Origin of the sequence: Enterobacter sp. R-1.6.2 (genome assembly GCF_035064085.1) — a bacterium.
GTDB lineage: Bacteria > Pseudomonadota > Gammaproteobacteria > Enterobacterales > Enterobacteriaceae > Enterobacter > Enterobacter asburiae_B.
This window is the reverse complement of the sequence record NZ_JASEYI010000003.1, coordinates 1-213191: the sequence shown is the minus strand read 5'-3', so window position 1 is coordinate 213191 and position 213191 is coordinate 1. Positions and strand designations below refer to the sequence as shown.

Here is a 213191-nt window from a genome sequence, read left to right as displayed (position 1 = left end):
AACGACTCGGGAACGTCAATCACATAGCGCCCGATGCACTGTGGTTTGGTTTGCGCAAACAAAGTATTTATCACTGGACTGTCCTTCTGCACTGGCGTGGTTGCCGTAGCCTGGGCAATGAAAAATATACTGCCCGCCATAAGAGATAGCGCTGTAAGCTGCCGAATCGCATTCATGGGATAGGGATCTCCTGAACCATTTTCACAATGGCCCTTAGGGTAAACTGCAGGGCTGGCCTGTCTTTAATATCCTTCAGGCTGCTGACGTCATAGGCTCCCTGATGGTCAACGCCGGTTGCCAGAACACTTTTGATTTCGCTGTTGCGGCATATGGCACTCAGAGACTCCACTGGCACCGTGCCATCACCCGGCGTTTTTGACGAGGTGACCACATAAAGCTGGGAACGATTAAATGGCAGGGGGATGTCCCGATAGTTGTTGGGTAGCCTATTGTCATTTTCATGCATATTTTTCGGATAGGTAATAGAGGTTTTCCGCCACGCTAAAGTACCGTCGGAGTCGATTTTATGGCCGTAAAAAGCGTAAGTATTAGGATGATAGCCTTTACTATCCATTAGAGAAATAAACTTGCGGACAGGCTTATCAACTAAACGTACATAGTTAGTCCAGTTACTCTGACTAACTGCCTCATCCTTATCGATAATGTCGGATTCATACAGACGGTACCAGAGAGTTTTATTCAGATATATTTCACCGAAAGGATCGCGGGTCTGCGGCAGTTTTACATCACAACCGTCTTCGCCAGCCCCTTCCACGGTCAGCCAGGGAGCCCCGGCAAGGTATTTCGCCGAGGGCAAGAGCTGAAGCGGTGCGGGAGCCCTGGCCAGGACCGGCATCAGCTCTTCTGCCGTATTGCCCAGCACGGCCCCGGCCATGCCTTCCTGTTTCGCGCCAACCTTCATGCGGCGGTACGCCGCCGGTGAGCCAAGGTCTGGTATCACCCCATGCACTATCCCCAAAATTTTATCTTTTGCTCCGCTGACCTGGGACGCGTAGCGCGCCACCAGCCCGCCCATGGAATGGGTGACGATAATAACTTTTTCCTGCCCGGGAGGAAAAGGCATGCCGTGGCCGCAGTGATTTTTATAGAGCCTTATCGTCCTGTCGATAAAGGCGACCAGCCCTTCCGCCGAGGTTTTATTATCCTGCAGCCAGTTATAGCCATAAACGTGAACCGGGAATAAAAAGTTCTGAAAATGGTTCAGTTCTTCCTGGGTCAGGACAGATTCACCGGTAATTTCGGCATCTTTTCCCCCAGACAGAGATTTGCCGACTAGCTGGCTTAGTACACCATTTTTCTCAGATGCTGATTTGCCGTAGTTAACAAGATCCTGCTGCCAGTCATCCAACAGCGCACCTTGTAAAACACTCAAAAATTTACCGTAGCTGAAGGATAAAACCTCCCCCCAGCCCCGATCCCGGCGGGTTGTAAATAATTTCCCATCATCGGAAATCGGAGAATAGATGGTCTGGTTAATATCCCCACGGTTATCCACCTTTGTGGTGTCGGGATTAAGTAATTTTCTTCTACGATCTCCGTCTTTTCCCGCCCATTTAAGAAATACTCCTCCCATACTATCGCCACGCCAAATATCTTCGGTTTGAGAGGCTTTGTTTGACATCAAGTTAGTCCCCATCACCCCAGGCAGGAAGATAACGGGGATCGCTTTGGCAGGCGGCTGAAGCAAAACGGCTTTAGCATTCTCTGATTTTTTTTGATTCTGTATGCTGGGCCAGTAGACCTTTCCACTGTCATCCCATTCTGGTTTTATACAGGTCATAGAGGGGCTGCTGTTATTACCTGTGGTATTTTCATTCGCCATAAATTCCGTCCTTTTTCCGTTCAGGAAAATACTTTTCAGAAAGACATTCGGGGCAATCAACCTTGTGCTTTCCCCGAAGATATGTTCCGAAATAACAGAGCGCCTTATGTTTTATCCAGCAAAGAGGCGTTGAGAGAATCGACATTTACATTATTCTGCACCGCTGTGGTCCCTGAAGCGGAGGTCGCTAAACTTTGCTGCGTGCCATCCCCGCCTGTTAAACCCAGCGTCAGACCAGCCACCGGCGAGTCATCCGATAACCGCCTGACTTCAGGCGTTATGGCAAATTCGGCGTTTTCCCAGGTCTGCATTGCCTGACCAAGACTCTGTCCAGCAAACTTCTGCCACACCGCCCCGCGCTCGATGATTTTGTCCGGCGCCGCACACTCCACCGTTCCGTCCGCTATCCGGATATAACCACCTCCGCTCGTCAGCACTATCTCCTTCTTCGCGCTGATGATGACCTTCCCCTCACTGCTGCTGATGCGGATATCCTTCAGCGCATCCAGCGTCATCTCATCCCCCTGCGCCTGGATCTCCACCTTCCCTTTGCCGGCAAACATTTTGATGCCCAGCTTTTGCGCATACAGACTTACCCGCTCCCCGGCCGCCACCGTGAATCTTTTCAGTGCGCTGAAGTCTGTGTGCCCGCCGCTGGTGCTGATGATGTTGTCTCCCGCCGACTGCTGCAGGCTTTTCCCCGTCACCTGCGCTATCCCTTCCGGCGCCGAGACCAGCAGCGCCGCTTTCTTTAAATCCGTCAGCGCGTCTGACAGCAGCGCCTTCTGCATCTGCACATCTGCCAGTTCAGCCCTCGCCGCCTCTGCCGCGCTGCGTAACGATTCAGCCAGGGAACGCGCCTGCTCCAGCTGGCTCATCGCTGCCTGCATCTCCAGCACCTGCCCCTGCGCCCTGGTCTGGCCGTCAGCGCTGATAAACAGCCCTTTCTGCGCACGGATGGCACCCCAGCTGTCCGTCCTGAGCTCAAACCCCTCCCCGCGCTGCTGTTTCTCGCTGTCGACCAGATGCCCGAGATTCAGCTGGCTCTTGCCGCCGTACTCGGTGCTGACCTTGATATGCTCTTTTCCGCGCTCGTCATCGAGGCGGATTTTGTTGTTTGCCGGGGTCCGCAGGACGTTACGCTTGTAGTTCTGGATGGTGACGTGGTCGCCGTGGGCCGAGTCGTGCAGCACGCCGGAGATGTACGGTCTGTCCGTGTTGCCGTCCTCAAAGCCAATCGCCACTTCGGTGCCCGCCAGCAGAGGCAGGTGCAGGCCGTAGGTGTCGCCGGCATACGGGCGGGACTGGCGCACCCACAGGCTCTCGAACCCGGTCTCCCAGCTATCCCTGTCAAACAGCATGTTGACGCGGTAGCGGCCGTCTTTATCGATATGGCCGTAGGTGTCATTTTCAGTGGTACTGGTGACGCGGGCCGGCAGCGTCCCGGCCATCACCGGGCGTGAGCCGGGCTCAGGACGGAAGCTGAAATCCGGGCTGTCCGGAATGCCGTCAAAACGAAGGCTAAAGTCTTCATCCCTCCGCGCATGGGTCTGCATCGCCGTGATGACCACGCCCTGAGCAAACACGTCAGCCACTTCATACCCGCCGGTGACTTTCAGCAGCATCCCCGGAGAGAGCGCCGGACTGCTGGTGATGGCCCGGGTCTGCGTCTGGCCATTCAGGTAACGCTCATGCCGGATGCGGGCATAAAATGCCCCGGACTCGGGCGCCGGATTGCGGTCATACGCGCTGCCCGGCGTCAGATAATTGTCGGCATAGTGGTACGCTTCCCCGTACGTGGTCGCGTCCCCCCGGGTGACGTCAACCAGAGTATTCATGTTCTCCGTGGCCTGACGGTAGTTGTAGTCGCGGGTGCTGACCTGCTTCTGCACCACGCTGTGATGGCTTTCCATCCCCCACACCGAGTCCACACCCTGTGAATGCTGGCCGGACGGCGGCACCGACGGCAGCGTCAGGCCTTTCTCGTAACCCTGCTGGCTGTCGTAAAACTCCACCACATCAATATTCAGGCGCGTGTCGGTGGTGAAGCGAAACCAGATGCCCACTTCGCCCAGCAGGCGGGTGATGAAGTGCAGATCGTCCTCGCCGTACTGCATCACCTGCTCACGGCGCGGATACTCTTTTGTGAGCGAGAACAGAAAATCCTGACCGCGCATGCCGTGACGCTCGCGCAGGATTTTCTCCACAATTTGCGGGACCGACATGTCCTGGTAAATCGCGTTCTGGTGCGAACGGTCAAGCAGTGCCAGACGGGGCCGGAGCGTCAGGGCGTAATGCGTTTCATCTTTTGAGGTACCGAGACGTTCAAAACCGGTCACCACCCCCTGAATCACCCGCAGCGGCTGCTGGATTTTGATGCCGTAACCCTGGTCAACCGGGGCCTGCAGCGTCAGCGAGCCGGGCTTCATCAGCATCATCTCTTTGCTGATGCCGTGGTCGCGGCTGGTGAACTCAACACGGTAGCTGAACGGTCGGCTCAGGGCTTCGTCGCCAACAAAAGCCAGCACGTCGGGTTCGGCTTCACAGCCTTTCACCACGAGCAGGTGGTGGTTGTGGCTGTATCTGATCGGAGGATTAGTGCTCATACGTTACCCCCTGACTCCATTCAAATTCCAGGCCGATCCCTTCTTCATCATCCCAGCCAAGGCGTAACGACGCTGGTTTCTGTTTTGCGGCCATGTGGGTGAGCAATTGCTGACTCAGCACCGGCAGAATTTGTTGATTCAGCAGACTGTCAACGTTACGCGCCCCCGTAATGGGCGATACGCGACAGCAGGAAGATGTACGGAAGACGGGCGTTGATGCGGCTGTTAGCCGTCGCATCAGCGGTGTCGTACAGCGCCGGTTTCTGAGTTGAGTTGGCTGAGAAGAAGCACGCGTAGTCGCGGTTTTTGTAGTAGGACAAAGGAATGAAGCCCAGATTCGCGAATTCGAATTCGCGGGTTTCGGGAATCATCACTTCGCTCGGGATTTTTACCTGATTGCCGGTACCGAGATCGTACAGATGGATAGGCAGGTCCTGAACCGCACCACCAGCCTGCGGGCCACGGATTTGTACACACCAGCCATTATTGATAAAGCTGCGCACCATGTTGGACGCGAAGGCAAACGATGCATTGGTCCACAGGTATTTGTCGTGATCGGGACCTTTGACTTCTTCGACATAGTTGAAGCTGCGAACCGGAACGGTGTCCGGGCCATACGGCAAACGTCCCAATACGCGCGGCATGACCAGGCCGATGTAGCGAGCGTCATCAGTATCGCGGAACGATTTCCACTTGATGTACTCTGCGCGATCAAAATAATTACCAATATCTTTAATCGCCGCGACGTCTTCCATGGACTCTTTAAGGAAGAATTTCGGGCCTGCTGAGCCGATAAACGGCATATGTGCAGCAGCGGATACCTTGGAGATGTTGCGAAGCAGAGCGACATCCTGCGCTGAAGCATCAAACTCGTAAGCGGAAATCAGTGCCGCAATCGGCTCGCCGCCTGGAGTATCATATTCATCAATGTAGGTGTGTTTATACAGACCACTCTGGATGATTTCCGGGGTATCTTCAAAGTCCTGCCGCAGGTCTTCTTTGGACATACTCAGAAGCTCAATTTTCACGTTCTGGCGAAAATCTGTTTTATCAATCAGTGATTTCACCCCACGCCACAGGCTTTCGACCGCCTGAAACTCGTCATGGTGCATAACCGCGTCCAGCTGGCGGCTGATCTGGTAATCGAGCTCAGCGATGTGATGATCGATAAGGCTTTTATCCAGTTTTTCGACCTTCGCGCCTGCTTTGGTCAGACATTCCAGAAAGACCTGCATACCTGCAGTCAGACGCTCATCAGCAGTTGCATCTGACATCGCCTGCGCATCTTGCCAGAGGTCTAACGCGCTCAACTCAGAGACAGGATTCAGATTGATTTTCTCAAACAGGGAGGCGTAAACCCCACCCGCAGCAGGACGTTCCAGCACCACGCTTTCACTACCGGCAATATTATTTTGTACAGACATGAGCATTCCTTGTTTAATCCGTTAAAACAGCGTGATGGTTACGATTTTCTTGATGCCAGTGCGGATAGTTCATTTCTCAGTTCAGCACTAAGGGACTGGTCCAGAAGGATTTTTTCCAGCTCTTTTCGGAAAGTCTGGTTATCCAGCAAATTGGCCTTCAGATCGCGAAGCAAGTTGCGCATCGCCAGCATCGCCTTCAGCTGCGGTATCTGAGCAGCCACCTGCTCTGGCGTGAAATCTTTCATGCTCTGGAAAGTCAGCTGAACATTTTCCTCACCACCATCATCAGAGAGCGTATTTTTAACGGTTAGATTAAGTTTTGGGGAGTATTCAGAAAGAACACTGTCGAAATTATTTTTCGTGATGTTAACTTTCTCACGCTCAGATATTTGAGCAGACTCTTGCCCATTACTGAAATCACCCGCAACCAGTAATTTCAGCGGTAATTCCATTTTCTTGCTTGCCCCGCCTGTATGCAGGTCAAGCTTCAGGTTAATACGTGCCTTAGGCACCTCATTCTGAAAACTGTCAGCCATCTCATCATCCCTCTTTGTTTTTGCTACGCCAACTTCACGGTATCGTTCTTGATGCGCAATATTAGAATAATGATCGATGCAAAATCAAATACACAGATCATTTATCCGCAATGAGAAATTTCTTAAGAATTTTCCACTAAGATATTATTACGGATTATCCGTTCAGCTCAGGGAAAGACACTGCTTTTTTCACACAAAGCGAATATTTGCACCGTAAAAAGGATCGCAGCCAGAGAGATGCTAATAAAACCATCTTGTTTTGATTTGCATCACAACATGATATTAAAAAAAGATGAAGGAACGGCAACAGGTTATTGCACGCAGATAAATGACAGAGGTTAATGAATGAAGAAGAGTGACGAATTGATTGATAACATGAATAACAAATAAGAATTTTCACAAAGAAAATTCTTATTTATTATTCGAAGGAAAATAAAATGTAGATGCGGGTCCGAAAATAAACACTGCTGCTCTTTTGTCGGCCCACTCCTCTTTGCGCAAAGACTTCAGTTCTCCTCTCAGGCATGAGAACTGCTCTCCCTTCTGGAGTTTATACAGTGTAAAATCAAACACCTCCCGGATCGCCGCTTCTTTAATCAAAAACGAGTAATAGCACATATCGTATAACGGTGCTACATTACGCCGCCCGCCCAAATCAGCAGTGGCCAGGCAACGCCGCCGTAAAGTTCGGTAAAGCCTGCAACCATCACCTTGAAGAACGGTCTTATCGGCACGTCGTATCGCAAACTCTGCGCTACCTTTACAGGCTTCACATAGGTTCTACTATTTTGTCTCAATCCAAATTTCAACGTGCGTTTTTACACCCGCGTTACTGGTTTACATGGTTTGGCCTTGGCGTACTCTGGTTGCTGGTTCAACTTCCGTACCCTGTCCTGCGCTTGCTGGGGTCAAAACTGGGCAGCGCTTCCCGCGTTTTCCTGAAACGTCGCGAATCCATCGCGCGTAAAAATATTGAGCTTTGTTTTCCGCAGTACAATGCAGAGGAGCGTGAGAAACTCATCGCTGAAAACTTCAAGTCTATCGGCATGGCGCTGCTTGAAACCGGCATGGCATGGTTTTGGCCAGATGAACGTGTCCGCAAATGGTTTGACGTGGAAGGCCTGGATAACCTTAAACGCGCGCAGATGCAAAAACGCGGCGTGATGGTCGTCGGCGTTCACTTTATGTCGCTGGAGCTGGGCGGCCGCGTGATGGGGCTTTGCCAGCCAATGATGGCAACCTACAGACCGCACAACAGTGCGCTTATGGAATGGGTGCAGACGCGAGGCCGTATGCGTTCCAATAAGGCGATGATCAGCCGTAATAACCTGCGCGGTATGGTCGGTGCTCTCAAGAAAGGAGAAGCCGTCTGGTTTGCACCCGATCAGGATTATGGACGTAAAGGCAGCAGCTTTGCGCCTTTCTTTGCGGTGAAAGACGTTGCGACGACTAACGGTACGTTTGTCATTTCGCGTCTGTCTGGTGCCTCTATGCTGACCGTGACGATGGTGAGAAAAGCAGATAAGTCAGGCTACCGCCTGCACATCTCCCCTGAAATGGCTAACTATCCGGAAAACGAGTGCGAAGCGGCAGCGTTTATCAATAAAGTCATCGAAACTGAAATCATGCGCGCGCCAGAGCAATATCTGTGGATGCATCGTCGTTTCAAAACCCGCCCTCTTGGCGAAGCCTCGCTCTATATTTAGCCCTTCATGAAGGTTAGTTTCGCTAAGAAACTAACCTTTTCAATCACCTGTCTTCCCGCTGAGTAACTGTCTTTCAATGCGTCGCCCAAAGTGAATTTATTGCGAAGTGAAATCAAACTGTCGCCGTTCCACGACACTCGTAAGTGACGGAAATTATTTAAAAAAATCCCTCTTGTCACCCCTCATTTTTAAGCGTACATTAGCGCCGTCTGGCAACAGGAAAGCACAGAATTCTGAGCTGGAGTTAACGGCATAACGGGAAAATTCTCATTTCCGTTTTGACCGGATTTCAGTTCTCTATAATCAGGTGGACTCTGTTTTTAAATGCGTACCACAAGATACGCGGAGCGATGAAACGTGAAATATTTCTTTATGGGCATTTCGGTGATTGTTTTAGTCTGGGCCGGAACCTTTGCCCTGATGATCTAGTGAAGAACATGCAGTCAAAAAAACAGGAGCCAACGGCTCCTGTTTTTTTATGTCATGACGACGCGGGATGTTCAGCGACGCTCTTTGAGGTCAGAAGACCGTCGGCCCGGAACATACTCTTGATGCCCCTCACCGCCTGACGAATACGGTCGCTGTTTTCAATCAGGGCAAATCGCACATGGGTGTCGCCATAATCACCGAATCCAATGCCAGGCGAGACACACACCTTTGCATCCTGAAGCAGCTTTTTAGCAAACTCCAGCGATCCCATCGCCGCATAGGGCTCCGGAATTTTTGCCCAGACGTACATAGACGCCTTCGGCATTTCCACCATCCAGCCCGCTTCATGCAACCCTTTTACCAGCACGTCGCGGCGGCGCTTATACTGGGCGGCAATCTCGTGGACGCACTGCTGGTCGCCTTCCAGGGCAGCGATAGCGGCGACCTGCAGCGGCGTGAAGGTACCGTAGTCGTGGTAACTCTTAATGCGCGCCAAGGCACTCACCAGCGTTTTGTTACCCACCATAAAGCCAATACGCCAGCCCGCCATGTTGTAGCTTTTCGACAGGGTGAAGAACTCTACCGCCACATCACGCGCGCCCGGGACCTTCATAATCGACGGAGCTTTCCAGCCGTCATAGACGATATCTGCATAGGCTAAATCGTGAACCACCAGCACGTCATAACGCTTGGCCAGCGCAACCACTTTCTCGAAGAAATCAAGCTCCACGCACTGCGCCGTTGGGTTCGACGGGAAACCGAGGATCATCATCTTGGGTTTCGGATAGCTTTCGCGAATCGCACGTTCCAGTTCGTTAAAGAAATCGACACCTTCCACCAGCGGCACAGAACGGACCTGCGCCCCGGCAATCACCGCGCCGTAGATATGAATCGGGTAGCTTGGATTAGGGACCAGCACCGTGTCGCCATGATCCAGCGTGGCCAGCATCAGGTGTGCCAGCCCCTCTTTCGAGCCGATGGTGACAATCGCTTCACTTTCCGGATCGATATCAACCTGATAGCGATCCTGATACCAGCGCGAGATCGCGCGACGTAACCTGGGAATACCGCGAGAGGTCGAGTAGCCGTGCGTATCCGGGCGCTGGGCAACCGTGCAGAGCTTTTCAACGATATGCGGTGGCGTTGGGCCGTCAGGGTTACCCATGCTGAAATCGATAATATCTTCGCCGCGCCGACGCGCAGCCATTTTCAGTTCAGCAGTGATATTGAAAACATAAGGGGGGAGACGATCGATACGCGTAAAACGGCGTTCAGGACTGAATTCAGCCATAGATTCCTCAGATTAACGTTAGCGCCCGGACCGTCCGAGCGACGCTGCCACCGATGTGGCATGACTAGAAAATAACCTGAAAAAAATCATGCTGTCGAGAGGGAAATAAAAAAAAAGCGATCGACTAAAAACCGGAACTCGGCTGCGCCTAAAAGCGGAAGCCCCTGTTTCGGGATAGGCTGTCTGATAGCTGTTATTTAACAGGATGATATCAAACCAGTTACCTGACGATGCGCCGGTAAGAAAAAAACAGGACGCCTCGGTCATCGCCAGATAATCCCCTTTCAAAATTATGGTTTTTCCTCATTTGATAAACCTGACGGATAGCTGGTCAATACGCGCCAGGTTTTTTATCATGGTTCTTTCCCGTTTTCCCAGGTCTACTCGTGCACGAAATATTCACTATGCTGCTGGCGGTTTTTGACCGTGCGGCATTAATGCTGATTTGCCTGTTCTTCCTCATTCGCATTCGCCTGTTTCGCGAGCTGCTGCACAAATCAGCCCACTCGCCAAAAGAGCTGCTGGCCGTTACCGCCATCTTTTCGCTGTTCGCCCTGTTCAGCACCTGGTCCGGCGTGCCGGTAGAGGGTTCGCTGGTTAACGTGCGCATTATCGCCGTCATGTCCGGCGGGATTTTGTTTGGTCCGTGGGTGGGCGTTATCACCGGCCTGATTGCCGGGACGCACCGCTACCTGATTGATATCGGCGGCGTAACGGCGGTGCCGTGCTTTATCACCAGCATTATCGCCGGGGTGCTTTCCGGCTGGATCAGCCGAAAAATCCCGAAAAAACAGCGCTGGCGCGCCGGGATCGTCGCAGGCATGGTGTGCGAAACGCTGACCATGATCCTGGTCGTCGTCTGGGCTCCCACCACCGAGTTGGGGCTGGATATCGTCTCGAAAATCGGTATTCCGATGATCCTGGGCAGCGTGTGCATCGGTTTTATCGTGCTGCTGGTGCAAAGCGTTGAAGGGGAAAAAGAGGCCAGCGCCGCCCGTCAGGCCAAGCTGGCGCTGGATATCGCCAACAAAACGCTGCCTCTCTTCCGCCACGTTAACGCGGAATCGTTGCGTCAGGTCTGCGAGATCATTCGCCATGACATCCACGCTGACGCCGTCGCCATCACCAATATTGACCACGTGCTGGCCTACGTTGGCGTCGGGGAGCACAACTATCGCGACAACGATGACACCATAAGCCCGACCACCAGACAGGCGATTAACTACGGTAAAATCATTATTAAAAACAATGATGAAGCCCACCGAACGCCGGAAATTCACTCGATGCTGGTCATCCCGCTGTGGGAGAAAGGCGTCGTGACGGGCACGCTGAAAATTTATTACTGCCACGCGCATCAGATCACCTCGACGCTGCAGGAGATGGCCATCGGCCTGTCGCAGATAATCTCCACCCAGCTTGAGGTTTCGCGCGCGGAACAGCTGCGCGAGATGGCAAATAAGGCAGAACTGCGCGCGCTGCAGAGTAAAATCAATCCCCATTTCCTGTTTAACGCGCTGAACGCTATCTCCTCGTCCATTCGCCTTAATCCGGACACCGCGCGCCAGCTGATTTTTAACCTGTCGCGCTATCTGCGCTACAACATCGAGCTGAAAGATGACGAGCATATCGACATCAAAAAAGAGCTGTATCAGATCAAGGACTACATCGCTATTGAGCAGGCCCGCTTTGGCGACAAGCTCACGGTCATTTACGATATTGATGAAGAGGTCAACTGCGTGATCCCGAGCCTGCTTATTCAGCCGCTGGTCGAAAACGCGATTGTTCACGGTATTCAGCCCTGTAAAGGCAAAGGCGTCGTCACCATTAGCGTCACCGAAAGCGGCAACCGGGTGCGGATTGCCGTGCGCGATACCGGCCACGGGATTGATCCAAAAGTCATTGAGCGCGTGGAGTCTAACGAGATGCCGGGGAATAAAATCGGTCTGCTGAACGTGCACCACCGGGTCAAGCTGCTTTACGGCGACGGTCTGCATATTCAACGTCTTGAGCCGGGCACCGAAATTGCTTTTTACGTCCCGAATGAGCGCTCGCGCGCGCATACGACGACATCACTGTTGCCCCAGGTGGAGTAACCCATGAAAGTTATCATCGTAGAGGATGAATTCCTGGCTCAGCAGGAGCTCACCTGGCTTATCAAAACCCACAGCCAGATGGAGATTGTGGGCACGTTTGATGATGGACTGGACGTGCTGAAATTTTTGCAGCATAACCGGGTCGACGCCATTTTCCTGGATATCAATATCCCGTCGCTGGATGGCGTATTGCTGGCGCAAAACATCAATCAGTTTGCCCATAAGCCGTTTATCGTTTTCGTTACCGCCTGGAAAGAGCACGCGGTAGAGGCCTTCGAGCTGGAGGCGTTTGACTATATTCTTAAGCCTTATCAGGAGTCGCGGATTGTCAGCATGCTGCAAAAGCTGGAGGCCGCCTGGCAGCAGCAGACCGCTCCCGCTAGCGCCACCCCAACGGTACGCGAAAACGACACCATTAATCTGGTCAAAGACGAGCGCATCATCGTGACGCCGGTTAACGATATCTATTACGCCGAAGCGCACGAAAAGATGACGTTTGTCTATACGCGGCGGGAATCGTACGTGATGGCGATGAACATTACCGAATTCTGCAGCAAGCTCCCTGCTGCCCACTTTTTCCGCTGCCACCGGTCGTTTTGCGTGAATTTAAATAAGATCCGCGAGATCGAACCGTGGTTTAACAACACCTACATTTTGCGTCTGAAGGATCTGGATTTTCAGGTGCCGGTAAGCCGCAGCAAGGTGAAAGAGTTTCGTCAGCTGATGCACCTGTAAAGAAAAGGCCCTCTCCTGCGGGAGAGGGCTCTGCATCAGAGGATTTGACCGAGAACCTGACGCAGATGGGCCCCGGAACCCAGCAGCCCCGGGTTGTCATGCACGATCAGATAAACCGGAATGTCCTGCACGTAGCTTCTGAAACGCCCTTTATCTTCAAACCCGCCGCGGAAGCCCGAGGCTTTAAAGAAGTCGAGGAAGCGCGGTACGATCCCGCCCGCGATATAGACTCCACCGAAGGTGCCCAGCGTCAGCGCCAGGTTGCCGCCGAAACGTCCCATGATCACGCAGAACAGCGACAGGGCACGACGACAGTCAATGCAGCTGTCCGCCAGCGCGCGTTCGGTGACGTCTTTCGGCTGCAGGTTTTCCGGCAGACGGCCGTCTGATTTCACAATCGCCCGATACAGGTTCACCAGCCCCGGACCTGAAAGGACGCGCTCGGCGGAGACATGGCCGATCTCAGCGCGTAACTCTTCGAGGATAATCCCCTCTTCTTCGCTGTTTGGCGCAAAGTCTACGTGGCCGCCTTCACCCGGCAGGCTCACCCAGCGCTGAGCAACATGCACCAGATGCGACACGCCGAGGCCTGTACCGGCCCCGTAAACCGCAATCGGCTTGCCTTCGACCGGTTCAGCGCCGCCAAACTGGATCAGATGCTCTGGCTTCAGCATTGGGATCGCCATGGACACCGCGGTAAAGTCATTGATGATTTCAAGATGCGAAAAACCGAGGTTTTTTTTCATCTCGGCGATGGAGAATGCCCAGGTATGGTTGGTCATTGCGACCCAGTCGCCGGTTATCGGGCAGGCAATCGCGATGCAGCCGTCTTCAACGCTCACCTGATGCTCTTCCAGATAGACGCGGACAACGGCCTCAAGGCTTGGATAATCCAGCCCGGAATAGGTTTTCGCCCGGGAAATCTCACCGCTACTAACATCGCACAATGCGAGGCGCGCGTTCGTGCCGCCCACATCACCTACCAAAGCATACTTTGTCATTCTTCTACTGCTCCGCTAAAGTCAGAATAAATCTTTGGGACACTGTAAATTCAAGGCGTGATAACAACAACGGCCATAAGGTGAATGCCCATGGATTATCGATCTTCGTCACAGAATAACTTTACCGTTTCAGCACCTTTTGCACTATTGCCATAAAGCTTAATGTGCAAAGTAACGTAATACCGTTTTGTACAAGGAAATCATCATGCTCCACCCGCGAGCCAGAACCATGCTGTTGCTGGCAATTCCGGCGCTAATTATTGGCGTGGCCTCAAGTCTGGTGCTCATTGTCGTGATGAAAGTCGCGTCGGTGCTGCAAGCCATGTTATGGACAGCGCTTCCGACAAAACTGGGGGTCAATGCTGATTCCCCTGCCTGGATCGTTGTGATGCTGACGTTGACCGGTATTGCGGTAGGCCTGGTGATCCGTTTCAGTCCCGGCCATGCCGGCCCCGATCCGGCGCAGGAACCGCTGATTGGCGCCCCGGTTCCCCCTTCGGCACTGCCCGGACTGCTCATTGCGTTGATTATCGGTCTGGCCGGCGGCGTCAGCCTGGGGCCGGAGCATCCGATTATGGCGGTGAATATTGGCCTGGCGGTTTTCCTCGGTTCACGCATTTTGCCCCGCGTCGGCGCGCTGGACTGGACCATCCTCGCCTCCGCAGGCACCATCGGGGCACTTTTCGGCACGCCCGTCGCTGCCGCACTGATCTTTTCTCAGACGCTCAGCAGCAATAACGACGTCCCGCTGTGGGATAAGCTGTTTGCTCCGCTGATGGCAGCAGCCGCTGGCGCGCTGACGACCAGCCTGTTTTTCCATCCCCACTTCTCACTCTCTCTCCCCCACTACGGCCAGATGCAGATAGCCGATATTTTCAGCGGCGCCATCGTCGTCGCGATCGCCATCGCGCTGGGAATGGTGGCGGTATGGTGTCTTCCTCGCCTGCACCGGCTGATGCATAAACTCAAACACCCGGTGTTAGTTCTGGGGGCTGGTGGTTTGATCCTCGGTATTTTAGGGGCAATCGGCGGGACGGTGACGTTGTTCAAAGGTCTGGATGAGATGCAGCAGCTGGCCTTCAGCCAGGTGTTTAGCGTCTCCGACTATCTGCTGTTTGCCGTGATTAAGCTGGCCGCGCTGGTGGTGGCTGCAGCCTGCGGTTTTCGCGGTGGACGCATCTTCCCGGTGGTCTTTGTCGGCGTAGCGCTGGGGCTGATGTTGCACGAACACGTCGATGCGGTGCCTGCGGCCATTACCGTCTCCTGCTCTATTCTGGGGCTGGTTCTGGTGGTCACGCGTGACGCCTGGCTCAGCCTGTTTATGGCGGCGGTAGTGGTACCCGATTCGACGCTTTTCCCCCTGCTCTGTATCGTGATGTTGCCCGCCTGGCTCCTGCTGGCGGGCAAACCGATGATGATGGCCTGGCGAAACGACAAGTAATCAAGCGCTATTGCGCGCTTCCAGCGCTTTAGTAATCGCCCCCAGCAGCGGCGGGATATCGGCTTTCGGCAGCATCACCTCAATTAGCGAGAGCCGCTCGTAGTGCGCCACTTTCTCAAGGACATCCGCCAGCTGCTCCACTTCACTGACCCGCCAGCACTGGGCCTGAGGATCAAGGCTCAGGGCCTGCGGGATTTGCGTCCAGTTCCATAGCGCAATGTCGTTATATCGCTGTTCCGGCCCGTGGATCGCTCTTTCCACCGTGTACCCTTCGTTGTTAAGGACCAGAATAATCGGGTGTTGTTTATCCCGCAGCATCGAGCCAAGCTCCTGGATGGTGAGCTGCGCCGCGCCATCCCCCGTCAGCACAATCACGCGCCGGTTTGGGCAGGCGGTTTGCGCGCCAAACGCTGCGGCCAGGGTGTAGCCGATCGATCCCCACAGCGGCTGGACGATAAAATTCACATCAGCCGGCAGACGAAGGTCGATCGCGCCGAAGGCCGAGGTGCCTTGATCCGCAAGGATGATGTCTCCAGGGCGGATAAACGTCTGCAACGTTTTCCAGAAATTGTCCTGCGTCAGCGAGCCATCCGGCTGCGGATATTCCATCGCGCTTTGAGACGACGGTACCGGCGCATCGTGCACGTGCTGTTTACACAGCTCTACCAGCGTTTCGATTGCCTGAAGCATGGGGATGCCGGTAAACCAGACGTCACCGACGCGTGACGCATGAGGCTGAACTTCAATTGTTTGTGACGGGGTTAGCTGATGCGTGAAGCCGGCGGTCAGGGTATCGGTAAATCGCGTCCCGATGCACAGCACCGTGTCTGCCCCTTCAATCGCCTCTTTTACCGCTCCGGCGCTCGCCGAACCGCTGTAGGTGCCGTAAAAACCGGCGTGACGCTCGTCAAATATGCCTTTACCCATCAGCATGGTGGCGTGTGCCATCGGCACGTCCTTGACCCATTTCTGTAGGGCATGCTTAAGCCCGTGGCGCAGGACAAGGAAATCGGCCAGCAGCGCAGTACGCTTGCTCATGGCCAGCCTGTTCTCAGCGGCATCCCGGAACGCTTTCAGGCAGGCGCTATCGGCATGCGCGTGTTTGAAAGTGAGAGCGTTTACAGGAGGCGTGGCGGCTTTTTTTGCCACATCCGCAGGCAGCATCAAATAGCCGGGACGACGCTCCCGGAGCATGGTAGTTAATACCCGGTCAATCTCGTAACAGGCGTTTTGTTCGGTCAGGATCGCCTGAGCAACGGTGATCGGTTCGCTCATATGGTAAAAATGACGAAACTCACCGTCGCCCAGCGTATGGTGCAGCAGCTCTCCTCTTTGCTGTGACGCCGTACCCGGCGCGCCCACAATATGCAGTACCGGAACGTGCTCAGCGTAACTGCCCGCAATGCCGTTCATGGCGCTTAATTCTCCTACACCAAATGTCGTCAGCAGCGCGGCAAAGCCCTTACATCGGGCGTATCCGTCCGCGGCATAGGAGGCGTTTAACTCGTTGGCACAGCCCACCCAACAGATATCCGGGCTGTCTATCACATGGTCGAGAAACTGCAGGTTATAGTCGCCCGGCACGCCAAACAGATGATCGGCTCCACAATCCGTAAGACGGTCCAGCAGGTAATCGGCGACGCAGTATGGGGTACGCATGAACAGGTATCCTTCTAATGTTGACCTCACCTTGAGTATTAAATAAGCGTGATGACTGTCCAGAATTGGCGATAAGAAGATCATGGAAAGAATGCTTTACAAAAAAGGCTGCGCTATGCTGCTTTTTTTCGCGTTAATGTAAACGCATACACTGTTTTTTTCTTCAGCGCCAGAGGTGATGAGAATGGGTTATCAGCCGGACAAAAATCGTTATCGGACAATGGAATATCGTCGCTGCGGGCAAAGCGGACTCAGGTTGCCCGCCATCTCGCTTGGGCTGTGGCATAACTTTGGCGACACCACGCTTATCGAAAACAGCCGTCAACTTTTACAGTGCGCGTTCGATCTGGGCATTACGCATTTCGACCTTGCCAACAACTATGGCCCGCCGCCGGGATCGGCCGAACGTAATTTCGGCCGTATTTTGCAGGAGGATTTCCTGCCCTGGCGCGACGAGCTGATCGTCTCTACCAAAGCAGGTTATACCATGTGGGATGGCCCTTACGGCGACTGGGGGTCACGCAAATATCTGCTGGCAAGCCTCGATCAAAGCCTGAAGCGCATGGGGCTGGAGTATGTGGATATCTTCTATCATCACCGTCCTGACCCACAAACGCCGCTGCTGGAAACCATGAAAGCGCTTGACCATGCGGTGCGCCAGGGAAAAGCCCTGTATGTCGGGTTATCCAACTACCCTGCGGAGCTGGCCCGCAAGGCGATTGATATCCTTGACGATCTCGGTACGCCCTGCCTGATCCACCAGCCGAAATACTCCCTTTTTGAACGTGCGCCGGAAGAGGGACTGCTAAACGTGCTGCAGGAAAAAGGGGTCGGCTGCATTCCCTTCTCACCGCTGGCCGGTGGACAACTGACCAACCGCTATCTCAACGGCATTCCGGCAGACTCGCGCGCGGCAAGCGGCAGTCAGTTCCTGAACCCTGACCAGATCACCGAAGAGAAGCTGGAGAAGGTAAGAAACCTGAACGCCATTGCGGAAGAGCGCGGTCAGAAGCTGTCCCAGATGGCGCTGGCCTGGGTATTACGCCATGAGAACGTGACGTCAGTGCTGATTGGGGCAAGTAAAACGGCCCAGATTGATGATGCCGTGGGGATGTTGGAAAACCGCCATTTCTCTGCGGAAGAACTTGTCCGTATTGACACGATTCTGAACAGCTCAAAATAGAATCACTTTTAGCAAAAAGTGCTCTCGCTCAGGAATTCGGAGTTGAGGCGATGAAACGAGGCTTTACCAACTCGTAATATTGCGTTAACAGGCCCCACAAGGGCCCCGATCGTGAAGGAGAAAGAGTATGTTCAGGTCACTGATTCTTGCAGCGGTATTACTGGCTTCAGCCCCGCTGATCGCCAATGCGGGCGAAATCACCCTGTTGCCATCAGTAAAATTACAAATTGGCGATCGTGACGACTACGGCAGATACTGGGACGGTGGCTACTGGCGCGACCGTGACTACTGGAACCGTCACTATGAGTGGCGCGGAGACCGCTGGTGGAAACATGATAACGGCAGACACCGCGGCTGGTATAAAGACAACGCGTATGAGCGCGGCTACCGTGAAGGCTGGAACGATCGTGACGACCGTCGCGGCGGCTGGGATCGCGGCGGGAAAGGACGCGGCCACGGTCATGGCCACGGTCACCATTAATGCAAAAAGGAGCCTCCCGGCTCCTTTTTCTTTTAGAGCCCCAATGCGGTGCCAATAAGCAGCCACAGGTTCAGTGCCACTACCACCACCACGATTGCCCACCCGGTCCGTTTCACCAGCGTTGAGTTAACCAGTTCGCCCATCAGGGTTTTGTTGCTGGTAAAGATCAGCAGCGGCACCAGCGCCAGCGCGATACCAAAGCTCAGCAGCACCTGGCTCATGACCAGAATTCTCGTAGGATCAAGCCCCATCAGAATCACGATAAATGACGGGAGCATGGTGACGGAGCGACGAACCCACAGCGGAATATGGAAGCGGACAAACCCCTGCATCACCACCTGGCCTGCCAGCGTGCCCACTACCGTAGAAGAGAGACCGGCAGCCACCAGGCTGAGACCAAATATCGTGGCGGCAGCATGGCTCAGTAAGGGCTCCAGCGTGAGATAGGCCTGGTCGAGATCGGCAATACCGGTGTGGCCGTTAAAGTGGAAAGCGGCGGCTGCGGTAGCCATCATCGCCAGATTGACAAACCCCGCGATGGTCATGGCAATCGCCACGTCCCATTTGGTGGCGGAGTAACGCTCTTTGCGCGTTCCACCATGGAGATGCTGGGTCAGCGAGGAGTGCAGGTAAATCACATGCGGCATGATGGTCGCCCCCAATACCCCGGCGGCCAGGAACACCGCTTCCGAGGTTGGCAGGCTTGGTATTGCCATACCTTTACCGAGCTGCACCAGATTCGGCTGTGAGAAAATCAGCTCGACGATATAGGCCGCCGCGACAAACAGAAGCAGACCGCCGATAACCTTCTCCAGCGGCTTTTGACCCCGACGCTGCAGCATCAGGATCAGGAAAGTGGCAATCCCGGTCAGTACCGCCCCCTGCAACAGCGACACGCCCAGAATCAGCTTAAAGCCGATCGCTGCGCCAATAAATTCAGCGAGGTCAGTGGCCATGGCGATGATTTCCGCCTGAACCCAGTAGAGCCAGACGGCCGGACGCGGATAATGGTCGCGAATTTGCTCCGCCAGGTTTTTACCCGTGGCAATCCCCAGCTTTGCGGAGAGCATCTGAATCAGCATCGCCATCAGGTTAGCCCAGACGACCACCCACAGCAGCTTATAGCCGAAGCTGGCCCCGGCCTGAATATTGGTCGCAAAGTTACCTGGATCGATATAGCCAATGGCAGCGATGAACGCAGGTCCCATTAATGCGAACCGCAACTTGCGCGCGGCTCTGCCACTGCTACCCTCTACGCGACTGTTTGTCATTTCTGCCTCTGAATTATAGCCTTTGCTATGTTTAATGCTATCAAAATGAGAATGATTATCAAGATCATTTGTGATGTTTACAGTGATTTCTCTGATAGCTTTGAACGATAGACGGGCGGGTAAGTGGGGCGATCTAACAGAAACCGAAATCGCGCGCGCTTTTGTGAAGACTAGCACACAAACTTAACTTTTCACTCATTTACCTAACATAACAAAAATGTATTGTGGATCACTATTTTTGAGACTCGTCACAGGATGTAACTATAGTGTGTCCTCGATCTCGTTTTCTTTTCGCTTGTTACATAGAATGTGCACGAAAATTAAACCTGCCTCATATTTGGAGCAAATATGGACCGCGTCCTTCATTTTGTCCTGGCACTTGTTGTCGTTACTGCACTTGCATTGCTGGTCAGCACAGACCGCAAAAAAATTCGTATCCGTTATGTTGTCCAGCTGCTGGTCATTGAAGTTTTACTTGCGTGGTTCTTCCTGAACTCCAACGTAGGCCTCGGCTTCGTGAAAGGCTTCTCCGAAATGTTCGAAAAACTGCTCGGATTCGCCAATGAAGGGACCAACTTTGTCTTCGGTAAAATGAACGATGAAGGTCTGGCGTTCTTCTTCCTGAAGGTTCTCTGCCCTATCGTCTTCATCTCCGCGCTGATCGGTATTCTGCAGCACATCCGCGTTCTGCCGTTCGTTATTCGTGGAATTGGCTTCCTGTTATCCAAAGTGAACGGCATGGGCAAGCTGGAATCCTTCAACGCCGTCAGTTCCCTGATCCTCGGTCAGTCTGAGAACTTCATCGCGTATAAAGATATTCTCGGCAAAATGTCCCGCAACCGCATGTACACCATGGCGGCAACCGCAATGTCTACCGTGTCCATGTCTATTGTGGGCGCGTATATGACCATGCTGGAGCCAAAGTATGTTGTTGCGGCGCTGGTTCTGAACATGTTCAGCACCTTTATCGTTCTGTCGCTGATCAACCCGTACCGCGTTGACGCAAGCGAAGAGAACATTCAGATGTCAAACCTGCACGAAGGCCAGAGCTTCTTCGAAATGCTGGGGGAGTACATTCTGGCGGGTTTCAAAGTGGCGATTATCGTTGCCGCCATGCTGATCGGCTTCATTGCGCTGATTTCTGCGCTGAACGCCCTGTTCGCCGCGGTGCTGGGTATCTCCTTCCAGGGTATTCTGGGCTACATCTTCTACCCGGTTGCCTGGGTGATGGGTGTTCCGGCTCACGAAGCGCTGCAGGTGGGCAGTATCATGGCAACCAAACTGGTTTCTAACGAATTCGTTGCGATGATGGATCTGCAGAAAATTGCCAGCACGCTTTCTCCGCGCGCGGAAGGCATTCTGTCCGTGTTCCTGGTCTCCTTCGCGAACTTCTCGTCCATCGGGATTATCGCGGGCGCGATTAAAGGTCTGAACGAAGAACAGGGCAACGTGGTTTCTCGCTTTGGCCTGAAGCTGGTTTACGGCTCTACGCTGGTGAGCGTCCTGTCTGCTTCTATCGCGGCACTGGTACTCTAACGTTTAGCGTTAAACAAAAACCGGGAGCCTGGCTCCCGGTTTTTTTATGCCCGCAATTCTTCCAGCGGTTTGGGTTTGCCTATCAGGTAGCCCTGCAGGTAATCCACGCCGAAGCGAAGCAGCATCTCGCGCTGCGCCGGTGTTTCGACGTATTCCGCTACGACGCACAGCGATTTCGTCTTCGCCAGATTACACATCGACTGCACGATCATCGCATCCATATCATCGGTACAAATGTCTTTAACAAAGCAGCCGTCAATTTTAATGATGTCTGCCTGCAGGCGTCTCAGACGCTCGTAGTTGGCGTAGCCGGTACCAAAATCATCTATGGCAATCCGGAAACCGTAGTCCCGCAGCTGCTGAATATTGTGGATGCTGCTGCCTGAATTTGAGAAGGCCTGCTCTTCGGTAATCTCAATCACGACGGACTGAGGCGCAACGCCGTAGCGTTCAAAGAGCGCACAAATCTCGGACGCCACCTCTTTTTGCATCAGCGTAAGCGGCATCAGATTAACGGAGAAACGAGCGCCAGCCTGCGTTGAAGGGTGATCGCGCAGCCACAGCAGTAATTTCTCCATGACGCACATATCAAACCGGTGGCTAAGGTTGAACTGGGCAATCAACGGAATAAAGCGGTCAGGAGTGAAGATCTCGCCCTCGCTCTCCATACGCGCCAGAATTTCGTAGTAGCCGCTCCCGTCCGCCTTCTGGATCGGTTGCGCGTACAAATGGAACTGTCCCGCCTCCAGGGCATGCTTAATTCGCGCCAGCATCAGGACTCGCTCTGTCGTTTGCCCTGATGCCGCCTCGAGGCTATTCGTGAGCGCAAGCACGTTGTTTGCTGCTCCGCAGGATTGCTCGGCCAGCCAGCTCAGCTGCCCCAGCGTGTGGTGCAGTTTTTCGCCGTTTTCGACCATTCCCCAGGACGCACCGAATTCAATATCCAGCCCGGTGTTGTTCCAAAAAATCTTACGGCTGTTCAGTCGATCAACCATATGCTGGAGGCGCTCAGCGGTTCCCGGTCCCAGTAATACCAGCACAAGCTCGTTTCCGGGGAGCTGGAAGAGCGTCTCATCTTTTTGCAGGAGAGGCTGCAGCGACGTGGCGATCGTACGTTTGCAATGGACCCGCATGAGGATCCCATAGTGGCGGCTCAAAAATTCCAGGTTATCCATACGCAGAATGCTCACTTTTGCATCCGGGTGAATCTCAAGATAATCCTCCAGCGCACGAATATTGGGCAATCCGGTCAGCGGATCGGTGAGCGCCCTCCCCTGCCAGCCACGCTTAAGCCACTCGCTGCGCTGGTAAATACGCGACATGTAAAGCAGGCAGATCGCGAACGAGATAAGCACGGACAGAATAAAAGAGAGCGAATGGCCCGATTCCACCCCGTTAAGGAAGTTGTAGTTGTAGGTCAACAGCAGGAGTGCAGATACAGCCCACAGCAGAGAAATCAACGCATAGGTCAGTCGGCTTATCGCTAAGGTAAAAAGAATAAAAATCAGCGGCATCAAATAGCCCGCAATGACGGGAGATTCAAAAGGACCACATAAAATGACGAGAATGAAACTTAATAGCACCAGCCAGGCAAAAATATATAATGAATTCTTGTGAAAAAACACGGGCTTCACGCTTCGTCGCCAGAAACTTATTGCATAACGGGGATTAATTATCATTCTTAACGGGTAATAGAACATCATGGTAAAAATCAATGCCGCGCATATCAGGCTTTGTATATCCACAACGTTATAAATTACCGTCCCTTCGCCGAAAAAGGTCGAAATTGTCACCGGAAAATCAAACAAATAGCCCGCCAAATACATCGACAGCTTAATCCCTATTGGCACCATAAAACCGAGCCAGAATATCCGCAATCCGATGTGCTTGTTAGGGATGGAGTAGCGCCAACGCTTACCCAGCATGATGCGCAGAAGGCCGCACGCCGCGAACAACGCAAAGGTCTGACAGAACAGTAATACTGAATATTGTAGCGGTGCTAAATTTACATAGAATAAATTAGTGACAGTAAAACCTAACAAAATGGGAAGAATAGCCCTGCGCCCAAATAGCAGAATTACCGCCAGCATTACGCTTAAAGGTAACCATGCTAAATAAACGTCGTGACCATTAACAATTGCGCGGGGAGAGAGATAACGGGAGACAGGTACCGCAATCAGGCATAAAGCCAGAGCAATCATAAATATCTTTACATTATTGTAAGTTTTTCTATTCATTAACCTGGGCGTTATTTTCCGAGAGAATTATTGACCGGATGGATAATAGGTTTATTAATTGCGCGAATCAAGTTCAAGTCTATTTTTAGACTGGTTTATTGATGTCGATTGAGGTGAGGTACGGGAATACCTTCTTTTTGATAACAAAATACGGTGGCGAGTGTTACAAACACATAAAAAAAACCCTCGTCTTTTGACGAGGGTTTACAATTTTGGTGGAGCTAAGCGGGATCGAACCGCTGACCTCTTGCATGCCATGCAAGCGCTCTCCCAGCTGAGCTATAGCCCCACATATGACTTTACTGACCGCACTCTGTTGGGTTCAGAGTTTGGTGGAGCTAAGCGGGATCGAACCGCTGACCTCTTGCATGCCATGCAAGCGCTCTCCCAGCTGAGCTATAGCCCCATCGTAAAGCTGTCATGTTGACGGGCGGCATAATATGAATTCCACCGCGGAGTGTCAACGGCAAAATCAATCCCAGCCATTCAATCGCCGAAAAATCATGCAAATGAATCACTTTGCGAGCCTGCTCGCAGTCAGGAGTTAAGCCTGTCACGTTTTCACGTAAAACGGTGCTATAAAATGAGCCGTTAATTAACCCTACTGATATTCAGGAAATTGCATGATCAAGGAACGAATGACGCCAGAAGAGTTAGCCCTCCTCACTGGCTATAGCCGCCAGACCATCAATAAATGGGTACGCAAAGAGGGTTGGATTACATCACCAAAACCAGGCGTTCAGGGCGGGAAAGCTCGCCTGGTACATGTGAACGAAAAAGTCCGTGACTTTATCCGCAGCGCACGTCGGGCAACTGAAACGTCCGAACTGCCAGAAGGCATCAGTCATGATAGTTCGCTTCACACGCTGCTCCTGACGCTGGCCAATGAAATGACGCCGGAAGAGCAGAAGCAGATGACATCGCTGTTAATGCGGGAAGGGATTACAGGATTGTTGCAACGTTTAGGGATTCGCGATCAGAACTGATATGAAAAAATTACGTAGCAAAATGACCACGGAAGAGCTGGCGGAGAGTTTGGGCGTTGCCAGACAAACGGTTAATCGCTGGATACGCCAGCAGGGATGGAAAACCGAAGGCCTCAACGGCGTGAAGGGGGGTCGCGCACGGCTCATTCATATTGATGCGCGCGTGAAGGAACATATTATGAGCCTTCCGGCGATCCGTAACCGTCAGGCGGTTTACCATCTCGCTGAGGTCACCGCTTCATACAGTGAACCCTCTTCAAACCTGTCTCCGGGCATTATTGAGACGCTGGAGAGTATGACTCAGCCAGAGCAGAGGCGTCTGGACGCCTTATTGAAACGCGAAGGCATACACGGCTTTCTGACGCGGCTCGGTCTCACGGAATAGAAGGCATAAAAAAAACGGCAGGGTAACCTGCCGTTTTTTATCTGAGGCCTAATTACTGCTGATTTTCACGTTCAGCGATAAAGTCCAGCGCCTTGTTAATACGCGCTACGCTGCGTGACTTGCCGATGGCGTGAACCGTCACATCCAGTGCCGGAGACTGACCCGCCCCGGTCACCGCAACGCGCAATGGCATGCCGACTTTACCCATACCGACTTCCAGCTCGTCTGCCGTCGCCTGAATGGCGTGATGCACATTCTCAGCGGTCCACTCGGTAAGGGCCGCCAGCTTGTCGCGCACCACTTCCAGCGGCTGACGCGCAACCGGACGGAGGTGTTTCTTCGCGGCGTCCGCGTCGAACTCTTCAAACTCTTCATAGAAGTAGCGGCAGCTTTCGGCAATCTCTTTCAGCGTTTTGCAGCGCTCGCCGAGGAGTTTCACCAGGTCCGCCAGCTCAGGGCCAGTGCGGGTATCAATATTTGCCTGCTCAATATGCCACTGCAGATACGTCGCCACATATTCTGGCTGCATGGTGTTGATGTAGTGATGGTTCAGCCACAGGAGCTTGTCGGTATTAAAGGCGCTCGCTGATTTGCTTACAGAGCTCAGAGAGAACAGTTCGATCATCTCTTCGCGACTGAAGATCTCCTGGTCACCGTGGGCCCAGCCCAGACGCACCAGATAGTTCAGCAGTGCTTCCGGCAGATAACCGTCGTCGCGATACTGCATAACGCTTACCGCACCGTGACGTTTAGACAGTTTTTTCCCGTCATCGCCGTTGATCATGGAGACGTGCGCATAAACTGGCACAGGGGCGTTCAGCGCCTTCAGGATGTTGATCTGACGTGGCGTATTGTTGATATGGTCTTCACCACGGACAACGTGGGTAATTTCCATATCCCAGTCGTCAACCACAACGCAGAAGTTGTAGGTTGGAGAACCGTCGGTACGACGGATGATCAGATCGTCCAGCTCCTGGTTGCTGAATTCAATTGGGCCACGGATCTGGTCGTCAAAGATTACCGATCCCTCTTGCGGGTTAGCAAAACGCACCACGCAAGGCTCATCTGCAGCATGCTCGCTATGGTCGTGGCGGCAGCGGCCGTCATAACGCGGCTTTTCACCGTTCGCCATCTGCGCTTCACGCAGTTCATCCAGACGCTCTTTAGAGCAGTAGCACTTATACGCCGTGCCCGCGACCAGCATCTCATCAATGACAGCGTTATAGCGGTCAAAGCGTTTGGTCTGGAAGTAAGGACCTTCATCCCATTCCAGATTCAGCCAGTTCATCCCATCCATAATGGCTTCAATTGCTTCTGGCGTGGAGCGCTCAAGATCGGTGTCTTCAATACGCAGCACGAACTCACCTTTGTTGTGGCGTGCGAAAAGCCAGGAATAGAGAGCGGTACGTGCACCACCGACGTGCAGATAGCCTGTCGGGCTCGGCGCGAAGCGAGTTTTGATTTTCATGAAATGGCCTTACGTTATAAAGATGCCGGCAATCGGCAAATCCTGGGAAAAAACGATGGGCAATATTCTATCACTGTGGGGGGATTCCTCAATGTTGATCCCTTTATCGTGACCTAGATTGCGATTTTTGTTTAGAAATCATGCGTCATTGCCCGTTTCGCGATCGTTTTGTTTAATTTTACGACGAACGAATAAAAACTTTAGAAAATGCGTTGACTCATTTTCAACTCTCCCTATAATGCGACTCCACACAGCGGGGGTGATTAGCTCAGTTGGTAGAGCATCTCCTTTACACGGAGGGGGTCGGCGGTTCGAGCCCGTCATCACCCACCATCTACTTCGGTAGACCCGCAGTGTAGATAAGAATTGAGATTGGGCGATTAGCTCAGTTGGTAGAGCATCTCCTTTACACGGAGGGGGTCGGCGGTTCGAGCCCGTCATCGCCCACCATTCTCACCTTATCGCAGCAGTTCCGAAATGGGCGATTAGCTCAGTTGGTAGAGCATCTCCTTTACACGGAGGGGGTCGGCGGTTCGAGCCCGTCATCGCCCACCATTTCGGGTCGTTAGCTCAGTTGGTAGAGCAGTTGACTTTTAATCAATTGGTCGCAGGTTCGAATCCTGCACGACCCACCAATGTAGAAAGGCGCCCTAAAGGCGCCTTTTTGCTATCTGCAGTTTGTCTACTTCCGCCTTCCAGTACACTTTCACCGCATCATCAATACTGATTGTGTATCAATGTAACTCCCTGCCAGATATGGCAGTTTTGCTCAAGCTAATCCCGTTGGTGCCGATACCTCTGTTTTATAACGCGAGGAAAAAGTATGACGACCATTCAGGCTTCAACCCAACAGATTCAAACCAGCGGCGCGAGTGGAACTTCGAGCAGTAACGATATTGCTGCGCAAATCACCCGCATTCTCGACAAGATCAAAAAGCTGACTCAGCAGTTAAAAGAGCTGGCAAACAGTCCCGTCAGCACCGATGAGAAGAAAAAGCAGCAGGAACTTATTCAGACCCAGCTCAAAGTGCTGCAGGCACAGCTCGCCGCGCTGCAGCGCCAGCAGGCAGAAGAGGCCCAAAAGAAGCAGGATCAAAAGCTGGGCAAAGTGGAAGGTGTGAATACCCCTTCAGACAATAATCAGATTGATATTTACATCTAATCTTCTGATGCGTTAAACAGTGGGTCGCGTATGCGGGCTTCGGTTAATCGTTGTGCCTGGATACGCACCACTTCCCAGATAGCCTGCGCCGCCCCTGAGAGTGAGCGATTTTTTCGCCGCACCAGCATCAGCTTTCGCTCAACAACGGGCGTTAATCGCTTGACGGCCAGCCGGCTTCCCTGCGGCAGGGGAAGCGCCAGGGCGGGCAACACGCTGATGCCAATGCCGGCTTCCACCATGGGAAACAGCGTCGCCGGGTGACCAATCTCCTGCACGATCGTTGCCTTTACACCCTGATTCACCAGCGCGGAATCAATCAGCGGACGGCTGCCCGAGGCATAATCCTGTAAAACCAGGTTCGCGCCCGTCAGGGACTGCCAGCTGACCTCCGGCAACGTGGCCAGCGGGTCGTCGTCACGGCAGAGCAGCAAAAAGGGCTCGGAAAGTACGCTTTCGCACGCCAGATCGCTCGCCTGGCCGGGATCGATAACGATACCAAAATCCACATCTCCCTGGCGGATGCTCTCCAGCACCCACTGCTGCGGCCTGTCATGCAGGACAAAATCAATGTCCGGGTAGCGATGACTTCCCTCGGCAATACATTGCGGTATAAGGTGCGCAGAGATCGTCTGACTGGCCGCGACGCGCACGGTCCCCGAAAGCTGCTGCCCCAGCCTCCCCACGTCTCTGAGCGTGCTGTTCAGCTCATCCAGCAATCGTTCAAGACGCAGAGCGAGCTGCTGCCCCGCTTCGGTCAGCACCACTTCACGGGTTGTGCGGTCAAGCAACTTCACCCCGGTCTGATTCTCAAGCTCTTTCACGCTGTGGCTGACCGCCGACTGGCTCAGGCCAATCATCTCCCCTGCCCGGCTAAAGCTGCGGGCGTGAGCGACGGTGACGAAAATACGAAGCTGGCGTAAGGAGTAATTCATCTGTTTTATTCATGAATGGATGCAATAAATCAATTTTATTTCTCAAATGGAAAAAAGCACAATAGCGACATCTGTTTTCAGGAGTCATTATGAAACTATTTCGTATTGTTGATCCGTTTACTCTCACCCTGGTGGTTACCGTTTTACTGGCCTCGTTCTTCCCCGCGCGGGGGGGCTTCGTCCCGTTTTTTGAAGGGCTGACGACGGCCGCCATCGCGCTGCTGTTCTTTATGCACGGCGCAAAGCTCTCGCGCGAAGCGATTATTGCCGGCGGTAGCCACTGGCGGCTGCATCTCTGGGTGATGTGCAGCACGTTCATTCTGTTCCCAATCCTCGGAGTGCTGTTTGCCTGGTGGGCGCCGGTTAACGTCGACCCGGCGCTCTACACCGGTTTCCTGTATCTCTGTATTCTGCCGGCTACCGTGCAGTCCGCCATTGCCTTTACCTCTCTCGCCGGAGGGAACGTTGCGGCCGCGGTCTGCTCGGCATCGGCATCCAGCCTGTTAGGGATTTTCGTTTCCCCGCTGCTGGTGGGCCTGCTGATGAACATGCACGGCGCGGAAGGCAATCTCGAGCAGGTTGGAAAAATTTGCCTGCAGCTGCTGCTGCCGTTTGTCCTGGGGCATCTATCCCGTCCATGGACCGGGGCGTTCGTGGCAAAGCACAAGAAATGGATCTCAAAAACCGACCAGTCGTCGATTCTGCTGGTGGTCTATTCCGCCTTCAGCGAAGCGGTTGTAAATGGGATCTGGCATAAGGTGGGCGCAGGCTCGCTGCTGTTTATCGTGGTGGTCAGCCTCGTCCTGCTGGCGATTGTGATTGCGGTAAACGTCTTTGTGGCACGCAGGTGCGGCTTCAGCAAAGCGGATGAAATCACCATTGTCTTCTGCGGTTCGAAAAAGAGCCTGGCTAACGGTATCCCGATGGCCAATATTCTGTTCCCGACCTCGGTGATTGGGATGATGGTGCTGCCGCTGATGATTTTCCACCAGATCCAGCTGATGGTCTGCGCGGTGCTGGCGCGTCGCTACAAGCGCCAGACCGAAAAGCTGGCGCAGGAAGAGACCCGCGCCGCGAAGGCTTAAGGACGTTTCAGGGGCTGAACCAGCTGGGTCAGCCCCTCGGTTTTGATCAGTAACGTGATAGCCATCAGCTCGCCCAGCCGCCCTGCCGGGAATTCATCCTTACGGGCAAACCACAGCAGATACTCCTCCGGCAAATCAATCAGCCTGCGGCCCTTGTATTTACCGAACGGCATCTCCGTATTGGCTATTTCAACGAGCTGTTCTTTCTCCACGTTACTCTCCTAACAGACGCATCATTTCCGCTTCATCGATAACCGCAATGCCGAGCTCCTGGGCTTTTGCCAGCTTCGAACCCGCCGCTTCCCCGGCGATCACCAGGTCGGTTTTCTTCGACACGCTGCCCGCCACTTTGGCCCCCAGCGCCACCAGGCGCGCTTTCGCATCGTCGCGTGAAAGCTGGCTCAGGCTGCCGGTCAGGACGACCGTTTTACCGGCGAACGGACTGTCGATCTCTTCGGCGTTAACCACCACTGGCGCGGGCCACCTGATGCCCTCTTCCAGCAGCTTGCCGATAACTTCACGGTTGCTCTCTTCGGCGAAGAAGTTAAATACGTGCGTGGCGACCACAATGCCAACGTCAGGGACTTTCTGCAGCTCGTCGATGCTTGCCTTTTCCAGCGCCTCCAGCGTACCAAAGTACGCCGCCAGGCCCGCTGCCGTCGCCTCACCCACTTCACGAATGCCCAGCGCGTACAGGAAGCGGGCAAAGGTCGTCTCTTTGGCGGCTTCCAGCGCGTTAACCACATTCTGGGCTGACTTTGGCCCCATGCGATCCAGACCGGTCAGTTTACCTGCCGTCAGCCTGAAGAGATCCGCTGGCGTATGGACATACTCTTTCTCAACCAGCTGATCGATAATCTTGTCGCCCATGCCGTCGACATCCATCGCCCGACGGGAGACGAAGTGCTTCAGCGATTCTTTACGCTGCGCACCACAGATTAAGCCCCCAGTACAGCGCGCCACCGCTTCACCTTCCACACGCTCAACGTCGGAGCCGCACACCGGGCAGTGGGTCGGGAAGACGATCTCGCGCGTATCGGCAGGACGTTCCGACTCCACGACGTTAACCACCTGCGGGATAACGTCGCCCGCGCGGCGAATCACCACTTTGTCACCAATGCGCAGGCCGAGGCGTTCGATTTCATCGGCGTTATGCAACGTGGCATTACTCACCAGCACGCCCGCAACCTGCACGGGCTCCAGACGGGCGACCGGGGTAATCGCCCCCGTACGGCCAACCTGGAACTCCACATCGCGAACGACGGTCATCTGCTCCTGAGCAGGGAACTTAAACGCCACCGCCCAGCGCGGCGCGCGCGCCACAAAGCCTAGCTGCTCCTGCAGCGCCAGAGAATTCACCTTGATGACGACGCCATCAATATCAAAACCGAGCGTCGGACGGTCCTCTTCCACCTTGTGGTAGAACGCCAGCACCGCTTCCGGCGAGTCGCAGAGCTGAACGCGGTTGCTCACCGGCAGGCCCCACGCTTTAAACTGCAGCAGGCGTCCGAGGTGCGTATCCGGCAGCTCGCCGCCCTCCAGAATACCGACGCCGTAGCAGAAGAAAGTAAGCGGTCGCTTCGCGGTAATACGCGGGTCAAGCTGGCGCAGAGAGCCTGCCGCCGCATTACGCGGGTTAGCAAACACCTTCCCGCCGGTGCGACGCGCCTCGTCGTTAATTTTCTCGAAGCCCGCCTGGGGCAGGAACACCTCGCCGCGCACTTCCAGACGCGCGGGAATGTTTTCACCCTGCAGCTTCAGCGGGATCGCGCGGATGGTACGCACGTTGGTGGTGATGTCTTCGCCCGTCGTACCGTCGCCACGCGTTGCGGCACGCACCAGCACACCGTTTTCATAGAGAAGACTGACCGCCAGGCCATCCAGCTTGAGCTCGCAGCACCAGGTGAGGGAGTCGCTGCTTTTCAGACGATCCTGCACGCGCTTGTTAAACGCGAGGAAGCTCTCTTCATCAAATACGTTATCCAGCGACAGCATCGGCACCTCATGGCGCACCTGGCTGAAAGCGCCAAGCGGCTCAGCGCCGACGCGCTGGGTGGGGGAATCCGGCGTGATAAGCTCCGGATGCTGCGCCTCTAATTCGCGCAGCTCGCGCATCAGGCGGTCATATTCGGCATCCGGGACTTCCGGCGCGTCCATAACATGATAGAGGTATTCATGATGGCGAAGCGTGGTTCGCAGTTCAGTGAGTTGTTGTTCGATTGAGTCCATATCGCACCATCAATGAGAAAAAACCCCCGACAGGCGGGGGTTGAGGAGGAGTTGAAGTAAACGCGACGATTACGCGTTAGCTTCCTTAACTTCGCGGATGCGGTCCTGATACTCGCGCAGCTTCTGCGGGGTCATCATTCGACGCTGATCGTCGAGCACCACGCCGCCGACTTCGTCAGCGATGTGCTGAGCGGACTGCAGCATCAGCTTAAAGTTTTGCAGTTCATCGCCGTAAGAAGGCACCTGCATAAAGATAGTGACGCCCGGGGTCACGAAATCACCGGTCATTTCCGGATCAAAGGTGCCAGGGTTAACCATGTTGGCCAGGCTGAACAGCGCCGGACCGCTACCGTCAGGGCTCAGGTGACGATGGAAAATGTTCATATCGCCAAACTTGAATCCTGCCTGTTGAATACTGTTGAGCAGCACGTCACCGTTAAGATGGCTGCCGTGATGCGCGGCCACGTTCATGATGATCACCGCTTCTTTACGCTGCGGTTTTTCAACAACCGGCTCTGGTTCTACAACGGGCTCAGGCTCAACGTGCGGAGCCGGAGCAGGCTGAGGCGCAGGCTGTACGTGAACAGGCTGCTGCGGTTGTTGTACCGGCTGAGCAGGATGTTGCTGCACGGGCTGCTGCACCGGTTGCTGTTGAACCGGCTGTGGCGCAGCAGGCTGCTGATAGACAGGCTGTTGCGGCGGCTGGCGCACCGGTTCTTCCACAGGCTGCGGCGCTGGCTGGCGCGGCTGTGCAGAAGCATACGGCGGTTGATACTGGTGCTGCGAAGGACGAGGCGCTTCATGCTCCCCATGGCCTGCGCCGGGCGCAGTATTGACCCGATGAACACGAACTTCACCCACGCCGTCGTCATCGCTGCCGTCGATGTCATCTTCACTGTCATCGTCGTCACGACTGGACTTCATGCGCTTCAGTGGGCGATCGCGAAACATCGAGGAACGCTCTTTACGGCTGGTCCAGAAACCATGTACCAGTAAAGCGATTATGGCGATCGCGCCAACAATGATTAATATCAGACGCAAATCCTGCATCATTATATTCTCTGTTGTTCTAACACCTTGCCACCACGGCAAACATTTACTCACTAAGAGTATTTGCCGTTTACGTCAAGTGCAAGTGTGTGCAGAGCATTCACAGCATAAAGATGAAGGAAATCGTGCTTTTTGCTGGTTTTTCGAACATTTCCGAACTGGTCATTGCTCCGTAAGTGGATAATATAGGCGGGCAATTCCACTGGTTGTGTAAAAAGGAGTACAGCCTGGCTATGGTTTCAACATCTTCTTCTCCCCCGCGCAGCGGCGTCTGGTATTTTTCTCAGGGCTGGAAACTGGTCTCCCTGCCGGGGATTCGACGCTTCGTGATTCTGCCGCTGTTGATCAACATTATTCTGATGGGCGGCGCGTTCTGGTGGCTATTCACAAAGCTGGAGAGCTGGATCCCGTCGCTGATGAGTTACGTTCCGGACTGGCTGCAGTGGCTTAACTACCTGCTCTGGCCGGTGGCGGTGATCTCCGTGCTGCTGGTGTTTGGATACTTCTTTTCGACGATTGCCAACTGGATAGCCGCACCGTTCAACGGTCTGCTGGCGGAACAGCTGGAAGCGCGGCTTACCGGTGCGACGCCGCCGGACACGGGCGTGCTGGGGATCATGAAAGACCTGCCACGCATCATGAAGCGCGAGTGGCAGAAGTTTGCCTGGTACCTGCCCCGCGCGGTCGTGCTGCTTATCCTCTATTTTGTGCCAGGCATTGGCCAGACGGTGGCGCCGGTGCTGTGGTTCCTGTTCAGCGCCTGGATGCTGGCCATCCAGTACTGCGACTATCCGTTCGATAACCACAAGGTGCCGTTTAAAGAGATGCGCACTGCCCTGCGAAGCCAGAAGGTCGCGAACATGCAGTTTGGCGCGCTGACCAGCCTGTTCACCATGATTCCCTTCCTGAATCTGTTCATCATGCCCGTCGCCGTCTGCGGCGCGACGGCGATGTGGGTCGACTGCTACCGTGCTAAGCACGCGTTATGGAAATAATGCAAAAATGTGTAAAGCAGGGGTGGCTTATGCCGCCCCTTATTCCATACTGATCCCCATTATTTCCTTGCAGTATATAGATATGCGAATTCCTTACTTCCCCCTACCTGCTCAACAGGTATGCTGGGTCGGTATCCCAATTTCATACAGTTAAGGACAGGCCATGAGTAAGATTTATGAAGACAACTCGCTGACTATCGGTCATACGCCCCTGGTTCGACTGAACCGTATCGGTAATGGACGCATTCTGGCGAAGGTCGAATCACGTAACCCGAGCTTCAGCGTAAAATGCCGTATCGGTGCAAACATGATTTGGGATGCTGAAAAACGTGGCGTACTGAAGCCTGGCGTTGAGCTGGTGGAACCGACCAGCGGTAACACCGGTATCGCTCTGGCCTATGTGGCCGCCGCGCGTGGCTACAAGCTGACGCTGACCATGCCAGAAACCATGAGCATTGAGCGTCGTAAGCTGCTCAAAGCGCTGGGCGCGAACCTGGTGCTGACCGAAGGCGCGAAGGGCATGAAGGGCGCCATCCAGAAAGCTGAAGAGATTGTGGCCAGCGATCCGGCGAAATATCTGCTGCTGCAGCAGTTCAGCAACCCGGCTAACCCGGAAATTCACGAGAAGACCACCGGTCCGGAAATCTGGGAAGATACCGACGGCCAGGTTGACGTCTTTATCTCCGGCGTAGGTACCGGCGGTACGCTGACCGGCGTGTCACGCTATATTAAAGGCACAAAGGGTAAAAAAGACCTGATCACCGTTGCCGTTGAGCCAACTGACTCACCGGTTATCACCCAGGCACTGGCGGGTGAAGAGCTTAAGCCAGGCCCGCATAAAATTCAGGGTATTGGCGCAGGCTTCATTCCGGGCAACCTGGACCTGAAGCTGATCGATAAAGTGGTGACTATCACTAACGAAGAAGCCATTTCTACCGCGCGTCGCCTGATGGATGAAGAAGGCATTCTGGCGGGTATCTCTTCCGGTGCGGCCGTTGCGGCAGCGCTCAAGCTTCAGGAAGATGAAGCCTTTACCAACAAGAATATTGTGGTTATCCTTCCTTCTTCGGGCGAGCGTTACCTGAGCACCGCACTGTTTGCCGATCTGTTTACCGAAAAAGAACTGCAACAGTAGTGCCAGCATGTTAATAACGCGTAAAAAAGCACCTTTTCAGGTGCTTTTTTGTGGCCTGCTTCAAACTTTTGCCCCTCCTGGCATTGCTTCACCCCGTTGGGTCTGGTATTTAAACCAGCAATTATTTTGATGCGTGAAATTAATCGGTGAATGAAATAGCCTTGCTGAATCGATTTTATGATTTGGTTCAAGTCTTGCTTTCGCTGCATAATGTTTAATGACGATCGAAACGTCAGCGCTAACAATACAGGCTAAAGTTCAGTCGCCAGGCTAGACTTTAGTTCCACAACACTAAACCTATAAGTTGGGGAAATACAATGTTCCAGCAAGAAGTTACCATTACCGCTCCGAACGGTCTGCACACCCGCCCTGCTGCTCAGTTTGTTAAAGAAGCAAAAGGCTTCACTTCTGAAATCACTGTGACTTCCAACGGCAAAAGCGCGAGCGCAAAAAGCCTGTTCAAACTGCAGACTCTGGGCCTGACTCAGGGCACCGTTGTCACCATCTCTGCAGAAGGTGAAGACGAGCAGAAAGCAGTTGAGCATCTGGTAAAACTGATGGCTGAGCTCGAGTAAGTTTCCGGGTTCTTTTAAATATCAGTCACAAGTAAGGTAGGGTTATGATTTCAGGCATTTTAGCATCCCCGGGTATCGCTTTCGGCAAAGCACTGCTGCTGAAAGAAGACGAGATCGTCATCGACCGGAAAAAAATTTCTGCCGACAAGGTTGATCAGGAAGTTGAACGTTTTCTGAGCGGTCGTGCCAAGGCATCTGCGCAACTGGAAGCAATCAAAACTAAAGCTGGCGAAACTTTCGGTGAAGAAAAAGAAGCCATCTTCGAAGGGCACATCATGCTGCTCGAAGATGAGGAGCTGGAGCAGGAAATCATAGCCCTGATTAAAGATAAAGGCATGACGGCCGACGCGGCTGCGCATGAAGTTATCGAAGGTCAGGCAACTGCCCTGGAAGAACTGGATGATGAATACCTGAAAGAACGTGCGGCTGACGTACGTGACATCGGTAAGCGCCTGCTGCGCAACATCCTGGGTCTGGCCATCATCGATCTGAGCGCGATTCAGGATGAAGTTATCCTGGTTGCCGCTGACCTCACCCCGTCTGAAACCGCACAGCTGAACCTGAAAAAGGTCCTCGGTTTCATCACTGACGCGGGTGGCCGTACCTCCCACACCTCTATCATGGCGCGCTCTCTGGAACTGCCTGCCATCGTGGGTACCGGTAGCGTCACCTCTCAGGTGAAAAACGGCGACTATCTGATTCTGGATGCCGTAAACAATCTGGTTTACGTCAACCCAACCAATGAAGAGATCGATAAACTGCGCGCGGTTCAGGAGCAGGTTGCGACTGAAAAAGCGGAACTCGCTAAGCTGAAAGACCTGCCAGCCATCACCCTGGACGGCCATCAGGTAGAAGTGTGCGCAAACATCGGTACCGTCCGCGACGTTGATGGCGCTGAGCGCAACGGTGCGGAAGGCGTAGGTCTCTATCGTACAGAATTCCTGTTCATGGACCGCGACGCGCTGCCAACGGAAGAAGAGCAGTTTGCTGCTTATAAAGCCGTGGCTGAAGCGTGTGGCTCTCAGGCGGTTATCGTCCGTACCATGGACATCGGTGGCGACAAAGAGCTGCCGTACATGAACTTCCCGAAAGAAGAGAACCCGTTCCTGGGCTGGCGTGCAATCCGTATCGCGATGGATCGTAAAGAGATCCTGCGTGACCAGGTTCGCGCGATCCTGCGTGCCTCTGCTTTCGGTAAACTGCGCATCATGTTCCCGATGATCATCTCTGTTGAAGAAGTGCGTGCACTGAAGAAAGAGATCGAAATCTACAAACAGGAACTGCGCGACGAAGGTAAAGCGTTTGACGAGTCAATCGAGATCGGCGTGATGGTGGAAACACCTGCGGCGGCGACCATTGCGCGTCATTTAGCCAAAGAAGTTGATTTCTTTAGTATCGGCACCAATGATTTAACGCAGTACACCCTGGCAGTTGACCGTGGTAATGATATGATTTCACATCTCTACCAGCCAATGTCACCGTCCGTACTGAACTTGATCAAGCAAGTTATTGATGCTTCTCATGCAGAAGGTAAATGGACTGGCATGTGTGGTGAGCTTGCAGGCGACGAACGTGCTACACTTCTGTTGCTGGGTATGGGTCTGGACGAATTCTCTATGAGCGCCATTTCCATCCCGCGCATTAAGAAGATTATCCGTAACACGAACTTCGAAGATGCGAAGGTGTTAGCAGAGCAGGCTCTTGCTCAACCGACAACGGACGAGTTAATGACGCTGGTTAACAAGTTCATTGAAGAAAAAACAATCTGCTAATCCACGAGATGCGGCCCAAATTACTGCTTAGGAGAAGATCATGGGTTTGTTCGATAAACTGAAATCTCTGGTTTCTGATGATAAGAAAGACTCCGGAACTATTGAGATTGTTGCTCCGCTCTCCGGCGAGATCGTCAACATCGAAGACGTGCCGGATGTAGTGTTTGCTGAGAAAATCGTTGGTGATGGCATTGCTATCAAACCAACTGGCAACAAAATGGTTGCTCCAGTTGACGGCACCATCGGTAAAATTTTTGAAACCAACCATGCGTTCTCTATCGAATCTGATAGCGGTATCGAACTGTTCGTTCACTTCGGTATCGACACCGTTGAACTGAAAGGCGAAGGCTTCAAACGTATCGCGGAAGAAGGCCAGCGTGTTAAAGTTGGCGACCCGGTAATTGAATTCGATCTGCCACTGCTGGAAGAAAAAGCCAAGTCTACCCTGACGCCGGTTGTTATCTCCAACATGGACGAAATCAAAGAACTGATCAAACTGTCTGGCAGCGTCACCGTGGGTGAAACCCCGGTTATCCGCATCAAGAAGTAATTCTTGCCGCACAGAAAAATGGCGCCTTCGGGCGCCATTTTTGTTTATGCCGGTAGGATAAGCTCGTCGTAGCCCTTCGACTGGGTATAGAGCATCACGTCAGTCACCCGATCGCCGGCCATGCGAATGGCATCGGCAACGGTTTTCCCCTCAACAATTCCGCTCACCAGCTCTGAACAGAACAGGTCGCCCGTCCCTTTCAGATCGGTTTCTACGCGCGGATGCGCGCTGACGGTCACGCCTTCATTCGTCACCAGCACCACGTGGATGTTTTCCGGGTCATCGGCCACCGGCGCGCTGGTGATCGCCACCCATTTCAGGCTATCGGAGAGCAGTCCCTGCGCCGCCGAGATGGCGCTTTCCGGCGTACGGCACGGTTTGCCGCTTAACACTTCCAGCTCATAGACGTTTGGCGTAATCCCCTGCGCCAGCGGCAGCAGGTGCTCCCGATACGCCTGCGGGATCTCGGGCTTAACGTACATTCCGCTGTCGATATCGCCGATAACCGGGTCGACCAGCACCAGCAGGTCAGGATGCTGCGCTTTGACCGCCTTCAGCCATTGAGCCAGCAGGACGATCTGGCTGGCGCTGCCCATATAGCCGGTGGTGACCGCTTTGAGCTCGCGCAGGATCTCGCGTTCTTCCAGGGCCTTAAGATAGCCGCTGAACCACTCGTCGGGAATCACCCCACCATAAAACGTGTCGTAATGCGGCGTGTTGCTAAACAGAACCGTCGGCACGGCGGTGACGTTCAGCCTGTGGGTACGAATATTCGGTACCGCAATGCTGTTCCCCACGCTGCCGTAAACCACCTGCGACTGCACTGCGACAATGTCGGTTTGCTGCGCCCGGGTGTTATCCCGGAATAGAATCATCTCCATGACGCTTAAATCCCCGCCCCCTGCGAATAACTCTCTTCACCAAAGACGCCGGTAGACAGATAGCGATCGCCGCGATCGCAAATAATCGCCACTACTACCGCCCCCGGGTTTGCCTGCGCTACCCGAATCGCACCCGCTACCGCGCCGCCCGAACTGACGCCGCAGAAGATACCTTCGCGCACGGCCAGCTCACGCATGGTATTTTCCGCCTCGCGCTGGTGAAGATCCAGCACCTGATCCACCAGCTGCGCATTAAAAATGCCGGGCATATACTCCGCCGGCCAGCGGCGAATCCCCGGAATGCTGCTCCCCTCTTCCGGCTGGAGGCCAACGATGGTGACGGTTTTTTCCTGCTCGCGCAGAAAACGCGATACCCCGGTAATGGTGCCGGTGGTGCCCATACTAGAGACAAAATGGGTTATACGCCCGTCGGTTTGCTGCCAGATTTCCGGGCCGGTGGTGGTGTAGTGCGCGTACGGGTTGTCCGGATTGTTGAACTGATCCAGCAGTTTACCTTCACCGCGCCCGGCCATCTCCAGCGCTAAGTCGCGCGCGCCTTCCATTCCCTGCTCTTTGCTCACCAGAATCAGCTCGGCCCCGTAGGCACGCATCGCGGCGCGGCGTTCCTGGCTCATGTTGTCCGGCATCAGCAGCTTCATGCGGTAGCCTTTCAGCGCAGCAATCATCGCCAGGGCGATGCCGGTGTTGCCGCTGGTGGCCTCAATCAGCACGTCGCCTGGCTTAATTTCTCCGCGTTTTTCGGCCTGGACAATCATCGACAGCGCCGCACGGTCTTTCACCGACCCCGCCGGGTTATTGCCTTCGAGTTTGACCCAGATTTCGCTGCCGTTGTCCGGACCCGTGCGCTGAAGCTTGACCAAAGGAGTGTTGCCGATGGTGTGTTCTAATGTATTCATGATCGCTGTCCAATAAAAAGCCCGGTGGCGCTTCGCTTACCGGGCCTACAGACGTCATATTGTAGGCCGGGTAAGCGCAGCGCCACCCGGCAAAACTACGTAATCCTAACCTATCAGGCTGACTCCGCCAGAGCAATATCCTCGCGCGTCTCGATGCGCTCCTTCCCGTGATAAATACGGGCGTGCTGCAACCCAACAAACAGGCGCTCACCCCGGTGCGGCGGCACGTCGTCGCGCATGACCACGGTCAGCGGCTCGGTATACCAGCCCAGCGGCTGTACCACTAATTGGGTGTAGTGACCTTTAGGGCTAGCTTCCAGCACCTGCACCGGCAGCGGTGAATCCAGGCTGGTTCGGCGGCTCACGTCCACTTCCCACGGACGCAGGAACAGATCGACCGGCCCCTGATGCGCGGAGGTATAGCCCAGCGGCCAGCGATGCGCGCCAACGTGGAACTGTCCGCCGCGAATAGTGCCCTGCAGACGGTTTACCTCGCCCATAAACTCCAGCACGAAGCGGGTCGCCGGTTCACGCCAGAGCTGCTCCGGCTCGTCAACCTGCTCAATGTTGCCCTGGCTCATGACCACCACGCGATCCGCAACTTCCATCGCCTCTTCCTGATCGTGGGTCACGAAGACGCTGGTGAATTTCAGCTCTTCATGGAGCTGACGCAGCCAGCGGCGCAGCTCTTTACGCACCTGCGCATCCAGCGCGCCGAAGGGTTCATCCAGCAGCAGAATTTGCGGCTCAACGGCCAGCGCGCGCGCCAGCGCCACGCGCTGTTTCTGCCCGCCGGACAGCTGGGCCGGGAAACGATCCGCCAGGTGAGCCAGCTGCACCATCTCCAGCAGTTTGGTCACTTTCGCCTTAATAGTTGCCGCATCCGGACGTTCGCGACGCGGCAGCACGGTCAGGCCAAACGCGATGTTGTCGAACACGGTCATGTGGCGGAACAGCGCGTAGTGCTGGAACACAAAGCCTACTTTACGATCGCGGGCGTGCAGACGGCTCACGTCGGTGCCGTGGAAGCGGATGTGCCCGCTGGTCTGATGCTCAAGCCCGGCGATAATACGCAGCAGCGTGGTTTTGCCCGAGCCGGACGGCCCCAGCAGCGCCACCATTTGTCCGGAAGGGATATCCAGCGAGATATCATTCAGCACCTGGGTGCGACCAAAAGACTTCTTAATATTGGCAATCTCAATGCTCATGATTTCCCTCCTGATGCTGACGTTTTTCCTGATTTTCTAAACGCCACTGCACCACACTCTTCAAAAACAGGGTCAAGATGGCCATCAGCGTCAGCAACGCTGCGGCAGTAAACGAGCCGATGGTGTTGTAGTCCTGCTGCAGCAGCTCAATCTGGAGCGGCAGCGACAGGGTTTCACCCCGGATGGAGCCGGAGACGACGGAAACGGCACCGAACTCACCAATCGCGCGGGCGTTGGTCAGCACCACGCCGTAAAGCAGCGCCCAGCGGATATTTGGCAGCGTCACGCGACGGAACATCTGCCAGCCAGACGCGCCCAGCAGCACCGCCGCTTCGTCTTCGTTGCTCCCCTGGCTTAACATCACCGGCACCAGCTCACGCACCACAAACGGACAGGTCACGAAGATGGTGACCAGCACCATGCCCGGCCAGGCGAACATGATCTGCAGGTTATGCTCGTCCAGCCAGCCGCCCAACGGGCCGTTGGAGCCGTAAAAGAGCAGGTACACCAGACCCGCCACCACCGGCGATACGGCGAAAGGAATGTCCAGCAGGGTCAGCAGCAGCTGACGTCCCGGGAAGTTAAAGCGGGTTACCAGCCAGGCCAGCAGGGTCCCGAACACGAGGTTCACCGGCACGGTGATCAGCGCAATCAGCACGGTCAGCCAGATGGCATGCAGCATATCCGGGTTCGCCAGGTTTTCCAGCGCGGGCATCAGGCCCTTGCTGAATGCCTGAACAAAGATATAAACCGTCGGCACGACGAGAATGAGGGCGGAAACCAGTACGCCCGCCCCAATCAGAAACCATTTACCCCAGTTGATGCGGGGTGCATCGTATCGCTTCAATTGCGTAACTTCCGCCATCAGTGACCTACCACACGTCGACCAAAGCGACTTTGCAGAGTGTTAATTGAGTACAGCAGCAGCAGCGACGCCGCCAGGATCACCGAGGCAATCGCGCTCGCCGCCGGATAATCAAACTCCTGCAAACGGATGAAAATCATCAGCGAGGTGACTTCTGTTTTCCAGGCGATGTTCCCGGCGATAAAAATCACCGCGCCGAACTCACCGAGGCTGCGGGTAAACGACAGCGCGACGCCCGCCATCAGCGCCGGAGAGAGCTCCGGCAGAACCACCTTCCGGAAGCTCTGCCAGCGCGTGGCACCCAGCGTTTCCGCCGCTTCTTCGTATTCCGGCCCCAACTCTTCCAGCACAGGCTGCACGGTACGGACCACAAACGGGATGCTGGTAAAGGCCATCGCCACCGCGATACCGAGCCAGGTGTAGGTCACTTTGATGTCAAATTTCGCCAGCCACTCGCCGTACAGCCCGTTCACGGAGAAGAGCGACGCGAGGGTTAAGCCCGCCACTGCAGTCGGCAGCGCAAACGGCAGATCCATCAGGGCGTCAAGCAGCGTGCGGCCCGGGAAGCGATAGCGGGTTAAAATCCACGCCATCAGCAGGCCAAACACGCCGTTAAAAATGGAGGCGACAAACGCCGACAGCAGCGTCACCTTATAGGCCGCCACCACCTGCGGGTTGGTGACCACGTCCCAGTATTGCGCCCAGCTCATCTGAGCAAGCTGCATCACCAGCGCGCTGAGCGGCAACAGCAGGATCAGGCAGACGAACAGCAGGCTGGTCCCGAGGCTTAAGGTAAAACCCGGCAGCACGCGTTTTGTCGAAACTGCAAACATTACTTATGCCCCGCCGCCAGCAGTTTGTCTAACTCACCGCCGCTGGCAAAATGCGTTTTCATCACATCAGGCCAGGAGCCGAAATGATCTTCCACGCGGAACAAATCGGTCTGCGGGAACTTATCTTTCAGCTTGTTCATTACGTCCGGGTTATTCACGCGGTAGTAGTAATCGGTAATGATGGTCTGCGCCTGCGGGCTGTACAGGTAGTTGAGATAGGCTTTTGCCGCTTTCTCGGTACCGTTCGCCTGCACGTTTTTATCCACCCATGCCACCGGGAACTCGGCCAGGATGTTGGTTTTCGGGATAACGACCTCGAAGCCCTGCGCTTCGTACTGTTTGCGGATGTTATTCACTTCCGATTCAAAGCTGATCAGAACATCGCCGAGACCGCGTTCCGCGAAGGTCGTTGTCGCCCCGCGGCCGCCGGTATCAAACACTTCGACGTTTTTCAGGAACTGGGTCATGAACTGCTCGGTTTTGGCTTTATCATTACCGTCAGCCTTGTCCGCCGCGCCCCACGCGGCTAAATAGGTATAACGCGCGTTACCGGAAGTTTTTGGATTCGGGAAAATCAGCTTCACGTCGGAACGCACCAGGTCGCTCCAGTCGTGGATATTCTTCGGGTTGCCCTTACGCACCAGGAAGCCCATGGTGGAATAGAACGGGGAGCTATTGTTCGGCAGTCGGCTCTGCCAGTCTGCCGGGATCAGCTTACCTTTGTCGTGCAGGATCTGCACGTCAGTCACCTGGTTGTAGGTCACCACATCCGCTTTCAGGCCCTGCAAAATCGCCAGCGCCTGCTTGGACGACCCGGCGTGGGACTGCTTGATGGTCAGCTTGTCGCCGTTATTATCTTTCGCCCACTGCTGTTCAAACGGTGGATTAAGGGCGGCAAACAGCTCGCGGGAGACGTCATACGAACTGTTCAACAGTTCAGTCGCCTGCGCCTGTGCCACCAGCAGTAAACCTGCCAGCGCCAGAGTTCCTTTTTTCAGTACAGTAACGGCCATTGCGCACCCTTATAAATGTGATGACTATCTTATAGTCATAATATTTATAACGGGGATGAAAGGAGTAACGGTTTTATATACCGTTTGGTGATTTAGAAGCAGAAAAGGGAATAAGGGGGAGGCCTGATGCCCTCACCCCGGCCCTCTCCCACAGGGAGAGGGAGAAAGGACATTACAGCGCCAGCAGACGCTCAACGGACGGCGCAAAGTAGTAGCCGCCGGTCACCGGTTTGGTGAAGCGCAACATGGCGTCGCGCTTGCCGTCGGTATCGCCGAACATGCTCAGCAGCTGCTGCTCAATGTTATACAGGCGCGCGCAGTACGCGCAGAAGTAGAGGCCGTGCGTGCCGCTTGCCGTGCCGTAAGGCAGGCTCTGGCGGACAATCTTCAGCCCTTTGCCGTCTTCTTTGAGGTCAACGCGGGTCAGGTGAGAGGTCACAGGACGGTCGTCGCCGTCGATCTCTTCGTTGGCTTCTTTAGTGCGGCCAATCATCATCTCCTGGTCGTGCACGCTCATGCGGTTAAGCTGCTTGAGGTTGTGCTCCCAGCGCTGCACGAACACGTAGCTGCCGCCCGCGTCCACGCCGTCTTTGATTACCGCGACTTCACGACGCGTCTCTTCACCCGCCGGGTTTTCGGTGCCGTCGACGAAGCCGCTCAGATCGCGCTCTTCCACCCAGCGGAAGCCGTGAACCTCTTCCTGCACCTCAATGCTGTCGCCAAAGGCCGCTACTGCCGCCTGGGCAACGGAGAAGTTCACGTCGTGACGCAGGGAGAGAATGTGGATCAGCACGTCGTACTGGGTTGCCGGAGCCAGACCTTTGCCGTAAGGGATGAAGTCTTTCAGCTCTTCCGCCCCTTCGCCACCGCTCAGCTGACGCCAGACGTTATTGCCAAAGGCAACAACCGCGCCGAGGTGGGCTTCAGGGAATTTGGCCTGGAAGGTGGCCAGCTTATCAACAAACGCTTTACTGGCCGCACGCAGGGCATCCACGTCCCCTTTAACATTGGCTTCAATCCAAATCGCCGCGCGGCAATGTTCTGGCAAAATGCCACTCTGAACCTGAGACATCGCTCCTCCTGAAATAAAGATGCCACGTCAGCGTGGCATTGATGGCGGCTATTATACCCGGATTTCAGCAAGGCGGTTTGTTCAGGCGCAAATTACTGCTTCCAGAGTATTTTGCTCACTTTCCAGCTCTTAAGCGTGTCGTCAGACGGCATCAGACCTTCCGGGCCGCTCCAGGTTCCGGTGAAGACATAGCTGATGTGCTGGCTGCCTTCAGCCTTACATTCCACCGCGACCTTGTCGTCAGACGGCAGGCTGGTGCAGTTGCCAAAGGCCTGCTTATAAAGGTCGCTGAACGCCGTCCCCACCTTCACACCGCTCGCCGTCGGAATATCCTCATCCATCACAGCGATACGGTTTACGGTGCCTTTGTCACCGTTAATCACCAGCGCCAGCTTGTCGCCCTTCAGCGCTTCGTAATAGCGAACAATATTGCCATTCTCCGTTTTCATGCCGCTGCGCAGGCGGTAATCGCCGCTGAGCGCATCCTGAATGGCGTCCTGATCCAGCGACGTCGCGGCGGTAATTTTCCCCACGCCCTGCTCGGTCACTTCCGTTGATGAGCCAAACCAGTTCCACGGATACGCGGCGGACCAGTTAATGGAGGAGAGCGTCGAACAGCCGGTCAACGCCAGCGGGAGAGCGCATAAAAGTAAACGCAGCGATTTCATTGAAACGTCCTTTCTTGTTAAATCAACGCTTGTTGGAGTGCGACATCGGCAAAAAGTGCCGGATTAATCATCCTGATGCGCAAAACAGGCGCGAAGACGCGGGTTGGTCAGCAGCCACAGCAGCGCCACAATATCGGCAACCACCAGCGCAACGCCGGTGCCCGTCAGCGGCTCACCGTACCACCAGAGTACCGGCTGCCAGAAGAGCAGCGCAACCTGGGCGAGGATCAGCAGCCAGCGAAGCGCGCGCCAAAAACGTGGTATCAAATGCCGCCGTCCGCTGACCAAAAAAGCCAGTACGGCCGGAATGCCCGGCAGTAATCCGATCCAGAATGCATCGTGATCGGGATAGAAGAGATTCAGCAGCGTATCGCCCTGCCCGCGCGACGCTCCGGCCATTACAAACAGCACCCAGGTGCGGGCCTGGAGCAGCAAAACGCACCAGAATAAAAAGGGCAGCCTGACGCGGCCCTGCGCGTCATAGTCTGCCGGATGGATCTCAGTACTCTTCATCTTCGATCAGACGCTTTCCTAAACTCAGCACATCGGAATGCTCGTAGCCCAGACGCTCATACATGACCAGCACCACGTCGTTATCTTCCCGCACCATGATCTGGATTTTCGGGCAGCCGCGGGCGATCAGCTTCTTCTCGAGCCGGTTCAGCAGCGCATTGGCGATGCCGCGGCCACGGTATTCCGGGTGGACGCCCAGATAATAGGCCGAGCCGCGGTGGCCGTCATAACCGCCCATGACCGTCCCCACAACCTCGCCATTGACTTCCGCGACCAGAAACAGACTGACGTCGTGATTCAACTTACGTTCGATATCCATTTCCGGATCGTTCCACGGACGCAGCAGATCGCAGCGCTCCCAAAGGGTGATCACCTCTTCGAAATCTTCCTGGCGAAAAACGCGTATCTCCATGGTATTAACCGCCTTTTCGGGTTTAAAAACAGTGATTATGGCGCGAAGCTCGCCTTTCGCCAATAACCGGGGAAAATCTCGCCAAAATTTGGCATAATGTCACTTTGTCACGTATTGAAATGAAAAGTAAAACAATTCTCAACATGGACTGTCGTAACGGGAAACACGATACGATATAACACCAGGACCCCATTTTTTAGTATTCAGGCCGCATGAGCACATTCAAACCATTAAAAGCACTCACATCGCGTCGTCAGGTTCTCAAAGCGGGGCTGGCGGCCTTAACGTTAACGGGCATCGCAAAGCAGGCTCAGGCAAAAGACGAGAGCACGCTCAAAACCAGTAACGGACACAGCAAACCGAAAACCAAAAAGCCGGGCGCGAAGCGTCTGGTAATGCTCGACCCGGGCCACGGCGGTATTGATACCGGCGCCATCGGCAAAAACGGGTCAAAAGAAAAACACGTCGTGCTGGCAATTGCAAAAAATGTGCGCGCAATTTTACGCAGCAACGGCATTGACGCCCGTCTGACGCGCTCTGGCGACACCTTTATTCCGCTGTATGACCGCGTTGAGATCGCCCACCAGCACGGTGCGGATCTGTTTATGTCGATTCACGCCGACGGCTTCACCAACCCTTCTGCGGCCGGCGCCTCGGTGTTTGCACTCTCTAACCGTGGCGCCAGTAGCGCCATGGCAAAATACCTCTCCGACCGCGAAAACCGGGCGGATGAAGTCGCCGGGAAGAAAGCCACTGACAAAGACCACCTGCTACAGCAGGTGCTGTTCGACCTCGTGCAGACGGATACGATTAAAAACAGCCTGACGCTCGGCTCGCATATTCTGAAGAAAATTAAGCCGGTGCATCGTCTGCACAGCAAAGGCACCGAGCAGGCGGCGTTCGTGGTCCTGAAATCGCCGTCCATCCCGTCCGTGCTGGTGGAAACGTCCTTCATTACCAACCCGGAAGAAGAGCGGCTCCTCGGCACCACGGCGTTTCGTCAGAAGATCGCCAACGCTATCGCCTCCGGCATTATCAGCTACTTCAACTGGTTCGATAACCAAAAAGCGCACTCCAGGAAACGTTGATGAAACCCGATGCTCAACTGGTCAAAACCTTCCTGCTGCAGCTGCAGGATGAGATCTGCCAGAAACTGGCTGCCGCAGACGGCGGTGAATTTCAGGAAGATAACTGGCAGCGAGAGGCCGGAGGCGGCGGGCGCAGCCGCGTGCTGCGAAACGGCGGCATCTTCGAACAGGCAGGCGTGAATTTTTCCCACGTTCACGGCGACGCCATGCCCGCATCTGCGACGGCGCATCGTCCTGAACTGGCGGGCCGCAGCTTCGAGGCGATGGGCGTCTCGCTGGTAGTGCACCCGCACAACCCGTTCGTGCCCACCAGCCACGCCAACGTGCGCTTTTTCATTGCGGAAAAACCAGGCGCCGACCCGGTCTGGTGGTTCGGCGGCGGTTTCGATTTAACGCCCTACTACGGCTTCGAAGAAGATGCCGTGCACTGGCACACCACCGCGCGGGATCTTTGCCTGCCGTTTGGCGAAGACGTCTACCGGAAATTTAAAAAGTGGTGCGACGACTACTTTTACCTGAAGCACCGCGATGAGCAGCGCGGCATCGGCGGGCTGTTCTTTGACGATCTCAACACGCCTGATTTTGATACCGCGTTCAGCTTTATGCGCGCGGTAGGCGAAGGCTATACCGACGCTTATCTGCCGATTGTCGAGCGCCGTAAAAATACCGACTACGGCGTGCGCGAGCGCGAGTTCCAGCTTTACCGCCGCGGGCGCTACGTGGAGTTCAACCTGGTGTGGGATCGCGGGACGCTGTTCGGCCTGCAGACCGGCGGGCGCACGGAGTCGATTCTGATGTCGATGCCGCCGCTGGTACGCTGGGAGTACTGCTACGAGCCAAAAGAAGGCAGCCCGGAGGCTGCCTTGCGTGAGTTTATTCAGGTTCGGGACTGGGTGTAGCCCTTATGCCCTCTCCCTTTGGGAGAGGGTAAAAATTACAGCGGCTGCGTCTGCGCCTCAACCACCGCCAGCGCCACCATATTCACGATACGACGCACGGAGGCAATCGGCGTTAACACGTGCACCGGTTTCGCCACGCCCATCAGTACCGGCCCTACGGTCACCCCTTCAGAGCTGGAGACGCGCAGCAGGTTATAGCTGATACGCGCCGCTTCCACGTTCGGCATAATCAGTATGTTGGCCGATCCCTTCAGCGGGCTGTCCGGCATACGTTCGTTACGGATGCTCTCCACCAGCGCGGCATCGCCGTGCATTTCCCCGTCAATCATCAGCTCCGGCGCACGCTCGCGCACCAGCTCCAGCGTCTGACGCATTTTGCAGGCCGCCGCGGATTTAGACGAACCAAAGTTAGAGTGCGACAGCAGCGCCACCTTCGGCTCGATACCAAAGCGACGCACGGTCTCGGCGGCCATCACCGTGATTTCCGCCAGCTCGTCCGGGGTCGGATCGTCGTTAACGTAGGTGTCAGCAATAAAGGTGTTGCCGCTCGGCAGCAGCAGCGCGTTCATCGCCCCGGCGGTATGGACGCCGTCGCGATAGCCGAAGATCTCCTGCACCACGCTAAAGTGCTCGTGATAATCGCCGATGGTGCCGCAGATCAGCGCGTCCGCCTCGCCGCGATGCACCATGATCGCGCCGATCACCGTGGTGTTGCTGATCACCGCTTTCTGCGCCTGCTCCTGGGTGATCCCCCGGCGCTTCATGATCGCGTAGTATTCGCTCCAGTACTCTTTGAAGCGGGGATCGGATTCGTTGTTCACGATCTCGAAGTCGACGCCCGGCTTGATCTGCAGGCCCAGCTTCTGGATGCGCATCTCAATCACGCTCGGACGACCAATCAGGATCGGTTTCGCCAGTCCTAAGGTGATCAGCTCCTGGGTGGCGTGCAGCACGCGCGCCTCTTCCCCTTCCGCCAGCACCACGCGCTTCGCGTCTGCGCGCGCCTGAGAGAAGATCGGCTTCATGAACAGGTTCGTTTTATAGACAAACTCGGTGAGCTTATCGACGTACGCGTCGAAATCATGGATCGGACGCGTCGCTACGCCGGAGTCCATCGCCGCTTTGGCCACCGCTGGTGCAATCTTAACAATCAGACGCGGGTCGAACGGTTTGGGAATGATGTAGTCCGGGCCGAAGCTCAGATCCTGATCGCCGTACGCGGACGCAACCACTTCGCTCTGCTCGGCGTGCGCCAGCTCCGCGATGGCGTGAACGGCGGCAAGCTTCATCTCTTCGTTGATCGCCGTTGCGCCAACGTCCAGCGCGCCGCGGAAGATGAACGGGAAGCAGAGCACGTTGTTGACCTGGTTCGGGTAGTCCGAACGGCCGGTACAGATGATGGCGTCTTCGCGCACCGCTTTCGCCAGCGGCGGCAGGATTTCCGGTTCCGGGTTCGCCAGGGCCAGGATCATTGGCGCACGCGCCATCTTCTTCACCATCTCCTGGGTCAGTACTTTCGGACCCGAGCAGCCGAGGAAGATATCCGCGCCGTCAATCACGTCGTCCAGGGTGCGCTTACCGTCGTCGTCGACCGCGTACGCCGCTTTGGTTTCCGCCATGTTCGGTTCGCGGTCTTTATAGATAACGCCTTTGGAGTCGCAGACCACAATGTTGTGTTTCTGCATACCCAGCGCTACCAGCAGGTTCATACAGGCGATGGCCGCGGCGCCTGCGCCAGAAACCACCATGCGCACGTCGGAGAGATTTTTCTCTACCACGCGCAGGCCGTTGAGGATCGCGGCGGTGCTGATAATCGCGGTTCCGTGCTGGTCATCATGGAACACGGGAATGTTCATACGCTCGCGCAGCTTCTGCTCGATATAGAAACATTCCGGCGCTTTGATGTCTTCCAGGTTGATCCCGCCGAAGGTCGGTTCCAGCGCGGCCACCACGTTGATGAATTTGTCAGGATCGAGTTCATCCACCTCGATATCGAACACGTCGATACCGGCGAATTTCTTAAACAGCACCCCCTTCCCTTCCATCACCGGCTTACCGGCCAGCGCGCCGATGTTGCCCAGCCCCAGCACCGCCGTGCCGTTAGAGATCACGGCGACAAGGTTGCCGCGCGCGGTATATTTGTAGGCCGCCAGCGGGTCTTTTTCGATTTCCAGACACGGGGCTGCGACGCCCGGCGAATAGGCCAGCGCCAGATCGCGCTGGGTTGCCAGCGGCTTGGTTGGGGAGACCTGGATTTTGCCCGGGACAGGGAACTCGTGAAAATCGAGGGCACTCTGTTTCAACTGCTCATCCATCTTATTTTTCCTTTCACGTATCGGTCAAAAGGGTGACGTAAGCGATCCTGATGCACACCCTGGTGTGCCGCCTAGTATCGCCTCATGCCGCCTCCTAAACTTTGAAGGCAGCCAAACTCTCACCATCACACATTAAAAATTGTTATCAATTTATAACAGCCATGTTACCCGTCTCAAAAGCAATGCCTCCCCCGTCTGCTATGCTTTTTTGTTAAGTCCATCATGATTTTTCCAGAAGTGTGAACTAACGCACTCATCTAACTCTTTTATTTCCAAGGAGTAATTATTTATGAACCAGCTAGACGGCATCAAAAAATTCACCACCGTGGTTGCAGACAGCGGCGATATCGAGTCGATTCGCCACTATCAGCCGGAGGACGCGACCACTAACCCTTCGCTACTGCTCAAAGCTGCAGGGCTTGCCCATTTTAGCCATCTGATTGATGACGCCATTGCCTACGGTAAACAGCGCGGGAAAACGCAGGAGCAGCAGGTCGCCGAAGCCAGCGATAAGCTGGCGGTTAATTTTGGTGCGGAAATTCTTAAAAGCATCCCGGGCCGCGTCTCGACCGAAGTCGACGCCCGCCTCTCGTTCGATAAAGAAAAGAGCATTAATAAGGCGCGTCGCCTGGTGGAACTGTACGAGGAGCAGGGGATCGATAAATCACGCATTCTGATCAAGCTGGCCTCCACCTGGGAAGGCATCCGCGCGGCAGAGGTGCTGGAAAAAGAAGGCATCCACTGCAACCTGACGCTGCTGTTTTCGTTTGCCCAGGCGCGCGCCTGCGCTGAAGCGGGCGTATTCCTCGTCTCGCCATTTGTCGGGCGCATCTACGACTGGTATCAGGCGAAACAGCCGATGGATCCGTACGTGGTGGATGAGGATCCGGGCGTGAAATCGGTCCGTAATATCTACGACTACTACAAACAGCACCGCTATGAAACCATCGTGATGGGGGCCAGCTTCCGCCGTACCGAGCAGATCCTCGCCCTGGCAGGCTGCGACCGTCTGACCATCTCCCCTAACCTGCTCCAGGAGCTCCAGGACAAAGAAGAAACGGTGATCCGCAAGCTGGTGCCGACCTCCACCGTTCTGCCAAAACCGAAAGCCATGACCGAAGCGGAATTCCGCTGGGAGCACAATCAGGACGCCATGGCCGTGGAAAAACTGGCGGACGGCATCCGCCAGTTCGCCGTCGACCAGCGCAAACTTGAAGATCTTCTCGCCGCCAAACTTTAACCTTGCCACGGAGTGAACTATGTCCCGTAAAGAGCTAGCCAATGCCATTCGCGCCCTCAGCATGGATGCCGTGCAAAAAGCCAATTCCGGCCACCCCGGCGCGCCGATGGGCATGGCTGATATTGCCGAAGTGCTGTGGAACGACTTTCTGAAGCACAACCCCAATGACCCGACCTGGTACGATCGCGACCGCTTTATTCTCTCCAACGGTCACGCCTCAATGCTGCTCTACAGCCTGCTGCACCTTTCCGGCTACGATCTGCCGCTTGAGGAGCTGAAAAACTTCCGCCAGCTGCACTCCAAAACGCCGGGGCACCCGGAAATTGGCTATACCCCGGGGGTGGAAACGACGACCGGACCACTCGGTCAGGGGCTGGCCAATGCGGTCGGGCTGGCAATTGCCGAACGCACGCTGGCGGCACAGTTTAACCAGCCGGACCACGAGATTGTCGACCACTACACCTACGTGTTTATGGGCGACGGCTGCCTGATGGAGGGGATTTCCCATGAGGTCTGCTCCCTGGCGGGCACGCTGGGGCTCGGCAAGCTGATTGGCTTCTACGATCACAACGGCATCTCCATCGACGGGGAGACCGAAGGCTGGTTTACCGACGACACGGCAAAACGCTTTGAAGCCTACCACTGGCACGTGGTGCACGAGATCGACGGCCACGATCCTGAGGCGGTGAAAAAAGCGATTCAGGAAGCGCAGAGCGTGAAGGATAAACCGTCCCTGATTATCTGCCGCACGGTGATCGGCTTCGGCTCGCCGAATAAGGCGGGCAAAGAGGAAGCGCACGGCGCGGCGCTGGGCGAGGAGGAAGTCGCGCTGACCCGGCAGAAGCTGGGGTGGAAACATCCACCGTTTGAGATCCCGAAAGAGATCTACAGAGCCTGGGATGCCCGTGAGGCGGGTGAAAAGGCCCAGCAGTCCTGGAACGAGAAGTTTGCCGCCTACAAAAAAGCACACCCGGATCTCGCCGCCGAGTTTTCCCGACGCATGAGCGGCGGCCTGCCGGAGGACTGGGACGATAGAACCCAGGCGCTGATTGAAAACCTGCAGTCCAACCCGGCGAAAATCGCCACCCGCAAGGCGTCGCAAAATACCCTGAACGCAATCGGCCCTCTCCTGCCCGAACTGCTCGGCGGCTCGGCGGATCTGGCGCCCAGCAACCTGACCATCTGGTCGGGTTCAAAATCGCTGAAAGAGGACATCGCCGGGAACTACATCCACTACGGCGTGCGCGAGTTTGGGATGACCGCCATTGCCAACGGCATCGCCCATCACGGCGGGTTTGTGCCGTACACCGCCACCTTCCTGATGTTCGTCGAGTACGCCCGTAACGCGGCGCGCATGGCGGCCTTAATGAAGGCGCGGCAGATTATGGTCTATACCCATGACTCCATCGGACTCGGGGAAGACGGGCCTACGCACCAGGCGGTTGAACAGCTGGCAAGCCTGCGCCTGACGCCCAACTTCAGCACCTGGCGTCCGTGCGATCAGGTCGAAGCGGCGGTGGGCTGGAAGCTGGCGGTGGAACGCCACAACGGCCCAACGGCACTGATCCTGTCACGCCAGAACCTGGCGCAGATTGAGCGAACCCCGGAGCAGGTGAAAAACATCGCCCGCGGCGGCTACATCCTGAAGGACAGCGGCGGCAAGCCGGACGTAATCCTGATTGCGACCGGTTCCGAGGTGGAAATCACGGTGAAAGCGGCGGAGAAACTGACTGCCGAAGGTCACGCGGTGCGCGTGGTGTCCCTGCCCTCAACGGACATTTTCGACGCCCAGGACGAGGCGTACCGGGAATCGGTCCTGCCGTCCAGCGTCGCGGCTCGCGTGGCGGTGGAAGCCGGTATTGCCGACTACTGGTACAAATATGTCGGGCTCAAAGGGGCGATTGTCGGCATGCGAGGCTACGGCGAGTCCGCCCCTGCCGACAAGCTGTTCCCGTACTTCGGCTTTACCGTTGAGAACGTGGTGGAGAAGGCGCTGAGCGTGATCTAGTGGGGTCTGCGTTGCCGGGTGGCGGCTACGCCTTACCCGGCCTACTAAAACCGCCAAACCGTAGGCCGGGTAAGCAACAGCGCCACCCGGCATAAAACTACCGCGTGATCCACAGCGTGGGCCAGGCATCTGGCCCGTTCCAGCTGTCGCAGCTGGGCTCCTCGGCGTAGCGCACCAGGCGGAAGCGCTGGCCGTCAAAACGCCAGCGCGTCTGGATCCCGCAATCGCCCAAACCGCGCCCCAGCGCGAGCGTTGTCAGCTCGCGCGTCTTTTCATCGAAGCTGGCGTTCATCAACTCCATTTCGCTCCCGTCGCCTGACGGCGTAAACGGCAGCCGCAGCCTGACGCTGCGTGCGGTGAACGGTTTTTTACGTGATACCAGCCACGCCAGATCGACCGTGTTATAGGCCCCCGCCTCGCAGCTGACGATCAGCAGCGCTTTGTCATCGGTTAACGCGGTGACGCGCACTTCCCGGCGGTTAGGATCCAGCGAGCACTGGCTTGCGTTCATCCGCCCGGTGCCATAATCCAGCAGGTCGTTCAGTTCGGCGTGGGAGAGCGGCGTCGGGGTCGGGTTGACGACCGCCACCTTTTTAAGGGCAGGAGCAGGCGGAACGCTTAACGGCGGATCGTCACCTTTCTTGATCCACGCGGTTTCGCTGCCGACGCGCTTTTGCTGCGCATCAATGAACAGCAGCGCGGCTTTCAGACCGCTCAGCGAAATAACCTGCTTGCCGTCGCGCAGGGTCAGGGCCTTCCCTTCCTGGATGTTTTTCAGAAAGGCGGTGATGGTAGCCGCATCGTCCGTTTTAAGATGCCAGGGCGTGAGCTGCCAGCGCTGTTTGTCCAGCTTCAGGGGAACGTTATCCAGCAGCAGCCGGGGGGCAATCTCTGGCTCTTTTACCGAGGGCGTATCAAGGCCGCCGAGATCGATACGCAGCGTGGCGTCCGTTTTCGCCCCGGCGCTACGGGTGAGCGTCATGACCAGACCACGGTGTTCACCCGTGTTGCGTGCGAGGCAAAAATTCTGGTTATTGCAGGTTACCTGCCAGTCGGAGAAGGCTTGCTGGGCAGGTGCAGCCCGCACCTGCGGCGCGAGGAGCACACAAAACAGGTAAAACAAAAAGACGCTGTAGCGCATGAATGACACAATCCCGGAACGAAAACGCTTAACTGGGCAGTATCTTCGTGTTCCCGCCGGGGTTGCTCAATCGGATTTATCAGATATACCCGAAAAACAGGCTATATCCGTTCGAAAGTGGTGTTCATCAGCCCGGTTGTCTGTAAATACTGCAGTAATATCACCGCTTTACCATCCCTGATTTCGCCTGAACGCACCATCTCCAGCGCCCGGGCAAAAGGAAGCTCCAGCACTTCGATATCTTCATCCTCCACGCCACCGCCCCGGTGAGTGCGCTGCGCGTCGCTGTATTCCGCAATGAAGAAATGCACAATTTCCGTTACGCCGCCCGGCGACATAAACAGCTCGAAGACCTTTTTGACCTCGCCCACTTCGAAGCCGGTCTCTTCCACGGCCTCTTTGCGGATACAAACTTCCGGCTCATCATCATCGAGCAGGCCCGCGCAGGTTTCAATCAGACGTCCGTCAGGGTTGCCATTAACCCATGTCGCCACCCTGAACTGACGGATCAGCACCACGCTCTGCTTTTCACGGTTATAGAGCAGAATGGTTGCCCCGTTGCCGCGGTCGTAGACCTCGCGCTTGTGGCGGATCACCTCACCGTTGTTACGCGTAAGGTCATAGGTGATGTTACGCAGGACAAAGTAGTTTTCAGAGAGAATTTTGTCTTTGATAACGTCAATTTTCAGGGTCATACGGGCTCCACAACACAATGAGTCGTCCTATACTACGCCGTGAATCCCGCTTTGTCGCCCGCCGGTTTAATGATGTTTTGGGGCGTTAACCCCAAGCCAGTCGAGTATCCCCTGCGCCGCATGTCGCCCTTCCGCCATTGCGGTCACCACCAGATCCGCGCCGCGAACCGCATCGCCCCCGGCGAAGATCTGTGGGTTAGTCGTCTGGTAACGGTAGCGGCTCTCGACGGAGGCAACGATCCGCCCCCGGTCGTCCGTTTCGACACCCTGCGCCTGCAGCCACGGCATCGCGTGCGGGTTAAAACCAAACGCCATGATGACCGCATCAGCCGCCATCACGAACTCGCTGCCCGCCACGGGAACGGGCCGACGCCGTCCCTGCGCGTCCGGTTCACCGAGCTCGGTACGCAGCATCCGGATACCGTTGATCTTACCGTTCGGATCCAGCGTCAGCTCAACCGGCTGGACGTTAAATTCAAACGCCGCACCCTCTTCTCGGGCGTTCTTCACCTCTTTCTTCGAGCCAGGCATATTGGCCTCATCCCGACGATAGGCGCAGGTCACCTTTGCCGCGCCGTTGCGTAACGCGGTGCGGACGCAGTCCATCGCGGTATCGCCCCCGCCAAGCACCACCACGTTTAAGCCCTGGGTATCGATAAACGGTTCGCTGGCCGTCGACTCCAGCCCCATAACATGGCGCGTGTTACCTACAAGGAAAGGCAGCGCGTCATAGACCCCAGGCGCGTCCTCGTGCGGGATACTCGCCTTCATCGAGCGGTAGGTTCCCACGCCAATAAACAGGGCGTCGTACTCGTGCTTTAACTGCGACATCGACACGTCCTGGCCCACCTCGCAGTTCAGCTCGAAGCGGATCCCCATCGCGGTAAATATCTCTCTGCGCCGCGCGAGCAGCGATTTGTCCAGCTTGAATGCCGGGATGCCAAAGGTCAGCAATCCGCCAATTTCCGGATGCCGGTCATAGACAGTCACACTCGCGCCGCTGCGCGCCAGCACGTCGGCGCACGCCAGCCCGGCGGGCCCGGCGCCGACGATCGCGACACGTTTACCTGTCGGCGTGACGGCGGACATATCTGGCCGCCAGCCCATCGCCAGCGCCCGATCGGAGATATAGCGCTCAATGTTACCGATGGTCACGGATCCCGCCTCTTCACGTATTGTGCAGGCACCCTCGCATAATCGGTCCTGCGGACAGACGCGGCCGGTAATTTCAGGTAAACAGTTGGTCTGATGTGAAAGCTCGACCGCGCCGGCGATATCCCCCGCGTTGAGGCGCTCGATCCACTGCGGGATATGGTTATGCAGCGGGCAGGTCCATTCGCAAATGCTGTGCTCGCCGCATTTCAGGCAGCGCGACGCCTCGCGGGCGGCCTGCTCGTCCCGGAACGGCAGGTAAATTTCGTTAAAATGGCCCACGCGTTCTGCGGCAGCGAGTTTATCGGGCTCGCCGCGCGGCGGCGCCGCCTGCATCTGCTGCAGTTTGGTGCGAGAAGCGTCTTCTCTGACGGCCTCCGCATGCCAGGGCTGCGCTTCCAGGCAGGCCGTGCGCTGGCGGCGCGATTTTGCCAGAGTATCAAGGACAGCAGGCGTCGCCAGTGAGAGGACATCTGCCGGGCAATTTTCAATACAGGCCGGGCCGCGTGGCCGCGTCAGACAGAGATCGCATTTATTCGCTGAGGCCTTCACGCCGCCGTTGTCGAGCGGGGTGACGATAATCTCCATCGTGCCAAACGGGCAGGCCACCGCGCAGGCCTTACAGCCGATGCATTTTTGTTGATTCACCTGTACGCTGTCATCGCATTTGCTGATGGCGCCGTTCGGACAGCTTTGCGCGCAGGGCGCATTTTCACAGTGATGGCAGGTGACGGGGCTACTCTTCTCGCCGGACCTCAGGACCGTAATGCGGGGGTGAAAATGGCGCTCGCTCAGGACGTGCTGCTCATCGTTGTGCGCCATCACGCAGGCCACTTCGCAGGCGCGACACCCGATGCACTGCTGGCTGTTAGCCATAATAAAACGATTCATAACCACACCTGTTTTTGGTTCAATAACCTTATTCTTTGTATGAATATGGTATTTACGCATCACGGCGCGATCGGGCAATGTTCAAATGCCCGGAATGCCGAATTATTTACAGTGAACCTGTAGCAGATCAATTTTATTCAGAGAGCCGTTCTGTGACCGTCAAACGACCCGTTTCCGGAAGCCTTGCCTGGGCTTTCTTTTCGATAATTGCCTTATCCGTGCTGACCAGCACCGTCGCGCTGCTGACGCTAGCCAGCAGCCAGCGTGACGCCGAAGCCATTAATATCGCGGGTTCACTGCGCATGCAGAGCTATCGTCTGGGCTACGAGATGCAGCGCAACAGCCCTTCCCTTGCCGCGCATCGCGACAGCTGGCAACAGACGCTGAACGCGCCTGCCCTGCAGAAGCTGAACCGCTGGTACGTCCCGGACGATGTAAAAGCGCGCTACCAGCAGCTGCACGTGGCGTGGCTGGAAATGGATGCGCGCGTCGCCCGCGGCGACAGCGCGTGGTATCAAACCCACATTGAGGATTTTGTCGGCCGCATTGATGCCTTTGTGCTCGCCCTCCAGCACTACACCGAACATAAAATTCAGACGGTGACCCTGCTCTCGCTGGCGGGCGCTCTCGGGATCCTGCTGCTGACGCTATTTACCCTGCGACGCATCCGTCGCCAGGTGGTGTTGCCGCTTAACAATCTGGTGGCGGCCAGCGAACGGGTTGAGCGAGGGGAATTTGCAACCCCGGCGCCCGATACCGCCCTGCCGAACGAGCTGGGCCAACTCTCCCGCGCCTTCAACCACATGTCCGCCGAGCTGGCTACGCTCTACCGTTCGCTCGAAGCCTCGGTCGCGGAAAAGACTCGGCATTTGCATGAAGCCCACCAGCAGCTCGACATGCTGTTCAAATGCTCTCAGGCGCTGAATACCGGCCAGATAGACAGCCACTGCTTTCGGCATATCCTGCAGATTGTCCATGACTATACGCAAATGAATTATCTCGAACTGCGCACCAGCGACGACTGGCGGCTGTCTGAAGGGACGGAGTCACATGGCATTCCTTTGCAGCACCTGCCGGTACTGATGCAGGACACCCTTTATGGCGAGCTGCGCTGGCAAAGCGAGACGGACAGCGTTCCCCTTCCGCTGATGAGAAGCGTGGCGACCATGCTCGGGCGCGGGCTGTACTTTAACCAGGCGCAAAAACATTACCAGCAGCTGCTGCTGATGGAAGAGCGCGCCACCATTGCACGCGAGCTGCACGATTCGCTGGCGCAGGTGCTGTCGTATCTGCGCATTCAGCTTGCGCTGCTCAAACGCGCCGTGCCCGAGGAAAATATCCCGGCGCAGACCATCATCACCGACTTTTCCCGCGAGCTGAACAATGCCTGGCAGCAGCTGCGCGAGCTGCTCACCACCTTCCGCCTGACGCTGAACCACGCAAACTTACCCGCGGCGCTGCAGGAGTCCCTCGACGTCCTGCAGAGCCAGACGCAGGCGAAGCTGCATTTAGACTGCCGCCTCTCCTCGCTGGCGCTGGACGCGCAAAAGCAGGTGCATTTGCTGCAGATCGTGCGTGAGGCCGTGCTGAACGCCATTAAGCACGCGCAGGCCAGCGAGATCACCGTCAGCTGCGTGACCGCCGTGGACGGTACGCACAGCGTCAGCATTCGCGATAACGGCATCGGGATTGGCGAAGCCAGCGAGCCGCCGGGACATTACGGCCTGAACATTATGCGCGAACGCGCGCAACGGCTCGGCGGGATGCTGCACTTCTCGCAGCCGCAAAACGGCGGCACGCTGGTCAGCGTGACGTTCCCGGCGCCCGCGCCGTTAACGGGTAAATAACGGTAAAGGAGGACGCGCGGGAAAAAGCGCATGATAATTTACATTATCTCCTTTATTTCTCCACGTTTGACCTGGGCCTTACCGCTAAAGTTATGCGGGCAATAAACAATAATGACGTGCAGCAAAACGAGGTCACACTTTCATGGCGAATTTTTTCATCGATCGCCCCATTTTTGCCTGGGTGCTTGCCATCCTGTTGTGTCTGACAGGTGTCCTGGCGATTACTTCACTTCCTGTTGAGCAATACCCCGATCTGGCACCGCCTAACGTGCGCGTCACCGCAAACTACCCCGGCGCTTCCGCACAAACGCTGGAAAACACCGTGACGCAGGTTATCGAGCAGAACATGACGGGTCTGGATAACCTGATGTACATGTCCTCGCAAAGTAGCGCCACGGGCCAGGCGACGGTTACCCTGAGCTTTAAGGCGGGCACCGACCCGGACGAAGCGGTGCAGCAGGTGCAAAACCAGCTGCAGTCGGCCATGCGCAAGCTGCCCCAGGCGGTGCAGAATCAGGGCGTGACCGTGCGTAAAACCGGTGATACCAACATTTTAACCATCGCGTTTGTCTCGACAGATGGCTCGATGGATAAACAGGACATTGCGGACTACGTCGCCAGTAATATTCAGGATCCCATCAGCCGTATCAACGGCGTCGGGGATATCGACGCCTATGGCTCACAATACTCTATGCGCATCTGGCTCGATCCCAACAAGCTGAACAGCGTCCAGATGACGGCAACCGACGTGACGAATGCCATCAAGGCCCAGAACGCCCAGATTGCGGTGGGGCAGTTGGGGGGAACGCCGTCCGTCGATAAGCAGGCCCTGAACGCCACCATCAATTCACAATCTCTGCTGCAGACGCCGGACCAGTTCCGCAACATCACCCTGCGCGTGAATCAGGACGGGTCGGAAGTGCGTCTCGGCGATGTCGCCACGGTGGAAATGGGGGCGGAAAAATACGACTACCTGAGCCGCTTTAACGGCAATCAGGCCTCCGGTCTGGGGATAAAGCTTGCCTCGGGCGCAAACGAAATGGCCACGGCGAAACTGGTGCTGGACCGTCTGGACGAGCTTTCACAGTATTTCCCGCACGGGCTGGAGTATAAAGTCGCCTATGAAACCACCTCCTTCGTTAAAGCGTCGATCGAGGACGTGGTGAAGACCCTGCTGGAAGCCATCGCGCTGGTGTTCCTGGTGATGTACCTGTTCCTGCAAAACTTCCGCGCGACGCTGATCCCAACCATTGCCGTCCCCGTGGTGCTGCTGGGGACCTTTGCGGTGCTTTACGCGTTCGGGTACAGCATTAACACCCTGACGATGTTTGCGATGGTGCTGGCGATTGGCCTTCTTGTGGATGATGCCATCGTGGTGGTTGAAAACGTCGAGCGCATCATGAGCGAAGAAGGACTCTCGCCGCGCCAGGCGACGCGCAAATCCATGGGGCAAATTCAGGGGGCGCTGGTCGGTATCGCGATGGTGCTGTCGGCCGTCTTTATCCCGATGGCCTTCTTTGGCGGCACAACAGGGGCGATTTACCGTCAGTTCTCAATAACCATCGTCTCGGCGATGGTGCTCTCCGTGCTGGTGGCGCTGATCCTCACCCCCGCGCTGTGCGCCACCATTCTGAAACCGCTGCACAAAGGGGAGCAGCACGGGCAAAAAGGGTTCTTCGGCTGGTTTAACCGGATGTTCAACCGCAATGCCGCGCGGTATGAATCTGCCGTCGGTGGCGTGCTCCATCGCAGCCTGCGCTGGATGATGATTTACGTTGTGCTGCTGGGCGGCATGGTCTGGCTGTTTATGCATCTCCCCACCTCTTTTCTGCCGATGGAAGACCGCGGCATGTTCACCACCTCGGTGCAGCTCCCGAGCGGCGCAACGCAGCAGCAGACGCTGAAAGTGGTCCAGAAAGTGGAGCAGTACTTCTTCACCAAAGAGAAAGATAACGTTGTGTCGGTCTTCTCCACCGTGGGCTCTGGCCCGGGCGGAAACGGGCAGAACGTCGCCCGCATGTTCGTCCGCCTGAAGGACTGGGACGAGCGCGATACCCGAACGGGAACGTCATTTGCCATTATTGAACGTGCGACCAAAGCCTTTGCGCATATTAAAGAGGCGCGCGTCTTCGCCAGCAGCCCGCCGGCGATAAGCGGTCTGGGCAGTTCCGCCGGGTTTGATATGGAGCTGCAGGATCACGCCGGCGCGGGCCACACGGCGCTGATGGCGGCACGCGATAAGCTGTTAGCGCTGGCGGGCAACGATCCTGGCCTGACCCGCGTTCGCCATAACGGTCTTGACGACAGCCCGCAGCTCCAGGTGGATATCGATCAGCGTAAGGCGCAGGCGCTAGGCGTGTCGATCAACGATATCAACGACACCCTGCAAACGGCGTGGGGCTCGAGCTATGTGAATGACTTTATGGATCGCGGCCGCGTGAAAAAAGTGTATGTCCAGTCCGCCGCGCCGTTCCGCATGCTGCCGGATGATATAAACCGCTGGTTTGTCAGGAATAACGCTGGCGGCATGGTGCCGTTCTCCGCGTTTGCCACCTCGCGCTGGGAGAGCGGTTCGCCGCGTCTGGAGCGCTATAACGGCTACTCTGCGGTTGAAATCGTCGGGGAAGCTGCGCCGGGCGTCAGTACCGGTACCGCTATGGATACCATGGAAAAACTGGTCCAGCAGCTGCCCGCCGGTTTTGGTCTGGAGTGGACGGCCATGTCCTACCAGGAGCGTCTCTCCGGGGCACAGGCTCCCGCACTTTACGCGCTCTCTCTGCTGGTGGTCTTCCTCTGCCTAGCCGCACTGTATGAAAGCTGGTCGGTACCGTTCTCGGTCATGCTGGTCGTGCCCCTTGGCGTCATCGGTGCGCTGCTGGCGACCTGGATGCGCGGCCTCGAGAACGATGTTTACTTCCAGGTGGGTCTGCTCACCGTGATTGGGCTATCGGCGAAAAACGCCATTCTGATCGTTGAATTTGCCAACGAGATGAATGCCAAAGGCCACGAGCTGATGGCCGCCACGCTGCACGCCTGCCGTCAGCGCTTACGCCCGATCCTGATGACGTCGCTGGCGTTTGTCTTTGGCGTACTGCCGATGGCAACCAGTACGGGTGCAGGCTCCAGCAGCCAGCATGCCGTCGGGACGGGAGTGATGGGCGGCATGATTTCGGCCACCATCCTGGCCATTTACTTCGTGCCGTTGTTCTTTGTGCTGGTGCGTCGTCGCTTCCCGCTAAAGGAACGCGCTGAGTAAGTGATTGAAATAAAAAAAGGCGGCTTTATCGGCCGCCTTTTTATTGTGTGATTAATTCACACTATGGTTATTTTACTTATTTTAGTGCTCTTGCAATTCTTACTGAATGTCATTTACGAAGCATGCCTTCGATAAAATCTTTCCAGTTCCCCAGTTCACGTTCAATCATAACAACCTCTCTTATTATTATGCGCATTCTACAAAAACGGACCATCATTGTGAAGACTATTTAACCAATTGCTGTGATTGTACCCCACGTCCTGCGGGGATTTATGATAAATATGAACGGAGAGGCCTCAATTTTTTGTGACGGCTAGCAATATTTTGAAATAACCCTCCGAACGGGTGAGTTTTATTTTACCCGCTGAGTTTATTCGAAATTTAAACTTTATGGACATCTATGCTTAAAGGATGAAAGAATATTCAGCGTACAGATGTGAGTTGAATTAAGAAGAAGCGTAAATCCAGACGATTCCTGAATGTGTTATATTCCACTTAAGGATATATCTTCGAATTTACTGAACATTTAATCATCATTAGGTCAAAAGGATTCACCATGGTTGTGATGTACGGCATTAAAAATTGCGACACCATCAAAAAAGCCCGCCGCTGGCTGGAAGCAAACGACGTGGAGTATCGCTTTCACGATTACCGTGCAGACGGGCTTGATGCAGAATTTCTGCATAGCGCGATCGGCGAGCTGGGGTGGGAAGCCCTGCTGAACACCCGCGGCACCACCTGGCGTAAGCTGGACGAATCTCTGCGCGCCAGCATCAACAACGCCGACAGCGCGGCAAAACTGATGCTCGACATGCCGGCAATTATCAAACGCCCATTGCTCTGCGCGCCAGGGCAGCCTATGCTGCTGGGTTTCAGTGAAACCCTTTATTCCGACTTTTTTCGTTGAGGTGTAGTTTATGTCATGCCCGGTCATTGAGCTGACTCAGCAGCTTATTCGCCGTCCTTCCCTTAGCCCGGACGACGCAGGTTGTCAGGCACTTATGATTGAGCGCCTGCGTGCCATCGGTTTTACCGTTGAACGCATGGATTTTGGCGATACTCAGAACTTCTGGGCGTGGCGCGGACAGGGCGAAACGCTGGCCTTTGCCGGGCATACTGACGTCGTTCCCGCCGGTGACGCGGATCGCTGGATTAACCCGCCGTTTGAACCGACCATCCGCGACGGCATGCTGTTTGGTCGCGGCGCGGCAGACATGAAAGGCTCGCTGGCGGCGATGGTCGTGGCGGCAGAGCGCTTTGTGGCTCAGCATCCAAACCACAAAAACCGTCTGGCGTTTTTAATCACCTCCGACGAAGAAGCCAGCGCCCATAACGGCACCGTGAAGGTTGTTGAAGCGCTGATGGCGCGTAACGAGCGTCTCGACTACTGCCTGGTCGGTGAGCCGTCCAGTACCGAAGTGGTGGGCGATGTCGTCAAAAACGGGCGCCGCGGCTCGCTGACCTGTAACCTGACCATTCACGGCGTTCAGGGGCACGTGGCTTACCCGCATCTGGCCGATAACCCGGTCCATCGCGCTGCGCCGATGCTGAGCGAACTGGTGGGCATCGAGTGGGATAAAGGCAACGAATTCTTTCCGCCAACCAGCATGCAGATTGCGAACGTCAAGGCCGGGACCGGCAGCAATAACGTGATCCCGGGTGATTACTTCGTCCAGTTTAACTTCCGCTTCAGCACCGAACTGACCGATGAGATGATCAAGGCGCGCGTTATCGCGCTGCTGGAAAAATATCACCTGCGCTACACCGTGGAGTGGTGGCTTTCCGGCCAGCCGTTCCTGACGCAGCGTGGCAAACTGGTGGATGCGGTGGTGAACGCCATCGAGCACTATAATGAAATTAAGCCACAGCTGCTGACAACGGGTGGCACCTCAGACGGACGCTTTATCGCCCGTATGGGCGCCCAGGTTGTCGAACTGGGTCCAGTGAACGCAACCATTCATAAAATCAATGAGTGTGTCAATGCGGCAGATTTGCAACTGCTGGCCCGTATGTATCAACGTATTATGGAGCAACTCGTCGCCTGACGAACGCTCTGAGAGGAATAGCGAATGGATTGGCTTTCAAAGTACTGGTGGATTCTGGTGTTGGTTTTTCTGGTTGGCGTACTGCTGAACGTGATTAAAGATCTTAAGCGCGTTGACCATAAAAAATTTCTCGCCAACAAACCGGATCTTCCCCCGCACCGTGATTTTAACGACAAGTGGGACGATGACGACGACTGGCCGAAGAAGGACCAGAAGAAGTAATCCCCTCACCCCCAGCCCCTCTCCCCAGAGGGGCGAGGGGAGCCATGTTCCCTCCCCCTTAGAGGTGAGGGGAAATAATCACATAAACTCTACAATATCATCGTTATCCGGCTTACCGCCGCTGAGCGCTTCATCAAAGTAGTGCTTCGGTACGGTATAGCGCAAACGATCGAGCGCGAACTGCATGCTACGGTCGTCAATCGCGTGGCCCAGCTCGTCAACGATATCCAGCGTCACGTCCCCACCTTCGCGAATCAGCGCTTCCTGAGCGGCAACCGCATGCGATAGCTCAATCACCCGGTCTTCACCACCGTGGATCAGGTGGATCGTGGTCTGCGTGGTCGCGCTTGTCGGTAACGTCGCAAAACGGCCGTTAAACGCAATGACGCGTGACGCCAGACCCGGCTGCGCTTTTACGCTTTCCAGCGACATGATTGACCCCTGCGAGAAGCCAATCAGCGCGGTCGCGTCGGCACCCACGCCGCTCTGCTGCTGCCAGTAGCGGACGATGTCGATAAAGGTGGGCATGATGGCGTCGATGCGAGCCTGACGGTTCTCTTCCGTCACGCCCTGAACAGAGAACCACTGGCGTCCGTTCGGACCGCATGGCTCTACGCCACCGATGCTGACAATCAATGCCTCCGGAAAAACGGGCGCAAACCAGCTGCCAATCTGACCCATATTGACGGCATTATCGCCAACGCCATGAAACAGAAGCAGTAACTGTTTAGCCGGTTTGTCAGGGCTTTGAACAACAAAATGGTCGTGTTTCATGGTGGTCTCCTTAATAGATGACCTGGATTCTACGCCTCCCGACGTGAATGACCATGCCACTTTACTGAAGAAGTCATTGAAAAAATTGCCATTGCAAAATGTCTTCTTTCAACTGCTGGCTACGGAGATAATCAAGACTTTCAATCGCTTGCGCGGTTTCATTTCGCAACGTTGCCAGCAACGCTTTTCGCCCGACGTCTTCCGTTTTTCCGTCCATTTTCCCGCGCAGGGCCGGAAGCGGCATATCCACGGTTAACAACAGCCGCGTCAGTGCGGCAACCGAGGTTGAAAACGCCCGATGAGCAAAAGCAAACCCCGCCAGCTCCAGCCAGTCGTCATTATTAAGGGTAGCTTCCCAGCCGTCTTCCACGGGGATCTTTTCACCGTTCCAGGCCGATAGCACCCGCGCATCGCGCTTCAGACGACGCTGCGCCTGTTCACACAGCTGACGCCCGGCCTCGCTCTGGGGCAGCAAGGCCATCGCGGTGTAGCAGCCGCTGCTGGCTTCACGATGGCTGCCCATCCGCACCAGCACAAACCCACATTGCTGCCAGAAACGCCACAGCTCATCGGTATAACCAAAGCTCACCGACAGATAGTCTTCGCCGCTGGCGCCGCGAACAAGCGCCTGGCCAATCCCTTCCCGCTGACGGTGAGGATGTACGGCAATGCGGGTCACCCGTCGTCCTCTGAGCGTCGCCGCCAGCGGAGAGCCGCCGTGCGCCGCAAGAGACTGCGCCACCAGGTTACCGCGCGGACGCCGGTATCCTGCCCACACGGCGCGGCTAAGCTCGGGGGAGAGCCCGCCCTCCTCCACCAGCCAGAGCGCCCCGGCGATAACCGGATTCGTTTCGGCAACGGCAAACTGCTGCCCGGGCGCGTCCATCATGCGGCGTAAATCGAGCGGCGAGGTACGATAATGCGCCGCGCAGAGGAGCTCGTATACGCTCGCTGCAAGCGCCGGGCGGCTTTCCCATGCCGTCGGCGTCAGAGACGTTAAACGCACCTCCCCTTCCGGGCGTCGGTCAATCAGCGTATCGTCAAACAGCAGCGCGCTGGCAACAACCCGCTCAAGCGGGCAGCCCGCCGCCCAGCGTACCGGTGTAGATAAGCTGTAGCGCTGCAGCCCGGCAAACCGACCGCAGAATTTAAGCAAGAATCCCCGGCCCGTCCCCTCATATCCCTGCACCGTGGTGGTCAACAGCACGCGAGGGAAACGGGCAACTAGCTTTTCAAGCAGAGGTCCGGGGATCGCAGCGGCTTCATCGACAATTAGCCAGTCAGCCCGGTGTGAAGAGGCAAGCAGCGCGTCCGGGGCCATAAAATGAAAACGCTCTCCGGCAAAGCGGGCGATGATATCCGTCGCCCCCTTCGACGGTGCGGTAACCACGGCGCTGCCGGCAATGCGGTTCAGCAGCATTCCCGCCAGGGCTGATTTTCCTCGCCCGCGCGCGGCGGTGACGGCCACGATGCCCTCCGGCATCCCCAGCAGCACATCCAGGATCTCAGCCTGCTCGCGCTGCGGTGCGCCGCTGGCAGGCTGCCAGTCTGGCGCGTCGGGTAAAGGCGGAAGGGATAACCCGCAGCCCTGAAGCCAGACAATAGCGTCGGGATCGGCGGCAATCGTCCGGCAGAAATGGTGGACAAAATGCGGCGTGGCTATCGCTTCGGCGCCGTCGCTCCAGCGCAGTGAATCGCTGTCTGGCAACTCGGGCCACGCGTCGAGCGGCGGAACCCGCAGCACCAGAAGGCTTCCGGCGCTCAGCGTTCCGCTCAGGGCGGCAAATGCGGCGACATCAAACCCGGCGCTGGCGTCAAAAACGGCGTGCCGGTACTCGCGTCCCAGCAGGCCGCCGATGGCTTTTGAAGGGTGTTCGTCAAGCCTTACCCAGTCTCCGGGCAAGGCGTCACGCAGGGTCAGCGCCTGGGTTAACGTCCACTGCGCCTCACCGCTGAGCACCACCAGCCGACGATGGCCGGTGCGCTCAAGCTCGCTTATCAGCTGTTCAAACTCCAGCATTACATCGCTTTGCCGAAGGTATTACACTGCGCCGGATCGCCGCTGTCGAAGCCGCGTTTGAACCAGCTATAGCGCTGCTGTGAGGTACCGTGAGTGAAGCTGTCCGGCACGACGCGTCCCTGGCTCTGCTGCTGAAGACGGTCGTCACCGATAGCCTGAGCGGCATTTAACGCCTCCTCAAGATCGCCGGATTCCAGCACGCCCTGCTGCTGCATGCTGTGGCCCCAGACGCCCGCGAAGCAGTCCGCCTGCAGCTCCATCTTAACGGAAAGGCGGTTCACTTCCGCCTGAGACGCATTTTGCTGAAGCTGGCGCACTTTTGGCTCAATCCCCAGCAGCTTTTGCACGTGATGGCCGACTTCATGCGCGATCACATAGCCCTGGGCAAAATCACCGTCGGCGCCAAGCTTGCGTTTCATGTCATCGTAAAAAGAGAGATCGATATAGACGGTGCCGTCTGCCGGGCAGTAGAACGGCCCCATAACAGATTGCCCGGTACCGCATCCGGTGCGGGTTGCCCCCCGGTACATCACCAGCTTCGGCTGCTGGTAGGTACGCCCCATCTTCTCAAACAGCTGACTCCAGGTGTCTTCTGTTGTGGCGAGAATAACGGAGGTAAATTTGGCCGCTTCATCTTCATTCGGGCTGATGGAGCGCTGAGAATGCTCCTGCTGTTGCAGCGGCTGACCGGTCATTAAACCGGTGAGATCGACGCCGTAATACCCCGCAACCAGCACGACAATCAGCAGGATGATACCGCCCTTGCCGCTGGGTAACCGGAAGCCTGGCCCACCCATTGAAGGACCGCCGCCGCCATCACTACGTCTGTCTTCTACATTGTCACTTTCACGACGCCCTTGCCAGCGCATAACCACCTCGAACTATTCCATTTATAATAGCTATGATCGTAGGCGGTTAACGGCAAGATTACCATAGGAAACAAAGGTAAGACGCCAAAGGATGGGAACATCCTTTGGCAAGTGAGGGAGTTAGTCGAGCTTAACGCCTAAACGGTGAGCAACCGCTTCGTACGCTTCAATCAGGCCACCCAGGCTCTGACGGAAACGGTCTTTGTCCATTTTATCCAGGGTTTCTTTATCCCACAGGCGGCTACCGTCCGGTGAGAACTCATCGCCCAGCACCACTTCGCCTTTGAACAGACCAAACTCCAGCTTGAAGTCGACGAGGATCAGGCCCGCGTCATCAAACAGTTTTTTCAGCACGTCGTTGGCTTTGTAGGTCAGCTCCTGCATACGCGCCAGGTTCTCTTTGCTCACCCAGCCGAAGGTTTCGCAGTAGGATTCGTTGACCATCGGGTCGTGCATCGCATCGTTTTTCAGGAACAGGTCGAACAGCGGTGGATTCAGTTCGATACCTTCTTCAATGCCGAGACGCTTCACCAGGGAGCCCGCCGCACGGTTACGAATAACGCACTCAACCGGAACCATATCCAGTTTTTTCACCAGACATTCCGTATCGGACAGCAACGCTTCCATCTGGGTCGGGATACCCGCTTCGGCCAGTTTGGTCATAATGAAGTGGTTGAACTTGTTGTTCACCATGCCTTTACGATCGAACTGCTCAATGCGTGCGCCATCCCCTGCTGACGTATCATTGCGGAACTCGAGCACCAACAGATCCGGGTTTTCCGTGCTGTATACGGTCTTCGCTTTGCCACGATACAACTCAGCTTGCTTCTGCATCTTCATTACTCCTGGTGTGATGATTTGTGTTCAAAACTGGGCATATTATGCCACGCACACGTTTGCGTGGCACGAAAATAAAAAGGGCTGGATTCACCAGCCCTCGTATTTATTTGCTGAATGCTGCCTGGAAGACAGCGACCAGCGCATCGTTCTGCGACTGGGTCAGCGTGTGACCTTTTGGATCGATAAACTGCAGACTGCTGCGGTTATCAAGGTCGCCTACCTGAATCTTGTAGTCACCGGAGGCAAGCTGAGGATCTTTCGCGCCCAGTTCCTGCCATGCGCTGTCGGAGAGCGGCTTATACGTTGCCGTCATGCTGCCGGTTGAACGCGTGCTGTCGGTCACTTTCATGCCCACTTTTTCCAGCGTCGCTGGCAGACGCTGCCAGGTCTGGTTAAACGGTGCACGCACCACCAGCATTGGCAGGCCGGTATCATCCGCACCGCTTTGCACATCGAAGGTCGCGCCGTTGCGGCTCTGCGCGGCGTTGGCGGCATCGGTAGCGGTCTTATCCAGACCCGCGGCAATCACGTTCAGCATTTCGGTGCTGTAACGCTGCAGGGACGCGGCATCCGCAACCGGTTTACCCGCCTGCTCCAGGTTCAACAACTTAACGTTAACCGCCTGCTGGTAACCCTGTGGTTTAACGGAGACTTGATAACGACCGCGGTACTGCTGGTCTTCATCCAGGCGGTTCCATTCGATCCAGTCGGTGGTTAACGTCTGGCTGGCGTCATCGCGTTTATCGATGGTGTAGTTCTTCGACTGAATGACGCTGACAACCTGCGGCCACAGCGTGCTACCGCGCGCGCTCTCAACCATCAGAGACGCCGTATCACCGGTGAACTGGGTACGCGCCCCGCTGACCAGCGCCAGAGGCTGTGCTGGCGGACGAATATCAAGCGCTTTACCGACCAGGCCGCTGCCGTTGGTCACGGGAATATTATAATCGCCGTTCTGAATCGGCAGGATCATACCAGCCGGTGCGTGAAGTTCAGCAAGCGGGGTCGCATCCAGATAGGATTCATCACCGCTCACCTGGCGCTTGTAGCGCGAATCTGAACTACAGGCAGCGAGCAGCATAACAAGCGAAACACTCGCAACCTTCGCCAGGCGCGACTTCTGTACTGAATAAGCCATCAAATCTCCCTAAACTCTACAGCAAACCGGCATGCTTCAGCGCCGCCCTGACGATGTCACGACCGTGGTCGGTAATCGGTGTCATTGGCAGACGCAGCGTGTCGGATGCTACAAGTCCCAACTCCTTACATGCCCATTTCACTGGGATCGGATTGGGTTCGACAAATAATTTATTGTGCAGCGGCATCAGACGCTGATTAATGACACGCGCTTCATCAAAGTGACCGGCTGCGGCCAGTTTGCACATTTCTGCCATATCGCGCGCCGCAACGTTTGCCGTTACGGAGATCACGCCATGACCACCGAGCTGCATAAAGTCCAGCGCGGTCGCATCATCACCACTCAACAGGATAAAGTCGTCTGAAACCAGCTCTTTGATCTGATGAACGCGGCTTAAGTTCCCTGTCGCCTCTTTAATACCGATAATATTTTTTACTTCCGAGAGACGACCAACGGTTTCCGGCAGCATATCGCAACCGGTACGGGACGGCACATTATACAGAATTTGTGGCAAGTCAGTATGTTCAGCGATGGCTTTGAAGTGCTGGAACAAACCTTCCTGAGTAGGACGGTTGTAATAAGGGGTCACCGTCAGACAGCCCACGATGCCGCTGTCGTTAAAACGCTTGGTCAGGCTGATAGCTTCTGCGGTTGCATTAGCCCCTGTCCCCGCGATGACCGGAATACGTCCGTCCGCCAGTTCCAGGGTCAGCATCACCACATCGCCGTGCTCGTCGTGGCTCAGCGTTGCGGATTCACCGGTAGTCCCTACCGAAACGATCGCCGAGGTTCCGTTGGCGACATGGTAATCAATGAGCTTCTTCATGCTTGACCGGCAGACATTACCTTTTTCATCCATCGGTGTAACAAGCGCGACAATACTTCCCGTGAACATGAGCCATCCTCTGTGCGAACAAGAGCCTCAATGTTACGTTTGGAACTGTAATAAAAGCAAGCGACCTGAGGCTCGCAGGCGGTTGTATGCATGTTTTTTTTATGCTTTCCTTAGGAAGACTTAACCATGCAAAGGAAGAACAGGTTTGACAACCTCATCACAACATTACCTGGTTATCACTGCGCTGGGTGCCGACAGGCCGGGTATCGTGAACACCATCACCCGTCACGTAAGCAGCTGCGGCTGTAATATCGAAGACAGCCGTCTGGCGATGCTTGGCGAAGAGTTCACATTTATTATGTTGCTTTCCGGGACATGGAACGCCATTACGTTGATTGAATCGACCCTGCCGCTGAAGGGGGCCGAACTGGATTTGCTGATTGTCATGAAGCGCACCACCGCGCGTCCGCGTCCGGCACTGCCTTCTACCGTCTGGGTGCAGGTTGAAGTGCCTGATTCACCGCATCTGATTGAGCGTTTCACCGCGCTTTTTGACAATCATCAGATGAATATTGCCGAACTGGTTTCCCGTACGCAGACAAGCGGTGACCAGCGTCTTCCGGTGCTGTTTATTCAAATCACCGCGCACAGCCCTGCCTCACAGGATGCGTCAAATATCGAGCAAGCGTTCAAAGCCCTCTGTACAGAATTAAACGCGCAGGGCAGTATAAGCGTCGTCAATTATTCGCAGCACGAACAGGATGGAGTTGAGTAATGAACCCACTGAAAGCCGGTGACATCGCACCGAAATTTAGCTTACCGGATCAAGACGGCGAGCAAGTAAATTTGACCGACTTCCAGGGACAGCGTGTTCTGGTCTATTTCTACCCGAAAGCCATGACCCCCGGCTGCACCGTACAGGCCTGCGGCTTACGCGACAACATGGACGAGTTGAAAAAAGTCGGTGTGGAAGTGCTGGGTATCAGCACGGATAAACCAGAAAAGCTGTCACGATTTGCTGAAAAAGAGCTGCTGAACTTCACGCTGCTTTCTGATGAAGATCATCAGGTGTGCGAGCAGTTCGGCGTCTGGGGCGAGAAGACGTTTATGGGTAAAACCTACGACGGCATTCACCGCATTAGCTTCCTGATTGACGCTGACGGTAAAGTTGAACATGTGTTTGACGACTTTAAAACCAGCAACCACCACGACGTGGTGTTGAACTGGCTGAAAGCAAGCGCCTGATAAACAGTAAAACGGCAACCCAGGTTGCCGTTTTTAGTGTTTTCCCCTTCTCCCCGTGGGAGAGGAGCGGAGTGAGGGCATCAGGCCGCACAAAAACTACTTCTCTTCCACCGCCGGCACATCCGGCCACGCGTGGACCACGGCCTTAATCAGCGTCGCCAGCGGAATCGCAAAGAACACGCCCCAGAATCCCCACAGCCCGCCGAAAATCACCACGGACAAGATAATCACCAGCGGATGCAGGTTCACCGCTTCGGAGAACAGCACCGGTACCAGCAGGTTACCGTCCAGGCCCTGAATAATCAGGTACACCGCAAAGCAGCTCCAGAACTCTGTCCCCAGCCCAAACTGGAACAGCGCGACCCCAACAACCGGAATGGTCACCACAAACGCGCCGATATACGGAATCAGGACCGACAGCCCCACCAGCACCGCCAGCAGCAGCGAGTAGTTCAGGCCGAAAATCAGGAAGCCAATCCAGGTGGCGACCCCCACGACAATCATCTCCAGCACCTTGCCGCGAATGTAGTTTGTGATCTGCTGGTTCATCTCTTCCCAGACCTGCCCTGCCAGCCCGCGGTTGCGCGGCAGAATACGGCGCACGGCGTTGAGCATCTGATCTTTATCTTTCACCAGGAAGAAGACCATCAGCGGCACGAGCACAAGGTAAACCGCCAGCGTCAGCAGTCCGACCAGCGAGGCCAGAGAGTACTTCACCACCGAATCGCCCATCGTCATGATGCGGGCGCGCATATTTTCGGCCATCGCGTCAATAATCCCGGCATCCATCAGGGCCGGGTAACGGCGCGGCAGCGTGGCGGCAAAATCAGAGAGTTTATTCAACATGCCGGGCATATCGCGGATCAGGTTAATTCCCTGCTGCCAGGCGACCGGCATTACCACAAAGGCCATTAGCAGCAGGATGCCGACAAACAGCACCAGCACGATGCTGGTCGCCCACCGGCGGGAACAGCCGATGTGTTCCAGGCGCGCCGTCGGCCACTCCAGCAGGTACGCCAGCACAATCGCCACCAGCAGGGGAGCGAGCAGGCCGCTGAAGAAGAACAGAATACCGAACCCGGCAACCAGAATAACCAACAAAGCAATGGCTTCCGGGTCGCTGAACCGACGCCGGTACCACTGCATTAACATTTCGAGCATACAACCCTTCCCTGAATCGAATGGCGGGAGTGAGACGGTGGATTGTATCTAACTGTCACAAAAAAGACTTTCGCTTTTTGTATCCCGATCGCAATCCGCAAAAGCCTGATGAATGGGATTTTCTTCATGCTGTAACACGGCTACACTCGCAGAGCAGCAGAGATGAACGTTATGCCGGTTCATCGGTCAAATTAGCACATCCAACATACAGGACAGTGGTTATGTTCAGGCAGTTGAGAAAAACACTGGTTGCAACACTGATTGCCGCGGTGACGGTCGGTCAGGTGTTGCCCGCTTTTGCTGACTCGTCCGATTCATTGCCGGACATGGGCACCACAGCAGGAAGCACGCTCTCTATTGGGCAAGAGATGCAAATGGGGGATTACTATGTTCGCCAGCTGCGCGGCAGCGCCCCGCTGATCAACGATCCTTTGCTGGTACAGTACATTAACGGGCTGGGGATGCGTCTGGTTTCGCACGCCGACTCGGTAAAAACGCCCTTCCATTTCTATTTAATCAATAATGACGAAATCAACGCCTTCGCCTTCTTTGGCGGAAACGTGGTGCTGCACTCGGCGTTATTCCGTTACTCTGACAACGAAAGCCAGCTGGCCTCGGTGATGGCGCACGAAATTTCGCACGTCACCCAGCGCCACCTGGCGCGCGCCATGGAAGACCAGAAACGTAACGCCCCGCTGACCTGGGTGGGCGCGCTGGGCTCTATTCTGCTGGCGATGGCCAGCCCGCAGGCCGGGATGGCGGCCCTGACCGGTACGCTGGCGGGAACGCGCCAGGGGATGATCAGCTTTACCCAGCAAAACGAACAGGAAGCGGACCGCATCGGGATTCAGGTGCTGCAGCGTTCGGGCTTTGACCCGCAGGCCATGCCGAGCTTCCTCGAAAAACTGCTCGATCAGGCGCGTTACTCTTCCCGTCCGCCGGAAATTCTGCTGACCCACCCGCTGCCGGAAAGTCGCCTGTCGGACGCGCGTAACCGTGCCAACCAGATGCGTCCGGTGGTGGTCCAGTCTTCGCAGGATTTCTACATGGCGAAGGTGAGAACGCTTGGGATGTACAACTCCGGGCGTAACCAGCTCACCAGCGATCTGCTGGATACCCTGGCGAAAGGCAACGTGCGTGAGAAAAACGCCGCGCAGTATGGTCAGGCGCTCCAGGCGATGGAAGCCAGCAAATACGACGAGGCGCGCAAAGCGCTGCAACCGCTTCTGGCTGCAGACCCGAACAACCCGTGGTACCTCGATCTGTCGACGGATATCGATCTGGGCCAGAAGAAAACGGCCGATGCGATCAACCGTCTGAAGGGGGCGAAAGACGTCCGTACCAACCCGGTGCTGCAGCTTAACCTGGCGAACGCTTACTTACAGGGCGGTCAGCCTGGCGAAGCGGCGACCATTCTGAACCGCTATACCTTTAACAATAAAGACGATCAAAACGGCTGGGATCTGCTCGCTCAGGCGGAAGCCCAGCTCGGCAACCGCGATCAGGAGCTGGCGGCGCGTGCCGAAGGTTTTGCCCTGGTGGGCCGCCTCGATCAGGCGATTTCCACGCTCAGCAGCGCCAGCGCGCAGGTCAAACTCGGCAGCCTCCAGCAGGCCCGTTACGACGCGCGTATCGATCAGCTGCGCGGCCTGCAGCAGCGCTTTAAGCCGTACGAGAAGATGTAATAAAGGAGAATTCACGTCATGACAGACGCCGTAAAAATTTATCACAACCCTCGCTGCTCCAAGAGCCGCGATACCCTGAGCCTGCTGAAGTCTAACGGCGTTGAGCCGGAAGTGGTGCTGTACCTCGACACCCCACCTGACGCGCAAACCCTCCGCCAGCTGCTGCACATGCTGGGAATGGGCAGTGCAAGAGAGCTGATGCGTCAGAAAGAAGATCTGTATAAGTCGCTTAACCTGGATGACAGCCGTCTCACCGAGGCTGAGCTGATCCAGGCGATGGTTGAAAATCCAAAGCTGATTGAGCGCCCGATAGTAGTGGCGAACGGCCAGGCGCGCATTGGACGCCCGCCGGAAGACGTGCTCGAGATCCTCTAGTCCTTATGCCGCAGCGCTTCCAGAAAGGCCTGCGGCGTACTCTCTCCCAGCTTTTTCTGCGCTTTTCCGCGGTTGTAAAATTCGCACAGCTGGATCAACAGCTCGCCTGCCGGTTCACTGTTCAGACGTGGGATGATTTCACATAGCGGTAGATCAACCTGAACGGCGCGGTATTGCTGTGGATGCGCTGTCACGTTGATATTACGCTCCTCAAGCTTCACCTCGAAACCAAAAGTCTCAACAGATTGAATATCAGCCGGACAGGCTTCCAGAGCGTCATTCGCCCAGTGGGCCAGCAGCTGCGGAGAAATGCCCGCGTACAGCCGGGCGTAGCACCAGCCGCTCACGGGTTCACGCGCCCACAGCAGATGCTGTTCCCCGCCATCGTCCATATGCAGCGACAGAGGCTGATGATGTAACAGGAGTTTTTGCGGCACGATACCTGCCTTCAGCGCCTTTTTTCCCTGCAACGTCGCGCCCTTCTGCTTTATCGAAGCCGGTTTGAGATAGCGGTTCAGGGTCGCGCGGGACACGGCGATCCCGAGTTCGCTATTGACCATCTGCAGCAGTTCGTCCAGCGGGGCGCCAGTGATATCCCGCAGGGCATTGACCAGCGCAACCTGCTCCTGTCTCAATGCTTTGTGTATCACTTTTGGCGTCGTGTGATTATCCGAAACCTGCTCGCGGTTGCGCCAGCGCCTGACGGTAGTGACCGAAATACCCAGCTCGGTAGCCAGCTCCCTGTCGCTTTTATCTGACTGCTGTAGATAGCGACGGATGCGCGGCGTCGTGGTGGCATTAGCATGCAATTTAATTTCCATCGCAGAATCCTTAAAACCAATCTCATGAGATTTATACTACGCCAGCGATTGCTTTGTGACCGATTTCACCTTTCGCTCGCCGCGCTTCACTGATAATCCCCAGACATAACACAAACAACACCCCTCAATCTTGTACGGAGTTCACAATGAACAATGTTCTGGGATTTCTTGAAGCAAAACTGATGCCGCTGGCGGCCAAAACGGCCCAGCAGCGTCACCTCGGGGCCATTCGCGGCGCCTACGTATCATTCATGCCGTTTATCATCGTCGGCTCTATTCTGCTGGTGATCTCGTCGTTCCCGAATCAAGCCTATCAGCAGTTTATGTCTCAGGCCTTTGGTGAGAGCTGGAGCGCCATTATTGAAATCCCGTTCAACGCGGTGTTCTCCACCATGTCGCTGTTCATCAGCTTCCTGGTGGCCTTCCGCCTGGCGGAACACTACGGTGAAGACCGCATCTCCTGCGGTATCCTGGCGCTGGTCGCCTTTCTCATCCTGACGCCCTTTATCAAAGTGGCGGAAAACGGCGGTATTACCGTCATTCCGGTGGAGTGGATTGGCAGCAAAGGGCTGTTCGTGGCGATGATCGGTTCCCTGCTGTGGACGGAACTGTTCTGCTGGCTCAAGCGCAAAAAACTGGTGATCAAAATGCCGGACGGCGTGCCTCCGGCGGTGCAGGAGTCGTTCGCAGCGCTGATCCCGGCCCTACTGGTGATGATTCTGGTGCTGGGTATCCGCATCGTTTTTGAAAACACCCACTACAACACCATCCACCAGTTTATTTACGAAGTGGTTGCCACGCCGGTGCGCCACTACGGCACCTCTTACTTTGGCGCGCTGATGACGGTGTTCAGCATCACCATTCTGTGGTCAGTGGGCATTAACTCCGGCTCGATGATCAACGGCATCATTCGCCCGCTGTGGATGGAGAACCAGACCGACAACATCGCCGCGATTCAGGCAGGCACGACGCCGCCGCACATTATCACCGAACAGTTTTTTGACATGATCTGGATGGGCGGCGCAGGGGCCACGCTGTCGCTGGTGATTGCGATGCTGATTTTCGCCCGCAGCAAAAACATGCGTGAAGTGGCGCGCCTCGGCGCCGGGGCATCGGTGTTTAACATCAACGAACCGATCCTGTTTGGCCTGCCGGTGATCATGAACCCGATAATGCTTATCCAGTTCAACCTGGTGCCGCTGGTGCTGGTCACCGTGCAGTATGCGGCGATGAAGATTGGCGCGGTTGCCGTCACCACCGGGGTGTTTATTCCCTGGACGCTGCCGCCGGTTATCAGCGGCTTTATCGTTACCGGACACCTGAGCGGCAGCGTCATGCAGCTTATCAACCTGCTGATTGGCGCCATGCTGTACCTGCCTTTTATGCGTATCGTGGATAAACAGTACCGCGCGGCGGAAATGGCCACCGTTACGCAAACCGACACCACCCTTGCAAAACAGGAGTAAAGCATGTGGGGAATTATCGCGACCTGGAGAATGGCGCTTGAAGGCGTTACGGAGTCTGCGTCTGCGCTGGCTGCGGGTAAACCGGTCTCTGCAGCGGTGGTGGATGCCGTCGCCGCCGTCGAAGACTTTCCGTTTTATAAATCCGTCGGCTACGGCGGGCTGCCCACCGAAAATGGCGAAGTAGAGCTGGACGCCGCCTACATGGACGGCGATACGCTGGCGTTTGGTGCCGTGGGCAACCTGGTGGATATCGCCAACCCGGTGCGGGTGGCGCATGCGTTAAGCCGCCAGCGCTACAACAGCCTGCTGGTCGGCCAGGGCGCGCGGGAATGGGCGCTGAGCCAGGGCTTTGCCGACAAAACCATGCTCACTGACCGCGCCATGCAGCACTACCGCAAACGCTGCCGCGAAACGCTGGATAAGGGCCTAAGCCCTTACGACGGACATGACACCGTCGGCATTATCGGCCTCGATAAGCAGGGCTCGATGAGCGTCGCCACCTCCACCAGCGGCCTGTTCATGAAAAAGCGCGGTCGACTCGGGGATTCACCCATTATTGGTTCCGGCTTTTACTGCGACAGTGAAACCGGCGCGGCCACCGCAACGGGCGTCGGTGAAGATCTGATGAAAGGCTGCACCAGCTACGAAATTGTCCGCCGCATGGCGCAGGGTATGACGCCCCAGCAGGCGGCGGATTCGGTGGTGTTCGAGCTGGAAGATAAGCTGATGTCGCGCTTTGGCCGCGCGGGCGATCTTTCCGTGGTGTGCATGAACAACAGGGGCGAATTCGGGGCCGCCACCAACATCAAAACCTTCTCGTTTGTGGTGGCGACGGCTCGCCAGCCCCTCACCGTTTTTCGTACCGAACGCCTGCGGGAGAAAACGCATTATTACGCCGTAGACGATGAATGGATGCAGGCCTACGCCGCGCGGATCCGCGCGCCGATTGAGGAGTCATGATGATTACGTATCAGTTTATCACCGCGCTTTCTGACGCGGCTCCGCAAAGCCATTTGATTGCGTCCGCCTCCTGTACGCATTTGCCCGAAACAGCGCTGGTCGCGGAAATGCGCGAGTCTGCCAGCATCGCTGACACCCGCTTTGGCTGCGCCCCGTTTGCCCGGATCACTCTGCTGCCGGATGCCCTCTGGCAGGATAGCCTGACCGAAGGATTGCTGACGGCGCTGCGCCCGCTGCTGGCCTCGCCCGTCAGCCCCGGGCTGATACTGGACGTTACTGCTATCGACGATGTGGTGCTGGCGCAGGTGCTGCGCTTTCTCTTTAATCAGGCGCACAGGCTAAGCGACCTGAAGCTGAAGAAAACGGATGAATCGGCGGTGCGCCTTACGCACATCACCGCCCTCTGCCTGCCGGAACAGCAGGCAAAACTGGAGGGTGTCTTCCGCCAGCAGCAGGCCATCGCCCGCGGCATGGTCGCGGCGCGACGTCTGGCGGATATGCCGTCCGACCGATGCACGCCGCAGTTTGTGGTGGAAGAGGCGCAAAGGCTCTGTGCCGCCTTCCCCGCCCTGCGCTGCGAAGTGCTGAACGAAAAGGCTATTGCTGAGCAGGGTCTGGGGCTGCTGCACGCCGTTGGCAAAGGGGCGACCTGTCCGCCGCGCCTGCTGGCGATCCATTATGACGGCGTCAACGACGGCCCGGTGCGCTGCTATGTGGGAAAAGGCATAACCTTTGATACCGGCGGCCTGTGGCTGAAGGAAGGCGCGGGCATGTACACCATGAAATACGACATGTGCGGTGCGGCTAACGTGCTGGGCCTGATGCTGACCGTCGCAGAGCTGGCGCTGCCCGTGCGCATCATGGGCGTGCTGGCGCTGGCGGAAAACGCCATCGGCCCGGACGCCATGCAGCCCGGAACGGTGGCGACGGCCTGCAACGGCACCACGGTTGAAATCAACAACACCGATGCCGAAGGCCGGCTGGTGCTGGCGGACGCCATCGCCTGGGCCAGCCAGCGCCATCCGCAGGCGCGCTATATTATTGATATGGCGACCTTAACCGGTGCGGTCGTGAAGGCGCTGGGGTATGAGCTGAGCGGGCTGATGACGCAGGATGAACCGCTGCGCGCGGCGCTGACGCTGGCAGGTAAGCAGAGTGGCGATGAAGTGTGGTCCCTGCCGCTGGATGCGCGGCTGAAAAAACAGACCGACAGCGCCATTGCCGATCTGTGCAACACGCCGACCAACAATGCGGCAATCAGCGCGTCGGCGGCGTGGCTGCTGCACCACTTTTGCCCGCCGACCATTCCGTGGGCGCATCTGGATATTAGCGGTACGGCGCTGTGGCGAGAGAGCGGAAAGAGCGTGGCATCGGGAAGACCGATTCCGATGCTGGTGGAACACCTGATGGGAGATCTTTAGCCGGGTGGCGGCTACGCCTTACCCGGCCTACAAAGGGCGGCAGGTTTTCGTAGGCCCGGTAAGGCGCAGCCGCCACCGGGCGAACAAACTCAAAGCTTGAGAATATCTTTCACAAACGGAATGGTCAGCTTGCGCTGGGCGGTAATGGAGGCGCGATCGAGCTGATCGAGCGTGTCAAACAGCGTGCGCATTTCGCGATCCAGCCGCTTGAGCAGGAAGCGCCCCACGTCCTCCGGCAGCTCAAACCCGCGCTGCTTTGCGCGCAGCTGTAATGCCTGAAGCTTATCTTCATCCGACAGCGGCTGGAGCTTGTAGATTTGCCCCCAGTCCAGACGAGATGCCAGATCCGGCAGCCCCAGATTGAGCTGTCTCGGCGGACGATCGCCGGTGATCAGAAGCCGGGTTTTACCCGATTCCAGAATGCGGTTGTAGAGGTTAAAGATCGCCATTTCCCACGGCTCGTCCCCCGCCACGCATTCGATATTATCGATGCAGACCAGCGAGAGATGTTCCATTCCCTCCAGCACCTCAGGTACGAACCAGGTGCGTTTATCCAGCGGCACGTAGCCTACCGCATCACCGCGCGCCGAAAGCTCCGCGCAGGCGGCATGCAGCAGATGGCTGCGCCCCGCGCCTTCGCGTGACCAGATATAGATGTATCCGATGTGATCCTGGCGCAGCACGTTTTGCAGTGCAGCCAGTAAAGAGGGGTTATCACCCGGCCAGAAACTCGCGAAAGTTTCGTCGTCAGGGAGATAGAGTGGCAGAGAGAGCTGTGCCGGTCCGTTCAGAAATACCTCAACCAGAGATCCTACGTAAAATCGGAATGGAGTTTAACACGGAACCTGCAAGGAGAGAACCGGGCGATCCTTCGCCCGGTAATACGATCAATTTGACGCTTTTTCGCTGTCGTCCGCGTCCAGAATTTCTTCTTCCGGGCGGATGACCGAGATCAGCTTGAAGATCAGGCTCAGGCCCACGCCGACGATGGTCGCCAGCGCCATGCCCTTCAGCTCGGCCGCACCAATGTGCACCTTCGCGCCGCTCACGCCGATGATCAGGATAACGGAGGTCAGGATCAGGTTTTGCGCCTTGCTGTAATCCACTTTGGATTCAATCAGCACGCGAATACCGGAGGCGCCGATCACGCCGTACAGCAGCAGAGAAACGCCGCCCATTACCGGCACCGGAATGATCTGAATCGCTGCCGCCAGTTTACCGACGCAGGAGAGCAGAATGGCGATGATCGCCGCGCCGCCGATAACCCAGGTACTGTAGACGCGGGTAATCGCCATCACGCCGATGTTCTCACCGTAGGTGGTGTTTGGCGTCGAGCCGAAGAAACCGGAGATGATGGTGGAGAAACCGTTCGCAAACATGGAGCGGTGCAGGCCCGGGTCGCGGATTAAATCGCGCTTAACGATGTTCGCCGTCACCACCAGGTGGCCGACGTGCTCCGCAATCACCACCAGCGCCGCAGGCAGAATGGTGAAAATAGCAAACCATTCAAAGCGTGGCGTATAGAAGGTTGGCAGCGCAAACCAGTGGGCCTGAGCGATCGGGGTGGTGTCCACCACGCCCATCGCGAAGGAGAGCGCATAGCCCGCCAGCACGCCGATCAGGATCGGGATAATCGCCATGAAGCCGCGGAACAGCACGGAGCCAAACACCGTCACGCCCAGCGTTACCAGCGAGATGATAATGGTTTTGGAATCCGGTGACTGGCCGTCAGCAGGCAGCAGGCCGGCCATATTCGCCGCGACGCCCGCCAGCTCAAGACCGATGACGGCAACGATGGCGCCCATCGCCGCAGGGGGGAACATCACGTCCAGCCAGCCGGTACCGGCTTTCTTCACAATGAAGGACACCACGCAGAACAGGACGCCACACATGATAAAGCCGCCCAGCGCGACTTCATAACCCAGCGGCAGCAGCAGCAACACCGGCGAGATAAAGGCGAAGCTCGAGCCGAGATACGCCGGGATTTTGCCTTTACAGATAAAGAGGTACAGCAGCGTACCGATGCCGTTGAACAGCAGCACGGTGGCCGGGTTAATGTGGAACAGGATTGGCACCAGCACGGTTGCGCCAAACATGGCGAACAGGTGCTGCAAACTAAGCGGGATAGTCTGTAAAAGCGGCGGTCTTTCACTCACCCCGATAGCACGGCGCGTCATAGTGTTTTCCTCTGTGTAGTATTGTTGGTGTTTTATTCAAAAAAAAGCCGACTATCAAAGTCGGCTTATTTATCGTTATTCGATTATTTCGTACCAAAGATCTTATCGCCGGCATCGCCGAGCCCCGGGATGATGTACCCGTGCTCGTTCAGGCCCTGGTCGATAGAGGCGGTATACAGCTCAACGTCCGGGTGCGCTTTTTCCAGCGCCGCGATCCCTTCCGGAGCGGCAACCAGTACCAGCACCTTAATGCTGTTACAGCCCGCGTTTTTCAGCAGGTCGATGGTGGCGATCATTGAGCCACCGGTCGCGAGCATTGGGTCAACCACCAGCGCCATACGCTCGTCGATGTTAGAGACCAGCTTCTGGAAGTAAGGAACCGGCTCAAGGGTTTCTTCGTTACGGTAGATCCCGACCACGCTGATACGCGCGCTTGGCACGTGCTCCAGCACGCCTTCCATCATGCCGAGACCGGCACGCAGAATTGGCACCACGGTAATTTTCTTACCTTTGATCTGCTCAACCTGCACCGGGCCGTTCCAGCCTTCGATGGTGACTTTTTCTGTTTCCAGATCAGAGGTCGCTTCGTAGGTCAGCAGGCTGCCGACTTCAGATGCCAGTTCGCGAAAACGCTTCGTGCTGATGTCATGCTCACGCATCAGGCCCAACTTGTGTTTAACGAGTGGGTGTTTCACTTCCACAATCTTCATTCTCTTTCTCCTCTGAGGTGGCGTCCGCAAAAAAATCGCGGGATTATACCGCTTTTTTCGGATTAGGCCATACCCATGTTGCTTGACGTATATCAAGCAAAGTGATTTAGAGACAAAAAAACCGGAGGCGAGACTCCGGCTTGGGTGCGGGGTTCTGCCCGGTGGCACTGCGCTTACGCGGCCTACGTGTAGTGTAGGTCGGGTAAGCGTTAGCGCCACCCGACAATTACAGGTTCTCGCCGTTGCTCGCAATCACCTGCTTATACCAGTCGAACGATTTCTTTTTACTGCGGTTCAGCGTGCCGTTCCCTTCATTGTCTTTATCCACAAAGATAAAGCCGTAGCGTTTTTTCATTTCGCCCGTACCGGCAGACACCAGGTCGATGCAGCCCCACGGGGTGTAGCCCATCAGCTCCACGCCATCTTCCACCACCGCTTTTTTCATCTCGCGGATATGGGCGGCCAGATAATCAATACGGTACTGGTCGTTCACCGTGCCGTCGCTCTCCTGCACGTCGATCGCGCCAAAGCCGTTCTCAACGATAAACAGCGGCAGCTGGTAGTGATCCCAGAACCAGTTCAGGGAGTAACGCAGCCCGACCGGGTCAATCTGCCAGCCCCAGTCGGATTTCTGCACGTACGGGTTAGAGACCAGGCTCTTGCTTTCGTCGTAATCCAGCTGCGGGTTGTCCGCCGTCGCCTTGGTGGCGAAGGACATGTAGTAGCTGAAGCCGATGTAATCGACGCAGCCCTGCTTCAGCGCGGCTTTATCCTCTTCGGTGATATCCAGCGCGAAGCCGCGACGTTCGAAGTAGTTGAGCAGGTGCTGCGGGTACTTCCCGCGCACGTGCACGTCGGTGAACCAGTAGCGGCGGTGCATGGCGTTCATCGCCATCATCATATCGTCCGGCGCACAGGTCAGCGGGTAGATAGGACACATGGCAATCATGCAGCCAATCTGCAGCGACGGGTTAATCTCGCGCCCCGCCTTCACCGCCAGGGCGCTGGCCACGAGCTCGTAGTGCGCCGCCTGGAACATCACCGGCTCACGGTCTTCACCCGGCGCGTACTTCAGCCCGGAGTTCGTAAACGGCGCAAAGTCTTCGTGGAAGTTAGCCTGGTTGTTGATCTCGTTGAAGGTCATCCAGTACTTCACCTTATGCTGGTAGCGCTGGAACACCACTTTTGCAAAACGAACGAAGAAGTCGATCAGCTTACGGTTGCGCCAGCCGCCGTATTCCGTAACCAGATGGAAAGGCATCTCGAAGTGAGACAGGGTGATAACCGGTTCGATGCCGTACTTCAGGCATTCGTCGAACAGATCGTCATAGAATTTCAGGCCAGCCTCGTTAGGCTCAAGCTCGTCGCCTTTCGGGAAGATCCGCGTCCAGGCAATAGAGGTGCGGAAGCATTTGAACCCCATCTCGGCAAAGAGTCTGATGTCTTCTTTATAGCGGTGGTAGAAATCGATGGCTTCATGGTTAGGATAATTTTTCCCCTCCAGCACGCCGTTGGTGATTTCACGCGGCACGCCGTGCGCCCCCGCGGTCATCACATCGGCGACGCTCACGCCCTTGCCGCCCTCTTTCCAGCCGCCTTCCAGCTGGTGCGCCGCAACGGCCCCGCCCCACAGAAAATCTGCTTTAAATCCCGACATTCGCTTTCCCTCATTCTGCGTTATTTTCTGCAAAAACAATTACAGAAACCGGTTTCATTTCGATGATGTGCAAAGGGGATAGCTGTTGCAAGCAGTTCTCAGAAACCGGTTTCATTTTCGTGAACAGAGTCAAGTTTGGCTGCATTCACGAGGTACACAGAAAAAAAGATCCCCACGTCCAGAATAGGCTCGCAAACGTTTGCCTGGACTGTTAGAATTGCGCCGATTTTTCTTACTAGCTATGCAATCGCGTGGGGATTTAAGCCGTGACCAACAAAACTTCTCTCAGCTACAAAGATGCCGGTGTTGATATTGACGCAGGTAATGCGCTGGTTGACCGAATCAAAGGTGTGGTGAAAAAAACCCGCCGCCCGGAAGTGATGGGTGGTCTGGGTGGCTTCGGCGCACTGTGCGCGCTGCCGCAAAAATATCGTGAACCTGTTCTGGTCTCGGGTACTGACGGTGTAGGCACTAAACTGCGCCTGGCGATGGATTTAAAACGTCACGACACGATCGGTATCGATCTGGTCGCGATGTGCGTGAATGACCTGGTGGTACAGGGCGCAGAGCCGCTGTTCTTCCTCGATTACTACGCAACCGGCAAACTGGACGTGGATACCGCTGCCAGCGTGATTAACGGTATCGCCGAAGGCTGCCTGCAGTCCGGCTGTGCGCTGGTCGGTGGTGAAACCGCAGAAATGCCGGGCATGTATCACGGCGAAGATTATGACGTCGCGGGCTTCTGCGTCGGCGTAGTAGAAAAATCAGAAATTATCGACGGCAGCAAAGTGGCCGATGGCGATGTGCTGATCGCGCTCGCCTCCAGCGGCCCGCACTCCAACGGCTACTCCCTGGTGCGTAAAATCCTCGAAGTGAGCGGCTGTGACCCGCTGACCACCGAGCTGGACGGTAAACCGCTGGCTGACCATCTGCTGGCGCCGACCCGCATCTACGTGAAAAACGTGCTTGAGCTTATCGAGAACGTCGACGTTCACGCTATCGCTCACCTGACCGGCGGCGGCTTCTGGGAAAACATCCCGCGCGTCCTGCCGGATAACACCCAGGCGGTGATCGACGAATCCTCATGGCAGTGGCCGGCCGTATTTAACTGGCTGCAGACCGCAGGCAACGTGAGCTCTCACGAAATGTACCGCACCTTTAACTGCGGCGTGGGCATGGTTATCGCCCTGCCGGCAAGCGAAGCGGATAAAGCGGTTAAGCTGCTGACTGAAAAAGGTGAAAACGCGTGGAAAATCGGTACGATTAAAGCTTCCGATTCCGAACAGCGTGTGGTCATTGAATGAAAAACATCGTGGTGCTCATTTCCGGCAACGGAAGCAATTTGCAGGCCATCATAGACGCCTGCAAGCAGAAGAAAATCAATGGCACCATTCGGGCAGTTTTCAGCAACAAGGCCGACGCGTTCGGCCTTGAGCGCGCGCGGGAAGCGAACATTCCCGCGCACGCGCTGGAAGCCAGCCAGTTCGCCGGGCGTGAAGCCTTTGACCGCGAGCTGGTGCATGAGATTGATGCCTACGCGCCGGACGTGGTCGTGCTGGCGGGCTATATGCGTATTCTGAGCCCGGCCTTCGTCGAACACTTCGCTGGTCGTCTGCTGAATATCCACCCTTCCCTGCTGCCGAAATATCCCGGCCTGCACACCCATCGTCAGGTTCTGGAAAACGGCGATGAGGAGCACGGCACCTCCGTGCATTTCGTTACCGACGAGCTGGACGGCGGTCCGGTGATCCTGCAGGCCAAAGTTCCGGTCTTTGACGGCGATAGCGAAGAAGACGTGACCGAACGCGTGCAGACCCAGGAACACGCCATTTACCCGCTGGTGGTCAGCTGGTTTGTCGACGGGCGTCTCGAGATGCGCGACGGCGCAGCCTGGCTGGACGGCGTGAAGTTACCCCCGCAGGGTTATGCGGCGGAAGAGTAGGTTGTTACGTCGGGTGGCGCTGCTGCGCTTACCCGACCTGTTCATTGCATTACCCGATATTCCCTTCTCCAACCTTCTAAAATCCCCAACAAAAAAAATAACTGTCATACTTTTCTGGCACTGTTGGACATATCGTGGAAATGCTCGCCATAATAAGGACGAGACGGATTTACCACGTCCTGTGATTGAACTGGAGTGTGAGCTGTAATGGGTCAGGAAAAGTTATATATCGAGAAAGAGCTAAGCTGGTTAGCATTCAACGAACGTGTACTCCAGGAAGCGGCAGACAAAAGTAACCCGCTAATCGAGCGCATGCGTTTTTTGGGCATTTATTCCAACAACCTGGATGAGTTCTACAAGGTTCGCTTTGCCGAGCTGAAAAGACGCATCATCATCAGCGAAGAACAGGGCTTAAACTCGCACTCGCGGCATCTGCTGGGCAAAATCCAGTCCCGCGTGCTGAAAGCCGATCAGGAATTTGACGGCCTGTATAACGAACTGCTGCTGGAGATGGCGCGCAATCAAATCTTCCTGATTAACGAACGCCAGCTTTCCGTTAACCAACAAAACTGGCTGCGCCACTACTTCAAACACTATCTGCGCCAGCACATTACCCCGATTCTGATCAACCGCGAAACCGATCTGGTTCAGTTCCTGAAGGATGATTACACCTACCTGGCGGTGGAAATTATTCGCGGTGAGTCTATCCGTTACGCGCTGCTGGAGATCCCGTCCGACAAGGTGCCGCGCTTTGTGAACCTGCCGCCGGAAACCCCGCGCAGACGCAAGCCGATGATCCTGCTCGATAACATCCTGCGCTACTGCCTGGACGACATCTTCAAAGGCTTCTTCGATTACGATGCGTTAAACGCCTACTCGATGAAGATGACCCGTGACGCCGAATATGACCTGGTGCACGAGATGGAAGCCAGCCTGATGGAGCTGATGTCCTCCAGCCTGAAACAGCGCCTGACGGCCGAACCGGTACGTTTTGTCTATCAGCGCGATATGCCGGACGCCATGGTGGAAATGCTGCGCGAAAAGCTGACCATTTCGCGCTATGACTCCATAGTGCCGGGCGGTCGTTACCACAACTTTAAAGACTTTATTGGCTTCCCGAACGTCGGCAAAGCCAATCTGGTGAACAAGCCGCTGCCGCGCCTGCGCCATCTGTGGTTCGATAAATTCCGCAACGGATTCGACGCCATCCGCGAACGCGATGTGCTGCTCTACTATCCGTACCACACCTTCGAGCACGTGCTGGAGCTGCTGCGTCAGGCCTCGTTCGATCCGAGCGTGCTGGCGATCAAAATCAACATCTACCGCGTGGCAAAAGATTCCCGCATCATCGACGCGATGATCCACGCGGCGCACAACGCCAAAAAGGTCACCGTGGTGGTTGAGCTGCAGGCGCGCTTCGACGAAGAGGCCAACATCCACTGGGCGCGCCGTCTGACGGAAGCCGGTGTGCACGTCATCTTCTCCGCGCCGGGGCTGAAAATTCACGCCAAGCTGTTCCTGATTTCCCGTAAAGAGGGCGACGATGTAGTGCGTTATGCCCACATCGGTACCGGGAACTTTAACGAGAAAACGGCGCGAATTTATACCGACTACTCGCTCTTAACCGCCGACGCCCGCATCACTAACGAAGTGCGCCGGGTCTTTAACTTTATCGAAAACCCGTACCGTCCGGTGAGCTTTGACTATCTGCTGGTCTCGCCGCAGAACTCGCGCCGCCTGCTGTACGATATGATCGATAAAGAGATCGCCAATGCCCAGAAAGGGCTGTCGTCCGGCATCACGCTGAAGCTTAACAACCTTGTCGACAAAGGGCTGGTGGACAGGCTGTATGCAGCGTCCAGCTCCGGCGTGCCGGTTAACCTGCTGATCCGCGGCATGTGCTCGCTGATCCCGGAACTGGAAGGCATCAGCGACAATATTCGTGTGATCAGCATCGTTGACCGTTACCTGGAACACGATCGGATCTATATTTTTGATAATGCGGGTGATAAACAGGTCTATCTCTCTTCGGCAGACTGGATGACGCGCAATATTGACTACCGTATTGAAGTCGCGGCACCGCTGCTGGATCCGCGTCTGAAGCAGCAGATCCTCGACATCATCGAGATTCTGTTCAGCGATACCGTGAAAGCACGCTATATCGACAAAGAACTCAGTAACCGCTATGTACCGCGCGGCAACCGCCGCAAAGTGCGGTCGCAACTGGCGATTTACGACTATATCAAATCACTCGAGCAACCCGATTAACCTATGCCGATAAATGATAAGACCCCACGCCCGCAGGAATTCGCCGCGGTCGACCTTGGCTCTAACAGTTTCCACATGGTCATCGCCCGTGAGGTGGATGGCGCGCTGCAGATCATCGGTCGTCTGAAGCAGCGCGTACACCTGGCGGATGGTCTTGATGAACGCAGCATGCTCAGCGAAGAGGCGATGGAGCGCGGGTTAAACTGCCTGTCGCTGTTTGCTGAACGCCTGCAGGGCTTCTCGCCTTCCAGCGTGTGCATCGTGGGCACCCACACCCTGCGCCAGGCCCTGAACGCCCCGGAGTTCCTCAAGCGGGCCGAAAAAGTGATCCCCTACCCGATTGAGATCATCTCCGGTAACGAGGAAGCACGTCTGATTTTCATGGGCGTTGAGCACACCCAGCCGGAAAAAGGGCGCAAGCTGGTTATCGATATCGGCGGTGGCTCAACGGAGCTGGTGATCGGCGAAGACTTTGAGCCGCGCCTGGTGGAAAGCCGCCGTATGGGCTGCGTCAGCTTCGCGCAGATGTATTTCCCGGGCGGCACCATCACCCGCGAGAACTTCCAGCGCGCGCGTATGGCGGCTGTCCAGAAGCTGGAAAATCTGGCCTGGCAGTACCGTATTCAGGGCTGGAACGTGGCGCTGGGCGCGTCGGGCACCATCAAGGCGGCGCACGAAGTGCTGCTGGCGATGGGTGAAAAAGACGGGTTTATTACGCCCGAACGCCTGACGTTGCTGACCGAAGAAGTGCTGAAGCATAAAAGTTTTGACGCCTTAAGCCTGCCGGGTCTTTCCGACGAGCGTAAAGCGGTATTCGTGCCGGGGCTGGCTATTCTCTGCGGCGTGTTTGATGCCCTCGCCATAAAAGAGCTGCGCCTGTCGGACGGCGCGCTGCGTGAAGGCGTGCTGTATGAGATGGAAGGCCGCTTCCGCCATCAGGATATTCGCAGCCGCACCGCGCAAAGTCTCGCCAATCAGTACAACATCGACCGTGAACAGGCGAAGCGCGTGCTGGACACCACGGTGCAGATGTACGAACAGTGGCAGGAGCAGAATCCGAAGCTCGCGCACCCGCAGCTTGCCGCGCTGTTGAAATGGGCTGCGATGCTGCACGAGGTGGGGCTGAACATCAACCACAGCGGGATGCACCGCCATTCGGCCTACATTCTGCAAAACAGCGATCTGCCTGGCTTCAACCAGGAGCAGCAAACCATGATGGCGACCCTGGTGCGTTATCACCGCAAAGCCATCAAGCTCGACGACTTGCCGCGCTTTACGCTGTTCAAGAAAAAACAGTTCCTGCCGCTTATTCAGCTGCTGCGTCTGGGCGTGCTGCTCAATAACCAGCGTCAGGCCACCACCACGCCGCCCACGCTGAAGCTTAAAACCGACGACCACCACTGGACGCTGAGCTTCCCGCACGACTGGTTCAGCCAGAACGCGCTGGTCCTGCTGGACTTGGAAAAAGAGCAGCAGTACTGGGAAGCGGTCACCGGCTGGCTGCTCAAAATTGAAGAAGAGAGCGCCGACGTCGCCGCGTAACGGCTCAGGCGTCCGCGATGGACGCCTCTGCTTTCAGCAGTGACTCAAGCGGTGCCGGTCTGCCAATCAGATAACCCTGCACATAATCGATGCCTAGCGCCTGAACCGCGCTACGTATCTCTTCGCTTTCGACATACTCCGCTACCACCAGCATCTTTTTCATGCGCGCCAGATGGCAGATAGACGCCACAATCTGATAATCCAGGCTGTTGTTGACGATATTGCGAATAAAGCTGCCGTCAATCTTGAGAATATCCGCGTCCACGCTTTTCAGCCGCGCATAGCTCGCATAGCCGGTGCCAAAATCATCAATTGCAATACGTACCCCCATTTTCTGCAGCTGCCGGAGGATGTGTAGCGCCTGCTCCGCATTGCAAAAGGTGCTGCACTCCGTCACTTCAAAGATCAGTTGCCACGGCTCAATGGCGTATTTCGCCAGCAGGCGACTCACCTCAAGCGGAAACTGCACCCGACACACGGTCGACGGGGCAAGATTAATGGCAAAGCGCTGGCCGGGCAGTCTTTCGCGATGCGCGGCCAGGAAGCGCAGGGTGTGCTCGAGCACCCACAAATCTACCCGCGAGGAGAGACCAAACTCCTGCGCGACGGGCAGGAACTGGTCGGGGGAAATCAATAGCCCGTTGATATCCGGCATTCGGAGCAGGACTTCGTGATAGCAATCGCCACGCATGCCGCAAACGGGTTGAACCAGCAGGGCGAATTCGTCGTTATCGAGCGCCTTTTGCAGGCGGCTCATCATCGCAACTTTATCCTTCAGGCTGCGCTGCAAATGGACGGCCCCACGCTGCTGAAGGTTTTCCGGATGGTTGGAGGAGAGCGACAGGTCGGCAACCACGCCCAGCTCGCCCAGCACCAGATAAAGATGGTTAACCGGGGACCGGACATAGCAATAGCTCACGCCCACCTGCGGCTGCAGCGGCATGCCGTCCCAGACAAAGCGGAACTGCTTGATGTGCTCGTCCAGGGCCTCAATCCGCTGCTGGTGCGATTCCGCGTTAAGCCGTACCGACAGGTCATACCCGGTCAGGTGATACACCAGCTCATTGGGCTGGAGAATGCCACTCACCCACTGCGCTAGCTGCTGCTTGTACTGAATCCGCAGCAACACGCCGTAATTTCGGCCCAAAATTTCCAGCTCCGGAATGCGCAGCAGGCAGAGCGCCGACCACGGGTTTTTCGCCAGATCGCGCGACAGCGCCCGCAGGTTAGGCATATGGACGACCGGGTCGAGCAGCGCCAGCCTGCGGGAGCGTTTGTTCGCCGCGCGCTGCCGGGTCGCCAGCATCGACATATAAATCACCACGAACGAGAAGACCAGGTAACTGGAAGAGGTGATCGCCAGCTGAATGTCATACCCCGGGTTCACCGGGATATAGCGGTAAAAATAGTGAATAGACACCAGCAGTATCGGCGTCCAGATAAGCGAAATCAGCTTATAGCCAAAACGCATCGCGCCCCAGAGCATCACCGGCATCAGCAGGGAAAGAGTATAGTTGGTGGTGAAAATGGAGCTGTTCTCATTCATCGGAAGCAGCAGCAGCGAAAGCAGCCCGCCAAGCGCGATAGCCCACACCAACAACTCAACGACCGTCACCTTTTTGTCTATCTCGGAACGGATCTGCGAGAGAAGGCTTTTGATATAGCGCGGATGACGAAGCAGGCGGATCAGCAGATAGCTCAGCGGCACGCCCGTCAGGCCGCTGACCAGCAGCGTCTGATAGTTGATGAGCGTGCGAATATTGAGGGGATTTAATCCCGCAAGGCTCTGACGGCTCTCATACACGCCTAAATACACCGCAAACTGAAACAGCACTAGAAACAGCGTCGCGGGGCAGAACGCCTGCCAGAAGATGCGCTGCGCCATCAGCCGCACGTCTCCGTACGCGGTCATATTCCGTCTGGGCGCAAACACCCGGTAGCCACCCCAGCTGAGCACTAAAGGGACGACAAAATGGAGGATCCCCGCGACGGTTTCAAACATCCCGACCGACGGGTAATAGCGGATAAACAGCGACAATACGATCCCGGGCAGCGCTTCCAGGCCAAAGAACATCATCAGCGAAAGCAAAAATGAGAGGGGTAAATAATAGAGTGCCGCAATGCCGTCGCCCAGCTGCGTGAATGTATTCGCGATGCTCAGCACGGGAAGTAAAACCACAGGCAAAATAAGCGGTAATGCCCACCAGCGGTTTTCATTTTTTTTCAGGAAAGCGAGAATGTTCATAGATGCCCGGTTAAACCCCTTTCGCTCCAGAGGGAAAATAAAGACAGGCATCCAACCTGACGTACGCGCCGCCCGGCAAGGTGAGGGGCGAACTGTATGGAGGAAAGATTTTAAATATCAGGGCCGGGAAGCCATTGACTTAAATCAAACTACTTTACGCAAATAACTTTTCGCGGTGTTTTTTTGAAATTATTTTCTTCATATTATCAATATGGTAAATGCATTAATTAATTTCAATAACATTAATCAATGTAAACATTGACGGTTATTTACACACTTCAGAATTGACCCCATCTTCCCGCTGTGCCTTAATATCCTTGTCGCCCAAAAGGGCTTATCCAGGAAAAACAGAGTGAGTCAGGTCACGCGTATGCGAAAACGACATCAATTTAATACCCGAATGACCCGCATCATACTGCTCATCAGCTTCCTGTTTTTCTTTGGCCGCTTCGTTTACTCTTCAATTGGCGCCTGGTACCACCATCAGGACAAAACCCAGTCGCAGCAATCCAGCCTGACCGTCGACACCGCTGACCGCTAAACAGCCGTAGGATGTTGCACGAGCCGAATAATGGCCGCGATCCCTTTGCTGAGGATTTTATCCTGCCGCATTACCACCGCCAGCTGCCGCTGCAGCATGGGCGTAAGCGACATCACGCATAGCCCTTCGCGATCGGCATCCTGTTCGACCGCCATTCGCGGCACAATACTGTAGCCCAGACCCGCACGAACCATGCGTTTGATCGCCTCGATGCTGCCAAGCTGCATCACCGGTGCGATCGCTAATCCATTCGCCGCAAACCAGCCATCGATCAGCGCCCGGGTACCGCTGCCTGATTCAAAGGCAATCAGCGGCTGAGCGTGCAGCGCCTCCGGGGTAAAATCCCTGAACGCATCCTGCTGCTCCCGCGACGCGATAAAAACAAACTCTTCGTCCATTACCGGCATGACGTCCAGCGCTCTGCCGCTCACCGGCAGCGTCACCAGCCCCATATCGAGCCGGTTCTCTTCGATGGCCCTGACGATGTCGAGGGTGTTGCCCGTCGTCACCCCCACGCTCAGGAGCGGATAGTCTCGACGCAGCTTCTCCAGCAGCGGCGGCAGAAGATGGATGCAGGCCGTTGCCCCCGTGCCAAGCGTAATGGTGCCGCTCACATCGTGGCTGAATGCGCTCACGGACCGGATGGCGTCATCCACCGCCTGCTGAATACGCTCCCCATACGCCAGCAACGCCTGCCCGGCAGCCGTAGCCTTAATCCCTCGTCCGGTACGCTCCACCAGCCGCGTTTGCAGAAACTGCTCCAGCTGACGTATTTGCAGGCTGACGGCAGGCTGGGAAATACCCAGCGCATCCGCTGCCGCTGAAAAGCTGCCGCGCTGTATCACCAGACGAAAGGTGGCGAGATAGCCCAGATTAAGCGTTGTCATTCAAAGTTTCTCTTATACCGCGCATAAGGTTGCTGCCCTGCCAGCACAATAGCGCGCGAGTTATGCTCAGGACAACTGCATAACGGAATGAAAAACAATGGAAACACCCGCCCTGCCACGCCGCCTCGCCCTCACGGCGGGATGTAATCAGCTTATCAACTGGGGGATCTCGTTTTATATGCCCGGCACCTTTGCGCTGGCGATTTCAGCCGACCGGGGATGGTCATCACCGCAGATTTATCTCGGCCTGACGCTGGCGATGCTGGTGATGGCGGCGGTTTCTCCGTTTGTCGCCCGCCTGCTGGCACGCTTTAGCGGTCAGAAAGTGGTGATGAGCGGCACGTTGCTGATCGCCGCAAGCTGCGCTGGGATGGCGTATACCCAGACGCTTTTTGGCTGGTACTGCGCCTGGCTGATCGGCGGCGTAGGGATGCGCCTGTCGCTGTACGACGCGCTGTTCGCCGCGCTGGTGAACCTCTACGGGCAGCAGGCGCGAAGAACAATCTCACGCGTCACGCTGGCGGGCGGGCTGGCCTCCGCCGTTTTCTGGCCGCTGGGCGATGCTCTGCTTCAGGTCATGAGCTGGCAGGAGGCGCTGCGCGTCTACGCGCTCTTCGGCCTGCTGAGCGCGATGCTGATTCGAACGCTTCCCCGGCAGCGGCTGACGGTGACGACAAAGGTCACCGCGCCGCCGCTGAACAACGAGCGGCGTAACGCCTGGCTTTATGCCGCCTTCATTGCCCTCATCACCTTTGTCTCTAACGGCACCTCCACCCATCTGCCGGAGTTTATTGCCCACTTCGGCCTGCCGGTCGCCATCGGCATGCTGTGGGGGATCGGCCAGACGGGCGCCCGCTCGCTGGAAGTGCTGGCGGGTGCCCGCTTAACCCCCTTCAAACTGACGCTTTTTACCGCGCTCGCCATGCCGCTCTGCTTTCTTCTGGGGATGAGCAGCGCCCTGTTTGCGTGGTGTGCGGCCGGGTTTGTGCTGGGCTACGGCGCCATCAACGGGCTGGTCACCATCGTAAAAGCCACCCTGCCGCTGGAGCTGTTTAGCACCGAAAGCTATGCCCGCCGCACGGGGATGCTGCTTATCCCAGGCCAGCTGATGGCGGCAGCCTCACCGTTTGCCTATGCGTGGCTGAATAAAACGCTGGGGATCGCAGGTGCAATGTGGGTATCAACGGGATTGACGCTGGTGATTGCCGGGCTGGCGATAGCGATTGTGCGTCGTCCAGGCAGGCAAACTGTATCGCACTGTATCCAGAGCGCCACGCTGACAAACGGGTACAAAACGCCGCCTCCGGCAAATATCTCCGATACATAAAAATGGTTTTCTTTCCCTGTCGTCATTCACAACCGATAAGGAGAGAACCCATGATTCTTCGCTTTGCACTTTTCCCCCTGCTAGTCCTGGCCTCTGTAGCCCATGCCCGGACCATGCCGCTGGATAACCTGAGCGCCGCGGACGTTAACGGCCCCGCCGCCGTTGCGCCGCTGGCGCAGCCGCAGCCGCCCGCCAGGCTGATAGTCGATCCGCCGCTTGCCGGGCCGCTGAGCAAAGGCGCGGTGTTTATCCAGTACCGTGCCGAAAACCTGCGCATCGAGCCGGTATTCGGCCCCGATGCGCTCAAGGTCACCCCGCGCATCGGTCACATTCACGTGGTGGTGGATGACGCGCCGTGGCACTGGGCTGACGCCAGCGGAGAGCCGGTGATCCTGGTGGGGCTACCCGCCGGTAAACACAAGGTGACGATTATTCTGGCCGACCCGACGCACAAGCCGCTCGACCACAAAACCGTTGAATTCACCGTCCCGCCCCACGCGACGGTCCACCACTTTTAAGGAGTCTGAAGATGAAAGCACTGTCTGTAGTGACGGCAGGCCTGCTGGCGGTTTCCGCCAGCGCCTTTGCGCAGAGCCAAACCAGCGTCGTGCTGGTGCACGGCGCGTTTGCCGACGGCAGCAGCTGGAATAAGGTGATTACCCTGTTGCAGAAGCAGCACGCCGAGGTCATTGCCGTCCAGCTCCCGCTCACGTCGCTTAAGGATGACGTTGCGGCCACGCGGCGGGCCATCGCCCGCGCTCAGGGTGACGTGGTGCTGGTGGGCCACTCCTGGGGCGGCACCGTGATTAGCGAGGCGGGCAACGATGCGCGGGTAAAATCGCTGGTGTACGTGGCGGCGTTCGCGCCGGATTCCGGCCAGTCGACTGCGGATCTGGCAGGAAGCTATCCTGCCCCGCCGGGCAGCGCGGGCATTGCTAAAACGGCGGACGGCTATTTATACCTGCCGACAGGAGCTGTCAGAAAGGACTTCGCGCCTGACGTGAAGCCAGACACTCAAAACACCATTGCAGCCACGCAGGGGCCAATTAAGGCCGAGGCGTTTGGTGAAAAGGTCGCCCACGCGGCGTGGCATGATAAACCGAGCTGGTATGTGGTCAGCAAGAATGACCGAATGATCAACCCCGATCTTGAACGGGCGATGGCGAAGACGATCCATGCGAAAACCGCCGAGGTGGCGGCAAGCCACGTGTCGATGGTGAGCCAGCCGCAGATCGTCGCCCGGACGATTGAGCAGGCGATAAGCAGTAATTAACCGGAGCGACTCATTCGATCTTCTGCACTTCCGTATCCACCGGCAGCAGCGCAGTGCCGTCATGCGCTGCTGGCGCCATAAAGGGAACCGGCCTGCCCGTCCGCCTGTCGACCAGCAGCGAGTGACGCTCGCCCTGCGCAAACAGATTTTGCTCTCCCCACTGACGCAGCGCCACGATCACGGGGAAAAGACGTTCGCCTTTGTCGGTCAGAACATATTCCTGATAAGCCGTGCCGTCCGATGCTCCCTGTAACGTCAGGATTTCTGCCTCAACCAGCTTGCGAAGCCGGTCAGAAAGGATGTTGCGCGCCACCCCAAGGCTGCGCTGAAAATCCCCGAAGCGCGTCATGCCGTCAAACGCATTACGCACAATAAGAAGCGACCAGCGATCCCCGAGCAGGTCAACGCTGCGGGCAACGGGACAATATTCCTCTTTTACCGTATTTCGGGACATCACCTGTTTTCCTCGCAAAGGCCACCCTATAACTAGTTGCATTTTAAAACTGCATAGCCTAGCATTCAACCAGTTTCATTTTAAAACCAGGTTATCACAGGCGAGGATTTTGAATATGTCACTGACGTCAGCCCTTCCTTCAGCCGGCATGCCGCGCAGCATGGTCTGGCTGTTCGCCACCGCCAGCGGCCTAAGCGTGGCAAACGTCTATTACGCCCAGCCTCTGCTTGACGCGCTGGCGAACGATTTCGGCATCAACCATGCGGCCGTGGGGGGCGTGGTGACCGCGACACAAATTGGCTGCGCGCTGGCTCTTTTGCTTGTCGTTCCTCTGGGTGACAAAGTGGATCGTCGACGACTCATGGCAGTACAGCTGATTGCTCTGGTGGTGGCGCTGGTTTCCGTCAGCATGGCACAGTCCTCTTCAGCGCTGCTGATCGGTATGCTTGCGACCGGTATGTTGGGCACGGCCATGACGCAGGGGCTGATCGCCTACGCCGCCAGCGCCGCGTCGCCCCATGAACAAGGACGCGTTGTCGGTGCGGCACAGGGCGGCGTGTTCACAGGTTTGCTGCTCGCTCGCGTCTTTGCCGGTGGCATCAGCGATATCGCGGGCTGGCGCGGGGTCTATCTTTGTGCTGCCGCGCTGATGCTCATGATTGCGTTACCTCTGTGGTGGCGACTCCCCGCCCTGCCAGCCGTCACTGCCACGATGAGCTACCCGCGGCTGATTGGCTCAATGCTCACGCTGCTGCGGCAGGAAAAAGTGCTGCAGATACGCGGCGTGCTGGCGCTGCTGATGTTTGCATCGTTCAACATTTTCTGGAGCGCGCTGGTGCTGCCGCTGAGCGCACCGCCGTTTAACTTTTCGCATACAGCGATTGGCGCGTTTGGACTGGCTGGCGCGGTGGGCGCGCTGGCGGCTGGCCGGGCAGGACGCTGGGCCGATCGGGGATATGCCCAACGCACCAGCGCGGCGGCGCTGAGTATCTTACTGTTAGCCTGGTGGCCCTTGTCGCTGATGGACCGTTCACTCGGGATCTTGCTTATCGGCATCATACTGCTCGACTTGGGCGGTCAGGCGCTGCACGTCACTAATCAGAGCATGATTTTCCGCACCCGTCCCGAGGCGCACAGCCGGCTGGTCGGGCTTTACATGCTGTTTTATGCCGTCGGCAGCGGGCTCGGCGCGCTCGGCACAACGATGACGTATGCCTGTGCCGGCTGGCCGGGCGTCTGCCTGCTTGGCGCCTCGGTCAGCCTGCTGGCGCTGGTGTTCTGGTGGCTAACCCGCGCTAGCCACCGCTGTCCGCGGGATAATCCCGATTAATCCACGCGTGGTCCTCTTCCCAGGTGAACATCCATTTGCGCACCGGGCCGGCCATCACGTTGAGGTAGTAGCTGTCATACCCGGCCATCGTCGCGACCGGGTGGTAGCCCTTCGGCACCATCACCACGTCACGGTTATAGACCGCCATACACTCATCCAGCGCTCTGTCGTCGGTGTAGACGCGCTGCATGCAGAACCCCTGCTCCGGGTTGAGGCGATGGTAGTAGGTTTCCTCCAGGTAGGTCTCCTGAGGCGGGTTATCCGTGTCGTGCTTGTGGCTCGGATACGAGCTGGTGCAGCCTTCACTGGTCCACACCTCCACCACCAGCAGGCTGTCGGCGGGCCTGTCTTCCGGCAAAATATTATGCACGTAGCGCTGGTTATGACCTTTGCCGCGCGCTTCACCGTCGATATCCTGTGGCGCAATCAGCCGCGTCGGATACGTGCCTTTGCCCGGCGCGGCGCAGACCGCCAGCTCCAGCGTCGTCAGCGCCTTCACCTGCACCGTCTCCTGCGGGGTGACGTACACCGCCCACGGCTTAATGCGCTCGAAGGGGCTCATCCGCTCGCCGATATCGTTAAACTGCGCGGAAGGCGTGCTGATAGAGGCCCGCCCGGCGACCAGCACCAGGCAGCGCTCTTCGCTAACGGCGGGCAGCGTCAGCGTCTGCCCCTCCTGTAGCTCATACGCCTCAAAGCCGACGTAGCCCCACCCCGCGCTTTCCGGTGTAACACACTGGGTGCGCCCCTCCGCGTTCGGCTGTTGCCAGTGTGATAACAGACGTGACATGTTCCCTCCTCAAATCAGTCCGGCGTCGCGCGCCAGGCGGCTCAGGTTGTTATACCCCAGACGGGCGTAGGTCAGCGGATGGGCAATCGCCGGATCCTGCTCGGCCTCGACCACCAGCCAGCCGTGATAATCCTGCGCCTTCAGCAGCCGCATAATCGGTGGGTAATCGACGCAGCCGTCGCCCGGCACGGTAAACACGCCGCTCAGCACCGCATCGAGGAAGCTGGTTTTGCGGTTTTTCACGTCCGCCAGCACGTCGGCGCGCACGTCTTTGCAGTGAACGTGATTGATGCGCGACGCCCAACGCTGCGCCACCGCCAGCGGATCGGCCCCGGCAAAGGTCAGATGGCCGGTATCCAGCAGCAGTCCGACCGCCTACCCGGTGTGAGTCATCAGGTTGTCCACGTCCTCGGCAGACTCAATCACCGTGCCCATATGGTGATGGTAGGCAATCTGCACGCCCTGCTGCTGCGTATAGCGGGCAAATTCGGTGAGCTTCTCGCCGTACTCCTTCCAGCGTTCCTGCGGGAAGCGCGGGCGCAGATGCACCGGGGTCTGCTGCTCGCCGTGAATGCAGCCGCTCACTTCCGCAAACACCAGCACCTTCGCCCCCAGCTCGCGCAGCAGCGTCAGGTGTGACTGCACGGCGGCGATCTCCTCCTCCACGCTGCGCTCCAGCAGGCGGCCGGAGTACCAGCCGGAGACCAGCTGCAGGTCGTGACGCTGCAGGATGGGGCCAAGCAGGCGCGCTTCGCGCGGAAATTTATTGCCCAGCTCGAAGCCGGCAAAACCGGCCTCTTTACCTTCGCTCAGACAGGTCTCCAGCGACGTCTCCGCGCCGAGAGAAGGCAGATCGTCGTTCGTCCACGTCAGCGGGTTAATGCCTAATTGCACACTCATTGTCGTCTCCATTATGCGTGTCCGCGCTCGCGCCACCAGGCGATAAGCTGCAGGTAGTTGTCCCGGATGCGCGCCACCAGCTGCGCATCGTCAATATCGTGCTTCAGCCACGCGCGGGAGGCATCGCCAAACAGCGTGCGCCCCACGGCGAAGCCTTTCACTACCGTCTGCCCCGCTGCGGCTTTGAAGTCGGCGCGCAGCTGTTCCGCCGGGGCGTCCAGGCCGAGGATCACCACCCCGCGGCAGTGCGGGTCCCGGCGTTCGATAATCTCGCTCAGCGCCGTCCAGCCGTCGGCGGAGAGCGGCGGCAGCTTCCACCAGTCCGGGTAAATGCCCAGGTTGTAGAAGCGGGAGATGGCGCGCAGGTAGAGCTCGTCGCTGCGCGGCATGGTCGCAGGCAGGATCACCTCAAGCAGCAGCTCGTGCCCGGAACGGCAGCAGGCGTGGTACACCTCGGCGATTTTCTGCTCCTGCTCCAGGCGCAGGCCGTGGGCATCTTCCGGGTGGAAAAAGACCAGGCACTTCACCACGTGCTCCTGCGGCCAGCTGATAAGCTGGGTGCCGATGTTGCCGTGCTCCATCTCCAGCGGCCGGGAACCCGGCAGCTCGATGGGACGACCAATCCACCACCCTTCCCCGGTGATGGCGTTCAGCGCGTCCTGACCAAAGGTGCCGTCGCACAGAAGACCGGCTTTGCCCTCCAGCCCGGCGCGGCTCGCCGCCTCGCGGCTGGCCTGCAGGATCAGCTGCTTCAGCGCCGGAATGCGCTTAAGCGACGCGCCGCACTGCATCGCCATATCCTCAAGCTGGCTGCGGTGGTCGAAGGCCATCACACACAGCTCCGGCCATTCGCGGCGGCGGGTGGTCACCCGGTGGAGATGGTTAAGACGCGGGTCGAGATCCGGGCGCGGCACGTTCGCGGCGCGGGAAAGATAGTCATCCAGCTCGATTTTGCTCGGCATCGCCGGGGCGCAGCCGTGGCGCGAAACCACCAGCGCGCCACAGGCGTTGGCGTACCGGCACGCCTGCTCCCAGCCTTCGTCGTTCAGGTAGCCGCGCAGCAGGCCGGACATAAACGCGTCCCCCGCCCCGAGGACGTTCAGCACCTCCACGCGCACGCCGGTCACCGTCAGGCCGTCGTCCAGCCGGGGCGGAATGGCGTCGGTATAGACCGAGCAGCCGAGCGCGCCGCGTTTGCAGACCAGCGCAGCGTCACTGACGGCGCGCACCTGCTCCAGCGCCTGGAGGGTATCCGTGCTGCCGCCCGCAATGTGAAACTCCTCTTCGGTGCCGACAATGACGTCGAAGAGGTGCAGAACCTCCTGCAGCTCGCGGGTGACCTTATCGGCGGCGATAAAGCGCGTTTCGCCGTCGCCTAAGGCGGTGAGCCCCCACAGCACCGGACGATAGTCGATGTCCAGCACCGTGCGCACGCCGTGACGGCGGGCATAGCCCAGCGCCGTCAGCACCGCCTCGCGGGTCTGCGGATGAGAAAGGTGAGTCCCGGTGATGGCAAGACAACGTGCGGAGGCAATGTAGCTTTCGTCCACATCGCTGGCGGTAATCGCCATGTCCGCGCAGTTATCGCGATAAAAAATCAGTGGAAAGGTGTCCCGGTCTTTAATGCCGAGGAGCACCAGCGCCGTAAGGCGTTGTTTATCGGTAATCAGATGGCTGGTATCGCAGCCCACCTGGTTGAGCTCTTCCCGCAGGAAGCGGCCCATATGTTCATCGCCGACGCGCGCCAGCATCGACGAACGTAAACCCTGACGCGCGGTGCCATACGCCACGTTGCCCGACGACCCGCCGAGGTATTTGGCGAAGCTCGATACATCCTCCAGACGCGCACCAATCTGCTGACTGTAGAGGTCTACCGCCACGCGGCCCATGCATATCACATCAAACTGCTTTTCCACGTTGATACCTCATCAGACAATGTCGTTCACGTTCAGCCAGCGGCCTTCCCGGTGCGAGAGCGCAATCGCGTCCAGCACGCGCGACACCTTCCAGCCCTCTTCGAAGTCCGGCCACACCGGCGCGTCGGCGGCAATCCCGTCCACCAGGTCGCGCACCTCCACCGTTTTTTGATCGTTAAAGCCAATCCCGTGGCCCGCGCCCATGCAGAACGCGGCGTAGTCCGGGTGCGCCGGGCCGACGAGCAGCGTGCGGAACCCCTGGCGGTTCACCGGATCGTCATGCAGATAGAGCTTCAGCTCGGCCATGCGCTCCTGGGTGAAGCTGATGGCGCCTTTCGTTCCGGTGATGACGTACGACAGCCCCATCTTGCGGCCGCAGGCAACGCGGGAGGTTTCAATAACCCCTTGCGCGCCGCCCGCAAAGCGCACCATCGCGTGAGCCTGATCCTCGTTTTCGACGGCGATCATCTCCGACGATCCGGCCTTCGCCGGGCGCGCCGGGACCACGATCTTCAGATCGCCGCAGACCTGCTCGATCTCCCCGACCAGATACTGGGCCATGTTGACGATATGCGCCGCGAGGTCGCCCAGCGCCCCCAGCCCGGCGGTCTCTTTGAAGCAGTGCCAGTGAATGGGCGAGAGCGGGTCGGCCATATAGTCTTCGTTGTGGGTGCCGTAGAAGTGGATCACCTCGCCAATCTCGCCTCGCGCGATAATCTCCTTCGCCAGCTGCGCCGTCGGGTTTTTCATGTAGTTGAACCCCACCAGCGTTTTCACTCCTGCCCGCTGTGCAGCCTCAACCATTTCACGCGCGTCGTGGGCGTTCAGCGCCAGCGGCTTTTCCGAGTACACATGCTTGCCGCGGCGGATCGCCTCCAGCGCCATCTCCTTATGCAGATGGTTGGGTGAACAAATATCCACCACGTCAATGGCCGGGTCGGCCACCAGCGCCCGCCAGTCCCCGGTGGAGCGGTTGAAGCCAAACGCCTGCGCGCGCGCTGCCGCCAGCTCCGGCGTGACTTCCGCCACCATCTCGCGCACCAGCCTGCCGCGCAGGTTGAAGACCGTCGGGGCCTGGGCATAGGCAATGGCGTGCGCCTTGCCGATATACCCGGTGCCAATTAATCCAATACGAACCTCTTTCATCGTGATCCTCACAGTGCGCCGCGACGGCTTTTGGCATAGGTATCGAATGCCACCGCCAGAACGATAATTAATCCGGTGATAATCTGCTGGTAGTAGGCCGAGACGTTCATCAGCACCAGGCCGTTAATCAGAATGCCCATGATGATGGAGCCGATAATGGTGCCGCCGATGCGCCCGTAGCCGCCCATCAGCGAGGTGCCGCCGATCACCACCGAGGCGATGACGCGCAGCTCAAAGGAGATCCCGGCCACCGCCTCGGCGCTCCCCAGACGCGCGCTCAGAATGAAGCCCGCCAGCCCCGCCAGACAGCCGATCAGCACGTAGACGCTGACCAGCACGCGCTTGACGTTGACCCCCGCCAGGCGCGCCGCCTCCGGGTTGCCACCGATGGCGTAGACGAAGCGGCCCCAGCGGGTTTTATGCAGCGCCAGATAGCCGCCGACGGCGACGATGGCGAAGATCCAGATAGGAATAGAGATGCCGAGCAGCTCCCCGCGCCCCCACCAGCGGTAGCCAGGGTCGAAACCGGCAATCGGCGCACCGTCGTTAATCACCAGCGTCAGGCCGCGCCAGATGGTCATCCCGCCGAGGGTAACGATGAACGGCGGCAGGCGCAGGCGGGTGACGCCCAGACCGTGCAGAAAGCCAATCGCCGTACCCATCGCCAGACAAATCCCCAGCCCGATCAGCCAGCTCATGCCGCCCCAGGCGTTCGGGTCGACGGTGGTGAAGTTATCGCCCTTAATGACGTACGCCGCGGTCATGGCGCACACCGCGAGAATGGAGCCCACGGAGAGGTCGATCCCGGCGGTCAGAATGACGAAGGTCATCCCCACGGCCATGATCCCGTAGATGGACACTTCGGTCAGGATGTTGAAAATATTGCGTTCAGAGAAAAAGTTGCTGTTCTGCGACTGGAAGAAGATCAGCAGCAGGATCATGAAAATCAGCACCCCGAAGCGCTCGAAGAAGGCGATGGGATCGATGCGTCCGGCGCGTTTGACCGGGGCCTGCGTTTTAGAAATCATCTGCGTCATGAGAAACTCCGTTATGCCGCGTTCAGGGCGTTGTGGTTGATGGCCATCATCGTCATCAGCCGTTCTTCGTTAGCGTCGTCGCCGTGGATCTCGCCGGTCACCCGGCCTTCGCTGAGGGTGATGATCCGGTCAGACACCGCCATCACCTCAGGCAGATCGGAGGAGATCACGATCACCGCCACGCCCTTTTTCGCCATGTCAAACAGCACCTGGTGCACTTCCGATTTGGTCCCCACGTCGATGCCGCGCGTCGGCTCATCGACGATCAGCACCCGCGGGTTGAGCGCCATGCAGCGCGCGAGGATCACCTTTTGCTGGTTGCCGCCGGAAAGCTTGCGCACCTCCTGCGCGCTGTTGACCATTTTGATCTGCAGCGCCTTGCGGTAGGACTCAATCAGATCGTCCTCTTTGCGGGTGTTCACGAACCAGCGCCACTGCAGCAGCGAGGAGAGACAGGAGAGCGACAGGTTGTCGCGAATCGACAGCCCCAGCACCGCCCCCTCTTTTTTGCGGTCTTCCGGCACCAGCGCCACGCCCTGGTCGAGGGCATACAGCGGGTCGCGCGGCTGGTACGGCACGCCGTCCAGCTCAAAGCTCCCTGAGGTAAAGACGTCTGCGCCAAACAGGCAGCGGGCCACTTCGGTACGTCCCGCGCCCACCAGCCCGGCAATGCCTAAGACTTCCCCGGCGTGGACGTGGAAGCTGATGTCGTGCAGGGCGATGCCGTGCGGATCCAGCGGCGGCTTTTCGCGGCTCAGCCCCTTTACCGCCAGGCGGACGGGTTTGTCCTCATGATGGGTTTCGCTGGCGGGGCGACGGTTAAAGGCCACGTCGCGCCCGACCATCAGGCGGATCAGCTGTTCGACGTTGGTCTCCGCCACCGCGCCGGTGCCGGTAAAGCGGCCGTCCTGGAAAACGGTGAAGCGATCGCAGAGCTGGAAAACTTCGTGCAGACGGTGGGTAACGTAAATAATGCTCACGCCGCGGTTTTTAAGCTCCCGCACCACGCGGTGCAGGCTTTCCACCTCGCTGTCGCTCAGCGCGGCGGAAGGTTCGTCCATAATGATTAACCGGGCGTTGAGGGTCAGCGCCCGGGCGATCTCCACCATCTGCTGCTGGGCGACGCTCAGGCGGGCGACAGGCGTGGTCGGCGCAACGTTCAGCTGGAGGTAATCGAGAATGACCTGCGCCTCCTGGTTGACCGCCTTTTCGTCGACGATCAGGTTCCGTCTGCGCGGCTCGCGTCCGAGAAACATGTTTTCCGCGACGGTCATGTTGGGCAGCAGGTTGAACTCCTGATAGATGGTGATAATGCCCTTGTTCTGGCGTTCCACCGGGGAGTCGTCCACCGGCAGCGTTTCGCCGTTGAACCAGATATCCCCGCGCGTTTGCGGCTGCGCGCCCGCAAGCGCCTTCAGCAGCGTGGATTTTCCCGCCCCGTTTTCCCCCAGCAGGGCGTGAATTTCGCCGCTGCCGACGGTCAGCTGAGCGCTGCTCAGCGCCCAGACGCCGGAAAAGCTTTTTGCCAGGTCGGTCACTTTCAGTAAGGGTTGCGACATCAGTCTGCTCCTCCTCATGATGAGCCGCCAGAGGCGGCTCGGGACATATTAGTTACCGGCCTCACCGATACGCTCAGCCTGCTGCAGGTTCTCTTTGGTGATCAGCGTCGGCGGGTAGTCGGCCCCGGTGATGGCTTTCTTCTCGCGCACGTTGGCCACCAGCTGGCTCATCGCCGTCTGTACCGCAAAGCCCGGACGCTGATCCGCCGTTACCGCCAGCCAGCCGTCGCGCACGCGGGCCAGCGCTTCCGGCACCGCATCAAACCCGGTCACGAGGATTTCGCCCGGCTTCACGCCCTGGCTCTGCAGCGCTTCAATCGCGCCCAGCGCCATATCGTCGTTGGCGGAGAGGATCACCTGCGGACGTTTCGGCAGCGAAGGCAGAACGCTTTCTACGATGCGCATTCCTTCAGAACGCATCCAGTTGCCGGTCTGATCGGCGACGATCTTGTACTTATCCCCGCCCGCCTTCAGGCTGTCGCGGATCCCTTTGGTGCGTTCAATGTTGGAAGAGGAGCCCGGCTGGCCGGTGAGGAGAATGATGTCCGCGCCGTTGGGGAATTTGGTTTTGACGAAGTCGCCAACCGCCTGGCCGCCCTTGTAGTTGTTGGCGCCAAAGTGCGGCACTTTCTTCTGGCTGTCGACGGAGCGGTCGAGGGTGACGATCGGCAGCTTCGCATCCTGAATCTCATCCACCGCGCTGGAGACCGCGTTGACGTCGTTCGGGGAGACGATAAATCCCTGCGCCCCGCGGGTGATGGCGTTTTCCAGGTCAGCTACCTGCTTCGGCGAGCTGCCCTGTCCGTCCAGCACCTGAAGCTTCACGCCCATCTCTTTTGCGGCTTTCACCGCCGTGCGCTGCATGTGAACTTCAAACGGCATGGCCAGGTTTGGCGTACTGAAAACAATTTGCTCGTTTTCGGCGAGGGCGGCCCCGGACGTCATGGCGATGAGGGCGGCTACGATCAGTTTTTTCATTATTATGTCTCTCTGTGTAGGGTTGTTGTGTTTAGAGGACGATCTCGCGCTGGCTGCGCAGTGACTCCAGCGCTTTATCCGCAAGGTACAGCGCACGTTCACCATCATCGCCGCTGCAGTCAGGCACCGCTTCGCCGCGCAGGACCGCAACAAAGTGTTCCCATTCCGCGGCGTAAGCGGATTTGTAGCGCTGCAGGAAGAAGTGTTCCGGCAGCGCGCTGGTGCAGCCCTGTTTGCCGTAGTGCTGCACCTGGTTTTCCAGAATGTTGCCCGCGCACAGCAGCCCTTCGGAGCCGTGCAACTCCAGGCGCTGGTCGTAGCCGTAAGATGAACGGCGGCTGTTGACGATGGTCGCCATCGCGCCGGAGGCATATTTCAGAACGATAAACGCGGTATCAATATCCCCCGCCTCGCCAATCGCCGGATCCACCAGGTTGCTGCCCTGGGCATACACCGACACCGGCTCTTCGCCCATGATGAAGCGGGCCATGTCAAAGTCATGAATGGTCATATCGCGGAACATGCCGCCGGAGACGCGCACGTACTCCGCAGGCGGCGGAGACGGGTCGCGGGAGATGATGAGCAGCGATTCCGGTTTGCCGATGCGCCCGGCCTGCGCGTCGGTTTTCACGCGGCGAAACTGCGGGTCAAAGCGGCGGTTAAAGCCGATGAACAGCGGCACGTCGTACTCATTGACCACCTTCAGGCAGTCGCGCACGCGGGCGAGGTCAAGGTGTACCGGCTTTTCGCAGAAGATGGCCTTGCCGTGGCGGGCGGCCATTTCAATCAGATCCGCGTGGGTGTCGGTGGCGGAGGCGATCAGCACGGCGTGAACGTTAGGGTCGGTCATCGCCTCGTTCAGGCTCTGCTGGCGGGCCTGATACTGCGCGGCGAGACGGGTGGCAAATTCCTGATTCGGGTCAACCACGGACCAGAGCGTGGTCGCGCCGTGGCTGGCGATGTTAGCTGCATGTACCTGGCCGATTCGGCCAGCGCCCAGTAAAGCAATGTTAAACATAACGGCTCCCGGTGTTGGTGAATGCTGTGAACTAACGACCCTATAAATAAAACATTTATTTCATTTTTATAAATAGTGAAAATTATGTTTTTGAGTGCGGGTTAACACTTTTGAGATGAATGAGATAAATTTTGTTATCAATCTCACAACATGAGTGGACGTGCGGCAACTCCCCTCACCCCGGCCCTCTCCCCAATGGGGCGAGGGAGAAAAGCGCGCACCAAACTATCCCCTCTCCCCGTTGGGGAGAGGGTGAGGGGGAGGGGAAAATGAAATGAAAATTTCGTTACGAAGAGAAAACTCAATACTGGCGGGCTTTTTTCACCTGCGCCTGCGTTTGCTCAGCGGCCTCACGCACGGCAGACGACGCCGCCACCTGCGCATCACCGGTTCGCCACCAGGAGGCGTAGTCGTGGGTCATGGTCTTCGGCAATACCTTGATGTCCAGCAGCGTCGGGCCGGGATGCGCCCTCGACGCCTCCAGTGCCGCCAGCAGGCTTTGCTCATCGTTCACCCGCCACGCGCGGCAGCCGTAGCTCTCCGCGTTTTGCGCAAAGTCGACCTTCACCAGCGGCCCGTCGAGACGCCCGGTTTCCGGGTTGCGGTGGCGGTTTTCGGTGCCAAAGCTGCCCATGCCGTGCCCCATCTGCAGGTTATTAATGCAGCCGAAGCTGGCGTTATCAAACAGCAGAACGGTGACCTTAATGCCCTCCTGAACGGCGGTTTGCAGCTCGGAGTGCAGCATCATGTAGGAGCCATCCCCCACCATGGCGTACACCGGCAGTTCGGGTCTGGCGAGCTTCGCGCCGATGGCCGCCGCAATCTCGTAGCCCATGCAGGAGTAGCCGTACTCCAGGTGATAGCTGTCCGGCGTTTTGACCTGCCAGAGGCGCTGTAAATCCCCTGGCAGCGAACCGGCCGCGCCCACCACGATGGCGTTATCTTCAACATGCTGGTTGATCAGCCCCAGCACCCGCGTCTGGGTCAGGCGGGTGTTGAGCGCCTCGCCGTACTCCGCCAGCTGCGCATCCAGGTGCCCCGCCACTTCGGGCGCATCGTCAGAACTCCACTGGCGATCCCACAGGCGGCGGCACTCGTCGCGCCAGGCGGCCTTCGCCTGAGCGATCGCCTCTCCCCAGCCGCTGCGATAATCCCCGAGCGCGTGGGTCAATGCCTGGAGCCCGGTTTGGGCATCGGCAATCAGCGCGGTGGCGTCCAGCTTCAGGGCGTCAAACTCGGCCATGTTCAGCAGCAGGAATTCGACGTCCGGATGGGAAAAGAGCGCCTTGGAGCCGGTAGTAAAGTCGGTAAGGCGCGTGCCGACGCCAATCACTAAATCGGCCTGCGGCGCGAGCTGGTTGGCGGCCATTCCCCCCGTCACCCCTATGCCGCCCAGGTTAAGTGGGTGGTCACTTACCAGCGATCCCTTTCCGGCCTGGGTTTCGGCAAACGGCAGCCGCAGCGTCTCGACAAATTCGCGAAACGCCTCATGCGCGCCGGAATAGCGCACGCCGCCGCCGCACACCACCAGCGGACGACGCTTGCGGGCAATCAGCGCCCGCGCCCGCGCCAGACGCTGCGGATCGGGCGGACGGCGTTCGATGTGATGCACGCGACGCGCGAAGAAGCTCAGCGGGTAGTCCCAGGCCTCTCCCTGCACGTCCTGCGGCAGGCAGATGGTCACCGCGCCGGTATTGGCGGGGTCAGTAAGCGTTCGCATCGCGCTTAGCATGGCGCTCATCAGCTGCTCGGGGCGGTTGATGCGGTCCCAGTAGCGGGAGACCGGACGGAAGCAGTCGTTGGTGCTGATGCTGAGATCGTGATACTGCTCGATCTGCTGCAGCACCGGGTCCGGCTGGCGGCTGGCGTAGATATCGCCCGGCAGCAGCAGGAGCGGGATGCGGTTCGCCGTGGCGGTGGCCGCCGCCGTGACCATATTGGCGGCGCCCGGCCCGACGGAGGAGGTGACGGCAAAAATGCGCTGACGGCGGTGCTGTTTGGCGAATCCCGTCGCCATATGGGCGATACCCTGCTCGTTGCAGCCCTGCATTACCTGCAGATGGCCCGGGTCCTGCTCCAGCGCCTGGCCGATACCGAGCACGTTGCCGTGCCCAAAGATGGTCGCCACGCCCTCCACGAAGGGCGTTTCGTTGCCGTCCACGCTGACGTACTGTTGATTAAGGAACCGGACCAGCGCCTGGGCCATGGTCATACGTTCGGTTTGCATAAAACCTCCTGTCAGCCCAGCGTTGGCATAGAGAACGCAGCGCCAGTCTCCTGCTGCATTTCCGGCCAGCGCGCGGTGATAGTTTTCATTCGGGTGTAGAAGCGCACGCCGTCGCTGCCGTGAACGTTGAGCGCGCCAAAGATGGAACGCTTCCAGCCGCCGAAGCTGTGGAACGCCATCGGCACCGGGATCGGCACGTTGACCCCCACCATGCCCGCCTGCACCTCTTCGCAGAAGCGGCGCGCGCAGCCGCCGTCGCGGGTGAAGATCGCCGAACCATTACCATATTCATGGCGGTTAATCAGATCCACCGCGCTGGCGTAATCTGCTACGCGCACCACAGAAAGCACCGGGCCAAAAATCTCTTCTTTATAGATGGTCATCTCCGGGGTGACGTTATCGAACAGCGTCGGCCCGACGAAGTACCCCTGCTCGTGCCCCTTCACGCTGAAGCCGCGACCGTCCACGCGAAGTTTCGCTCCCTGCGCTTCCCCGCTATCGATGTAGCCCAGCACCTTGCTGCGGTGCACGGAGGAGATGAGCGGCCCCATTTCGTTTTCCGGCGACTGGTCCAGGCCCGGCCCCACGCGCAGCGCGGCAATCTGTTTCTCCAGCCGGGCGCAGAGGTCATCGGCAGTTTTATCCCCCACCGCCAGCACCACCGAGAGCGCCATGCAGCGTTCGCCCGCCGCGCCGTAGGCCGCGCCCATGATGGCGTTGGTCGCCATCTCCATGTCGGCATCCGGCATGAGAATGCAGTGGTTTTTCGCGCCGCCCAGCGCCTGGCAGCGCTTACCGTGGGCGGACGCGGTCTGGTAAATGTATTCCGCAATCGGCGTGGAGCCGACAAAGCTCACCGCCTGCACGCGCGGGTCGGTCAGGAGCACGTCAACGGACTCCTTATCGCCCTGCACCACGTTGAACACGCCGTCCGGCAGGCCGGCCTCTTTCAGCAGCTGCGCCAGCGCCAGCGCGAGAGAAGGATCTTTTTCCGACGGCTTCAGCACGAAGGTGTTGCCGGTCGCCAGCGCAATCGGGAACATCCACATCGGTACCATCGCCGGGAAGTTAAACGGCGTGATCCCGGCACAGACGCCGAGCGGCTGCATCAGCGAGTGGCTGTCGACGCCCGTGCCGACGTTCGCAGAGTGTTCACCCTTTTGCAGATGTGGGATGCCGCAGGCAAACTCCACCACTTCCAGGCCGCGGGTCAGTTCGCCCACCGCGTCGGAGAAGACCTTGCCGTGCTCTTCGCTGATGATGCGGGCCAGTCGCTCCATATTCTCTTCCAGCAGCGCCTTGAAGCGGAACATCACGCGCGCGCGCTTAAGCGGAGCATGGCGCGCCCATGCCGGAAACGCCTGCTGCGCGGCGGCAATCGCCTGCTCCGTTTCCTGCGCCGTACTCATCACCACCTGGCGGATCTGCTCGCCGGTGGCCGGGTTGAAGATCGCCTGAACGCGCTGGCCTGAACCGGTGACACATTCGCCGTGAATAAAATTCGCTACCGTCTCCATCCTTAACCTCTCGCTGTTGATACGTGACTGTTAACTGAACACTGTGTACTGAACACTATATATGAAACAAATATTCCATTTTAAGTTGAAATAAAATAAATGATGATTATTGTGATCAAGGATGGATTTTTATGTTAACAGCCAACAACACTGACGCAGCGTGCGCTATTAAGGGATTTCGGGCGAGGAAATGACTGAAGTTTCTGTTTCATTTTTGCTGCCAGATGGATGGCCGACATTTAAAAGACGCGGTTTTGCGTTTAGAATCATAAGACTGTATTTGGGGGATAACATGACGACAGCAACCAGCCTGAACGAACTGCAGCAGCAAATCCGCGATCGCTACGATAGCCTGAGCAAGAGGCTGCAGCAGGTCTCCCGCTACGTGCTGGATAACACCAACAGCGTGGCCTTTGACACGGTTGCCGTCATTGCCGAGCGCGCCGACGTGCCGCCCTCGACGCTGATCCGCTTTGCCAACGCCTTTGACTTCACCGGCTTCAACGAAATGAAACAGCTGTTTCGCATGAACCTGGTGGAGGAGACAGCCAGCTACAGCGACCGCGCCCGGCTGTTCCGCGAGATGGAGAGCGAGGCCGTGCCGGAAACGCCGCTCGATATTCTGCAGGAGTTCGCCCGCTCGAACGCGCAGGCGCTGCAGCAGCTGGCCGCCCGCGCCGAGCCGGAAATGCTGGAGCGCGCGGTGCAGCTATTGGCCGACGCCGACACCATCTACATCGCCGGACTGCGCCGCTCCTTTAGCGTCGCGGCCTACCTCACCTACGCCCTGAGCCATCTGGAGTGCCGCCCTATCCTGCTCGACGGGATGGGCGGCATGCTGCGCGAGCAGATTAGCCGCATTAAGGCGCACGACATCGTGGTGTCGATCAGCTTCTCGCCGTACGCGGAAGAGACGGTGATGGTCAGCGAAACCGCCGCCAGCGTCGGCGCGCGGCAGATCGTGATTACGGACAGCCAGATAAGCCCCCTGGCGACGTTCAGCGATCTCTGCTTTGTGGTGAAAGAGGCGCAGGTGGACGCGTTTCGCTCCCAGTCGGCAACGCTGTGCCTGGTGCAGTCGCTGGTGGTGGCGCTGGCGTATCGGTTGGGAGAGGGGAAGTAAGGCAATAAAAAAACCCCCTGCACAGGCAGAGGGTTTTGGTGTTAATTCAGCGGGTAATTATTCCCACACAATTACCAATAACAATAAAAAAAACATTATAAAACAACACAATGGTAATCACACACTACTCAACACCATGAAAAATACCCTTGTAGAAATGCATGGCAGCAAGGATAGCATTGTAACGGAGTGTAATCGGGTTTATGGTCAACGCATAGTGTCACGCATCCGCCAACCACGGGAACTCGCATTCAAGGCCTAATGTCCGGGCCAGTCTGATTGCGGTTTTTAAGATTGTTCCACCAGAAGGAAGATATGCGGCGATTCGAGTCGTTTGCGAATGTCGGCTTACTGGAAGTCATTCTATGCAACAGTCACCGGACGTTCGTACACTTCACGTTTGCCGCAATAGAGGTGCATTAAAGCTAACCTTACCTGATACAGCCCTGTGCTAATTGCGTGGCAACAAGCTTGGCCCATTTACATTTATCAAATGACGTCGTACGGCACACATAACATAATATGTCAGCCACTGTTCGATGACTCAACAATTCTGAAAAAGGGAGGCGCATGAATCGCCATTTCAAAAGGGACTTTGACGACCGTGTCAAATTGCCACAAAGTGTATTTGGGCGGGTAGACCATGTCGTTACGTCAGGGCCTCCGGCCAACATTGTGCTAATTGCAGTTGATGCAATTGACGTCAAGTGGCTGAACGACCAGGCAAAACAAGACCCGCGATTTGACATCAATAGTCCTATAAAAGCAGCTGGGGCTTGGAAGAGCCAAGGCTTCCCAACACCCGGAACTCCGAGCATCTTTGAAAGCGCCCCACTATTTCGCATTGAAGTAGAATTAGATGCCAGAACAAATCCATTTGAACTGCCATTCTTGCCTGACTATGACGGACTAAATACGAACAAGGGTACGCAGGCTTTAGAGGGCGCATGGTTTAAGTTCGAGGTGTCTGCAACCCACCGTAAAGGGTTCACGCCTGCGCTAATCTACCCAGGCTTGTTCGCCACGCCAATTTCTGCGTTTGTTCAGGGAACAATGCCGAAACCTGTTCACGCCAATGCTCTGGCAGGAATATTTTCGTTGCAGCATTTCCCAAAAATATCGGGAGCTTGTCTTCAAGCTACTCTCAAGGGAACTCGCGCAGACATGCTCGCTGTCTACGATGTTGGGCAGGGAAACGCAAACGCTTTACTCAATGCGAATTCAGACATCACTTGTCATCCGCTGCCGTCGCTCTACTTTGACCTTGGTGCTGGGGTATATCGTAACAAGCACACAACGCCGACTCCCCTGCTTTTCTGCTTTACACTCTGCCCGCCAATTATACTGTCACACTGGGATGCAGATCATTGGGCTGGAGCGTACGCGACTGGAGTCGGTACTCCGCCAACCTATCCCGCACTTCTGCGCACATGGATTGCGCCACTACAAACTGTCGGACCACTGCACATTGCCTTTGCAAATGACATCATTGCCCAAGGTGGCAAACTCTCCATCTACAACCCGCCCCCGGGGGGGATTGATACGGTCGCACTCTCTATGAGGACTGAACTCCGATTGGCGCTCGGAACTGGGAATGGCAGAAACGACACTGGAATTGTTGCGGTAGTGGAGAACAGAAATCTAAGTCCCAGTAGAACCTGGCTTCTAACTGGCGACTGCAACTATACGCACATCGAGCCTTCATTAGCGCCTAAAAACCCTATAGCTGTGGTAGTCCCTCATCATGGAGCAAACCTTAATGGAGGAGCCGCTGCACCAAAACCATTCCGCGGTGTGAATGAGTACTGCCGCCTGCTCTATTCGTTCGGCCACGACAATGCACACGGGGCAACAGGTGTCCGCCACCCGACGCTCAACACGGCGACACTAAATATAGGAGCTGGGTGGGATCATGGAGCATGGCATTTACCCACTCCGGCTGATAAGGACCCTAACTCCTTCGATGACGTCAGAGCGACCGCACGACATACTGTTGCTGGAGCCACTGGCGCAAATCTTGGTGGTATCCTGGTGGGCTGGAACGGCCTTCCCGCAATATTCAAGTCCCCATGCGGTGGTGGTATAAGCATCCAGTGCACCACAACACCAGGACTGAGCTAGAGGCAGCCCGAATATGTGTCTATCGACGTCCACGGTCTGGAATCTTGGTTGCTTCTCTGAGTGTGAATTGCATTTACGGAGTAGTGAGTGCAGGTCAGGAGTTCACTTACCGTGCACTGGATCAATGTGCCTTTGAGTGTGGTGTTGAGTTGCGCTTAATCCAGCCGGGCAAGCCAACGCAGAACGAATTTGTTGAGAGCTTTAACGGACGATTTCGCGATGAATGTCTGAATTAGCGCTGGTTCAGCGATATGGGAAATCATTAATGACTGGTAGCGGGATTATAACGAGTGCCGTCCACATTCAATACTGAATTATCAGACGCCATCAGAGTTTGCAGCACGGTGGCGAAATGGAAAATGTTAAGGTAAACAAACTGCCCCTACTAACTGACGATTGTGTCTAATACTAGGGGCAGATCAATCAGTCCCACAACGATCCCTGGCGGATTTTTACCACTCTAGTCTTTTGAACAATTCCCTTGATGTATAAATGTTCAGCAAAGTATAATTACTGGACGTGGAAAAATAATTGATATGCTATGGATACAATGAATATTGGATTAACTGAAATATTATCATTTGCTGCATTAATTGTATCGGTATTCAGTATGCTGTATGCAAAAAAGCAAAGTGATTTTGCAAAGAGAAATCATTTTAATGATTATCGCTCTCATTTATCTCAATCTCATCTGGCATATAGAAAAGCACTAATTAAAACACAAAACAAACATAAAAATGATCTTCTTGAATTAAGTAGACTTGCTGGGGAAACATTAGTAAAAATAGTTAACCATTTCGACCGATATGACACCAATCAACATGCAGAGAGATATCTAAGACATTTACTGCATGAAAGTTCAGAAATGGTTTTCCGTACATTCCAGGGGCAACTTGCCTGGCAAACTGCAGAAAACATATCACATAGATTTCACCAAATATCTTTTATTGAGGATAATCTCAATCCAGTTAAAAATATATTTGGAGATTGCTCTTTCAGGGAGGAAATCAATTTAAAGTATCATTTAGAACCAAATGCATATCTAGAGGCGGATTTAGTGAATGATACTTATTTTTGCAATCTGGTTCTAGAGATGAAAGCAAGACTTGATGAATCTAAACTAAAAGAGTTGATGAGCAACGTTCAAAAAGAAATTATTAACTTCAATACGTTGCACAACAATCTAAAAGCCAATCTTTCCATAAGTGCTAATTACCTTGACGATTTAATCCATCAGGGAAATAAAGAGCACTTCAAACTGAGAGAATCCCCACAACTTTACTCTGAAATGAAAAGAACAAAAACACAATTGAGAACATTAGGTTATATAAACATGCCTGAGGGCTTAGATAAGTCTTTAAGTGGGAAGGTTTATTTCTCAATATCCAAAAGTATCCATTTATGTGCTCTCCTTCATGCAATACAATGTTTATATTCATGGGGCTGGGACTATGAATAATAAAGTATTCTTAATTTAATACGGGAATTTAAATCTTTCATATTATTAAAAAGAACACCAATAGATAAAATTTATTGGTGTTCTTTTATCAAGTCAGGCAATTAAAAAGTCACCCACTCACTCCCACTCAATCGTAGCCGGTGGCTTACCGCTGATGTCATATACAACTCGCGATATCCCATTGACTTCATTGATTATTCTGTTAGACACGCGGCCTAAGAAGTCATACGGCAGGTGCGCCCAGTGCGCGGTCATGAAGTCGATGGTTTCCACCGCACGCAGGGAAACAACCCAGTCGTACTTACGGCCATCGCCCATCACACCGACGGAGCGAACCGGCAGGAACACGGTGAAGGCCTGGCTCACTTTGTTGTACAGGTCAGCTTTGTGCAGCTCTTCGATGAAGATAGCGTCCGCGCGGCGCAGCAGGTCGCAGTACTCTTTCTTCACTTCGCCCAGCACGCGCACGCCCAGACCCGGACCCGGGAACGGGTGACGGTAGAGCATGTCGTACGGCAGACCCAGTTCCAGACCGATCTTACGCACTTCGTCTTTGAACAGCTCGCGCAGCGGTTCAACCAGGCCCATCTTCATCTCTTTCGGCAGGCCGCCCACGTTGTGGTGAGATTTGATGACGTGTGCTTTACCGGTTGCGGAGGCCGCAGACTCGATCACGTCAGGGTAGATAGTGCCCTGCGCCAGCCACTTCACGTCTTCCAGCTTCAGCGCCTCTTCGTCGAATACTTCCACAAACACGCGGCCGATGATTTTACGTTTGGCTTCCGGATCGTTCTCGCCTTTCAGCGCATCCAGGAAGCGCTGCTCGCCTTCCACGTGAATGATGTTCAGACCGAAGTGGTCGCCGAACATGTCCATGACCTGCTGGGCTTCGTTCAGACGCAGCAGACCGTTGTCCACGAAGACGCAGGTCAGGTTTTTGCCGATGGCGCGGTGCAGCAGCATCGCGGTCACGGAGGAGTCCACGCCGCCGGAGAGGCCGAGGATCACTTTGTCATCGCCAACCTGCTGGCGGATACGCTCAACGGCGTCGTCGATGATTTTTGCCGGGGTCCACAGGGCTTCACACTGGCAGATGTCACGCACGAAGCGCTCCAGCATGCGCATACCCTGACGGGTGTGGGTCACTTCCGGGTGGAACTGCACGCCGTAGAAGCGTTTTTCTTCGTTCGCCATGATGGCAAACGGGCAGCTTTCGGTGCTGGCAACGGTCACGAAGTCAGACGGGATGGCGGTCACTTTGTCGCCGTGGCTCATCCACACGTCCAGCAGCGGTTTGCCGTCTGCGGTCAGGGAGTCTTCGATACCGCGCACCAGCGCGCTGTCGGTGACGACTTCTACCTGTGCGTAGCCAAACTCGCGCTCGTTAGAGCCTTCTACGTGGCCGCCCAGCTGCATTGCCATGGTCTGCATACCGTAGCAAACGCCGAATACCGGCACGCCAGCTTCGAACACGTACTGCGGCGCGCGCGGGCTGTTCTCTTCGGTGGTACTTTCCGGGCCGCCGGACAGGATGATGCCGCTTGGATTGAATTCGCGAATCTGTGCTTCCGTGACATCCCACGCCCACAGCTCACAGTAAACGCCCAGTTCACGTACGCGACGCGCCACCAGCTGAGTGTACTGAGAACCGAAGTCCAGGATGAGAATGCGATGTTTATGAATGTTTTCCGTCATTGACGCTAATTCCGAGGCAAGTGAAACAAAAACAGAGCGCCCGGCAGAAGCCGGGCGCGGAAACTTATCAGGAGCCCAGACGGTAGTTCGGGGACTCTTTGGTGATCGTCACGTCGTGAACGTGGCTCTCCTGGATACCCGCACCGCTGATGCGTACGAATTCCGCTTTAGTACGCAGCAGGTCAATGGTACCACAGCCGGTCAGACCCATACAGGAGCGCAGGCCGCCCATCTGCTGGTGAATGATCTCTTTCAGACGGCCTTTATACGCTACGCGACCTTCGATACCTTCCGGCACCAGTTTGTCAGCGGCGTTATCGGTCTGGAAGTAACGGTCAGAGGAGCCTTTGGACATCGCGCCCAGGGAGCCCATACCGCGGTAAGATTTGTAAGAACGGCCCTGGTAGAGTTCGATTTCACCCGGGGATTCTTCGGTACCGGCCAGCATGGAGCCTACCATTACGGCAGCTGCGCCCGCGGCGATCGCTTTGGCGATGTCGCCTGAGAAGCGGATACCGCCGTCAGCGATAACCGGAATACCTGTGCCTTCCAGCGCTTCAACCGCGTCAGACACGGCGGTGATCTGCGGAACGCCCACGCCGGTCACGATACGTGTGGTACAGATAGAGCCAGGGCCGATACCCACTTTCACCGCGCTGCAGCCAGCGTCAGCCAGCGCGCGAGCGCCTGCGCCAGTGGCCACGTTACCGCCGATGATCTGCAGATCAGGGTATTTGGCACGGGTGTCGCGAATACGTTGCAGAACGCCTTCGGAGTGGCCGTGAGAGGAGTCAATCAGCAGGACGTCAACGCCCGCAGCAACCAGCGCGTCAACGCGCTCTTCGTTACCGGCGCCCGCGCCAACCGCAGCGCCGACGCGCAGACGGCCATGCTCGTCTTTACAGGCGTTAGGCTTACGTTCTGCTTTCTGGAAATCTTTAACGGTGATCATGCCGCGCAGGTGGAAGCTGCTGTCAACAACCAGCGCTTTTTCAACGCGTTTTTCGTGCATTTTTGCCAGCACCACGTCGCGGGTTTCACCTTCGCGAACGGTGACCAGACGCTCTTTTGGCGTCATGTACACGCTGACAGGCTGGTTCAGGTCAGTCACGAAACGCACGTCACGACCGGTGATGATACCGACCAGTTCGTTCTCTTCGGTCACCACCGGGTAACCGGCGAAGCCGTTACGTTCAGTCAGGGCTTTCACTTCGTGCAGCGTGGTGGTTGGCAGAACGGTCTGTGGGTCAGACACGATGCCGGATTCATGTTTCTTCACGCGGCGAACTTCTTCCGCCTGACGTTCGATAGACATGTTTTTGTGAATAAAGCCAATGCCACCTTCCTGTGCCAGGGCGATAGCCAGGCGCGCTTCAGTCACGGTGTCCATTGCCGCAGAGAGCATAGGAATGTTCAGGCGAATGGTTTTCGTCAACTGCGTGCTGAGATCGGCAGTATTCGGCAGAACAGTGGAGTGAGCGGGAACGAGGAGGACGTCGTCAAACGTCAGTGCTTCTTTAGCGATACGTAGCATGGGCAATATCTCTGACCTGGGTGGTTAAATATTGCCGTGGCATTATACAGAGCGTAACCGATTGCATCTACACTTTTTTATAAAAAAGCTTGCGATTGCCTCTCAGCAGGTTACTATCGACTGAATAACTTGCTGATTTAGAATTTGATCCCGCTCACATGTTATCCTCTCAAGCCCCCTCAATTTATACCGTCAGCCGCCTGAATCAGACGGTGCGTTTGCTGCTTGAGCAGGAAATGGGGCAGGTCTGGATCAGCGGTGAGATCTCTAACTTCACGCAGCCGTCCTCCGGTCACTGGTACTTTACCTTAAAAGACGACACCGCCCAGGTGCGCTGCGCGATGTTCCGCAACAGCAACCGTCGCGTGACGTTTCGTCCTCAGCACGGCCAGCAGGTTCTGGTTCGCGCCAATATCACTCTGTATGAGCCGCGCGGCGATTATCAGATCATCGTCGAGAGCATGCAGCCTGCGGGCGAAGGCCTGCTGCAGCAGAAGTATGAACAGCTAAAAGCCCGGCTCTCTGCCGAGGGGCTGTTCGACCAGCAGTATAAAAAACCACTGCCCTCCCCTGCCCACTGCGTTGGGGTGATCACCTCGAAAACCGGTGCGGCACTGCACGATATTTTGCACGTGCTGAAGCGTCGCGACCCTTCCCTGCCCGTCATCATCTACCCGACCGCCGTTCAGGGTGACGATGCGCCGGGCCAGATAGTTCGCGCCATTGAGCTGGCGAACGCCCGTCAGGAGTGCGACGTATTAATCGTCGGGCGCGGCGGCGGCTCGCTGGAAGACTTGTGGAGCTTTAACGACGAGCGCGTGGCGCGGGCAATCTTTGCAAGCCTTATCCCCGTGGTGAGCGCCGTCGGCCACGAAACTGACGTAACGATAGCCGATTTTGTCGCGGACCTGCGCGCGCCTACGCCGTCCGCGGCGGCGGAAGTGGTCAGCCGCAACCAGCTGGAGCTGCTGCGTCAGATTCAGAACGGCCAGCAGCGTCTTGAGATGGCGATGGACTACTTCCTTGCCAACCGTACCCGCCGCTTTACCCAGCTTCATCATCGTCTTCAGCAGCAGCACCCGCAGCTGCGTCTGGCGCGTCAGCAGACCGTGCTGGAGCGCCTGCGTCAGCGCATGAATTTCGCGCTGGATAGTCAGCTTAAGCGCGCGGTTTCGCGCCAGCAGCGCGTGACGCAGCGCCTGAACCAGCAGAACCCGCAGCCGAAAATTTATCGCGCGCAAACGCGGATCCAGCAGCTGGAGTATCGTCTGGCGGAGAGCGTCCGGACGCGTCTGAGCACCACCCGCGAGCGTTTTGGCAATGCGGTGACCCATCTTGAAGCGGTCAGCCCCCTCTCCACGCTGGCGCGCGGCTATAGCGTGACGACGGCGACGGACGGCAAAGTGCTGAAGCAGACCAAACAGGTGAATACCGGCGATGTGCTGACGACGCGTCTTTCAGACGGCTGGGTAGAAAGCGAAGTGAAATCAATTAAACCGGTGAAAAAGACGCGTCAGCGTAAAACCGGATAATTCCTCGCCGGTTACTTACTATACTGCTGCTATTCCCTTTTTTAATAAGGAGAGCAGCATGCCCCATCTTCATAGCGTTATTCCCCCTTATATTCTTCGTCGTATTATCGAAAGCGGTTCCGAGCCGCAGCAGCGCTGTGCCCGTCAGACCTTAACCCACGTCCAGACGCTGATGGCCCACATGCCCGGCAAACCCGCCGCGCCGCACGTGAATAAAGCCGGACAGCTGGAGCGCGATATTTACGACGCGAAGCATACCCAGGAGCTGCCGGGTACCCAGGTGCGTTACGAAGGCCAGCCATCGAACGGCGATGTGGCGGTGGATGAAGCCTACGATTATTTAGGTATTACCCATGATTTCTTCTGGAAAGAATATCAGCGCGATTCGCTCGATAATAAAGGGCTTATTTTGACCGGCACCGTTCACTATGGCCGGGAATATCAGAACGCCTTCTGGAACGGTCAGCAGATGGTATTTGGCGACGGCGACGGGGAAATATTTAACCGCTTTACCATCGCCATCGACGTGGTAGCGCACGAGTTGAGCCACGGCGTGACCGAGACCGAAGCCGGGCTTATCTATTTTGAACAGTCGGGCGCGCTGAACGAGTCTCTGTCGGACGTGTTTGGCTCGCTGGTTAAACAGTACCATCTGAAGCAAACCGCAGATAAGGCTGACTGGCTCATTGGTGAAGGGTTGCTGGCGAAAGGGATTAACGGCAAAGGGCTGCGCTCAATGTCTAAACCCGGCACCGCCTATGACGATCCCCTGCTCGGCAAAGACCCGCAGCCTGCGCACATGAAAGACTTCATTAAAACGCGCGAGGATAACGGCGGCGTGCACCTGAACTCCGGCATCCCCAACCGGGCATTTTATCTGGCCGCTACGGCGATCGGCGGCTACGCCTGGGAAAAAGCGGGTTATGCCTGGTACGACACGGTTTGCGATCGCAAACTGGCGCAGGATGCGGATTTTGAGGCCTTCGCAAAGCTGACGATCGCGCACGGAGAGAAACGCTCCGGCAGCGACGCTGGTGCGGCCATTAAACAAGCCTGGGAACAGGTGGGAGTGTTGTAAATGCAGGTTCCGGAACTGACGGATGACGCCGTGGTTGAGCTGGCCCGGGAAGGCGGCGTCGCTTTTATTCCCAAGCTGAGCGGACAGCGCACCATCGCGCTCTCCTCGCTCAATGAGGCCCAGCGCCAGCGCCTGGTGAGCATCCTGGAGCAGGCTTTTCCACGCGGTCAGCCGCCGGGGCAAGCCTCTTCACCCGGCAGCGGCGACCAGCGCTATTTCCGCATCCAGATTATCTGGACCGGGCAAAATCAGGCGCACTACGCCGATATCATCGTGCTGGTGCCCGAGCAGGAAGCCCCCGAGTCGCTGGTCGAGCTGTGGCAGAAAGGCGAAGGCTGCGTCTGCGATTAACCTTCGGCCCGAACAAACTCCACGCGTTTTTTAGAGATAAGACCGTGGCCGTTCTGGCAGAAATAGTCCACCGCACCGCAGGCTTTTAATACCTGGAGCGGCTGATGGCACTCCGGGCAGCGGGCTTCAAGCGCAATATCTTTATTACAGCTGTCGCAGTGCGCTACCCCGTTCTGGGACTCCAGCGGTGCCTGGCATTCCGGGCAGGTAATCGACATATTCTCTCCTGTTGGGTTTTACCGGGGCATAACGCCGCCCCGGCAAGACCGAGCTTTATGAGGCGTTAGCAGCCGGTTTAGTCTGCGCATTTTCCAGCATGCGGCGCACCGGAACAATAAGGACGATCAGTACCGCGGCACAAATCAGCAGCGCGATGGAGCAGCGAGCGAAGAGATCCGGCAGCATATCCAGCTGTTCGGCCTTCACGTGACCGCCAATCAGGCCCGCCGCCAGGTTACCCAGCGCGCTGGCGCAGAACCACAGCCCCATCATCTGGCCGCGCATTCTTTCCGGCGCAAGCAGCGTCATGGTCGCCAGGCCAATCGGACTCAGGCACAGTTCGCCGAGCGTCAGCATCAGGATGCTGCCCACCAGCCAGAACGGCGACACGCCCGCTCCACCGCTGCTCAGCACGTTCTGTGCCGCCAGCATCATCAGGCCAAAGCCCGCCGCCGCGCACAAAATACCAATAACGAACTTGGTGATGCTGCTCGGGCGAATGTTTTTGCTCGCGAGCTTCGGCCATGCCCAGCTAAACACCGGAGCCAGCAGGATGATGAACAGGGCGTTGATTGACTGGAACCATACCGCCGGGATTTCAAAATCACCAATCATGCGGTTAGTGTAGTCGTTGGCAAACAGGTTGAACGAGGTTGGTTTCTGCTCAAACGCGGACCAGAAGAACGCCGCTGAAATCAGCAGAATAAAGCAGACCAACAGCCTGGCGCGCTCTTTACGGTTCAGCCCCGCAAAGACAAACAGATAAATAAAGTAGAGGGCTACGGACGCCGCAATCACGTAGACCAGCACGCTGGCTACCGCGACCGGGTTAATCACAATCACGCCCTGCGCAATCAGCGTCACGATCGTTGCCACGCCAGCCGCCAGCGCCAGCAGCCAAACGCCCACGCCGTTACGCTTCACCACCGGGCTGTTCCAGGTAGAGTCGAGGCCGACTTCGCCGTCATAGCGTTTCATTGCCGGAACGGCAAACACGCGGAAGATAATCAGCGCCACCAGCATCCCGATACCGCCTATACCAAAGCCCCAGTGCCAGCCGTGGGTTTTGATCAGCCAGCCGGAAATCAGCGGCGCGATAAACGAGCCCATGTTGATGCCCATATAGAACAGCGAGAAACCGCCGTCACGACGCGCGTCGCCTTTTTTATACAGGGTGCCGACCATCACCGAGATACAGGTTTTGAACAGCCCTGAGCCAAGCACGATGAACATCAGGCCGATAAAGAACAGGTTGTTCCCCATCACCGCAGAGAGCGCGATCGACAGGTGTCCGAGCGCAATCAGAATTGAACCGTACCAGACGGCTCTCTGCTGACCGAGCCAGTTATCGGCCAGCCACCCACCCGGCAGCGCGGCCAGGTACATGGTACCGGCAAAGATACCGACAATCGCCGAGGCGTTTTCACGCGCCAGGCCCATCCCGCCGTCATAGACGGTGGCGGCCATAAACAGGATCAGTAACGGACGAATGCCGTAAAACGAGAAGCGCTCCCACATCTCGGTGAAGAACAGGGAACCGAGCGGATACGGATGGCCGAAGAACGTTCGGCTCTCTTTTTGATTAACAGTGGATTGCATAATTCTCCCGAAAGGTATGTCGTCGTGCTTGTAAACACCAGCAGGTACGCCGGCCAGTTACGTATCTGGCCGATTTTTTACATGCGGCGAAAAGTTAGTTAACCATTTGATAACCAGGCGCTAGTTTTGTCTAGTACCAGACCCTGGACTTTAAGATGAAAATTCGACGATTGTCTACTTTCTTAGATTTAAACTTGGTTAAAAGTGAATAGTGATTGACTTCACACAGAGATAACCGGCGGTATGATTTGGCAAAAAAAAGCCCGCGATAAACGCGGGCTTTCGTGAGGCAGGTAAAGATTATTTGCTTTTCTTAATGTGAAAGACAAATACAGCACAAATAACATTGATTTTAAATGTTTTTATAATTCGACAAATAAAAATGGGTACAACCTTGTGTACAACAAAAATCAAAGTGCTCTGCTTTTTAGCTCACTTTTTGAACTACGAATGTTTCGCAGCTTCTCCGATCCCTTGCCGTAATCTTGCCGTGCTATCGAAACCTCACCGTATCCTTACCGTGATAGCCATTTTCTTATTGTATGATAGTGCTATCCCACAATAAGGAACCTGCCAGCCATGAGAATGACCAGCCGCAAAAAAGAGATACTCAGCTACTTTGAGCCGGATAACCTCGAATGGGTGACAGGTGAGATTGGTGCGCCGCCGTTCGATGTATCGGGCGTGGCCTACCTTCTTCATGGCATGGTGTCGTTCGATAATCGCCACCAGATAGAATCAACCCGGCGAACTCTTGAAAGTATGGTTGCTGGTGGGTTGCTTGAGCGGGTGACAGTGTACGAATCCCGGCAGATAAAAAGCGGCGGTGAGACTAGCGCAACGGTCGTGCGCTACGGTTTACCCGGACAGTGTGCCGTTGTGCGCGATAATGGCGGCGCTGATAAAGCGATTGATGGGGAATGCTGGCGGGTTGGCTAAGTCGAACGGGGCAGGGCGGAATAGATAAAAAAACATATGACGGGTTAATCTGCGTACTGGATTCAAGCCCTTATCTGGCGCGGATCTCGCTTCATATGGGCTTTGAGTCTGTCCAGTACAGTCCAGTATTTCAACATCGGTGACTATACGGATTGCTAACATGCGCCGCTTTTTTTAACCATTCGCAGATCCCGCCTTGCTTGCATTGAAACGGATCTCGCTAAACTCAGCTCAAGCCGTGCGATTCTGTCGGCATGTAGCCCCATGAGTCCGTTAATCAATGTCATCTCGCGCCATTCTTCTGTTCCCTGCGTCGGATTAGTCGCCAGTAATAGCCCGTATCTCTCAGCCAGCATGAGGTTTCTTGCACGATTTCGCACCAGCGGAGAAAGCGCCTCTCCTCCCTCAAATGGGAAGAATGCCCGCCGACTGCGTTCACCATGTTTGACGGCATTAGTATTACCCAATGGTGCGCCTGCGCCTTTCCGCTTGCCACCCCATCCCGATCTTGATTGTTGGTTATTTTTTTTCATTTAACGGCTCACTGTGCGCATTTTTGTGCGCAAAAACCTTAACAAACCCTAACAATACCTTAATAAAACTGTATATCTAACTTCCGCCATCTACTGCGAACGGATAGCGCCCAAGCCAGCAATAACAGGCATCTCCGCTATTTTTCGAATGAGCAATTCGCGCTTAGAAATTACTGCGAATTCGCAGTTAGCATTCGTCAGGTAGTACGCACGTTGAATACGCAGTTTTGCTGCGTACCTGACTGCGTACTGCGAACCAGTGGCGCGAACCTGAATATTCTGGACGACCTAAATCACGCTCTGGCTTCCAGCCTCTGCTGGCGCGGGTTTAGCGCTACTAGGGTTTAAAATCTGTCAAGAACAGTCCAGAATTTACAGCCGTTTTAGTGCGAACATTACTGCGAACAGTCGCCCCCGATGGTGGCCTGTCGTTGCTTCTTGCCGCCATTTAACCGGAAGGCGTTACCGTTCGGTTGCGCTATCCCCATGCGGTGTTGCGTTTCGGTAACAGCTTTATGCAGATCGCCAAAGTCCTCAACCTTCACGGGCGGGCGCTTCACGTTCTCCAGACACGTTTCACGGCGGCGCTTTATCCATTCCCGATCATCGTCCTCGGTGCATAACAGCATGACTTCCATCCATCGCGCGGCGGCGCGTCGGTACAGCCCCTTTGCTTCCAGAGCCTCTGCTTTACTATCGTTGACCATGCTTATCTCCCTCAGAATGGCGTTTCATCGTCGAATGGTGGGCGCTGGTCGTATTCATCACGGGATGGCTGCTGCGCACGTCTCAGCGCGTCCGTTGCCTGTCCCTGCTGTCCTGCCTTCCCGCCGGGGCGTACCGTTCTGGCGCTGATCACACTGTCGGCTACTACCTGATACCCCTGCTGTGTACCGCCGTCCTGCCCTGTCCACTGGTTGAGTTGCATATTGCCTGCCACGCTCACAAGGTCGCCTTTCTGGTGCTTTGCCAGCGCATCGGCCTGCTTCCCAAAAGCAATAACGCCCAGCCAGAAGGTTGACTCTCCCGCCTCTGCCGCATTACAGGGGAGCGACACCGCCAGCCGCGCCATCGCCATGTTGTTACCGTTCGTTGTGGTGCGGGTCTGGGGATCTGCCACCAGCCGCCCGTATGCTGAAATTTGTGCTGTCATTGTTACCTCACCGGATTATTAGTTTTGCTAATAGCGATTTCTTAACGTGGGACACCTGCCTATTTTTTTTTCATAATAAGCAGAAATAGTGTTGTCTCAGTTGTCTTTGTTGTCTCACGGCGCTACAGGCCGCGCCACGTCTGGATTTTGCCGAGACAACATTGATGATTTTGTGTTGTCTCACGCAGGGTAAATGTTGTCTCACTGCCAGCCAGGCAAAAAATCACACTTTCACTATGTTGTCTCAAAACAGCTAAATGTTGTCTCGCTGTTGTCTCAGAAAATGAAATAAAAACCTTATAAATCAATCAAATTTACAAACTGAGACAACAAAGACAACTGAGACAACACTAAAACTACGCATGTGAAAAAAGATCACTCCTCTGGCTGGCTGCTATCCTCTGCCATGAAGTTGAGCACATAAACGCGGATTTGCCTGCCATCCTCGCGCACACGTCCCTGATAACCTCTGCCGCTGGTCGGCGGGGTGAGCATCCCGACGCGTTTAAGTACCTCGGCAAACTGTTTGGCATTGAATCCCCGTGCGATCTCCTGCTCGAAGGTCGCCGGGAAGGTGTAAAAAATTATCGGGTCGCTGTCGTGGTTCCCCTTCTTCCTGTACCCAGCTAAATCACGGATCGGTAAATCACGGGGGTCATAACCCAGCGGCGCGTAGCGGCTCAGGCCATGAGCATTCAAAAACGCCTCCGTCTGCTCAATTATCTGCTGGTGCTCTTTGTTGCCCGTGCCGAACTCGCGCAGCCAGGCATTGTAGCTGTGCTGTATCGCATCACGGCACGTCTGATCGTCCCATCCGGTAACAACCTCACCCAGCAATAAAGCCGCCTCCAGAATGGCAAAACGTGCGGCCACGCGGTGTACCTGCTCGCCATAGTCAGCAGGAATAAGGCTGCGCCAGCGGGTTTCACAGTCACGAACGGTATCAATGGCCTGCTGCTGGTGGTCTGCCAGCCACCCGATCCACTCCCGCCCGGCAGCGCCGTGATGGTGCTGATAAGCGTCTTTCAGCGCGTCGGCGTGCTGTTTGCCGTTCTGGTGGTCGTGGAAGCGCACCGCCTTACTCAGCGGGATATTCAGCAGGCGCACCAGTTGCCCGGCTTTGGTCTTGCGTCCGGCGGTGGCTATGAAGGTTTCTAAGTCCATTTCCCCGGTACTGATCGCCACGGTGCGCCAGCGCTTTAAATCCCGGTTGCCGCCTTCCTTCGCCCCCTGCAATTTCCCCACGCCGTTAAACAGCGCGTAAGCAGACTGAGACACGCTTACCGGGTCTGCCCCTTGTCCGACTTCATCCAGTGGCATCAGCCCGTCATTGTGTGCTGCGGCTTCGTTTGCCAGCCCCAGCGCCGTGCCGTACCACGTCAGGCGCAATAAGTCCGGGTTGCCGTACAGACTGCTGGCGACGTTCGCTGTGGTGGTCTTACCCGCGCTCGACTGTTCATAGAAGTGAATCCCGAAACCATCAGCACCCGCCAGCCCGATTAACGGGGCTGCCAGTGCGGCGGCAATGCCTGTCATCATCGCGTAGTTACCGTATGCCAGCCGCGCAACACTGTTACGCCAGCTCTCTGAGGTTCCCGCCACGGTGTACCCGGCAGCGGCAGAACTGCGGCCACTGAATAAAACGGGTTGCGCAGGTGCGCCGATTATCTCCCCATCCGGCATGATGTATGCCCCGCACTGCCAGCCAGTAGCGTGAGCAACACGCCACAATTCACGGGAGCCGCTACGCTGTAGCCAGTCGGCCAGAATCGCCCGTAAGCTGCTTTTCGTGGTGACATTAACCCCGCCCGCTTTCAGGGTGCGCCAGCCTTCGCGCTCCCCGATATCAGCCAGGGGGATAGCCGCTGTTGTCGGTATGCCTGCGCCAAAGGCCAGCCAGCGCAATATCAGATACTGATCCTTATCGTCCCGCCCGGTGCCAATAACGTCCATCGGTGAGGCCAGCCAGCTTTCATTGTTGATAATCTCGCCGCTTTCCTTGTCCACTTTAGGCGTGATCCAGTAAACGCCATCTTTGCGGCTCTCAATGCGCGGTTTTAGAGGGTCTTTCTCTGGCTGGTCAGTTTTACCGCCCTCAATGGCCTGTAGTTGTGGTTTCACGGCATCCCCCTGAATCTGGTACATCGAATCATTAAAAGCGGCTGTAGCGGCTTCCAGCCCGTTTTGCTGGCGGTAGTCGTCCCAGTCGGCTTTATGGTCTGTCTGCGGCAGCGCCACCCAGCCAGCCACGGACAAGGCGGCTTTCTCTGCGGCATCTTTGCCCGTGTTCGCCTGTTCGTCCTGCTGGTGGTCGTTATCTGCGGCAATGACAATCTGCGCGGCTGGATACATCCGGCACATCACTTCGGCAACGGGTAGCAGGTTGCCAGCGTCGATTGCTGCCACTGTCAGCGCCTCCGGGCGCATCAGGTGAACAGACAGAGCGGTAGCCAGCCCCTCGGCAATTAATACGCTCTGAGGCTGTTCTGGTGCGTTTACCGCGTGATATGCCCCGCGCTTTGCCGAACCTGTCAGAAGTCGCTTTTCTCCATGCGGTGTAATAGTCTGCGCTGCTGCCACTGCGCCGGATTCGTCCACCAGCTCCAGCAATAACGAACCATCGGGCATAAGCGGGTATTTAAACCCGGTCAGCCCTTTTGATTGCAGGTACTCAGATTCGCCCCGTGTGACGCTCTGGCGCATTCCGGCATACAGACGGGCAAACGTAGCCCTTCGCTGCTCTGCGTCCTCTGCTGCCTGTTTCTGGCGCTCCTGCTCATGCCGCTGGCGGTCAGCTTCCAGTTGCCCCCTTCTCTGGCTGGCTGCTTTCCTGTCTGTTTCCGTCTCCCGGTAATCAATACCCAGCACATCAGCGGCAAGCTGTGCCGCCTCCGTGGTGTCGCAGTTGTTCACCTTCTTAATCAGGTCTAAGCCATCGCCCGCGCCGCACTGATTGCAGATAAAGCTACCGCGCCCGTTGTCGTCGAATCTGAAACGGTCTTTTCCACCACATGCAGGGCATGGGGAATGGCGGCGCGATGAATCAGGCACGTCGATAGACAGGCCAGCCAGTACATAAGGCCATCGCCCTGCTGCGGCGCTGGTCACTTCGCGGATAAGGTCGATATTACGCATTCGTGTCACCTCCCTCAGTGCGCCGCTGGCATTTCAGGCAAGCCGTTTTCATTCAGATCGGCAATGAATCCATCGTGTAGCTCTGCCAGCGTCTGACGCCCGAACGGGGTCAACTCGCCGCGCTCCGTGTCGATCATGGCCTGATAAAAAACAATGGCGTTCTCTGTTCCCTGCTCAACGCCGTAGCGCTCAATCATTGCGCCCTCGATGTTGTTTGCCATCGCCAACCGCTCAGCAAACGGGTAAATCACCATGCCCGCATTACCATTGGAGTAAATCGCTACCTGCGATGATGTGCCGTCAGACTCAGTAACGGAGGTTGTGCCGTTCTCGCGCTTCATTTCAGCAACGAAACAGGCCGCAATCAGCCAGCGCCACATAGTGACGTTATGCTGCGTGGTAAAGTCGAACCAGCCACGCGCCCCGCCATCAGCAACGGCAAAATGAATGGCGTAGCCGATATCTGGCGTATCGTCGTACTCTCCCGCATCCAGACGGCTTACAGCGCTCTCATAGGTTATAATGGCTACATGCTCATATATCCCGGCATCATTGCGGGTCATGATATTTACGCCGTGCGGCGTTGCCTCTGCGTGATAGCTCATGACTTGCCCTCCCGATATTCACGCATCACATAGTCAGCCAGCTTGCTTTCGGCTTCTTCCATTGCCTCCGGGACGCCATGCAGCAAAGTGAGGATTGAACCGATAAGACGCGGAAGGTCGGGGCTAGTGTCTTTGGTGGTGCTCTCCAGCCACATGGATAAAACAGCCTGTGCCTGTTCAATCTGACAGGTGGCATCAATCAGTTGTAACTGGCTCATGCTGCCACCTCCAGACGGATACGGCCTGCAAAGAAACAGACGTGATCCCGCGCCAGTGAACGGCGGGCTTCATGCTCAGACGGCGCGGCGATATGGTGAATTTTGGCGGTAATTGTCGGCATATCGCGGCGAACGGCTGCGATTAACCAGATGAATTGCGGATTTTGGGTAGGGGTAGTAGCCATGATGGCAGCCTCCTTTGTGTATAAGGAGTCACCACCTGAGTTTCCACGCTCTAAAGGGGTGGTGACGTTAACGGGGGTGGAAATACCGGACACAAAGGAAACCGGCCTGCCTTTCGGCAGCCCCGCCAACGCCACCATAGATACATTGCGGGCATTGCCGCTGAATTGGTGTGCGCTATGGCACGACACAAAAAAAGACGCTATTGGCGTCTGTGTCGCCTTTATGTTCAACGGGTTTCCACGCCCGGCACCAGATTTTGCTGGTGCGCTATAACCATAAACCGGGTTGGCGATAGTCGGCAAGCCCTTTTTTATGGACTCCAGAAACTCACCTTCGCGTGCGCGTCGATACTTCTCCGAAAACTCCTCGTCACCACGACGATAAAATGAGGGGCTGGCATTAGCTGGCGCTGTTATGCCAGCTTCGCATTCATGCGCGTGCGTACTTCTCCCGAAAACACCAAGATTTGTAAAGATCTGGCGGTGGCAAATGTCAGGTTTTGACAGGTTCCAAACGTCGCTATTTGTCGCAATCTGGCGGCGGGCTGCTTTGCTCCAGACGTTAACATTTGCATACATCAGGCCAGCCAAGGGAAAGGCTTTATTCTGGACGGTGGGCATTAGTGAACCTCCGGCAATTGAGGCTGATATTTGCGCCATAGCTCCGCTTCTTCGGCGATCAGGCGGGACTTCTCACCTTTACAGGCTTGCAGGTCTTTACCGCGCTTGCTGGCCTTCTTGTCGTAAGCTGCTTTGCGTTTGCTGTGGTCGTTCAGGAAGGCGAACGGCACACCATAGGAGCCAGTTTTACGAATAGACGGGATAACCTCGCGGAATACCCAGTTAGTGAAACGATGTGCGAACGTTCCGGCGGTGCTGGCCTTCCGGCTGCGGGCGATTAATTTGTAAAAGCCCGATTCGCAGACAGTACGCATAACCTGCAATCCACCGGGGGTGGGTGTTAAACACACCCCCTTTTCATCGGCATCTAATCGCCTCAATGCGACTTTGTGATCGGCTATTTCCAGTGCCTCACAAACATCTTTGGCGATAAACCACGGATCGCCATCCATATTGACGATGCGAACTTTGATACCCTCAAACCGGATAACGGAAATATCCCCCTCGACTGCTTGAGGAATTTTTTTCTGGCTAACGTAGGATTGTGGGGCGGCCTCCGAATTGAATCGGCTTTTTTCGATAGTCATATTTTCGGCTCCGTTATGCGGCGTTAAACGCGTCCGGGTAGAGGTTCAAAATGTCGGTAATATCCTGTTGAGATAACCCGTGATGTTCATTAATGGCGGCGTTATGGTTCACAAGCTGGATCACTTTGAGAACATCGCCACGGCAGGAAAAGCGGTAGCGCAGGTGTGCGCCGATACCATCCGGGTTTTTCTCGTCGATACGCTCCAGTTGAATATCAAGCTGGCGCTCCAGCTCGCTTGCATAGTTGCGACCGGATGAAAGGCGGCAATATCTCAGAATGTCGTTTTCTGTCCATCCCTCTACGCCAGTGCGTAGCATGTAGACGCGGGCGCGGTGCTTCTTCGGTGTGCGGCGTGGCGCTTGTGTGGTGGGCGCTGGTGGCGTAACATCAGACGTGCGAATATCTGAATTAGCCGCCTGTAATGGGCGGTTTTTCTTTTCCATTACGCCACCTTTCCCCGGCGCTCCGCCAGCCAGTTATTAATCTCTACCGCATCAAAGGCGGTCACGTTATCGGTGAGTTTTACCGGGCGCGGCAGAGTACCGTTCTTAACCCAGCGGTCAATAGTTGGCATGGAAACACCCAAAAGTTCCGGCATACGAAAACGGCGGATGTATCCAGTAGTGGGAAGTGCTGATTGTGCGGCTTGAGAGGCTGTCATATGTCCCGTAACTCCTATGATAGCTGGTGTTACGGGCATTTAAGGCAAAAAAGACCCTGCTGTGAATTACACTAAATTTAATATCATGATGCTAATTTTTAGTATCTGACTACTTGGGCTTTCCTGCTGTAGTGCGATCCATGGGCTTGCGATTCATATCTGAGATTATTTTTTTTAGATAGTCGATAGACGGCTCGGAATAACCTGCACCAACAGATAGCCAATGATTTATTGTTGCGTTAGCCCAAGCATCATTTGTGTCTATACCGTTAATATTTTTACATTCATCAGGAAAGGTATTGCGTGTGTATATAAGAGCCATCAGACAGTTCTCTCTATTCTGACTAAATCTTTTAGTATTCCCATGCTCTTGTATTTCATTCACTGTATTAACAGTGTTTTTTAGAGGGGAATGATATCTTGGGGTTATAGCTGTGCAATTATCTATACAATCTCTAACACGCAGAAACCAACCCCTTGAAATGTAAATACTATCAAGAGTGATCACTTCTTCATCTTGACGCATTATTTCTGTCTTTATTTCTTCAGGGTTGCTGAAAATATCGCTAGGTAAATCAAATTTGTGAGCTTCTCCTAAAAGGATTGACTCAACGGTATCTGAATTGTCGTAATCAACACAATCATGCGAAGCGGTAAGTAACGGGCCAATCTTTGAAGATCCATAACGTAATACTCCATTTATTGTGCCACTGTTAAGATGCCAAATCCCAGATGCTAAGCCAGTGTTATACCTAACTCCGTGGAGTTCTTTTTCTTGACCGTCATAGAGCACTGGGTCGATAAGATAAAAGTGTGAGTTTTTGAGGCAATTAGTATCTTGTATTACTTTATCTTGTGCCCAGGCTTCCTTATTGATAAATCCGGCCAAAACGCAAGGTATACCATCTAAGATCACACCTAAGTGAATTGCTCCAGATGCCCCCATAAGCAATAAGTCATTGGTTTCAATTTCCAGTAACTCTGAGGCTCTGACGATATGGAAATAAGTGTTTGGAGGAATTTTTTTCATTTACTCATCCATTTTTTAATTGAAGTGACGTTGTAATCTTCGCCATGTTCCAGCGCTACCAGCAAATCACACCACAACGTGAGCGCTGCTTTTCGCTCATCGAAATACTGGTGACGGTTATAGATACCCTCCACGCCTTTAATTTTGTGGTTCAGGCATCGCTCAGCTATCACGGGGTCAATCCCCAGCGCTGCCATTTGAGTACGCATCGTGCGGCGCAGATCGTGAATACTGAATGGCTCAACGTCCGGCATTTCTTTCAGGACGGCGGGCATAACCATATTCAGGGTGGCGCGGCTGACATGCGATGTCGTTCTGGCTCGTCTGGCTGGAATTAGCCAGCGGCTGTCTCCGGCAAAGAGCCTGATTTCTTCGATCCACTCGATTACCGGCTGCGGTAGGGGAATGTCGATATCATCCCCATTCTTTGCACGGGTTCCCGGCAGGTGCCAGACGGCATTTTTCAAATCAAACTCATCCCATTCTGCGGCGCATAGCTCCATCTTTCTGACGCCCAGCGCAAGAATGATTTTAAAAGTAAGCTCGTTTTCCCTGCTTATCCCGCGCCCACGGCGTAGCGCTTTAAAGAACTGGATTAATTCATCGCGTGATAAGGCGCGTTTTCGCCCCTGCTCCTTGCCCCCGGCATCCTTCGAGCCAAAGGATATAGCGGGGTTCACCTCAATCATTCCGCGCACCACAGCGTAATCAAACAGGCGCTTTAGCATTCTCAATACATCATTAGCGACTGTGGGAGATCCGCGCTGTAGCACGTCCTGCAAAATGCTATCAATATGACGCGGGCGCACGTCCTCGACGTTCATCTTGCCAATTAGCGCCACGATGTTTTTTTGTAGGCTGCTGCGGAAAAGGTCAGGGTGTTTGTAATTTGGTTCTATCTGGCGGGTGTAATACTCAGCGGCAAGCGCCGAAACGTTAATGGCGTTCTTCTCAGCCTCGATCTTTGCCATAGCATCGGCTTTTCGCTGCTGCTTCTCTGCTGCCACGTCATAACCCAGCGCAACGCGTGCTGAAAGCTCCCTTGCTATCTCCCTTGCTTTAGACAAAGGGAAGTCAGAGTAAGAGCCAATCAGCATAGTTCTGGACTTACCTGCCATTTGATAGCGGTAGCGCCAAAAAGGGGTTTTATCCTCTTTACGAAACCTCAGATACAGCCCGTCACCGTCAGCACGTCCCTCGAACCTTTCCCCGCTCTTAACCCAAGCGCGAATTTGCATATCTGTAAGTTTTGGCATGTGCGAATACCCGTGAAACAAGCTCATTCCGTCATGGGTACAAAGCTTTTGCACCCAAAAACCACCACACTTGTACCCAGAAAAGCCGTATATCAAACCGGGTACAACCTTGTGTACAACATTATCATGCACTCTGATGCGTCGTTATGATAGCCCCTGATAACAAAAAAGCCCCGCATATGCGGGCTTTATGGATTTCATGCTGGTGGGTGAATCGTCCTGATAGCTTATTTGCTTTTCTTAATGTGCTTAATCAAGCGCTTACGCTTACGCATCTGGTTTGGCGTCAGGGTGTTGCGCTTGTTGGCAAACGGGTTTTCCCCTTCCTTGAACTGGATACGGATAGGCGTGCCCATTACGTCCAGCGATTTACGGAAGTAGTTCATCAGATAGCGCTTGTAGGAATCCGGCAGGTCTTTCACCTGGTTGCCGTGAATTACTACGATTGGCGGGTTGTAACCACCGGCGTGGGCATATTTCAGCTTCACGCGACGGCCGCGCACCAGCGGCGGCTGATGGTCTTCAGCAGCCATATTCATGATGCGGGTCAGCATCGCGGTGCTCTGACGACGGGTGGAGCTGTCGTACGCTTCACGCACGGATTCGAACAGGTTACCCACCCCGCTGCCGTGCAGCGCAGAGATAAAGTGCACGCGGGCGAAGTCGATAAAGCCCAGACGGAAGTCGAGGGTCTCTTTCACCTGCTCGCGCACTTCATTGCTCAGGCCATCCCACTTGTTGACCACGATAACCAGTGAGCGCCCACTATTGAGGATAAAGCCGAGCAGAGAGAGATCCTGATCGGAGATACCTTCGCGTGCGTCGATGACCAGCAGCACTACGTTGGCATCTTCGATCGCCTGCAGGGTTTTGATAACGGAGAATTTTTCCACCACATCGGTGATTTTCCCGCGCTTACGCACCCCGGCGGTGTCGATGAGGACATACTCGCGCTCGTCGCGCTGCATAGGGATGTAGATACTGTCACGGGTGGTGCCCGGCATGTCGTAAACGACCACGCGCTCTTCACCCAGAATACGGTTAGTAAGCGTAGACTTACCTACGTTTGGACGACCCACGATGGCCAGCTTGATCGGCAGATCCTGCGGGTTGAAGTCGTCTTCAGGCTCTTCTTCGCCCTCTTCTCCGTCTTCAAACTGCGCCCAGTATTCAGCGTCTTCGTCCACTTCTTCCGGCGGGTTTACTTCGTCAACCCACGGCAGCAGAACGGTTTCCAGCAGGCTGGTGACGCCACGGCCATGCGATGCCGCAATCGGGTAGATTTCACCCAGGCCAAGAGACCAGAAATCCGCGACGGCCTGATCGGCATCGATACCGTCAGTTTTGTTCGCCACCAGGAAGGTCGGCTTTTCGCGTGAACGCAGGTGTTTGGCAATAGCGGAGTCCGCCGGCATCAGGCCAGCGCGCGCATCCACCATAAACAGCACCACATCCGCCTCTTCAATCGCCAGCAGCGACTGTTCCGCCATGCGGGTTTCAACGCCGTCTTCTGTGCCGTCAATACCACCGGTATCAATACAGATGAACTCGCGTCCTTCCACCTCTGCACGACCGTACTTACGGTCACGCGTCAGCCCCGGGAAATCCGCAACCAGCGCATCACGGGTGCGTGTTAAACGGTTAAAAAGAGTGGATTTTCCAACGTTAGGGCGCCCGACAAGCGCGACCACAGGTACCATGTTTGAAGCCTCATAAAATTCAAAATAACGTCACTTTCGCGGCGTTTTTAAAAATGTCAAAACGGCTCCTGAGTGAACAGGAGCCGTTTAGTATACTACAACCGCCGGGTAATTAACGCGTGATCGCGTACAGCGTGCCGTCTTTTGCCTGAATCAGCAGTTTGCCGTCGGCCACAACCGGATCGGTCAGGAAGCCAGAGCTGTCGACTTTTTGCTGTGCAACAAAGCGGCCGTTATCCGGATCGATCCAGTGCATATACCCTTCGCTGTCGCCAACCACCAGGCTACCGTTGTACAGCACAGGCGAGGTCAGCAGACGGTGCAGCAGATCGCTTTGCGTCCACAGCGTCACGCCGCCTTCGGTGCTCAGCGCCAGCAGACGGTCGTTCTGATCGACCATATAGATGCGGTTGCCCTCAACGATGAAATCGTTCACAGAGCCCAGCTCACGTTTCCACATGATCTGGCCGCTGCGCAGATCCAGCGCGGTCAGGTTGCCGTTATAGGCCAGCGCGTAAACCACACCGTTAACGATGACCGGCGTTGTGTCTACGTCGCTCAGACGGTCAATTTCCGTTGAGCCGGTGGCCTGAGAGATACGCTGCTGCCAGATCATCTGACCCTGCTGCATCAGCACGGCGCTCACGCGACCGTTGTCACCGCCCACAATGGCAGCACCAAATGCGGTAGCCGGTGCTGATTCACCGCGCAGAGAGAGCGCAGGCATATCCAGGTTAACGGTCCATTTCACCAGACCGTCAGCTTCGTTCAGCGCCTGCAGCTGGCCGTTGCTGGTATGAATCAGCACCAGGCCGTCGCTCACCACCGGACGAGACAGGGATTCACCCGCTACGGTTGTTTGCCAGGCAATAGAGCCGTCGCTGCTGTTCAGCGCATAAACCTGCGCTTTTTCGCTGCCCACGTAAACATGGCCACCGGCAACGGTCAGACCGCCAGAGAGCAGTGCAGGTTTACGGGAGAACCAGCCGTCTTTTTCCGCCAGGTTAACGGACCATACTTCTTTCCCGTCATCGGCGTTCACCGCTTTCACGGTACCTTTGCGGTCAGCGGCATAGACAACGCTGTCTGCATACGCAGGATGAAGGTTGGAATAGAAATCACCAATCCCATTGCCCACGGAGACATCCCACGCGGTGGATGGGGTAAACTGGTTTTCAACCGTCGGCAGTGGGGACATTTTCACAACGTCTTCTTCGCCACTGAACAGTGAACAACCACTCAATAACGTAACAGAAAGCAGTCCTGGCAGAAGTAATTTACGCAATTGCATCGGGTCCCTCTCAGACGGACAAATTATTTATTTTCATCTGCATCATTTCGCTCAGCGCAGGTGAAGCATTGCTCTCGACGCCAGCTTGCCACGCTTTACGCGCGCCCGCTTTGTCACCTTTGCTCAGCAGTGCTTCACCGCGCAGATCGGCAACGATGGCAGCAAAACCTTCGCCTTTGATGGTATCGAGCGTTTTCAGCGCATCGTCAGCTTTTTTCTGCTGAACCTGAATACGTGCCAGGCGCAGATTGATCACCGCTTTCAGGTTCTCATCGCTTGCCGCAGCAAGGCTCTGAGAGAGCTGTGCAGCGGCTTTATCCAGTTCGTTCTTATCAACGTACTGCTGAGCCACTTCCAGCGCAGCCAGTGCACCGTAGGTGTTTTTGTTGTCAGCCGCAAATTTTTCTGCCGCCGTCAGCGTTTGCGGCTGATCGGCACGAATTGCGCTCACGGTATTTTCATAGGACAGGGACGCGCCGCGCGCGGAATCTGCCTGATGATTGTTCCAGTAACGCCAGCCCACCAGCGCACCGACACCTAAAATAACCCCAACAACCAGCGCTTTGCCGTTTTCAACAAAGAAGCGCTTAATCGCGTCGACCTGATCGTGTTCGTTCTCGTAAATTTCCACGCAGTCCTTCTCCTTAGCCCAATAGAGTGCGCAAGTGCGCCGCAACGCCGTCCTGCGTTACCGTTGTCTGCTCACCAGAGCGCAGGTCCTTCACCACCACTTCGCCGTTAGCCACTTCGGACTCGCCCAGCACCAGTGCAATACTTGCGCCCCACTTATCGGCACGAGCAAACTGTTTTTTAAAGTTGCCGCCGCCATGGTTGGTCATCAGCTTAACGCCCGGCAGCGCATCGCGCACGCGTTCGGCAAGCTGCATCGCCGCAGACTGCGTTTCCGCGCCTGAAGCCACCAGGTATATATCGACAACGGAATCTGCTTTAAATTCCGGATTAACTGCCTGAACCAGCAAAACAAGTCGCTCAAGGCCCATCGCGAAGCCAACAGCCGGGGCTGCGCGACCGCCAAGTTGCTCAACCAGACCGTCATAACGGCCGCCCGCACATACGGTGCCCTGAGAACCAAGGCTGCTGGTCACCCACTCAAACACGGTGCGGTTGTAGTAGTCCAGACCGCGCACCAGGCGCTGATTCACGGTATAGGCGATGCCTGCCGCTTCAAGCAGCTTGCACAGGCCCGCGAAGTGTTCGCGAGATTCTTCATCCAGGTAGTCACCCAGCGCAGGCGCATCGTTCAGCAGTGCCTGAACATCCGCGTTTTTGGAATCCAGAACGCGCAGCGGGTTGCTGTACATGCGACGTTTGCAGTCTTCGTCCAGCTTCTCTTTATGCTGTTCCAGGAACGCCACCAGCGCATCGCGGTAGTTAGCCCGTGCTTCCAGAGAACCGATAGAGTTCAGCTCAAGGGAAACGTGATCGGCGATACCGAGGGCGCGCCACCAGCGGGCGGTCAGCATAATCAGTTCGGCGTCAATGTCCGGGCCCTGCAGGCCAAAGACTTCCACACCCAGCTGATTGAACTGACGATAACGACCTTTCTGAGGACGTTCGTGGCGGAACATCGGGCCGATATACCACAGGCGCTGCTCCTGATTGTACAGAAGACCATGTTCGATGCCGGCGCGTACGCAGCCCGCCGTCCCTTCCGGACGCAGGGTCAGGCTGTCGCCGTTGCGATCCTCAAAGGTGTACATCTCTTTTTCAACCACGTCGGTGACTTCACCGATCGCGCGCTTGAATAACGGGGTCTGCTCTACAATCGGCAAACGGATTTCGCTGTAACCGTAGCTGCCGAGCACCTGCTTCAGTGTGCCTTCTATGCGCTGCCAGATGGCGGTTTCGCCAGGCAGATAATCGTTCATGCCGCGGATGGCTTGAATGTTTTTTGCCACGTTTATTCTCTTTCTATATACAAAAAAAACCCAAAGAATGGGTTCAATCATACATGGGAAGCGGCACGCTTCCCATCACGTTATTTTTCAACCTGCTGAACGCTGATACGCTGTGTTTCGTCCATCATGGCAGCTTTGGCGCGGATGCGGGCTTCAAGCTGGTCGATCATGTCGCTATTATCCAGACGATCTTTACGAACGCCATCTTCATAGAGACCACTTTTCTTGTTACCGCCGGTCACGCCCAGGGTTGACACCAGTGCTTCACCCGGACCGTTTACCACGCAGCCGATGATGGAGACGTCCATCGGGGTGATAATGTCTTCCAGACGCTGCTCCAGGGCATTCACCGTCCCGATCACATCAAACTCCTGACGCGAGCAGGTTGGGCAGGCAATGAAGTTGATCCCACGCGCGCGAATGCGCAGCGACTTCAGGATATCGAAACCGACTTTGATCTCTTCGACCGGATCGGCCGCCAGCGAGACGCGCAGGGTGTCACCGATCCCTTCAGAGAGCAGCAGCCCCAGACCGATCGCAGATTTTACAGAGCCGCTGCGCAGGCCGCCCGCTTCGGTTATCCCGAGGTGCAGAGGCTGGTCGATCTGTTTTGCCAGCAGACGATAAGACTCCACCGCCAGGAACACGTCGGACGCTTTTACGCTGACTTTGAACTGTTCGAAGTTAAGACGATCGAGATGATCGACATGACGCATCGCGGATTCGAGCAGCGCCTGTGGCGTCGGCTCGCCGTATTTTTCCTGCAGGTCTTTTTCCAGGGAACCGGCGTTAACGCCGATACGGATAGGAATATTTTTATCGCGGGCGCAGTCCACGACCATGCGGATACGCTCTTCGTTACCGATGTTGCCCGGGTTAATGCGCAGGCAATCGACGCCGTATTCGGCCACTTTCAGTGCGATGCGGTAGTCGAAGTGGATATCAGCCACCAGCGGAACGCTGACCTGCTGTTTGATCAGTTTGAACGCCTCAGCGGCATCCATGGTCGGGACGGAGACGCGAACAATGTCCGCGCCTACACGTTCTAATGCTTTGATTTGATTGACCGTCGCTTCTACATCGGTAGTGCGCGTGTTGGTCATCGACTGAACGGCGATAGGTGCCCCATCGCCGATTGGCACATTCCCAACGTAAATCCGTTTCGATTTTCTACGTTGAATCGGAGCCTGGTTATGCATGAAAAATCTCCCGCGTTGCCCGTCTGTTACTGTGCTGCTGATTGTTCGGCATTAACGGTAAGACGTGCAACCTGGTTAGTTCTGATAAAGCGGCTCAGGTCGACAGGTTTTCCTTGATACTGGATCTGTACCGCTGCCGGAGCGCCGATTTTAAGTTTATAGGGAGCCTGGCCGGTTAGGTTTAACGTGCCATCTTTACGCTGCAGGCCGCTGAACAGTTTTTTACCTGTCGCGTCAGTCACTTCCAGCCAGCAGTCGGCGCTGAAGTTCATCACCAGCGCGTTGGGATCGGCTGCTGTTGCCGTACCCGCCGGGCTGGTTGGCAGAGACGCTGCGCTATTGTCTGCAGGCTGAGTAGCCGCAGGCGCGTTCGCCGCAGTATCAACATTCGCCTGAGAAGGGGCAATAACCGCGTTTTGATCCTGAGCCTGCGGCGCTGCGGTGTTAGCCGTTGCTGCCGGAGCCTGTGTTGTATCGGTCGCCGACGCGTCTGGCGCTGCGGTCTGTGGCTCGCTGGAGGAAGCTGCGCCGTCAGTATTCAGCGGCACGTTCTGGGCATTCTCACTTCCGGCCTGGTTGAGTTCAGCGGAGGATTGATCGGCCATGGTGGTAATCTCTTCCTGCTGCGCCTTGTGGTTTTGCCACCACCATGCGCCGGTCAGACCGATCACCACAAACAGTACCAGCCAGGTAAAGCTCATCAGCCAGCCATCGCGTTTTTTACGACGTTTCCCCAGGGAGAAGGTCTGCATCGGCGCAACTTTTGCTGCACGGACCGGCGCCTGCTTCTCCATCATTGGCAGTAATTCGTTTTCGGGGATATGGACCAGTTTTGCGTAAGAGCGGATATAACCGCGCAAGAACGTTGAAGCCAGATCGGCAGGCGCCTTATCTTCTTCAATATCGCGAACCGTGGAAACCTTCAGGCACAAGCGTTCCGCAACGGCTTGCTGGCTGAGTCCGAGTTGTTCACGGGCGTTGCGAAGACGAACGCCAGTGGAGAGTGCTTCATGTTGGTCGTGAGTGGCTTCAGTATTCATTCGCTACAACTACTGGTACGTGAAAAATAAGGGTTCAGGTGCCGGTGAGTCACAATGCCACCCGCACCGCGAAACTTCTGGTCAGTTAACCTTGAACAGAGAGTATAAGACTGTCAGCCCGGAGATGACAGTACCGCCCTGCCCGTACGGCTAAACTGTTGTTACGTCGTTACATACTGCCCGAAAGTCGGATGAAACGCACCGTAATTATTGTTCAGTCATCACGAATCTGACTGATTATTCAGTAAGACCAAGCTTCACGGCGCAGATAATGCGCCGTGAGTGCATAATAATCAAACAGCTTTAACCGCGATCGTCTCGCCCTGCATGCGTTTACGCAGGGTACGTTTGGTACGGTCAATAACATCACCAGCCAGCTGTCCGCATGCTGCATCAATGTCATCACCACGGGTTTTACGCACGATAGTGGTGAAACCATACTCCATCAGCACCTTGGAGAAACGGTCGATACGGCTGTTCGAGCTACGGCCATACGGCGCGCCCGGGAACGGGTTCCATGGGATCAGGTTGATTTTGCATGGCGTATCTTTCAGCAGTTCAGCCAGCTGATGCGCATGTTCGGTACCGTCGTTGACGTGGTCAAGCATCACGTACTCGATGGTGACGCGGCCCTGGTTCGCGTTGGATTTCTCCAGATAGCGACGCACCGCAGCGAGGAAGGTTTCGATATTGTACTTTTTGTTGATCGGCACAATTTCGTCACGAATTTCGTCGTTTGGTGCATGCAGGGAGATCGCCAGCGCAACGTCAATCATATCGCCCAGCTTGTCCAGCGCAGGCACAACGCCTGAGGTAGACAGCGTGACGCGACGCTTGGACAGACCAAAACCGAAGTCATCCAGCATGATTTCCATCGCCGGAACGACGTTGGTCAGGTTCAGCAGCGGCTCACCCATCCCCATCATCACCACGTTGGTGATAGGACGCGTACCGGTTACTTTTGCCGCACCGACGATTTTCGCGGCACGCCAGACCTGGCCGATAATTTCTGACACCCGCAGGTTACGGTTAAAGCCTTGCTGCGCGGTTGAGCAGAATTTGCACTCCAGCGCACAACCTACCTGAGAGGAGACACACAGCGTGGCGCGGTCTTCTTCCGGGATGTAGACGGTCTCAACGCGCTGATCGCCGACCGCAATCGCCCATTTGATGGTGCCATCCGCTGAGCGCTGCTCTTCCACCACTTCCGGTGCGCGGATTTCAGCCACTTCCTTGAGCTTGTTGCGCAGGACCTTGTTGATGTCAGTCATGTCATCAAAATTGTCGCTGCAGTAATGGTACATCCACTTCATGACCTGATCGGCACGAAACGGCTTTTCGCCCATCTCTTTAAAGAACTCGCGCATCTGCTGACGGTTCAGATCCAGCAGGTTGATTTTTCCATTTTTATTGGGAACCGCAGGAATGGCGACTTCGGAGGTATTCACTAATTCAGACATAATATTTTCCGGCCTCGTTGTTACACGTTATGGCCCATGGAGGGTTGAATAGAAACGCCCCGGAAAGCAGTCTGCTCGTCCGGGGCGTTGCATTGTACAAAGTCTGGCGCAGGGATGCCACGTCTGGACGCGGCATTTACGAAAATAATGTGTAAACGAAACCGTTAAATTAACGGGTGCGTGGACACACTTCGCCTTCTGCGAAGAAGAAAGCGATTTCGCGTGCAGCAGATTCAACAGAGTCAGAACCGTGGGTACCGTTCTCGGTGAAGCTGTCCGCATAGTCAGCGCGCAGAGTACCTGCCAGCGCGTTGTCCGGGTTGGTTGCGCCCAGCAGGTCACGGTGACGCTGTACTGCGTTTTCGCCTTCCAGCACGGATACCACGATTGGACCGGAGGTCATGAACTCAACCAGGCCGTCAAAGAATGGGCGACCTTCGTGCTCAGCGTAGAAACCGCGAGCCTGCTCAACGGTCAGGTGCAGCATTTTGGTGCCAACAATTTTGAACCCTGCAGATTCAAAGCGAGCGAAGATGCTGCCAATAACGTTTTTTGCCACCGCGTTTGGTTTGATGATGGAAAAAGTACGTTCAATAGCCATGATAACCTCTGTCAATGTTCTGTTGTTTTGCATACCTGAGTATGGTGTGGCGCGGATTATAATGAGCAATAGCGCCATTGCCTATGGATTCAGGTAACATTTTTTTAAAATAAGACGAGTTTTAGCAACAGCTCACATCAGAAAGCTATTTTCAGGTCACTGCAACGTAAAATTCACCGTCGCGACCTGACCGGTCTCATCCATAACGAGTAACTGATAATCGCCCGATTTATCAAGCTGTAATGTGTAAACTCTTCCCTTCACATTCAGCGGTTCACCGTTCAAAAACCACCAGCGCTCGCCGCTATTGCCGGTCGCCTGAAGCGGCAGCGAAACGCGGGATTCCCCCGGCAGACGTTTGATGACGGCCCCTTCACGCACGCCTGTCAGGATGAGTGGCGCAGGTGCGTCCTGCGATAGCGGAGGACAGGTGGTTGAGGAAGGAGGGACCCGTACCGCGCGACGCTCGGTTGCCGGCAGCCACGGCTCCAGCGGCAGCGGCCAGACATCCAGGACTTTTTCAGTTGCATCAGGGCAATCTGCCGCCACGCGTTTACCCGTTTTATCCAGCCAGACCGGGAAACGAATGCCGCGTATCCCTTCCTGTTCGGGCAATAGCAGCGTGGGCGGTTCACTCCCTTCCAGCAGCCAGGTCGACAGGCGACGCCGACAGTTTTCACTTCCTTCCGGCAGCGACTGGCCGCCCGGCCAGCAGATCACGCCCCGCCCGACGCTCTCCGGACGCGGGTCGCGCGGCAGGCGGGCTTCGTCTACCGTTGAGCGTGACTGAAGCAGGTTATTAACCTGATTTAAGAGTGGAACCGCGCTGGCGAAACCAAACTGCCCCGCTACGGGCGTGCCGTCCGGTCGTCCTGTCCAGATGCCTATTACGTAGCGGGCATTAAGACCAATCGCCCAGGCATCACGGTAACCGTAGCTGGTGCCGGTTTTCCACGCCAGCGGTGCGATCTGCGGTAACGCATTATCCGGCAGCGGCTGCGCCTCGTTCGCCAGAATACGGCGAATAATCCACGCCGAGCCTTGCGACAGCAGCGGACGTTCAATGAGCGGATCGCCCGGCTGTAACCGCAGCCTCCCCGCCTTACCGTGTCGGGCAAACGCGCTGTAGGCCGCGGCGATATCGGCCAGCCGCGCGCCTGCCCCGCCGAGGATCAGAGAAAGATTTGGCTGCGCCCCCGCAGGCAGGATCAGCGGCAAGCCTGCGTTGCTCAACATCCCGGCAAAACGTTTTGGCCCGTAGGCTTCCAGTACCTGTACCGCGGGCAGGTTGAGGGAGCGCACCAGCGCTTCACTCATGCTGACCGGTCCGTGGAACCCACTGTCAAAATTCCCGGGGCGATAATCACCGGTTTTTCTGGGAACGTCCTGGAGCAGCGAGGCGGGATGGATCAGGCCATCGTCCAGTGCCATACCGTAAATAAAGGGCTTTAACACCGATCCCGGGGATCGGATCGCATTGACCATATCCACGTGGCTAAAACGCGTGTCATCGTTAATATCCACCGAGCCGACCCAGCCGCGCACTTTCATATCGGTGTGATCCACGACGATCATCGCCAGCGAGCTGCGTGCCGGCAGGCGAGATTTCCAGTTCATCGCCAGCTCTTCCAGCTGCCGCTGCAGTCCGGCATCCAGCGTGGTGACAATTTTTGCGTCGCGGCTTTTGCCGAGCATCATGCGCGCAAAGAGCGGCGCCAGCTGCGGCATCTGTCGGGGCGCCAGCCATACCGATTCTTCCCGTGATTCTTTAACCTGCTTCGCGGACCAGACGCCCTGCGTTACCATGCGGTCGAGCACTTTGTTGCGCGCCGCCTCGGCCCGTTCAGGCCAGCGGTCCGGACGCAAGCGGCTGGGTGCCTGCGGCAGTACCGCCAGCAGCGCCGCTTCGGAATAGCTGAGCTGCGACGGCTGTTTGCCGAGATAGGTCCAGCTTGCCGCCCCGACGCCCTGCAGCGTGCCGCCAAACGGAGCGCGGTTGAGGTAAAGGGTGAGAATGTCGCGTTTGGAAAGATGCCACTCCAGCTGCATCGCCCGCCAGAGCTGACGAACTTTGCCGCCAAAGGTGCGCGGATGCGGGTCCAGCAGGCGTGCCACCTGCATGGTGAGCGTGCTTCCACCAGAGACGACTTTGCCAGAACTGAGATCTTGCCAGGCGGCGCGCAGAACAGAGAGCGGGTTTACGCCAGGATGATCCCAGAACCAGCGATCTTCGTACTGGATCAGCGCCTCAAGATAGCGGGGAGAGACCTCTTCAATCGTAACCGGATAGCGCCAGATCCCGTCGCTATCGGCAAAACGCCAGAGCGGCGTGCCCTTCTCATCTACCACCACCCGGGCGGGATTAACCTCTTTCAGAGGCAACGGCCACAGGCGGTCGGCGGCGACAATCAGCCCCCATAAAACGAGAAGCGCTCCCGCCAGCCATAGCCAGCGGGAGCGTGTCAGACGTGCCATTCGCATATTACGGAACAACAATCAGCGGGCCGCTGGCCGCCCCCGTTGCCCGCCACTGCGGAACGTACATAGACTCCACCATCGGGACCGGCACCTGATAAGTTCCCGGCGTCACGGCGCGGGCCAGATAGACCAGCGTGACCGGCTGACCTTCGTTTACCGGCACGGCAGCCACAAAGCGGTCGTCACGGAATTCCATATGCTGAATGTCCGCCTGCTGCATCTGGCTGAGCAGGTTCTGTACCTCACTGCCGCTGTCCTGCAGGCTGGCGCTGCTGCTCGCCAGGTTCTGGTTTTCCAGCTCCAGACCCGCAGGGAGCAGATCCACCACCAGCGCATCCGGCACGTTCTGGCTGGCTTTAACGTCCAGCCACACCAGCACCAGCTCACCGCTCTTCAGCGAGGAGAGCGATTTACTGCTGCCGTCGGTTGCCAGGATATGACGTTCAACCTGCAGCACGTTCGCGCTCGGCTGAGGGGCATATTCCGGATAACCGGTGCTGTCCAGGCGTACCCACAGCGGCGCTGTACCGGTGTTAGTCACCTGCAGCGCGCCAAGCTGGTCGCCGCTCACGTTTTGCACCAGTGACTTATCGCCGCCTGATGCGGCCTCAGACAGCGAAGTTTTCGCCTGCCACGTACCAGACAGGGTTTGCAGTGAGCGTCCGGCCAGGAACAGCGCATTGCTCTCCTGCGTTGACAGCCAGCGCTGGCTGAAGGCCTGTTCAGACAGAGCATTCAGCAGCGTATTTTGCGCATCCGGCAGCAGCTTGTACTCCTCCAGAAGAGAGAGCATCAGCGCGTTATCGCGAAGCTGGCTGCCGTAATCGGCCATCCAGTTTTTGCTGTCGTTGCGCGGGGTTTTGAGCGCCAGATCCAGCGCCTGCTGGCTGCGCGGCGCATCGCCCATCAGTTTGAGCGCCATGCCCAGCTGCATCAGCGGAAGTCCGGAAGCCGCCTGCCCGTGGCGATCCCAGATTTCACGCAGCGCGCCCAGCGGCGCTTTTTGCTGACGTGCCAGCACCAGCGCGGCATAGGCCTGCACGGCAAACTTGCTGGCCTGAGTATCGTCGCTGTAGCGAATGGACATCATGCCCGGATCCTGCAGGTAGCGCAGCAGGCGGTTATTGGCGTTATTCACCGCATCGACGGGTACGCTGTAACCCTGCTCGCCCGCGCGCACCAGGAAGTCGGTCACGTAGGCCGTCAGCCAGTACTCTTCCGGACCGTTTTTATCCCATAGCGCAAAACCACCGTCTTCACGCTGCATCTGCAGCAGACGGGAGATGCCAATATCAATCGCTGCACGGCGCTTGTCATCGGTGTCGCCCTTGATGCCAAGTGCAGTCAGCTGCGCCGCGTTGGTGTAGAGCGACGGGAACAGGCCACTGGTGGTCTGTTCCAGGCAGCCATACGGATACGCCTGCAGCTCGCGAATATAGCGCGCCAGGTTAAGCGGTGGTTTGCCGCTCAGCAGCAGTTGCCCCTGCAGGGTAGCAGGAGAGAAACCGTTACTATGCTGCACCGGTGCGGTCCAGGACTCGCCGGGGTTCAGCATGGCACCGGTATTCACCGTCTGCGCCGGGAATGCCGGACGCACGCCGATTTTCCAGCTCTTCTGCTGCGGTGCGAAAGTCTCACCCGGAAGCTGCAGACCGGTCACCTGAGCGGTCACCTCACCGTCACCATAACCCTCCAGCGCTCGCACCGGAATAAACAGGGTACTGCGCGCGCCAGGAGACAACTGAACCGGCTGCGGCTGCGAGCCTTCCAGCGACAGTTTTCCTGTCGCGGTCAGGGCGACGTTCAGCGTTTGCGGCTTGTCCGTCAGGTTGGTGAGGTCCAGCGTCAGCCGTGAGGTGTCCCCGCTTGCCAGGAAGCGCGGCGTGTTAAGCTCGGTAATGACCGGCGCAGCCACCACAACCTTGCTTTCGCTGCTGCCGAAATCGTCTTCCGTCCAGGCCTGCGCCATCAGACGCAGTTCGCCGTTGAAATCACCAATCGGCAGCGTAATCGTGCCTTCTCCGTTGGCATCCAGCGTAACCGGCTGTGCCTGCTGGGCAATAATGGTGACGTGGTTCACTGGCGGCTTACCGCCGCGCTTCAGCTCATCACCGTCACCACCAAAGCGCAGCGCGGCCAGGCGGCCCTGCCCTTCGATGACCTGGCCGTAGATATCGTAGATATCCGCGCCGTAGCGTTTCTGACCGAAGAAAGCCTGCCACGGATCGGGCGTAACGTAATCGGTGATGTTCAGCACGCCGCTGTCAACCGCCGAGACCAGTACGTTCACTTTCTGCGGAACCGCACCCTCTTTCACGCTGGCTTTCACCTTCACAGAGAGCGTCTGGTTTGGACGCATTTTCTGCGGGTTATCGAGCGCAATGTTCAGACGACGATTTTCATCGCCCATCGGCAGATGCAGCAGGCCGACCGCGCGTTTCGGCGTGGCGGATTTCGATTTATCCCCAGGACGGACCACCAGCGTACTCAGGTAGAGATCGTGACGTTTCCAGGCTTTGTCGACCGGGATAGCGAGATCAAGCCCGTTTGCCGGTACGTCGATCTCTTTCCACCACAGCGGCCCTTCGCTGGACTCGATCATCGCATAGCCCTTACCTGCTGCCGGGGCTGCAATGTGCAGGTTAATGGTATAGCCTGGCTGATAGGCTGGCTTATCCAGTTTCAGCGTCACGCGGTCAGGACGTGCAGCCCCGGTGCCGTCGCTGTTATCCTGCCAGCTGTAACCTGCCCAGAAGCGCACGCTGCTGACCATCTCATCAGGCGCTTTAACCTCCAGACGATATGAGCCCCACTCCACCGGGAAGGTGACTTTACCCGTCTCGTCGGCCTTGAGGGTCAGCTCCTGCTCGCCTTCAACCAGGTCTTTCTGATCGAACTGAGACTGCCAGCCTTCGCTCTCAGACCAGTTCCAGAAGTAGTCACGGCGCTCGCGGATCAGGCGAACCTGCAAACCGGACACCGCCTTTTTCGCGCCGCTGGCATCAGCGTAAACGATGTCGAAGCTGGCGTTGCCGTTCTCGTCAACAATCGGCTGGTTGACGGTGGTATCGGTGCGGTAGTCGTAAACGGCTTTACTGGCGAACTGAGGGCGAATACCCGGCAGCTCAGCCGCTGGCCAGATGGCCTGCTCAGCGCGACGCGTTACCGGACGGCCGCCGGACTCCAGCAGGCTGGCCTGCAGGATCAGCTGCAGCGGAGAGTGCACCTCTTTCCACTGGCTTTCGGTAGAAACCTGCCCACGCCCCTGCTCATCCAGCGTAAGCTGAACTTCATCCAGACTGCGGCTCAGGTTCTCCTCGGCGATATCGCCAAACTGGAAGCCCGGCAGCGCAGCCACCGCGTCACGCAGCGGACGCAGGAAAAGCTGGCCCTGCAGAGAATTACCGTTGGCCGGGGCGCCATACAGGTAATATCCCACTACGTTAAAGTCCACGTTATCCTGCGGTGAAACCGGCGTTTTTTGTCCGCTCAGGTTGAGCGCCATACGCTCTGGCATGAAGTCTTCGACGTGGAAGTCCCACAGGCGCTGCAGGTTATCGCCCGTGTTGGCGCGGATATGCCACATACCGGTCTGCGCCCCGCTGTCCAGCGGATAGTTAAAGCGATAAAGTCCGTTCTCTGGCTTGACGACAATCGTACGCGCGACCTGTCCATCCGGACGCAGCACGTCAAGCTTCACAGGCTGATCCGGAAGTGGCTTACCGTCACTGTCGCGCAGAAGACCGTTGAGGATCACCGTTTCACCCGGGCGGTAGAGATCGCGTGGGCCAAACATAAAGAATTGCTTGCTGTAGCCCGGGCTCCCCGCGATATCAAACTCCGCCAGGTCGAGTGCCGGTAGCTTGAGGTCAAGCAGCGTGGTCTGGCCATCTTTACTGGCCAGGATCAGCGCGGCCTCTTTGTCGGTTTCAAGCTTCGCATGGCCGTCGGCATCGCTCTTCGCCTCGGCGAGAGTCTGGCCTTTATCGTTCAGCAGCGTGACGGTCACGCCGGACTGCGCCGCACCGTTTTCCAGACTCTGAGTGAAAATATCCAGGCGGTTATGGTAACGGTGAGCGGACAGGCCAATATCGCTTAGGGTAAAGAGCGTTGCGGCGTTGCTGTAGTTGTAGTGTCCAGCCTGGTTCATGACCGCGATATAAACGCCAGACTGCTGGAGCGGTTTAATATCCTTCAGGGGCAACAGCAATTTTTCGCGCGTGTTGCGCGCCGGATTAAGATCGAATCGACCGGTGTAAACCAGCTCCGCCATCTTCAGCAGGTTATCGGATTCCCAGTTGGTCAGCGAGTTACGGTACTCCCACTGGCTGACAAGGGAGGCCAGCGATTCCGGCTTCACGCGGTAAAAGTTGACATCAACATTGTTGACGTTGAGCGCCATCACCGGCAGACCTTCCACCACCTTGCCCGGCAGGAGCGAGCCGCGGCTGGCAAAACCAACGGTGGGTTCAATGTCCCGGGTGGTCAGGGCTTTTTCATAATCAATGCCGAACGTCGCCTTGTTCAGCGCCTGCAGGTCACGTTCAACGGTGACGACCAGGTTGCGGTTAGGCTCCAGATGGCGCAGGCGAAGCTCTTTCAGGTTAGGCGCAAGTTCCCACGCCCCGTCAACCTTGCCGCTTTTCTTGTCCACGACATGCACCGTTTTGGCGAAATCCTGATCGGGATTCAGCGGAACAGAAAAGGTCAGCACCAGCGTGGCGGCACCGTCGAGCTGAACTTCTGAGGTATCCAGCAACGTCAGCGCTTTTCCCTGAGTCTGGGCAGCCAGTTTAGCCAGCGTTTCAGCATTGGGCTTTTCTGCAGCTTTCGATGTGGATGCGGTGGATGCCGCGGGAGCCGCAGCCTGAGATTTATCGTCGCTGTTATCACAGCCGACAAGCGTAAACGTGGTGAGCAGCGCAAGAGAGAGCGCGGCTAAGCGAAACGGTTTCATCCTTTGTCCCTGGCCCATGGAGCCTGTTGGTCGTCGTCCGGATAAGTATTATCCGCAAGTTTCATTAATTCAAAAAGGCCAATTTTAAAATCAGGAAAGCGCCTCGCAGAACGGCATCACGCCGCTACGCCGTGATGGAACCGCGATCACAGCACATAACGTCACATGTTACCTTTCAAGTCATTTGTTTTTAAAACAAGAAGATAGCTGGCTAAGCTCGCCCGAAGGCTGCTAGTTTTATGACCATGACGCACCCCGAGTGCGCGGTTCAAAAAGAGAGAAAGCCATGAAACGAGCCGTGAACGCCCTACAAAATTTCGGAAAATCATTGTACGGACCGGTACTTATCTTACCGATCGTCGGTCTGTTTATCGCCTTTGGTAACGTGCTGGGTAACGGTAATCTCGCTGAATACCTGCCGTTTCTGGGCCATCCGCTGATTCAGCACCTTGGTCAGCTTATCGCGAAATCTGCCGTGTCGGTGCTGGTCAACCTGGCGCTGGTGTTTGCCGTCGGGATCCCGATTGGTCTGGCGACGCGTGATAAAGGCTATGCCGCGCTGATTGGTCTGGTAACCTTTGTCGTGTTCATCAACGCCATGAACGTCACGCTACAGCTGCAGGGCGCGCTGGCGCCAGCTGCCCAGATGAAAGCGGCCGGGCAGACCATGGTGCTGGGCGTGCAGGTGCTGGAAATGGGCGTTTTTGCCGGGATCCTGACCGGGGCGCTCTCCGGATATCTGTACAACAAATACTCCAGCGTACAGTTTAACGGCGCGATGGCGATTTACTCCGGCCACTGTTTTGTCGCCATCGTCATGCTCCCCGTCTCCATGCTGCTCGGCGTGGTGATGAGTGAACTGTGGCCGTATGCCCAGCACGGCATTAGCGCCCTGGCGCTGGCCATCAAAGGCTCCGGGCCGTTGGGCGTGGCAATCTACGGTTTCCTGGAACGTATTCTGGTCCCCACCGGCCTGCACCATCTGGTTTATACCCCGTTCCTCTATACCGAGCTGGGCGGCACGCAGGAGGTGTGCGGCGCAACCTATCAGGGCGCACGCAATATCTATTTCGCCGAGATGGCCTGCCCGGACGTGAAGCAGCTCAGCAGCACCGTGGTGTGGGACGCGCGCGGCATCAGCAAGATGTTCGGCCTGCCTGCCGCAGCCCTGGCGATGTATATGACCGCAAAGCCGGAGCGTAAAGCCATTGCGAAAGCCATTCTGATCCCGGCGGCGCTGACCTCGCTGCTGGTCGGCGTGACCGAGCCGATTGAGTTCTCCTTCCTGTTCGTCGCCCCGCTGCTCTTCGTGGTGCACGCGGTGCTGACCGGCATCGGCATGATGCTGTTCTCGCTGCTGGGCGTTCACGCCATCGGCGCCAACGGGATTATCGACTTCATCCTCTACAACCTGCCGCTCGGCACGGAGAAGTCCAACTGGCCGATGTACATCCTGGTCGGGCTGATCATGTTTGCCCTCTACTTCGTGGTGTTCCGCTTCCTGATCCTGCGCTTCAACATGAAAACGCCGGGCCGTGAGGATGACGATCGGGAGACGCGCCTCTACAGCAAGCAGGAGTACCAGGCGAAGGGCAATAACGACGGGCTGGGCGAATCCATCGTGACGGGTCTGGGCGGTCGGGAAAACATTGAAGTGGTGGACAACTGCTACACCCGCTTACGCGTCACGGTGAAGGACGTCGGCATCATCGACGAGCCGCGGCTGAAGGCGACCGGCGCGAAAGGGATTATCAAACAAGGTAACAACGTTCAGGTGGTCTACGGGCTGCACGTCAAAAAAATGCGAGAAGCCGTTGAGACGTTTCTCTGAAAGGAGCTAAAGATGTTTACACCCCCATTTATTCTGTCGATTGCCGGCGGCGGCAGCACCTACACGCCGGGCATTGTGAAAAGCCTGATGGTGCGCCTGCAGGATTTCCCGCTGGCCGAAATCCGCCTTTATGACATCGACGAGGCGCGTCAGAACACCATTGCGCCCGTCGTCGAAAAGGTCATTCGCGACCACAGCCAGAGCATCAAATTTACCGTCACCAGTGACCCGGAAGTGGCGTTCAGCGGCGCGCATTTCGTCTTCGCCCAGATGCGCGTCGGCCAGTACAAGATGCGCGAGCAGGATGAGAAGATCCCGCTGCGCCACGGCGTAGTCGGCCAGGAAACGTGCGGGCCCGGCGGCCTGGCGTACGGGCTGCGCACGATCCTGCCGATGGTGGAGCTTATCGATCTGGTCGATCGCTACGCGCACGAAAAAGCCTGGATCGTGAACTACTCCAACCCGGCGGCGATCGTTGCGGAGGGCGTGCGCCGCCTGCGGCCAAATGCGCGGGTGCTGAACATCTGCGATATGCCTGTCGCCGCGATGCGCAATATGGGGGCGATTCTGGGTGTCGATCGCCGCAGGCTGGAGGTGGACTACTTCGGCCTGAACCACTTCGGCTGGTTTACCCGCGTGCTGGTGGACGGCGAAGACAAGCTTCCCGAGCTGCGTAAGCATATCGCGAAGTTTGGCCTGCTGACGGAAGATGCGGCTAAAACCGACCCGCAGCATTCCGATCCTTCGTGGGTAAAAACCTGGCGCAACATTAAGCCGATCATGGACAACTTCCCGGAGTATCTGCCGAACCCGTATCTGCAGTACTACCTGATGCCGAACCAGATCGTCGAGCATCAGAACCCGGACTATACCCGCGCCAATGAAGTGATGGACGGGCGCGAGAAAAAACTGTTCGCCGCAGCTGAAGAATACAAGCGCACCGGGATCCTGCCGGATGCCTTCCACGTAGGCGTTCACGGCGAGTTTATCGTCGATGTTGCCCGCTCGCTGGCCTTTAACCTGCGGAGCCGCCATCTGGTGATGGTGGAAAACCGCGGGGCGATTACCAACCTGCCTTACGATGCCGTGGTGGAGGTGCCCGCTTATATCACCTCCGAAGGGCCAGAACCGATTCGCGTCGGTCAGGTGCCGCTGTTCCATCAGACCCTTTTGCAACAGCAGCTCGCCTCTGAACAGCTGCTGGTGGAGGCCACCATCGAGGGCAGCTATGAGAAAGCCCTGCAGGCGTTCACCCTCAACCGCACCGTGCCGACCATGGAACATGCAAAAGTGATTCTGGATGAGATGATCGAGGCCAACCGCGACTACTGGCCTGCGCTGCAAAAAGCCTGGCAGGACGGCGAAACGGTGAAAAAATAGGGGCTTGCTCGCGAGTTGAACGTGGTTTGCTTGTCGGTGTCAGAAAAAACACCGACAATCCTTTTTTACGGAAAAGAATGGAGGCAACCCATGTCCACCTCATATTTTGTCGCCGCCGACTGGCTGATTGAGCACGGTGACGATCCGGAAGTTCAGATTATTGACGCGCGTATGGCCCCGGCCGGGCAGGAACACCTTCGCGATATGGTCGCGGAATACCGTGCCGGACATCTTCCTGACGCGGTATTTTTTGATATCGAAGCCCTCTCCGATCGCAACTCTCCCCTGCCGCACATGCTGCCGCGCCCGGAAGCATTTTCCGTGGCGATGCGCGAGCTGGGCGTCAGCAAAGACAAACACCTCGTTGTTTATGATGAAGGGAACCTCTTCTCTGCACCGCGCGCGTGGTGGATGCTGAAAAACTTCGGCGTGGAAAAAGTCTCTATTCTGGCGGGCGGGCTGGCGGGCTGGAAGCGCGACGAGCTGCCGCTCCAGCAGGGTGACGTGACGCTGCCGGAAGGCGAGTTCGACGCCACGTTCGACGCGCACGTGGTGAAACGCCTGACCGACGTGCTGGTCGTGAGCCATGAAAAAACGGCGCAAATCGTCGATGCCCGTCCTGCTCCGCGCTTCAATGCCGAAGCGGATGAACCGCGTCCGGGGCTGAAGCGCGGACATATTCCGGGGGCGCTGAACGTTCCGTGGGGCGATCTGGTGTTTGAGGGCGAGCTGAAAACCACCGACGAGCTGCGGGCCATTTTTGACCGTGCTGGCGTGGATTTACATCGTCCGATTATTGCCAGCTGCGGCTCCGGCGTAACGGCCTGCGTGGCGATCCTGGCGCTCGCCACGCTCGGCGCGAACGACGTCACGCTCTACGACGGCGCCTGGAGCGAATGGGGTGCGCGGGACGATCTGCCGGTCGAACCCGCGAAATAATGGATAACCGCCTGGCCACGCTGTTAACGCGCGGGGCGTCGCTGACCCGCGCGGAGTATCGCGTCCTCGCCCACCTCACGGAGCACCCGCTGCTGGTGGGCAACATCACGGTACGCGAGCTGGCGCAGGCGACGTTTGTTTCTACAGCCACCATCATGCGGCTGTGTCAGAAGCTGGGGTTCAGCGGCTTTAGCGAGTTTATCTGGCACTGCAAGCAGCTGCTCTCCGACACGCCGCATATTGCCGCCCAGGGGCAGTCGCTTCCTGAACTCCCGGCGCTGTTTAATCAGTTTATCGCCAACTATCAGCACACCTTCCAGTGGGTCACGCAGGAAAAGCGCCAGCAGTTTGCCGACCTGCTGCGCCAGAAAGAGAGCTTCTTTCTCTACGGGGCCGGGTTTTCCTATCTGTTTGCGGAGTACCTGACCAAGAAGCTGCAGGTGCTGGGCAAAACGGCGTTTATCTCCGGGCCGGGGGACAGCCGGAATATTTTCCTCAGCAACGCCGCCCGCTATCAGGTGTTTATTGCCGTCTCGCGCAGCGGCGAAACGGAGCAGGTGCTGGATAAAGCGCGGATTGCCAAAAACGTCGGCATGACGATCGTCGCGTTTACCCGCGCCTCGGCCAACACGCTGGCGGGGATGGCGGACGTGCACTTTGCCCTCTATGACGAAGCGGTGCACTTTGCCGCTGAAGCCGCGGGGGTGACGTCGTTTGAGTCGAATCTGGTGCTGCTGATGGATTTACTGCTGCTGGAAGCAACGGGGTGATATTCACCCCGCCATAATCAGATGATGCGGTTGGTTTTGAGATCGCGCAGGAAGCCGCCCCAGCGACGCTCGTAGAACGGGGTGATGTGCTCGGTAATAAAGTGGCTGATGCCCTTCTCGCCGTTCTTCACCTGGCAGATATCAATCGGCTCGTCGTCCGGCAGCGTGTCGGTCGCCACGCTTCCCGCGGCCTGAATGATATCGTCGATATCGCCGTCCGCCTCAATACCAATCAGCAGAACCGGATGCTCGTCCGCGCGCTCTTTAATGGAGCAGAGAAACGCGCGTCTAACCGGTTTCAGGGTTTTGAACAGCGTCGTCAGGGAATCAATCATCTGCGCGGGCGGCTCGGCTACTTCAGACAGCAGCAGCGTTTCGCCCCCTTCCAGCACTTCCTGGGTGCTGAGCGGGTTGCCCTCTTCGCCAATCAGATGGCTGATTTCACGCGGCGTAAACTCTTTCCCGGTCGGCAGCTTCGCGTTAAGGAACAGCGTCTGACCCAGCGTCATTTCAAACAGGGTACGCACCGGCATCACCACGAACGCCTGTTCGTCTTCTACCGCTTCCTGCAGGGCTTCCAGCGAGGTAAAGAACGGGATCACCGACGTGCCGTCGTCTTTCTCCCAGTGCAGCAGATCCAGCGCGCTGTCTTCGACAACCTGCTCACCTTCCGCCGCGGTGCCCGGCACCCAGACGGTGGATTCCAGCAGCGTGCGGAAAAATGCCGGACGGTGGGCGGGCTCGGTCGCCGCCTGCTCCAGCAGAGTTTCTAATTCGTTTTTGGTTTCGGACATAACAATTCCAGATGATGCATTTCCCCTCACCCCAGCCCTCTCCCTCAAGGGAGAGGGAGCAAACCATCCCCTCTCCCCTTGGGAGAGGGTTAGGGTGAGGGCAATAAAGATTACTCAGCCGTCAGCAGGTTCGCCACGGTACGCACGCCCAGACCGGTCGCGCCAGCGGACCACTGCTCAACCGCCGCTTTACGGTAGGTTGCGGAGCAGTCGATGTGCAGCCAGCCTTCGTGGTAGTTCTCAACGAAGTGGGACAGGAAGCCTGCCGCCGTGCTTGCACCCGCCGGGTACGCCGCGCTCGCGGTGTTGTTCAGCTCGGCAAAGTTGGACGGCAGCTGGCTGCGGTGGAACTCGGCCAGCGGCAGACGCCAGAACGGCTCGTTTTCCGCAGCGGCGCTTGCCAGCAGGCGAGCGGCCAGCTTGTCGTCAAAGCTGAACAGCGCGTGGTAGTCGTTGCCCAGGGCGGTTTTTGCCGCGCCGGTCAGGGTCGCCATGTCGATAATCAGCTCTGGCTTCTGGGCAGACGCGTCGATCAGGCCATCGGCCAGCACCAGACGGCCTTCGGCGTCGGTGTTCATCACTTCGACGTTTTTGCCGTTGCGATAGCGAATGATGTCGCCCAGCTTGAAGGCGTTACCGCTCACCATGTTGTCCGCGCAGCACAGATACAGCTTCACGCGCTTGTTCAGACCGCGGGTAATGGCGAACGCCAGCGCGCCGGTGATGGTTGCCGCGCCGCCCATGTCGGACTTCATGGAGTCCATGAACGCGCTCTGCTTCAGGCTGTAGCCGCCGGTATCGAAGGTGATGCCTTTACCCACCAGGCATGCAAAGACCGGCGCCGCTTTATCGCCGGTTGGGTTGTAATCCAGCGCCAGCAGGACCGGAGGACGCTCAGAACCACGGCCCACGGTGTGGATGCCCATGTAATTCTGCTCGCGCAGGTCTTCACCCTTGGTGATGCGGTAGGACATCTTGTCGCCCGCCACGCCGCACAGCAGGTCAACCGCGCGCTGCGCCAGCTGCTCAGGACCGAGCTCTTCTGCCGGGGCGTTGATGGTGTCGCGCACCCAGTCGATGATTTGCAGGCGGCTTTCCAGCTCTTTCTGACCGGCTTCGTCGAGGTTAGCCCACTCGATTTTGCGGGTGCCTTTCGGGCCTTTGTAGCCTGCCCAGAATGCCCAGCTGCGGTCGGTGTCCCAGCCTTCGCCTTCCAGGGAGACATGCTTAATGCCCAGGCCGTCAATTTTGCGGGCGGCGCGCTGGATCAGGCCGGTATCATCTTTGCCCGTCAGGTGCAGGGTAATGCCGTCGTTATTAATGCTGTAGGTGGCTTTCTCGCCCCAGCGTGCGTCAGCAGGCTGATTCGAGAGCGTAATCTTCATCGCTTCGGTCATTTTATTTTTCCTTATTAGCAACTAGCAAACGGGCCGCCTGAAGGCAGCCCGTTATGTTATTTATTCTGCTTCATCTAACCAGACTAACAGAATCGCCTCCAGAATTTTTTCATTGGATGCGTTTGGATCGTCGTCGAAATCCTCTAAATCGCAGATCCACTGGTGCATGTCGGTGAATCGTACGGTCTTCGGATCGAGATCCGGGTTCGCGTCGTAGAGCGCTTCGCCGATTTCACGGCTGTCTGTCCACTTCAGTCCCATATCAATGCTCGCGTGCGTGGTTGATGGTGTAGCGTGGGAACTCCACGACCAGATCTTCATCGGTCACAGCGGCCTGGCAGCTCAGGCGGCTGTCAGGCTCCAGACCCCATGCTTTATCCAGCATGTCGTCTTCGTCTTCGGTGCTCTCGGCGAGAGAGTCGAAACCTTCACGCACGATGCAGTGGCAGGTGGTGCAGGCACAGGATTTTTCACAGGCGTGTTCCACTTCGATACCTGCACGCAGGGCAACATCGAGAATGGTTTCACCGGTCTTCGCTTCCAGAACAGCGCCATCCGGACAGAGGTCCGCATGAGGCAAAATAACAATCTTTGGCATATTAAACCTCGTCCACGGACTGGCCTTTCAGCGCGACGCGGACAGATTTGTCCATGCGGCGAGCAGCAAAGTCCTGGGTTTGTTTATCAACGTTTTTAATGGCTTCTTCTATTGCGTCAGCGTCATTGCCTTCTGCTACTGCGCTTAAATGCGCGGCAGCGTCGTCAATCACCTGGCGCTCAGCGGCGCTTAACAGCGCGGCATCGGCAGCGAGCGCGCCGTTCAGGCTCTCCAGCACGCGGGCGGCTTCAACTTTTTGTTCAGCCAGCATACGCGCCTTCACATCCTGCTCGGCGTAGCTCATTGAGTCCTGAATCATGGAGGCGATTTCGCCATCGGTAAGGCCGTAGGACGGCTTCACCTGAATGGACGATTCCACGCCGGTCGATTTTTCCATCGCCGTGACGCTCAGCAGACCGTCCGCATCCACCTGGAAGGTGACGCGAATATGCGCCCCGCCCGCAGGCAGCGCCGGGATACCGCGCAGCGCAAAGCGCGCCAGAGAGCGGCAGTCCTGCACCAGCTCGCGCTCGCCCTGCATCACGTGGATGGACATCGCGGTCTGGCCGTCTTTGAAGGTGGTGAACTCCTGCGCGCGCGCCACCGGAATGGTGGTATTACGCGGGATCACTTTCTCTACCAGGCCGCCCATGGTTTCTAACCCGAGCGACAGCGGGATGACGTCCAGCAGCAGCATTTCGCTGTCCGGCTTGTTGCCGACCAGGATATCGGCCTGGATTGCGGCGCCCACGGCAACCACTTTGTCCGGGTCGATGGAGGTCAGCGGCGTGCGGCCAAAGAATTCGCCCACGCGCTCGCGCACCAGCGGCACGCGAGTCGAACCGCCCACCATGACCACTTCCAGCACCTCGTTCGCCTCAACGCCCGCATCTTTCAGTGCGCGACGGCAGGCCAGCAGGGTGCGTTTCACCAGCGGGGCAATCAGATCGCTGAACTGGTCGCGGGCGATCTCACCCTGCCAGCCCGCAACGTTTACGGTAACCGTCTGCGCATCGCTCAGGGCGATTTTGGCGTCGATAGCCGCATCCAGCAGTTCACGCTGCACGCGCGCATCGCTGCGATCGCTGATGCCCGCCTGCTCGCGAATGTAATCCGCCAGCAGATGGTCGAAGTCATCGCCGCCCAGCGCGGAATCCCCGCCGGTCGCCAGCACTTCAAATACCCCGCGGCTTAAGCGCAGGATCGAGATATCAAAGGTACCGCCGCCGAGATCGTAAACCGCAATCACCCCTTCCTGACCGGAGTCGAGGCCGTAGGCAATCGCCGCCGCCGTCGGTTCGTTCAGCAGGCGCAGCACGTGCAGGCCTGCCAGACGCGCGGCGTCTTTGGTGCCCTGACGCTGTGCATCGTCAAAATAGGCCGGAACGGTGATGACTACACCGTCCAGATCGCCGCCAAGCGTTGCCGTCGCGCGCGCCGCCAGCGCTTTGAGGATGTCGGAGGAAACGCGAATCGGGTTCAGCAGACCGGCCGCGGTCGCAATCATCGGCAGGCCGTTTTCACTGGCCTGCAGCTGATACGGCAGATGCGGATAGCGGGTCTGAATATCGGCCAGCGAGCGGCCCATCATGCGCTTTACGGAGCTGATGGTGTTGGCCGGATCGCGCGCGGCGTTGGCGCGGGCGTCATAGCCGACCGCGTGACCCTGCTGCTGGTAGTGGACCACGGAAGGCAGCAGATGGCGGCCCTGCTCGTCAGCCAGCGTTTCCGCCTGGCCGCTGCGCACGGTCGCCACGAGGGAATTGGTGGTGCCCAGATCGATACCCACCGCCAGACGACGCTGGTGCGGTGCGGCACTTAAGCCAGGCTCACTAATTTGTAATAAGGCCATAATTGCTTCCGAAATTAAAAATCGAGCAGCTTTTCTTCGAGTTGTTCAGCACTGCTTCGCAGTTTATCGAGAAAACGGAGTTTGCGCACAGTGTCTGCCGCCACGTCCCAGGTCTCGTTGTTCAGTTGCTCCACCATCTGCTGATGGCGGGTATCGAACATGCCCTTCACGCGCGTGATGAAGCTTTCCAGACGCGCTTCGTCTTTGGCCTGTTCAATCTCATCCAGCTCTTCGCGAAGCTCCAGCTGTTCCATCAGAAACGCGGTGTCGCGCACGGTATGCTGTTCGCTCGCCAGATCGAAACCGTGGAGCGAGAGCAGATATTCTGCACGCGCCAGCGGATGGCGCAGCGTCTGCCAGGCCTGGTTGATGGTCGCAGATTGGGAAACCGCAGCCAATTGCTCAGACTGAGTACCACTCGCGAATTTATCCGGGTGATACTGACGCTGAAGATCCTGAAAACGGATCGTCAGCGCCTGGAGATCAATCGGGTATTGAGCGGGTAGTCCGAAGAGAGTGAAGTAATCCATAACAATCTCAGGGGTAGCCTGTTAGAAGAAACCCCACGCGCAGCAGAGCCACGGTGGGGTTATACCTTCTTACTTCGCGCTGCAGATGCGTTGTCTGCGCTCGTTCACCCCAGTCACTTACTTATGTAAGCTCCCGGGGATTCACTCGCTTGCCGCCTTTCTGCAACGCGAATTAATCGGTATAACAGCGGAACGCGGTTAAACGTGGAAGCTTTCGCCGCAACCACACTCGTCTTTGACGTTAGGGTTCGTGAACTTGAACCCTTCGTTCAGGCCTTCTTTGACGAAGTCCAGCTGAGTGCCGTTGAGGAATTGCAGGCTTTTGCCATCGACCACCACCTTCACGCCCTTGTCTTCAAACACGGTGTCGTCAGACGCCGGCTCGTCAACAAACTCCAGTACGTAAGCCATACCAGAACAGCCGGAGGTACGTACGCCCAGTCGCAGGCCAAAGCCTTTACCACGGTTCGCCAGAAAAGAGCTTACTCGCGCGGCAGCGCTGTCGCTAAGGGTAATCGACATACTCAAACCTCAATTATTTTGCTTCACGTTTGCTTTTGTAATCCGCAATGGCGGCTTTGATCGCGTCTTCTGCCAGAATTGAACAGTGAATTTTCACCGGTGGCAGTTCGAGTTCTTCAGCAATATCCGTGTTCTTGATTGCCTGTGCTTCGTCCAGAGACTTGCCCTTCACCCATTCGGTAACCAGGGAGCTGGACGCGATAGCAGAACCACAGCCGTAGGTCTTGAAGCGCGCGTCTTCAATGATACCTTCATTGTTGACTTTAATCTGCAACTTCATCACGTCGCCACACGCCGGTGCGCCAACCATACCGCTGCCGACAGATTCGTCGCTGTTGTCAAAAGAGCCAACGTTGCGCGGGTTTTCGTAATGATCGATGACTTTTTCGCTGTATGCCATGATTGAATTCTCCTTATGTACCGATTAGTGATGTGACCATTCAATGCTGTTCAGATCCACGCCCTGCTTGAACATTTCCCACAGTGGAGAAAGGTCTCGCAGACGGCCGATGGAGTTGCGAACCAGCTTGATGGTGTAGTCAATCTCTTCTTCGGTAGTGAAACGACCTAAAGAGAAACGGATAGAACTGTGCGCCAGCTCGTCGGTCATGCCCAGCGCGCGCAGCACGTAGGATGGCTCCAGGCTTGCAGACGTACAGGCAGAACCGGAAGAGACTGCCAGGTCTTTCAGCGCCATGATCAGCGATTCGCCTTCAACATAGTTGAAGCTGACGTTGAGGATGTTCGGAGCGCCCTGCTCGAGATCGCCGTTCAGATACACTTCTTCCATATCTTTCACGCCGTCCCACAGACGGTTACGCAGCGTGCGCAGGCGCGCCATCTCGGTTTCCATCTCTTCTTTCGCAATGCGGTACGCTTCGCCCATGCCCACGATCTGGTGAACAGGCAGCGTGCCGGAACGCATGCCGCGCTCGTGACCGCCGCCGTGCATCTGTGCTTCGATGCGGATACGCGGTTTACGACGAACGTACAGCGCGCCGATCCCTTTCGGGCCATAAATTTTGTGGCCGGAGAAGGACATCAGGTCCACTTTCAGCTGGCTCAGATCGATAGGCAGTTTGCCCACGCTCTGGGTCGCGTCAACGTGATAGATGATACCGCGCGCGCGGCACATTTCGCCGATGGTCGCGATGTCCTGAACGACGCCGATTTCGTTGTTAACGTGCATGATGGAAACCAGAATGGTGTCATCACGCATGGCCGCTTCGAGCTCTTTCAGGTCGATGATCCCGTTGCTCTGTGGCGCCAGGTAAGTCACTTCGTAACCTTCACGCTCCAGCTGGCGGCAGGTATCCAGCACGGCTTTGTGTTCGGTTTTGCTGGTGATGATGTGCTTGCCTTTTTTCTGATAAAAGTTGGCTGCACCTTTGATCGCCAGGTTGTCGGATTCGGTCGCACCGGAGGTGAAAACAATCTCACGCGGGTCGGCACCCACCAGGTCGGCAATCTGATTACGGGCGATATCAACCGCCTCTTCAGCATGCCAGCCAAAACGGTGTGAACGGGAAGCTGGGTTACCAAAGTTTCCGTCCAGGGTCAGACACTGCATCATTTTCTCGGCAACACGCGGGTCCACCGGCGTGGTTGCGGAGTAATCGAGATAAATCGGTAATTTCATTGCTCTTTAAACTCCGTACATCGCTTCAATGCAAGGAATCAGGCAACCGGCTGGATGTACGACCGAGTACGCGGGGCGTGACCGCCCCGGCCTGATTCTGAAATCTTTATCGTTTTATTACGCGCGCAGTTTGACGTCGATAGCGTCCTGCGCGCGGGTGCTGCGTTGGGAATCCTGACCGTGCTGACGACCAGAGACATCCAGAACTTCCTGGTTATTGACCAGTTCACCCAGGGTGATGTTGTTCAGGAAGCCGGTGAGACGGTCGCTCAGATCGCGCCACAGCGCGTGGGTCAGGCACTTATCGCCGCCCTGGCAGCCGCCTTTACCCTGGCAACGGGTCGCGTCAACGGATTCGTCAACTGCGCTAATCACTTCACCAACTGCAATACTGCCCGCGTCTTTACCCAGCAGATAACCGCCGCCTGGGCCACGAACGCTGGAAACCAGTCCATTTTTACGCAGTCTCGAGAACAGCTGCTCCAGGTAAGAGAGGGAGATCCCTTGTCGTTCAGAAATATCAGCCAACGGAACCGGGCCCGCTTCGGAGTTGAGCGCAACGTCCAGCATCGCGGTCACGGCATAACGCCCTTTAGATGTCAGTCTCATGTCTTACTTAACCTCAAACTCGCCCCTGCCCGGGGTTTTTTATTGTAAAATGGGGGTATTGCATAGCAGGGCCAAGTCTGACATTCCTGACTAAAATGGTCAACTATTTACTTGACTGTTTTAGTCAGGTATTTAACGTTCCGTGCCTTCAAAATCCCGGTGCGGCCTGATGCCCTCACCCCAGCCCTCTCCCACGGGGAGAGGGGAAATCGACACTACTCTTTATTCTTCTGCTCAATCGACGCCAGAATCCCGCGCAGGATGTTAAGCTCCTGGCTTTCCGGGCGCGCGCGGGTAAACATGCGGCGCAGCTTGTTCATCACCTGGCCCGGGTGGCCTTCACGAATAAAGCCGGTTGAGAGCAGCGTCTGCTCCAGGTGACCGTAGAAGCGCTCAAGGTCGTCCACCAGCGGGTAGGCCGTTTCTTCTTTAGGCTCTACCTGTTTCTCCTGCGTCGCCAGCCACGCCATACGCACCTCATAGGCGATAACCTGCACCGCCATCGCCAGGTTCAGCGAGCTATATTCCGGGTTAGCCGCGATGGCGACGTGATAATGGCACTTCTGCAGCTCGTCGTTGGTCAGGCCAACGCGCTCGCGGCCAAACACCAGCGCAACCGGAGCCTGTTCCGCTTCAGAGACGCTTTTCAGGCCGCATTCGCGCGGGTCCAGCATCGGCCACGGCAGCGTGCGTGAACGCGCGCTGGTGCCAACAACGAGGCTGCAGCCGGCCAGCGCTTCGTCAAGGGTATCGACGATCTGAGCGTTGCCGATCACGTCGCTGGCACCGGCCGCCAGGGCGATAGCCTGCGAGTCAGGTTTGACCAGCGGGTTAACCAGCCACAGGTTCGTTAAGCCCATGGTTTTCATAGCGCGGGCAACGGAGCCCATGTTGCCGGTGTGCGATGTTTCGACCAGCACGATTCGAATGTTTTGCAGCATAATTTTTAATGTCTGAATTCAGCGTATGAAGAATATTCCGGCATATTATCATAAACGGGAGACATAATCCGATCCCACTGCTATACTCTGCGCCGATTTTCCTGTTCTTTAACATCCAGTGAGAGAGACCGATGCATCCGATGCTGACCATCGCCGTGCGCGCAGCGCGCAAGGCGGGTAATGTAATTGCCAAACACTACGAAACGCCAGACTCCGTAGAAACCAGCCAGAAAGGCAGCAATGATTTCGTGACTAACGTCGATAAAGCCGCAGAAGCGATTATTATCGAAACGATCCGCAAATCTTACCCGCAGCACACCATCATCACCGAAGAAAGCGGTGAACATGAAGGTACCGATCAGGATGTTCAATGGGTTATCGATCCACTGGATGGCACCACCAACTTCGTCAAACGCCTGCCACACTTCTCTGTGTCTATCGCAGTACGCATTAAAGGCCGTACTGAAGTCGCCGTTGTTTACGATCCAATGCGTAACGAACTGTTCACCGCTACCCGCGGTCAGGGCGCACAGCTGAACGGCTACCGTCTGCGCTGCAGCAACGCACGCGATCTGGACGGCACCATTCTGGCGACCGGTTTCCCGTTCAAGGCGAAACAGCACGCGACCACCTATATGAATATCCTGGGCAAACTGTTCACCGAATGCGCGGACTTCCGCCGCACCGGTTCTGCCGCGCTGGATCTGGCTTATGTAGCAACAGGCCGCGTTGACGGTTACTTCGAGCTGTCACTGAAGCCGTGGGACTTTGCTGCGGGCGAGCTGATCGCACGTGAAGCAGGCGCCATCGTGTGTGATTTCACCGGCGGCCATAACTATATGTCTACCGGCAACGTCGTTGCAGGTAACCCACGCGTTGTTAAAGCCATGCTGGCCAACATGCGTGATGAACTGAGCGATGCGCTGAAGCGTTAATCCCGGTCATTCCCTCTCCCCGTGGGAGAGGGAATCCCAACTAAAACGGCCGCAATCCTCTTCCCACCGGCATCGCGCTCATCCACATCGTCACCGCCGCAACCAGCAGAATCACCCCGCCCGCCAGCGCAAGCGTTGTCCACCCTACCTGCCGCCACAGCACCGGTGTTTTATTGCCGCTGAGTCTGACCGCAAGCTGACGGAAGCTGTGAACCAGCAGCGCTAAAGACGAAATGGTGAGAGACGTCCCTGCCGCCATCGCCAGCGCGGAAAGCATTCCCCAGCCAAACACGCCTATCACCTTGCTGAACAGCAGCACCATTATTGCCCCCGAACACGGGCGCATGCCCATCGAGAGAATAATCATCAGCCGCGCGCGCCAGTCGTCGCCGTTCTGCAACTGTTCCTGCGTGGGCAAATGCTGATGCCCGCAGCCGCAGTTTTCATCATGAACGTGAGGCGGCGTAAAGGTTTTGAATTTCGGTTTTTGCAGCAGCACGCGCAGCTTTTTCAGCGCCCGCCAGCAGAGGGTCAGCCCCAGCACGCCCACCAGCGCGTAGCTTCCCTTCTCCAGCCAGAAACTGCTCATGTGCAGCTGGCGCGCGGGAAGCTGCAACAGCGAAAGCACGATCACGACGAGCGCAATCGCCACGCTGCCCTGAAGCAGCGAGGAGGCCAGCGTCAGCCCGATACTCGATTTCAGCTTCGACGGATGGGTGGCGAGCCAGGTCGTTATCACGATTTTGCCGTGCCCCGGCCCCAGCGCATGCAGTACGCCATAGATAAAGCTGAACGCCAGCAGGGAACCACCCGCTTTGGTCGGGTTCTCGGCCACCGCCTTCAGCAGACCGCTCATCTGCTGATTGACCTCACGCTGCCAGACGATGCTTTTCATCATGACCTGCGGCCAGGCCTGCCAAAGCCAGAGCGAGCCGCAAACGGCCAGCAGGAGAAAAAGCGCCAGCGGCCAGAGGTGCAGCCAGCGGCGCGGTTTCCGAACCGGAGAGGAGATCACTGACATTGTAACGTTACCTCCTGCGCGAACTGTTTACCCAACTCCATGTCCTCAGGCGGTGCATCTTCCTTATCAAGCGAGACCGCAAAGTTCAGCGTCTCCTCGCTGGGTTTCGGGGTGTGAACGCCAATTTTGCAGTTTTTTTGCAGAGCGTCCGGCAATCGTACGTCGCCGTCTTTGTCATAGCGCATATCGACATAGTAGGTCGGATCAAAAGTGGAAAACGTGTACGTTTGCCCCGCCAGCGGCTGCGGATGCGCCAGAGGAAGCACAAACGTCAGCACCGCCTGATGCCCGTCACGCGTCATCCCGTATTCCGTTGGCCGGTTCAGAAATTTGACCTTTTGCCCGTTGTGCCAGAATTCCGTGAAGTAGTGCTGGCCGAGCACGTTGGCCATCACTTCCGCCGCCAGCTTTTTCCAGATTTCATCGCCGGGCTTCGCGTTTCCCGCATCATAGAGCAGATCGGCCGAGGTGATTTCATCCATCGTCCAGCGCATCTTCAGGCCGCTCAGCTGCGTGCCGTCGGTAACCAGCTCGGTCTGGAGGTCAATAAAACTGTGAGGGTGTGCGCTGGCGGTGAAGCTGATAACCGCCAAAAATAACGCCATCGCACTTTGTTTAACTGTTTGCATCAATTCCTCACGTCAAAAATTCTGTGATGTCCCCCAGCAATCCTGAGTGAAAGGCCTGCCGGCGCGCTTTTCAGCGCTCATCCTTTAGCTATTCTTATCAAACATTCACACTGGATACCCGACAGATGATGACGACGCTTGAAATTCCATCTGTGCTTTCCAGTTCGCAGCGCCGCTGCCAGGTGCTTTTGATGCTATACCTGCCCGATGCTGCCGTCACCGCAGAGAGCATAATCGCTGCCAACGGGGTGGACGACGCGATGGCACGGCAAGATATAGCCGAGACGCGCGATGAAATCCAGCGCTATCACCGGCTGGACATCGTCACGCACCACGACGGCAGCTACCGGATTGAAGGCACAGCCCTGAATCAGCGTTTATGCCTGCTGCACTGGCTGCGCCGGGCGCTGCGGCTTTGCCCGCAGTTTGTCTCACACCAGTTTACCCCCGCATTAAAAACCGCGCTTAAACAACACGGCATTGCGCGACCGCTGTACGACGATGCGAACCTGCGGGCGCTGATCGGCTTCTGCTCACGCAAGCTGCAGCGCCAGTTTGAATGCCGCGACGTCCAGTTTTTACAGCTCTATCTGCAATACTGTCTTATTCAGCACCAGCTCGGGAATACGCCACAGTTTTCTCACGTTCAGCGCAGCTGGACCCAGTCGAGAGGGGAGTATTTTACGGCCCAGGAGATCGTGCGTCACTGGAGACGTCGCGTGCCGCAGGGAGCGCACGGGGATGAACAGCTGTTTCTGGCGCTGCTGTTTATGATGCTCCGCACGCCCGATCCGGTGCTCGATAAACACCAGCAGGATCAGCGCTTGCGCCGGGCCATCGTGCGCATGGTCGCCCGTTTTCGCTCGCAGACCGGGATGAACTTCAGCGATGAGCAAGGGCTGACCGATCAGCTGTATATCCATCTTGCTCAGGCGCTGGACCGCTCGCTGTTTGAAATTGGCATCGACAATAGCCTGCCGGAGGAGATCCATCGCCTCTATCCCCGGCTGTTACGCACCACGAAGGAAGCGCTGTTTGAGCTGGAAGCGGAGTTTGGGCTGCGTTTTTCTGATGAAGAGATGAGTCTTGTCGCGGTGATTTTCGGCGCCTGGCTGATGCAGGAGACCGATCTGCACGAAAAACAGGTGATCCTGCTGACGGGAGACGATAAAGCCAGCGAGGATCTGATTGAACAGCAGCTTCGCGAGCTGACGCTGCTGCCGCTTAATATTCGTTATCTGACGCTGCAGGCTTTCCAGAAAGAGGGGGCACCGCGCGAAGCCGCGCTGGTTATCACCCCCTACCCTACCGTCCTGCCGCTGTTCTCGCCGCCGCTGATACATGCCGTTGAGACATTGAACGCGCAGCAGCAAGAACATATTCGCGCCATGCTGGAATCATAGCGAGGCGCGAGCGGCCACTTTAGGGCGAACAACGATGGCGGGTAAGGCGACCAGCGCCATCACCCAGAAGACGCCATGCCCCAGGTGCTGGTAGAGGAACCCCGCAAAGACCGTCATGATTGCGATACTGCCCCCCATCGCGACCGCCGAGTAGACGGCCTGCAGACGAATAACGTCTCCGCCCTCGCGCGCTGCGATATAGCGCATCGCCGCCAGATGACACACGGTAAAGGTGCCGCAGTGAAGAATTTGCGCCACGATCAGCCACGGCAGATCGGTCGTCCAGCCCATAATCCCCCAGCGCGCCACGCCGCACACGGCGGAAAGCAGCAGGAGGTCTCGCGCGCCAAAGCGACGGAACAGCTTCTTGCTCAGGGCAAAGATAATGACTTCGGCCACTACCCCCAGCGACCACAGATAGCCCACTGCGGAAGCAGAATATCCCGCCCCCTGCCAGTAGATGGCGCTGAAGCCATAGTACGCCGCATGCGCCCCCTGAAGCAGACAGACACACGCCAGAAAACGCCAGCTTTGTGCCACCAGGCTCCGCCAGGCGGGCCATCCTGCGCTCTCCTGATGGCGGCTTTCCCCTTGCGGCATCACCGACGGACGCAGCAGCATACCCAGCAGCATCGAGGCAATACCGATACTCAGCAGGGCGAGAATGGCGCGGTAATCGTAAAGGCTGACCAGTTTGCCCACCAGCGCGGAGCCAATCACAAAGGCAATTGAGCCCCACAGGCGCACGCGGCCGTAGTCCATGGTGATCTGCTTTTGCCAGGTGTTCGCCAGGGCATCCGTCAGCGGTACCAGCGGTGAGAAGAACAGGTTAAAGCCGACCATCACCACCATCAGCCAGGCAAACTGGTGGCTGACCCAGAAGCAGGCAACAAAGACCAGCGTCAGCAGAGCAAGAATGCGCACGGCCTTGATCAGCAAGGAGGGATCGCTGACGCGCGGGGCAATCAGCAGGCTGCCGAGGAAACGCGCCACCAGCCCGGCCCCCAGCAGGATACCGATGGTCTCAGGAGTCAGGCCGATACCCTTGAGCCAGACGCTCCAGAAGGGCAGAAAAATACCGTAGCTAAAGAAATAGGTGAAATAACTGAGCGCCAGCCAGCGCGTGGAATGCAAGACCATGAATCCCTCCCGAAATCGAGGCCATAGTCTGGCGAGAATATAAAAATTAAGCAAGTAGATAGCCTGCTATAAATTAACGAAAAATTAACATCTTGTGCAGTCGTCTGGCTTCTGGCAGGGAATGAAAATATGTATTACGTTTAAATTACTCCACTTGCAGAGGTTTTTCTGCCATGAACTCACTACGTTATTTCGATTTCGGTCAGTCACGTCACCTGCTGCTGCTAATTGGTCGCATCGCGCTTGTCGTGCTGTTTATCATCTTTGGCTATCCAAAACTGACGGGGTTTAGCGGCACCGTACAATATATGACCTCGCTGGGTACGCCGATGCCCATGCTGGCGGCCATTATTGCGGTGGTGATGGAAGTCCCTGCCGCCATCCTGATCGTGCTGGGCTTTTTCACCCGTCCGCTCGCGGTACTGTTTGTATTCTATACGCTGGGCACGGCGATTATCGGTCACCATTACTGGGATATGACCGGTGATGCGGTCGTACCGAATATGATTAATTTCTATAAGAACGTCAGTATTGCTGGCGCCTTTATTTTGCTGGCCATTGTTGGTCCGGGGGCTATTTCCCTCGACCGGCGTTAAGCCATAAAAAAAGGCCGCAAGCGCGGCCTTTTTTATTTCTGCAAGGCAGAGGAATTATGCGTATACCGGGAAGCGTGCGCAGATATCCAGAACTTTACCTTTGACGCGCTCGATAACCGCTTCGTCATTGATGTTGTCCAGAACGTCACACATCCAGCCAGCCAGCTCTTTCACTTCCGCTTCTTTGAAGCCGCGGCGAGTCACGGCCGGAGAACCGATACGGATACCGGAGGTCACGAACGGGCTCTTCGGATCGTTTGGCACGCTGTTTTTGTTCACGGTGATGTTGGCGCGGCCCAGGGCTGCGTCAGCTTCTTTACCGGTCAGGTTCTTATCAACCAGATCCAGCAGGAACAGGTGGTTTTCAGTACCGCCGGAGACCACTTTGTAGCCACGGTTCAGGAACACTTCCACCATCGCTTTAGCGTTCTTAGCAACCTGCTGCTGATAAACCTTGAATTCTGGCTCCATCGCTTCTTTCAGCGCTACCGCTTTAGCCGCGATAACGTGCATCAGCGGGCCGCCCTGCGCGCTTGGGAATACAGCGGAGTTCAGTTTTTTGTACAGCTCTTCGTCACCGCCTTTCGCCAGGATCAGGCCACCGCGTGGACCCGCCAGGGTTTTGTGGGTGGTGGTGGTCACAACGTGAGCGTGTGGAACCGGGTTCGGGTAAACGCCAGCGGCAATCAGACCCGCAACGTGCGCCATGTCGACGAACAGGTAAGCACCGATGCTGTCTGCGATTTCACGCATTTTTGCCCAGTCAACGATACCGGAGTAAGCAGAGAAGCCACCGATGATCATCTTCGGTTTGTGCTCTTTAGCCTGCTTCGCCATGTCTTCGTAGTCAATTTTACCGGACTCATCAATACCGTAAGGGATGATGTTGTACAGTTTGCCGGAGAAGTTAACCGGGGAGCCGTGAGTCAGGTGGCCGCCCTGCGCCAGGTTCATACCCAGAACGGTATCGCCCGGCTGCAGCAGCGCGGTGTAGACCGCGAAGTTAGCCTGAGAGCCAGAGTGCGGCTGCACGTTCGCGTAGTCAGCGCCAAAGAGTTCTTTCGCACGGTCGATAGCCAGCTGCTCAACGATATCCACGTACTCGCAACCGCCGTAGTAGCGTTTGCCCGGGTAACCTTCAGCATATTTGTTAGTCAGCTGAGAACCCTGCGCCTGCATGACGCGCGGGCTGGTATAGTTTTCGGAGGCGATCAGTTCGATGTGCTCTTCCTGACGTACTTTTTCCTGCTCCATAGCCTGCCACAGTTCGGCATCATAATCGGCAATGTTCATTTCACGCTTTAACATCCGCATCTCCTGACTCAGCTAACAAGTAAATTTTGGCCTGAAAAGGCAGTCCTGTTGGACGACGGGCAACAGTATAACTGATTAGTTCTGTGATAACAGGTCTTGACAAACGATTTTACGCAAACGTTTTCCTTCGCGCCACGCAAGGGTTTGAGGAATAAAGCTCTCGCCCTTTCCAGCGGATTTCTTTTCAGGTTTGTGATGCATATTTTTCATCTTGCAAAGAACCATTTACAACGCAGGGGTATTTTTCATAAGATGCATTTAAAATACATCATTAAAGTCACATCGGAAGGAAGCTGCCATGCTCGACGCTCAAACCATCGCTACCGTTAAAGCCACCATCCCCCTGCTGGTGGAAACCGGCCCTAAACTCACCGCCCATTTCTACGATCGCATGTTCACGCATAACCCGGAGCTCAAAGAAATTTTCAACATGAGCAACCAGCGTAACGGCGATCAGCGCGAAGCGCTTTTCAACGCCATCGCGGCCTACGCCAGCAATATTGAAAACCTGGCGGCACTGCTGCCCGCGGTGGAAAAAATCGCGCAGAAACACACCAGCTTCCAGATCCAGCCCGAGCAGTACAACATTGTGGGTAGCCACCTGCTGGCAACGCTGGACGAGATGTTCAGCCCGGGCCAGGAGGTGCTGGACGCGTGGGGGAAAGCCTACGGCGTGCTGGCAAACGTGTTTATCAACCGCGAAGCGCAGATCTACAGCGAAAACGCCAGCAAGAACGGCGGCTGGGAAGGCACACGCGCCTTCCGCATCGTTGAGAAAACGCCGCGCAGCGCGCTGATTACCAGCTTTGAATTTGAGCCGGTGGACGGACAGCCGGTTGCCGATTACCAGCCGGGCCAGTATCTGGGCGTGTGGCTGAAGCCTGAAGGTTTCCCGCATCAGGAGATCCGCCAGTATTCTCTTACCCGCAAGCCAAACGGCAAAGGCTACCGCATTGCGGTGAAGCTTGAGGACGGCGGTCAGGTCTCCAACTGGCTCCACAACGAAGCTAACGTGGGCGACGTGGTCCATCTGGCCGCGCCGGCGGGCGATTTCTTCATGGCCGTAGAAGCGAATACCCCGGTTACGCTGATCTCTGCGGGCGTCGGCCAAACGCCAATGCTGGCGATGCTAGATACGCTGGCGAAAGCCAACCACGGCGCGCAGGTCAACTGGTTCCACGCTGCGGAAAACGGCGACGTGCACGCCTTTGCGGATGAAGTGAAAACGCTTGGGGCGTTCCTGCCGCGCTTCACCGCGCACACCTGGTATCGCCTGCCGACGGATGCAGACCGCGCGGCCGCACGGTTTGACACTGAAGGCCTGATGAATTTAAGCCAGATGGAAGGGGCGTTTAGCGCGCCAGACATGCAGTTCTACGTCTGCGGGCCGGTAGCGTTTATGCAGTATGCCGCCCAGCAGCTGGTGGATCTGGGCGTGAACAAAGACAACATTCACTACGAATGTTTCGGGCCGCATAAGGTGCTGTAATGAAAAAGCCCCTCGTTCGAGGGGCTTTTTTTTCGCCGGGTGGTTGCACCTTACCCGGCCTACAAAACCGTTGGTATTGTTAAATCGCGGCGTCGTCTTCTTCGCCGGTACGGATACGGATCACGCGCGCCACGTCAAAGACGAAGATTTTACCGTCGCCGATTTTGCCCGTCTGCGCGGTGCGGATAATGGTATCCACGCAGGTATCGACGATATCGTCGCTGACCACGATTTCAATTTTTACTTTCGGCAGAAAGTCGACCATGTACTCTGCGCCACGGTAAAGCTCGGTGTGGCCCTTCTGACGACCAAAACCTTTCACTTCCGTCACGGTCATCCCGGTGATGCCGACTTCCGCCAGCGCTTCACGCACGTCATCCAGTTTGAAAGGTTTAATAATCGCATCAATCTTTTTCATGGTGGGTCCTTAAACTCTTGCCTGTAAGCTGCCTCGTAATCGATTGCTCACAGTACCATACGGCATTACTCTTTAAAATCGTTTGCTTCCAGCTCGTGGCGCGACAGCAGCTTGTAGAACTCGGTGCGGTTGCGTCCGGCCATGCGCGCCGCGTGGGTCACGTTGCCTTTGGTGATCTGCAATAGCTTGCGCAGATAGTTCAGCTCGAACTGATTCCGCGCTTCCGCAAACGTCGGCAGAGCCGTGTTTTCCCCTTCCAGCGCCTGCTCCACCAGCGCATCGCTGATCACCGGTGAGGAGGTCAGCGCCACGCACTGCTCAATCACGTTCACCAGCTGACGCACGTTACCCGGCCAGCCTGCGGCCATCAGCCGCTTCATCGCGTCGGTGGAAAACGCGCGCACGAACGGTTTATGGCGATCGGCCGCCTGGCGCAAAAGATGGTTCGCCAGCAGCGGAACGTCTTCCGCGCGCTCCGCCAGCGCCGGGATCTTCAGGTTCACCACGTTCAGACGGTAGTAGAGATCTTCGCGAAACTCGTTGCGCGCCATCACTTTTGGCAAGTCGCGGTGGGTGGCGGAAATAATGCGCACATTAATATCGATATCGCGGTTGCTGCCCAGCGGGCGAACTTTTCGCTCCTGCAACACGCGGAGCAGTTTGACCTGCAGCGGTGCGGGCATGTCGCCAATCTCGTCCAGGAACAGCGTGCCGCCTTCCGCGGCCTGGAACAGCCCTTCCCGGCTGCTCACCGCGCCGGTGAATGCGCCGCGGGCGTGACCAAACAGTTCAGATTCGAGCAGCTGTTCCGGAAGCGCGCCGCAGTTAATGGCGATAAAGGCATTTTTACTGCGCGGGCTGGCGTTATGGATCGCCTGGGCCAGGATCTCTTTCCCGGTTCCGCTCTGGCCGTTGATGAGCACGCTGACGTCGGACTGCGCCACCATCCGGGCCTGTTCAAGCAGACGCAGCATAATGGGGCTGCGGGTGACGATGGACTCCCGCCACGCTTCATCCCCCGCCGGGGCGGCATGTTCCAGCGCGCTGTCGATAGCCTTATACAGCGCGTCTTTGTCCACCGGCTTGGTCAGGAAGCTGAAGACCCCCTGCTGCGTCGCGGCAACCGCATCCGGGATCGATCCGTGCGCCGTCAGGATAATCACGGGCATACCCGGCTGCTGCTTCTGGATCTCCGCGAACAGCTGCAGGCCATCCATTTCGTCCATCCGCAGGTCGCTTATCACCAGATCGATTTTCTCGCGGCTAAGGATCTTCAGTCCTTCCAGCCCGCTTTCAGCGGTCACGACGCTGTAGCCTTCGCTCACCAGACGCATCCCCAGCAGCTTTAACAGCCCGGGATCGTCATCCACCAGTAAAAGATGGGCAGGTTTACGGCTCGTCATGCTTCACATCCTCTTGTTTCGGCGTCTCGCTGTCCGGTGCAGCGGATGAGCTCCCCGGCTGATATTTACGCGACGAGAGCTGCCTTTCGATATCCGTCAGGTTCTCCAGCTTACGCGTGGTGGTATCCAGCTGCGTACGTAAATGTTGCTGCTGTTGACGCAGCGTATCAAGCTCGCTGTCGGTTGACTGCTGTAGCTTGCTGTAGCGGGAGCGCTCTTCAGACAGCTGAAGCTGTAATGTCTGCCCATCGCGCCAGAGCTGGTATACCGGGCGTACCTGCACGGGAAGATTGACTACAAACGTGTCCAGTCGGGTCACATTGACGCGACGTTCAACGGGGGTAATTTTCGCATCTGCGAGTAAAATCCCACGCTTGAAAGCGTCCTGCCAGGTATCGTCATCCAGCATCGCCGCCTTCGAGCGGGCGTCTACCGGCGCCAGACGCTGGGCGCAATCTATCCCACGCAGCCAGAACAGCGGGTTGCTTTCAACGTCATGTCCTGACAGGTTCCAGATGTCGTCACAGCGGGTTGAGAGGAAGTCTGCCAGCTGGTTATCGGGCCATTTATCTTCCTGTTTATCGCTAATGGCACTTTGTGGCGCATGGGAAACACACCCTGCCAGAAATAAACAGGGCAGGCTCAGGCGAAGCGTTTTGCTGGAAAACACCGCACGTACGGCGCGGAAAAAGACGTGTGACATACTCACCAGACATAGATTCATTTTATTGATTTTTCCGGCTCACGGGCAGTTCGATACGGAAGCAAACATCTGAACGTTCGTCCGCGGCAATGTTTAGCTCACCCTGCATGCGTCGTATGCAGTCCCGGGCGATGCTCAAGCCCAGACCGCTTCCTTTAACCGCGCCTTTCCGCTGATGACTTCCCTGGAAAAAGGGTTCGAAGATCATGGTTTTTTCGTCATCGGGGATCGGGGTGCCGGTGTTTGCGACGTCAATAAACACCCGTGAACCATTCGTATTACTTCGGATATAAATGTTACCGGATTCAGTACCATAGTGCACCGCATTGGAGTAAAGATTATCCAGAACGCTCATCAGCAGCATGGGTTCAGCCAGGCACGCAGGCGCATTCAGCTCAACGCCGGTATGCATCATTTTAGCTCTTGCTGGCAAGCTGTGGGCGGAGATCACCATATCCACCAGCGGCTCAATTTCAACGTTTTCCAGTACGACCGCCCCGTCAGCCAGCTTGCGGTTGTAATCCAGCAGTTGCTCAATCAGCTTTTGCAGATTGCGGCTGCTGTTATCCAGGATCTCGACAATTTCTTTCTGCTCTGGCGTAAGGGGCCCGGCCACTTCGTCCGCCAGCAGCTCCGTCCCTTCGCGCATGCTGGCCAGCGGCGTTTTAAGCTCATGAGAGATATGGCGCAGGAACTGATGGCGCTGTGATTCGAGCCACGCCAGGCGCTCGGACAGCCAGATAATGCGCTGGCCTACGGATCGCAGCTCGCGCGGACCTTTAAAGGCGACCGTATCCCCGAGCGATTTCCCCTCCCCCAGGCGGTTGATCATACGCTGGATGCCCTTTACCGGGCCGATGATCATGCGGGTAAAGAGCAGTACCAGCCCGAGGCTCACCAGGAACAGCACCAGCGCCTGCCAGCCGAAGAACTGGCCGCGCTCGGCAATCTCCTGCTGGAGCTGCTGGCCGCGAGAGAAAATCACCGCGCGCGTTGACTGCACCATCTCGGTGTTGGCGCTGGCAAAAGCTTCGAGGCGCGCGGCAGCAACGGCATCCGGGCCGCTATTGCTGCACTGCAGCTGCGCGAGATCGTTTAAATCCTGACGCAACGCCTGATAGAGCTTGTCATCAGGTAAGACCCCCGCGTGAGCGTCCAGCATTTCGCTGTAGCGTTTACGCTGGCTCTGATAAACCTTTTCCAGCGTCCGATCGTCAAGCACGCAATACTGACGATAACTTCGCTCCATTTCCAGCGCGGCGTTGGTCATCGCTTCACTGCGTCTGGCGTCGATGAGCGTCGTGCGGTTGGTCAAAGCCGCCTGCGCGCTCAGCGCGTTCAGGCTTTGCCACGCCTGCCAGGCAAGGATCAGCAGCGGCAGCAGGATCAGCAGGAAGGCCATCATGACGAGCTGCCGCAGGGAGCGGGGGAAAACGGGCCAGCGTTTCAACGCATTACTCTCTTAATGGGGATTTACGCAGAGCGTAACTGAGTCTGCCCTTCAGATACAACAAAGCCGGGTAAAAACCCGGCTTTGTCATGGAATGAGGCGGTGCCTAACTCGACGTTTCGCCCTGGCCTGATAAAGCATCGCTATGATCAGTAGTTGGACGGCAGGCACCTTTTTGTGCGTCATTCGAAGTTTATGTAGCGCGTCCCGAAGGGGCTGACATAAGAAGGTGAATGAGCCACTGGTTAATATTATGCAACACCCGTGCCAGAATGCAAAACAAAATATTAACACATTGAAATATATGATTTTTACTCGTTTATCACGTTAATTATCGGTTGAATGATTTTCAGGCTAAGTGTCGCTATTCAGCAACACCTTAAGGGGAACCTTACCTGACATATATAAATCAAAGAGTTAAGCGTCTCCATTTGGAGACAGTCATATTACGGGTCTGTCGCGTAATTGCGACACAAATAAAAAAGCCCGGTCAAGCTTTCGCTTACCGGGCCTGGAAGGGTGTGGGGCTAAAACTTAACCCAGCTGCTTACGCGCGTTACGGAAGATACGCATCCACGGGCTGTCCTCGCCCCAGTTTTCCGGGTGCCAGGAGTTGCTCACTGTACGGAACACGCGCTCCGGGTGCGGCATCATGATGGTCGCGCGACCGCTTTCGCTGGTCACCGCCGTAATACCGTTTGCGGAGCCGTTCGGGTTAGCCGGGTAGGTTTCTGTCACCTTGCCGAAGTTATCGACAAAGCGCAGCGCCACCAGGCCTTTGCTCTCCAGCTGAGCCAGATGCGCAGCGTCGCGCACTTCTACCTGACCTTCACCGTGGGAAACGGCGATTGGCATCTGAGAACCTACCATCCCCTGCAGCAGCAGAGACGGGCTTTGGGTCACTTCCACCAGGCTGAAGCGCGCCTCGAAGCGGTCAGACTGGTTGCGCACAAAGCGCGGCCAGGCTTCGCTGCCCGGGATCAGCTCGCGCAGGTTAGACATCATCTGGCAGCCGTTACACACGCCCAGCGCCAGGGTCTGCGGACGGTGGAAGAAGGTTTCGAACTCGTCGCGCACGCGGCTGTTGAACAGGATGGACTTCGCCCAGCCTTCGCCCGCGCCCAGCACGTCACCGTAGGAGAAGCCGCCGCACGCCACCAGCGCCTGGAAATCTTCCAGACCGGTACGCCCGGCCAGCAGGTCGCTCATGTGGACGTCGATAGCGTCAAAGCCCGCGCGGTGGAAGGCAGCCGCCATCTCAACGTGGGAGTTGACGCCCTGCTCGCGCAGCACGGCCACTTTTGGACGAGCGCCCGTCGCTATGTACGGCGCGGCGATGTCTTCGTTGATGTCGAAGGAGAGCTTCACGTTCAGGCCTGGATCCTGGTCATTCGCTTTCGCGTTATGCTCCTGATCGGCACATTCCGGGTTATCACGCAGGCGCTGCATCTGCCAGGTGGTTTCCGCCCACCACATGCGCAGCGTGGTGCGGCTTTCGCTGAACACCGCGTGACCGTCTGCTTCAATAACGAAGCGGTCGCCCTGAACGGCTTTGCCCAGATAGTGCACGCAGTCTGCCAGACCATGCTTCGCCAGAATCGCTTCAACCGCGTCGCGATCTGCCGCACGCACCTGAATCACGGCGCCCAGCTCTTCGTTGAACAGCGCCGCCAGACGGTCTTCGCCCAGCGTCGCAATGTTCGCTTCCACGCCGCAGTGGCCGGTGAAGGCCATCTCTGCCAGGGTCACCAGCAGGCCGCCGTCGGAACGGTCGTGGTAGGCCAGCAGCTTACGCTGCGCCACCAGCGCCTGAATCGCGTCGTAGAAGCCCTTCAGCTGGGCCACGTCGCGCACGTCGGCTGGCTTGTCGCCGAGCTGGCGGTAAACCTGCGCCAGCGCGGTAGCACCCAGCGCGTTGTGGCCTTTACCCAGGTCGATCAGCAGCAGGGCATTGTCTTCGGTCGCAAGCTGCGGCGTAACGGTGTGACGCACGTCTTCCACGCGGGCAAACGCGGTGATCACCAGCGACAGCGGAGAGGTCATCTCGCGCTGCTCGTTGCCTTCCTGCCAGCGGGTTTTCATCGACATGGAGTCTTTGCCCACCGGAATGGTCAGGCCAAGGGCTGGACACAGCTCCTCGCCCACCGCTTTCACGGCTTCATACAGGCCAGCATCTTCGCCAGGGTGACCGGCTGCGGCCATCCAGTTTGCGGAAAGCTTGATACGTTTGATATCGCCAATCTGCGTTGCGGCGATGTTGGTCAGCGCTTCACCAACCGCCAGACGGGCAGAAGCAGCGAAGTCCAGCAGCGCCACCGGGGTACGCTCGCCGAGAGCCATCGCTTCGCCGTAGTAGCTGTCGAGGCTCGCGGTGGTCACGGCGCAGTTCGCGACCGGGATTTGCCACGGGCCGACCATCTGATCGCGCGATACCATACCGGTCACGGTGCGGTCGCCGATGGTCACCAGGAAGGTTTTCTCTGCCACAGCAGGCAGGTGCAGCACGCGGTTTACCGCTTCTGCCACGGTGATGCCCTGGCGATCCAGCGCTTTGCCCGCCGCTTTGCGGGTGGCTACGTCGCGGGTCATCTTCGGCGTTTTACCGAGCAGCACGTCGAGCGGCAGATCGATCGGCTGGTTGTCAAAGTGGGTGTCGCTTAAGGAAAGGTGCTGCTCTTCGGTCGCTTCACCGATGACGGCATACGGCGCGCGCTCGCGGCGGCACAGCTCGTCAAAAAGCGGCAGCTGATCCGCAGCAACCGCCAGCACGTAGCGCTCCTGGGATTCGTTACACCAGATTTCCAGCGGGCTCATGCCCGGCTCATCGCTCAGGATGTCGCGCAGGTTGAAGCGCCCGCCGCGGCCACCGTCGCTCACCAGCTCCGGCATGGCATTGGACAGGCCGCCCGCGCCCACGTCGTGGATGAAGAGGATCGGGTTGGCGTCGCCCAGCTGCCAGCAGCGGTCGATCACTTCCTGGCAGCGGCGCTCCATCTCAGGGTTGTCGCGCTGCACGGAGGCGAAATCGAGATCCGCATCAGACTGGCCGGAGGCCATAGAAGAGGCCGCGCCGCCGCCCAGACCGATGTTCATCGCCGGGCCGCCCAGTACGATCAGCTTCGCGCCGACGACGATCTCGCCTTTCTGCACGTGATCGGCACGGATGTTGCCGATCCCGCCCGCCAGCATGATCGGCTTGTGGTAGCCGCGCAGCTCTTCGCCGTTGTGGCTGTCCACTTTCTCTTCATAGGTACGGAAGTAACCGTTCAGCGCCGGACGACCAAATTCGTTGTTAAACGCCGCGCCGCCCAGCGGGCCTTCGGTCATGATATCCAGGGCGGTTACAATGCGCTCTGGCTTGCCGAAATCTTCTTCCCACGGCTGCTCAAAGCCCGGGATACGCAGGTTAGAGACGGAGAAACCGACCAGACCCGCTTTAGGTTTAGCGCCACGACCGGTCGCACCTTCATCGCGGATTTCGCCGCCGGAGCCGGTCGCCGCGCCCGGCCACGGGGAGATCGCCGTCGGGTGGTTGTGGGTTTCCACTTTCATCAGGATATGCGCGGGCTCCTGATGGAAGTCATAGCGCCCTGCTTCGCGATCGGCGAAGAAGCGGCCCACCTCGGAACCTTCCATTACCGCGGCGTTGTCTTTATAGGCAGACAGCACGTGGTCCGGGGTTTGCTCCATGGTGTTTTTGATCATTTTGAACAGCGACTTCGGCTGCTGTTCGCCGTCAATAATCCAGTCGGCGTTGAAAATCTTGTGGCGGCAGTGCTCAGAGTTAGCCTGCGCGAACATATAGAGTTCGATGTCGTTCGGGTTACGGTTGAGCTTAACAAACGCATCCTGGAGGTAGTCGATTTCGTCTTCTGCCAGCGCCAGGCCGAGACGCAGGTTGGCGTCAATCAGCGCCTGACGGCCCTGCCCCAGCAGGTCTACGCTCTGTACCGGCGCAGGCTGATGGTGAGAGAAAAGCTTCTGCGCGTCATCGAGAGAGGTAAATACGCTCTCCATCATGCGATCGTGCAGTTCAGCCGCAACCGCCTGCCACTGCGCGTCGCTCAGGGTAGAGGCTTCCACGTAGTACGCCACGCCGCGTTCCAGACGGTTAATCTGGCTCAGGCCACAGTTGTGGGCGATGTCGGTGGCTTTGGAAGACCAGGGGGAGATGGTGCCCGGACGAGGCGTCGCAAGGATCAGTTTGCCGGTTGGCGTATGGCTGCTCAGGCTTGGACCATACTTGAGCAGGCGTTCCAGCTGTACGCGCTCCTCTGCATTGAGGGGGGCATTCAGGTCAGCAAAATGGACATACTCAGCGTAAATATTGCTTACCGGAAGGTCGGCCGCCTGAAAACGTGCCAGCAGTTTAGTGATACGGAAGGCAGACAGTGCAGGCGAACCACGCAGAATTTCCATCATAAGTCTCTCGTCTTCGAAGCGCCGGGGCGCTTACAGTGTGCGCAAGGGGGGAAAACGGGCGTCATTATAGAGAATCCTGAGCGCCGACGAAACCGTTTGCGTCGAAATAAAATTTGCACAGAGATTTAACAATAGATGTGACCTGTCTCTCTAATTGGTTGCCAAGTGGCGCAAGTTTACGCAAAATGCCGCTCATTCAATGGCAAACCTTATGATTAACATGGCTACAGCAGACTGAGGCAACCGGCGTCGCAGAGAATTAACTAATTGAAAAAATTAAAGATTAATTATCTGCTCATCGGCATTGTAACGTTGCTGCTGGCAGTGGCCCTCTGGCCTTCCATCCCCTGGTTCGGCAAAGCCGAAAACCGTATCGCCGCCATTCAGGAGCGGGGGGAATTGCGCGTCAGTACCCTCAACTCGCCGCTGATTTACAGCGACGTCAACGGCAAAATCATTGGTCTGGATTATGAACTGGCACAACAGTTCGCCGATTATCTTGGCGTGAAGCTTAAAATCACCGTCCGCCAGAATATCAACCAGCTGTTTGACGACCTCGATAACGACGATGCCGATATGCTCGCCGCCGGGCTGGTGTATAACAGCGAGCGCAGCAAGAACTACCAGCCAGGCCCGACCTACTACTCCGTTTCTCAGCAGCTGGTTTACCGCGTCGGGAGCCTGCGCCCGCGCTCGCTGTCCACGATTAACGATCGGCAGCTGACGATTGCGCCCGGCCACGTGGTGATTGACGATCTGCGGGAGCTCAAGGAGAAGAAATATCCCGACCTGAGCTGGACGGTGGATCCGAAACTCGGCACGACGGAGCTGCTGGAGCAGGTAAAAGATCAGAAGGTGCCGTACACCATCGCCGATTCGGTCGCGATCAGCCTGTTCCAGCGGGTGCATCCTGAAATCGCCGTGGCGCTGGACGTCACCGACGAGCAGCCTGTGACCTGGTTTAGCCAGCTTGATGACGATCAGACCTTCTCTGCCGCGATGCTTGATTTCTTCAACACCATCAATGAAGACGGTACCCTGGCGCGTCTGGAGGAGAAGTACCTCGGGCACGGCGATGACTTTGACTACGTTGACACCCGCAGCTTCCTGCGCGCGGTAGATAGCGTCCTGCCGGACCTGCAGCCGCTGTTCGAAAAATACGCCCAGGAGATTGACTGGAAGCTGCTGGCGGCTATTTCGTATCAGGAATCCCACTGGGACACCCAGGCCACGTCGCCCACGGGCGTACGTGGTTTGATGATGTTAACCAAAAATACCGCGCTGAGCCTGGGCGTGAACGATCGTACCGATGCCGAACAGAGCATCAGCGGCGGCGCGCGATACCTGCAGGACATGATGGCTAAAGTACCGGAAACGGTGCCGGAAGAAGAGCGGATCTGGTTTGCGCTGGCGGCCTATAATATGGGCTACGCGCATATGCTTGATGCGCGAACGTTGACGGCAAAAACGAAAGGTAACCCGGACAGCTGGTCAGACGTTAAGCAGCGCCTGCCGCTGCTGAGCCAGAAGCCATGGTATAACAAGCTGACATACGGCTACGCGCGCGGACATGAAGCCTACGCCTACGTGGAAAATATCCGTAAATATCAGATTAGCCTGGTCGGGTATCTGCTGGAGAAAGAGAAAGAGGCGACGGAGGCCAAACAGCTGGCTCAAAGTTACCCTGTCGTGGCGCCGGACGAGCTTAATCGTCCGACAGCTTCAGTTCTGCCTTTTGCTGCTTTTTCTGCTGACGGCGCATTCGAAAGAAATCGCTTAATAGCCCCGAACACTCTGGTGCAAGCACCCCACCGATAGTCTTCACCTGGTGGTTCATACCCGGGTGACCCAGCACGTCCATCAGCGAACCGGCCGCACCGGTTTTTTCATCCCGCGCCCCAAAGACCAGAGTCCCGATCCGGCTGTGCACCATCGCGCCGGAGCACATCACGCACGGCTCCAGCGTCACATACAGCGTGGTATCAAGCAGGCGATAGTTTTGCAGAACCAGACCGCCCTGGCGAAGCGCCATAATTTCGGCATGCGCAGTAGGATCGTGGCGACCAATAGGACGGTTCCACCCTTCGCCAATCACCTGGTTGTTATGAACCAGCACCGCGCCCACGGGCACTTCGCCCTCGTCCCAGGCGCGTTGAGCCAGCGTCAGCGCGTGGCGCATCCAGTATTCATGATTGTGTTCAGGGTTGGACAAAGGCTGATACTCCAGTCGAAAAGCGGGCGGCATTATACACGCCAGTTTTAGAGAAGACTATTCGAGTTGCTGAAGTTCGCCTGATGGCGTGACGCGCCAGCGGTGCTGGCAAAAATAGAGCAGCGGGTTGTCCTGCTTGCTGTCGCTGTAGCCGCTGTACAGGCGCAGCGGCGTACCGATGCGTTTTTCCAGCTGGACCACTTTTTCATGTCCCAGGCAGCGCAGGGTCAGCACCCAGCCGCCGTAACCGCGGGCAATTTGCGTGGCGATAAGGTTCACGCGCGGAAGCCAGGGGGTATCAAAGTAGACCTGCTCCACCAGCGTCTGCGGGGAGCCGGTAATCAGCCAGATGTCGGCATCGTTCGCGTCGAGGTAGCTGGTCAGGCGCGCCTGCACCACCGGAAAGGCGGCGACGTGGCCGCGGAACCAGTGCGCAAAATCCTTTTCGAGCTGCTTAAGCCGCGCTTCGCTGTGCCCAAAGGTACATCCCCACAGCAGCAGACTCATCGGCCATCGCGCCGCCCGGCCTTTCACCAGCAGCGCGATCCCGATAACCGGTAAGAGCGGCAGCACGAGCAGCGCATTCAAAGGCTGACGCCGCAGCAGGTAACGCATAAACGTACCAAACATATCCTGCTGATGCAGCGTTCCATCTAGGTCGAAAAAGACAACGCGACGCGCGTGATTTGCCAAACCTTACTCCTCTGGGTCGTTGAAACCTAACAGCCAGGTAAACAGGAACCCGGCGATCACCGCTACTAAATAGCCTAACAGATAGAGCATCACTTTTCCGGTCACGATGGTTAATGCCAGCGGTAAACCGGAAAGACCAAAGGTGATCACGGTGGCGACTTTCCAGTAGCTGATCAGCGCCCCGCCTACCGCGCCGCCCAGACAGGCGGCGAGGAACGGTTTACCCAGCGGCAGCGTAACGCCGAAAATCAGCGGCTCGCCGATGCCGAGCAGTCCGACCGGGAGCGCGCCTTTAATCATTTTTTTCAGACGCGCGTTGCGGGTTTTCATCAGTACGGCAATCGCCGCGCCCACCTGCCCCACCCCCGCCATCGACAGGATAGGCAGCAGCGCGTTATAGCCGTGCGCCTGCACCAGCTCGACGTGGATCGGCACCAGCCCCTGATGTAGCCCCGTCAGCACCAGCGGCAGGAAGGTACCTGACAGCACCGCTCCCACCAGCAGGCCGCCGCGGTCAATAGCCAGAGACGCGCCGTGAGCGATGGCTTCAGAGATCCATCCGCCTAGCGGCTGGAGGGCCACAATCGCTACGCTACCGGTAATCAGCGTGGTCAACAGCGGGTTGAGAATCAGCTCGATCGAGCCAGGCAGAACCGCGCGCAGCCTTTTCTCGATCCAGCACATCAGGATGACCACCAGCAGCACGGCGATTACCCCGCCGCGCCCGGGCTGGAGCGCCTCGCCAAACAGCGTGATCTGCGCCAGCTGCGGGCTGGACAAGATGCCCGCCATGACCCCGCCCATCGCCAGCGATCCGCCAAACACCTTCGCGGTATTCACCCCGACCAGAATGTTCATAATGGCGAAAACAGCGCTGCCGAAGATCCCCAGAATCCCCAGCAGGTTCGGATACTGCGTGGCGAAATCCCCCACAATATCCGGTCTCTTGAGGATATTGATGATCCCGGTGATCAGGCCGGAGGCAATAAACGCCGGGATCAGCGGAATAAAGACGTTTGCCAGCTGACGCAGCGCATCGCTCATGGGGGCTTTGTATTTGGCCTTTGCCTGCGCTTTGGTGCGCTCCGCATCGTCAATCGACGCGCTCGCGCTTACGCCCATCAGCGCACGCATGGCATCAACAACCTGCGCCGCTTTCCCCGGCCCGACGATCAGCTGATGCTGCTGCCCCTGTTTAACGTAGCCGCTGACGCCGGACAGCTGCTTCAGGCGCGGCACGTCGAGTTGGTCGTCGTTATGCACCTCGACGCGCACGCGCGTCATGCAGTTTTCGAGACGCTGAATGTTTTTTTCCCCACCGATTCCCTGCAGGATATCGCTGGCGAGCGCTGCTGTTTTGTCCATAGACGCCTCTGTTAGTTTTCTAATGCCGCCCGTAAGAAGCCGCTATGCGCATCGAGTTTGGCTCTCGCGGCCGCCGCATCCAGCCCGCTCAGGATCATCAGAATGGCCGGTTTAACATCGTGATCGGTCTGCTTGAGTACCGCTTCTGCCTCTTCACGGCCTGCGCCTGTCGCCTCCATCACCATGCGGCAGGCTCTGTCCACCAGCTTGACGTTGGTGGCCTGCATATCCACCATCAGGTTCTGATAAACCTTGCCGAACTTCACCATCGCGCCGGTGGAGATCATATTGAGCACCAGCTTTTGCGCGGTCCCGGATTTCAGGCGCGTGGAGCCGGTGAGCGCTTCCGGCCCGACAACCGGAGAGATAGCAATAGCGGCCACCTGCGCAATCGGTGAGCCAGGGTTACAGGAGATGGCGACCGTCGTGCAGCCCGTCAGGTTGGCGTATTCCAGCCCGCCAATGACGTACGGGGTACGCCCGGATGCCGCCAGCCCGACCACCAGATCCTTCGCGGTCAGATTCAGCCCCTTTAGATCATCCTCACCCAGCTGTTTGTTATCTTCCGCACCTTCAACGGCTTTCAGCAGCGCACCGGGTCCACCGGCAATCAGCCCAACGACCAGACCGTGCGGCACCCCAAAGGTGGGCGGACATTCTGACGCATCCAGCACCCCAAGACGCCCGCTGGTGCCCGCCCCCATGTAGATAATGCGACCGCCGGCCTTGAGGGCTTCCGCCGCCGCATCGACAGCTTTCGCCACCTCGGGTAATGTCTCTTTCACAGCCTGCGCGACCAGCGTATCCTGTTGATTAAAGCGGTTAACCAGCTCCAGGGTGGAGAGTGCATCCAGATCCATGGTTTGCGGGTTACGCGTTTCAGAAACAAGTGAGCCAAGATTCATTTTTGTACCTCAAGAATTTTTAATTCATAATAATCACACCATAATGGAATATAAAATTCATTCAGGCGAGCAAAATTCGTATTTGCGCAGATAATCACATTTTCGCCAGGAGACCCTATGAACTGTTTAATTCGCATTCGCCAGCGCTATGCAGGCTTTGCCCAAAGCGACAAGAAGCTGGCGGATTTTCTGCTTTCTCAACCCGACCATGCACGCCATCTCAGCTCGCAGCAGCTGGCGAGTGAAGCCGGCGTGAGCCAGTCCAGCGTGGTGAAGTTTGCCCAGAAGATTGGCTTTAAGGGGTTCCCCGCCCTCAAGCTGGCGATCAGCGAAGCGCTGGTGAGCAACCCCAACCCGCAGTCCATGCCGGTGCATAATCAGATCCGCGGCGATGACCCGATGCGGCTGGTTGGCGAAAAGCTGATCAAAGAGAACGTGGCGGCTATGCACGCGACGCTCGACGTGAATACGGAAGAGAAGCTGCTGGAGAGCGTAGCGATGCTGCGCGGCGCGCGGCGCATCATCCTGACCGGTATCGGGGCGTCCGGACTTGTGGCGCGTAACTTTGGCTGGAAGCTGACGAAAATTGGGCTTAACGCCATCGTCGAGCAGGATATGCACGCCCTGCTGGCGACCGTACAGGCGATGGATCCTGACGATCTGCTGCTGGCCATCTCTTACTCCGGCGAGCGCCGTGAAATCAATATGGCAACCGATGAAGCCCTGCGCGTCGGCGGTAAAATTCTGGCGATCACCGGTTTTACGCCGAATGCCCTCCAGCAGCGGGCAACGCGCTGTTTATATACCATTGCCGAGGAACAGGCCACGCGCAGCGCGGCTATCTCGTCCACCAGCGCGCAAATGATGCTGACGGACCTGCTGTTTATGGCACTGGTGCAGCAGGATCTGGAGCGCGCGCCCGAGCGCATTCGTCACAGCGAAGAACTGGTAAAGAAACTGGTTTGACGCGTATAATGCCCGCCCGGTTTGTGTTGTTTCTGAGAATTTCCTGATGGCGCTGTTAATTACTAAAAAATGCATTAATTGCGATATGTGCGAGCCCGAATGCCCGAACCAGGCGATTTCGATGGGCGACAGCATCTATGAGATTAACAGCGACCGCTGCACGGAATGCATCGGCCACTATGAAACGCCGACCTGCCAGAAAGTGTGCCCGATCCCGAATACCATCCTGAAGGATCCGGCCCACGTCGAGAGCGAAGAGCAGCTATGGGATAAGTTTGTCCTGATGCATCACGCGGACAAACTTTAACTTTCGATGATCACCGTCGCGCTGGCATAGTGACGTTCATCCGCGATCGTCACGTGCATATGATTCACCCCCAGCTTTTCCGCCAGCTTTTGCGCTTCTCCCCACAGACGCAGGCTCGGTTTGCCCAGCTCATCGTTAAACACTTCGAACTGATTAAACGCCAGGCCGTTACGAATGCCGGTCCCGAAGGCTTTGGCCGCCGCCTCTTTTACCGCAAAGCGCTTTGCCAGAAAACGCACCGGCTGCTGATGCGCTTCCCAGATGGCCCACTCGTTATCGCTCAGCACGCGTCTTGCGAGGCGATCGCCGCTACGGGCGATCACCGCTTCAATACGGGCTATTTCAACGATATCGGTGCCTAAGCCCAGAATAGCCATTACTGACGCGCTTCCTGCATCAGGCGTTTCATCTCAGAGACCGCCTCTTTCAGACCGCTCATCACCGCACGGCCAATGATGGCGTGGCCGATGTTCAGCTCGTGCATTTCCGGCAGGGCGGCAATGGCCTTCACGTTGTGGTAGGTCAGGCCGTGACCGGCGTTAACCTTCAGTCCCAGGCTTGAGGCGTACGTGGCCGCTTTGGCAATACGCTCCAGCTCTTTGGCCTGTTCGGCATCATTTTTGGCATCGGCATAGCAGCCGGTGTGAATTTCGATATACGGTGCGCCCACGTCGGCCGCCGCTTTAATCTGGGCGAAATCGGCGTCGATAAACAGAGAAACCAGGATACCGGCATCCGCCAGGCGCTTGCAGGCATCGCGCATTTTGTCGAGCTGACCGGCCACGTCCAGACCGCCTTCGGTGGTCACTTCCTGGCGTTTTTCCGGCACCAGGCAGCAGAAATGCGGCTGGGTCTCGCAGGCAATCGCCAGCATCTCTTCGGTGACCGCCATCTCCAGATTCATACGGGTGTCCAGCGTCTGGCGCAGAATGCGCACGTCGCGATCGGTGATATGGCGACGGTCTTCACGCAGGTGAACGGTAATGCCGTCAGCGCCAGCCTGTTCAGCGATAAACGCCGCCTGAACCGGATCGGGATACGCCGTGCCGCGCGCATTACGCAGCGTGGCGATGTGGTCGATGTTGACGCCTAACAGTAATTCAGCCATGACAATCCTCGGTATTTTGGTTCATTTCTCTTCCCCCTCTCCCTCCGGGAGAGGGCTGGGGTGAGGGGTAAAACGTTAACGTTTCGGCACAAATTGCCTGAATAATTCGCGGCTCTTTAAGGGCTTGCCGCCAAGATACGGCTTGAGGGCAATCCGGGTAAAGCGTTTTGCTGCGCGCAGGGTGTCCAGATCGGGAAACTCGCGCTCATACAGCGCCCGGAGCTGGCGCCCGGTAAATGTGCTGTTGTCTATCACGATACTGGCAATGAAGCCTTTTTCTTCGCGGTAGCGGTAGGTCATGGTGTCTTCTATCTCATCACCGCTGCCCGCGCAGTGCAGAAAATCTACGCCGTATCCGAGGTGGCCCAGCAGCGCCAGTTCAAAACGACGCAATGCGGGTTCGGGCGTGCCGGTTGCGCCAGCCAGCGACTGGATACAGTGCAGATAATCGAAGAAAAGTTCAGAGAAGCGGGTCTCATGTTCAAGAACGCGTGAGATGAGTTCGTTGACATACAGACCGCTGTAGAGTGTGATGCCGGAAAGAGGAAGCGCCAGGGAGACGGCTTCGGCACTGCGCAGGGTTTTCACTTCCCCTCGCCCACCGAAGCGTACCAGCAGCGGCGTGAAAGGCTGTAGGGCACCTTTCAGGTTAGAACGTTTGGAACGTGCGCCTTTCGCAACAAGGCGCACGCGGCCCGACTCTTCCGTGAAGACGTCCAGCATGAGGCTGGTTTCGCTCCAGGGACGACTATGCAGGACAAAGGCGCGCTGCCATCCATCCATATGCTCGTCGTCTTAAGTTACTGGTCTTCGCCGTAACCGAGGCTGCGCAGAGCACGCTCATCATCGGCCCAGCCAGATTTCACTTTCACCCACAGTTCGAGGTGAACCGGCGCTTCGAACATCTCCATCATGTCCTTACGGGCTTCAATACCGATGGTTTTGATCTTGGCCCCTTTGTTGCCGATAACCATCTTCTTCTGCCCTTCGCGCTCAACGAGGATCAGGCCGTTGATATCGTAGCCACCGCGCTCGTTGGTCTGGAAACGCTCGATCTCCACCGTTACGGAGTAAGGCAGTTCAGCACCCAGGAAACGCATCAGCTTTTCACGGATGATTTCAGACGCCATAAAGCGCTGAGAGCGATCGGTGATGTAGTCTTCCGGGAAGTGATGAATCGCTTCCGGGAGATGCTTCCGCACGATGCCCGCGATGGTATCCACGTTCAGGCCGGTCTCAGCAGACAGCGGAACGATATCAAGGAAGTTCATCTGGCTACCGAGCCACTGCAGATGCGGCAGCAGGTCGGCCTTTTCCTGCACGTTATCCACTTTGTTGACCGCCAGGATGACCGGCGTTTTGCCGTCACGCAGCTTGTTCAGCACCATCTCGTCGTCCGGCGTCCAGCGGGTGCCTTCCACAACGAAAATCACCAGCTCTACGTCGCCGATCGAGCTGCTCGCCGCCTTGTTCATCAGGCGGTTGATGGCGCGCTTCTCTTCCATGTGCAGGCCGGGGGTATCGACGTAGATCGCCTGATACGCGCCTTCAGTATGGATGCCGACGATGCGGTGACGCGTGGTCTGCGCCTTACGCGAGGTGATTGAAATCTTCTGCCCAAGCAGATTATTCAGCAGGGTGGATTTGCCAACGTTCGGACGTCCGACGATGGCAATAAATCCGCAATAGGTTTTATCTTCGCTCATTCCAGCTCCAGCATTTTTAACGCCTGTTCGGCGGCAGCCTGTTCAGCCTTACGACGGCTTGAACCTGTGCCCACCACCGGTTCACTCAGGCCACTGACCTGGCAATGGATGGTAAATTCCTGATCGTGCGCTTCGCCACGCACCTGCACCACCAGATAAGACGGCAGCGGCAGATGACGACCCTGCAGATATTCCTGCAGACGCGTTTTCGGATCTTTTTGTTTATCGCCCGGACTGATTTCGTCCAGACGGGTCTGATACCAGTTCAGGATCAGCTTTTCTACGGTCTGGATATCGCTGTCCAGGAACACACCACCAATTAATGCTTCGACCGTATCGGCAAGAATAGATTCACGACGGAAGCCGCCGCTTTTCAGTTCACCCGGTCCAAGACGCAGACATTCGCCCAGCTCAAATTCGCGAGCGATTTCCGCAAGGGTATTACCCCGAACCAGCGTGGCACGCATGCGGCTCATATCACCCTCGTCCACACGCGGGAAACGATGATAAAGCGCATTCGCAATCACGAAACTTAAAATAGAGTCGCCTAAAAACTCGAGACGCTCATTATGTTTGCTGCTGGCACTGCGGTGGGTTAATGCCTGTTGCAACAACTCCTGATGATGAAAAGTGTAGCCCAGCTTCCGTTGAAGCCGATTAATTACGATGGGGTTCATGCGATACCAATAAATGAATGCGTCAAAAATGCAGCACACGAAACCGACCTGAGAAAACCAACGCGGTTTCGTGTGCCGTGGCACCCTTGCAGGGCCAACCTTAAACTTCGGGGGAATATTCTATACACAACGACAGGGGATGTCGTTAGTTCGAAGAGATTTATCGTGGAAATAATTCACGTAGCCGCTAATTAACGCGGCTACGCGTTCATTTATTGAGAATTAATGGATTCCGCCGATACGATTCAGGCGTACACCGGTCGGCCATTCGCCTTCCTGCTTCTCAAAACTCATCCAGATGGCGGTGGCTTTGCCGACCAGATTCGCTTCCGGCACAAAGCCCCAGTAACGGCTGTCCGCAGAGTTATCGCGGTTGTCACCCATCATGAAGTAATGTCCTGGCGGTACAATCCAGCTCGCGAGCTGCTGGCCCGGCTGGCGATAGTACATACCCAGCTGATCCTGCGCGATTGGCACGGTGAGGATTCGGTGCGTCACATCACCCAGCGTCTCTTTGCGCTCAACCAGACGGATGCCGTCCTCTTTGGTTTCACCTTTCGGTACCTGGAAGAATCCGCTGGTCGCTTCGCCGCCGTTACGACGGGCAAAGGTCTGCACAAAGTCACTTGGCTCAACGTTTGAGTAAGTGATTGGCAGCGCGTTTTCACAGGCGGTACCGGAGCTGCAGCCAGGCTGAACGGTAACTTCTTTCGCAACCGGATCGTAAGTGACTTTATCACCCGGCAGACCTACCGCACGCTTGATGTAGTCCAGGCGCGGATCTTCCGGATATTTAAACACCACGATGTCGCCACGTTTCGGATGACCGGTTTCGATCAGCGTTTTCTGGTAGATAGGATCTTTAATGCCGTAGGCAAACTTCTCTACCAGAATAAAATCACCAATCAGCAGCGTTGGCATCATTGAACCTGATGGGATTTGGAACGGCTCGTAAATAAACGAACGTACCACCAGCACAATCGCCAGCACCGGAAATACCGAAGCGCCCGTTTCCAGCCAGCCCGGTTTCGGGCCGACTTTCTTCAGGGTTTTCGCATCAATCCCATCTCCAGTGGCTGCCTGAGCGGCAGCCTGACGTTCACGACGTTTTGGGGCGAAGATAAACTTATCCAGACACCACAGCAGACCTGTTACCAGGGTAGCAATGACCAGGATCAGGGCAAACATGTTCGCCATGCCAACTCCTTAGGGTTATTTGCCGTCTTTACCAACATGAAGGATGGCAAGGAATGCTTCCTGCGGCAGCTCGACGTTACCGACCTGCTTCATACGCTTCTTACCTTCTTTCTGCTTCTGCAGCAGCTTTTTCTTACGGCTGACGTCACCGCCATAGCACTTCGCCAGAACGTTTTTACGCAGCTGTTTCACGGTTGAACGCGCGATAATGTGGTTGCCAATCGCCGCCTGAATCGCGATATCGAACTGCTGACGCGGGATCAGATCTTTCATCTTCTCAACCAGCTCGCGACCGCGGTACGGCGCATTGTCGTTGTGGGTGATCAGCGCCAGCGCATCCACGCGCTCGCCGTTGATCAGCACGTCCACACGCACCATGTTGGAGGCCTGGAAGCGTTTGAAGTTGTAATCCAGTGACGCATAGCCACGGGAGGTCGACTTCAGACGGTCGAAGAAGTCGAGTACCACTTCCGCCATCGGGATCTCATAGGTCAGCGCCACCTGGTTACCGTGGTAAACCATGTTGGTCTGCACGCCACGCTTCTCAATACACAGCGTAATGACGTTCCCCAGGAATTCCTGCGGCAGCAGCATGTGACACTCTGCAATAGGCTCACGCAGCTCCTGAATGTTGTTCAGCGGCGGCAGCTTGGACGGGCTATCGACGTAGATCACTTCTTTCGAGGTGGTTTCAACTTCATAGACTACCGTCGGCGCCGTGGTGATCAGATCCAGATCGTATTCACGCTCCAGACGTTCCTGAATGATCTCCATGTGCAGCAGACCGAGGAAGCCACAGCGGAAGCCGAAGCCCAGCGCCGTTGAGCTTTCTGGCTCGTAGAACAGGGAAGCATCGTTCAGGCTCAGTTTACCGAGCGCGTCACGGAAGTTTTCGTAGTCGTCAGAGCTGACCGGGAACAGACCCGCGTAAACCTGCGGTTTCACCTTTTTAAAGCCTGGCAGCGCTTTATCTGCCGGGTTACGTGCACCGGTCAGGGTATCGCCCACCGGCGCGCCGAGGATGTCTTTAATGGCGCAGACCAGCCAGCCTACCTCGCCGCATCTCAGCTCGGTACGGTCAACCTGTTTTGGCGTGAAGATGCCCAGACGGTCTGCGTTGTAGACCTGTCCGGTACTCATTACCTTGATTTTGTCGCCTTTACGCATGGTGCCGTTTTTAATACGCACCAGAGAGACAACGCCCAGATAGTTATCGAACCAGGAGTCGATAATCAGCGCCTGCAGCGGACCATCCGGATCGCCTTCCGGGGCCGGAATGTCACGTACCAGGCGTTCCAGCACGTCGGTCACGCCCACACCGGTTTTCGCGGAGCAGCGCACGGCATCGGTCGCGTCAATGCCGACGATATCTTCAATCTCTTCCGCTACGCGTTCAGGATCGGCGGCTGGCAGGTCGATCTTGTTCAGAACCGGCACAACTTCGAGATCCATTTCCATCGCGGTGTAGCAGTTTGCCAGGGTCTGGGCTTCAACGCCCTGCCCGGCATCCACCACCAGCAGCGCGCCTTCACAGGCCGCGAGCGAGCGTGAAACCTCATAGGAGAAGTCAACGTGGCCTGGGGTGTCGATAAAGTTCAGTTGATAGGTTTCACCATCAGCCGCTTTGTAATCAAGCGTAACGCTCTGCGCTTTAATGGTGATACCACGTTCGCGTTCCAGGTCCATGGAGTCCAGAACCTGGGCTTCCATTTCACGATCAGACAGGCCACCGCAAATCTGGATAATACGGTCAGACAGCGTCGACTTACCGTGGTCAATGTGAGCAATGATCGAAAAGTTACGTATGTTCTTCATATAGTTAAATAATTATGCCTTACGAATTCCTGGAGGCCGCTGTTCTTAGCCTGACGTTTTTCAGTGCGAAAACGCAGCATTCTACACTACATCCTCGCTACCTGGAAATGCACTTAGAAGCAGGTATAGCGTGAAGAAAGGCCGTTTTCTGTTTTAGGGTGTAAAAAATGATAAAGCCCGATGGATCACCGGGCCTCAGAAGAGAGCGTTTCAACACGAAGCTGGTCTGGCGCCAGCCCAACACTGAGAATGACAGGCTGCCACTCCTCGCGTGCGGCGAGCGTCGGAGAGAGGCCTTTGGCAAGCCAGAATCCCCCCACGCCACCCAATGCGGCACCGCACATAGCGGCCACATCGGTACCAAACAGCATCTGAAACAGGCCGCCCATGATAAACAGGCCGACCAGCGGAGAGAGATACACCAGCATAGCGGAGCTGAGCAGGCTGCCTTCCGCGATGCCCAGTTCCACCTTCTGTCCCGCCATCAGCGGCTGTTCGCTTGGCACAGAAATCGTGTGCGATGTTTGTGGCCCAAGCTTATTCAACACGCGGCTGCCGCAGCCGGCGCGGGATGCGCAGCTATTACATGAGGCTTTAACATCGCAGCTCACCAGCGCAATGCCGTTTTGCCAGGAGACAACCGTCGCCCACTCTTTGATCATTGTGCAGCCCTGAATTTAATGCTGTCGGAGATGCGCTTCGCCGTCTGCGGAGGGAGTTCTCCCACAATGGTGATCTCTGCGTTATCGCGTACCGTTGTACTCACCGTACGGCGCCCGGTACGCAGCATTTGTTCAGCGCTGTTTGCCGTTGCGCGATTAATATTCACCGAGAAGCTGAACAAACCATCCGAATAGAGGCGCGATTCTACCGGCGTTTCAATCGTTGGCAGCTGACGACGGCTGCTGGACACTTCGCTAAACCCTTGCGGGATCCAGGCAGGTACCCAGTTGAAATTAACGGAATCCCCGGCAGGAACAGAAAGCAGCGGCGGCAGGCTGGCCTTAGCCAGATTCTGCATGCTGTTGCCAACCTGATTGTTCACGCTGAAGGAGATAACCCGGAACTGTTCCAGCGTTTCACCGTCACGGTCGAGCAGGTCAACACGCATGGGGAGTTTGGTTTCGGCATCAATCCAGACGATATAGCTGTAGCGCGTTCCGTCCCGGGCAACAACGCGAATTACCTCGCACAGTCTGTCCGCGATGCGGGTACGCCCTACTGAAATAAAATCGTAGTAAGGGGCAAGCCGTTTGAAGTCGGTGTAAATGAGTGACGGCAGGGAATCAACGATATAGTCGCCATTCAGCGTGAAAGGCTCCAGGCCTGGCTCGAAATAGCTGATTTCATTACCACGTTGGACCACTTCCCGACGCGGGCCATCCATCTGTAAAAGCTGGGCGAGCGGCTGCTTATCAAGACGGGCATGACGATAGCGTAACGACTCGACGCCCTGCTTATTGATGCTGATAAATGCCAACTCATAATTGAGTGACTGGCTGGCCAGATTCATTTGCTGCAACAACGCCCCGGATGAAACATCAGCCGAGGCGTTGGCAGAGAAGAACAGGCTACCCGCCATCAGAGACATGGCGAACCAAAGTTGCTTCATTACTGCGATTGCGTTCCTAAAGTTTGGTTTCCGGGCACCTGCACAGCAGCTTGCTGTGTCTGCGCCTGCTCAAACTGAAGCTGTTCAGAGTGCAGACGACGCTGCAACTCGTAATCCTGCAACATCGCATTAATGCGACGGCGCTGCTCCTGAACCTGCTGTTGCTGACCGCCGCTGGCGGATGCATCAGCCGGTACGCCCAGGCTTACCGGGCTGGCTTTGCCCATCATCGGCAGTGTGTTAAACACTGGCGCTTCTGGCTGCTGATTAGTTTCAGACTGAGTATTATAGTGCTGGACGCCAACAATAACTGCAAGCGATACGCATGCAGCCACACCCATTTGGGTAAGCTGGCTGGCCCACGGACGCACCTTTTGCCAGAACGGCATTTTCTGCCACTGGTGAGGCGCGGGTTGAGCTTCAGGAATCAGCGGAGTGGTCTGATGAACAGGCTCATTCTCAATCGCCGCCATGACGCGGGCTGAGATATCGAAATGGAGAACCTCGCCGGTGTCACCGCGAAGGGTGTCACGGATGAGATGGTAACTCTCCCAGGTCTCTTGCATTTCGGGTGAATGAGACAACTCGTTGAGCAGCTCACTATCCACCGTTTCACCATCCATTAAAGCGGAAAGTTTTTCTTTCTGCATGCCTAATACCTTTTCCAGTATCCCGCTATCGTCAACGCCTGATAAGCGGTTGAACTTTATTATCAATAGCTTCTCGCGCACGGAAAATTCGTGAACGTACCGTGCCGACCGGACAATCCATGATAGCGGCTATCTCTTCATAGCTCAGACCATCCAGCTCCCGTAACGTAATTGCCATACGTAAATCTTCCGGGAGCGACTCGATCGTGCGAAAAACGATTTGTCTCAGTTCTTCTGACAACATTAAGTTCTCAGGGTTCGAAATTTCTTTCAATGCGCCGCCGCTTTCGAAGTTTTCGGCGTCGATTGCGTCCACATCACTTGAAGGCGGACGACGGCCCTGAGCGACCAGATAATTCTTTGCCGTATTGACCGCAATACGGTACAGCCAGGTATAAAAAGCACTATCTCCCCGGAAAGAATCCAGCGCGCGATAGGCCTTAATAAAAGACTCTTGCACCACATCAGGCACATCGCCTGACGGTACATAGCGGGAAACCAGGCTCGCCACCTTATGCTGGTAGCGGACCACCAGTAGGTTAAAGGCTTTCTGATCTCCCTTCTGGACCCGTTCAACCAGGACCTGGTCCGTTAACTGCTCGCTCATCCGAGGTAATGTCTCCCCAAACCTAAATTCCACGCGTTATCGAAACGCCACTCTAAAAATACCGCACTTTGAGCAAGCACCATTTAGAGTGTCTGATCTTCAATAAGTTCCGTAACGCCTTTGTTTTTGTTCATCGCGCCGCAGACCGTTTATTTTCTCTCATTATAAGTCTGTTCACGATACGCACCACTTTATGACAAGAAACATCTTTTTCCCGCCAGAAGAGTAACGCAACACAGGCTTTATTTCACCACAAAATCTGACGCTAACGATCTGCTTCGCAAAATAATTTCACTCATTTACCCTCCGTTTACCTCCGCTTACGCGTTTAGCCATTGCGACAGCTCCTAAAAAAATACGTGCGATATATCGCATTCAGGTGCTATTCTGACCCAACACTGTTTAGTAAATTAAACAATAATCATGAACACAACACCTGAACTCCATTGTGATGTACTGATCATCGGCAGCGGCGCTGCCGGTCTCTCTCTGGCGCTGCGCCTGGCCGAGCATCAAAACGTTATCGTTTTGAGTAAAGGACCGATAAGTGAAGGTTCCACGTTTTATGCCCAGGGCGGCATTGCCGCCGTGTTTGATGAGACAGACAGCATTGCATCCCACGTCGAGGATACGCTCATTGCCGGAGCAGGGATCGTGGATGCACACGCCGCAGAGTTTGTCGCCAGCAATGCCCGTCACTGCGTTCAGTGGCTCATCGACCAGGGCGTCTTATTCGATACTCAGGTTCAACCCAACGGTGAAGAGAGCTACCACCTGACTCGCGAAGGCGGCCATAGTCACCGGCGCATCCTGCACGCAGCGGATGCCACCGGAAAAGAAGTGGAAACCACGCTGGTCAGTAAAGCGCTGAACCATCCTAATATTCGGGTTCTCGAGCGAAGCAATGCCGTTGACCTGATTATCTCTGACAAGATTGGCCTGCCCGGCACGCGTCGCGTGGTGGGCGCCTGGGTCTGGAATCGTAATAAAGAGAAGGTGGAAACCTGCCGGGCGAAGGCTGTGGTACTGGCGACGGGCGGTGCCTCCAAGGTGTATCAATACACCACGAACCCGGACATAGCCTCCGGAGACGGTATCGCTATGGCCTGGCGCGCTGGCTGCCGGGTGGCGAACCTCGAGTTTAATCAGTTTCACCCCACCGCCCTGTTCCACCCTCAGGCACGCAACTTTCTGCTGACGGAAGCCCTGCGCGGTGAAGGCGCTTATCTGAAACGCCCTGATGGCTCCCGCTTTATGCCCGACTTTGACGCCCGGGGTGAACTGGCCCCGCGTGACATCGTTGCTCGCGCCATCGATCATGAAATGAAGCGCCTTGGCGTAGACTGCATGTATCTCGATATCAGCCATAAGCCAGCAGAGTTCATTCGCCAGCATTTCCCGATGATTTATGAAAAGCTGCTCAATCTTGGCATTGATTTAACGCGCGACCCGGTGCCCATCGTGCCAGCGGCCCACTATACCTGCGGTGGCGTAATGGTTGACGATCATGGACGTACTGACGTAGACGGTCTGTATGCTATCGGTGAGGTCAGCTATACCGGACTTCACGGCGCGAACCGTATGGCCTCTAACTCGCTGCTTGAGTGTCTGGTGTACGGCTGGTCGGCGGCGGAAGATATCACGAAGCGCATGCCTTACGCCCGCGAGACAGAGCACCTGCCAGCCTGGGATGAAAGCCGCGTGGATAATCCGGACGAGCTGGTCGTGATCCAGCACAACTGGCATGAGCTACGGCTGTTTATGTGGGACTACGTGGGGATTGTGCGCACCACGAAACGCCTGGAACGCGCCTTGCGCCGCATCACCATGCTGCAGCAGGAAATTGATGAGTATTATGCTAATTTCCGCGTATCCAATAATCTGCTGGAGCTGCGCAATCTGGTGCAGGTTGCCGAGCTGATTGTTCGCTGCGCGATGATGCGTAAAGAGAGCCGCGGGCTACACTATACCCTGGACTACCCGGATCAGCTTGCTGAGTCCGGCCCGTCGATACTCGCCCCGCAGGTTTACATAAACAGATAAAACGCCTGGGTCAGGGCAGTGTAATCTTCGGAATAACGCTGGTCTGGCCCACGGATCACCATTCGGTCATTAAAGCATTCCCCCTCTTTTGGCGAGAGCGCCAGCAGTACGCGGTGCGGCAGTCGACCTTCCGTATCCGAAATATCGGTACGCAGACGTAACGTCCAGCCGATCTCCTGCGCGATACCGATGAACGTGTTGCCGGTACTCTCTGGCAGGACCACACAGAAAAAACCCTCTTCGGAGATGAGTTCTGCCGCGCTGGTGAGCAGCGCTTTATGATCGAGGGAGCCGGTATAACGCGCCTGTTCACGCTCGGGTGTCCCGCACTCAACGCCGGGCTCGTAGTAGGGAGGGTTGCTGACGATCAGATCGTAACGCGCGGTTTGTTCAGGCGCCCAGGCGAGCACATCTGCGCATTCCACTTTCATTCGGACTGCCCAGGGGGATTCGGCCATATTGTCACTCGCCTGCTCTGCGGCCTGCGCGTCCAGTTCGACGGCATCAATGATGACATGTTCTTCCGTACGCTGCGCCAGCATCAGCGCCACCAGCCCGCTGCCGGTACCGATATCAAGAATACGCTTAACACCTGCGACAGGCGCCCACGCTCCCAGTAAAATACCGTCTGTACCAACCTTCATGGCACAGCGATCGTGAGCGACAAAAAATTGTTTAAACGTAAAACCATCGCGGCGCAGCTGCGCTTTGAGTTGAGACATGTCAGGGCAACCTTCTAAGTGAAACTGGAGTAGCATAGGGGAAAGCGAAGTGGCCGAAAAGCGATATCCATACAAACAGATGAAGATTACAGCCGTAACGTCTATAATCAGCGCCCCACACAGAGGTAGAACATGACTGTAACGACTTTTTCCGAACTTGAACTCGATGAAAGCCTGCTCAATGCACTTGAGAGCAAAGGCTTTACACGCCCGACCGCCATTCAGGCAGCGGCCATTCCGCCTGCGCTTGAGGGCCGCGATGTGCTCGGTTCTGCGCCAACCGGCACGGGGAAGACAGCAGCCTATTTGCTGCCTGTGTTGCAGCATCTGCTCGACTTTCCGCGTAAAAAATCTGGCCCGCCGCGTATTTTGATCCTGACGCCTACGCGCGAACTGGCAATGCAGGTTGCCGATCACGCGCGTGAACTCGCGGCAAATACTCATCTGGATATCGCCACCATCACCGGCGGCGTTGCGTACATGAACCACGCCGAAGTGTTCAGCGAAAACCAGGACATCGTCGTTGCGACGACGGGCCGCCTGCTGCAGTACATTAAAGAAGAGAATTTCGACTGCCGTGCGGTTGAAACGCTGATCCTCGACGAAGCCGACCGCATGCTGGACATGGGCTTCGCACAGGATATCGAGCACATTGCAGGGGAAACGCGCTGGCGTAACCAGACGATGCTGTTCTCTGCCACCCTCGAAGGGGAAGCGATCAAAGACTTCGCAGAGCGTCTGCTGGAAGATCCGGTGGAAGTCTCGGCGACGCCGTCCACCCGTGAGCGTAAGAAGATCCACCAGTGGTACTACCGCGCGGATAACCTTGAGCACAAGGTCGAATTGCTGAAACACCTGCTGAAGCAGGAAGATGCTCTGCGCACAATCGTGTTTGTGCGTAAGCGCGAGCGCGTGCACGAGCTGGCTGAGATGCTGCGTAACGCCGGGATCAACAACTGCTATCTTGAAGGCGAGATGGCGCAGATCAAGCGTACCGAAGGCATTAAGCGCCTGACCGATGGCCGCGTTAACGTGCTGGTTGCGACTGACGTTGCCGCACGCGGGATCGACATCCCGGACGTCAGCCACGTCATTAACTTCGATATGCCGCGCAGCGGAGATACCTACCTGCACCGTATTGGTCGTACCGGCCGCGCGGGCCGCAAAGGGATTGCGATTTCACTGGTCGAAGCGCATGACTACCTGCTGCTGCAGAAAATTGGCCGCTATGTTGATGAGCCGCTGAAAGCGCGCGTTATTGACGAACTCCGCCCGACCACGCGTGCGCCGAGTGAAAAGATGACGGGTAAACCGTCCAAGAAAGCGCTCGCAAAACGTGCTGAGAGAAAAGAGAAAGAAAAAGAGAAACCGCGCGTGAAGCAGCGCCACCGCGATACCAAAAACATTGGTAAGCGCCGTAAGCCAAGCTCTGCCGCACCAGAGACGAAAACTGAAGAGTAAAAAAAGCCGGGGAAATCCCCGGCTTTTTTATTCCCCCCTGCTGAAGCCGTTACAGGCTTTCAGTAAAGGTACGTGCGATAACGTCGCGCTGCTGTTCTGGAGTCAGTGAGTTAAAGCGAACCGCATAGCCAGACACGCGGATGGTCAGCTGTGGGTATTTTTCTGGATGCTCAACGGCATCCATCAGCGTTTCGCGGCGCAGCACGTTTACGTTCAGGTGCTGACCACCTTCCACGCGCACTTCCGGCTGCACTTCCATAGGAACTTCACGGTATTCGATTTCGCCCAGTTTGTTTACCGGTACGATTTCATCTTCAGCAAAACCCGCTTTCGCAACGACGCAGCGCGCTTCGTTCTTCTCGCTGTCCAGCAGCCAGAAAGAATTGAGCAGATCGTCATTTGCAGCTTTAGTAATCTGGATACCTGTAATCATGTGTTGCCTCCCTTAGGCTACATTAACTCGTGTCGGCCTCTCGCGGCCAATTGGTAAAACCATTGTTTCTTGTGTGTATATATAACATTCACACCTCGGTGATTTATTGATTTAAATCAACAAAAACACCAACCACATAAAGAGTGTGGTTTGAATTTATTGTTTTAGATCAATTTCACAACCTTACCAATTCAACTTACCCTATATGTTTTCAAAATAAATTTAGCCACTTAGCACGTATTTCAGCGCGTAATTTTGCTCACCGGGGTGAAACAGGTAAGCTAGTCAGAGATTGAGATTCGCAGGAGAGCGAGATGACGACACCTTTAACCTGGCATGACGTGCTGGCAGAAGAAAAGCAGCAGCCTTATTTTATCAATACGCTCAGCACCGTTGCCGCTGAGCGTCAGTCCGGACAGACGATTTACCCGCCGCAGAAAGACGTGTTTAACGCCTTTCGCTACACCGAACTGAGCGATGTGAAAGTGGTCATTCTGGGCCAGGATCCCTATCACGGCCCCGGGCAGGCGCATGGGCTGGCGTTTTCCGTTCGTCCGGGCGTGGCTACCCCCCCTTCTCTGCTCAACATGTATAAAGAGCTTGAAGCAACCGTGCCCGGTTTTACCCGGCCAAACCACGGTTACCTGGAAAGCTGGGCGCGCCAGGGCGTGCTGTTGCTGAATACGGTGCTTACCGTACGGGCGGGTCAGGCGCACTCGCACGCCAGTCTGGGCTGGGAGACGTTTACCGATAAAGTCATCAGCCTTATCAACGAGCATCGTGAAGGGGTGGTGTTTTTACTCTGGGGTTCTCACGCGCAGAAGAAAGGGGCGATTATTGACCGTCAGCGTCATCACGTGCTGAAAGCACCGCACCCGTCACCGCTGTCTGCGCATCGCGGTTTCTTTGGCAGTAATCATTTTGTTCTGGCGAATGAATGGCTGGAAAAACGTGGCAAAAAGCCGATTGACTGGATGCCTGTATTACCGGCAGAGAGCGAGTAGTTTGAGTTTGTATGCCCGGCTCACCGGGCATACAAAAAGCATAATGGCTTATGCCTTGTTCTGACGCCACCATTCGGCCAGCAGTACGCCGGTCGCAACGGATACGTTCAGACTTTCCACATTGCCTGTTCCGTCGATAGAGACGCTCAGATCCGCACTGGAGAGCGCCGCGTCAGACAGACCATCACGTTCCTGACCTAATACCAGCACCATTTTGCGCGGCAGCGTCGCTTTAAACAGCGGCGTACCGGCATGGCTTGAGGTGGTCACGATGGAATAACCCGCTTTACGGAACTGCTCGAGTGCGTCCAGAACGCTGTCGCCGGTGATCGGCTGTACGTGCTCGGCTCCGCCTTCCGCAGTACGGATCGCGGCACCGGATTCCAGCAGCGCGGCATCCTGCAACAGCACGCCTTTCACGCCAAAGTGCGCGCAGCTACGCATCATTGCGCCCAGGTTGTGCGGGTTGCCCACATCTTCCAGGGCCAGCACGCAGTCATCGGCATCCGCCTGGCTGACCCACTGCTGCACGGTCGTGCCGTTACGCTTTTTGATCAGGAAGCAGACGCCGCCGTGGTGTTCAGTGCCGGACGCTTTGGTCAGCTCGGCATCATCAACCACGTGGTAGGCTTTACGGTTCGCGGCCATCCAGCGCAGCGCTTCTTTGAAGCGCGGGGTCACGCTCTGGATAAACCAGGCGCGGACGATACACTCAGGACGGCTCAGGAACAGCGCCTGGCAGGCGTTCTCGCCATACACGCGGGTCTCTTCCGCACGCTGACGGCGCAGCACTTCCGGGTCGATAAAGCTTTTACCGCTGATACCGCCGTGATCGGCTTTTTCCGGCGTCTCATCGCCAGGGGCGCGAGAAACGGTGCGCCACGGTGAGGCGTTATCACGTGAGAAGTCATCACGCGGACGATCGTCGCGTGGACGGTCACTGCGTGGGCGGTCGGAGCGCGGACGGTCATCGCGTTTGCGATCGTCACGTTTGCGGTCATCACCGCGGTTATTTCTGTCATCGCGGGCGGGGCGACGGCCACCGTCTGCACGAGAAGACGCCGGACGCCCGCCACCTTTTCCGGTACGCGGATTTTGGGTGCGTTTATCAGAGTCATCATCACTGCGGACATACATCACTTTGACCTTGCCGCTTTTGTTTTTCATTTCGTCGTTCATGCTTTTCTCCACCAGCGCTGCGCGAAGCGCGCAGATTACCCGATGTGCCAGCGCATAGCCATAATTTCGTACAAAAGCCTGTGACTATTGTTCTCATTGAATAAAACGCATTGTTGTTTCAAACAGGCTCATTGATAATATGTAACATATTAGAAACATTATCGGCGTTGTGCCGCTGTCCCACGGCTCTATCAGAGGTTAGTTATGAATACCGTATGTGCCAACTGTCAGGCTCTTAATCGCATTCCGGACGATCGGATGGAAGATGGTGCGAAATGCGGACGTTGTGGCCATGAATTATTTGATGGCGATGTCATTAACGCGACGGGTGCTACGCTGGACAAACTCCTCAAGGACGATCTTCCTGTCGTGATCGATTTCTGGGCGCCATGGTGCGGCCCTTGCCGTAGCTTCGCGCCGATTTTCGAAGATGTGGCCGAAGAGCGCAGCGGAAAAATGCGGTTCGTTAAGGTCAATACCGAAGCCGAACCCGAACTGAGCGCACGTTTTCGTATTCGCAGCATCCCGACCATTATGATTTTCAAAAATGGCGAAGTGATCGATATGCTCAACGGTGCGGTTCCAAAAGCACCTTTTGAAAGCTGGTTAAACGAGTCGCTGTAACATTCACGGGGCACGTCTTGTGCCCCGCTCCCGCCTCTGCGAAAATAGCGTTTTTCCTGCATTTCGCCCATGACTGATAACGCCGTTCTTAAATTACGCGCCGAACGCCTTGCGCGCGCCACCCGACCGTTCCTCGCACGAGGCAACCGTATTCGCCGCTGTCAGCGCTGCCTGCTGCCGCTGAAGGTTTGTCTGTGCGAGACGCTGGCACCGAGTACGGCACAGAGCCGTTTTTGTCTGGTCATGTTCGATACCGAGCCGATGAAACCCAGCAATACGGGGCGTCTTATCGCCGATATTCTGCCGGATACCGCCGCGTTTCAGTGGTCCCGTACAGAGCCGCCTCAGGCCCTGCTCGATTTAGTAGCCAGCCCCGACTACCAGCCGATGGTCGTCTTCCCCGCGTCATATGCAGGTGTGGATCGCCAGGTGCTTTCAGCGCCGCCATCCGGTAAACCACCGCTGTTTATCATGCTGGACGGTACATGGACCGAAGCGCGAAAAATGTTTCGCAAAAGCCCGTATCTCGACGCGATGCCGGTGATTTCTGTCGATCTTTCCCGCGTCTCCGCCTACCGCCTGCGTGAAGCGCATGCTGACGGGCAATACTGCACCGCCGAAGTGGCGATTGCGCTTCTGGATTTAGCGGGAGATACCGCTGCGGCTGGTGCCCTGGGCAACCATTTCTCATGCTTCCGGGAGCGCTATCTGGCGGGAAAAACCGTTCATAAGGGCAGCGTCACAGCGCCCGAGCCAGAAAGCGTTTAAAATCATCAGGTCGCTTGCATTCACAGGAGGCCTGCATGAGCCAGCGAGGGTTAGAAGCGCTACTTCGTCCTAAATCCATTGCCGTTATCGGCGCATCAATGAAGCCGGATCGTGCTGGCTATCTGATGATGCGCAATCTGCTGGCCGGGGGATTTAATGGCCCCGTCATGCCCGTCACGCCGTCTTATAAGGCCGTTCAGGGGGTACTTGCATGGCCTGATGTACAAAGCCTGCCTTTCGTGCCGGATCTTGCCGTACTTTGTACAAACGCGAAGCGCAACCCGGAACTGCTGGAATCACTCGGCAAGAAAGGGTGTAAAACCTGCATTATTCTTTCGTCTCCGCCTGAACAGAAAGCCGAGCTTCTGGCCTGCGCCAGCCGCTATCAAATGCGCATTCTTGGGCCAAACAGTCTGGGCCTGCTTGCCCCCTGGCAGGGGCTGAATGCCAGTTTCTCCCCGGTTCCGATCCGCAAAGGCAAACTGGCGTTTATCTCGCAGTCGGCTGCGGTATCGAACACCATCCTCGACTGGGCGCAGCAGCGTGAAATGGGATTCTCCTACTTCATTGCCCTGGGAGACAGCCTGGATATCGACGTCGATGAGCTGCTGGATTTTCTGGCGCGTGACGGCAAAACCAGCGCGATCCTGCTTTATCTTGAGCACCTCAGCGACGCGCGTCGTTTTGTCTCGGCTGCGCGAAGCGCTTCGCGCAATAAGCCGATCCTGGTGATCAAAAGCGGACGCAGCCCTGCGGCACAGCGTCTGCTGCATTCTCATTCCGGCATGGATCCCGCCTGGGACGCCGCCATTCAGCGCGCGGGGTTGCTGCGGGTACAGGATACGCACGAGCTTTTTTCCGCCGTTGAGACGTTAAGCCATATGCGCCCGTTGCGCGGTGAGAAGCTAATGATTGTCAGTAACGGTGCGGCCCCTGCCGCGCTCGCGCTGGACGAGCTGTGGCGGCGCTTCGGCAAGCTGGCAACGCTGAGTGAAGAGACGCTGCAGCGCCTGAAAGAAGCGCTTCCGACCAGCGTGACGCCCGGCAATCCGCTTGATTTGCGCGATGACGCCAGCAGCGACCGCTACATCAGGGCGATCTCCATTTTGCTGGATAGCCAGGATTTCGATGCGCTGATGATTATCCATTCCCCCAGCGCGGTCGCGCCGGGCAGTGAAAGCGCGCGCGCGCTCATTGATGCCGTGCGCAACCATCCGCGAGGTAAATACGTTACCCTGCTCACCAACTGGTGCGGTGAGTTTTCCTCTCAGGAGGCGCGGCGCTTGTTCAGCGAGGCCGGGCTGCCAACCTACCGCACGCCGGAAGGCACCATCACCGCGTTTATGCATATGGTGGAATATCGCCGCAACCAGAAACAGCTGCGTGAGACGCCGGCTTTGCCGGGTAATCTGACGGCGAACACCGTCGACGTTCACCGGCTGTTGCAGCAGGCCATTGAAGAAGGCGCGACCTCGCTTGATACGCATGAGGTCCAGCCCATTCTGGGCAGCTACGGGATGCAAACCCTGCCGACCTGGATCGCCAGCGACAGCGCAGAGGCCGTGCATATAGCCGAACAGATTGGCTATCCGGTGGCCCTGAAGCTCCGCTCCCCGGATATTCCGCATAAGTCTGATGTTCAGGGGGTTATGTTATACCTGCGTACGGCGACTGAGGTGCAGCAGGCAGCTGATGCCATTTTTGATCGGGTCAAAATGGCCTGGCCGCAGGCAAGGATCCACGGATTGCTGGTGCAAAGCATGGCCAACCGCGCAGGTGCTCAGGAATTACGGGTAGTTGTTGAACACGATCCCGTCTTCGGCCCGCTCATCATGCTGGGAGAGGGTGGCGTTGAGTGGCGTCCGGAGGAGCAGGCCGTGGTGGCGTTACCGCCGCTGAACATGAACCTGGCGCGTTATCTGATCATCCAGGCGATTAAAAGTAAAAAGATCCGTGGCCGGAGTGCGCTGCGCCCGCTTGATATAGCCGGGTTAAGTCAGTTCCTGGTGCAGGTGTCTAACCTGATTGTGGATTGTGCCGAAATCCAGCGGCTGGACATTCATCCGCTACTCGCCTCGGGCAATGAGTTTACGGCCCTGGACGTGACCCTGGATATCGCGCCATTCGAAGGAGACAGAGAGAGCCGTCTGGCGATCCGCCCGTATCCCCTGCAGCTGGAGGAGTGGGTTGAGATGAAGAATGGAGAACGCGCCTTGTTCCGCCCTATTCTGCCGGAAGATGAGCCCCAGCTGCGGGCCTTTATCTCTCAGGTCACGAAAGAGGATCTTTATTATCGCTATTTTAGCGAAATCAACGAATTTACCCACGATGATTTAGCCAATATGACCCAGATCGACTACGATCGAGAAATGGCGTTTGTTGCCGTTCGTCGCTCCGATAAGGGGGATGAGATCCTCGGCGTCACGCGTGCGATTTCTGACCCGGATAACGTCGATGCGGAGTTTGCGGTGCTGGTGCGCTCCGATCTTAAAGGCCTGGGTCTGGGGAGACGGCTGCTGGAAAAACTCATCAGTTATACGCGAGATCACGGATTGTTACGCCTCAATGGCATTACTATGCCTAACAATCGCGGTATGGTGACCCTGGCGCGAAAACTTGGGTTTGACGTTGATATTCAACTGGACGAAGGTATTGTGGCCTTGTCCCTCAGTCTGACATCAACAGACAAACGCGAGTAAGCTACTGGAAATGTTACCCACTTTGGACGGGACTGGTGGTATCATTGTCCGCTTATGTTGTTTGCATGGTACAGACAACCCTTCAATGAACAGAGAAGAAACGCACTGTGATGTTGTCAAAATTTAAGCGTAATAAACATCAACAACACCTTGCTCAACTACCGAAGATTTCTCAGTCAGTTGATGATGTAGAGTTCTTTTACGCTCCCGCTCATTTTCGGGAGACGCTTCTGGAAAAGATTGCCAGCGCCACGCGACGCATTTGCATTGTAGCGCTCTATCTTGAACAGGATGAAGGCGGGCGCGCGATCCTGAACGCGCTCTATGAAGCCAAACGTCAGCGCCCGGAACTCGATGTTCGCGTGCTGGTCGACTGGCATCGCGCTCAGCGTGGCCGTATTGGCGCTGCCGCGTCAAACACCAATGCCGACTGGTATTGCCGCACTGCGCAGGAAAATCCTGGCGTTGATGTGCCTGTTTATGGCGTCCCGGTTAATACCCGTGAAGCGCTCGGCGTACTTCATTTCAAGGGCTTCATCATTGATGACAGCGTGCTTTACAGCGGCGCAAGTCTGAATGATGTTTACCTTCATCAGCTCGATAAATATCGCTACGACCGCTACCATCTGATCCGTAATCCGCAGATGGCCGATATCATGTTTAACTGGGTTGATAAAAATCTGGTCCATGGCCGCGGTGTTAATCGCCTTGACGATCCCGAACGTCCTAAAAGCCCGGAAATCAAAAACGATGTTCGCGCCTTCCGCCAGGAGCTGCGTGATGCGGTCTATCATTTCCAGGGCGATGCGAACAACGAAGAGTTATCCGTTACCCCGCTGGTAGGGCTTGGTAAATCAAGCCTGCTGAACAAAACGATATTCCATCTGATGCCGTGCGCGGAGCAGAAACTCACCATCTGTACGCCGTACTTCAACCTTCCTGCCGTGCTGGTGCGTAATATCATTCAGCTGCTGCGCGACGGTAAAAAAGTGGAAATCATCGTTGGTGATAAAACCGCAAACGACTTCTTCATTCCTGAAGATCAGCCGTTCAAAATCATCGGTGCGCTGCCTTATCTCTATGAGATCAACCTGCGCCGTTTCCTGAGCCGTTTACAGTATTACGTAAACACTGACCAGCTGGTTGTGCGTCTCTGGAAAGATGAGGACAACACTTACCATCTGAAAGGAATGTGGGTCGACGATGAGTGGATGCTGCTGACCGGTAATAACCTGAACCCACGCGCGTGGCGACTGGATCTGGAAAACGCTATCCTAATCCATGACCCGCAGCACGAGTTAGCCGCAAAACGTGAACGTGAGCTGGAGCTGATTCGCACGCATACCACTGTGGTTAATCATTACCGCGAACTGCAGAGCATTGCCGATTATCCGGTAAAAGTCCGCAAGCTTATCCGCCGCTTACGTCGTATCCGTATCGACCGACTTATCAGCCGTATTCTGTAATGTCCAGGCCCTGCCACCCGCAGGGCTTTTTTATGGAGCCGTTGATGCGTATTCCTCTGTTACTTAGCGTCCTCTTTCTGACTGGCTGTAGCCATATGGCCAACGATAACTGGTCCGGACAGGATAAAGCCCAGCATTTCCTCGCTTCCGCGATGTTGTCCGCAGCCGGCAATGAATATGCGCAGCATCAGGGATACAGCCGGGATCGTAGCGCGGCGATAGGGTTGATGTTCTCAGTCAGTCTTGGAGCATCAAAAGAACTGTGGGATAGCCGCCCCGCTGGGAGCGGCTGGAGCTGGAAAGATTTCGCCTGGGATGTCGCCGGCGCAACGACCGGCTATGCCGTGTGGCAGATGGCGCGCTATTAAAGTCGAATGCCTTTCCCTTTGCGATGCAACATCAGGGAAACAATAAAGGCCAGTGCGCCCATTATCGTTACGTACCAGAAGAATGTCGTTTCACTTCCCCATGATTTAAGCGACAACGCAACGTACTCCGCCGATCCGCCAAACAACGCATTAGCTACCGCATAAGAGAGCCCTACCCCTAAAGCACGTACCTGCGCCGGGAACATTTCAGCTTTCAGTATTCCGCTGATAGAGGTATAGAAACTGACAATCACCATCGCCAGCATCACCAGCGCAAACGCCGCATACGGCGAAGTCACATGCTGAAGGGCCGACAGAATAGGTACGGTACATAATGCCGACAGGCCGCCGAAAATCAGCATCGACGTACGTCGACCGATTTTATCCGAGAGCGCACCGATAATGGGTTGTATGAGCATAAAGACAAACAGCGCCACGGTCATGACTACGCTGGCGACGTTTGCGTGCATGCCGGTGGTGTTCACCAGGTACTTCTGCATGTAGGTGGTGAACGTGTAAAAACTGAGAGAGCCGCCCGCAGTAAAGCCCAGCACCATGAGGAAAGCTTTGCGGTTACGCCATAACCCTTTGAATGTTCCCGCCTCCTTCAGCGTTCTGACTTCCTTCTGAGAGGTTTCATCTAACTGACGGCGTAGCCAAAGTGCGACCACCGCCAGTACTGCGCCCATCGCGAAAGGAATTCGCCATCCCCAGGCGTGAAGTTGTTCATCCGTCAGAATTTGCTGCAGGATCACAACCACAAGAATGGCTAGCAGTTGACCACCAATCAGCGTGACGTACTGGAATGAGGCGTAAAAACCTTTACGGCCTTCCAGGGCAATCTCACTCATGTAGGTCGCACTGGTACCGTATTCACCCCCTACCGATAATCCCTGGAATAAGCGGGCCAGTAATAGTAGCGCCGGTGCCCAGGTGCCAATCGATTCATATCCCGGTAAGCAGGCGATCACCAGAGAACCAAAGCACATCATGCACACCGAGATCAGCATAGAAGCCTTACGGCCGCGACGATCCGCAATGCGGCCAAACAGCCAGCCCCCGATGGGCCGCATTAAAAACCCTGCGGCAAATACCCCCGCCGTTTGTAGCAGCTGCGTTGTGGTGTTGCCGGATGGGAAGAAAATATGTGCGAAGTAGAGTGAACAGAATGAGTAGACGTAAAAGTCGAACCATTCAACCAGATTCCCTGAAGAGGCGCTGACGATTGCCCATACCCTTCTTCGGGTATCACTGTTAGCCAGCGTCCCGTTTGATGTAATGCTTTCTGTCATTGTGATTATGCTCCTGCCATAAACAGCGGCGTATTGAGCCAGGAGACTCAATTACCTCGTAAATGAAATGTTATAATTTTGTTATAAATAACATTGCGACAAGGATCACACATTCCATTAGCAGGATAAGGGATTAAGAGAAAGGCCAGAAAGGGTAACCACAAAGCAAAAAACCCCGCACCTTGCGGTACGGGGTTCTTCTAATTGATGCCTGGCAGTTCCCTACTCTCACATGGGGAGACCCCACACTACCATCGGCGCTACGGCGTTTCACTTCT

At 56.5% G+C, this 213191-nt stretch carries 187 protein-coding genes, 6 tRNA genes and 4 pseudogenes; 73 read left to right on the top strand and 124 right to left on the bottom strand.

The window, feature by feature from the left end; genetic code table 11:
* Positions 1 to 172 precede the first annotated feature (172 nt).
* From QMN93_RS04740 to QMN93_RS04715, 6 genes and pseudogenes are all read right to left on the bottom strand, one after another.
* Positions 173 to 1843 (bottom strand): acetyltransferase, encoded by a 1671-nt coding sequence (locus QMN93_RS04740; protein ID WP_193139786.1) that lies wholly within the window; start codon positions 1841 to 1843, stop codon positions 173 to 175.
* Between the two features lie 104 nt (positions 1844 to 1947).
* Positions 1948 to 4449, bottom strand: a complete 2502-nt coding sequence (locus tag QMN93_RS04735; protein ID WP_182383848.1) for a type VI secretion system Vgr family protein — start codon at positions 4447 to 4449, stop codon at positions 1948 to 1950.
* Positions 4439 to 4648: pseudogene (locus tag QMN93_RS04730) on the bottom strand (hypothetical protein); the annotation flags it as partial. The pseudogene QMN93_RS04730 and the gene QMN93_RS04735, both read right to left, overlap by 11 nt.
* Positions 4617 to 5879, bottom strand: a pseudogene (gene tssC / locus QMN93_RS04725) (type VI secretion system contractile sheath large subunit); the annotation flags it as partial. The pseudogenes tssC and QMN93_RS04730, both read right to left, overlap by 32 nt.
* Positions 5880 to 5911: 32 nt before the next feature.
* On the bottom strand, positions 5912 to 6409 hold the full coding sequence (gene tssB, locus QMN93_RS04720; protein ID WP_033146135.1) for a type VI secretion system contractile sheath small subunit: 498 nt from the start codon (positions 6407 to 6409) through the stop codon (positions 5912 to 5914).
* Between the two features lie 632 nt (positions 6410 to 7041).
* On the bottom strand, positions 7042 to 7182 hold the full coding sequence (locus QMN93_RS04715) for a hypothetical protein (RefSeq protein ID WP_162531704.1): 141 nt from the start codon (positions 7180 to 7182) through the stop codon (positions 7042 to 7044).
* Between the two features lie 12 nt (positions 7183 to 7194).
* Here QMN93_RS04715 and lpxP point away from each other — a divergent pair, with 12 nt between their 5' ends.
* Positions 7195 to 8115 carry a kdo(2)-lipid IV(A) palmitoleoyltransferase gene (lpxP, locus tag QMN93_RS04710; protein WP_024907634.1) on the top strand — a complete coding sequence of 307 codons (921 nt, stop codon included), beginning with the start codon at positions 7195 to 7197 and terminating at the stop codon, positions 8113 to 8115.
* A gap of 357 nt (positions 8116 to 8472) precedes the next feature.
* On the top strand, positions 8473 to 8544 hold the full coding sequence (gene ypdK / locus QMN93_RS04705) for a membrane protein YpdK (RefSeq protein WP_099458937.1): 72 nt from the start codon (positions 8473 to 8475) through the stop codon (positions 8542 to 8544).
* 52 nt (positions 8545 to 8596) lie between these two features.
* On the opposite strand, the gene alaC is transcribed toward ypdK, so the two are convergent.
* Positions 8597 to 9835: an alanine transaminase gene (gene alaC / locus QMN93_RS04700; protein ID WP_193139788.1), complete on the bottom strand. Its 1239-nt coding sequence runs from the start codon at positions 9833 to 9835 to the stop codon at positions 8597 to 8599.
* 386 nt (positions 9836 to 10221) lie between these two features.
* On the opposite strand from alaC, the gene QMN93_RS04695 reads away from it, so the two are divergent.
* Positions 10222 to 11928, top strand: a complete 1707-nt coding sequence (locus tag QMN93_RS04695) for a sensor histidine kinase (RefSeq protein ID WP_033146136.1) — start codon at positions 10222 to 10224, stop codon at positions 11926 to 11928.
* A 3-nt stretch (positions 11929 to 11931) separates the two neighbouring features.
* The gene (locus QMN93_RS04690; protein ID WP_033146137.1) at positions 11932 to 12663 is read left to right on the top strand and encodes a LytTR family DNA-binding domain-containing protein; all 732 of its coding nucleotides are present in this window, start codon (positions 11932 to 11934) and stop codon (positions 12661 to 12663) included.
* A gap of 35 nt (positions 12664 to 12698) precedes the next feature.
* Here QMN93_RS04690 and glk read toward each other — a convergent pair whose 3' ends face one another.
* On the bottom strand, positions 12699 to 13664 hold the full coding sequence (glk, locus tag QMN93_RS04685; RefSeq protein WP_023308713.1) for a glucokinase: 966 nt from the start codon (positions 13662 to 13664) through the stop codon (positions 12699 to 12701).
* A gap of 205 nt (positions 13665 to 13869) precedes the next feature.
* Between glk and QMN93_RS04680 the strand changes: the two genes are divergently transcribed.
* Entirely contained in the window at positions 13870 to 15105 is a 1236-nt protein-coding gene (locus QMN93_RS04680) for an ion channel protein (protein ID WP_047060687.1), read from the top strand.
* Here the strand turns inward: QMN93_RS04680 and ipdC are convergent, their stop codons facing one another.
* Positions 15106 to 16764, bottom strand: coding sequence for an indolepyruvate decarboxylase (ipdC, locus tag QMN93_RS04675; protein ID WP_182383852.1), 1659 nt, complete (start codon positions 16762 to 16764; stop codon positions 15106 to 15108).
* A gap of 184 nt (positions 16765 to 16948) precedes the next feature.
* Between ipdC and mgrA the strand changes: the two genes are divergently transcribed.
* Complete coding sequence (mgrA, locus tag QMN93_RS04670) at positions 16949 to 17947, top strand: L-glyceraldehyde 3-phosphate reductase (protein WP_182383853.1); 999 nt, start codon at positions 16949 to 16951, stop codon at positions 17945 to 17947.
* A gap of 127 nt (positions 17948 to 18074) precedes the next feature.
* On the top strand, positions 18075 to 18428 hold the full coding sequence (locus QMN93_RS04665) for a DUF2502 domain-containing protein (RefSeq protein ID WP_023308717.1): 354 nt from the start codon (positions 18075 to 18077) through the stop codon (positions 18426 to 18428).
* A gap of 32 nt (positions 18429 to 18460) precedes the next feature.
* On the opposite strand, the gene QMN93_RS04660 is transcribed toward QMN93_RS04665, so the two are convergent.
* Positions 18461 to 19735 (bottom strand): Nramp family divalent metal transporter, encoded by a 1275-nt coding sequence (locus tag QMN93_RS04660; protein WP_182383993.1) that lies wholly within the window; start codon positions 19733 to 19735, stop codon positions 18461 to 18463.
* 312 nt (positions 19736 to 20047) lie between these two features.
* On the opposite strand from QMN93_RS04660, the gene QMN93_RS04655 reads away from it, so the two are divergent.
* A complete protein-coding gene (locus QMN93_RS04655) occupies positions 20048 to 21235 on the top strand; it encodes a NupC/NupG family nucleoside CNT transporter (protein ID WP_008501591.1) in 1188 nt (395 codons plus the stop codon).
* Positions 21236 to 21279: 44 nt separating this feature from the next.
* Here the strand turns inward: QMN93_RS04655 and QMN93_RS04650 are convergent, their stop codons facing one another.
* From QMN93_RS04650 to QMN93_RS04640, 3 genes are all read right to left on the bottom strand, one after another.
* Entirely contained in the window at positions 21280 to 23472 is a 2193-nt protein-coding gene (locus tag QMN93_RS04650) for an EAL domain-containing protein (protein ID WP_182383854.1), read from the bottom strand.
* 213 nt (positions 23473 to 23685) lie between these two features.
* Positions 23686 to 23761 (bottom strand) — tRNA-Ala (locus QMN93_RS04645).
* A gap of 41 nt (positions 23762 to 23802) precedes the next feature.
* A tRNA-Ala gene (locus QMN93_RS04640) sits at positions 23803 to 23878 on the bottom strand.
* Between the two features lie 217 nt (positions 23879 to 24095).
* On the opposite strand from QMN93_RS04640, the gene QMN93_RS04635 reads away from it, so the two are divergent.
* Together QMN93_RS04635 and QMN93_RS04630 are read left to right on the top strand one after the other, a co-directional pair.
* Positions 24096 to 24458 (top strand): YfeC-like transcriptional regulator, encoded by a 363-nt coding sequence (locus QMN93_RS04635; RefSeq protein WP_094934563.1) that lies wholly within the window; start codon positions 24096 to 24098, stop codon positions 24456 to 24458.
* 1 nt (position 24459) lies between these two features.
* On the top strand, positions 24460 to 24843 hold the full coding sequence (locus tag QMN93_RS04630) for a YfeC-like transcriptional regulator (RefSeq protein ID WP_033146144.1): 384 nt from the start codon (positions 24460 to 24462) through the stop codon (positions 24841 to 24843).
* Between the two features lie 52 nt (positions 24844 to 24895).
* Here QMN93_RS04630 and gltX read toward each other — a convergent pair whose 3' ends face one another.
* Complete coding sequence (gltX, locus tag QMN93_RS04625) at positions 24896 to 26311, bottom strand: glutamate--tRNA ligase (protein WP_033146145.1); 1416 nt, start codon at positions 26309 to 26311, stop codon at positions 24896 to 24898.
* Positions 26312 to 26568: 257 nt separating this feature from the next.
* Here gltX and QMN93_RS04620 point away from each other — a divergent pair.
* The 5 genes from QMN93_RS04620 (at position 26569) to QMN93_RS04600 (ending at position 27473) form a co-directional block, all read left to right on the top strand.
* Positions 26569 to 26644, top strand: a tRNA-Val gene (locus tag QMN93_RS04620).
* Positions 26645 to 26685: 41 nt separating this feature from the next.
* Positions 26686 to 26761: transfer RNA gene (locus QMN93_RS04615), tRNA-Val, on the top strand.
* 29 nt (positions 26762 to 26790) lie between these two features.
* Positions 26791 to 26866 (top strand) — tRNA-Val (locus QMN93_RS04610).
* A gap of 4 nt (positions 26867 to 26870) precedes the next feature.
* Positions 26871 to 26946 (top strand) — tRNA-Lys (locus QMN93_RS04605).
* Positions 26947 to 27134: 188 nt separating this feature from the next.
* The gene (locus tag QMN93_RS04600; protein WP_047060695.1) at positions 27135 to 27473 is read left to right on the top strand and encodes a FlxA-like family protein; all 339 of its coding nucleotides are present in this window, start codon (positions 27135 to 27137) and stop codon (positions 27471 to 27473) included.
* Here QMN93_RS04600 and QMN93_RS04595 read toward each other — a convergent pair.
* Positions 27470 to 28405 carry a LysR family transcriptional regulator gene (locus QMN93_RS04595; protein ID WP_033146568.1) on the bottom strand — a complete coding sequence of 312 codons (936 nt, stop codon included), beginning with the start codon at positions 28403 to 28405 and terminating at the stop codon, positions 27470 to 27472. The two genes, QMN93_RS04600 and QMN93_RS04595, sit on opposite strands and share 4 nt — an antisense overlap.
* Before the next feature lie 89 nt (positions 28406 to 28494).
* Between QMN93_RS04595 and QMN93_RS04590 the strand changes: the two genes are divergently transcribed.
* Positions 28495 to 29490, top strand: coding sequence for a bile acid:sodium symporter family protein (locus QMN93_RS04590; RefSeq protein WP_047060698.1), 996 nt, complete (start codon positions 28495 to 28497; stop codon positions 29488 to 29490).
* Here the strand turns inward: QMN93_RS04590 and QMN93_RS04585 are convergent.
* The 3 genes from QMN93_RS04585 to zipA all read right to left on the bottom strand — a co-directional run bounded on the left by QMN93_RS04585 (position 29487) and on the right by zipA (position 32772).
* A complete protein-coding gene (locus tag QMN93_RS04585) occupies positions 29487 to 29702 on the bottom strand; it encodes a DUF3820 family protein (RefSeq protein WP_003861328.1) in 216 nt (71 codons plus the stop codon). The two genes, QMN93_RS04590 and QMN93_RS04585, sit on opposite strands and share 4 nt — an antisense overlap.
* A gap of 1 nt (position 29703) precedes the next feature.
* Complete coding sequence (ligA, locus tag QMN93_RS04580; protein ID WP_064673718.1) at positions 29704 to 31719, bottom strand: NAD-dependent DNA ligase LigA; 2016 nt, start codon at positions 31717 to 31719, stop codon at positions 29704 to 29706.
* A 69-nt stretch (positions 31720 to 31788) separates the two neighbouring features.
* A complete protein-coding gene (zipA, locus tag QMN93_RS04575) occupies positions 31789 to 32772 on the bottom strand; it encodes a cell division protein ZipA (protein ID WP_064673719.1) in 984 nt (327 codons plus the stop codon).
* Positions 32773 to 33002: 230 nt separating this feature from the next.
* Between zipA and cysZ the strand changes: the two genes are divergently transcribed.
* From cysZ to crr, 5 genes are all read left to right on the top strand, one after another.
* Positions 33003 to 33764 carry a sulfate transporter CysZ gene (gene cysZ, locus QMN93_RS04570; RefSeq protein ID WP_039263698.1) on the top strand — a complete coding sequence of 254 codons (762 nt, stop codon included), beginning with the start codon at positions 33003 to 33005 and terminating at the stop codon, positions 33762 to 33764.
* Between the two features lie 163 nt (positions 33765 to 33927).
* Positions 33928 to 34899 (top strand): cysteine synthase A, encoded by a 972-nt coding sequence (cysK, locus tag QMN93_RS04565; protein ID WP_014884739.1) that lies wholly within the window; start codon positions 33928 to 33930, stop codon positions 34897 to 34899.
* A 317-nt stretch (positions 34900 to 35216) separates the two neighbouring features.
* Positions 35217 to 35474, top strand: a complete 258-nt coding sequence (gene ptsH, locus QMN93_RS04560) for a phosphocarrier protein Hpr (protein WP_000487600.1) — start codon at positions 35217 to 35219, stop codon at positions 35472 to 35474.
* A gap of 44 nt (positions 35475 to 35518) precedes the next feature.
* Complete coding sequence (ptsI, locus tag QMN93_RS04555) at positions 35519 to 37246, top strand: phosphoenolpyruvate-protein phosphotransferase PtsI (RefSeq protein WP_023332954.1); 1728 nt, start codon at positions 35519 to 35521, stop codon at positions 37244 to 37246.
* 40 nt (positions 37247 to 37286) lie between these two features.
* Positions 37287 to 37796 carry a PTS glucose transporter subunit IIA gene (gene crr, locus QMN93_RS04550; RefSeq protein WP_003861316.1) on the top strand — a complete coding sequence of 170 codons (510 nt, stop codon included), beginning with the start codon at positions 37287 to 37289 and terminating at the stop codon, positions 37794 to 37796.
* 44 nt (positions 37797 to 37840) lie between these two features.
* On the opposite strand, the gene pdxK is transcribed toward crr, so the two are convergent.
* The 10 genes from pdxK to QMN93_RS04500 form a co-directional block, all read right to left on the bottom strand.
* Positions 37841 to 38677, bottom strand: coding sequence for a pyridoxine/pyridoxal/pyridoxamine kinase (gene pdxK / locus QMN93_RS04545; RefSeq protein WP_039263699.1), 837 nt, complete (start codon positions 38675 to 38677; stop codon positions 37841 to 37843).
* A 5-nt stretch (positions 38678 to 38682) separates the two neighbouring features.
* Entirely contained in the window at positions 38683 to 39594 is a 912-nt protein-coding gene (gene cysM, locus QMN93_RS04540; RefSeq protein ID WP_064673721.1) for a cysteine synthase CysM, read from the bottom strand.
* A 113-nt stretch (positions 39595 to 39707) separates the two neighbouring features.
* Entirely contained in the window at positions 39708 to 40802 is a 1095-nt protein-coding gene (gene cysA / locus QMN93_RS04535; protein WP_008501607.1) for a sulfate/thiosulfate ABC transporter ATP-binding protein CysA, read from the bottom strand.
* The gene (cysW, locus tag QMN93_RS04530) at positions 40792 to 41667 is read right to left on the bottom strand and encodes a sulfate/thiosulfate ABC transporter permease CysW (protein WP_023308733.1); all 876 of its coding nucleotides are present in this window, start codon (positions 41665 to 41667) and stop codon (positions 40792 to 40794) included. Before cysW ends, cysA begins: the two co-directional genes overlap by 11 nt.
* Positions 41667 to 42500: a sulfate/thiosulfate ABC transporter permease CysT gene (cysT, locus tag QMN93_RS04525; RefSeq protein ID WP_004123378.1), complete on the bottom strand. Its 834-nt coding sequence runs from the start codon at positions 42498 to 42500 to the stop codon at positions 41667 to 41669. The genes cysW and cysT overlap by 1 nt, the downstream gene beginning before the upstream one ends.
* A complete protein-coding gene (locus QMN93_RS04520; protein ID WP_023308734.1) occupies positions 42500 to 43513 on the bottom strand; it encodes a sulfate ABC transporter substrate-binding protein in 1014 nt (337 codons plus the stop codon). The genes cysT and QMN93_RS04520 overlap by 1 nt, the downstream gene beginning before the upstream one ends.
* A 172-nt stretch (positions 43514 to 43685) precedes the next feature.
* Positions 43686 to 44585 (bottom strand): Dyp-type peroxidase, encoded by a 900-nt coding sequence (locus tag QMN93_RS04515; protein ID WP_039263701.1) that lies wholly within the window; start codon positions 44583 to 44585, stop codon positions 43686 to 43688.
* A 92-nt stretch (positions 44586 to 44677) separates the two neighbouring features.
* Positions 44678 to 45253, bottom strand: a complete 576-nt coding sequence (locus QMN93_RS04510; RefSeq protein ID WP_087823077.1) for an RpoE-regulated lipoprotein — start codon at positions 45251 to 45253, stop codon at positions 44678 to 44680.
* A gap of 63 nt (positions 45254 to 45316) precedes the next feature.
* Entirely contained in the window at positions 45317 to 45766 is a 450-nt protein-coding gene (locus tag QMN93_RS04505; RefSeq protein ID WP_029739985.1) for a DUF2919 domain-containing protein, read from the bottom strand.
* Positions 45753 to 46178 (bottom strand): GNAT family acetyltransferase, encoded by a 426-nt coding sequence (locus QMN93_RS04500; protein WP_193139792.1) that lies wholly within the window; start codon positions 46176 to 46178, stop codon positions 45753 to 45755. Before QMN93_RS04500 ends, QMN93_RS04505 begins: the two co-directional genes overlap by 14 nt.
* A 212-nt stretch (positions 46179 to 46390) precedes the next feature.
* On the opposite strand from QMN93_RS04500, the gene amiA reads away from it, so the two are divergent.
* Both amiA and hemF read left to right on the top strand, forming a co-directional pair.
* Positions 46391 to 47266: an N-acetylmuramoyl-L-alanine amidase AmiA gene (amiA, locus tag QMN93_RS04495; RefSeq protein WP_023308739.1), complete on the top strand. Its 876-nt coding sequence runs from the start codon at positions 46391 to 46393 to the stop codon at positions 47264 to 47266.
* Entirely contained in the window at positions 47266 to 48165 is a 900-nt protein-coding gene (hemF, locus tag QMN93_RS04490) for an oxygen-dependent coproporphyrinogen oxidase (RefSeq protein ID WP_182383856.1), read from the top strand. The genes amiA and hemF overlap by 1 nt, the downstream gene beginning before the upstream one ends.
* 35 nt (positions 48166 to 48200) lie before the next feature.
* Here the strand turns inward: hemF and maeB are convergent, their stop codons facing one another.
* Positions 48201 to 50480, bottom strand: a complete 2280-nt coding sequence (maeB, locus tag QMN93_RS04485) for an NADP-dependent oxaloacetate-decarboxylating malate dehydrogenase (RefSeq protein ID WP_023308741.1) — start codon at positions 50478 to 50480, stop codon at positions 48201 to 48203.
* Positions 50481 to 50769: 289 nt separating this feature from the next.
* Here maeB and tal point away from each other — a divergent pair, with 289 nt between their 5' ends.
* Together tal and tkt are read left to right on the top strand one after the other, a co-directional pair.
* Complete coding sequence (gene tal / locus QMN93_RS04480) at positions 50770 to 51720, top strand: transaldolase (protein ID WP_033146157.1); 951 nt, start codon at positions 50770 to 50772, stop codon at positions 51718 to 51720.
* 19 nt (positions 51721 to 51739) lie between these two features.
* The gene (gene tkt / locus QMN93_RS04475) at positions 51740 to 53728 is read left to right on the top strand and encodes a transketolase (RefSeq protein ID WP_029739981.1); all 1989 of its coding nucleotides are present in this window, start codon (positions 51740 to 51742) and stop codon (positions 53726 to 53728) included.
* Positions 53729 to 53825: 97 nt separating this feature from the next.
* On the opposite strand, the gene QMN93_RS04470 is transcribed toward tkt, so the two are convergent.
* The 3 genes from QMN93_RS04470 to aegA all read right to left on the bottom strand — a co-directional run bounded on the left by QMN93_RS04470 (position 53826) and on the right by aegA (position 57607).
* Complete coding sequence (locus QMN93_RS04470) at positions 53826 to 54869, bottom strand: DUF1176 domain-containing protein (protein ID WP_182383857.1); 1044 nt, start codon at positions 54867 to 54869, stop codon at positions 53826 to 53828.
* Positions 54870 to 54970: 101 nt separating this feature from the next.
* Positions 54971 to 55564: a GDP-mannose pyrophosphatase NudK gene (nudK, locus tag QMN93_RS04465; protein WP_064673731.1), complete on the bottom strand. Its 594-nt coding sequence runs from the start codon at positions 55562 to 55564 to the stop codon at positions 54971 to 54973.
* A gap of 66 nt (positions 55565 to 55630) precedes the next feature.
* Positions 55631 to 57607: a formate-dependent uric acid utilization protein AegA gene (aegA, locus tag QMN93_RS04460; RefSeq protein WP_182383858.1), complete on the bottom strand. Its 1977-nt coding sequence runs from the start codon at positions 57605 to 57607 to the stop codon at positions 55631 to 55633.
* A 152-nt stretch (positions 57608 to 57759) separates the two neighbouring features.
* On the opposite strand from aegA, the gene narQ reads away from it, so the two are divergent.
* Positions 57760 to 59454: a nitrate/nitrite two-component system sensor histidine kinase NarQ gene (gene narQ / locus QMN93_RS04455; protein WP_264884730.1), complete on the top strand. Its 1695-nt coding sequence runs from the start codon at positions 57760 to 57762 to the stop codon at positions 59452 to 59454.
* A gap of 142 nt (positions 59455 to 59596) precedes the next feature.
* Positions 59597 to 62710: a multidrug efflux RND transporter permease AcrD gene (gene acrD / locus QMN93_RS04450; protein ID WP_064673734.1), complete on the top strand. Its 3114-nt coding sequence runs from the start codon at positions 59597 to 59599 to the stop codon at positions 62708 to 62710.
* A 109-nt stretch (positions 62711 to 62819) separates the two neighbouring features.
* Here the strand turns inward: acrD and ypfM are convergent, their stop codons facing one another.
* Entirely contained in the window at positions 62820 to 62879 is a 60-nt protein-coding gene (ypfM, locus tag QMN93_RS04445) for a protein YpfM (protein ID WP_015572204.1), read from the bottom strand.
* A 387-nt stretch (positions 62880 to 63266) separates the two neighbouring features.
* Between ypfM and QMN93_RS04440 the strand changes: the two genes are divergently transcribed.
* The 3 genes from QMN93_RS04440 to QMN93_RS04430 are packed head-to-tail and all read left to right on the top strand — an operon-like array spanning position 63267 to position 64977.
* Positions 63267 to 63617 carry an ArsC family reductase gene (locus QMN93_RS04440; protein ID WP_064673735.1) on the top strand — a complete coding sequence of 117 codons (351 nt, stop codon included), beginning with the start codon at positions 63267 to 63269 and terminating at the stop codon, positions 63615 to 63617.
* Between the two features lie 10 nt (positions 63618 to 63627).
* Entirely contained in the window at positions 63628 to 64755 is a 1128-nt protein-coding gene (gene dapE, locus QMN93_RS04435) for a succinyl-diaminopimelate desuccinylase (RefSeq protein ID WP_039263709.1), read from the top strand.
* 24 nt (positions 64756 to 64779) lie between these two features.
* On the top strand, positions 64780 to 64977 hold the full coding sequence (locus QMN93_RS04430) for a YpfN family protein (protein WP_014171111.1): 198 nt from the start codon (positions 64780 to 64782) through the stop codon (positions 64975 to 64977).
* 78 nt (positions 64978 to 65055) lie between these two features.
* Here QMN93_RS04430 and ypfH read toward each other — a convergent pair whose 3' ends face one another.
* The 6 genes from ypfH to dapA all read right to left on the bottom strand — a co-directional run bounded on the left by ypfH (position 65056) and on the right by dapA (position 71513).
* A complete protein-coding gene (gene ypfH / locus QMN93_RS04425; RefSeq protein ID WP_039263710.1) occupies positions 65056 to 65751 on the bottom strand; it encodes an esterase in 696 nt (231 codons plus the stop codon).
* A 73-nt stretch (positions 65752 to 65824) separates the two neighbouring features.
* Positions 65825 to 67771, bottom strand: a complete 1947-nt coding sequence (locus tag QMN93_RS04420; RefSeq protein WP_193139798.1) for a tRNA(Met) cytidine acetyltransferase TmcA — start codon at positions 67769 to 67771, stop codon at positions 65825 to 65827.
* Positions 67771 to 68640: a neutral zinc metallopeptidase gene (locus QMN93_RS04415; RefSeq protein WP_029739971.1), complete on the bottom strand. Its 870-nt coding sequence runs from the start codon at positions 68638 to 68640 to the stop codon at positions 67771 to 67773. The genes QMN93_RS04420 and QMN93_RS04415 overlap by 1 nt, the downstream gene beginning before the upstream one ends.
* A 120-nt stretch (positions 68641 to 68760) precedes the next feature.
* Entirely contained in the window at positions 68761 to 69474 is a 714-nt protein-coding gene (purC, locus tag QMN93_RS04410) for a phosphoribosylaminoimidazolesuccinocarboxamide synthase (RefSeq protein WP_023332985.1), read from the bottom strand.
* 109 nt (positions 69475 to 69583) lie between these two features.
* A complete protein-coding gene (gene bamC, locus QMN93_RS04405) occupies positions 69584 to 70618 on the bottom strand; it encodes an outer membrane protein assembly factor BamC (RefSeq protein WP_033146169.1) in 1035 nt (344 codons plus the stop codon).
* Positions 70619 to 70634: 16 nt separating this feature from the next.
* Positions 70635 to 71513 carry a 4-hydroxy-tetrahydrodipicolinate synthase gene (gene dapA / locus QMN93_RS04400; protein ID WP_023308757.1) on the bottom strand — a complete coding sequence of 293 codons (879 nt, stop codon included), beginning with the start codon at positions 71511 to 71513 and terminating at the stop codon, positions 70635 to 70637.
* 145 nt (positions 71514 to 71658) lie between these two features.
* Between dapA and QMN93_RS04395 the strand changes: the two genes are divergently transcribed.
* Both QMN93_RS04395 and bcp read left to right on the top strand, forming a co-directional pair.
* Complete coding sequence (locus QMN93_RS04395) at positions 71659 to 72228, top strand: glycine cleavage system transcriptional repressor (RefSeq protein WP_073001706.1); 570 nt, start codon at positions 71659 to 71661, stop codon at positions 72226 to 72228.
* Positions 72228 to 72698: a thioredoxin-dependent thiol peroxidase gene (bcp, locus tag QMN93_RS04390; RefSeq protein ID WP_032659360.1), complete on the top strand. Its 471-nt coding sequence runs from the start codon at positions 72228 to 72230 to the stop codon at positions 72696 to 72698. The genes QMN93_RS04395 and bcp overlap by 1 nt, the downstream gene beginning before the upstream one ends.
* A 96-nt stretch (positions 72699 to 72794) precedes the next feature.
* On the opposite strand, the gene QMN93_RS04385 is transcribed toward bcp, so the two are convergent.
* Positions 72795 to 73859, bottom strand: coding sequence for an AI-2E family transporter (locus tag QMN93_RS04385; RefSeq protein WP_033146172.1), 1065 nt, complete (start codon positions 73857 to 73859; stop codon positions 72795 to 72797).
* Between the two features lie 221 nt (positions 73860 to 74080).
* Here QMN93_RS04385 and bepA point away from each other — a divergent pair, with 221 nt between their 5' ends.
* Positions 74081 to 75544, top strand: coding sequence for a beta-barrel assembly-enhancing protease (gene bepA / locus QMN93_RS04380; protein WP_033146173.1), 1464 nt, complete (start codon positions 74081 to 74083; stop codon positions 75542 to 75544).
* A gap of 18 nt (positions 75545 to 75562) precedes the next feature.
* A complete protein-coding gene (arsC, locus tag QMN93_RS04375) occupies positions 75563 to 75919 on the top strand; it encodes an arsenate reductase (glutaredoxin) (RefSeq protein ID WP_023308762.1) in 357 nt (118 codons plus the stop codon).
* On the opposite strand, the gene QMN93_RS04370 is transcribed toward arsC, so the two are convergent.
* Positions 75916 to 76740 (bottom strand): helix-turn-helix domain-containing protein, encoded by an 825-nt coding sequence (locus QMN93_RS04370; RefSeq protein WP_069303158.1) that lies wholly within the window; start codon positions 76738 to 76740, stop codon positions 75916 to 75918. The genes arsC and QMN93_RS04370 overlap by 4 nt on opposite strands.
* 146 nt (positions 76741 to 76886) lie before the next feature.
* On the opposite strand from QMN93_RS04370, the gene celB reads away from it, so the two are divergent.
* Genes celB through QMN93_RS04355 form a run of 3 tightly spaced genes read left to right on the top strand, consistent with a single transcriptional unit; the run spans position 76887 to position 80587 of the window.
* A complete protein-coding gene (gene celB, locus QMN93_RS04365) occupies positions 76887 to 78206 on the top strand; it encodes a PTS cellobiose transporter subunit IIC (protein ID WP_323619207.1) in 1320 nt (439 codons plus the stop codon).
* A gap of 3 nt (positions 78207 to 78209) precedes the next feature.
* Positions 78210 to 79166: a N(4)-(beta-N-acetylglucosaminyl)-L-asparaginase gene (locus tag QMN93_RS04360; RefSeq protein ID WP_039263716.1), complete on the top strand. Its 957-nt coding sequence runs from the start codon at positions 78210 to 78212 to the stop codon at positions 79164 to 79166.
* The gene (locus QMN93_RS04355; protein WP_182383994.1) at positions 79166 to 80587 is read left to right on the top strand and encodes a M17 family metallopeptidase; all 1422 of its coding nucleotides are present in this window, start codon (positions 79166 to 79168) and stop codon (positions 80585 to 80587) included. Before QMN93_RS04360 ends, QMN93_RS04355 begins: the two co-directional genes overlap by 1 nt.
* A gap of 89 nt (positions 80588 to 80676) precedes the next feature.
* Here the strand turns inward: QMN93_RS04355 and QMN93_RS04350 are convergent, their stop codons facing one another.
* The 4 genes from QMN93_RS04350 to QMN93_RS04335 form a co-directional block, all read right to left on the bottom strand.
* Positions 80677 to 81378, bottom strand: a complete 702-nt coding sequence (locus QMN93_RS04350; protein WP_220471322.1) for a DnaA inactivator Hda — start codon at positions 81376 to 81378, stop codon at positions 80677 to 80679.
* A 96-nt stretch (positions 81379 to 81474) separates the two neighbouring features.
* A complete protein-coding gene (gene uraA / locus QMN93_RS04345; protein ID WP_182410893.1) occupies positions 81475 to 82764 on the bottom strand; it encodes a uracil permease in 1290 nt (429 codons plus the stop codon).
* An 83-nt stretch (positions 82765 to 82847) separates the two neighbouring features.
* Positions 82848 to 83474, bottom strand: coding sequence for a uracil phosphoribosyltransferase (gene upp / locus QMN93_RS04340; protein WP_023308769.1), 627 nt, complete (start codon positions 83472 to 83474; stop codon positions 82848 to 82850).
* A 226-nt stretch (positions 83475 to 83700) separates the two neighbouring features.
* On the bottom strand, positions 83701 to 85131 hold the full coding sequence (locus tag QMN93_RS04335) for a 6-phospho-beta-glucosidase (protein WP_047060721.1): 1431 nt from the start codon (positions 85129 to 85131) through the stop codon (positions 83701 to 83703).
* A gap of 266 nt (positions 85132 to 85397) precedes the next feature.
* On the opposite strand from QMN93_RS04335, the gene purM reads away from it, so the two are divergent.
* From purM to ppx, 4 genes are all read left to right on the top strand, one after another.
* Positions 85398 to 86435, top strand: a complete 1038-nt coding sequence (gene purM / locus QMN93_RS04330; protein WP_008501643.1) for a phosphoribosylformylglycinamidine cyclo-ligase — start codon at positions 85398 to 85400, stop codon at positions 86433 to 86435.
* Positions 86432 to 87073 carry a phosphoribosylglycinamide formyltransferase gene (gene purN, locus QMN93_RS04325; RefSeq protein WP_023308771.1) on the top strand — a complete coding sequence of 214 codons (642 nt, stop codon included), beginning with the start codon at positions 86432 to 86434 and terminating at the stop codon, positions 87071 to 87073. The genes purM and purN overlap by 4 nt, the downstream gene beginning before the upstream one ends.
* 207 nt (positions 87074 to 87280) lie before the next feature.
* Positions 87281 to 89341, top strand: coding sequence for a polyphosphate kinase 1 (gene ppk1 / locus QMN93_RS04320; protein WP_033146179.1), 2061 nt, complete (start codon positions 87281 to 87283; stop codon positions 89339 to 89341).
* Positions 89342 to 89344: 3 nt separating this feature from the next.
* A complete protein-coding gene (gene ppx, locus QMN93_RS04315) occupies positions 89345 to 90883 on the top strand; it encodes an exopolyphosphatase (RefSeq protein ID WP_023308773.1) in 1539 nt (512 codons plus the stop codon).
* A gap of 4 nt (positions 90884 to 90887) precedes the next feature.
* Here the strand turns inward: ppx and QMN93_RS04310 are convergent, their stop codons facing one another.
* Positions 90888 to 93128: an EAL domain-containing protein gene (locus QMN93_RS04310; RefSeq protein ID WP_182383866.1), complete on the bottom strand. Its 2241-nt coding sequence runs from the start codon at positions 93126 to 93128 to the stop codon at positions 90888 to 90890.
* A 370-nt stretch (positions 93129 to 93498) separates the two neighbouring features.
* Here QMN93_RS04310 and QMN93_RS04305 point away from each other — a divergent pair, with 370 nt between their 5' ends.
* Positions 93499 to 93669, top strand: coding sequence for a YfgG family protein (locus QMN93_RS04305; protein ID WP_023333002.1), 171 nt, complete (start codon positions 93499 to 93501; stop codon positions 93667 to 93669).
* Here QMN93_RS04305 and QMN93_RS04300 read toward each other — a convergent pair.
* Positions 93666 to 94556 carry a LysR family transcriptional regulator gene (locus QMN93_RS04300; protein WP_182383867.1) on the bottom strand — a complete coding sequence of 297 codons (891 nt, stop codon included), beginning with the start codon at positions 94554 to 94556 and terminating at the stop codon, positions 93666 to 93668. The genes QMN93_RS04305 and QMN93_RS04300 overlap by 4 nt on opposite strands.
* 97 nt (positions 94557 to 94653) lie before the next feature.
* On the opposite strand from QMN93_RS04300, the gene QMN93_RS04295 reads away from it, so the two are divergent.
* Genes QMN93_RS04295 through QMN93_RS04285 form a run of 3 tightly spaced genes read left to right on the top strand, consistent with a single transcriptional unit; the run spans position 94654 to position 97156 of the window.
* Positions 94654 to 95883, top strand: a complete 1230-nt coding sequence (locus tag QMN93_RS04295; RefSeq protein ID WP_064673743.1) for an MFS transporter — start codon at positions 94654 to 94656, stop codon at positions 95881 to 95883.
* A gap of 50 nt (positions 95884 to 95933) precedes the next feature.
* Positions 95934 to 96401 (top strand): DUF6130 family protein, encoded by a 468-nt coding sequence (locus QMN93_RS04290; protein ID WP_182383869.1) that lies wholly within the window; start codon positions 95934 to 95936, stop codon positions 96399 to 96401.
* Positions 96402 to 96412: 11 nt separating this feature from the next.
* Positions 96413 to 97156, top strand: a complete 744-nt coding sequence (locus QMN93_RS04285) for an alpha/beta fold hydrolase (RefSeq protein WP_193139800.1) — start codon at positions 96413 to 96415, stop codon at positions 97154 to 97156.
* A 10-nt stretch (positions 97157 to 97166) separates the two neighbouring features.
* Here the strand turns inward: QMN93_RS04285 and QMN93_RS04280 are convergent, their stop codons facing one another.
* Positions 97167 to 97613 (bottom strand): helix-turn-helix domain-containing protein, encoded by a 447-nt coding sequence (locus QMN93_RS04280; protein ID WP_196760032.1) that lies wholly within the window; start codon positions 97611 to 97613, stop codon positions 97167 to 97169.
* A gap of 112 nt (positions 97614 to 97725) precedes the next feature.
* On the opposite strand from QMN93_RS04280, the gene QMN93_RS04275 reads away from it, so the two are divergent.
* Entirely contained in the window at positions 97726 to 98940 is a 1215-nt protein-coding gene (locus QMN93_RS04275; protein WP_226852664.1) for an MFS transporter, read from the top strand.
* Here the strand turns inward: QMN93_RS04275 and iolB are convergent.
* The 10 genes and pseudogenes from iolB to QMN93_RS04225 form a co-directional block, all read right to left on the bottom strand.
* On the bottom strand, positions 98906 to 99730 hold the full coding sequence (iolB, locus tag QMN93_RS04270; RefSeq protein ID WP_193139801.1) for a 5-deoxy-glucuronate isomerase: 825 nt from the start codon (positions 99728 to 99730) through the stop codon (positions 98906 to 98908). The genes QMN93_RS04275 and iolB overlap by 35 nt on opposite strands.
* 9 nt (positions 99731 to 99739) lie before the next feature.
* A pseudogene (gene iolE / locus QMN93_RS04265) lies at positions 99740 to 100630 on the bottom strand (myo-inosose-2 dehydratase).
* Between the two features lie 11 nt (positions 100631 to 100641).
* Entirely contained in the window at positions 100642 to 102546 is a 1905-nt protein-coding gene (gene iolC / locus QMN93_RS04260) for a 5-dehydro-2-deoxygluconokinase (RefSeq protein ID WP_193139803.1), read from the bottom strand.
* A 12-nt stretch (positions 102547 to 102558) separates the two neighbouring features.
* Positions 102559 to 103692, bottom strand: a complete 1134-nt coding sequence (locus QMN93_RS04255; RefSeq protein WP_193139805.1) for a Gfo/Idh/MocA family protein — start codon at positions 103690 to 103692, stop codon at positions 102559 to 102561.
* 8 nt (positions 103693 to 103700) lie between these two features.
* The gene (locus QMN93_RS04250) at positions 103701 to 104729 is read right to left on the bottom strand and encodes an ABC transporter permease (RefSeq protein WP_028014045.1); all 1029 of its coding nucleotides are present in this window, start codon (positions 104727 to 104729) and stop codon (positions 103701 to 103703) included.
* A gap of 11 nt (positions 104730 to 104740) precedes the next feature.
* Entirely contained in the window at positions 104741 to 106288 is a 1548-nt protein-coding gene (locus tag QMN93_RS04245) for a sugar ABC transporter ATP-binding protein (protein WP_193139807.1), read from the bottom strand.
* A gap of 48 nt (positions 106289 to 106336) precedes the next feature.
* Complete coding sequence (locus QMN93_RS04240; protein ID WP_023333011.1) at positions 106337 to 107266, bottom strand: sugar ABC transporter substrate-binding protein; 930 nt, start codon at positions 107264 to 107266, stop codon at positions 106337 to 106339.
* A 31-nt stretch (positions 107267 to 107297) separates the two neighbouring features.
* Entirely contained in the window at positions 107298 to 108284 is a 987-nt protein-coding gene (iolG, locus tag QMN93_RS04235; protein ID WP_064673753.1) for an inositol 2-dehydrogenase, read from the bottom strand.
* 301 nt (positions 108285 to 108585) lie between these two features.
* The gene (gene iolD, locus QMN93_RS04230; RefSeq protein ID WP_193139809.1) at positions 108586 to 110511 is read right to left on the bottom strand and encodes a 3D-(3,5/4)-trihydroxycyclohexane-1,2-dione acylhydrolase (decyclizing); all 1926 of its coding nucleotides are present in this window, start codon (positions 110509 to 110511) and stop codon (positions 108586 to 108588) included.
* Positions 110512 to 110522: 11 nt separating this feature from the next.
* The gene (locus QMN93_RS04225) at positions 110523 to 112028 is read right to left on the bottom strand and encodes a CoA-acylating methylmalonate-semialdehyde dehydrogenase (RefSeq protein WP_064673755.1); all 1506 of its coding nucleotides are present in this window, start codon (positions 112026 to 112028) and stop codon (positions 110523 to 110525) included.
* Positions 112029 to 112320: 292 nt separating this feature from the next.
* Between QMN93_RS04225 and QMN93_RS04220 the strand changes: the two genes are divergently transcribed.
* The 4 genes and pseudogenes from QMN93_RS04220 (at position 112321) to QMN93_RS04205 (ending at position 116731) form a co-directional block, all read left to right on the top strand.
* Positions 112321 to 113151 (top strand): MurR/RpiR family transcriptional regulator, encoded by an 831-nt coding sequence (locus QMN93_RS04220; protein WP_064673756.1) that lies wholly within the window; start codon positions 112321 to 112323, stop codon positions 113149 to 113151.
* 570 nt (positions 113152 to 113721) lie between these two features.
* Entirely contained in the window at positions 113722 to 115272 is a 1551-nt protein-coding gene (locus tag QMN93_RS04215; protein WP_226852665.1) for a hypothetical protein, read from the top strand.
* A gap of 92 nt (positions 115273 to 115364) precedes the next feature.
* A pseudogene (locus QMN93_RS04210) lies at positions 115365 to 115638 on the top strand (transposase); the annotation flags it as partial.
* A 184-nt stretch (positions 115639 to 115822) separates the two neighbouring features.
* On the top strand, positions 115823 to 116731 hold the full coding sequence (locus QMN93_RS04205; protein WP_182383877.1) for a hypothetical protein: 909 nt from the start codon (positions 115823 to 115825) through the stop codon (positions 116729 to 116731).
* A gap of 117 nt (positions 116732 to 116848) precedes the next feature.
* On the opposite strand, the gene guaA is transcribed toward QMN93_RS04205, so the two are convergent.
* Positions 116849 to 118426 carry a glutamine-hydrolyzing GMP synthase gene (gene guaA, locus QMN93_RS04200; RefSeq protein WP_033146195.1) on the bottom strand — a complete coding sequence of 526 codons (1578 nt, stop codon included), beginning with the start codon at positions 118424 to 118426 and terminating at the stop codon, positions 116849 to 116851.
* A 67-nt stretch (positions 118427 to 118493) separates the two neighbouring features.
* Positions 118494 to 119960, bottom strand: coding sequence for an IMP dehydrogenase (gene guaB, locus QMN93_RS04195; protein WP_023333022.1), 1467 nt, complete (start codon positions 119958 to 119960; stop codon positions 118494 to 118496).
* 158 nt (positions 119961 to 120118) lie between these two features.
* Between guaB and xseA the strand changes: the two genes are divergently transcribed.
* Genes xseA through QMN93_RS04180 form a run of 3 tightly spaced genes read left to right on the top strand, consistent with a single transcriptional unit; the run spans position 120119 to position 122921 of the window.
* Positions 120119 to 121492 carry an exodeoxyribonuclease VII large subunit gene (gene xseA, locus QMN93_RS04190; RefSeq protein WP_069303172.1) on the top strand — a complete coding sequence of 458 codons (1374 nt, stop codon included), beginning with the start codon at positions 120119 to 120121 and terminating at the stop codon, positions 121490 to 121492.
* A gap of 58 nt (positions 121493 to 121550) precedes the next feature.
* Positions 121551 to 122570 (top strand): M4 family metallopeptidase, encoded by a 1020-nt coding sequence (locus QMN93_RS04185; protein WP_048978850.1) that lies wholly within the window; start codon positions 121551 to 121553, stop codon positions 122568 to 122570.
* Positions 122571 to 122921: a protealysin inhibitor emfourin gene (locus tag QMN93_RS04180; RefSeq protein WP_006811517.1), complete on the top strand. Its 351-nt coding sequence runs from the start codon at positions 122571 to 122573 to the stop codon at positions 122919 to 122921.
* Here the strand turns inward: QMN93_RS04180 and QMN93_RS04175 are convergent.
* Positions 122918 to 123139 (bottom strand): zinc ribbon domain-containing protein, encoded by a 222-nt coding sequence (locus QMN93_RS04175; RefSeq protein WP_064673759.1) that lies wholly within the window; start codon positions 123137 to 123139, stop codon positions 122918 to 122920. The genes QMN93_RS04180 and QMN93_RS04175 overlap by 4 nt on opposite strands.
* A 55-nt stretch (positions 123140 to 123194) precedes the next feature.
* Positions 123195 to 124739: a peptide MFS transporter gene (locus QMN93_RS04170; RefSeq protein WP_193139811.1), complete on the bottom strand. Its 1545-nt coding sequence runs from the start codon at positions 124737 to 124739 to the stop codon at positions 123195 to 123197.
* Between the two features lie 579 nt (positions 124740 to 125318).
* On the opposite strand from QMN93_RS04170, the gene QMN93_RS04165 reads away from it, so the two are divergent.
* Positions 125319 to 125678 (top strand): hypothetical protein, encoded by a 360-nt coding sequence (locus QMN93_RS04165; RefSeq protein WP_049015942.1) that lies wholly within the window; start codon positions 125319 to 125321, stop codon positions 125676 to 125678.
* A 155-nt stretch (positions 125679 to 125833) separates the two neighbouring features.
* On the opposite strand, the gene QMN93_RS04160 is transcribed toward QMN93_RS04165, so the two are convergent.
* The 22 genes from QMN93_RS04160 to QMN93_RS04055 form a co-directional block, all read right to left on the bottom strand.
* Positions 125834 to 126211, bottom strand: a complete 378-nt coding sequence (locus tag QMN93_RS04160; protein WP_075202228.1) for a hypothetical protein — start codon at positions 126209 to 126211, stop codon at positions 125834 to 125836.
* Positions 126212 to 126606: 395 nt separating this feature from the next.
* A complete protein-coding gene (locus tag QMN93_RS04155) occupies positions 126607 to 126918 on the bottom strand; it encodes a PerC family transcriptional regulator (RefSeq protein WP_023294295.1) in 312 nt (103 codons plus the stop codon).
* Positions 126919 to 126929: 11 nt separating this feature from the next.
* Positions 126930 to 127364: a single-stranded DNA-binding protein gene (locus QMN93_RS04150; protein ID WP_023294296.1), complete on the bottom strand. Its 435-nt coding sequence runs from the start codon at positions 127362 to 127364 to the stop codon at positions 126930 to 126932.
* 375 nt (positions 127365 to 127739) lie between these two features.
* Positions 127740 to 130499: a DUF927 domain-containing protein gene (locus QMN93_RS04145; protein WP_323619219.1), complete on the bottom strand. Its 2760-nt coding sequence runs from the start codon at positions 130497 to 130499 to the stop codon at positions 127740 to 127742.
* 14 nt (positions 130500 to 130513) lie between these two features.
* Entirely contained in the window at positions 130514 to 131104 is a 591-nt protein-coding gene (locus QMN93_RS04140; RefSeq protein ID WP_045887667.1) for a hypothetical protein, read from the bottom strand.
* Positions 131101 to 131322, bottom strand: a complete 222-nt coding sequence (locus QMN93_RS04135) for a hypothetical protein (protein WP_023063310.1) — start codon at positions 131320 to 131322, stop codon at positions 131101 to 131103. The genes QMN93_RS04140 and QMN93_RS04135 overlap by 4 nt, the downstream gene beginning before the upstream one ends.
* Positions 131319 to 132167, bottom strand: coding sequence for a host cell division inhibitor Icd-like protein (locus QMN93_RS04130; RefSeq protein ID WP_233422274.1), 849 nt, complete (start codon positions 132165 to 132167; stop codon positions 131319 to 131321). The genes QMN93_RS04135 and QMN93_RS04130 overlap by 4 nt, the downstream gene beginning before the upstream one ends.
* Positions 132128 to 132715: a BRO family protein gene (locus tag QMN93_RS04125; RefSeq protein WP_023294305.1), complete on the bottom strand. Its 588-nt coding sequence runs from the start codon at positions 132713 to 132715 to the stop codon at positions 132128 to 132130. The genes QMN93_RS04130 and QMN93_RS04125 overlap by 40 nt, the downstream gene beginning before the upstream one ends.
* 13 nt (positions 132716 to 132728) lie before the next feature.
* The gene (locus QMN93_RS04120) at positions 132729 to 133160 is read right to left on the bottom strand and encodes a hypothetical protein (protein ID WP_023294306.1); all 432 of its coding nucleotides are present in this window, start codon (positions 133158 to 133160) and stop codon (positions 132729 to 132731) included.
* Positions 133160 to 133378, bottom strand: coding sequence for an AlpA family transcriptional regulator (locus QMN93_RS04115; protein WP_032653018.1), 219 nt, complete (start codon positions 133376 to 133378; stop codon positions 133160 to 133162). The genes QMN93_RS04120 and QMN93_RS04115 overlap by 1 nt, the downstream gene beginning before the upstream one ends.
* Before the next feature lie 109 nt (positions 133379 to 133487).
* Positions 133488 to 134408 carry a hypothetical protein gene (locus tag QMN93_RS04110; RefSeq protein WP_032653020.1) on the bottom strand — a complete coding sequence of 307 codons (921 nt, stop codon included), beginning with the start codon at positions 134406 to 134408 and terminating at the stop codon, positions 133488 to 133490.
* Positions 134405 to 135664, bottom strand: coding sequence for a site-specific integrase (locus QMN93_RS04105; RefSeq protein ID WP_032653022.1), 1260 nt, complete (start codon positions 135662 to 135664; stop codon positions 134405 to 134407). The genes QMN93_RS04110 and QMN93_RS04105 overlap by 4 nt, the downstream gene beginning before the upstream one ends.
* Before the next feature lie 227 nt (positions 135665 to 135891).
* Entirely contained in the window at positions 135892 to 137364 is a 1473-nt protein-coding gene (gene der / locus QMN93_RS04100; protein WP_023308811.1) for a ribosome biogenesis GTPase Der, read from the bottom strand.
* Between the two features lie 112 nt (positions 137365 to 137476).
* Positions 137477 to 138655 (bottom strand): outer membrane protein assembly factor BamB, encoded by a 1179-nt coding sequence (bamB, locus tag QMN93_RS04095; RefSeq protein WP_087823103.1) that lies wholly within the window; start codon positions 138653 to 138655, stop codon positions 137477 to 137479.
* Between the two features lie 10 nt (positions 138656 to 138665).
* Complete coding sequence (locus QMN93_RS04090) at positions 138666 to 139286, bottom strand: YfgM family protein (protein ID WP_033146211.1); 621 nt, start codon at positions 139284 to 139286, stop codon at positions 138666 to 138668.
* Between the two features lie 13 nt (positions 139287 to 139299).
* A complete protein-coding gene (hisS, locus tag QMN93_RS04085; RefSeq protein ID WP_182383879.1) occupies positions 139300 to 140574 on the bottom strand; it encodes a histidine--tRNA ligase in 1275 nt (424 codons plus the stop codon).
* An 80-nt stretch (positions 140575 to 140654) separates the two neighbouring features.
* Positions 140655 to 141773 (bottom strand): flavodoxin-dependent (E)-4-hydroxy-3-methylbut-2-enyl-diphosphate synthase, encoded by a 1119-nt coding sequence (gene ispG / locus QMN93_RS04080; protein ID WP_033146212.1) that lies wholly within the window; start codon positions 141771 to 141773, stop codon positions 140655 to 140657.
* Positions 141774 to 141799: 26 nt separating this feature from the next.
* Positions 141800 to 142813 (bottom strand): cytoskeleton protein RodZ, encoded by a 1014-nt coding sequence (gene rodZ, locus QMN93_RS04075; protein WP_058841761.1) that lies wholly within the window; start codon positions 142811 to 142813, stop codon positions 141800 to 141802.
* Between the two features lie 293 nt (positions 142814 to 143106).
* Positions 143107 to 144273 carry a bifunctional tRNA (adenosine(37)-C2)-methyltransferase TrmG/ribosomal RNA large subunit methyltransferase RlmN gene (locus QMN93_RS04070; protein ID WP_014171168.1) on the bottom strand — a complete coding sequence of 389 codons (1167 nt, stop codon included), beginning with the start codon at positions 144271 to 144273 and terminating at the stop codon, positions 143107 to 143109.
* A gap of 169 nt (positions 144274 to 144442) precedes the next feature.
* Complete coding sequence (ndk, locus tag QMN93_RS04065) at positions 144443 to 144874, bottom strand: nucleoside-diphosphate kinase (RefSeq protein WP_003860625.1); 432 nt, start codon at positions 144872 to 144874, stop codon at positions 144443 to 144445.
* Between the two features lie 156 nt (positions 144875 to 145030).
* Positions 145031 to 147355 (bottom strand): peptidoglycan glycosyltransferase PbpC, encoded by a 2325-nt coding sequence (gene pbpC / locus QMN93_RS04060; RefSeq protein WP_182383880.1) that lies wholly within the window; start codon positions 147353 to 147355, stop codon positions 145031 to 145033.
* Position 147356: 1 nt separating this feature from the next.
* Positions 147357 to 152309, bottom strand: coding sequence for an alpha-2-macroglobulin (locus tag QMN93_RS04055; RefSeq protein ID WP_182383881.1), 4953 nt, complete (start codon positions 152307 to 152309; stop codon positions 147357 to 147359).
* A 286-nt stretch (positions 152310 to 152595) separates the two neighbouring features.
* Here QMN93_RS04055 and QMN93_RS04050 point away from each other — a divergent pair, with 286 nt between their 5' ends.
* From QMN93_RS04050 to QMN93_RS04035, 4 genes are all read left to right on the top strand, one after another.
* Positions 152596 to 154140, top strand: a complete 1545-nt coding sequence (locus QMN93_RS04050; RefSeq protein WP_182383882.1) for a PTS transporter subunit EIIC — start codon at positions 152596 to 152598, stop codon at positions 154138 to 154140.
* A 12-nt stretch (positions 154141 to 154152) separates the two neighbouring features.
* Entirely contained in the window at positions 154153 to 155520 is a 1368-nt protein-coding gene (locus QMN93_RS04045; RefSeq protein ID WP_182383883.1) for a 6-phospho-alpha-glucosidase, read from the top strand.
* 90 nt (positions 155521 to 155610) lie between these two features.
* Complete coding sequence (gene sseA, locus QMN93_RS04040; protein WP_182383884.1) at positions 155611 to 156459, top strand: 3-mercaptopyruvate sulfurtransferase; 849 nt, start codon at positions 155611 to 155613, stop codon at positions 156457 to 156459.
* Positions 156459 to 157229: a MurR/RpiR family transcriptional regulator gene (locus tag QMN93_RS04035; protein ID WP_047652683.1), complete on the top strand. Its 771-nt coding sequence runs from the start codon at positions 156459 to 156461 to the stop codon at positions 157227 to 157229. The genes sseA and QMN93_RS04035 overlap by 1 nt, the downstream gene beginning before the upstream one ends.
* A gap of 17 nt (positions 157230 to 157246) precedes the next feature.
* Here the strand turns inward: QMN93_RS04035 and sseB are convergent, their stop codons facing one another.
* The 11 genes from sseB to trmJ all read right to left on the bottom strand — a co-directional run bounded on the left by sseB (position 157247) and on the right by trmJ (position 166111).
* Positions 157247 to 158023 (bottom strand): enhanced serine sensitivity protein SseB, encoded by a 777-nt coding sequence (gene sseB / locus QMN93_RS04030; protein WP_193139813.1) that lies wholly within the window; start codon positions 158021 to 158023, stop codon positions 157247 to 157249.
* 110 nt (positions 158024 to 158133) lie between these two features.
* On the bottom strand, positions 158134 to 159420 hold the full coding sequence (gene pepB / locus QMN93_RS04025; RefSeq protein ID WP_064673766.1) for an aminopeptidase PepB: 1287 nt from the start codon (positions 159418 to 159420) through the stop codon (positions 158134 to 158136).
* Between the two features lie 60 nt (positions 159421 to 159480).
* Positions 159481 to 159681, bottom strand: a complete 201-nt coding sequence (gene iscX, locus QMN93_RS04020) for a Fe-S cluster assembly protein IscX (RefSeq protein ID WP_003860650.1) — start codon at positions 159679 to 159681, stop codon at positions 159481 to 159483.
* A 1-nt stretch (position 159682) separates the two neighbouring features.
* Positions 159683 to 160018, bottom strand: a complete 336-nt coding sequence (gene fdx, locus QMN93_RS04015) for an ISC system 2Fe-2S type ferredoxin (RefSeq protein ID WP_003860652.1) — start codon at positions 160016 to 160018, stop codon at positions 159683 to 159685.
* 1 nt (position 160019) lies between these two features.
* Positions 160020 to 161870, bottom strand: a complete 1851-nt coding sequence (gene hscA / locus QMN93_RS04010) for a Fe-S protein assembly chaperone HscA (protein ID WP_033146222.1) — start codon at positions 161868 to 161870, stop codon at positions 160020 to 160022.
* Positions 161871 to 161884: 14 nt separating this feature from the next.
* Entirely contained in the window at positions 161885 to 162400 is a 516-nt protein-coding gene (gene hscB, locus QMN93_RS04005; RefSeq protein WP_039263745.1) for a co-chaperone HscB, read from the bottom strand.
* A gap of 198 nt (positions 162401 to 162598) precedes the next feature.
* Complete coding sequence (gene iscA, locus QMN93_RS04000; protein ID WP_003860659.1) at positions 162599 to 162922, bottom strand: iron-sulfur cluster assembly protein IscA; 324 nt, start codon at positions 162920 to 162922, stop codon at positions 162599 to 162601.
* A gap of 13 nt (positions 162923 to 162935) precedes the next feature.
* On the bottom strand, positions 162936 to 163322 hold the full coding sequence (iscU, locus tag QMN93_RS03995) for a Fe-S cluster assembly scaffold IscU (RefSeq protein WP_003860661.1): 387 nt from the start codon (positions 163320 to 163322) through the stop codon (positions 162936 to 162938).
* A 24-nt stretch (positions 163323 to 163346) separates the two neighbouring features.
* Positions 163347 to 164561, bottom strand: coding sequence for a cysteine desulfurase (gene iscS, locus QMN93_RS03990; protein WP_008502157.1), 1215 nt, complete (start codon positions 164559 to 164561; stop codon positions 163347 to 163349).
* A gap of 117 nt (positions 164562 to 164678) precedes the next feature.
* Positions 164679 to 165170 (bottom strand): Fe-S cluster assembly transcriptional regulator IscR, encoded by a 492-nt coding sequence (gene iscR / locus QMN93_RS03985; protein ID WP_023308826.1) that lies wholly within the window; start codon positions 165168 to 165170, stop codon positions 164679 to 164681.
* 215 nt (positions 165171 to 165385) lie between these two features.
* A complete protein-coding gene (gene trmJ / locus QMN93_RS03980; RefSeq protein ID WP_033146224.1) occupies positions 165386 to 166111 on the bottom strand; it encodes a tRNA (cytosine(32)/uridine(32)-2'-O)-methyltransferase TrmJ in 726 nt (241 codons plus the stop codon).
* Positions 166112 to 166242: 131 nt separating this feature from the next.
* Between trmJ and suhB the strand changes: the two genes are divergently transcribed.
* The gene (gene suhB, locus QMN93_RS03975) at positions 166243 to 167046 is read left to right on the top strand and encodes an inositol-1-monophosphatase (RefSeq protein ID WP_023308828.1); all 804 of its coding nucleotides are present in this window, start codon (positions 166243 to 166245) and stop codon (positions 167044 to 167046) included.
* 40 nt (positions 167047 to 167086) lie between these two features.
* Here suhB and QMN93_RS03970 read toward each other — a convergent pair whose 3' ends face one another.
* Complete coding sequence (locus QMN93_RS03970) at positions 167087 to 168067, bottom strand: nickel/cobalt transporter (RefSeq protein ID WP_182383885.1); 981 nt, start codon at positions 168065 to 168067, stop codon at positions 167087 to 167089.
* Entirely contained in the window at positions 168058 to 168696 is a 639-nt protein-coding gene (locus QMN93_RS03965) for a DUF1007 family protein (protein WP_033146226.1), read from the bottom strand. The genes QMN93_RS03970 and QMN93_RS03965 overlap by 10 nt, the downstream gene beginning before the upstream one ends.
* Positions 168697 to 168821: 125 nt before the next feature.
* Between QMN93_RS03965 and csiE the strand changes: the two genes are divergently transcribed.
* Complete coding sequence (csiE, locus tag QMN93_RS03960; protein WP_033146227.1) at positions 168822 to 170099, top strand: stationary phase inducible protein CsiE; 1278 nt, start codon at positions 168822 to 168824, stop codon at positions 170097 to 170099.
* Here csiE and QMN93_RS03955 read toward each other — a convergent pair.
* Complete coding sequence (locus tag QMN93_RS03955; RefSeq protein ID WP_047060770.1) at positions 170094 to 171239, bottom strand: 3-phenylpropionate MFS transporter; 1146 nt, start codon at positions 171237 to 171239, stop codon at positions 170094 to 170096. The two genes, csiE and QMN93_RS03955, sit on opposite strands and share 6 nt — an antisense overlap.
* Positions 171240 to 171412: 173 nt before the next feature.
* On the opposite strand from QMN93_RS03955, the gene QMN93_RS03950 reads away from it, so the two are divergent.
* Positions 171413 to 171835 (top strand): DoxX family protein, encoded by a 423-nt coding sequence (locus QMN93_RS03950; protein ID WP_029741147.1) that lies wholly within the window; start codon positions 171413 to 171415, stop codon positions 171833 to 171835.
* 54 nt (positions 171836 to 171889) lie between these two features.
* Here QMN93_RS03950 and glyA read toward each other — a convergent pair whose 3' ends face one another.
* Entirely contained in the window at positions 171890 to 173143 is a 1254-nt protein-coding gene (gene glyA / locus QMN93_RS03945) for a serine hydroxymethyltransferase (protein ID WP_008502165.1), read from the bottom strand.
* A gap of 304 nt (positions 173144 to 173447) precedes the next feature.
* On the opposite strand from glyA, the gene hmpA reads away from it, so the two are divergent.
* Positions 173448 to 174638 carry an NO-inducible flavohemoprotein gene (hmpA, locus tag QMN93_RS03940; RefSeq protein ID WP_182383886.1) on the top strand — a complete coding sequence of 397 codons (1191 nt, stop codon included), beginning with the start codon at positions 173448 to 173450 and terminating at the stop codon, positions 174636 to 174638.
* A 79-nt stretch (positions 174639 to 174717) separates the two neighbouring features.
* On the opposite strand, the gene glnB is transcribed toward hmpA, so the two are convergent.
* The 5 genes from glnB to purL all read right to left on the bottom strand — a co-directional run bounded on the left by glnB (position 174718) and on the right by purL (position 183034).
* Positions 174718 to 175056, bottom strand: a complete 339-nt coding sequence (glnB, locus tag QMN93_RS03935; protein WP_003860685.1) for a nitrogen regulatory protein P-II — start codon at positions 175054 to 175056, stop codon at positions 174718 to 174720.
* 65 nt (positions 175057 to 175121) lie between these two features.
* On the bottom strand, positions 175122 to 176459 hold the full coding sequence (glrR, locus tag QMN93_RS03930; RefSeq protein ID WP_193139815.1) for a two-component system response regulator GlrR: 1338 nt from the start codon (positions 176457 to 176459) through the stop codon (positions 175122 to 175124).
* Positions 176446 to 177183, bottom strand: a complete 738-nt coding sequence (qseG, locus tag QMN93_RS03925; RefSeq protein ID WP_182383887.1) for a two-component system QseEF-associated lipoprotein QseG — start codon at positions 177181 to 177183, stop codon at positions 176446 to 176448. Before qseG ends, glrR begins: the two co-directional genes overlap by 14 nt.
* A gap of 1 nt (position 177184) precedes the next feature.
* A complete protein-coding gene (gene qseE / locus QMN93_RS03920; RefSeq protein WP_033146231.1) occupies positions 177185 to 178612 on the bottom strand; it encodes a two component system sensor histidine kinase QseE/GlrK in 1428 nt (475 codons plus the stop codon).
* 534 nt (positions 178613 to 179146) lie between these two features.
* On the bottom strand, positions 179147 to 183034 hold the full coding sequence (purL, locus tag QMN93_RS03915; RefSeq protein ID WP_182383888.1) for a phosphoribosylformylglycinamidine synthase: 3888 nt from the start codon (positions 183032 to 183034) through the stop codon (positions 179147 to 179149).
* A 267-nt stretch (positions 183035 to 183301) separates the two neighbouring features.
* On the opposite strand from purL, the gene mltF reads away from it, so the two are divergent.
* Complete coding sequence (mltF, locus tag QMN93_RS03910; RefSeq protein ID WP_182383889.1) at positions 183302 to 184852, top strand: membrane-bound lytic murein transglycosylase MltF; 1551 nt, start codon at positions 183302 to 183304, stop codon at positions 184850 to 184852.
* Here the strand turns inward: mltF and tadA are convergent.
* From tadA to murQ, 4 genes are read right to left on the bottom strand one after another with little or no spacing between them, the layout of a single operon-like run.
* Positions 184740 to 185279, bottom strand: coding sequence for a tRNA adenosine(34) deaminase TadA (gene tadA / locus QMN93_RS03905; RefSeq protein ID WP_045888303.1), 540 nt, complete (start codon positions 185277 to 185279; stop codon positions 184740 to 184742). The two genes, mltF and tadA, sit on opposite strands and share 113 nt — an antisense overlap.
* A 24-nt stretch (positions 185280 to 185303) precedes the next feature.
* Positions 185304 to 185939: a phosphatidylglycerophosphatase C gene (yfhb, locus tag QMN93_RS03900; RefSeq protein ID WP_039263757.1), complete on the bottom strand. Its 636-nt coding sequence runs from the start codon at positions 185937 to 185939 to the stop codon at positions 185304 to 185306.
* Positions 185940 to 185942: 3 nt separating this feature from the next.
* Complete coding sequence (locus tag QMN93_RS03895; protein WP_073001690.1) at positions 185943 to 187304, bottom strand: PTS transporter subunit EIIC; 1362 nt, start codon at positions 187302 to 187304, stop codon at positions 185943 to 185945.
* A gap of 11 nt (positions 187305 to 187315) precedes the next feature.
* Entirely contained in the window at positions 187316 to 188209 is an 894-nt protein-coding gene (gene murQ / locus QMN93_RS03890) for an N-acetylmuramic acid 6-phosphate etherase (RefSeq protein WP_069303185.1), read from the bottom strand.
* Between the two features lie 117 nt (positions 188210 to 188326).
* On the opposite strand from murQ, the gene QMN93_RS03885 reads away from it, so the two are divergent.
* On the top strand, positions 188327 to 189175 hold the full coding sequence (locus tag QMN93_RS03885) for a MurR/RpiR family transcriptional regulator (RefSeq protein ID WP_023308844.1): 849 nt from the start codon (positions 188327 to 188329) through the stop codon (positions 189173 to 189175).
* A gap of 46 nt (positions 189176 to 189221) precedes the next feature.
* A complete protein-coding gene (locus QMN93_RS03880) occupies positions 189222 to 189482 on the top strand; it encodes a YfhL family 4Fe-4S dicluster ferredoxin (RefSeq protein WP_008502177.1) in 261 nt (86 codons plus the stop codon).
* Here the strand turns inward: QMN93_RS03880 and acpS are convergent.
* The 12 genes from acpS to rseD form a co-directional block, all read right to left on the bottom strand.
* Positions 189479 to 189859: a holo-ACP synthase gene (acpS, locus tag QMN93_RS03875; protein WP_023294331.1), complete on the bottom strand. Its 381-nt coding sequence runs from the start codon at positions 189857 to 189859 to the stop codon at positions 189479 to 189481. The two genes, QMN93_RS03880 and acpS, sit on opposite strands and share 4 nt — an antisense overlap.
* Positions 189859 to 190590, bottom strand: coding sequence for a pyridoxine 5'-phosphate synthase (gene pdxJ, locus QMN93_RS03870; RefSeq protein WP_032659491.1), 732 nt, complete (start codon positions 190588 to 190590; stop codon positions 189859 to 189861). Before pdxJ ends, acpS begins: the two co-directional genes overlap by 1 nt.
* 75 nt (positions 190591 to 190665) lie before the next feature.
* Positions 190666 to 191373 carry a DNA repair protein RecO gene (gene recO / locus QMN93_RS03865; RefSeq protein ID WP_039263761.1) on the bottom strand — a complete coding sequence of 236 codons (708 nt, stop codon included), beginning with the start codon at positions 191371 to 191373 and terminating at the stop codon, positions 190666 to 190668.
* Positions 191374 to 191390: 17 nt separating this feature from the next.
* On the bottom strand, positions 191391 to 192296 hold the full coding sequence (gene era / locus QMN93_RS03860) for a GTPase Era (protein WP_023308847.1): 906 nt from the start codon (positions 192294 to 192296) through the stop codon (positions 191391 to 191393).
* Positions 192293 to 192973, bottom strand: coding sequence for a ribonuclease III (rnc, locus tag QMN93_RS03855; protein WP_003860711.1), 681 nt, complete (start codon positions 192971 to 192973; stop codon positions 192293 to 192295). Before rnc ends, era begins: the two co-directional genes overlap by 4 nt.
* A 222-nt stretch (positions 192974 to 193195) precedes the next feature.
* Positions 193196 to 194170 (bottom strand): signal peptidase I, encoded by a 975-nt coding sequence (gene lepB, locus QMN93_RS03850; RefSeq protein ID WP_023308848.1) that lies wholly within the window; start codon positions 194168 to 194170, stop codon positions 193196 to 193198.
* 15 nt (positions 194171 to 194185) lie between these two features.
* The gene (lepA, locus tag QMN93_RS03845; RefSeq protein ID WP_032659499.1) at positions 194186 to 195985 is read right to left on the bottom strand and encodes a translation elongation factor 4; all 1800 of its coding nucleotides are present in this window, start codon (positions 195983 to 195985) and stop codon (positions 194186 to 194188) included.
* A 185-nt stretch (positions 195986 to 196170) separates the two neighbouring features.
* A complete protein-coding gene (gene rseC, locus QMN93_RS03840) occupies positions 196171 to 196647 on the bottom strand; it encodes a SoxR-reducing system protein RseC (RefSeq protein ID WP_023308850.1) in 477 nt (158 codons plus the stop codon).
* Positions 196644 to 197597, bottom strand: coding sequence for a sigma-E factor regulatory protein RseB (gene rseB / locus QMN93_RS03835; protein WP_033146239.1), 954 nt, complete (start codon positions 197595 to 197597; stop codon positions 196644 to 196646). Before rseB ends, rseC begins: the two co-directional genes overlap by 4 nt.
* Positions 197597 to 198247 (bottom strand): anti-sigma-E factor RseA, encoded by a 651-nt coding sequence (gene rseA, locus QMN93_RS03830; RefSeq protein ID WP_008502186.1) that lies wholly within the window; start codon positions 198245 to 198247, stop codon positions 197597 to 197599. Before rseA ends, rseB begins: the two co-directional genes overlap by 1 nt.
* A 31-nt stretch (positions 198248 to 198278) precedes the next feature.
* Positions 198279 to 198854: an RNA polymerase sigma factor RpoE gene (rpoE, locus tag QMN93_RS03825; RefSeq protein WP_006176728.1), complete on the bottom strand. Its 576-nt coding sequence runs from the start codon at positions 198852 to 198854 to the stop codon at positions 198279 to 198281.
* Positions 198851 to 198937: a rpoE leader peptide RseD gene (gene rseD, locus QMN93_RS03820; protein WP_223862639.1), complete on the bottom strand. Its 87-nt coding sequence runs from the start codon at positions 198935 to 198937 to the stop codon at positions 198851 to 198853. The genes rpoE and rseD overlap by 4 nt, the downstream gene beginning before the upstream one ends.
* 340 nt (positions 198938 to 199277) lie before the next feature.
* Between rseD and nadB the strand changes: the two genes are divergently transcribed.
* A complete protein-coding gene (nadB, locus tag QMN93_RS03815; RefSeq protein ID WP_048976589.1) occupies positions 199278 to 200897 on the top strand; it encodes an L-aspartate oxidase in 1620 nt (539 codons plus the stop codon).
* Here nadB and QMN93_RS03810 read toward each other — a convergent pair.
* Positions 200882 to 201619 carry a tRNA1(Val) (adenine(37)-N6)-methyltransferase gene (locus QMN93_RS03810; RefSeq protein WP_033146241.1) on the bottom strand — a complete coding sequence of 246 codons (738 nt, stop codon included), beginning with the start codon at positions 201617 to 201619 and terminating at the stop codon, positions 200882 to 200884. The two genes, nadB and QMN93_RS03810, sit on opposite strands and share 16 nt — an antisense overlap.
* A gap of 132 nt (positions 201620 to 201751) precedes the next feature.
* On the opposite strand from QMN93_RS03810, the gene srmB reads away from it, so the two are divergent.
* A complete protein-coding gene (gene srmB, locus QMN93_RS03805; RefSeq protein WP_023308854.1) occupies positions 201752 to 203080 on the top strand; it encodes an ATP-dependent RNA helicase SrmB in 1329 nt (442 codons plus the stop codon).
* 49 nt (positions 203081 to 203129) lie between these two features.
* On the opposite strand, the gene grcA is transcribed toward srmB, so the two are convergent.
* Positions 203130 to 203513 (bottom strand): autonomous glycyl radical cofactor GrcA, encoded by a 384-nt coding sequence (gene grcA, locus QMN93_RS03800; protein ID WP_029741127.1) that lies wholly within the window; start codon positions 203511 to 203513, stop codon positions 203130 to 203132.
* Between the two features lie 314 nt (positions 203514 to 203827).
* Between grcA and ung the strand changes: the two genes are divergently transcribed.
* Positions 203828 to 204517: a uracil-DNA glycosylase gene (gene ung, locus QMN93_RS03795; RefSeq protein ID WP_193139817.1), complete on the top strand. Its 690-nt coding sequence runs from the start codon at positions 203828 to 203830 to the stop codon at positions 204515 to 204517.
* A 48-nt stretch (positions 204518 to 204565) separates the two neighbouring features.
* On the opposite strand, the gene QMN93_RS03790 is transcribed toward ung, so the two are convergent.
* Positions 204566 to 205696, bottom strand: coding sequence for a tRNA/rRNA methyltransferase (locus QMN93_RS03790; RefSeq protein WP_029741125.1), 1131 nt, complete (start codon positions 205694 to 205696; stop codon positions 204566 to 204568).
* Between the two features lie 204 nt (positions 205697 to 205900).
* On the opposite strand from QMN93_RS03790, the gene trxC reads away from it, so the two are divergent.
* The 5 genes from trxC (at position 205901) to QMN93_RS03760 (ending at position 211621) form a co-directional block, all read left to right on the top strand.
* The gene (gene trxC, locus QMN93_RS03785) at positions 205901 to 206320 is read left to right on the top strand and encodes a thioredoxin TrxC (protein ID WP_023308858.1); all 420 of its coding nucleotides are present in this window, start codon (positions 205901 to 205903) and stop codon (positions 206318 to 206320) included.
* 69 nt (positions 206321 to 206389) lie between these two features.
* Positions 206390 to 207088 (top strand): tRNA-uridine aminocarboxypropyltransferase, encoded by a 699-nt coding sequence (locus tag QMN93_RS03780; protein ID WP_182383892.1) that lies wholly within the window; start codon positions 206390 to 206392, stop codon positions 207086 to 207088.
* A gap of 35 nt (positions 207089 to 207123) precedes the next feature.
* Complete coding sequence (gene pat, locus QMN93_RS03775; protein ID WP_047060789.1) at positions 207124 to 209787, top strand: protein lysine acetyltransferase; 2664 nt, start codon at positions 207124 to 207126, stop codon at positions 209785 to 209787.
* A 110-nt stretch (positions 209788 to 209897) separates the two neighbouring features.
* Positions 209898 to 211253: a CDP-diacylglycerol--serine O-phosphatidyltransferase gene (gene pssA, locus QMN93_RS03765; protein WP_023333068.1), complete on the top strand. Its 1356-nt coding sequence runs from the start codon at positions 209898 to 209900 to the stop codon at positions 211251 to 211253.
* 44 nt (positions 211254 to 211297) lie between these two features.
* On the top strand, positions 211298 to 211621 hold the full coding sequence (locus tag QMN93_RS03760) for a YfiM family lipoprotein (protein ID WP_033146245.1): 324 nt from the start codon (positions 211298 to 211300) through the stop codon (positions 211619 to 211621).
* On the opposite strand, the gene QMN93_RS03755 is transcribed toward QMN93_RS03760, so the two are convergent.
* The gene (locus QMN93_RS03755) at positions 211618 to 212913 is read right to left on the bottom strand and encodes an MFS transporter (RefSeq protein ID WP_029741120.1); all 1296 of its coding nucleotides are present in this window, start codon (positions 212911 to 212913) and stop codon (positions 211618 to 211620) included. The genes QMN93_RS03760 and QMN93_RS03755 overlap by 4 nt on opposite strands.
* Between the last annotated feature and the right edge of the window lie 278 nt (positions 212914 to 213191).

What these genes read in the sequence shown, in the direction of transcription:
- QMN93_RS04740 (WP_193139786.1), bottom strand. Translation starts at nt 1,843, where the DNA reads ATGGCGAATGAAAATACCACAGGTAATAACAGCAGCCCCTCTATGACC.
- QMN93_RS04735 (WP_182383848.1), bottom strand. Translation starts at nt 4,449, where the DNA reads ATGAGCACTAATCCTCCGATCAGATACAGCCACAACCACCACCTGCTC.
- tssB (WP_033146135.1), bottom strand. Translation starts at nt 6,409, where the DNA reads ATGGCTGACAGTTTTCAGAATGAGGTGCCTAAGGCACGTATTAACCTG.
- alaC (WP_193139788.1), bottom strand. Translation starts at nt 9,835, where the DNA reads ATGGCTGAATTCAGTCCTGAACGCCGTTTTACGCGTATCGATCGTCTC.
- QMN93_RS04690 (WP_033146137.1), top strand. Translation starts at nt 11,932, where the DNA reads ATGAAAGTTATCATCGTAGAGGATGAATTCCTGGCTCAGCAGGAGCTC.
- glk (WP_023308713.1), bottom strand. Translation starts at nt 13,664, where the DNA reads ATGACAAAGTATGCTTTGGTAGGTGATGTGGGCGGCACGAACGCGCGC.
- QMN93_RS04680 (WP_047060687.1), top strand. Translation starts at nt 13,870, where the DNA reads ATGCTCCACCCGCGAGCCAGAACCATGCTGTTGCTGGCAATTCCGGCG.
- ipdC (WP_182383852.1), bottom strand. Translation starts at nt 16,764, where the DNA reads ATGCGTACCCCATACTGCGTCGCCGATTACCTGCTGGACCGTCTTACG.
- mgrA (WP_182383853.1), top strand. Translation starts at nt 16,949, where the DNA reads ATGGGTTATCAGCCGGACAAAAATCGTTATCGGACAATGGAATATCGT.
- QMN93_RS04665 (WP_023308717.1), top strand. Translation starts at nt 18,075, where the DNA reads ATGTTCAGGTCACTGATTCTTGCAGCGGTATTACTGGCTTCAGCCCCG.
- QMN93_RS04655 (WP_008501591.1), top strand. Translation starts at nt 20,048, where the DNA reads ATGGACCGCGTCCTTCATTTTGTCCTGGCACTTGTTGTCGTTACTGCA.
- QMN93_RS04650 (WP_182383854.1), bottom strand. Translation starts at nt 23,472, where the DNA reads ATGAATAGAAAAACTTACAATAATGTAAAGATATTTATGATTGCTCTG.
- QMN93_RS04635 (WP_094934563.1), top strand. Translation starts at nt 24,096, where the DNA reads ATGATCAAGGAACGAATGACGCCAGAAGAGTTAGCCCTCCTCACTGGC.
- QMN93_RS04630 (WP_033146144.1), top strand. Translation starts at nt 24,460, where the DNA reads ATGAAAAAATTACGTAGCAAAATGACCACGGAAGAGCTGGCGGAGAGT.
- gltX (WP_033146145.1), bottom strand. Translation starts at nt 26,311, where the DNA reads ATGAAAATCAAAACTCGCTTCGCGCCGAGCCCGACAGGCTATCTGCAC.
- QMN93_RS04600 (WP_047060695.1), top strand. Translation starts at nt 27,135, where the DNA reads ATGACGACCATTCAGGCTTCAACCCAACAGATTCAAACCAGCGGCGCG.
- QMN93_RS04595 (WP_033146568.1), bottom strand. Translation starts at nt 28,405, where the DNA reads ATGAATTACTCCTTACGCCAGCTTCGTATTTTCGTCACCGTCGCTCAC.
- QMN93_RS04590 (WP_047060698.1), top strand. Translation starts at nt 28,495, where the DNA reads ATGAAACTATTTCGTATTGTTGATCCGTTTACTCTCACCCTGGTGGTT.
- ligA (WP_064673718.1), bottom strand. Translation starts at nt 31,719, where the DNA reads ATGGACTCAATCGAACAACAACTCACTGAACTGCGAACCACGCTTCGC.
- zipA (WP_064673719.1), bottom strand. Translation starts at nt 32,772, where the DNA reads ATGATGCAGGATTTGCGTCTGATATTAATCATTGTTGGCGCGATCGCC.
- cysZ (WP_039263698.1), top strand. Translation starts at nt 33,003, where the DNA reads ATGGTTTCAACATCTTCTTCTCCCCCGCGCAGCGGCGTCTGGTATTTT.
- cysK (WP_014884739.1), top strand. Translation starts at nt 33,928, where the DNA reads ATGAGTAAGATTTATGAAGACAACTCGCTGACTATCGGTCATACGCCC.
- ptsH (WP_000487600.1), top strand. Translation starts at nt 35,217, where the DNA reads ATGTTCCAGCAAGAAGTTACCATTACCGCTCCGAACGGTCTGCACACC.
- ptsI (WP_023332954.1), top strand. Translation starts at nt 35,519, where the DNA reads ATGATTTCAGGCATTTTAGCATCCCCGGGTATCGCTTTCGGCAAAGCA.
- crr (WP_003861316.1), top strand. Translation starts at nt 37,287, where the DNA reads ATGGGTTTGTTCGATAAACTGAAATCTCTGGTTTCTGATGATAAGAAA.
- pdxK (WP_039263699.1), bottom strand. Translation starts at nt 38,677, where the DNA reads ATGGAGATGATTCTATTCCGGGATAACACCCGGGCGCAGCAAACCGAC.
- cysM (WP_064673721.1), bottom strand. Translation starts at nt 39,594, where the DNA reads ATGAATACATTAGAACACACCATCGGCAACACTCCTTTGGTCAAGCTT.
- cysA (WP_008501607.1), bottom strand. Translation starts at nt 40,802, where the DNA reads ATGAGCATTGAGATTGCCAATATTAAGAAGTCTTTTGGTCGCACCCAG.
- cysW (WP_023308733.1), bottom strand. Translation starts at nt 41,667, where the DNA reads ATGGCGGAAGTTACGCAATTGAAGCGATACGATGCACCCCGCATCAAC.
- cysT (WP_004123378.1), bottom strand. Translation starts at nt 42,500, where the DNA reads ATGTTTGCAGTTTCGACAAAACGCGTGCTGCCGGGTTTTACCTTAAGC.
- QMN93_RS04520 (WP_023308734.1), bottom strand. Translation starts at nt 43,513, where the DNA reads ATGGCCGTTACTGTACTGAAAAAAGGAACTCTGGCGCTGGCAGGTTTA.
- QMN93_RS04515 (WP_039263701.1), bottom strand. Translation starts at nt 44,585, where the DNA reads ATGTCTCAGGTTCAGAGTGGCATTTTGCCAGAACATTGCCGCGCGGCG.
- QMN93_RS04510 (WP_087823077.1), bottom strand. Translation starts at nt 45,253, where the DNA reads ATGAAATCGCTGCGTTTACTTTTATGCGCTCTCCCGCTGGCGTTGACC.
- QMN93_RS04505 (WP_029739985.1), bottom strand. Translation starts at nt 45,766, where the DNA reads ATGAAGAGTACTGAGATCCATCCGGCAGACTATGACGCGCAGGGCCGC.
- QMN93_RS04500 (WP_193139792.1), bottom strand. Translation starts at nt 46,178, where the DNA reads ATGGAGATACGCGTTTTTCGCCAGGAAGATTTCGAAGAGGTGATCACC.
- amiA (WP_023308739.1), top strand. Translation starts at nt 46,391, where the DNA reads ATGAGCACATTCAAACCATTAAAAGCACTCACATCGCGTCGTCAGGTT.
- hemF (WP_182383856.1), top strand. Translation starts at nt 47,266, where the DNA reads ATGAAACCCGATGCTCAACTGGTCAAAACCTTCCTGCTGCAGCTGCAG.
- maeB (WP_023308741.1), bottom strand. Translation starts at nt 50,480, where the DNA reads ATGGATGAGCAGTTGAAACAGAGTGCCCTCGATTTTCACGAGTTCCCT.
- tal (WP_033146157.1), top strand. Translation starts at nt 50,770, where the DNA reads ATGAACCAGCTAGACGGCATCAAAAAATTCACCACCGTGGTTGCAGAC.
- tkt (WP_029739981.1), top strand. Translation starts at nt 51,740, where the DNA reads ATGTCCCGTAAAGAGCTAGCCAATGCCATTCGCGCCCTCAGCATGGAT.
- QMN93_RS04470 (WP_182383857.1), bottom strand. Translation starts at nt 54,869, where the DNA reads ATGCGCTACAGCGTCTTTTTGTTTTACCTGTTTTGTGTGCTCCTCGCG.
- nudK (WP_064673731.1), bottom strand. Translation starts at nt 55,564, where the DNA reads ATGACCCTGAAAATTGACGTTATCAAAGACAAAATTCTCTCTGAAAAC.
- aegA (WP_182383858.1), bottom strand. Translation starts at nt 57,607, where the DNA reads ATGAATCGTTTTATTATGGCTAACAGCCAGCAGTGCATCGGGTGTCGC.
- acrD (WP_064673734.1), top strand. Translation starts at nt 59,597, where the DNA reads ATGGCGAATTTTTTCATCGATCGCCCCATTTTTGCCTGGGTGCTTGCC.
- QMN93_RS04440 (WP_064673735.1), top strand. Translation starts at nt 63,267, where the DNA reads ATGGTTGTGATGTACGGCATTAAAAATTGCGACACCATCAAAAAAGCC.
- dapE (WP_039263709.1), top strand. Translation starts at nt 63,628, where the DNA reads ATGTCATGCCCGGTCATTGAGCTGACTCAGCAGCTTATTCGCCGTCCT.
- QMN93_RS04430 (WP_014171111.1), top strand. Translation starts at nt 64,780, where the DNA reads ATGGATTGGCTTTCAAAGTACTGGTGGATTCTGGTGTTGGTTTTTCTG.
- ypfH (WP_039263710.1), bottom strand. Translation starts at nt 65,751, where the DNA reads ATGAAACACGACCATTTTGTTGTTCAAAGCCCTGACAAACCGGCTAAA.
- QMN93_RS04420 (WP_193139798.1), bottom strand. Translation starts at nt 67,771, where the DNA reads ATGCTGGAGTTTGAACAGCTGATAAGCGAGCTTGAGCGCACCGGCCAT.
- QMN93_RS04415 (WP_029739971.1), bottom strand. Translation starts at nt 68,640, where the DNA reads ATGCGCTGGCAAGGGCGTCGTGAAAGTGACAATGTAGAAGACAGACGT.
- purC (WP_023332985.1), bottom strand. Translation starts at nt 69,474, where the DNA reads ATGCAGAAGCAAGCTGAGTTGTATCGTGGCAAAGCGAAGACCGTATAC.
- bamC (WP_033146169.1), bottom strand. Translation starts at nt 70,618, where the DNA reads ATGGCTTATTCAGTACAGAAGTCGCGCCTGGCGAAGGTTGCGAGTGTT.
- dapA (WP_023308757.1), bottom strand. Translation starts at nt 71,513, where the DNA reads ATGTTCACGGGAAGTATTGTCGCGCTTGTTACACCGATGGATGAAAAA.
- bcp (WP_032659360.1), top strand. Translation starts at nt 72,228, where the DNA reads ATGAACCCACTGAAAGCCGGTGACATCGCACCGAAATTTAGCTTACCG.
- QMN93_RS04385 (WP_033146172.1), bottom strand. Translation starts at nt 73,859, where the DNA reads ATGCTCGAAATGTTAATGCAGTGGTACCGGCGTCGGTTCAGCGACCCG.
- bepA (WP_033146173.1), top strand. Translation starts at nt 74,081, where the DNA reads ATGTTCAGGCAGTTGAGAAAAACACTGGTTGCAACACTGATTGCCGCG.
- arsC (WP_023308762.1), top strand. Translation starts at nt 75,563, where the DNA reads ATGACAGACGCCGTAAAAATTTATCACAACCCTCGCTGCTCCAAGAGC.
- QMN93_RS04370 (WP_069303158.1), bottom strand. Translation starts at nt 76,740, where the DNA reads ATGGAAATTAAATTGCATGCTAATGCCACCACGACGCCGCGCATCCGT.
- celB (WP_323619207.1), top strand. Translation starts at nt 76,887, where the DNA reads ATGAACAATGTTCTGGGATTTCTTGAAGCAAAACTGATGCCGCTGGCG.
- QMN93_RS04360 (WP_039263716.1), top strand. Translation starts at nt 78,210, where the DNA reads ATGTGGGGAATTATCGCGACCTGGAGAATGGCGCTTGAAGGCGTTACG.
- QMN93_RS04355 (WP_182383994.1), top strand. Translation starts at nt 79,166, where the DNA reads ATGATTACGTATCAGTTTATCACCGCGCTTTCTGACGCGGCTCCGCAA.
- uraA (WP_182410893.1), bottom strand. Translation starts at nt 82,764, where the DNA reads ATGACGCGCCGTGCTATCGGGGTGAGTGAAAGACCGCCGCTTTTACAG.
- upp (WP_023308769.1), bottom strand. Translation starts at nt 83,474, where the DNA reads ATGAAGATTGTGGAAGTGAAACACCCACTCGTTAAACACAAGTTGGGC.
- QMN93_RS04335 (WP_047060721.1), bottom strand. Translation starts at nt 85,131, where the DNA reads ATGTCGGGATTTAAAGCAGATTTTCTGTGGGGCGGGGCCGTTGCGGCG.
- purN (WP_023308771.1), top strand. Translation starts at nt 86,432, where the DNA reads ATGAAAAACATCGTGGTGCTCATTTCCGGCAACGGAAGCAATTTGCAG.
- ppk1 (WP_033146179.1), top strand. Translation starts at nt 87,281, where the DNA reads ATGGGTCAGGAAAAGTTATATATCGAGAAAGAGCTAAGCTGGTTAGCA.
- ppx (WP_023308773.1), top strand. Translation starts at nt 89,345, where the DNA reads ATGCCGATAAATGATAAGACCCCACGCCCGCAGGAATTCGCCGCGGTC.
- QMN93_RS04310 (WP_182383866.1), bottom strand. Translation starts at nt 93,128, where the DNA reads ATGAACATTCTCGCTTTCCTGAAAAAAAATGAAAACCGCTGGTGGGCA.
- QMN93_RS04305 (WP_023333002.1), top strand. Translation starts at nt 93,499, where the DNA reads ATGCGAAAACGACATCAATTTAATACCCGAATGACCCGCATCATACTG.
- QMN93_RS04300 (WP_182383867.1), bottom strand. Translation starts at nt 94,556, where the DNA reads ATGACAACGCTTAATCTGGGCTATCTCGCCACCTTTCGTCTGGTGATA.
- QMN93_RS04295 (WP_064673743.1), top strand. Translation starts at nt 94,654, where the DNA reads ATGGAAACACCCGCCCTGCCACGCCGCCTCGCCCTCACGGCGGGATGT.
- QMN93_RS04290 (WP_182383869.1), top strand. Translation starts at nt 95,934, where the DNA reads ATGATTCTTCGCTTTGCACTTTTCCCCCTGCTAGTCCTGGCCTCTGTA.
- QMN93_RS04285 (WP_193139800.1), top strand. Translation starts at nt 96,413, where the DNA reads ATGAAAGCACTGTCTGTAGTGACGGCAGGCCTGCTGGCGGTTTCCGCC.
- QMN93_RS04275 (WP_226852664.1), top strand. Translation starts at nt 97,726, where the DNA reads ATGTCACTGACGTCAGCCCTTCCTTCAGCCGGCATGCCGCGCAGCATG.
- iolB (WP_193139801.1), bottom strand. Translation starts at nt 99,730, where the DNA reads ATGTCACGTCTGTTATCACACTGGCAACAGCCGAACGCGGAGGGGCGC.
- QMN93_RS04255 (WP_193139805.1), bottom strand. Translation starts at nt 103,692, where the DNA reads ATGAAAGAGGTTCGTATTGGATTAATTGGCACCGGGTATATCGGCAAG.
- QMN93_RS04250 (WP_028014045.1), bottom strand. Translation starts at nt 104,729, where the DNA reads ATGACGCAGATGATTTCTAAAACGCAGGCCCCGGTCAAACGCGCCGGA.
- QMN93_RS04245 (WP_193139807.1), bottom strand. Translation starts at nt 106,288, where the DNA reads ATGTCGCAACCCTTACTGAAAGTGACCGACCTGGCAAAAAGCTTTTCC.
- QMN93_RS04240 (WP_023333011.1), bottom strand. Translation starts at nt 107,266, where the DNA reads ATGAAAAAACTGATCGTAGCCGCCCTCATCGCCATGACGTCCGGGGCC.
- iolG (WP_064673753.1), bottom strand. Translation starts at nt 108,284, where the DNA reads ATGTTTAACATTGCTTTACTGGGCGCTGGCCGAATCGGCCAGGTACAT.
- iolD (WP_193139809.1), bottom strand. Translation starts at nt 110,511, where the DNA reads ATGCAAACCGAACGTATGACCATGGCCCAGGCGCTGGTCCGGTTCCTT.
- QMN93_RS04225 (WP_064673755.1), bottom strand. Translation starts at nt 112,028, where the DNA reads ATGGAGACGGTAGCGAATTTTATTCACGGCGAATGTGTCACCGGTTCA.
- QMN93_RS04220 (WP_064673756.1), top strand. Translation starts at nt 112,321, where the DNA reads ATGACGACAGCAACCAGCCTGAACGAACTGCAGCAGCAAATCCGCGAT.
- QMN93_RS04215 (WP_226852665.1), top strand. Translation starts at nt 113,722, where the DNA reads ATGAATCGCCATTTCAAAAGGGACTTTGACGACCGTGTCAAATTGCCA.
- QMN93_RS04205 (WP_182383877.1), top strand. Translation starts at nt 115,823, where the DNA reads ATGAATATTGGATTAACTGAAATATTATCATTTGCTGCATTAATTGTA.
- guaA (WP_033146195.1), bottom strand. Translation starts at nt 118,426, where the DNA reads ATGACGGAAAACATTCATAAACATCGCATTCTCATCCTGGACTTCGGT.
- guaB (WP_023333022.1), bottom strand. Translation starts at nt 119,960, where the DNA reads ATGCTACGTATCGCTAAAGAAGCACTGACGTTTGACGACGTCCTCCTC.
- xseA (WP_069303172.1), top strand. Translation starts at nt 120,119, where the DNA reads ATGTTATCCTCTCAAGCCCCCTCAATTTATACCGTCAGCCGCCTGAAT.
- QMN93_RS04185 (WP_048978850.1), top strand. Translation starts at nt 121,551, where the DNA reads ATGCCCCATCTTCATAGCGTTATTCCCCCTTATATTCTTCGTCGTATT.
- QMN93_RS04180 (WP_006811517.1), top strand. Translation starts at nt 122,571, where the DNA reads ATGCAGGTTCCGGAACTGACGGATGACGCCGTGGTTGAGCTGGCCCGG.
- QMN93_RS04175 (WP_064673759.1), bottom strand. Translation starts at nt 123,139, where the DNA reads ATGTCGATTACCTGCCCGGAATGCCAGGCACCGCTGGAGTCCCAGAAC.
- QMN93_RS04170 (WP_193139811.1), bottom strand. Translation starts at nt 124,739, where the DNA reads ATGCAATCCACTGTTAATCAAAAAGAGAGCCGAACGTTCTTCGGCCAT.
- QMN93_RS04165 (WP_049015942.1), top strand. Translation starts at nt 125,319, where the DNA reads ATGAGAATGACCAGCCGCAAAAAAGAGATACTCAGCTACTTTGAGCCG.
- QMN93_RS04160 (WP_075202228.1), bottom strand. Translation starts at nt 126,211, where the DNA reads ATGAAAAAAAATAACCAACAATCAAGATCGGGATGGGGTGGCAAGCGG.
- QMN93_RS04155 (WP_023294295.1), bottom strand. Translation starts at nt 126,918, where the DNA reads ATGGTCAACGATAGTAAAGCAGAGGCTCTGGAAGCAAAGGGGCTGTAC.
- QMN93_RS04150 (WP_023294296.1), bottom strand. Translation starts at nt 127,364, where the DNA reads ATGACAGCACAAATTTCAGCATACGGGCGGCTGGTGGCAGATCCCCAG.
- QMN93_RS04145 (WP_323619219.1), bottom strand. Translation starts at nt 130,499, where the DNA reads ATGCGTAATATCGACCTTATCCGCGAAGTGACCAGCGCCGCAGCAGGG.
- QMN93_RS04140 (WP_045887667.1), bottom strand. Translation starts at nt 131,104, where the DNA reads ATGAGCTATCACGCAGAGGCAACGCCGCACGGCGTAAATATCATGACC.
- QMN93_RS04135 (WP_023063310.1), bottom strand. Translation starts at nt 131,322, where the DNA reads ATGAGCCAGTTACAACTGATTGATGCCACCTGTCAGATTGAACAGGCA.
- QMN93_RS04130 (WP_233422274.1), bottom strand. Translation starts at nt 132,167, where the DNA reads ATGGCGCAAATATCAGCCTCAATTGCCGGAGGTTCACTAATGCCCACC.
- QMN93_RS04125 (WP_023294305.1), bottom strand. Translation starts at nt 132,715, where the DNA reads ATGACTATCGAAAAAAGCCGATTCAATTCGGAGGCCGCCCCACAATCC.
- QMN93_RS04120 (WP_023294306.1), bottom strand. Translation starts at nt 133,160, where the DNA reads ATGGAAAAGAAAAACCGCCCATTACAGGCGGCTAATTCAGATATTCGC.
- QMN93_RS04115 (WP_032653018.1), bottom strand. Translation starts at nt 133,378, where the DNA reads ATGACAGCCTCTCAAGCCGCACAATCAGCACTTCCCACTACTGGATAC.
- QMN93_RS04110 (WP_032653020.1), bottom strand. Translation starts at nt 134,408, where the DNA reads ATGAAAAAAATTCCTCCAAACACTTATTTCCATATCGTCAGAGCCTCA.
- QMN93_RS04105 (WP_032653022.1), bottom strand. Translation starts at nt 135,664, where the DNA reads ATGCCAAAACTTACAGATATGCAAATTCGCGCTTGGGTTAAGAGCGGG.
- der (WP_023308811.1), bottom strand. Translation starts at nt 137,364, where the DNA reads ATGGTACCTGTGGTCGCGCTTGTCGGGCGCCCTAACGTTGGAAAATCC.
- bamB (WP_087823103.1), bottom strand. Translation starts at nt 138,655, where the DNA reads ATGCAATTGCGTAAATTACTTCTGCCAGGACTGCTTTCTGTTACGTTA.
- ispG (WP_033146212.1), bottom strand. Translation starts at nt 141,773, where the DNA reads ATGCATAACCAGGCTCCGATTCAACGTAGAAAATCGAAACGGATTTAC.
- rodZ (WP_058841761.1), bottom strand. Translation starts at nt 142,813, where the DNA reads ATGAATACTGAAGCCACTCACGACCAACATGAAGCACTCTCCACTGGC.
- QMN93_RS04070 (WP_014171168.1), bottom strand. Translation starts at nt 144,273, where the DNA reads ATGTCTGAATTAGTGAATACCTCCGAAGTCGCCATTCCTGCGGTTCCC.
- ndk (WP_003860625.1), bottom strand. Translation starts at nt 144,874, where the DNA reads ATGGCTATTGAACGTACTTTTTCCATCATCAAACCAAACGCGGTGGCA.
- pbpC (WP_182383880.1), bottom strand. Translation starts at nt 147,355, where the DNA reads ATGCGAATGGCACGTCTGACACGCTCCCGCTGGCTATGGCTGGCGGGA.
- QMN93_RS04055 (WP_182383881.1), bottom strand. Translation starts at nt 152,309, where the DNA reads ATGAAACCGTTTCGCTTAGCCGCGCTCTCTCTTGCGCTGCTCACCACG.
- QMN93_RS04050 (WP_182383882.1), top strand. Translation starts at nt 152,596, where the DNA reads ATGAAACGAGCCGTGAACGCCCTACAAAATTTCGGAAAATCATTGTAC.
- QMN93_RS04045 (WP_182383883.1), top strand. Translation starts at nt 154,153, where the DNA reads ATGTTTACACCCCCATTTATTCTGTCGATTGCCGGCGGCGGCAGCACC.
- sseA (WP_182383884.1), top strand. Translation starts at nt 155,611, where the DNA reads ATGTCCACCTCATATTTTGTCGCCGCCGACTGGCTGATTGAGCACGGT.
- QMN93_RS04035 (WP_047652683.1), top strand. Translation starts at nt 156,459, where the DNA reads ATGGATAACCGCCTGGCCACGCTGTTAACGCGCGGGGCGTCGCTGACC.
- sseB (WP_193139813.1), bottom strand. Translation starts at nt 158,023, where the DNA reads ATGTCCGAAACCAAAAACGAATTAGAAACTCTGCTGGAGCAGGCGGCG.
- pepB (WP_064673766.1), bottom strand. Translation starts at nt 159,420, where the DNA reads ATGACCGAAGCGATGAAGATTACGCTCTCGAATCAGCCTGCTGACGCA.
- iscX (WP_003860650.1), bottom strand. Translation starts at nt 159,681, where the DNA reads ATGGGACTGAAGTGGACAGACAGCCGTGAAATCGGCGAAGCGCTCTAC.
- fdx (WP_003860652.1), bottom strand. Translation starts at nt 160,018, where the DNA reads ATGCCAAAGATTGTTATTTTGCCTCATGCGGACCTCTGTCCGGATGGC.
- hscA (WP_033146222.1), bottom strand. Translation starts at nt 161,870, where the DNA reads ATGGCCTTATTACAAATTAGTGAGCCTGGCTTAAGTGCCGCACCGCAC.
- hscB (WP_039263745.1), bottom strand. Translation starts at nt 162,400, where the DNA reads ATGGATTACTTCACTCTCTTCGGACTACCCGCTCAATACCCGATTGAT.
- iscA (WP_003860659.1), bottom strand. Translation starts at nt 162,922, where the DNA reads ATGTCGATTACCCTTAGCGACAGCGCTGCCGCGCGAGTAAGCTCTTTT.
- iscU (WP_003860661.1), bottom strand. Translation starts at nt 163,322, where the DNA reads ATGGCATACAGCGAAAAAGTCATCGATCATTACGAAAACCCGCGCAAC.
- iscS (WP_008502157.1), bottom strand. Translation starts at nt 164,561, where the DNA reads ATGAAATTACCGATTTATCTCGATTACTCCGCAACCACGCCGGTGGAC.
- iscR (WP_023308826.1), bottom strand. Translation starts at nt 165,170, where the DNA reads ATGAGACTGACATCTAAAGGGCGTTATGCCGTGACCGCGATGCTGGAC.
- trmJ (WP_033146224.1), bottom strand. Translation starts at nt 166,111, where the DNA reads ATGCTGCAAAACATTCGAATCGTGCTGGTCGAAACATCGCACACCGGC.
- suhB (WP_023308828.1), top strand. Translation starts at nt 166,243, where the DNA reads ATGCATCCGATGCTGACCATCGCCGTGCGCGCAGCGCGCAAGGCGGGT.
- QMN93_RS03970 (WP_182383885.1), bottom strand. Translation starts at nt 168,067, where the DNA reads ATGTCAGTGATCTCCTCTCCGGTTCGGAAACCGCGCCGCTGGCTGCAC.
- QMN93_RS03965 (WP_033146226.1), bottom strand. Translation starts at nt 168,696, where the DNA reads ATGCAAACAGTTAAACAAAGTGCGATGGCGTTATTTTTGGCGGTTATC.
- csiE (WP_033146227.1), top strand. Translation starts at nt 168,822, where the DNA reads ATGATGACGACGCTTGAAATTCCATCTGTGCTTTCCAGTTCGCAGCGC.
- QMN93_RS03955 (WP_047060770.1), bottom strand. Translation starts at nt 171,239, where the DNA reads ATGGTCTTGCATTCCACGCGCTGGCTGGCGCTCAGTTATTTCACCTAT.
- QMN93_RS03950 (WP_029741147.1), top strand. Translation starts at nt 171,413, where the DNA reads ATGAACTCACTACGTTATTTCGATTTCGGTCAGTCACGTCACCTGCTG.
- glyA (WP_008502165.1), bottom strand. Translation starts at nt 173,143, where the DNA reads ATGTTAAAGCGTGAAATGAACATTGCCGATTATGATGCCGAACTGTGG.
- hmpA (WP_182383886.1), top strand. Translation starts at nt 173,448, where the DNA reads ATGCTCGACGCTCAAACCATCGCTACCGTTAAAGCCACCATCCCCCTG.
- glnB (WP_003860685.1), bottom strand. Translation starts at nt 175,056, where the DNA reads ATGAAAAAGATTGATGCGATTATTAAACCTTTCAAACTGGATGACGTG.
- glrR (WP_193139815.1), bottom strand. Translation starts at nt 176,459, where the DNA reads ATGACGAGCCGTAAACCTGCCCATCTTTTACTGGTGGATGACGATCCC.
- qseG (WP_182383887.1), bottom strand. Translation starts at nt 177,183, where the DNA reads ATGAATCTATGTCTGGTGAGTATGTCACACGTCTTTTTCCGCGCCGTA.
- purL (WP_182383888.1), bottom strand. Translation starts at nt 183,034, where the DNA reads ATGATGGAAATTCTGCGTGGTTCGCCTGCACTGTCTGCCTTCCGTATC.
- tadA (WP_045888303.1), bottom strand. Translation starts at nt 185,279, where the DNA reads ATGCCGCCCGCTTTTCGACTGGAGTATCAGCCTTTGTCCAACCCTGAA.
- QMN93_RS03895 (WP_073001690.1), bottom strand. Translation starts at nt 187,304, where the DNA reads ATGGACAAAACAGCAGCGCTCGCCAGCGATATCCTGCAGGGAATCGGT.
- murQ (WP_069303185.1), bottom strand. Translation starts at nt 188,209, where the DNA reads ATGAATCTTGGCTCACTTGTTTCTGAAACGCGTAACCCGCAAACCATG.
- QMN93_RS03885 (WP_023308844.1), top strand. Translation starts at nt 188,327, where the DNA reads ATGAACTGTTTAATTCGCATTCGCCAGCGCTATGCAGGCTTTGCCCAA.
- QMN93_RS03880 (WP_008502177.1), top strand. Translation starts at nt 189,222, where the DNA reads ATGGCGCTGTTAATTACTAAAAAATGCATTAATTGCGATATGTGCGAG.
- acpS (WP_023294331.1), bottom strand. Translation starts at nt 189,859, where the DNA reads ATGGCTATTCTGGGCTTAGGCACCGATATCGTTGAAATAGCCCGTATT.
- pdxJ (WP_032659491.1), bottom strand. Translation starts at nt 190,590, where the DNA reads ATGGCTGAATTACTGTTAGGCGTCAACATCGACCACATCGCCACGCTG.
- recO (WP_039263761.1), bottom strand. Translation starts at nt 191,373, where the DNA reads ATGGATGGATGGCAGCGCGCCTTTGTCCTGCATAGTCGTCCCTGGAGC.
- era (WP_023308847.1), bottom strand. Translation starts at nt 192,296, where the DNA reads ATGAGCGAAGATAAAACCTATTGCGGATTTATTGCCATCGTCGGACGT.
- rnc (WP_003860711.1), bottom strand. Translation starts at nt 192,973, where the DNA reads ATGAACCCCATCGTAATTAATCGGCTTCAACGGAAGCTGGGCTACACT.
- lepB (WP_023308848.1), bottom strand. Translation starts at nt 194,170, where the DNA reads ATGGCGAACATGTTTGCCCTGATCCTGGTCATTGCTACCCTGGTAACA.
- lepA (WP_032659499.1), bottom strand. Translation starts at nt 195,985, where the DNA reads ATGAAGAACATACGTAACTTTTCGATCATTGCTCACATTGACCACGGT.
- rseC (WP_023308850.1), bottom strand. Translation starts at nt 196,647, where the DNA reads ATGATCAAAGAGTGGGCGACGGTTGTCTCCTGGCAAAACGGCATTGCG.
- rseB (WP_033146239.1), bottom strand. Translation starts at nt 197,597, where the DNA reads ATGAAGCAACTTTGGTTCGCCATGTCTCTGATGGCGGGTAGCCTGTTC.
- rseA (WP_008502186.1), bottom strand. Translation starts at nt 198,247, where the DNA reads ATGCAGAAAGAAAAACTTTCCGCTTTAATGGATGGTGAAACGGTGGAT.
- rpoE (WP_006176728.1), bottom strand. Translation starts at nt 198,854, where the DNA reads ATGAGCGAGCAGTTAACGGACCAGGTCCTGGTTGAACGGGTCCAGAAG.
- rseD (WP_223862639.1), bottom strand. Translation starts at nt 198,937, where the DNA reads ATGGTGCTTGCTCAAAGTGCGGTATTTTTAGAGTGGCGTTTCGATAAC.
- nadB (WP_048976589.1), top strand. Translation starts at nt 199,278, where the DNA reads ATGAACACAACACCTGAACTCCATTGTGATGTACTGATCATCGGCAGC.
- QMN93_RS03810 (WP_033146241.1), bottom strand. Translation starts at nt 201,619, where the DNA reads ATGTCTCAACTCAAAGCGCAGCTGCGCCGCGATGGTTTTACGTTTAAA.
- srmB (WP_023308854.1), top strand. Translation starts at nt 201,752, where the DNA reads ATGACTGTAACGACTTTTTCCGAACTTGAACTCGATGAAAGCCTGCTC.
- grcA (WP_029741127.1), bottom strand. Translation starts at nt 203,513, where the DNA reads ATGATTACAGGTATCCAGATTACTAAAGCTGCAAATGACGATCTGCTC.
- ung (WP_193139817.1), top strand. Translation starts at nt 203,828, where the DNA reads ATGACGACACCTTTAACCTGGCATGACGTGCTGGCAGAAGAAAAGCAG.
- QMN93_RS03790 (WP_029741125.1), bottom strand. Translation starts at nt 205,696, where the DNA reads ATGAACGACGAAATGAAAAACAAAAGCGGCAAGGTCAAAGTGATGTAT.
- trxC (WP_023308858.1), top strand. Translation starts at nt 205,901, where the DNA reads ATGAATACCGTATGTGCCAACTGTCAGGCTCTTAATCGCATTCCGGAC.
- QMN93_RS03780 (WP_182383892.1), top strand. Translation starts at nt 206,390, where the DNA reads ATGACTGATAACGCCGTTCTTAAATTACGCGCCGAACGCCTTGCGCGC.
- pat (WP_047060789.1), top strand. Translation starts at nt 207,124, where the DNA reads ATGAGCCAGCGAGGGTTAGAAGCGCTACTTCGTCCTAAATCCATTGCC.
- pssA (WP_023333068.1), top strand. Translation starts at nt 209,898, where the DNA reads ATGTTGTCAAAATTTAAGCGTAATAAACATCAACAACACCTTGCTCAA.
- QMN93_RS03760 (WP_033146245.1), top strand. Translation starts at nt 211,298, where the DNA reads ATGCGTATTCCTCTGTTACTTAGCGTCCTCTTTCTGACTGGCTGTAGC.
- QMN93_RS03755 (WP_029741120.1), bottom strand. Translation starts at nt 212,913, where the DNA reads ATGACAGAAAGCATTACATCAAACGGGACGCTGGCTAACAGTGATACC.